Here is a 226,357-nt window from a genome sequence, read left to right as displayed (position 1 = left end):
ACGCCGAGCGCGCCCGGTTGCAGGAACTGGGCATCACCTGGCTGACGCTCGGCTGAGATGCGCCATCCGCAGCCGGTCGCGTGGGCGGTGTCGCGTTGGTGCCGGCCCCCGGTCCCGTGGCGCGCGGACGGGCTGCTCGTCGGCGACGTAAGGTTCCCCAACACTCCCTAACGCCGCTTTGGAACGGCGCGATAGGGAGTGATAGCCTGCAATTCGGCGACGAGCGGGGAAGGATGCGGGATGTTACGGGAAGCAACATCGCTGTCGGCCCGTGTCGGCGACATGATCGAAATCCCGGCCGGGCACATCGACCTGCGCGACGAGGGCACCGGACGGACCTGGCGCGTCGACGTCGCGCCGTTCCTGCTGGCAGCGCACCCGGTGACCCGCGAGCTGCACGAGGCGCTGCGCGGCGGGATCGCCGCGTCGCCGCGGGTGCCGGTGACCGACGTGTCGTGGCTGGACGCGGTCCGGTTCTGCAACGAGCTGTCGGCGGCGACCGGCCGCACGCCGTGCTACACCCTCGGCGACGACCCCGACGGCCTCGACGTGACCTGCGACCCGGACGCCGGCGGCTACCGGCTGCCGACCGAGGCCGAGTGGGAGTACGCCGGCCGCGCCGGGAGCACCGGCGAGCGCTACGGCGACCTTGACGCGACCGCCTGGCACCGGGCCAACTCCGGCGGCGCCGCCCATGACGTCGGCACCAGGGCCCCGAACGCGTGGGGCCTGCACGACATGATCGGCAACGTGTGGGAGTGGTGCTGGGACGTCTACGACCCGCGCGTCTACGGCCCGTACCGCGTCTTCCGCGGCGGCGGCTGGCAGGACCTGCCCCGCGGGCTGCGGGCGTCGTGCCGCCGGCGCAGCCATCCCGCGTTCCACATCGACGATCTCGGCTTCCGCCTCGCCCGCTCGGGCTGAGCGGTTCGACCCCGCCGTCGCCCGCCCGTGGCCGGGCGGGCCCGCACTCACCGTGGAGAAAGCCGATGTCGGAGCTGTACTCGGTCGAGCAGGTCGCCGAGCGTCTCGGCCTGCACGTCAAGACGGTGCGCAACTACGTGCGCGAGGGCCGCCTCAAGGCGGTGCGGATCGGCAAGCAGTACCGCATCAGCGCCGCGGACCTGGCCGCGCTGACCGGCGGCCCGGTGCCCGCGACCGTAGGCGAGCAGGCACGCCGCAGCCGCCACGTCGAGGTGTCCGCGGTGGTGTCCGTCGACGCGATCTCCCGCTCCGACGCCGACCGGCTGACGACCCTGCTCACCGCCGCGGTCAGCGGTCGCCGTGACGACGACGGCCCGCTGCGCGTGCAGAGCGTCTACGACGAACAGCGGGCCCGGCTGCGCCTCATGCTGCTCGGCGGGGCCGCCAACACCGCCGAACTCCTCCGGCTCACCGACGCGATCCTGGAGTCCTGACCGGATCAGCTGGACAGCGCGGACGCGGGGCGCTGGGCGAACCATTCGATCTGCTCACGCAGGTCGCGGGCTTCGGGCACGTCGACGAAGCGAGGGTGGCGCAGCGCGTCGCCGACCCGGGCCATCCCGGCCATCACCTCGGCGGTGCGGCGGGGCAGGTCCAGACGCAGCACCGGGCCGAGCGCATCGCGGGCCGCGGCGGCGTCCCCGGCGCGCACCCGGGTCAGCGCCAGCACGCACCGGGCGCCCGCCTCGTCGCCGAAGGAGCGCTGCTCGGGCGGCGCGGCGGCATACAGGGCGATCGACCGGGTGGCCTCGTGGACCGCCCGGTCGGCCTGCTCGGGCAGACAGGCGTACGTGTCGGCGGCGTAGTGGTGCTGGCGGGCCGGGGTGAACAGGAAGATCCCGCCGAGCGCGTCGAGGTCGTCGTGGACATGGTGCTCGCGCAGGTCCTCAGCGCGGGCCAGGGCCAGCCGGGCGGGTTCGGCCGCGCCGAGCCGCGCCAGCGCGCGAGCCAGGCCGCAGGCCAGCCACGAGGCGACCGACCCGGTCTGCTCGACGGCGATGCGCGCGCCGCAGTCGGCGAACGCGGCCGCCTCCTGGGGCCGGCCCCCGGAGTACGCCAGCAGGCTCTGCAGCCCGCGGCTCCACGCCCGCAGCCCGGCGTGGCCGGCGTTGTCGGCGCACACGTACGCCATCCGGGCCAGCGACATCGCCTGGTGCTCGCGGTCGAGGTCGTGGTGGGCCTTGGCCAGCATCCCGGACACGAGCCCTGCCAGCAGGTACAGCTCGTGCAGGTGCTCGGGGACCGGGTCGTTCTCGAGCCGGCTGAAGACGCGTTCCTGGGTCTCCAGCAGCGGCCCGAACAGCTCGGTCACCGGGTCGCACAGGCAGCGCCCGGCCAGCGCCCTCACCTCGTCGCGCAGCTGCTCGACGGTGATCGTCCCGGCAGTGGTGGTGGTCATCGGTGTCGCCTCTCAGTGCACGCCGGACATCAGTTCGCCGATCCGGCGGGCGCCGAACCAGAAGCAGACGCCGACGATGATGGCCAGCGCGCCCAGCAGGCCGTAGTACGCGGCGTCGGACAGTTTGGCGTTGAGCGGGGTGACCCAGGTGTTGAGCGCGTTGCCGGCCGCGGTGGCCAGGAACCACAGGCCCATCACCTGGCTGGCGTAGCGCAGCGGGGCGAGTTTGGTGGTGACGGACAGCCCGACCGGCGACAGCAGCAGCTCGGCGCAGGTCTGGATGAGATACACCAGCACGATCCACCACGGCGAGATCAGCCCGCGTGCGGCCAGCGCCCCGGCTGTCCCCATCACCAGGAACGACAGGCCGATGCCGAGCAGGGCCAGGGAGAACTTGACCGGGGTGCCGGGCTGGCGGCGGTCCAGTCTGGTCCACATCCACGCGAACACGGGCGCGAGCAGCAGGATCAGCACCGGGTTGACGGACTGGAACCAGGCCGTGGGAATCTCGAAGCTGCCGACCTGCCGGTCGACCTTCTCGTTGGTGAACAGGCTGACCAGGCTGCCGGCCTGGTCGTAGATCATCCAGAACAGCGCCGCCCCGATGAAGATCCACACATAGGCGCTGATGCGGGAGCGTTCCTGGTGGGTCAGAGTCCGGTCGCGGAACATCATGATGAAGTACAGCGCGGGCACGACCAGCGCCAGGATCGTGAGCGCGTTCTTGACGTGGTCGGCGTTGAAGGTGCCCGCCGCGATGTCGATCGCCAGGAGCACCACCACGACGGCCGTCACGATCGCGGCGATCTTCAGGATCTTGTTGCGTTCGTGGGTCTGCAGCGGCTTGTGCGCCTTGAGGCCGACGCCCTCCAGGCGGCGGTAGCCGGCCAGGTACTGGATCACGGCGATGGTCATGCCGACCGCGGCGATGCCGAACGCCACGTGCCAGTCGTTGCGGGCGGCGAAGATGCCGGTCAGCAGCGGGGCGAAGAACGCGCCCAGGTTGATGCCCAGGTAGAACAGCGTGAACCCGGCGTCGCGGCGGGACTCGTGCATCTCGGGGTGCTTGTCGTAGAGCTCGCCGACCATGGCGGAGATGTTGGGTTTGAGCAGGCCGGTGCCGAGCACGATGAGCACGAGGCCGAGGTAGAACATGGACCGGGCGGAGAACGCCAGGGAGTAGTGGCCCAGCGCGATGATGATGCCGCCCCACAGCACGCTGCGGCGGGTGCCGAGGATCCGGTCGGCGATCCAGCCGCCGGGCAGGGCCGTGAAGTAGACCATCGAGACGTAGATGGAGTAGAGCGACGCGGCGGCGACGTCTTCCATGCCGAAGCCGCCGTCGGTCAGTTCGGCGGCCAGGAACAGGGTGAGGATGGCCCGCATGCCGTAGTAGCTGAACCGCTCCCACATCTCGGTGAGGAACAGCACGACCAGGCCGCCGGGGTGTCCGAGCCAGGTCTTGACCGGTTTGCCCGATGCCGGCACCGCCGTGGTGGCCATCGTGTTACCCCCGGATGTGATGTACCCCGCAAAACTGGTCCAATCGGACGATATCGCGCTGCTAAGGCACACATGAGGCGCTCTCCGGAATCGGCGGCGGCTGCGGCGTGTGTCATGGTGGGGAATCGTCCGGGCGGTCAAGTCGTTGCAACACCCGGAAGCCATACGAGTGTGAGGAGCTGACATGGGCGATCGGATGTTGCGGGGAAGCCGCCTGGGGGCCGTCAGCTACGAGTCCGAGCGCAACACCGAACTCGCGCCGCGTCAGATGCGCGAGTTCCTGTGCGCCCAGGGCCACCGCTTCGAGGTGCCGTTCGCGGTCGAGGCCGAAGTGCCCGCGACCTGGGAATGCAAGTTCGACGGGAGCGTGGCACGCCTGGTCGACGGCACCGAGCCGGAGCAGAAGAAGGTCAAGCCTCCGCGTACGCACTGGGACATGCTGCTGGAACGCCGGTCGATGACCGAGCTCGACGAGATCCTCAACGAGCGCCTGGCCGACGTGCGCACCAGACGCGGCCGCTGAGCACACTTCGAAGGCGCCCGCCCCGAATCCGGGGCGGGCGCCTTCGTGCTGTCAGTCGACGATCTCGCCCTCGATGACCTCGGACGGCCCGGGGCGGCCCGCGGCGGGCGGCTGTGGCGGGTGGGGTTGGTGGTGCGGGTCGTGCGGGGTGCTGACCCGGACCTTCCTCGGCCCGAACACGCTGTTGGCGGCCGACGCCGGGATGCGCTTCTCGGTCGCGGCGCGCACCCGCCCGCGGGCCAGCCGGCGCACCGGCGGGATCAGCAGCAGCAGCCCGACGGCCGCGGTCAGCAGCCCTGGGATGATCAGCAGCAGGGCCGCGATCAGGCCGACCACGCCGTCGACGGCTTGATCGCCGCGGGTCTGCCCGGAAAGCCGCGCCTCACGCAGCCGCCGCCAGGCCGACAGCCCCTCCTTGCGCAGCAGGAACGCGCCGAGCAGCATCAGGCCGATCGCCAGCAGCAGCGTCGCGCCGATGCCGATCAGGCGGCTGACGCCCCAGAAGACGGCGAACTCCACCGCGCCCAGCAGCAGCACGGCCAGCGGCACCCACCGCAGTCTGCGCATCCGGTCACCTCCAGCCGGTCGGGCCGGCACGGGATCACGGCCAGCGGTCACTCGGCTTGAACATACGCCGCACCGACTCGCGGCGGGACTGCGCACCCCACACCGTGACCTTCCACAGCGCCTCCTTGATGATGGAGCCGCTCATCTTGGACACGCCGTGCTCGCGCTCGGCGAACGTGATCGGCACCTCCGCGATGCGGAAGCCGTGCCGGTGGGTGCGGTAGGTCAGCTCGACCTGGAAGCTGTAGCCGCGCGAGGTCACCGTCTCCACGTCGATCTTGCGAAGGACGGGCAGCCGGTAGGCGCGGTAGCCGCCGGTGGCGTCCTTGACGCCCATGCCCATCACCACGCGGGTGTAGAGGTTCGCGCCGCGCGACAGGATGAGCCTGCGCACCGGCCAGTTGATCACCTTGCCGCCGCGCACCCAGCGGGAGCCGATGACCGCGTCGGCGCCGCGCAGCGCGTCGAGCAGCCGCGGCAGCTCCTCCGGGGCGTGCGAGCCGTCGGCGTCCATCTCGACGACGGCGTCGTAGCCGTGCTCGTGGGCCCAGTCGAAGCCGGCGATGTACGCCGCGCCCAGGCCCTGCTTGCCGGGCCGGTGCAGCACCTTGACGTGGTCGTCGGCGGCGGCCATCTCGTCGGCGATCGCCCCGGTGCCGTCGGGGCTGTTGTCGTCGGCGATCAGGATGTCGACCTCGGGCGTGGCCCGGCGCACCCGGGGGACGATCAACCGGACGTTCTCCGACTCGTTGTACGTCGGAATGATCACCAGCACCCGGCCTACGCCGGGATACCCGATCTCCGCCTCGTTGCCGTTCACCGGGACCTCCACGTTTATGCCGATACTGCCTGTCCAGTGTCCTCCACCGGCGCGGGGCGACGCCTGCGCGCCACGCCCGCCGCGATCAGCAGCGCGAGCGCCGCGAGCGTCAGCAGGTACTCCGGCCACGGCCCCACGTTCGTCGCCGGCGTGGTGCCGGAGCCGAGGTGCAGGTCGCGCACCAGTACCGCATCGGTGTTGAAACCAGATGCATCATGCACATTTCCGTCGGCAGTTACAAATCCGGACACACCGACAGTTGAGGCCATGAGGCTGTCCCGGCCGTGTTCGACGGCCCGCAGCCGCACCATCGCCATCTGCTGCATCGCCTCGGACTCGTCGAAGGTCGCGTTGTTGGTCTGCACCGCGAGCAGCTGCGCGCCGGCCAGCACGGTGTCGCGTACCACGTCGTCGTAGGCGACCTCGAAGCAGATCACGTCGCCGACCTTCGCCGGGCCGAGGGTGAGCACGCCGGGGGCGGTGCCCGCGACGAAGTCGGTGCGCAGCAGCTTGGCCTGGTTCGTGACGGCCTGCGCGATCGGTTCGACGATCGGGCGCAGCGGCAGGTACTCGGCGAACGGCACCGGGTGCTGCTTGAGGTACATCTGCTCGGGCTGCGCGCCGGGCGCGAGGTCGGCGGGCCAGACCAGGCCGGCGTTGCGGGACTGGCCCTGCTCCGGGCCGGACAGCACCGCGCCGACCAGGATCGGGGCGTTGATCGCCCGGGCGGCGGTGTTGATCGCGTCGGCGGCGCTCGGGTTGCGCAGGGGGTCTATGTCGGAGGCGTTCTCCGGCCACACGACCAGGTCGGGCTGCTTGGCCTGCCCGGCGCGGACCCGTTCGGCCAGCACCATGGTGGCGGCGACGTGGTTGTTGAGCACGGCCTGGCGCTGGGCGTTGAAGTCCAGGCCCAGCCGCGGCACGTTGCCCTGCACCACGGCCACGGTGACGGCGGGGCCGTCCGGGGTGGTGGCGGGCAGGACCAGGCCGAGCAGCATGACCGCGAGGCCTCCGGCGGTCGCGGCGGCGGCACGGGTCCAGGCCCGTGCGCCGACCTGCCCGAGGGCGTACGCGAGCAGCCCGCCGGCCGCCGCGACGGCGAACGTGACCAGCGGCGCGCCGCCGTATCCGGCCAGGGCCAGGGTCGGGGCGTCGGCCTGGCTGAACGCTAGCCGCCCCCACGGGAACCCGCCGAACGGGGCCCGGTCGCGCAGCGCCTCCTGGGCGACCCACAGCAGCGCGATCCCGGCCGGCCACAGCCACGGCCTGCGCCGCGCGAGCGGGCTGATCCAGGCCAGCGCCATGCCCAGCAGCCCCAGGTAGGTGGCCTGGAACAGGGTGAGCAGGATCCACGGGGCGTAGCCGACGTGCAGGTTGGTCCAGGCCAGCAGCGGCCCGAAGAACACCGCCCCGGTGATCAAGCCCAGCCCGAACCCGGCCCGCAGCCTGCGCCCGCGCACCGCCAGGGCCAGCAGCGCCACGCCGATCGGCGCGGTCCACCACAGGCCGTACAGCGGGAACGCGACCAGCAGCGCCAGCCCGGCGGCGACCGACAGGGCCAGCGCCACGGGCAGCCGCAGCGGCGCGGGTCCGCCGGCGGTCATGCCGCTGGGCACGCCGTCCGGCCCGGTTTCGCCGTTCGCCGGAGCGAGGGTCTGCACAGTCACCACGTCACCAATCTTTCGCCACCCGGGCGCGCAAGTACGCCACCCGCGCCAAGATCGGCGGCCGGGTGCCGGTGCAAGGCTACACAGCCCACCCAGGCGCCCTCACCCCTTCCACCACCCTCCCCCGCCCTCGCCGGGCGCACGGGATCAGGGCACGCAGTTTTGGGGAAACTGCACGTTGCGACACGGAGAAAAGGCCACTTTCCCCGAAACCGCAGCACGCTCGGCGGCGTGGGGCACGGGGCAGGGCAAAGGCCGGGGCGCGGCCGCAATCGGCCGCGCCCCGCACTCCCAACTCCAACGGCGCCAGCGCTCGACCTTCGGGCCGATCGGCGTCCGGGGCCTGACCCGGTGCCGATCGTTTTCTACTGATCGGTGCTGGCGCCTGCCGTGCCCGGCCGCCGGATCGGCGACGCCCGCCGGGGAGGCGGCAGGCACGGTGGAGGACCTCACGACGGTACCGGCGCGGCCTCGCACGGTCAATTTCACGATGTGGTCACCCACCGTGACGAGCACCGCATTCTGGTACGTCAGCCCAGTTCAGCGGCGAGCAGCGCGGCCGCGGCGTCGGGATGTTCCACCGAGAGAAGTCCTGCCGCGGCCAGAATGTAGGACACGTCGACGACCGTGCGGGCGGCCCGCGGCAGCGCCCAGCCGCCGGCGGTGTCACCCAGTCCCGCGCCGAGCACGGCCTGGGCGACCTGCGGCGGGCTGTGCCGCAGCACGCCGCCGGACCCGATCGCGGTCCGCACCGCACGCAGGTCACGCCCGCCGCGCCGGGGACCCCCGGCGACGACGGCCTCGCCGCGGGCGTGGCGGCGCAACGCGACCGTGACGGCCAACTCGGCCAACCGCTGGTCGACGGCCCGTTCGACGCCGTCGTCGGCGACGTATCCGGGATGCTCGGCGCGCGCCGCCGCGGCGAGTTCCAGAACCTGCGCCTCATCCGGCCCGATGATCTTCTCCAGCGCGGCGGCGGCCACCACACCGGGCGCGGACCAGCGCATGCCGAGGTCGCCCTCGACGGTGCGGGCCGCCCACATCACCCCGGCGACCTCGTCACGCACCCCGGCCAGCTGCTCGGCGTCGGGCGTGAGCACCGAGTACACGTCGGTGGTGGCCCCGCCGACGTCGACGACCAGCAGGTCCTCCCCCGCGCGGGCGGCCAGCAGCTCGACGCCGGACAGCACCGCGTCCGGTGTCGCCGCCCGTACCAGCGACGCGAACCGCGGCCCCCGGGACAGCTTCTTGCCGCCGATGACGTGCTGCAGGAACACCTGCCGGATCGCGGCCCGCGCCGGGCCGGGGTCGAGCACGCCGATGGCGGGCAGCACGTTGCCGACCGCGACGACCGGCACCCCCGCGTCCGCCAGCAGCGCGGCGAGCTGCTCGCGGCAGTCGGCGTTGCCCGCCAGCACCGTCGGCACCCGCCATCGCGCGTTGGCCAGCCGGGTCGCGTTGTGGGTGATGGTCTCGGTGTCGCCGCCGTCGGTGCCGCCGACCAGCAGCACCACGTCGGGGCGGGCGGCGCGCAGCCCGGCGAGCCCGGCCCGGTCGAGGCGTCCCGCGGCGACGTGCACGACCCGCGACCCGGCCGACAGGCCGACGCGGTGCCCGGCCTGCGCCGTCACCAGGCGCTCGTAGCCGACGACGGCCAGCCGCAGCCCGCCGCCGGCCGACGAGCACACCAGCAGCCCGTCCGGGTTCCGGCCGGTCGCCGCGACGGCCGCGTCGAGGCCGTGCAGGACGTCGGTGCCGACGGTGGTGCGGTGCGAACCGGTCGCGACGAGTTCACCGCTGCCGGTGTCGACCAGGGCCGCCTTGGTGAACGTCGACCCGACGTCGACACAGCACAGCAGGCTCACTTGGGCGGGACCACCACGGTGCCGGTCGCGGTGACCGCGGTGACCGGCGGGTCGAGGACCTCGGCGGCCGACTCCGACCGGTCGGGCCGGCCCCGGCACACGACCCGGGCCTCGAAGTCGATGGTGCGGCTGCGGGTGCCCATCCGGGCCACCGTCGCGACGATCTCCAGCACGTCCCCGGCCCGCATCGGGGCCTTGAACTGCACGTCGGAGTACGACGCGAACAGGCCCTCGTCGCCGTCGAGCTGGATGCACACCTCGGTCGCGACGTCGCCGAACGCGGCCAGGGCGTACGCGCCGTCGACGAGGTTGCCCGCGTAGTGCGCGTGGCTGTACGGCACATACTTGCGGTGCGTGACGGTGAAACCGACGCTCATGCTGCGACTGCCTTCTTCCGTTCGGCCTTGTTGGTGATCAGCGCGTGGACCAGGTAGCTGGCGACCTCGCGCGGGGTCGTGCCGCGGCCGAAGATCCGGTCCACGCCCAGTTCGTCGGTCATCAGCTCGTCGAACCGCGGCCCGCCGACGATCAGCAGCGGCCGCTTGTCGGCCGGCAGGGCCTCCCGGAACGCCGCCGACATCTCGCGGGTGTTGTGCAGGTGCGCATCGCGCTGCGTGACGACCTGCGACACGAGGACCGCGTCGGCCTTCTCCGCCTTCGCGGCGGCGACCAGCTCGGGCACGGTGATCTGCGCGCCCAGGTTGACGACCTTCAGCTCGCGGTAGTACTCCAGGCCCTTCTCGCCGGCGATGCCCTTGAGGTTCAGGATCGCGTCGATGCCGACGGTGTGCGCGTCGGTGCCGATGCACGCCCCGACCACCGACAGCTTGCGGCGCAGCTTCTGCTTGACGACCGTGTTGACCTCTTTCGCGGTCAGCAGCGGGAAGTCGCGCTCGACGACCACGACCTTGTCGAGTTCGACCAGGTGCCGGACGCTGCCGTAGATCACGAAGAAGGTGAAGCCGTCGCCCATCTGCTTGGCGTGCACGAGCATCGCCGGTTCCAGGCCCATCTTCGCCGCGAGCTGCAGCGCCGCGCCTTCGGCCTTCTTGTCGTGCGGCAGCGGCAGGGTGAAGCTGACCTGGGTCATGCCGTCGCCGGTGGTGTCGCCGTACGGGCGGATGACCGTCTTCACTGCTGCTCCTTGCCGGGGGTCTCCAGGATCTCGGTGGCCGGGTTGTAGTAGCCGTCGTCGTGCTTGGCGACGCCGTCCAGGCCCTTGCCACGGTGCGCGGGCCGCTTCATGATCCCGAACGTGCCGTCGGCGATCGCGTTGAGCAGCGTGTCGTCCTCGATCTTCTCGAGCAGGTCGATGGCCTCGTCGAGGACCTGGTGGGCGCGGCGCTGGATGAACCCGTCGGGGGCGGGCACGAAGTCCTCGTGCAGGTTGCCGGCCGCGCCGAGCACGTACCGCACGTTCTGCAGCGCGATGTCGCGATCCGACAGCCACGGCGTGACGACGGCCTCGGTCATCATGCCGACGAGCAGGATGCCCTGCCCGGTCAGCGCCCCGACCAGGTTGAAGAACCCGTCGAGCAGGTTGCCCCGGAACACGTCGCCGGTCATGTGCTTGGTCGGCGGCATCCACTTCAGCGGCGCGTCCGGGAACAGCTCCCGCGCCAGCAGCGCGTGCGCCAGTTCGAGGCGGAACGACTCCGGCAGCTCCGGGTTGATCTCGAACGCGTGCCCGAGCCCGAGCTGCCAGTCCGCCAACCCCGCCTCGTGCGCGAAGTACTCGTTGAGCAGCTGCGACACGGTGACGGTGTGCGCGGCCTCGACCGCGTCGGCGGTGGTGAGGTAGTTGTCCTCACCGGTGTTGATGATGATCCCGGCGCGGGCGTGGATCTGGCGGGAGAACCGCTGGTCCACGAACGTGCGGATCGGGTTGATGTCGCGGAACAGGATGCCGTACATCGAGTCGTTGAGCATCATGTCCAGCCGCTGCAGCCCGGCCAGGGTCGCGATCTCGGGCATGCACAGGCCGGAGGCGTAGTTGGTCAGCCGCACGTAGCGGCCCAGCTCCCTGCTGGACTCGTCCAGCGCCGCCCGCATCAGCCGGAAGTTCTCCTGCGTGGCGTACGTGCCCGCGAAACCCTCCCGGGTCGCGCCCTCGGGCACGTAGTCCAGCAGCGACTGCCCCGTGGAGCGGATCACCGCGATGACGTCCGCGCCCGCGCGGGCCGCGGCCTGCGCCTGCGGGATGTCCTCGTAGATGTCGCCCGTCGCCACGATCAGGTAGATCCACGGCCGCTGCTTCGGATCGCCATACCGCTTGATCATCTTGTCGCGGTCGGCGCGGTTGCGGTCGATCAGCTTGATGCCCGCCGCGACCTGCCGCCGGGACGCCTTCTTCGCCGCGGTGACGGCCTTGCCGGTGGGCAGGTCGAACCGCACCGAACCGGCGGCGGCCTTCTGTGCCAGCAGCGTCAGCTCCGCCCCCGTCGGCTCCAGGCCGTGCTCGGCCAGGGCGTGGAACACCGGCAACGCCACACCGTGACCCAGACCGACGTCGTTGCGCACCGCGTCCACGAGACGGTTCACCCACGGGATGCCGTCGGGGTCGGCGCCGGTCACCCCGGACAGCCGCAGCACCGCCCGCTCCACCGAAACGGTGGTATGCGAACGCGCCATGTCCACCACAGGCCGCCCGGCCTTCGCCGCCAACGCCCGCGCCCGGTGCACCAGCGCCGGGTCGAGGCCCAATTTATTGCTGCTCATAGATCGTTTCTCCACGCAGGACGGTACGGACACAGACCGGCAGCTCATCGTGCTGCTCAAGACTGGGAAGGGTGCCGGACAACCCGGCCGGGGCACGCCACACCGCGAACGTCGCCGAAGCGCCCGGCACCAGCACGCCCTCGGCATCCTGGTGCACCGCACGCCAGCCGCCGCGGGTGTGCGCCGCGAACGCCGACTTCGCGCTCATCCGCTGATGGGTGTTGAAATGCTGCATCGCCGCCCGGACACTGCCCCACGGGTCCAGCGGCGTCACCGGGCTGTCCGACCCGAACGCCAGCGCCACCCCCGTGTTGTGCATCTGCCCCATCGGATTCGACGCCAGACTCCGCGCCACCCCGAGGCGCTGGGCATACATCTGATGCTCGCCGCCCCACAGCCGGTCGAACGCCGGCTGCATCGACGCGACGATGCCGTACTCCACGAACGCGGCGATCAGCCGCTTGTCCATGATCTCGGCGTGCTCCACCCGGTGCCGGGCATCGCGAAGCGCATCGGTGCCCAGCACCTCGTCGGCGGCCGCGAACCCGGCCACCACCGTCGAGATCGCCGCGTCGCCGATCGCGTGGAAACCGCCCTGCATCCGGTGCCGGTGGCAGTCCAGCAGGTGATCGCGCACCTGCTCGACGGTCACGTAACCGTGCCCGCAGCCGCGCTCGCCGTCCAGGTAGTCCTCGCCGACATGCGCGGTCCGCGAACCCAGCGCCCCGTCGGCGTACAGGTCCCCGCCCGCGCCGACCGCACCCAGCTCCCGGGCCTTGGCCGCGCCCATCAGCTCGCCCCAGAACCCGTACACCTCCGGCAGCCCCTGCCCCGACAGGCGCAGCAGCTCGGTGAAGTCGTCCTCGCTGGACGTGCCCGGCCCGCCGCACTCGTGCACCGCCGCGATGCCCAGGCTCGCCGCATGGCGCAGCATCCGCATCTGCGCATCCCGCCGCTGCACGATGGTGATCTGCCCGAACGCCGCCGCCCGCACCACGTGGTGCGCGTCGCGGCGCACCCAACCCGAGCCGTCGAAACCCGGCGCGTCGGCGGCCAGGGCCAGCAGATCCGAGGAGACCAGCGCCGAATGGATCGACGCCTGGGACAGGTACACGCTGCGCCCGCCCGCGGCCCGGTCCAGCTCGCCCGCGGTCGGCGGGGTCTGCGCCGCACCCCAGGTGCTCTCGTCGAACCCGTGCCCGAGCACGACGGCCTCCGGACCCAGCCCGGACGCGAACTCGGCCACGGCCTTGAGCAGCTCCGACGCGCTGCGCACCGCCGACAGGTCCAGCCCGGCCAGGGCCAGGCCGGTGTCGGTGGCGTGCACGTGCGCGTCGACGAAAGCCGGCGTGACCAGGGCCCCGCCCAGGTCGACCCGCAGGTCGGCGGTCGGCGCATCGGCGAGCGGCCCCAGCCACACGAGCTGCTGGCCGCGGGTGAGCAGTGCCGTGGCGCCCGGATCAGCGGGGCTGCGGACAACGGCGTTGTGCCAGAGCGTCGTGCGCTCGGCCGGCAAGGCGGAGATCTGCATGAGGTCAGTCTGCCGTGCCGGACGTGGCCCGCGAGGCCTCGTGGTGCAGACGGGACTCGAACATCGCCCGCACCGCCGGCACCTGCCGCAGCAGATCCAGCGCGTACGCCGCATGACCGGGCACGTAACCGTTGCCGACCAGCATCGTCACGTCCGCGGCCAGGCCCTCCGCGCCGAGCGCGGCGGCGGCGAAACTCGTCGCCATCGAGAAGAAGATCACGGTGCCGCCGTCGGCGGTCGACAGGATCGCCCCGTGCTCGCAGCCGGGCACGTCGACACAGACCACGGTCACGTCCGCGGCCCGCCCGCCCAGCGCGGCCTCCACCGCCTCGGCGAGGGCCACCGGGTTGCGGGCGTCAGCCAGCGCGACCACGTCGGCCAGGCCCGCGTCCGCCAGCATCGCGCGCTCGCGCTCGACGGGGACGACCCCGACGGTGCGGCTCGCGCCGGCGGCCCTTGCCGCGGCCAGGGACAGCGAGCCGCTCTTGCCCGCGCCGCCGATCACGGCGACGGTCGGGTTGTCGTACTTCGCGACCACCCGGGCGGTCAGCGCCGGTGCGCCGCACACGTCCATGACGGCCAGGGCCAGCTCCGGGTCCAGGTCGGCGGGCAGCACCGCGGCGATGGAGCGCGCGAACAGGATCGCGTGGCCCTCGCAGGGGACCTGCTCGCTGCCGCCGTCCCAGCGCTTGAGCCCGTCGGTGATCGACAGCGGGGTCAGCGTGAGGGAGACCAGGGTGGCGACCTTGTCGCCGGCCTTGAGGCCGAGTGGGGAGTCCGGGCCGACGGCCTCGACGGCGCCGATCAGCATGCCGCCGGAGCCGGTGACCGGGTTCTGCATCTTGCCGCGGGCGCCGATGATCTCCAGGACCTCGGCGCGGACCGCCGCGCCGTCGCCGGCGTGCTTGGTGGCCAGCTGCCGGAAGCTCGCCGCGTCGAGGTTGAGCCGCTCGACGGCGATACGCACCTCGTCTGCCCCGATTTCCGACGAAATGTCCAAGCGAAGTGCCGCCTGGGGCAATACCCCGCTCGGTTCCAGGACCCGGTGCAGGCCGATCGGTGACGTCATTGTCCGGTTCTCCTAAAAAGTGAAGTGCAACCGCGTGATCAAAACCAATATTGCGGTTAGATTTGATGTGTGCGGGAAATTCTACGGCAGACTAGTTGGTAGGCCGAAGAACTTCCAGTATGGTCAACGGGACCGCAAAGGAGAGGCCACCGATGAACGCTGGGCAACCCTACGAGTACCGCCGCGTAGAGCTGATCGAACCGGACTGGACCCGGTTCCCGGGCTGGCGCGACGTCACCCCTGCGCAGTGGGAGTCGGCGCAGTGGCAGCGCGTCAACTGCATCAAGAACATCAAGCAGCTGCGCGCCGTGCTCGGCGACACCGTCGACGAGGCCTTCTACGCCGACCTCGAGGATGACCAGAAAGCTCTGGCCACGATGTCGATGCTGGTCCCCCCGCAGATGGTCAACACGATGGCGCGAGAAGAGCTGACCACCGAGGCGTTCTACGCCGACCCGGTGCGCCGCTACATGATCCCGGTCGCCTCCGACCGGCTCACCGAGTGGGCCAGCCACCCGCACGCCAGCCGCGACAGCCTCCACGAGCACGACATGTGGGTCGCCGAGGGCCTCACCCACCGCTACCCCACCAAGGTGCTCGCCGAGCTGCTGTCCACCTGCCCGCAGTACTGCGGCCACTGCACCCGCATGGACCTGGTCGGCAACTCCACCCCCGCGGTCGAGAAGCTCAAACTGACCCTCAAGCCCGTCGACCGCTACGACGCGCACATCGCCTACCTCAAGGCCCACCCGGGCGTCCGCGACGTCGTCGTCTCCGGCGGCGACGTGGCCAACGTCCCGTGGAAGAACCTCGAGTCGTATCTGATGCGCCTGCTCGAGATCGACACCATCCGCGACATCCGGCTGGCCACCAAGGCGCTGATGGGCCTGCCCCAGCACTGGCTGCAGCCCGAGGTCGTCGAGGGGCTGGAGCGGGTCGCCCGCACCGCCCGCCGGCGCGGCGTCAACCTGGCGATCCACACGCACGTCAACCACGCCAACTCGATCACCCCGACCGTGGCCCGTGCCGCGAAGACGGCCCTCGAAGTGGGCGTGCGCGACGTACGCAACCAGGGCGTGCTCATGCGCGGCGTCAACGCCACCTCGCCCGACCTGCTCGACCTGTGCTTCGCGCTGCAGGGCGAGGCGAACATCCTGCCGTACTACTTCTACATGTGCGACATGATCCCCAACGCCGAGCACTGGCGCGTCTCCGTCGGCGCCGCCCAGCAGCTCCAGCACGACATCATGGGCTACCTGCCCGGCTACGCCACCCCGCGCATCGTCTGCGACGTGCCGTTCGTCGGCAAGCGCTGGGTCCACATGGTCACCGAGTACGACCGCGAGAACGGCATCTCGTACTGGACCAAGAACTACCGCACCTCCATCGAGGCCGACCAGAACGTCGACGTGCTCTCCCAGCGCTACGCGTACTACGACCCGATCGACACCCTGCCCGAGTCCGGCCAGAAGTGGTGGCGCAAGCAGATGGACGAGCAGCTCGCCGTCCAGGCCTGAGCCCGCCCCGATCCGACCGACGGCCCCGCCTCCGCTGTTCACGCAGCCGGAGGCGGGGCCGTTCTCAGGCGGGGACCGTGCCCGCGACCACCCAGACCGTCAACGCCACCAGGAAGTCCTCCTGCTCGTCGGCGTCGTGGACGGCGTCGAGCCAGCGGTCCACCATCGCCGTGGTGTCGCCGTCCTCCTCCCCCACGATGTGCAGCAGCATGTCCCGGTCGAAATACGGCACCACGTGCTGTGCCTCGGCCGGGTCGGTGAAGCACATCGTCAGCGGGTGGCACTCGAGCTCGTGCACCCCCGCCCGGCGCAGCCGGTTGCGCAGCGTGCGGCCCATCGTCGGGTTGCACATCACGCTGTGGTGCCGCAGCCGCCACATCATCGGCGTGAGCACCTCCACCGGCAGCCCGTCGAAGACCAGCGACTCCCAGTCGGTGTCCACCAGGCAGATCCGCCCCTGCGGCCGGGTCACCCGGATCAGCTCCGCGATCACCGCCTCCGCCTGCGGCAGGTGCTGCAGCGTACGCTCGCACCGCACCGCGTCGAACACGTCGGCCGGATAGTCCAACCTGGTCAGATCCCCGGTGACGAAGCGGACGTCGCCCGCGTCCGGGTGGGTCTGGTGCCACCGCTCGTAGCGGTGCGCGGCCAGCGACAGCATGCTGCGCGAGTTGTCGACGCCGTCGACCCGGCCGTCCGCGCCGACCAGCACCGCCAGCGCGCACGCCTCCTCCCCCAGCCCGCAGCCCCCGTCGAGCACGCGGTGGCCGGGCTTGACGTGCATCGTCTCGGACGCCCTCGCCCGGATGTCGGCGATCGCCCGATAGGCGGCGGCCCGGTCGAGGTACGCCACGAGCCGTGCCTGCATCTGCGGTGGGCTCTGATCGACCCTCGCGTAGTGCGGCATGAGCGGCGCGTCCGTCATACCTCAATTCTGTGAGTCCAGCGGCCTCCACAGGCGGAACCATCAAGATCAACCCTACCCGGCACCGGTGCTGAGCTTGGGTTGAGCTACGGCGCACTACCGCTAAGTCATCCTAGGACGCTAGGAGTAAGACTCAGGGGTCGAAACCACGCGATCCGGTGCTGATCACCGCTAACGTGTCCTCAGGAACACGAGCGGGGAGGATCGGCACCATGCGAGAGATCGTGCTGGTCCGGCACGGGCAGACCGAGTGGAGCGCCAGCGGCCGCCACACCTCCTTCACCGACCTGCCGCTGACGGCGGAGGGTGAACGCCAAGCCGCCCAGCTGGCCGCACGGCTGGCCGGGCGGGCGTTCGCCGCGGTCCTGTGCAGCCCTCTGCAGCGGGCGGTGCGCACCGCGGCGCTGGCCGGGCTGGAGATCACCGCCACCGACGACGACCTGCTGGAATGGAACTACGGCGCCTACGAGGGCCGCACCACGGTCGAGATCCGGCAGGAACGTCCCGAGTGGAGCCTGTGGCAGCACGGCTGCCCGGGCGGGGAGACCGCCGCCCAGGTCGGCACCCGCTGTGACCGCGTCCTGGAACGGGCCCGGACCATGCTGGCCAGCGGCGACGTCGCGCTCGTCGGGCACGGCCATCTGCTGCGGGTGCTCACCGCCCGCTGGCTGGGCCTGCCCCCGTCCGACGGCGGGCTGTTCCGCCTGGAGACGGCCACCCTCAGCGTGCTCGGCTTCGAGCGTGAGACACCCGTCCTGTTGCGCTGGAACAGCTGAGTCACCGCTCCCCCGGGCAGGCGACCGTCCGGGCGGGACCGGACGGCCTGCCTGATCCCGACCGGAGGTTGCGGCGCTCACCCCGCGGCGTAGTCGGTCGTCAGCGAGATCTCGCGCCAGGTGTCGAGCTCGAAGCGTGCCGACCTGAGTTTGGCCTCGATGTCGGCGACCGCGGCCGCACCCAGCGCCAGCCGGGCGGGCATCGCCTCGGTGTCCACCACGGCGAGGATCGCGGTAGCGGCCTTGACCGGGTCGCCGTCCTGGGCGTGGTTGGTGCCGTCGGCCCACGAGCGCATCGCGCCGGCGCTGTCGCCGTATCCCTCGATCTCCTTCGCCGTACGGTGCAGCGAGCTGGGGTCGAGGAAGTCGGTGCGGAACGGGCCGGGCTCGACGGCGATCGCCTGGACGCCGAACGGGCCGACCTCGAACCGCAGCGACTCGGTGATCGCCTCCACGGCGAACTTCGTCGCGCAGTAGACGCCCCAGCCGGGCCAGGACACGAACCCGCCGACCGAGCTCATGTTGACGATGCGGCCGGAGCCCTGGGCGCGCATCACGGGCAGCACCGCGCGGGTGACCGCGAGCAGCCCGAACACGTTGGTGTCGAAGACCGCGCGGACCTCGGCGTCGGCGGCCTCCTCGACGGCGCCGAGCAGGCCTCGCCCCGCGTTGTTGACCAGCACGTCGATGCCGCCGAACCGGGCCGTCGCCGCCTCGACAGCGTCGCGGGCCTGCTGCTCGTCGGTCACGTCGAGCGCGACGGCGAGCAGCTGCTCGGCGAAGCCGGGCAGGGCCTTCTCGACGGCCTGGGGGTCGCGGGCGGTCGCCACGACGTCGTCGCCGCGTTCGAGCGCCTGCCTGGCGATCTCCAGGCCGAAGCCGCGGGACGCTCCGGTGATGAACCATGTGGTCACGGAATTGCCTTTCGCCGTGGGCCGGGCGGCCCGGTGGTCGCCTTCGACTGTCCCCGGACGCATCGACGCGGGCCAGGCACCCGTTCGCCCTGGGCATGGCGTTCCTGGGTCCGGCAGTACCAGGCACGGTCGGCGGCCCGCGCCGATAATGGCGGGTATGCACGACCAGGAGCCCGCCGACCTCACGCTGGGCGACTTCCTGCGCGCCTGCCGGGCGCGGGTGCGTCCCGAGGACGTTGGCCTGCCCGGCGGCGGCAGGCCGCGGCGGGTGCCGGGGCTGCGTCGTGAGGAGCTGGCGCTGCTGGCCCATGTGAGCGTCGACTACCTGGTCCGGCTGGAACAGGGGCGGGCCACCCGGGTGTCCGCGGAGGTGCTGCAGGCCCTGTCCGAAGGGCTGCGGCTGCGCCCGGACGAGCACGAGTACCTGATGCGCGTGGCGCGCCCGCCGCGCCCGTCGGCCGCGGCTCGTCCCGCGGCGCAGCGGGTGCGGCCGCAGACCCGGCAGCTGCTCGACAGCCTGCACGAGTTCCCGGCGCTGCTGCTCGGACGGCGCATGGACGTGCTGGCCTGGAACCCGCTCGGGGCGGCGCTGCTCACTGACTTCGGCACGCTGCCCGCGGGCCGGCGCAACCTCGTCCGGTTGGCCTTCACCGATCCGGCCTGCCGAGCCCTGTACGCCGACTGGGCCACGGCCGCCCGGGAGTGTGTGGCCTACCTGCGGATGGACGCCGCGCGCTGGCCGGACGACCCGTCGCTGACCGAGCTGGTCGAGGAGCTGTCCGCCAAGGACGACGACTTCCGGCGCTGGTGGCGCGACCACCGGGTGCGGGCGCGCGCGTTCGGGCACAAGCGCTTCCAGCATCCCGTGGCCGGGCCGATGGAGCTGGACTTCCAGGCGCTGGGGGTCGGCGACGACCCGGATCAGACCCTGTTCGTGTACACCGCCGCGGCGGACTCGCCGTCGGCGGAGGCGCTGCGGTTCCTTGCCGCCTGGTCGGCGGGCCCACACCGGCCGGCACGGACCCGGCTGCGGGGCGAGGACCCGCCCACCTGACCGCACACGAAGGACGTCGCGCCCGTGTCACCGGAGGTGGCAGGAGGGCTCGACCACCGACCCGGCATCTCGACGCCGCGGCTGCTAGCCTGCCCCGGGTGAGGTCCGCCCGGTGACGAAGCATCCGTTGTGCGAGCCCGCCGTGGTGGCGGCGGTCGAGCGGGCCGCGAGCGCACACCGGGGACGCCCGTGGACCGCGACGGGGTTCACCGACCTCGACGATCGCGCCTCGCATCCGGCGGGCATCCTGCGCGGCGCGCCCTTCTCGGTCTTCGTGAAGCTCGACCGCGCCGCGAGCGGTCCGGAGCAGTTCACCGCCGAGCTGCGCGGCCACCGGCTGCTGCGGGAGCGGTCCGGAGTCGCCACGCCCGAGCCGGTCGGCGCAGGCCTGGTGACCGGGGCGTTCGGGTCGGTGCTGATGCTGGAGGCGCTGCCGGAGGTGCCCGCGCAGGCGCGCACGGCGGCGCAGTGGCGGTCGATCGGCCGGGCGCTGGCCATGGCGCACCAGGCGCACGGCGCGCGGCACGGGCTGGCGGAGTTCGACGGCTTCTTCGGCCCGCTCCCCCAGGACAACCGGCCCGTCGGCACGACCTGGGCGCAGTTCTACGCCGAGCGGCGGCTGCTGCCGCGGCTGCGCGATGCCGTCGACTCCGGTCACCTGCCCGCCGAGGTCGCGACCGCGGTGTCCCGGCTCGCGGCCAGGCTGCCGGAGCTGTGCGGTCCGGAGCCCGCGCCGTCGCTGCTGCACGGCGACGCGCAGCAGAACAACTTCCTCACCACGGCCGACGAGGCGGTGCTGCTCGACACGGCGCCGTGCTACGGGCACCCGGAGGCAGACCTCGCCCTGCTGGACTACTTCGCGCCCGTGCCGGGCGAGGTCTTCGACGGATACCGGGAGGTCGCACCGATCGACCCGGGCTTGGGGCAGCGGCGGGAGCTGTGGCGGCTGCACGGCTACCTGGCGGTCCTCGCGGTCGACGGCTCGTCGGCGTTCGGCCGACCGTTCGTGCGGCGGCTCGCCGAGGCGGTGGCCCGCTACCGCTGAGCGCTCAGACTGCGGCCCGCCGCCGGTGGTCGCTCACTGCCGCAGCGCGTCGTCGGGGTCGGCGCCGACGGCGGAGAGCACGCCGCTGAAGAAGCGGCGGATGCACACGGCCAGCACGATCTGGAGCACGTCGGTGTCGGACAGCCCGAACTCGCGCAGCTGAGCCGCGTCCTTGTCGGTGACGGTGGTCGGATCGGCGGCGACCTTGTCGGCGAAGTCCATGATCGCGACGTCGACCGGGTCGAGGCCGGCGCTGTGGTGGTCGGCGATGATGGCGCGCAGCCGCGGCTCGTCGTAGAAGCGCTCGCGCAGGACCTTGGCGTGGGCGAGGGTGCAGTAGTCCGAACCCAGCCGCCGGGCGGCGGCGACGGTGACCAGCTCGTACCGGCGCAGGTCCATGCCGTCGCGGACGCTGCCGGCCAGCTGCTGCCAGCCCGCGTACGCGTCGGGTCGGAGCGCGAACACCCGCAGATAGTTGGGGATGTAGTCGGTCTGGTCCGCGTACAGGGGCGACTCGGCGGGGGTGTCGAGGTAGGTCATGGCCGCGAGGTTAGACGAGGGTGCGCTCCGGTGTGGGCCGGTGTCCCCCATCCGTCAGGCCCGTCCGGCCGGGACGACGTCCGGGCCGGTCAGGCTCCCGCGGGCAGGGCCGCTGCCGGCGCCTGGAGCAGGCCGAGGCTGTTCTGCCAGAGCGTGCCGAGCTGGGCCGGGTCGTCGAGCAGCTTCGCCAGCAGCACCCGCCCCTCGATCTGGGCGACGATGGAACGTGCCGCGTCGCGGGTGTCGACGGCCGGGCCGGCCTGCCCGGCGTCCTTCGCCTCGACGATCACTTTCTCGATCATGTCGATCTGCGCCTCGAAGATCTCCTGCAGCCGGTCGCGGATCTCCGGGACCTGGTTGCTGAGCTCGGCGGCGAGGTTGCCGAACAGACAGCCGACGACCAGTCCCGCCTCCTGGCGGCCCGCGCGCTGGAACTCCTCGGTCGCCTCGAACAGGTCGCGCAGCCGCTCCAGGGGGGCGCGACCGCTGCCGAGCAGTTCGCTCCACTGCTGCTGCTGAGCGGCCCAGTGCTCGTCGATGACGGTGAGCGCGAGCGCCTGCTTCGAGGCGAAGAAGTGGTAGAAGCTGCCCTTCGGCACGCCGGCGGCCGCGCAGATCTCCGCGACGCCCAGCGCCGAGTAGCCCCGCTGTTCGATCAGCGTCCGGGCCGCTTCCAGGATCTTGTTCCGCGCGTCACTTGTCCTGCCCATGGCATTGACGATACACGACCAGTCATCTACCTTTTAGTAGACCGGTCGTCTAGTTCGCCTCCGGCCACCGCGAAGAGCAAAGGAAAAGAACCATGAGCTTCGAAAACGTGCAGAAGGTCGCCGTGATCACCGGCGCGTCCCAGGGCATCGGCGCGGGCCTGGTCGAGGGATACCGCAAGCTCGGCTACGGCGTCGTCGCCACCTCACGTTCGATCACCGCCTCCGGCGATCCGGACATCGTGACCGTGCAGGGCGACATCGCCCACGCGGACACCGCCGAGCGCGTGACCCGGGCCGCGCTGGACCGCTTCGGACGCATCGACACCCTGGTCAACAACGCCGGCATCTTCATCGCCAAGCCGTTCACCGACTACACCGACGACGACCTCGCGCTGGTCACCGGGATCAACCTCGCCGGGTTCTTCCACCTGACCCAGCGGGTGCTGCCGCACATGCTCACCGTCGGCGGCGGTCACATCGTCAGCATCACCACGAGCCTGGTCGACCAGGCCGACAAGAACGTGCCGTCCGTGCTCGCCTCGCTGACCAAGGGCGGCCTCAACTCGGCGACCAAGTCCCTGGCCATCGAATACGCGACGCGCGGCGTGCGGGTCAACGCCGTCGCCCCGGGCATCATCAAGACCCCGATGCACGCGGTCGAGTCCCACGCGACCTACGCCGGGCTGCACCCCGTCGGCCGGATGGGCGAGACCGACGACATCGTCGGCGCGGTCCTGTTCCTCGAGTCGGCGCCCTTCGTCACCGGCGAGATCCTGCACGTCGACGGCGGCCAGAACGCCGGCCACTGACCCGCCCGACCACCGGAGAGGACCGACCATGCCCATCGTCAACATCCAGATCACCCGCGAGGGCAGCACCCCGGGCACGACGGCCGCGACCGCCGAGCAGAAGGCGGCACTCATCGCCGGCGTCAGCCGGCTGCTGCTGGACGTGCTGGACAAGCCGCTGGACTCTACGTTCGTCGTCATCGACGAGGTCGAGCTCGAGAACTGGGGCCGGGGCGGCCTGCCCGTCCCGCAGTACCGCGAGCAGCAGCGCGCGAGCGGCTCCCGCTAGGGCGCCTGCCGGCCAGACGCAGGGGCGTGCGGTTTCCGGTGCCATACCGGGAACTGCACGCCCCTGTCGCGGCTCGCCGTGGTGTGACCCCTGACCGAATCCCCCTCCCCCGGCCCCGCGACGGAGCCGTCGGACGCGCCGTCACCGCCGCGCTGGCCTGCGTCACCGTGCTGGTGGTGGTGGTGGTGCTGTGGGTGTCCGCGGGCGGGATGGCCGCGCTGGGCGCCGACGGCACCGGCCTGGTGACCGCGGCCCGCCTGACCGGCCTGGTGGCCTCCGATCTGCTGCTGCTGCAGGTGCTCGCGATGGCGCGGGTGCCCTGGGTGGAGCGCGCCTGGGGCCAGGACCGGCTGGCCCGGATCCACCGGCTGCTCGGCTTCACCTCGTGCTGGCTGATGGCGGCGCACGTGGTGCTGGTCGTCGCCGGATACGCCGTGTCGACCGGCACCGGCGTGCTCGCCCAGCTGGCCGACCTGGTGGTGCGCTACCCGGGCATGCTGCTGGCCGTGGCCGGGACCGCGCTGCTGGTGCTCGTCGTGGCGCTGTCGGTGCGGGCGGCCCGGCGCCGGGTCCGCTACGAGAACTGGCACCTGCTGCACCTGTACGCGTACCTCGGGGTGGGCCTGGCCCTACCGCACCAGCTGTGGAACGGGGCGCACTTCGTCACCTCCCCCGCCGCCACGGTCTACTGGTGGACGCTGTGGGGCTGCGCCGCCGCCGCACTGCTCGCGTTCCGGGTCGGGCGGCCGCTGTGGCTGTCGCGCCGCCACCGGCTCACCGTCGGCGAGGTGCGCCACGAGGCGTCCGACGTGTACTCCGTGTACCTGCCGGGCCGGCGGCTGGACCGGCTGGCGGCCCGGCCCGGCCAGTTCCTGACCTGGCGGCTGCGCACCGGCCGCGGCTGGAGCCGGGCGCACCCGTTCTCGCTGTCCGAGGCCCCGCGCGCGGACCGGCTGCGGTTCACCTTCCGGTCCGCGGGCGACGACGGCGGGCGCCTGGCCGGGGCGACGCCGGGCACCGCGGTGCTGATCGAGGGCCCGTTCGGCACCCTCACCGAGGGCCGCCGCCGCGGCGAGCGGGTGCTGCTGATGGCCGCGGGCATCGGCATCACGCCGATGCGCGCGCTGCTGGAGGGCATGCGGTACGCCGACCGCGAGCTGACCCTGATCTACCGCGCCCGCAGCGCCGACGAGCTGGTGCTGCGCGACGAGATCGACGCCATCGCGGCCGAGCGCGGCGCGCAGGTGATCTACCTGCCCGGTCCCCCGCCGACCGGGCGCGCCTCGTGGCTGACCGCCGAGCTGGCCGAGCGCTACGCCGACCACGAGGCGCTGACCCACCTCGTCCCGGAGCTGGCCGGGCGGGACGTGTTCCTGTGCGGTCCCCCGCCCTGGATGGCGGCGGCCCGGGCCGCACTGCGCGCGGCCGGCGTGCCCGCGCGACAGGTGCACGACGAGCGGTTCGGGTGGTGACCGATGCGTAAGATCACGTTCTTCCTGCTGGCCACGATCGCGGGCCTGGTCGGGCTGTTCAGCTACCGCACCAGCCTCGGCGAGGCCGTGCCGCAGGCCGGGGCCGGCGCGGCGACGTCCTCGCCCGCGCCGCCGCCTGGCGCGATCGTCGACGGGCTGGTCGTCGACGGTGACGCGGTGCTCACGGAGTACGGCACTGTACAGGTCCGGGTGACGTTCGCGGGCGGGCGCATCGCCGACGTCGCGGTCCTGCGGAAGCACACGGTGCACGAGCATTCGCTGGTGCTGAACGAACTCGCCCTGCCGCGGCTGCGGGAGCAGGTGCTCGACGCGCAGTCGGCCGAGGTCGACACCGTCTCCGGCGCCACCGCGACCAGCCGGGCCTACCTGGGCTCGCTGCAGTCCGCGATCGACCGGGCGCACCTGCGGTGAGCACGCTCGCGCCGCCCCGGCGGGCCTGGGTCGAGCAGGTCATGGGCATGCCGGTGAGCCTGCACCTGCGCGGGCCCGGCCTGGACTCGGCACCCGTCCAGCGGTCCGTCGACGCCGTGTTCGTGCTGCTGCGCGAGGCCGACGCGGTGTTCAGCACCTACCGGGCGGACAGTGCGGTGAGCCGGATCAACCGGGGCGAGCTGACGGTCGCGGCCGCGCACCCCTGGGTGGCCGAGGTCGCGCAGCTGTGCGACGAGGCCCGCGAGCGCACCGGCGGATGGTTCGACGCGCGGCTGCCCGGCCCCGGCGGCGACCGGTCGTGGGACCCGTCCGGGCTGGTCAAGGGCTGGGCGGTGGAGCGGGCGGCGGGTCTGCTGTCCGGTGCGGACTGCTGCCTCAACGCCGGTGGCGACGTCGTGGTGTCGACCGCGGCCGGGCACCCGCCGTGGCGCGTCGGCTTGGAGGATCCGCTGCGGCCGTCGCGGCTGGCCGACGTGGTGACCCTGGCGTCGGGCGCGGTGGCCACCTCCGGCACCGCGCGGCGCGGCGCGCACATCGTCGACCCGTACCGCGGGTCGCCCACGGACGAGGTGGCGGGGGTGACCGTCATCGGGCCGTCGCTGCTGTGGGCCGACGTGTACGCGACCGCAGCCGCCGCCCGGGGCGTCACCGGCCTGGACCTGCTGCGCGGGACGGGCTACCGGGGGCTGTTGATCGGCCGGGACGGACACACCCGGGCGACCCGCAGTTGGTTCTGCTCATGAGCTCCGGCACCAGATGTTCACGAGCCGGAATCTGGGCTCGGCGGCCAGATACCGGGTAGGCGGGGCTGCTGCTGATGAACGCGCTACGAGTCCGCCGGGCTCGGTTGTCCGGATGCCAGCCGGTCGGTCGCTGCCTGGGCGTGCAGCCGGCCCGGGCGAGTCCCTCCTTCAGGATGGTCGCCGAGCGTGCCGCCGAGGTAGAAGGGCAGTTCCGTCAGAGCACGCCCCATGGACCGACGGATCGCGTTCACCAGGGCCAGCTGCGCCGCAGCCGCCGGACGCGACGCTTCGTTCAGAACGTCTTCGTCGACGGGATCCGTGACGGGATCCCGGCTGGACACCGCATCGAGGAAGACGCCGACGGCGTCCCCGAACGCATCGATCGCCCGCGCCACGCTCAGCGGTGCGACCAGGCTTGCCGTGGTGAGCGCGGCGCTCCAGGCTCCCCAGTCGAAATTGATCGGCACGCGGGCCGAGTGCCCCTGCCGCAGTGCCATCATGAACCGGGCATATTGCGAGAACAGTTCCTCGTATGCGCGCAATTGTTTGTCGCGTAGCCAATGACGCTCCTGGGCCCGGCGAGTGACCACCCCGCCGACCAGAACACCGAGCGTCGCCGACAGCGCGCCCCCGAGCGTCGTAATGATCACTGCCAACGTGTTCACGCCCCAAGTCTGGCAGTGTTACATCGAAGGAGCCAGATCCCCTGCCGCGGGCCCATGGACCACCTGGGATCGCGAAACGCTAACAGCGTGCTAACACCACTTAGGACAGAATCCCACTGGGTGACCGCGTCCCGCGGTCGGGAGCGAAACGGTGGTGACATGGCCGACCCGGCGACGGGCACGACGACGGACCTGCATCTCGGCATGCTCGCCTGGGCCTCCGCCTCGGCGGCGCGGCGACTGCTGTACCCGTTCTTCGCGGGGGTGGCCGGCATCGGCGGCGCCGTGGTCTTCGCGGCGATCGGCTGGACGGTCGTCGGGATGGTGAAGCCCTCCGATCAGGACGTCATCCTGCGGTACTGGCTGTGGCACATGGCCGCGGCGGCGTTGCTGCCGGTCGGCCTGGGCATGCTGTCGGTGCAGCTGTTCCATCAGGTCGGCGGTGGCACGGGCGCCGAGCGGGCCTGGCTGGTGGTGGCGCAGGTCTGCGCCGCCGTCGCGCCGCTGCCCGGCCTGCTGCTGATGGTCGCCCGGCCGCTGCTGTTCCAGGGCTACGACGTGCACGAGCGCTGGGGCCTGCCCGTGCTGCTGGCCGGCGCGCTGGCGTTCGCCGGCGCGGTGGCGGCCGCCGTCCGCCACGTACGCCGGGTGCCGGCACGGCAGCGGCCCACGGTCGCCCGGCTCGCCGTCGGCGTCACCGCCACCGTGACGGGGCTGGCCGCCATCGGGCTCACCGCGCTGTTCCTGCCCGCGCCGCTGCCGTGCTGCCCCTGGTAGGCGGCTCAGTCGGCCAGGTGGATGCGGGGTGCGCGCTGCTCGAACGGGGTGGACAGCACCACGGTCGTGCGTGTGGTGACGTTGGCCGAGGTGCGGATCTCCTGCAGCAGGCGCTCCAGGTCGACCGGTGACGCGACGCGTACCAGCAGGATGTAGAAGTCCTCCCCGGCCACCGAGAAGCACGACTCGATCTCGGACAGGTGCGCCAGGCGCTCCGGGGCGTCGTCGGGCTGCGCCGGGTCGAACGGGCGGATCGCCACGAACGCCGTCAGCGGCAGGCCGATCGCGTTGTAGTCGACCCGCGCGCCGTACCCGGTGATGACGCCGCGCTGCTCCAGCCGGCGAACCCGCTGGTGGACGGCGGACACGGACAGCCCGACCTTCTCGGCCAGGTCCGTGTACGACATGCGCCCGTCAGCGGTCAGGGCCGAAACGATGGCCTGGTCGGTCTCTTCCACGGCGCTCAAGCTACACCGACCCACCGTTCGGGCGCACCAGCACTTTCAGCGCCTTTCGATCGTTCATCGCGGCATATCCGCCGGGCACCCCGTCGAGATCGACGCAGGAGTCGAAGACCGGTGACGGGTCCAGCGTCCCGGCCAGCACGTCGGCCAGCAGCTCCGGAATGTACGCCCGGGCGGGCGCGACGCCGCCGCGCAGCGCCACGTTGCGGCCGAACATGTCGCCGATGTCGACGCCGGCCGAGCCGCCGTGCGGGACACCGACGAAGCCGACCGCCCCGCCGTCGCGAGCCACCCCGATCGCGGTACGCATCGACTGCTCGGTGCCGACGGCCTCGATGACCGCATGCGCGCCCTGGCCGCCGGTCAGTTCGCGCACCACGGCGACGGCCTCGTCACCGCGCTCGGGCACCACGTCGGTCGCGCCGAACCGCCTGGCCAGCGCGGTACGGGCGTCGTGGCGGCCCAGCGCGATGATGCGCTCGGCGCCCAGCCGGTGCGCGGCGAGCACGCCGCACAGGCCGACCGCGCCGTCGCCGACCACAGCGACCGTGCCGCCCTTGCGCACCCCGGCGGCGAGCGCCGCGTGATGCCCGGTCGACATCACATCGGACAGCGCGAGGATCTTGACGAGTTCCGCGTCGTCGAGCCCGGACGGCAGCTTGACCAGGGTGCCGTCGGCGTACGGGACCCGCACGGCCTGGCCCTGGCCGCCGTCGGAGCCAGGCTGGCCCCAGAAGCCGCCGACCGGGCAGGAGGTGTGCAGGCCCTCACGGCAGAACTCGCAGCTGCCGTCGGACCATACGAACGGGGCCACCACCGTGTCACCGGGCCTGACGCCGGTGACGTCCGCGCCCGCGGACTCGACGACGCCCAGGAACTCGTGGCCGATGCGCTGTCCCGGCTCCCGCTTCGCGACACCCTGGTAAGCCCACAGGTCGCTGCCGCAGATACAGGCGTGCGTCACCCGGACCACGGCGTCGGTCGGGTGCAGCAGGACCGGATCGGGCACGTCCTCGATCCGCACGTCGTGCGGGCCGTAGATCACCGTTGCGCGCATGTGATCATCGTAGTCGCGGCGATCCGCCCCGGTCGCCGGGATGCCCTGCGGCGCGCCTCACGGCCGGTCAGCTCAGCGCGTGCAGCCCAGTCCACGACCGCGCCGCCGGAGCAGCCGCGGCCCAGTCCTGCAGCACCTGGCGGGTCTGCTCCTCGGTCCCGCCGAACAGCATGGTCTGCTCTCCGCCGCGCACGTCGCGCTCGACGTCGACCCTGCCCTCACTGCAGCATTTGCACATCAGGTCACGACCGGTCAGCACCTCGACGCCGACGCCGTGCGCGAACCCGGCGTCGATCAGTTCCTCGGTGTCCGCCGCCGTCGCCGCGGTGACCTGGGCCGCCAGGGTCGGCGCGATTGACGGCGTGAACAGCATCAGCTCGTCGAAGACCGGGAAGCGCCGATCGCCGATGTAGCGCTCCCCGTTGGGCGCGCCGTCGTGCAGCACCACCTCGCCGAAGCGGCGGCTAGGGTCGAACGGCACGCTGGTCACCCGGGCGCGGGTCGGGCACAGCCGCTGCGCCCACACCACCTCGTCGCCCGAGTCGGTGCGGATGCGCAGGCAGGTCGTACCGAAGCCGTCGGTGATCTCTCCGGTACCGTCGGCCACCGGGATGCCGTAGCCGCGCCAGGCGTCGCGGGCGGTGTCCCACTCGCGCAGCACGGTCGCGGCGATGCCGAGGTTCCAGAACGCCGGGTCCTGCTGCCCGCGCGGGGCCCGCGCCGCCGCCTGCAGACCCAGCTCGTACGCCTTCGGCCAGTTCCGCAGGAACTTGTGCGCCAGCGCCGCGTCGAACCACCACACCGCCGCCCGGGGACCGTCCGGATCGGCCAGCACGGCCTGTTCCAGCAGCTGACCGGCCCGCGACCAGTCCTCGGCGTTCCAGGCCAGGTAGGCCTCGGTAACCAGCGGCGGATCGCCGTCGCGCATGCGGTCTCCTCCAGGGGCGTGGGCGGATCGGCGCAGGCTACCTCATGGTCAGTCCCACCAGAACAGCCAGTGGTCCTGGGGCGCCTGCGCCCTGGCGACATCGTCGACGCCGCCGAACTTCTGGCTCGACGGTTCCCCGGAACCAGCCGTCCTCGCCATCGAGCTGCCGTGGCCCGCACTGCCAGACATAGTCGAGATGGCCGGCGAGGATCTCCGCCATCCGCACCGCCGGGTCCACCGCGTCGGCCTCGGACAGCCGTGCCGCCGCCTGCTCCTGCGACGTCCAGGTGCGGGAGTCCTCGGCCGCCTCCGCCGCGGACCAGCCCGCCACCGGCCACAGCCCGGTGCGCGCGAACGCGGCACGGGCCGCCCGCCACCCCGCGTCGAGATCTACGGCAGTGCCGCTGAACAGCGTCAGCCCACCCGCGGTCTCCGCCTGCTGGATGTCGGACAGGCCGAGTTCCTCAAGATTCACCCGGGCATTGTGGCTGCTCTGCCACGTCGCGCCAACCTGTTTCGGTGCGCAGCCGGGTCGGTCAGACCGCGAGCAGTACCCGGCCGAAGGGGTGGCCCTCGGCGAGCAGGTGCTGCGCCGCGGCCGCCTGCGCGAGCCGGAACACCTGCGCCACCGCCGGGTGCAGGTCGCCGGCGGCGAGCCGGGCGAGCAGCGTGGTGTTCGCGGCGTTCACCTGCTCGGGCGTGAACAGCGCGAACCGGAACCCGTGGATGTGGGCGTTCTTCCAGATCAGGTCGGTGACGTCGATGTCGGCGTGGGTGCCGGCGGCGTACCCGATGCTGATCAACGTGCCGTCGACGGCCAGGCAGCCGAGCGCCTCCCCGGTGAGCTGCCCGCCGACCCCGTCGAGCACGACGTCGACGCCCTTGCCGCCGGTGAGCCGGGCGACACCGTCGCGTAGCGACTCCTGGGAGAGGTCGATCACCTCGTACCCGGCGGCGCGGCCCTGTTCGGCCTTGTCGGTGCCGGTGGCGGTGGTGATCGCGTGGGCCGCGCCGAGGACTCGGGCGACCTCGACGCCGCCCTGCCCGACCGCGCCGCCGACGCCGGGCGCGAGCACGGCCTGCCCGGGCCGGAACCTGGCCAGCTCGGTCAACGCGAGGTAGGCGGTGAGATAACCGGCCCCGGTGGTCAGCGCGGCGGCGGCCTCGTCGCCGACGGCGTCGGGCACGGCGACCAGGTTCACCGGGTCGACGGCGACGTACTCGGCCCAGCAACCGTCGGCGCTGACGCCGTAGCGGCCGCCGCTCACGACGACGCGTGCGCCCCGGGGGAGGCCGGACGCGCCGGGTTCCTCGACGACCCCGGTCCCGGTGCCGCCGGGGCGGATCGGCAGCGGCTTGTGCAGGGCCGGGGCCAGGTGGCCGGCGCGCACCGTCTCATCCAGCGGGCTGACCCCGGCCATCGTCATCCGGACCAGTGCCTGTCCGTCCGCGACGGGCGGCAGGGGCGCCTCGACGAGGTCGAGCACGTCGTAGCCGCCGAAGTGGTCGTACTCGATCGCGCGCACGGCATGGCTCCTCACCGGCGGTGTCCGCCCCGGTCTACTGCCCAGCCGCTCCATTGTCCCAGCGTGGGGCCGGTCCGAAGGCCGGATCGGGCGAGGCTCAGTGGCGCTCGCGGAGCAGGCAGAACTCGTTGCCCTCGGGGTCGGCGTACACAGTCAGGTCCTCCTGCTCGCGGACCAGCGTCGCACCGGCGGCGACGATCGCGGCCCGCTCGTCGTCATCGGCCACGATGTCGAGGTGGATGCGGCCGACCGGCAGCAGGTCGACCGCCTGCGCGAGCCACACGTCCGGCTCGGTGCCCGACGGGTCGTGCAGCAGCACCGACTCCCGCTCGGCCAGGCTGCGGTCGGCGAGCTTGGCGGCGTCCTCCTCATGCACGGGCAGGCCGGTGACCAGGCTCCAGAAGGGCGCCATCAGGTACGGGTCGCGGCAGTGGATCACGACGGAGGAGATGTACGGCATGGCGGCCACCCTAGCCGGGTAGGCGGTTCCCACCGACCGGATAACCGAGCGGTCTTGACATCGCAGCCTCGCGGCCGCTTACCGTGTGTAGCCGCCACCGGTCCGGTACCGGTACCGCGAGACGGCGTGGTTTCTCGGAGGTCTACATGCGCGTGACGATCGCCGACGTCGCCCGGCTGGCCGGGGTGAGCAAGGCGACGGTGTCGCGGGTGCTCAACGGCCGGCCCGACGTCGACCGGGCCACCCAGGCCCGCATCGAGGAGATCATGGCGGAGACCGGGTACGTGCCCAGTTCCCGCGCCGTCGACCTGGCCCGCGGGCGCACCCGCACGCTCGGCGTGCTCGCCCCGACGCTGCGCACGCCGTGGATGCCGGAACTGCTGCAGGGTGTCGCCGACGTGGTGGAGCCGTCCGGCTACGGCCTGCTGCTGCACTCGGCCGCGGGTGGAGCGCCGGCGCTGGAGCGCTTCGCGGCGAACGTACGCGGCCACGCCGTCGACGGCGTGCTCGCGATCGATCCCGTCGTGGCCCTGGACCACCTGCGTGACCTCCACCGGCAGGGCCTGCCCGTGGTCGTGGTGAACACCGGCGGCTCCCGCGCGCCGCTGCCGTCGGTCGGCGCGGACTACACCGACGGCGGGCGCCGAGCGGCGGAACTGCTGCTGGCCGCGGGCCGCCTGCGCCTCGCCATGATCACAGGACCCGTCGAGGAGCACTCCGGAGCCGCCTGCGCCGACGGCTTCACCGACCGACTGACCGGCACCGGCGCGGTGCTGCGGGCCAGTCACGTGACCGAGGCCGACGGGACCGAGCAGGGCGGCTACGACGCGGTGCAGCGGCTACTGCGGGCGCGGCTGTTCTTCGACGGCCTGTTCGCGCACGGTGACCCGATGGCGGCGGGGGCGTTGCGGGCCCTGCAGGAGGCCGGGCGGCAGGTGCCGAGCGAGGTCGCCGTGGTCGGCTTCGGCGACGTCCCGCCCGCCGCGTACACCCTGCCCCCGCTGACCACGGTCCGGGTGCCGTGGGCGGAGATGGGCGCGGCCGCCGCGCGGGCGCTCATCGATCGCCTGCGCGGCGAGCCCGTCGCCGACGACCCCGTGGAGTTCGAGACGTCCCTGGTCAGCAGGGGTAGCACGCCTGCGGTGGGGCGCATCCCCGGGCAGCGCAGCCGGCGGACGGCGCGCTCCGCGGAGCTGCCGGCCTTCTGATCTCCGGCACCGGTCACGGAACCGGTACCGGAGCTGTGAGCTGCGAGGACTCAGTCCAGGTGGCCGAGGACCGCCGAAGGATCGATCGTGGTCGGCAGATCGCTGACCTGACCGTCGCCGAGTTCGATCACGCGCCAGGTCCCGTCGTCACGCAACGCGACATCGGTGGTGACGAACGGATGCCCGAACGCGGCCACCAGCGGGGCGATCACCGTCAGGTCGGGCTCGCTCGCCAGGTCCGGCGTGTCCGGGTGCGGACCGGCCAGCACCGGCTCACCGCGTACCCACCAGACCCGGGCCTCCACGGTGCGGCCGTCGCGCTGCGCGAAGCGCTCGAACCGGCGCACCACGACGCCGCCCTGCAGCGAGTCCTCCTGCAGCTCGACCATGCGGGCCACCACCCGGTGCGCGTGCGCGACGTCGGCCAGGTCGGGGATGAAGCAGGCCTGCGCCCACTCGTGCTTGCGCGACTTGACGTAGTCCTTGACCACCGCAGGTCCACCGCCCAGCGGCGCGACCAGCTCGGCGACCTGGTCCACGGTGGGCGGCTCGCCCGGTTGCCACGGCGTCCACACGCTGTCCGGCGTGACCGGGGCCAGGGCGGCGTACCAGCCCGGCAGCTCGTGCGCGGAGCGGTAGGCGGGCGCGGAGACGCGCAGGTGCACGCCGCGCCCGGCGAGCGTGTCGGCCAGGTCGGCGTAGCGGCCGGTGGGGACCATCCACCCGCGATACCAGACGTCGCCCAGGTCGCGCGGGATGCGGCGGACCGCGGCGGTGACGTCCCCGGCCAACAGGGCGTCGTGGTCGAGCAGGGCCACGACGCCACCGGTGTCCCGCACCGCCCGCGCCTGGGCGGCGAAGTGGGGATCGGTGCGGGTCGGGGCGAGCGGATCGGCGCAGAACACCACGGTCACGAGCGGCGAGCCTAACCGAACCGGCACGGGCGCGCCGCGCCGTTTCGGAGCCGCCGCACGCCGCGCCCGTCGCCGACCTGAGAAGAAACGTCAAGAAGCCAGTCGGTGCATCCAGGACTCGACGTCGGCGGCGGTGCGCGGCAGGTCGTCGGACAGCATCCGGTAGCCGGTCTCGGTGATCAGCAGGTCCTCCTCGATCCGGAAGCCCATGCCGCGCAGCTCGGCCGGGATCAGGCCGTCGTCGGGCTGGAAGTAGATGCCCGGCTCCACGGTGAGCACGTGCCCCGGGGTCAGCGTGCCGTCGAGGTAGTGGTCGGCCCGCGCCGCGGCGCAGTCGTGCACGTCCAGGCCGAGCATGTGCCCGGAGCCGCACAGCGTCCAGCGCCGGTACAGCCCGCTGTCCTCGTCGAGGGCCTGCTCCGCGGAGACCGGCAGGATGCCGAGGTCGGCCAGGCCGTACGCGTAGACGCGCATCGCGGCGCGGTGGAAGTCGCGGTAGGCCGCACCCGGCACGAGCGCGGCGAGCGCCGCGTCGTTGGCCTTTCGGCACAGTTCGTACAGGTCGCGCTGCAGCGGGGTGAAGTGCCCGGAGATCGGCAGCACGCGGGTGATGTCGGCGGTGTACAGCGAGCGCGTCTCCACACCCGCGTCGAGCAGCAGCAGGTCACCATCGCGGACGGGGCCGTCGTTGTCGATCCAGTGCAGCGTGGCGGCGTGCGCACCGGCGGCGACGATCGAGTGGTAGCCGACCTCGTTGCCCTCGAGCCGAGCGCGCTGCCAGAACACGCCCTCCAGCAGCCGCTCCGAGGTCGCCTTGGCCTGCGGCAGGGCGCGCACGACGTCCTCGAAGCCGCGGGTGGTGATCGCGACGGCCTCCTCCAACTGGGTGATCTCCCAGGCGTCCTTGACCAGCCGCAGCTCGGCGAGCACCGCCTTCAGCTCGGCGTCGCCGTCGACCGGTGCGACGGCGGCGTCGACCTCGGCGTCCAGGCCGCGCAGCACCAGCGTCGGGGTGTCCGGCTTGAGTGCGGCGGCCAGCTCGTCGCGGTGGCGGGTGGTCACGCCCAGCGCGCGGGTGCTCTCCCCCAGCGTCGGGCGGCGGCCGGCCCACAGCTCGCCGTAGCGGCGGTCGCGGAAGAACTCGCCGTTGTCCCGGGCGGAGCGCGGACGCAGGTAGAGGGTGCTGTCGCCGTCCGGCTCGACGACCACGACGCCGTCGCTGGACTGGTCGCCGGTCAGCCACACGTAGGCCGAGTGCGCCCGGAAGCGGTAGTCCTGGTCGTTGGAGCGGGACTTGAAGGCGCCCGCCGGGACGACGATGCGGTGCCCGGGGAACGCCTGGTGCAGGCGCGCACGCCGGGCCGGCGTCCACGTGGCGACCTCCGCGCGCGGCAGGTCGTGGTGCTCGGAGTCGAGCCAGCCCGTGCGCATGAACTCGTCGAGTGCTGCCGACACGGGCAGGTCGTGGCTACCGGTGTGGAACTTCTGCTCGGCCATGCCGAGGACAGTACCGTATCGCCATTGACTCCTTACACCGTCGATCCGGGCGCCGCACGCGATAGACGTTGGCCTATCCAGATGAGTTTTTGGCGATCATTCTCATCCAGATAGGCCAACGTCTATGGTAAACCGGGGGCCGGGCGGGTCAGCTCTTGACCGAACCCGCCATCATGCCGCCGATGAACCAGCGTCCGAGCAGGACGTACACCAGCAGTGTCGGCAACGACGTGATCAGCGCGCCCGCCATGGCCGCCGCGTAGTCCGGCGACTGCGCCCCGGCCAGGGCGTTGAGCGCGATGGTGATCGGACCGTTGCGCGTGTTCGACAGGAAGATCGCGAACAGGTAGTCGTTCCAGGACGAGGTGAACTGCCAGATGACGGTCACCACGAAGCCCGAGACCGACACCGGCAGGATCAGCGAACGGAACGTGCGCAGCAGCCCGGCCCCGTCCATCTGCGCCGCCTCGATCAGCTCCTCCGGGATGATCGTCGCGTAGTAGTTGCGGAAGATCAGCGTGCAGATCGGGATGCCGTACACCGTGTGCACCAAGACCAGTGTCGGGATGCCGGGCGCGACGCCCAGCCAGGACACCACGTCGCGCAGCGGGATCATGACCGCCTGGTACGGGATGAACATGCCGAACAGGATCAGCGTGAACACCACGTCCGCGCCGGGGAAGCGCCAGCGCGACAGTACGAACCCGTTGGCCGCCCCGATCAGCGACGAGATCAGCGCGACCGGGATCGCCAGCTGGAATGTGCGGCCGAACGACGGGCCCAGCGCGGTCCACGCCTTCGCCCAGGACGCGAAGGTCCACGTCTCGGGCAGGTTCCACTGCCCGTTGACGCCGATCTCCCGGCCCGACTTGAAGCTCGTCACCACCAGCACGTACAGCGGCATGAGCACGATGAGCACGAACACCACCAGCAGCCCGTAGCGGATGGTGCGGGCCACCGGCTTGGGCAGGCCCTGGCGCGGCGCGGGGCCGCCCCGGCGCGGGGCGGTGGCGGCGGGCGCGGTCGCGGCGACGGTCTCGGTGCTCATGAGCGCTTCTCCGAGCGGTTGACGTGGATCAGGTACGGCACGACCACCACGGCGACGATCAGCAGCAGGAACACCGAGATCGCGGCGGCCTTGGCGTAGTCGCGGGTGAGCAGCGTCTGCCAGACATACACGGCCGGCACCTCGGTCAGCCACTGCGCCCCGGACACCGACATGATCAGGTCGAACATCTTCATCGACATGTGCCCGGTGATGATGAGCGCCGACAGGATGGTCGGCGTCAGCTGCGGGAACAGCACCTGCCGGTACAGCTGGAAGGTGGTGGCCCCGTCCACCACGGCGGCCTCGCGCAGCTCCTCGGGGATGCCCCGGAACCCGGCCAGGAACAGCGCCATCACGTATCCGGACAACTGCCAGATCGCGGGCACCGCCATCGCGGCCATGCCCCAGTCGGGGTCGGTCCACCACGGGCTCTCCAGGAAGCCCAGCCCGAGCCCGTGGAAGATCGCGTTGATGCCGCCCGCGTTGTCACCCTCGCCGGTGTTCATCAACCAGCGCCAGACCACGCCGGAGGCGACGAACGACACCGCCATCGGGAACAGGTAGACGGTGCGCCAGAAGCCCTCGGCCTTGGCGCGGCGCTCCAGCAGCAGGGCCCAGATCAGGCCGAGCACGATGGTGCCCACCATGAACACCAGCGTGAAGACGAGCAGGTTCTTCAGCGAGTGGGTGAAGCGGTCGTTGATGTCGCTGGTGAACAGCTTGGTGTAGTTGTCGAGCCCGACGTAGCCCTTGGCGGGCCGGGCGTTGTGGCGGTCCTGCAGGGACAGGTTGACCGTCCAGCCGATCAGGCCGTACACGAACACGGCCAGCAGGATCAGCGACGGTGAGATGAGCAGCAGCCCGGGTATCCAGGTCCGCCTCCGGTGGCGCAACGCGACCTCCTCGGTAAGGAAGGGCACCTTCCTGGTGGGAAGGTGCCCTTCGCAGCCATGCGGCGAACTACTTCTTGGGGCCGAACTCCGCCGCCGCCGACGCCAGCGCCGTCTGCAGCGCGGCGACGTCACCGTCGCTGGAGAACTTGCCCTGCGCCGAGCCGACCGCACCCTGCCAGGTCTGCGCGCACGCCGAACCGTGCGGGCAGCTGGGCACCTGGGTCGCGGTCTTCCAGTCGGCCATGGCGGCCTGCTGGTATGCCGGGAAGCCGTCCGTGCCCACGTCGGTGCGGGCCGGGATCGAGCCCTTCTTCTGGTTGAACGCGGCCTGGCCGGTGGCGCTGCCGACGGTCTTCAGCCAGCACTTGGTGCCGTCCGCGTTCTTCGCGCCCTTGGGCAGCACGAACGAGTCGGCCAGCCACTGGAACGTGTTGCCGTTGCCCGGGAACACCGACCAGCCGTAGTCCTTGAAGCCCTTGGCGTCGAGGTCGGCCGCCTCCCAGTCACCCATCAGCTGGTACGCCGCCTTGCCGTCCATCAGCAGCTTCTCGGCGTCGGTCCAGTCGAAGGTGTCGCGGTCCTTGTTGGTGTAGGTCAGCAGCCGCTTGTAGTCGTTGATCGCCGCGGTCATCTCCGCGCCGGTCCACGGGGTGGCGCCGTTCCACAGGCCGCTGAACTTCTCCGCGCCGAGCTTGGAGATCAGCAGCGCCTCGAACAGCATCTGCTGGGTCCAGTCCTTGCCCAGCGCCAGCGGCGCGGCCACGCCCGCGGCCTTGAGCTTGTCCAGGTCGGCGAAGAAGCCGTCGAGGGTGGTGGCGTCCTTGGCGATGCCGGCCTTGGCCAGCACCGTCTTGTTGCTCCACAGCACGTTGGCGCGGTGGATGTTGGCCGGCACCGAGTAGATCTTGCCGCCGACCGTCAGGTTCTCGATGAGGCCCTTCGGGAAGGCGTTGGTCAGACCCCATTCGGTGTACTGCGCCGAAAGGTCCTCGAGCTGGTCGTCGTTGATGTAATCGGACAGTTCCGCGCCCGCGTGGGCCTGGAACGTGTCCGGCGGGTCGTTCTGCTGCAGCCGCGAGGCCAGCACCTGCTTGGCGTTGCTGCCCGCGCCGCCCGCGACCGCGCCGTTGAGGAACTCGTAGTCCGCACAGTCGGTCTTGAAGACGCCGACGAGGCCGTCGAGACCGGCCTTCTCACCGCCGTCGGCCCACCAGGTGAAGACCTCCACCTTCTTGGTGCCTTCGCCGGGCTCCTCGCTGCTGCTGCAGGCCACGGTGGCGAACATCGTTCCGAAAGCGACGGCCAGGGCTGCCACTCGCCTGGAAAGACGCATGCTTCCTCCATCTGGGTTTTGACATCGTTGTCTCACGCGCCCACCCAGCCTTCTCCGGCCATGTCGGAGTGTCAACGCAGGTTACCGATTTGTTGCCAGACACAACAGAATCGAGATCAGGTTCTCGCCCTTGGTCACCGAGTGGACACTCGGCGGCGCACCACGGATCTCCAGCGGATTCCGGGCGGGTGTGCACAGTGGTCGCCGGCGCGACGTGACCTGCCGGCTCGGCGAACCGGTCCGGCACCGGCAGGGGGTCAGCCGGCCAACTCGAACACCGGCTCGCGCTCGCGGACCGCAGCGGCCACGGGTGCGGTGTCCGCGTCGTCGGTGACCGCGACCGCGAACGCGGCCAGGCTCACCGCGGTGAGGTCCTCGGCCAGCGCCCAGTACCGGTCGGGCAGGTTGGTCCGCTGATCGAGCGCCGCCCGCAGGTGGTAACCGCCGTACGCGCCCAGGCCCGCCCCGGCCGCGCCGAGCGCCGCCCCGGCCACCGCGCGGCCGAGACCGCGTTCGTCGGACCAGCCCAGCAGGCCGCCGGCCAGGCCGCCGAGGGCGAGCCGGGCCAGCAACGGGCCCCGGTTGAGCCGGCTCGGGGTGCTGGGCAGCTTGTCGGCGACGAGTTCGGTCGCGGCCGTGGCGACCAGGCTCTTGCGCACGAGCGGGCTGGACAGCACCTGGCCCTGCACCATCGAGGAGAAGCCCCGGCCCTTCCTGCCCTTCTTCTTGCCGCCACGGCTCATGGCCACCGCGAGCGCCGCCAGCCCGAGCTGCGAGCGCATCCCCGTGGCCATGCCCAACGCCAGCGGCCGCAGAACCGTGATCGCACCCATGGATACAGGCTATGCCCGTCGTGGCCGCGCTGAGGGCTGGTCGGCGAGCCCGCCCTCGCGACCGTTCGGCGGTTTCGACCGCCGACCTAGACGGCGGGCGCCGGGCGGGTGGCGAGGAAGCGGGCCGGGTCGTCGAGGATGGCCTGGGTGACCGCGCGGGCCGCGCCGACCAGGGCCGCGTCGGAGCCCAGTGCGGACGCGCGCACCTTCGCCGGGGCCCAGCGGGCGGTGATCACGCGCCGGGCCAGCTCGCGCTCGATGGCGGGCCGCAGCCAGTCGATCAGTTCGGCGTAGTGGCCGCCGAGCACCACCGTGCCGATGTCCAGCAGGTTCACCGCCCCGGACAGCGCCACGCCCAGCGCCGTGCCGGCATGCTCCAGCGCGTCCAGCACCGGGGCGCTGCCCTGGCGGCCGCCGTCGACCAGGTCGGCGAGCACGGCCCCGCCGGCGCGCAGCCCGGCGGCGGCACGGATGGCCTCCTCACCGGCGTACTGCTCCAGGCAACCGCGCGAGCCGCAGTGGCAGTCGGGGCCCTGCGGGTCGATGGTGACGTGGCCGATCTCCCCCGCCCAGCCGTGCGAGCCGCCGAACAGCTCGCCGTCGAGCACGATGCCGCCGCCGATGCCGATCTCGCCGGAGACGTAGAGGAAGCTGCGCAGCCCGGTGGCGTGCCGCTCCCCCAGCGCGGCCAGGGTGGCCTCGTTGGCGACGTCCAGCGGCAGGTCGCGCGGGCCGCCCAGGTCCTCCGGCCGGGGCAGGGCGACCTGCTGCCAACCGAGGTTGGGGGCGATCCGGATGGTGTCGCCCTCGACCAGGCCGGGCACGGCGATCACGCCGCCGGCCGGGACCAGGCCCTGGGCCGCGACGGCGGCGACGGCCTGGTCGGCCAGCTCGCCGAGCGCCTGCCAGGTCTGCGCGGGGCTGTGCTCGCGCTGGTCTAGCCGGCGCACCTGGCGATGGCGTACGGCCCCGGTCAGGTCGACCGCGCACACGGCCAGGTAGTCGACGTTGACCTCCATGCCGAGCCCGGCAGGGCCGGTGCCCGCGGGCACGATGCCGGTGCCGGGGCGGCCGACCCCGGAGCGCGACACGGGCTCCAGTTCGGCGACCAGCCCCCCGGCGATGAGCTCGTCGACGATGGTGGAGACGGTGGCCCTGGTCAGCCCGCTGGCCGCCGCGATCTCGGCCCGCGACGGCGGCCGGTTCGCGGCGGTGACATGGCGCAGCACCAGCGCGAGGTTGTGATCGCGCAGGCTGCGCTGGCGCACCGGATCGTCTCGGCGCGGCGGGCGGGGCGGCATGGTCTTGACAATGCCACAGCCTATAAGTTCAATGGCTGAACAAACAAGATTTCAGGGAGATGACATGACGCAGCCGACTCCGGCCGACAAGTTCACGTTCGGCCTGTGGACCGTGGGATGGGCCGGCCGGGACCCGTTCGGCGACGCCACCCGCGACCCGATCGACCCGGTCGAGTCCGTGCACCGCCTCGCCGAGCTCGGCGCGTACGGTGTCACGTTCCACGACGACGACCTGATCCCGTTCGGCTCCGACGACAGCGAGCGCGAGCGCATCATCAAGCGCTTCCAGGCCGCGCTGGCCGAGACCGGTCTGGTCGTGCCGATGGCCACCACCAACCTGTTCACCCACCCGGTCTTCAAGGACGGCGGCTTCACCAGCAACGACCGCGCCGTGCGGCGGTACGCGCTGCGCAAGGTCATGCGCAACATGGACCTGGCCGCCGAGCTGGGCGCGCAGACCTACGTGCTGTGGGGCGGCCGCGAGGGCACCGAGTACGACGGCTCCAAGGACGTGCGCACCGCGCTCGAGCGCTACCGCGAGGGCCTGGACATGCTCGCGCAGTACAGCATCGACCGGGGCTACGGGCTGAAGTTCGCGCTGGAGCCCAAGCCGAACGAGCCCCGCGGCGACATCCTGCTGCCGACCATCGGCCACGCCCTCGCGTTCATCGACAGTCTTGAGCACCGCGACATGGTCGGCCTCAACCCCGAGGTCGGGCACGAGCAGATGGCGGGCCTGAACTTCCTGCACGGCATCGCGCAGGCGCTGTGGCACGGCAAGCTCTTCCACATCGACCTCAACGGCCAGCGCGGCATCAAGTACGACCAGGACCTGGTCTTCGGCCACGGCGACATCGTCAACGCGTTCTTCCTGGTCGACCTGCTGGAGTTCGGCGCCCCCGACGGCGGCCGGGCGTACACCGGCCCGCGCCACTTCGACTACAAGCCCTCGCGCACCGAGGACCTCGACGGCGTCTGGGCGTCGGCGGCCGCGAACATGCGCACGTACCTGCTGCTCAAGGAGCGCGCCGCGGCGTTCCGGGCCGACCCGCGGGTCGCCGAGGCCCGTGCCGCCGCCCGCTACGACGAGCTGGCCGTGCCGACCCTGGGCGCGGGCGAGACCTTCGACGGCCTGCTGGCCGACCGCTCGGCGTTCGAGGACTTCGACGTCGACGCGCAGGCCGCCAAGGGCGGCGCCTTCGTCCAGCTCAACCAGCTCGCCCTGGAGCACCTGCTCGGCGTCCGCTGACCCTGCCCCGGGCCGCCGCCCCGCGTGGTGGCGGCCCGGCCATGATCGCCGTCTCGTGTCGGAACCTCGGGTGCCACCGCGGGTTCCGACACGAGACGGATCTTCGTCGGCGGACCCGGCAGACCGGCCTCGCGTGACGAGGAGCACGTAAAACCGGTGCGTGGTCGCCGGGCATCCGCGTTAGCCTGCCCAGCGTGCTCACCCGGATGATCAACCTGCTGCCCGCCCACCCGGCCACCCGCGCCCTGGTCTTCAGCACCCTCGCCGGATCGACCTCCCGCGGCCTGTTCATCACGGTCAGCGTGATCTTCTTCACCCGCTCCGTGGGCCTGTCCGCCGGCCAGGTCGGGCTCGGTCTGACCATCGCCGCCGTGGTCGGGCTCGTCGCCGGGGTGCCGGCCGGGCACCTGGCCGACCGGGTCGGGCCGCGCCGGGTCATGGTGGCCTTCGGGATGGCCCGAGCGGCACTCATGCTGGGCTACCTGGCCGTGCACGGCTTCATCGGATTCGTCCTGGTCGCCGCCGGGGTGCAGCTGCTCGAGGCGGGCTTCGGCGCCGCGAACGGGGCGCTGATCGCCGGCTCGATCCCGCCCGACGAGCGGGTGCGCACCCGCGCCATGCTGCGCGCCGTCACCAACGTGGGCTGGGGCGTCGGCGCACTGCTCGCCGGCGTGGCCCTCAAGTACGACACCAGGTCCGCCTACGTCGCCATCCTCGTGGTCTGCGTCGCGCTGGCGCTGCTGGCGTCATCGCTGGTCATGCGCGTGCCGCCGATCGCGCCGCAGCCCCGGCGCACGTCGGGGCCCGCCTTCGTGGTGCTGCGGGACCGCCCCTACCTCGCGCTCGCGGCGCTCAACGGCGTGCTGTGCATCCACTACGGGATGCTCAACGTGGCCGTGCCGCTCTGGGTGGTCGAACGCACCAACGCACCCGCCTGGGTCGTCGCCATGCTGGGGCTGCTGAACGCCACCATCGTGGTGCTGTTCCAGATCCGGGCCAGCCGGGGCACCGCCACCGCGGAAGGGGCCGCCATCGCGCAGCGGACGTCAGGACTGCTGCTGCTCGGCGCGTGCGTGCTCTACAGCCTGGCCGCCGGGCAGAGCGCCTGGCTCGCCACCGCCGCGCTGGTCGCCGCCGCGGTGGTGCACGTGCTCGGCGAGCTGCGCCAGGCCGCGGGATCGTGGGGCATCTCGTTCGACCTCGCGCCCGAGCACGCCCAGGGGCAGTACCAGGGCATGTACGGCACCGGGTTCGCGCTGGCCGGCGTCATCGCACCTGCCCTGCTGGCGACCGTGGTCATCGGCTGGGGCTGGCCGGGCTGGCTACTGTTCGGCCTGATCTTCGCGGCCAGCGGCGCGGCAGTCCCGGCCGCCGTACGCTGGGCGCGCCGGACCCGTCCGCAGGTCGCCACCACCGAGCCCGCTCTCGCCTACGGCGTGTTCCATAAGTGACCGGCTTGTGCTGGTCGCTTTGAGCGTGTGCAGGTGGCGGGCTGTTGTCGGTGGTGTGTGGCATGGTGTGCTGCCGTGGCCCGTTTCACCACGTTCCAGTTCTGTCTGGACCCGACTGCCGAGCAGCAGGCCGTGCTGCGTCGGCACGCGGGTGCGGCCCGGTTCGGCTACAACCAGTGCCTCCGTCTGGTCAAACAGGCTCTGGGCGGTAAGCAGCGCGGGACGGTCGACAAGGTTCCGTGGTCGGGCTTCGACCTGATCAACGCATTCAACGGATGGAAACACTCAGCGGACGCAGGTCGGGTCATGGTGGCCGCCGCCGACGGAACCACCACGGTCGAGGCCACCGGCCTGCCGTGGCGAGCTCAGGTGTGCCAGCAGGTGTTCGAGGAGGCCGCGGTCGACCTCGGCCGCGGGTTGGCCGCGTTCACGGCATCGCGGACCGGCGACCGCAAGGGCCGGCGGGTAGGTTTCCCGAGATTCAAGTCCAAGAAGCGGACGCCGCTGTCGTTTCGCCTGCGCTGCAGGACCTCTCGGGCGGGCCGGGCAAGTATCCGGGTCGGTGAACAGGCGCCGCGCACCGTGACCCTGCGCGGCATCGGCACCATGGCGGTATGCGAGGACACGCGCCGCCTGCGTCGCATGCTGGCCAAAGGGCGGGCGAAGGTCGTCTCTGCGACCGTCAGCCACCGGGCGGGCCGGTGGGCGGTGTCGCTGACCTGCGAAGCCGCCGACCTGCACGACAACCACCGCCACCAGCCGAACAACGGCACCGGAGGCTGGGTGGGCGTGGACCGGGGCCTGAAGGCGTTCGTCGTCGCCGCCCGCGCCGACGGCACCGAGGTCCTGCGAGTGGATGACCCGCCGCGGCCGGCAAGGGCCGGTATGGCGCGCCAGCGTCGGCTGGCCCGCGCCGTCACCCGCAAACAGCTCGGCTCCAACAATCGGCGCAAGGCCGTGGCCCGGTTGGGCCGACACCACGGCCGGGTACGCGCGATCCGGCAGCGTTTCCTGCACCAGGTCTCCAACGAGGTGGTCAAGACCCACGACCGGCTCGCCATCGAGACCCTCACGATCACCGGCATACTGCGCAACCGGCACTTGGCCGCGGCGATATCTGACGCGGCATGGGGCGAACTGGCCCGCCAACTGACCTACAAGCAGCAGTGGCACGGCGGACACCTCACCCCGGTCGACCGCTGGTACCCGTCGACCAAGACCTGCGCCCCATGCCGGACCGTGGCCCCGGCCATGCCCCTGCACCAGCGCACGTTCACCTGTCACGTGTGCGGGTATCAGGCCGATCGGGACCTTAATGCCGCGGTCAACCTCGCCATCTGGGCCGAGCAGCACCATGCCCAGGTCCGGGACCTCCACGCAGGGGGCCCGGTCACCAACGCCTGCCGAGGGGAAGGCTCTGGCCCGCGCACACGCGCAGGCGAAACCAGCCCCGATGACGCAGGAACCGCACCCACCCCACCCGGGGTGCGGCGCGGACGCCCGAGAAGGGCGCTGTCTCACAACTCCAACGAGTTATGAAACAGGCTGTAGCAGGAGTGATCCCCATGACAGCTACCGACGCTCCGCACAGCGCGCAGGGCTGGCTCGCGGACACCAGGACCTCGTATGACACCGTGGCCGACAGCTACTCCGACCTGACCCGCGACGCATTGGCCGCCGAGCCTCACCTGAGCGCGGGACTGGGCCTGTTCGCCGACCTGGTCCGCGCGGCCGGCTCGGGGCCGGTGGCCGACGTGGGTTGCGGGCCGGGGCACATCACGGCCCACCTGCACCGCCTGGGACTCGACGTCTTCGGCATCGACCTGTCGCCCGCGATGATCGAGGTCGCCCGGCGCGAGCATCCCGGACTGCGGTTCGAGGTCGGGTCGATGACGGATCTCGACCTCGCCGACGGCTCGGCCGCGGGCCTGCTCGCCTTCTGGTCGCTGATCCACGTCCCCGACGACGCCGTCCCGGGCGTGCTGGGCCAGTTCCGGCGGGTGCTGCGGCCCGGCGCGCCGCTGTTGGTCGGTTTCCACGTCGGCGACGAGTCTCGGCTCAAGACACAGGGGTACGGCGGGCGCCCGATGCGGGTGCACGTGCACTGGCGCCGCCCGGAGCGTCTCGCGGCGTGGCTGGGCGACGCTGGGTTCACCGTCACCAGCCAGCTGCTGCTCAAACTCGACCAGGCCGTGCCGGGCGCGATCCTCTACGCGCGCCGAGAGCCGTAGGAAGCGGGTTCAGTCCAGCAGGACTGCCGCGCACAGGCACAGCGCGCCGATGACCACGCCGACGACGATCCAGGTCATCGGGTTCAGTTCGCCGCTCTGGACCTCGGCGACCAGGTCGCTGAGCATCGGGACGACCGCCACCAGCACGCCCAGGCACATCACGCCCAAGCACAGGAAACCCAGGGACTTCAGGATCTCCACGGGCGCCACCTCCCCTGCCGGTACGCAGTCATCTTCCTCGATGTTAAGGCGGCCGTACGACAACGGTGCGCGGGCCGGACGGCCCGCGCACCGTCCGATCAGGAGGCGGTGACCAGCGAGCCGCGCTGGTCGGGGGCACGGCGGCGGAGCAGGCCGTCGAGAGAGAACGCGCCGGGGCCGAGCACCGCGACGATCAGGAACGACCAGCAGAACAGGGCGGCCGCCTCGCCGCCGTTGTTCAGCGGCAACAGACCCTGGGTCTGGTGCACCACGAAATAGGCGTACGCCATGGAGCCGGAGCAGAGCAGTGCGGCCGGCCGCGTCGCCAGCCCCGCGATCACCAGGATGCCGCCGGCGAGCTGGATGAGGGCAGCCCACCAGCCGGGCCAGGCGGCGAACTCGACGGCCTGGCCGGAGCCGCGGTTGCCGCCGAACACGCCGAACAGCGAGGCCGCGCCGTGGAACGCGAACAGCAGGCCGAGCACGACCCGGAACAGCGTCAGGGTCACGGCGGCGGATCGGGCAGAGGACATGAAGGTCTCCTCAGGGTGAGATCTGATGTCGTTGCCCGGACGCGTCCAAGATTAGATCGATTGATTCGCACCTGACAATGTCATCTCAAGGGGCGAACACATGGATCCGTGTCTGTGCGAGCGCATATCATCAGCGCGGCGTGGCAGCAGTCGACGCCGCCGCGCCCCAGGGCGGGCCCCGCGACCCGATGGGTGGACCCATGCTTCACGGCGACGGCGTGACGCTTCGACCGGTGCTGACGGCGGATCTGGATCGGCTCTACCGCGCCCACACCGACATCGCCAACCGCGGCGCGTACTTCCCGCTGGGCGTGCGGTCCGAGCCGGACTTCCGGCGCGAGCATGCCGAGACCGGGCTATGGCAGCGTGAGGCCGGCACGCTGCTGATGGTCAACGGCGCGGGTGAGCTGCTGGGACACATCGAGTTCTTCCGGCCGGTGATTTACTGGGACGCCTTCGAGCTGTCGTACCAGCTCTACGACGCCAGCTTCGCCGGGCGCGGGCACGTCACCGAGGCGGTCCGGCTGCTCGTCGACTATCTCTTCGCGACGAAGAAGCAGCACCGCATCCAGCTGGTGATCGTTCCGGAGAACGGCGCGTCCCGGCGGATCGCCGAGAAGTGCGGCTTCACCCTGGAAGGCACGGTCCGGGGCGCGTTCTTCAACGACGGCCGCAGCCAGGACGTCGTCCTGTACTCGTTGCTGCGTACCGATACCCGGCCGTGGTGGGCGGGCGCCTGATGGCGCCGCTTGGCTACGCTCCGCGTTTGGACGCGCTCGGCGAGCGGGAGCTCGATCCCCTGCCCTTCCTCGTGCTCGGTCTCATCCTGCTGGGCCTCGGCCTGGTGATGCTGTGGCGCGGCGTCGGGTTGCGCCGGATCCACCGCAGCCAGGTAGAGCAGGCGGGCCCGATCGGCCCGACGGCCGACGACGCGGCACCCGCGCAGGACCATCCGGACCCACGCCGCACCCCACGGCGCGACCCCCGCGACTGGCTGCGGATCTTCGTGGAGGGGCTGCTGCTGACCGGCGTCGGCCTGGCCTTTGTGGTGCGCGCGGTGAGCCGCCTGCTGGACTGAGTCACAGCCGCCGCATCCGCGGGATCGGTGAGGCGATCAGCCACAGCACGCCGGCCAGCGCGCCGATGGTGGCGATCCACAGCGTCTCGCGTACGCCCAGGGCCGTGCCCAGCGCACCGCCGATGACCGCGCCGATCGGGCGGATGCCGTAGTTGATGGTGCGGTGCGCGCCCGTCACCCGGGCGCGCAGCTCGTCGGGGATGACGCTGGCCTGCAGCGAGCCGCCCGCGGTGTCCAGCAGCATGACGCCGAAGCCGGAGAAGAACTCGGCGCAGAACACCATCGTCAGCACCAGCCAGTGCGGCCCCTGGGCCAGTGGGATGAGGATGAGCGGGGCCGGGAACAGCAGGTAGCCGAAGACGTACAGGGGGCCGACGCCGAAGCGCTCGGCCAGCCGCCGGGCCACGGCCGCGCCGATCAGCGCGCCGACGGCCGCGAGGCCCAGGCCCAGGCCCAGCACGTCGGGGGTGATGTGCAGTTCGGTCGTGACGTACAGGATGACCAGCGCGCCGTACATGTAGTTGAACAGGTTGATGGTGGTGCTGGCGCACACGGCCGCCCGCATGACCGGGTGGCGGGCGATGAACGACAGGCCTTCGCGCAGCCCTAAGCCGCGCCGGGCGGTCGGCGTCGGCTCGACGACCTTCACCCGGGCGATCATCACCGCGGAGAACAGGAACGACAGCGCGTCCAGCAGCAGCGCGAACGGTGCGCCGACCAGGCGCACCAGCAGGCCGCCGGCGCCGGCGCCGGCCACCGAGGAGAATGCTCGCGAGCCGTTGAGCAGCGCGTTCGCGGGCAGGAAGTCCTCGCGTGACACGAGCGAGACGAACAGGGTCGTGCGGCACACCTCGAACAGCACGCTGAACGTGCCGACGGTGAACGCGACCAGGTAGAGCTGGGTCATGGTGAGCGCGTCGAGCAGGTACAGCACCGGCACGGCCAGCAGCGCGACCGCACGGGCCACGTCCGCGGCGACCATGATGGTGCGCTTGTACGGCCGCCGGTCGGCCCAGCCGCCGAACAGCAGGGAGAACAGCAGGTTGGGGGCGAGCGCGGCGGCCGTCAGGTAGCCCATCTCGGCCGGGCCGGCCTGGGCGACGAGCACCGCGAACAGCGGCAGCGCCAGTTCGGTGATCTGGTCGCCGACCAGGGAGACGCTCTGCCCGGTCCAGTAGCGCCGGAACGGGGTCTGCCGCAGCAGCGGGGGCAGCCAGCGGCGGGTCGCGGGGGTGGCGGTGGCGGTCATGGGGGTGTGCGCCTCCGGACGTCAGGGCTGGTCGATGGTCGTCACGTAGTAGCCGATGTGGACTCCTCGCGCGCCGAGCGGCCGCAGGGACGGGTCGGTCTGTCGGGAGCGGTATGCGCCGAAGAGGTCGTCGATGCGGCGGGACAGCTCGCCCAGCTCCTCGGCGGTGAGGTAGGCCAGGTCGTCGCCGGGGCCGGTGACGGCGCGCCACTGCGGCGGCTCGGTGTCGCGGCGGGACAGCCACTGCCGGGCGCGCTCGTAGAGGCGGTGGATGACCACCCCGTCGAGCTGGTCGACGGCGGCGCGGGTCTCGGCGTCGTCGGACTCGCGGCCCCATCTGGTCGACAGCGCGGTGGCCCGCCACGGCTTCTCCCGGGCGTCGGCGCCCTCCGCGCGCTCGACCAGGCCGTACTTGGCGAGCTGGCGCAGGTGGAAGGAGCAGTTCGGCACGCTCTCCCCGAGCAGGTTCGCGGCCTGGGTGGCGGTGAGGGGGCCCTCCCGGCGCAGCAGGCCGACCAGCGACATGCGCAGCGGGTGGGCGTACGCGCGCAGGGCGAGGGGGTCGGTGAGGTCCACGGCGGGACGGTCGGTCATTTCCTAAAGATATCTTTAGAAAGCTTCCTCTACAATCCTGCGACGTCACTCCCCCGCAGTCGCCTACCGGACACCTCGTGTGCCGATCGACCCAAGTCGATCATTCAAGGCCGAGACAGAGCCCCTTACAGCACTCCCCAGCAGCACTCACAAAATTTCTTCATCGACGAATAGGGATGTGAAGCACTTCCAAAGTTCTCCCACCTTCTATATATATAGCTCTCAGTGGCTACCGCCACGTTCCACTGAGTCGGGGAGGACTCGTGAAAAGAACCCTCGCTACCGGCAGCGTCGCCCTACTCGTGGGCGCCATGCTGTCGGTGTCGGCAACCTCCGGCAACGCGGCGCCCAGCACCCCGTCGGCGCCCGTCGGCGTCGCGGCCGCCGAGCGCGCCCTCGCTGAGCACCCGTCGGACGTGCGCGCCGCCGGCGGCGACGCGTACCGCATCGACCGCACCGTCAGCGACAGCAGCGGCACCCACGTGCGCTATGCCCGCACGTTCCACGGCCTGCGGGTCTACGGCGGCGACTTCGTCGTGCACACCGCCGCCAACGGCGTCTACAAGGGATCGTCGGTCGGCCTCGAAGCCCCGCTGACCCTGTCCACCACCCCGCAGGTCACCGCCGCCACGGCCGCGCAGGCCGCCCGCGGCAGGTTCTCCGGCACCGTCGCCACGGTCGGCTCCCCCGAGCTGTTCGTCGACGCCAGCAGCGGCAAGGGCAAGCTCGCCTGGGAGACCGTCGTCACCGGCATGCGGGCCGACAAGCAGACGCCGTCCGAGCTGCACGTCATCACCGACGCGGTGACCGGCGCACACCTCGGCTCGTTCGACGAGATCATGATGGTGAACGGCACCGGCAACAGCGTCTACTCCGGCACGGTCACGGTCGACACCACACTGTCGGGCTCGACGTACCAGATGATCGACCCGTCGCACGGCAACGGCCGCACCTGCGACATGAACAACGGCTCCTCGACCTGCACCACGTTCACCGACGCGGACAACATCTGGGGTGACGGCACCAACGCCAACCGGCAGTCCGCCGGTGTCGACGCGCACTTCGGCGCCGCGGCGACGTTCGACTACTTCAAGAACGTGCACGGCCGTAACGGCATCTTCGGCAACGGCACCGGCGTGCCCAGCCGGGTCCACTACGGCAACGCGTACGTCAACGCGTTCTGGGACGGCGCGCAGATGACCTACGGCGACGGCTCGGGCAACAGCCGCCCGCTCGTGTCGCTGGACGTCGCGGGCCACGAGATGAGCCATGGCGTCACCGAGGCCCTGGCGGGCCTGGTCTACTCGGGTGAGTCCGGCGGCCTGAACGAGGCCACCTCGGACATCTTCGGCAACATGGTCGAGTTCTACGCCAACGCCCCCTCCGACCCGGGCGACTACCAGGTCGGCGAGAAGATCAACATCAACGGCAACGGGACCCCGCTGCGCTACATGTACAACCCGACCCTGGACGGCGCGTCGCACGGCTGCTGGTCGACCAGCACCAACAGCGTCGACGTGCACTACAGCTCGGGCCCGGGCAACCACTTCTTCTTCAACCTGGCCGAGGGCACCGGCGCCACCGCGTACGGCACCAGCCCGGTCTGCGGCTCGGCTCCGGCCGTCGTCGGCATCGGCCGCACCAAGGCCGAGAAGATCTGGTACCGCGCGCTGGACGTGTACTTCACCTCCAGCACCCGCTACGTGAACACGTCCACCCCGGCCAACACCTCCCGCGCCTACACCCTGTCCGCCGCCACCGACCTGTACGGCCTGTGCTCGGTCGAGTACAAGACCGTCCAGGCCGCCTGGACCGCGGTCAACGTGGCCGGCAGCGACGCAGCCTGCCCCGCCGGCAACGACTTCTCCCTCGCGGCGGCGCCCGCGTCGGGCTCGGTCAACCCCGGCAGCTCGGTGAGCAGCACCATCACCGCCACCCTGACCAACGGCAGCGCGCAGACGGTCAACCTGACCGCGAGCGGCCTGCCCAGCGGCGCAACGGCGACCTTCAGCCCGTCCTCGATCAACTCGGCGGGCGGCACGTCGTCGCTGACCATCGCCACGGCCGCGGCCAGCCCGCCCGGCACGTACGCGATCACCATCACCGGCACCGGCGCGAGCTCGACGCGGACCACGACGTTCAACCTGACCGTCAACGGCCCGCCCGGCTGCTCCGGCACCAACTCCACCGACGTGGCGGTCCCGGACAACACGACCGTCGAGTCCTCGATCACCATCTCCGGCTGCGCCGGCAACGGCGGCGCGGCCAGCACGGTCGCCGTGAACATCCTGCACACCTACATCGGTGACCTGGTGGTGAACCTGGTCGCGCCGGACGGCAGCACCTACCTGCTGCACAACCGGACCGGCGGCAGCGCCGACAACATCAGCCAGACGTACACGGTCAACCTGTCCGGCGAGGCCGCCAACGGCACCTGGAAGCTGCGGGTGCAGGACGCGGCGTCGGCCGACACGGGCACGATCGACACGTGGACGCTGAACCTGGTGGGCGGCACGCCGACGGTCTGCTCCGGCACCAACGGCACCGACGTGTCCATCCCGGACAACACCACCGTCAACAGCCCGATCACCCTGTCGGGCTGCTCCGGCAACGCATCGGCGACCTCGACGGTCGCGGTGAACATCGTGCACACCTACATCGGTGACCTGATCGTGACCCTGGTCGCGCCGGACGGCAGCACCTATGTGCTGCACAACCGGGCCGGCGGCAGCGCCGACAACATCAACCAGACCTTCACCGCCAACCTGTCGACCGAGGTGAAGAACGGCACCTGGAACCTGCGGGTCCAGGACGCCGCCTCCGCCGACACCGGCTACATCAACAGCTGGACCCTGACCCTCTAGGTCAGGGGTGACGGCGAGGGGCCCCGGCGTGTGCCGGGGCCCCTCGCTCGTGCTCGGCCGGAACTCAGCCGACCGTGTCCGGACGTGCGGGCACGTCCAGCTCCGTGGCCAGGGTGCGCAGCAGCGGGCCGTACTCCGGGTGCGCCAGGGCCGTGGCCATCTGGGCGACCAGGTAGTCGGCCGGGTTGCCGGTGTCGTACCAGCGGCCCGAGATGACCTGCCCGTACACGGCCCGCGTCGAGGCGTAGGCGTTGATCGCGTCGGTCAGGTAGACCTCGCCGGTGCGCCGCTCGTACCAGCGCTTGGTCTGCTCCCGCAGCTCGTCGATGATGCCCGGGGTGACGACGTAGCCCCCGATCGCCGCGAACGCCGACGGGGCGTCCTTCGGCTTGGGCTTCTCCATCAGGCCGGTGATGCGCATCAGGCCGCCGTCCAGGTCCTCCTTGACCACCGGCACCCCGTAGCGCTGCGAGTCCTCCGGGCTCATCGGCATCAGCGCCAGGACCGGGCAGTTCGTCGCCTCGTACGCGCGGATCAGCTGCTGGGCGCGGGGCACCTCGGCGACGAACACGTCGTCCGGCCACAGCACCAGCATCGGCTCGTCGTCGAAGTTGCGGGCGGCGTTGAGCACCGGCGTGCCGTTGCCGTACGGGCCGTGCTGGTCGAGGTAGGTAATGTGCCCCTGCTGCGCCAGCTCGGCGATCTCCTCGACCGCGTCGGCGTAGGCGGTCTTGCCGTCCGCGCGCAGCTGCTCGACCAGCGCCGGGTTCGGCCGGAAGTGGTCCTGGATCAGCGACTTGCCGCCCGAGATCACGATCGTGATGTCGGTGATGCCCGAGGCCACCAGCTCGCGCACGGTGTGCTCGATCACCGGCTTGTCGCCGACGGGCAGCATCTCCTTCGGGATGGCCTTGGTCAGGGGCAGCAGCCGGGAGCCGAGGCCCGCGGCCGGGATCACGGCCCTGCGGATGGTCGAAGGCATGAGATCTCTCCAGGTCAGAAGTCGCTCAGCGGTACACCCGACGCTAACAGGCGACCAGGTCGACCGGGCGCGACCCACGCCCGGAACGTCCCATACGTCACCCGCGGAACCGCACCCGGCCCCCGCGACTCGTCCACGACATGAGACGCCTGCTCGCCCTGCTCCCGGTGGTGGCTCTCGCCGCCTGCACCCCCGCGGCCCCCTCGCCGGGGCCGTCGTCCGCGCCGACCGCCGGGCGGACGAGCTCTCCGGCCGCGACCCCGTTCCCGGACGACGGCGTGGCCCGCGTGTCCTGCGATCACGTGATCGGAACCGAACCGAGCCCGGCCGCGCGGCTGCCGGTGCTGCTCGACGCCGTCGCGCTGCCGGTCGGGCAGCAGCTGCAGGTCACCGCCGTCGACGGCCGGTGGTGGGCCAAGCAGGGCCTGGTGGTGCGGCCCGGCACACCCGTCGACCTGGAGATCGTCGGCGAGGCGGCGCTGACCTCGACGATCGGCTGGGGCAACCCCGGCCCGGCGGTCACCCGCATCCGCGTGTTCTGCCCCGACCTCTACGACGTGCCCGGCTGGTACGTGTTCGCCGGCGGCTACACCGTCGACAAGCCCCGCTGCCTGCCGATACGGGTCCGCTCCGGCAACCGCGAGACCCTCGCCCGCATCCCCGTCGGCGCCCCCTGCTGAAAACGGGCCGTTGCCACCGGCCCGGGCCGGTGGGTGAAGATGGGGTCATGACGGCTGGGTTCTCCGGGGACGATCCGCTCGTGGAGCGGATGCGCCCGTTCGGCACGACCATCTTCGCGACGATGTCGGCGCTCGCCGTGAAGACCGGGGCGGTGAACCTCGGACAGGGCTTTCCCGACACGGACGGGCCCGCGGAGATGCTGGACGCGGCCGCCGTCGCGCTGCGCGGCGGGTTCAACCAGTACCCGCCGGGACCGGGCATGCCGGTGCTGCGCGAGGCCGTCGCCGCACATCAGCGCCGGTTCTGGGGTCTCGAGTACGACCCCGACGGTGAGGTCGTCGTCACCGCCGGGGCCACCGAGGCGATCGCGGCGGCCATCCTCGCCCTGTGCGAGCCGGGCGACGAGGTCGTCTGCTTCGAGCCCTACTACGACTCGTACGCCGCGAGCATCGCGCTGGCCCGCGCGACCCGCCGCCCGGTGACGCTGCGCCCGGGCCCGGACGGGCGCTACGCCTTCGACCCCGACCAGCTGCGCGCCGCGTTCGGCCCGCGCACCAGGCTGGTGCTGCTCAACTCGCCGCACAACCCGACCGGCAAGGTGTTCACCCGCGCGGAGCTGCAGCTCGTCGCCGACCTGTGCCAGGAGTTCGGCGCGTACGCCGTCGCCGACGAGGTCTACGAGCACCTCGTCTTCGACGACGCCGGGTCGCCGCACGTGCCACTGGCGACTCTGCCCGGCATGCGCGAGCGCACCCTGCGCATCTCGTCGGCCGGCAAGACGTTCTCCTGCACCGGCTGGAAGGTCGGCTGGGCCAGCGGCCCGGCAGCGCTGGTCTCGGCGGTGCTACGGGTCAAGCAGTTCCTCACCTTCGTCAACGCCGGCCCGCTGCAGCCCGCCGTCGCGATCGCGCTGAACCTGCCCGACACGTACTTCACCGGCTTCACCGCAGGCCTCCAGGCCCAGCGCGACCAGCTCCGCGCCGGCCTGGCCGACGCCGGTTTCGGCGTGCTGCAGGCGGAGGGCACCTACTTCATCACCACCGACATCCGCCCCCTCGGCGGCACCGACGGCGTCGAATTCTGCCTCGGCCTGCCCGAACGCAGCGGCGTCGTAGCGATCCCCTCCCAGGTCTTCTACGACGACAAGGACGCCGGCCGCCACCTGATCCGCTTCGCCTTCTGCAAACGCCCCGAAGTAATCACCGAAGCCGTGACCCGCCTCAAACCCTGACCCCGCCCCCGCGTGGCGACGATCTTGCGCGGACAGTGGGTGCGACACACTCGAATGCCGCGAAAGGGCAACAGTTCGCGCAAGATCGTCGTGATCAAGGGACGAAGGAGAGGAACAGGAAGACGCCGAAGATGGTCAGGTGCACCATGCCCTGCATCAGGGTGGCCCGGCCGGGTGCGACGGTCAGGGTGGTGACCACCACGGTGATCACGAGCAGCACGATGTCCTTGGGGTCGAGGCCGAGCACGAGCGTGTTCTGCAGCCAGATCGACGCGATGGCGATCGCCGGGATGGTCAGGCCGATGCTGGCCACGGCCGAGCCCAGGGCCAGGTTGAAGCTGGTCTGGATCTGGTTGCGGGAGGCCGCCCGGACCGCCGCGGCGGTCTCCGGCAGCAGCACCAGCAGGGCGATCACGACACCGACCACGGCCCGCGGCGCGCCCGCGACGGCCACCACGTGTTCGATGGCCGGGGACTCGACCTTCGCCAGGCCCACCACGGCGACCAGGCAGAGCAACAGCATGATCAGGCTGACCGCGGCCGCCTTCCGGCCGGGCCCGGCGCCGCGGTCGACGTCGCCGGTCTCCAGCGGCAGGAAGTAGTGGCGGTGCCGGATCGTCTGCACGAAGACGAACGCCGCGTACAGCACCAGTGAGGCGGTGCCGGCGAAGGCGAGCTGCGGCCCGGAGTAGGTCGGCCCGGGGCTGCTGGTGGTGAACGACGGCAGGACAAGCGCCAGGGCGGCGACGGTGCTCAGCGTGGCCAGGGTCGCGGTGACGCCCTCGACGTGGAACTCGACCTCGCGATGGCGCAGGCCGCCGACCAGCAGGCAGAGTCCGACCACGCCGTTGCACACGATCATGAACGCCGCGAAGACCGTGTCCCGGGCGAGGGTCGAGGGGCCTTCCGGGCCGGAGGTCATCAGCATGATGATCAGGCCGACCTCGATCGCGGTCACCGCCACGGCGAGGATGAGCGTGCCGAACGGCTCCCCGACGTGGTGCGCGACGACCTCCGCGTGGTGCACGGCGACCACGACGGCGGCGACCAGCGCGATCCCGACGATCACCAGGCCCACGCCGCCTACCTTGTGCCCCCAGGCCGCCACGAGCACGATCACGCACAGCGGCGGGATCAGCGCCCACCACGACAGCGCGCGTGCGGCTTTGAGCATGTACCGAGGTTACGCGGACAAACCTCACCTATCGTTCGAAATCCCTGCAACGGGGCCATGGGGGGGTGTGTCTGTACCGCCGGATGGCACTAGATTCTGCGCGTGCTCTCACGATCTCTGGCCGCAGTGCCGCGGCGACTGGCCGCGCTGACCGCCGCCCTCGGGCTCGCCGCCTGCGGCAGCACCGCACCCAACGCGGCAGGGCCGTCCGAGCCTGGCTTCGTGACACCGGGCGGCACGGCCGCGCCCTCGGTGTCCGCGGCCGCGAGCCCGAAGGCCGCGGCGTCGCCCTCGGCCACCGCCGGCCCGTGCGGGGTGTTCCCCGCGAACAGCGTGTGGCGCGCCGACGTGTCCAAACTGCCCGTGCACCGGTCGTCGGGCGCGCTCGTGAACAGCATCGGCGCGGCCGCGCACATGCATCCCGACTTCGGGGCGGGTCTGTGGGAGGGCGCGCCGATCGGCATTCCCGTCACGACGGTCAAGCCCGGCCAGAAGACCGTCAAGGTCACCTTCGAGTACGCGGGCGAGAGCGACAAGGGCCCGTACCCCGTGACCGCCGACGCCAAGGTCGAGGGCGGGCGCAGCAGCGACGGCGACCGCCACGTCATCCTGTACGACGCCGCCGGCTGCAAGGTGTACGAGCTGTATGCGGCGTACCCGGCCGGCTCGGGCTGGCGGGCCGGCTCCGGCGCGATCTACGACCTGCGCTCGAACAAACTGCGCCCGGCGGGCTGGACCTCGGCCGACGCGGCGGGGCTGTCCATCTTCGCCGGACTGGCCCGCTACGAGGAGGTGGCCGCCGGGCGCATCACGCACGCGCTGCGCATCACCGTGCCGCGCTCGCGCAACACCTACGTGTGGCCCGCCCGGCACGCCGCCTCGAACAGCTCCGACGCGGCACTGCCGCCGATGGGTCTGCGGCTGCGGCTCAAGGCGGGCGTCGACACCTCGAAGATGCCCACCCAGGCCCGGATCATCGCCGAGGCGATGAAGAAGTACGGCGTGATCGTCGCCGACAACGGCTCCCCCTGGTATCTGTCCGGCGCACCCGACGACCGCTGGTCCAACGACGCGCTGCGCGCGCTGAAGAACCTGCAGGGCTCGGACTTCGAGGCCGTCGACACGGGCGGGCTGATGGTCGACAAGAACTCCGGCGCCATCCGCGGCTGACGGCGGCGCACGGCTCAGAGCACGGTCGTGGTGACCCTGGCGGGCAGGCCGAGGAAGCGGCCGTGGTGGTCGGCGGCGGCCCGCACCGCCGCGGCCCGAGCGGGGTCGAGCGGGGCGTAGACCAGCACCTCGACCGCGACCTCGGTGCGGCCGACCGTGCGCTTCCAGTGGCCGGCGACCTGGCTGTCGATGATGAGCACGCCGTTGTAGACGGGCCGGTCCAGGCGCTGCCCGCCACCCACGCCGGCGACGTTGAGCAGGTGCTTGCTCTCGGTGTAGCCCACGATGTACTCGTCGTAGCCCTGCAGCAGGTGCGCGACCGGGCCGTCGGCACCGGTCGGCCGCACCGGCTCCCCGGCGAACCAGTAGGTCAGCCCGTCCGCGTCCAGGCTGTGCAGCTGCCCGCGGACCATGTCCAGGCCGCGCCGGATCTCGGCCTGGGTGAGGCTCGACCACCAGCGGAAGTCCTTCACGGTGGCCGGCCCGTGGCTGGTGAAGTAGCGCAGCGTCAGCTCGGCGAGCGCCTCGTCGGCGTCCAGCTTCCGTGCCTGCGGCGCGCGTTCGGCCAGCAGCGCGTACGTGTGCTGCTTGCCCTTCGTCGCGCCGCTGCAGATCAGGCCGTTGAGCTCGGCGTTCATCAGGATGTACGCCATCCGGAAGCCCTCGGTGCCGATGCCTGCCGCCTGGCACAGGGCGGTCAGCTCCTTGCGGGTGAGCTGCGTGCCGGCCAGCGCGTCGACCAGCAACGCGTCGCAGCGCGCCCGCAGCTGCTCGTCGAGGCCGAGCTGACGGTAGTAGTACGCGTTGAGCTGGTGCACCCGCGGGCCGGTCAGCGCCAGCACCCACCCGATGTCCTCCGGCGTGACGAAATGCCAGGTCGGCCGTAGCACATGGGTGCGCAGCACGGCGCCGTCGGCGAAGTCGCGGTGCACTCGGTCCTCGTGGGCGGCGGTGATGCGCTCGCCGAGCGACCAGGTCGCCGGGCCGTAGTCCTGGGACTGCACCGCGCCGAGCCGGCCGACCACGTCCTGGGGCGTGGCGTCGGCGGTGGCGTGCAGGCCGAGGTTGTGCATACGCCACGAGGCCAGCTGCAGTGCGTCCATCGCCGCGATGCTATCGGCGCAGTACGACAGGATCGCCGAACCGGACCGTGCCCGCCCGCTCGACATGGGCGAGCACGCCGAACGTCAGCTCGTCGGCGGTGGCGACGGCACGCAGGATCCGGCCGTCGTGCGGCAGGTCCTGCTGCGCGTTGTTGACCATCACGCAGCGGGTCATCCGGCGGGTCACCCGCAGCACCACCTCGTCGCCGACGTGCAGGGTCCGGCCCGGCCAGCCGTCCTCCAGCCGCGCGGGCGCGCCGGACACGTCGACCAGCAGGTTGGCGCGGAAGCGCCGCGGGTCGACCGGCCCGCCGAGCAGCCCGCCCAGGTGCCCCAGCGAGGCGGTGGTCAGCACGTGCAGCGGGCCCTCGTCGAAGTGCGACACGTCCTCCTCGGCGGTCAGCGTCACCGGCTCGCCGACATGCCTGCTCAGCGCCGCGTGCACCGCCGGGTCGTCGCCGCGCAGCCGCGCCCCGGACGGGAAGCGCAGCACCGGCACCGCACCCTCGTAGCGCGCCGCCAGCTGGAACAGCCCGTCCATCTGCCGGAACCGGCGGGTGCTCTTGCCGCTGCCGAAGCGGCCGTCCGCGCCGCGCACCGCCCACCGGCGGTCCCCGGCGAGCCCGCGCGGCTGCACCACCGCCTCGGTGAGCACCTCACCGAGCAGCGACTTGACCGGGAACCGGCGCAGTTCCCCGATCGTGCCGACCATCATGATCCGATCACGTCAGCAGTATGCCCGGCGCGGCGGCGTGCGGCAGGATGGCGGGGTGGAGCTGGAGCCCTTTCTGCGTACGGCCGAGGAGCTGCTCGCCGTGCCGTCGACCGCCGACCGTCCCGACCAGCTGCACCGCGCGCTGGACCTCGTCCTCGACGCGGTCGGGCCGGGCTTCGCCGTGGAGCGGTTCGAGTCCGCGGGCAAGCCGAGCGCGCTGCTCTACCGCGACACCGGCGCGGGCCGGCCGGCGTTCCGGGTGATCCTCAACGGCCACCTCGACGTGGTGCCCGCCGCGCCGGAGCAGTTCACGCCACGCCGCGAGGGCGAGCGCCTGTACGCCCGCGGCGCCCAGGACATGAAGATCTCCGCGCTGGTGATGGCGCACGTGTTCGCCGAACTCGCCCCGACGCTGCCGTACCCGCTGGCGTTGCAGCTGGTCACCGACGAGGAGATCGGCGGGCGCAACGGCACCCTGCACCAGCTGGAACAGGGCGTCACCGGGCAGTTCGTGGTCATCGGCGAGTTCAGCGGGCTGGAGATCGTCACCGACTCGAAGGGCATCCTGCAGGCCCGGCTGACCGCGACCGGCCGGGCCGCGCACAGCGCTTACCCGTGGCAGGGCGACAACGCGCTGCTGCGGCTGACGGAGGCGGTCCGAGCCCTGCACGCGGCGTATCCGCTGCCGGCCGCGGAGGCCTGGGCGACGACGGTGAACCTGGCCCGGCTGGACACCCCGAACACGGCGTTCAACCAGGTCCCGGCGCTGGCCGAGGCCTGGCTGGACATCCGCTTCCCGCCCGGCGAGCCCGGCTTCGACGGGCGCACCGCCGCGCAGATCGCCGCGCACCTGGGCGAGATATGCGGGCCGGGCATCACGGTGGCGGTCGAGCACGCCGACGCCCCGCACCACGCCGACCGGGACCGGCCCGAGGTGCGGGCCCTGCAGCAAGCGGCACAGGCGCAGGGCTACCCGGCCGGGTTCCTGCGCAAGCACGGCGCGGCCGACGGGCGCTTCTACTCCCAGCGCGGCATCGACGCGGTGATCTTCGGCATCGGCGGCGCGGGCCTGCACGGCCCCGACGAGTACGCGGACCTGACGTCGATCATGCCCTACCACCAGGCGCTGCGTACCTTCCTCAGCGCGAGCTGACGGCCGGTCGGTGACGCCGGACTGGCGGCACTGCGCGCGTTGACTGCGGTCTGACGGCGTGCCGTGGGACGGCAACGGGGTGCCCCGGGACTGATCGCGGTGCTGGTTAGGGTGGCCGGATGCACAAGGTGGCGTTGGTGACCGGCTCGGCGTCCGGGATCGGGGCGGCGACCGCCCGGCGGCTGGCGGCCGACGGGATGACCGTGGTGGTCCATTCGCGATCGAGCCGAGCGGCCGGGACCGCGCTGGCCGCCGAGCTCGACGGGACCTACCTGCAGGCCGACCTGGCCGACGACGAGGCCGCGGCCGGGCTGGTCCCGCGGGTGCTGGCCGAGCACGGCCGGCTCGACGTGCTGGTGAACAACGCGGGCATCAGCTGGCCGGTCCCGCACGCGGAGCTGGACGCGCTGACCGCCGCCGACTGGCGCCGGCTGCTCGACGTCAACCTGATCGCGCCCTGGCTGCTGTGCACGGCGGCACTGCCCGCGCTCCGCGAGTCGAACGGCTGCGTCGTGAACGTGACCAGCCACGCGGGCGTCCGCCCGAAGGGCAGCTCGATCGCGTACGCCGCCAGCAAGGCGGCCCTCAACCACGTGACCAAGCTGCTGGCCGCAGCCCTCGGCCCCGACGTGCGGGTCAACGCCGTCGCTCCCGGGCTGGTCGACACGCCGCTCACCGCCGACTGGACCGACGCGCACGCGCTGTGGAACACGGCCAGCCCCATGCGCCGCCCGGCCCAGCCGTCGGACGTCGCCGACCTCATCGCCGCGGTGATCGGCAACTCCTACCTGACCGGCGAGGTCATCCTCCTGGACGGCGGCCTGAACCTCCGCTGACGACCCACCACACCGGTGTCATCCGATGAACATCGACGGACCGGCCCTGAGGGAAGATGGCACCGTGACCGACGTACCGATCCGTGATGACATGATCCGCCTGGGCCAGTTCCTGAAGCTCGCCTCCGCGATCGAGACCGGTGGTGAGGCGAAGCTGCGCATCACCGCCGGTGAGGTGACCGTGAACGGCGAGGTCGAGGTGCGCCGCGGCCGCCAGCTGCACCGCGGCGACGTGGTCGTCATCGACGGCGAGAGCCTGCGCGTCGCCTGAGCCCGTCCGCGCGGCGGTCAGTCGATCGCCGGCGCCGGATCGACCGCGCTCGGCCGTGATGGCACGAGGGCGGTCGCCGCGGCCGCGGCGCCGAGACCGAGCGCGAGGCCGAGCAGCAGGCGCGCGCCTGTGGTGTGCGGCAGGAAAGCCCCGGGCAGCTGTGCCGCGACCACCGCGCAGGCCGCGGTGACCGTGCCGGCGACGGACCAGAACAGTCCCGGCCGCACCGGCCGGTCCGGTGGCGCGCCGTGCCACGCCCGCAGCAGGCGGTGGCGGCCCACGTGCACGGCCAGTGCCAGCGCTGCCAGCGCTCCACCCGCGGAGGACGCGTAGTCGAGCACGGGCAGGGGCCCGGTGAGCTGGTCCCAGACCAGGTGGCTCGCGGCGGCGAGCAGCGCCGACCCGACGGTGACCACGAGCGCGGGCCGCGTCGTGCCGAGCACGCCGTAATCGTGCAGCGCCAAAACCGCGGGCCGACGGGGCAGGTGCGCGGCGACCACGGCCGCGGCCCGGCGCACCAGCAGCGCGCCGACCAGCGTCACCGGCAGGCAGAACAGCACCACGCCGGGCCACTGGTGCGACAGCGGGAACACGGGCAGGCCCGAACCGTCCAGGGCGTACGCGAGATCGGGCGAGGCCGCCCCGACCGTCAGCGCCACGCCGTCGAACCAGCGGGGACGCCACAGTTTCAGCGGCAGCGGCAAGGCGGCATGCGAGGGGAACGTCAGCGGCACCGCCGCAGGCTAGCCCCTCGTGGCTCGCCGCATCGGCCGCAAACCATTTGATGATCATGGCGCGGCCAGGAAAGGATGGCCGGATGAGAATTCGCACCGCCCAACCCGACGACGCCGCGGCCGTGGTCGCCCTGCGTGCCGAGGTGTATCCGTACCTCGTGCGCGGGGTCGCGTCCACGCGGCAGATGATCGCCGAGCCGCCGGCCGGCGACTGGACCGCGTTCGTGGTCGAGGACGGCGGGCAGCTCGTCGGCTGGACCTCGGCGTTCCGCAACATCACCACCTCCGAGGCCGACTTCGGCGAGATCTCGCTGCTGCACGTGCACCCCGCGCACCGCCGCCAGGGCGCGGGCAGGCTGCTGTTCGACGCCGCCGCCCGGCACCTGTCCGAGCTGGGCGTGCAGCGGGTGCGCGCCTGGGCGCAGGAGGAGTCGCTGGACTTCGCCCGCGGCCGCGGCTTCACACCGAGCCGCGAGCTGCGCTACTCGATGCTGGAGACCCGGCTCGCCCCGCCCGCCCCGGCCGCGCCGCCCGGCGTCACCGTGGTGCCGCTGTCCGGGCTGGACGAACACGTGCTCTACACGGCGTACGTCGCGGCCAGCTCCGACGAGCCCGGCGACGTGCCCTCCGACGAGGTCTCCTTCGACACCTGGCGCTACGAGGTGTGGGACAACCTCGGCCTGGACAAGGACGCCAGCGTCGCCGCCGTCGACGGGGGGCAGATCGTGGCGTTCACGCTGGTCAAGCGCGATGGGGAGCGGATGTGGTCGGACATGACCGCGACGCTGCCCGAGCACCGGGGCCGCGGCCTGGCCCGGCTGGCGAAGACGGTGGCGCTGCACCGGGCCGCCGCCGGTGGCGTGACGGCCGCCTACACCTCCAACGACGAGTCCAACGCGCCGATGCTCGCCGTCAACGCCCGCCTGGGCTACCGGCCCGTCACCGTCCAATGGTCCTGCCTGGGCACGCTGCCCGGCCCGAACGCCGCGTAGGTCCGGCCCGACGACCAGCGCGGCCGGGCCGGTGTCGTCACCGGCCCGGCCGCGCTCCCCCGTCAGTCGGCAGCCCGCTCGACCATCACTGCTTGTCGTACTCGTCATGGCGGCGCCACCAGAAACCGTCCTCGTTGCGGCCGAGCGGCGCGCGGTCGAGCCACTGGTACATGCCCCAGAGCGCGTCCACGCCCCGCTCGTACGTCGAGTAGGTGTGGTAGACGGCCCCGTCGTCCAACACGAACGCGCTCATGCCCGGCCCCTGCTGCCGGTAGGTCGGCCAGTCCACGCCGACCGACGACGCGATCTTGTTCAGGAACGGCAGCTCCTCGCCCGTCGGCGACGGCCGCACGTCCATCGAGCGGAAGTTGTAGTCGACCGCCCCCGACTGCCACTCCTCCTTCGTGTGCGTCACGTGGAAGTCATGGTTGAACTCGCCGCCGAACGACGACGCCCACGGGAAGTTCCAGCCCATGCGCTTCTTGTAGTCCTGGAGCTTCGCCAACGGAGCCTGCGACACGGCGCACAGGGTCACGTCGTGGTTGGCGAGGTGGACGACCGAACCGTCGAAGCCGTCCGCGATCGCCGAGCAGGACGGGCAGCCCGCCTCGTATTCGGGGCCGAACATGAAGTGGTACACGAGCAGCTGCGAGCGTCCTGCGAACAGGTCGGCCAGCGAGGCGTCGCCGTCGTCGGTCGCGAAGCGGTACTCCTTGTCGACGCGTACCCATGGCAGGTCCTGCCGCTGCCGCGCCACCTCGTCGCTGCGCCGGGTCAGCTCCTTCTCCGCGGCCAGCAGGTCCAGCCGGGCCGAGAGCCATTCCTGCCTGGTCCCTGTCTTGTGATCGATCATCGTTGCTCACCTCATCTGTCGTCAGTGGTGCGAGTGGTGGTGGCCGCCGCCGTCCAGGGGAGACGCCGGCGGGTGAAACCCTGGAACGAACCCGGGCGCGGCCATGATCACAACGCCGAGCGCCACGACCGCCAGTGCCAGCGGCACGTCGACGCCGGCCCGCGCGGCCAGCAGCTTCTGCGCCAGGCACAGCGCGGTGATCACACACATCCAGCCGATGCTCATGAGCCCGACCGCGACCAGCACGAGCATCAGCCCGATGCTCGACCCGACGCAGTGCAGCCCGTACCCGAACCCGGAGTGCCCGCTCTCGCCGCACCGCCGCCGGAAGTGCCGCTTGACCGGCGTCAGCTCGTAGGCGCCGGCCGCGATCACGAGGACGCCCGCGGCGACCGGCCCGTGCGGCCGGTACAGCGCGAAGACGACTACCCCGACGAGCGTCCAGACTCCGAGGTACGCGGCGACGAACAGCGCCGCCGCGCCTACGCCGCCGCCGTCGCGCACCCGGCGCACGACCGCCGGAACCGCGCCCGGCAGCATCATCGCCGCGATCATCGACGCCCATCCGGCGACGAAGAACGCGAACGGGCCGAGCGGGGTCGCCGGGCCGAGGTCCATGCCGTCCATGAGCCGGATCATCAGGACCCAGCCGGCGACGGCGAGCCCGAGCGTCACCGCCGTCACCGCGTGCCGGAGTCGCATCGTGCTCCTCCCCCCGTTCAGGCTCCGCCGGGTTCGACCTCCCCCGCGGCCGCTTCCTGCTCCGCCGCTTCGGCGAGGCGTTTGATGGTCGCCAGGCGGCGATCCCAGTCGGAGGCGAGCGCGGCCATCCACCGCGCCGTCGTGTTCAGCGCCGCGGGCCGCACCGCGTACCGCACCTCGCGCCCGGCGCGGTGGCCGCCGACCAGCCCGGCGGCGTCCAGCACGGCGAGGTGTTTGACCACCGCCTGCCGCGATACGGGCAGGTGCTCGGCGAGTGTCGTCGCGGTCACCTCGCCCAGCTCGGCGAGCAGGTCGAGCAGCTGTCGCCGGGTCGGGTCGGCCAGCGCGGCCAGCACGCCGTCGACGGGCGAGGTGTCGCCGCGGTGCTCGTCTGTCACACGGAGGATTCTTCCGCCCGTGCCTTGAGCGCCTCCAGCTCCAGCGGCCAGCCGCCGGAGTTGTCCCGGAATGCGCCGCTGCGCTGCTCCTCGGGCGCGGCCAGCGCCGCGAAGCCGCTCTCCACCACGCGCAGGCGCGTCTTCGCGCCCTCCGCGGTCAGCGTGAACTCGACCAGGGTGCTGTTGTCGTCGCGTAGCTCCTCGCCCGGGAAGGCGCTGGCCCAGCGGTAGGCGAGGTAGTGCGGCGGGTCGACCTTCTCCACGCGGACCGGGAAGTCGCCGTGATGGGGGTTCTTCGCGATCATCGACTCCCCCGCCACGGCCACGGTGCCGGGCAGGCTCGCCTTGTCGGCCACCCAGAACCCGGGCTGGGCGACCAGCGACCAGACCCGCTCCAGGGACGCCTCGATCAGGGTCTCGCGTTCGATCCGGTCCTCACTCATGAGCAGACTCCTTCAACGCCGTCGACTTGATGTGCAACTCCAGAGTTGCACATCAGCTTTCAAGGCGCAACCCGCAAGTTGCACATTGTCCGCGACCAGCGGTATGCCTCCGGGACAGGTCGTGGCCTAAACGATCCGGGTGAGGGCCACCGGGCCGGGCTCGTCCGGCACGGCCGCGAAGTCGTAGCGGACCAGGTCGGGGCCGATCGCGAGCAGGGTGACCGAGCTGGAGCCGTAGCGCAGGTCGTCGCCGAAGGTGTGCCGCAGGATCAGCGCCCGCGGGTCCGCGCGGTCGATCCCCTCGCCCGCGGCCAGGCCCGGCCACGCGCCCCAGCCGGCGGCCGGATGCGGCCGCGGCACGGCCTGCAACGCCGCAAGCAGGTGCGCGGCGCGAGGCTCGGCGGGGTCGTCACCGCTGTTGACGATCACCGTGTACCCCTGCGGCAGGGCCGTCTCGGTGCGCGTTTCCCCGTCCCAGCCGACCATCACCGCCCCGCCGAGATCCGCGGTGATCAGATAGAACGGGTCGAAGGCTTGCAGGTCGCCGGGGATCGGCAGCCCTGCCGCGGCGAGCAGTGGCAGCTCGCCGCGGGAACGACGCCCGTGCTCGGGCGCCAGCCGTCCACGCCCGTTGAGCACGAACCCGGCCCGGCGGGCGGCCGGATCCACGGCCAGCCAGGTGCCTCCGGCGACCAGGTCGATCCCGCCGAGCACCCCGGGGTGGCGCGGCCAGTGCTCGGCCGGCGGCTCCCACGGCCGCACCAGCAGCTCGTCCCGTACGGCCAGCACCAGCAGCGGCACCGGCGACGACGGCTCGAAACTGACGGCGACCGTACACATGATCGGCACTATATGCCGGAACGGAACCCGGACGGCGCGGCGGCAGCGGGCTGAAACAGCACGACGCACCCCGGCCGACGGTTAGCGTGATCTCCGAGGCGTGTGCCGTTCACCGTGCACGGAGGCAGTCATGACCACCTGGTTCATCACCGGAGCATCCCGCGGATTCGGTGTGGAGATCGCCCGGCAGGCCCTGGACCGCGGCGACGACGTCGTCGCCACCGCCCGCGACCCGAAGACGGTCGAGAAGGCCCTGCCCGGGTACGCCGACCGGCTGCTCGCCGTGGCCCTCGACGTCAACGACGAGGCGGCGGCACGCCGGGCCGTCGACGCCGCGGTCGACCGGTTCGGCACCATCGACGTGCTGGTCAACAACGCCGGGCGCGGGCTCGTCGGGGCCATCGAGGAGACCAGTGACGCCGAGGCCCGCGCCGTGTTCGACACCAACCTGTTCGGCCTGCTGGCGGTCACCCGCGCGGTGCTGCCGGTGATGCGGCGCCAGCGCTCCGGCCGCATCGTGAACTTGAGCTCGATCGGCGGGATCCGGTCCTGGCCGGGCTGGGGCATGTACGCGGCGACGAAGTTCGCCGTCGAAGCGGTCACCGAGGCGATGAGCCAGGAACTCGCGCCCCTGGGCATCCAGGCGATCGCCATCGAGCCCGGCCCGTTCCGCACCGACTTCCTCGACTCGACCTCGCTGCACCGCACCGAGCAGGTGATCGACGACTACGCCGCCAGCTCCGGCAGGATGCGCAGCTGGTCCGACGAGACCAACCACGCGCAGGAAGGCGACCCGGTCAAGGCGGCCACGGCGATCCTCACCATCGTCGACACCCCGCAGATGCCGGTGCGCCTGGCCCTGGGCGGCAGCTGCGTCACCGACATCGAGGCCAAGCTCAGGGAGGTCGCCGCGGACCTCAACAAGTGGCGCGAGCTGTCCGTGTCCACGGACTTCGCCACCACCGGCTGACCACCGACCGCTCCGGTCGACAGGCCTCCGATCAGGACACGATGACGGTCTTGCCGGACAGCGTTCCGGCGTCGCTGCGGGCATGGACGGCGGGCAGTTCGTCGAGGGTGACGTGGTCGGCGATGTGGACGTGGAGCCTGCCCGCGTCGACGCGCTCGACGAGGGCGGCGAGCCGGCCGGCGTCGGATTGAACGAAGACGCTGATCGAGCGCACGCCACGCGGGTCGTCCTGCGGGCCGGGTGTGGTGGTCGTGACCAGCGCGCCACCGTCGCGAACCAGGCCGGCCAGCGCGGCCATGTCGGCCGCCGGGACCGGGGCGAAGTTCAGCACCGTGTCGAACCGGCCGGTGACGCCGTCAATGTCGCGGTCGGTCACCTGCGCACCGTAGCCACGGAGCCGCTCGGCGTTGCGTTCACCGGCAGTCGCGACGACGGTGGCACCGGCCTGGACGGCCAGTTGCACGGCGTAGCCGCCGACCGCGCCGCCGGCGCCGTTGACCAGGATGCGCTGTCCGGGCTGCACGTCGGCGTGGTCGAACAGCGCCTGCCAGGCGGTGAGTCCGGTCGCCGGCAGCGCGGCGGCATCGGCGAGTGGGATGGTCGTCGGCGCGGCGGCCAGGGCCTCCGCCGGGGCGAGCACGTACTCGGCGGCGGCGCCGTCGGCGGTCATGGGCAGGAACCCGATCACCCGCGCACCTACCTGCAGGCCGGTGACGCCTTCGCCCAAGGCCGTCACCGTGCCGGCGACGTCGATGCCCGGGGTGTGCGGCAGCGCGACCGGGAACACCTGGCGCAGGTAACCGGCGCGGATGCTCGCGTCGACCGGGTTGAACGAGGTGCCTGCGACCTTGATCAGCACCTGGCCGGAGCCGGGGGTCGGCTGCTCGACGTCGTCGAGCTGCATGGTGCCGGCGTCGCCGTGCTCGTGGAAACGGATGACCTTCATGACTCTCACTCCTTCATTTTTGCTTCGAACTTGAAGCACATCTCGACTATAACTCGTTTCAAATTCGAAGCAAGTACGATGACGGTGTGAGCCACGAGACAGCGCCCCTGGACGCCGAACAGCTCGGCGCGTACTTCGCCCTCATGGAGGTCAGCACCCTGCTGCAGCACGCCGTCGACGAGCACCTGCGCGCCGACGGCGACCTCAGCTACGTGCAGTTCCAGATCCTCGCCCGCCTCACCGACGCCCCCGACGGCAAGCTGCGCATGACCGACCTCGCCGACGGCGTCGTCTACAGCCGCAGCGGCCTGACCTACCAGGCCGGACTGCTGGAGAAGCGCGACCTGATCACCCGCACACCCGCACCCGACGACGAGCGCAGCGTCATCGTCTCCCTCACCGACACCGGTCGCGGCCTCGTGGCGCAAGTGCTGCCCGGCCACATCGACGTCGTCCGGCGGCTGCTGTTCGACTCACTGCACCAGCGCGACCTCGCCGCCCTCGGTAGCGTCCTGGGCCGCGTCCGCGAACACATGCGCGCCGCGCCGCCCCGCTCGGCCAAACCCCGCACCGGTCGCCATCGGACGATCTGACGTCGGCGTCAGCGCAGGTGGCTGACCAGCCAGTCGCGGGCCAGGACGGCGGCCTGCTGGAGGGTGCCGGGCTCCTGGAACAGGTGGGTCGCGCCGGGGACGATCTCGACGGCGTGCTCGCAGGTCAGCTGCGCCGCGGCCTGCTCGTTGAGCTCCAGCACGGTGCGGTCGAGGCCGCCGACGATGAGCAGCGTCGGGGCGCGCACCTCGGCGAGGTGACCGCCGGCCAGATCGGGGCGGCCGCCGCGGGAGACCACGGCGGCGACGTCGGCGTTGCCGTTCGAGGCGGCCCACAGCGCGGCGGCCGCGCCGGTGCTGGCTCCGAACAGGCCGACCTGTAGACCTTGCGCGGCGGGCCGGGTGCGCAGCCAGGCCAGCACCTCGGTGAGCCGACCGGCGAGCAGCGCGATGTCGAACACGTTGCCCCGGTCGTTCTCCTCGGCCTCGTTGAGCAGGTCGAACAGCAGCGTGCCGAGGCCCGCGTCGCGCAGGAACCGGGCGACGTACTGGTTGCGGGGGCTGTGCCGGCTGCTGCCGCTGCCGTGGACGAACACGACGATGCCGGCGGCCTGCGGGGGTATGGCCAGGTGGGCCGAGAGTGCGGCTCCGTTCACGGGGATGACGACCTCGGCCGCTGTTCCGTTGTCTCCGGACGTCATTTCGTCCACCTCTCCATCCTTGCTCGCCCGGCGGCCCGCCGCTCGCGTTGGGGGCAGTTGGCGCATCTTTACGCGCCTGAAACTTGCACGTAACCTAGGTCACACTTTGCAAGAATTTTCAGTCGCCGCTCCCCCCGGCCACCACCCCCGTTCCGGGAAGGAAGACCATGCGTCGCCTCTGGAGGTCCGTGCTCGCCGCCGCGCTGGTGGCAGCCGGGTTGTCCCTCGTCTCCCCCACCGCGCCCGCCCAGGCCGGGATCGACACCCTGACCCTGGGCGGCCGCTACTCCGGCAGCAACGTGAACTTCCGGGTGTACTCGTCCCGGGCCACCCGCATCGCGGTCTACGTCTACTCCGCCGCCAGCGGCGCCCAGGAGAAGGCGTCCTACCTGCTCACCAAGGGCACCGGGGACGTCTGGGCGACCACCGTGAGCGTGGCGACGCTGCAGGCCGCGGGCGTGACCGGCACCGTCTACTACGGCTACCGCGCCTGGGGTCCGAACTGGCCCTACAGCGCGAGCTGGACGAAGGGGTCGACGGCCGGGTTCGTGGCCGACGTGGACGCCGCAGGCAACCGGTTCAACCCGAACAAGCTGCTGCTGGATCCGTACGCCCGGGAGATGAGCCACGACACCGCGATGCCCGACGGTGTGGCGAGCGACTACTCGTCAGGCCCGGCCAAGCGGGCCGTGGACACCGGCACGATCGCCCCCAAGGGCATCGTGCTGGCCGCCGACAGCACCAGCATCGGCACGAAGCCGACCCGGGCCTTCAAGGACGACATCGTGTACGAGGTGCACCTGCGCGGCCTGACCAAGGCCGACACCTCGATCGCGGCCGCCGACCGGGGCACCTACAAGGCGGCCGGGCAGAAGGCGGCGTACCTGGCCTCGCTCGGGATCACGGCGGTGGAGTTCCTGCCGCTGCAGGAGACCCAGAACGACGCCAACGACGTCAACCCGAGCAGCACCACGGGCGACAACTACTGGGGCTACATGACCGAGAACTACTTCGCCCCCGACCGGCGCTACGCCGCCGACAAGACACCAGGCGGGCCGACGAAGGAGTTCAAGGCCATGGTGAAGGCGTTCCACGACGCCGGCATCAAGGTCCTCGTCGACGTCGTCTACAACCACACCGCCGAGGGCGGCGCGATCAGCGACAAGAACACGTACAACATCTTCTCCTGGCGCGGGCTGGACAACCCGACCTACTACTCGCTGACCTCCGACATGCAGGGGTCGATGGACAACACGGGGCTGGGGCACAACTACAACACCCGCAACACGACGGCGCAGAACCTGATCGTGGACTCGATCGCGTACTGGAAGAACACCCTCGGCGTCGACGGCTACCGGTTCGACCTGGCGTCGGTGCTGGGCAACACCTGCCAGCACGGCTGCTTCAGCTACAGCCGCGCCGACGCGAACACCGCGCTCAACCGGCTGACCGCCGAGATGCCGGCCCGCCCGGCGGGCGGCGGCGCGGGGGTGGACTGGATCGCCGAGCCGTGGGCCATCGGCACGGGCACCTACCAGGTGGGCAACTTCCCGGCGGCCTGGTCGGAGTGGAACGGCATCTACCGGGACACCCTGCGCCGCGACCAGAACAAGCTGGGCGTCGACGCGGTCACCCCGAGCGACCTGGCCACCCGGTTCGCCGGCTCGTCGGACCTGTACGGCGACGACGGCCGCAGACCGTGGCACTCGGTCAACTTCATGGTGGCCCACGACGGGTTCACGCAGAAGGACCTGTACTCGTGCAACGCCAAGAACAACGGGCAGGCCTGGCCGTTCGGGCCGTCCGACGGCGGCAGCGACGACAACATCTCGTGGGACCAGGGCGGGGTCGCGGCCGACCAGCGCAAGGCGGCCCGCAACGCGTTCGCGTTCCTGATGCTGTCGGGTGGCACGCCGATGATGACCGGTGGCGACGAGACGCTGCGGTCGATCAACTGCAACAACAACCCGTACAACGTCGACTCGTCGGCGAACTGGCTGGACTGGTCCTTGACCACGGACGAGACCAACTTCAAGACGTACACGCAGCGCATGCTGGCCTTCCGCAAGGCGCACCCGGCGCTGCGGCCGGTGAACTTCTACACCTCCACTGACGGCAACGCCAACGGCATGGGGCAACTGGAGTGGTTCACCCCGGCCGGCGTCGCGCCGGACGGGGCGTACTGGGCCAACGCGAACAACCACGCCCTCGCGTGGCGCATCGACGGCACGGAGTTCGGCGACAGCGCGAGCGCGCTGTACACCGCCTACAACGGCTGGTCCGGCGACGTGGTGTTCACGCTGCCCGCCGCGCCCGCCGGAAAGCAGTGGTACCGGGTCACCGACACGTCCCCGTGGGCCGAGGGGGCGAGCCAGGTCGCCGCGCCGGGTGCCGAGGCCGTCATCGGCGGGGCCGGGACCGCGTACACGCTGCGCGGCCACGCCGTGCTGCTGCTCATCGCGAAGTGACCCGGCGGGCGGGGCCCCCCCCCCCCGGGGGGCCCGCCCCCGGGGCCCCGGGGGGGGGGCGGCCCACGACGGCGCCCCCCCGCCCCGCCCCCGGGCGGCCGGCCCCGCCCGCCGGGGGGGCCCCGGCCCGGGTCAGCCGGTCGGGAAGGCGAACGACGACGTCACCGCGCGGTGATCGGTCCCGGGGGTGCGCAGCACACCCGCGTCGGTGGCGGTGAGGCCGCGGTAGAGGACCTGGTCGGGGCGCAGCACGGGCAGCGCGGACGGCCAGGTGAGGCCGAACCCCCAGCCGGCGTCGGCCTGGGCGTCGCGCAGCAGCGCGGACAGCGGGGCGAAGGCCCGGTCCTCGGCGGAGGTGTTCAGGTCACCGAGGACCAGCACCCGGCTCGCGTCGTCGCCGCGTACGGCGTCGGCCAGCGCCTGGATGTTGCGGTCGCGGCTCGCGGTCTCGTTGATGCGCGCCGAGCGCAGGTGCGCCACGTACACCGCGACGTCGCCCTGCGGCGTCTCGACCACCGCCCGCAGCCCGCGGATCCAGCTCGTGCGGCTGTCGAGGCTGCTCACCTGCGCGATCGGGTGCTTGCTCAGCAGGCCGACCGTGCCCTTGACCGCGCGGTACGGGTAGGACTCGCGCAGCCGCTCCGCGGCCGTCTCGGCGACGCCCTCGGTGGCCTCCTGTATCGCGATGAGGTCGGGCCCGTCGGCGGCGAGCGCCTCGACGGTGGCCGCCGGGTCGGGGTTGTCCGCGTAGAGGTTCTGCGAGACGACCCGCAGCTCGGCCGGCCCGCCCTGGGGCGGCAGCAGCGCGCCGCCGAACTGCGCGGCCCAGACGGCCGCCGGCAGCGCGACGGTGAGCAGCGCCGCCCGCGAGCGGGCCGCCAGCGCGGCGAGCACCAGCACGGGCACGGCGAGGCCGAACAGGGGCGCGACCGAGTCCAGCAGGCTGCCGGCGCTGTAGACGTTGGGCACCAGGCGGTGCCCGGCCAGCACCGCCGCCAGCAGGAGCGCGGCCATGACGACCAGCGCGGCGTACCACCGAGGGCGGTGCCGGCCGGGGCCGGGCGTACGGGTGCGGGAGGCCGCCTTCGCCAGCTGAGTCGTCACTGTCCGTACGCTACCGGCGGGACGGCCGGATCTCCGTGTCCTGCACGGGATCTGCCGTGTGACAAGAATCCGGCCGCGGTTAACGGTGCCTTAACACAGCTCTCGCTATACAGAGGTGCACATGCCGCCGCACCGGGGTGCACCGTCGATCGACTCTGCTCGACGGACACCGCACCAGGTGTGATCACCGAGCGTGAGCTCATGCCGGGTATCTGTGATGGTAAGTCCGATAAACCTCATACGGTGGATATGCCGATTACATAGCATCGGCTGCATGAGGCCCGTGCTCGTCGGCACCGTCACCGCCCTGGTGCTCTGCGCAGCGATCTACCTGGGCAGCAGGGGCCTGCACAACTTCGACTCCGCGCTGGCCCCGTACGCCATCGCCGGCGTGTTCCTCGCCTTCGGCATCGCCTACCGCTACACGGTGTGGATCTCCTCCCCCGGCGCCCGGCGGCTGTTCAAGAAGGGCTGGGGCGCGGCGCTCGCCGCCCTGGCATACACGTGGACCCAGCGCAACCGCAGGCCGCCCGTGGACGCCACGGTCCGACCGAAGCCGAATATGCGATAAATCCTCCTGAAAGGTGCGTCACGGATACGCTCAGAACACATACCGCCCGGTCTGCGCGGTCCACCACGACCTGACGAGACCTGGCGGCCTTCGCTTTCCGCCGCGCGCGGAACCGCCCCTCCCGAGGAGATGGTGCACATGCCCACGGCGACCGACCAGTTCTTCGCCGATCTCGCCCAGCGCGGCGAGGAACCGTTACTACGGCGCAGCTCAGGCAGCATCCGGTTCGACATCGGCGCGAAAGGCGAGGTCCAGCGCTGGTTCGTCACGATCGACCACGGCACGTTCGCCGTGTCGCGGCGCAGCCAGAAGGCCGACTGCTCGATCCAGACCGATACCGACGTGTTCGAGAACATCGTCACCGGCAAGGACAACGCGTTCGCGGCGCTGCTGCGCGGCGCGCTCGAAGCCGACGGCGACCCGGAGCTGCTGCTGCTGTTCCAGCGCGTCTTCAGCGGCCCGCTGCGCAGCACCCATCCTTCGGCGGTCGGCCGTGGCTGAGCAGGTGCGCATCCTCAACGGCAACACGTTCGTCGTCAGCGACGAGCGGGGCGACATCGAGGCGTCCCGCACCGACCCGTCCGGGCTGTTCGCCTGGGACACCCGGTTCCTGTCGACCTGGGTGCTGACCGTCGACGGCCAGCGCCTGGGCACCCTGTCCGTCGACGACCTGCAGTACTTCGAGACCAGGTTCTTCCTCGCCCCCGGCGGCGGCACCGTCTACATCGACGCGCAGCTGTCCGTGATGCGCCAGCGCACCGTCACCGAGGGCTTCCGGGAGCGGCTGGCGGTGCTCAACCACGGCGAGAAGGCCGTCGAGCTGACCGTCCACATGGAGGCGGGCAGCGACTTCTCCGACCTGTTCGACGTCAAGAACGACGAGGGCAAGAAGGGCGAGCTGTACCACAGCGTCGAGCGCGACCGGCTGGTCTACGGCTACCGGCGCGACACCTTCCACCGCGCCACGGAGATCACCTCGGAACCGCGCGCGAAGATGGACAAGAACGGCCTCACCTACAAGATCCGGGTCGAACCCCAGAAGCACTGGACATGCGAGCTGCGCGTTACGCCGATCCTGATCGGCCGCGACGGCAAGCGCACCCGCCTCGGCGGTCCCAAGGCCGCCGAGGACATGGGCGAAGACCTGGACCGCTGGCTGGAGAGCGCGCCGAAGCTGGAGTGCGAGTGGGGACCGCTGCGGCAGACCTACCGGCGCAGCCTGATCGACCTGGCGGCGCTGCGCTTCTCCCCGCTGACCTCGGGCGGGCGCAGCCTGCCCGCGGCGGGCCTGCCCTGGTTCATGACCATGTTCGGCCGCGACAGCATCTTCACCAGCCTGCAGGCCCTGCCGTTCGCGCCTGAGCTCGCCGCCACCACGCTGCGGGAGCTGGCGGCCCGCCAGGGCACCCGGTTCGACGACTTCCGCGACGAGGACCCGGGCCGGATCCTGCACGAGATGCGCTACGGCGAGTCGGCGGCGTTCCAGGAGCAGCCGCACAGCCCGTACTACGGCAACGCCGACGCCACCGCCCTGTTCGTGGTGCTGCTCGACGAGTACGAGCGGTGGACCGGGGACAAGGCCCTGGTGCGCGACCTGGAACTGGAGGCCCGCGCCGCGCTGCGCTGGGTCGACGAGTACGCCGACCTGCTCGGTAACGGCTACGTCTGGTACCAGCGCCGCAACGAGAAGTCGGGGCTGGAGAACCAGTGCTGGAAGGACTCCTGGGACTCCATCTCCTACCGTGACGGCAGCCTGCCCGGGTTCCCGCGCGCCACCTGCGAGCTGCAGGGCTACGCCTACGACGCGCGGATGCGTGGGGCACGCCTGGCCCGCCTGGTGTGGAAAGACCCCGACTACGCGAACAAGCTGGAGAAGCAGGCCGCCGACCTCAAGCGCCGGTTCAACCGCGACTACTGGGTCGCCGACGGCGAGTACTACGCGCTCGCCCTGGACGCCGAGGGCAAGCAGGTCGACGTGCTGACCTCCAACATCGGGCACCTGCTGTGGAGCGGCATCGTCCCGCAGTCGCGGGCCCGCGCCGTGGCCCGCCACCTGCTCGGACCACGACTGTTCTCCGGATGGGGCGTGCGCACCCTGGCACTGGGCGAGAAGCGGTACAACCCGATCGGCTACCACGTCGGCACGGTGTGGCCGTTCGACTGCTCGTTCATCGCCTGGGGCCTGCGCCGGTACGGCTTCAAGAAGGAGGCGGCGCAGATCGCGGCCGGCATCCTCGACGCGGCCGAGTACTTCGACGGCCGGCTGCCGGAGGCGTTCGGCGGCTACCCGCGCGAGGAGACCAAGTATCCGGTGCAGTACCCGACGGCGTGCAGCCCGCAGGCCTGGTCGACGGGGGCTCCCCTGCTGCTGCTGCGGACCATGCTGGGGCTGCAGCCGCTGGAGGACAGCCTGGTCGTCGACGCGGCGCTGCCCATGGGCATCGGCCAGATCGAACTGCTGGGCATCCCGGGCCGCTGGGGCCGGGTCGACGCGTTCGGCCGCGGCCTGCTGCACACCGACCGCCAGGGCCGGGGCCGTCCCGAACTCGGCACGGGCGCGAGGCGGCGGGTGAAACAGGCCGCGACGACGTGACTGGTGGCCCTGCCATGGCGGTCCGGCGCAGCCCGTCCCGCGCGCAGAAGCTGAGACGATTCCGCACCGCCTCGTTTCCCGTTCACGCTCCCTCGCACATCGGGCGCGCCTACGATATCGGCACGGGTGCGGACGCAAGAGGGCACATCGCTGGAGAGGCCTATAAATGACTAAAACACACGAAATCGACACGATGGGGCCGGTCGACTACCTGGTGATCGAGTTCCCGGGCAACCACATGACCGGCGAGGGCATCCCGCTGCTGCTGGACCTCGTGGACCGTGGCATCGTCCGGATCCTCGATCTGGCATTCATCCGCAAGGACGTCGACGGCAGCATCGTCGCCGTGGCGGTCGAGGACATGGACGCCGAGGGTGCGCGCGAATTCGCCGTCTTCCAGGGTGCCTCGTCGGGTCTGCTCGACCGCGACGATCTGCGGGAAGCCGCCAACGCGATCGAGCCCGGCAACTCCGCGGGCATCCTCGTCTACGAGAACGTCTGGGCCGCACCGCTGGCCATCGCCTGGCGCCGGGGCGGCGCGCAGATGGTCGCGAGCGGCCGGATCCCGGTACAGGAGCTGCTGGCCGCGGCGGAAGCGAACGCGTGACCGCGCAGCGCAGAAACGAGAGGTGTTGATCATGGGACTTCTTCGAGGAGTGGCGCGCACGGCGGTGGTGGCCGGCACGGCCACGGCGGTGTCGAACCGCGTGTCTCGGCGGCAGGCCGGCCGGTGGGCGAACCAGGAGGACGAGCAGGCGGCGCAGCAGCAGGCATACGCCGATCAGGCTGCGTACCAGCAGCAGATGGCGCAGCAGCAGGCGTACCAGCAACAGGCCACCGCGCAGCCGCAGGCGCCGGCCGGAGATCCGATGCAGGCGAAGCTCACGCAGCTGAAGACCCTCGCGGAACTCAAGGCCTCCGGCGTGCTGACCGACGCCGAATTCGAGCAGCAGAAGGCCGCGATCCTGGCCGGCTGACCGCCGGCCCGACCGGGCGCACGCGCCGGGTCGGGCGCGTGCGCCCGCACGAGAGAGCGAGTCACCGTGACCGGTGATCAGCAGACCACGCCCGCAGCAGACCGGTGGTACGCCAGGACGGTCCCGGAGGTGGCGGAGTCGTTCGGGGTCACCGTGGAGCGCGGGCTCACCGCGGCGGAGGCCGCCGAACGGATCGGCACGCGCGGCCCGAACCGGCTGACCGGCACGAAGAAGGAGTCCGCGGTTGCGGCGTTCCTGCGCCAGTACCGCGACTTCATGCAGCTCGTGCTACTCGCCGCGGCGGTGGTCAACCAGCTGGTCACTCGCGAGTGGGGCACGACGCTGGTGCTGGCCGGGTTGACCGTGTTCAACGCCGTGGTCGGGCTGTGCCAGGAGGCCAAGGCCGAGGAGAGCGTGCGGGCACTGGCCCAGATGCTCAAGACGGTGGCCCGGGTGCGCCGCGACGGCCAGGCAGTCGAGGTCGACGCCGAGCAGCTGGTGCCCGGCGACGTCGTGCTCATGGAAGCGGGCAACCGCGTGCCCGCCGACGGCCGCATCTGCGTCGCGGCGACGCTGGAGATCGAGGAGGCGGCGCTGACCGGCGAGAGCCTGCCGGTCGGCAAGACCCCGGACCCGGTTGCCGGGCAGGACGTGCCGCTGGGCGACCGGACCTGCATGGCGTACATGAACACCTCGGTCACCCGCGGCCGTGGCGAGATGATCGTGACCGCCACCGGGATGGGCACCGAGATCGGCCACATCGCCCACCTGCTCGCCGGCACCGAGCAGGACAAGACGCCGCTGCAGAAGCAGCTCGACAGCCTCTCGAAGATCATCGCGACCATCGCGGGCATCGCCCTGGCCCTGGTCGTGCTCATCGGCCTGGCCCGGGGCGAGTCGTTCGACACCCTGTTCATCACCGGCGTCGCGCTGGCCGTCGCCGCGATCCCGACCGGCCTGCCCGCCGTCGTCACCGCGCTGCTGTCCATCGGCACCCGCGAGATCGCCCGCCGCAACGCGATCGTCAAACGGCTGCCCGCCGTGGAGACGCTCGGCTCGACCTCGGTGATCTGCTCCGACAAGACCGGCACCCTCACCCTGAACAAGATGACCGCCCGCGAGCTGGTCATCCCCGGGCAGAACCGGTTCACCGTCACCGGTGAGGGCTACCGCACCGAGGGCGAGATCAGGCACGTCGGCGGCGAGCGCTTCGACCTGGATCCGTACCTGCTGCCCATGGCGCTGTGCGCGGACGCCGTGCTCGACGGCGACAACCTGATCGGCGACCCGACCGAGGGTGCGCTGATCGTGCTCGCCGCCAAGGGCGGGCTGGACCTCGCCGAGACCCGCCGCGCCTACCCCCGCATCGCCGAGGTGCCCTTCGACTCCGACTACAAGTTCATGGCCACCTTCCACCGGATGACCGGCGACGACGGCACGCCGGTGGTCCGCTGCTACGTCAAGGGCGCGCCGGACGTGTTGATCGACCGTGCCACGTCGTACCGGGGCCCGGACGGGACCCTGGTGGCGGTCACCGACGCCAACCGGCACCTGGCAGGCGAGGCCAACGACCGCATCGCGGCGGCCGGCGAGCGGGTCATGGTGGTCGCCCGGCGCGACCTCGACCCGGCGTCCTTCGACCCGTCCGGGAACCTGATCGAGCAGGTCCGCGAACTCACCCTGCTGGCCATGGTCGGCATCGTGGACCCGCCGCGGCCCGAGGCGAAGGCCGCCATCGCCGAGTGCCGCAGCGCCGGCATCCGGGTCCGGATGATCACCGGCGACCACGCGACCACCGCCGCGGCCATCGCCGGGGAGCTGGGCATCGAGGGCCGGGCCGTCACCGGCACCGCGTTCGCGGCGATGAGCGACGAGGAGCTGCTGGCACAGCTGCCGGAGCTCGGGGTGATCGCACGGGTCGCGCCGGAGGACAAGCTGCGCCTGGTACGGCTGCTCAAGGCCAGCGGGAACGTGGTGTCGATGACCGGGGACGGCGTCAACGACGCCCCGGCGCTCAAGGCCGCCGACATCGGCGTGGCCATGGGCATCACCGGCACGGAGGTCTCCAAGGAGGCCGCCGTCATGATCCTCACCGACGACAACTTCGCCACCATCGTCAAGGCCGTCGAGTACGGCCGCGGCCTCTACGACAACCTGCTCAAGTACCTGCGGTTCCAGATGTCGACCCTGGTCGCCTACATCGCGATCTTCATCGGCGCGGGCCTGCTGAACATCGCCGCGGGCACCCCGCTCAATCCGTTGCAGATCCTGTGGATCAACATGGTCATCGACATCCCGATCGCGATCGCGCTGGGGTTCGACGAGCCGACCGCCGGTCTGATGCGGCGACCGCCCCGCCCGGTGGGCACGCCGGTGCTGTCCAGGGCCAACTGGGTGCGGCTCTGCGTGCAGGGCTTCGTGATGACGGTCGGGTCGCTGTGGGCGTACCAGATCGGACACGCGCACGGCGGGCCGGTCGTCGGCGCCACCATGTTGCTGACCACCCTGTCGCTGTTCCACCTGGTCGCCGGACTGCTGTCACGCGACCAGTACGACACCATCTTCGACCGGTCGGCGATCCCCGGCCGCGCGCAGTTGCGCCGCTACGGGCTCGCCCTGCTCGGGATCATCGCGGTCACCCTGCTCGATCCGCTGGAGCGCATCTTCGGCACCACGAGCCTCGGCCTGCGGCTGTGGTGCACCGCGATCGCTATCGCGCTGAGCATGCTGGTCGTCGAGGAGCTCATCAAGGTCGTGATCCGCCATCGCTCCACCGCTCGGCGATCGGGATCGCCGTCAGACCGTGGGCCAGCACGCTGAGCAGGACCGTGGCCATGATGAGGCTGACCACCAGTTGCGCCGGCACGCCGGTCAGCTGCTGGACGCCGATCAGCGCGAAGATCACGCTGGGTAGCCCGCGCGGGCCGAGCCAGGACAGCAGCCACACCTCCCGCGGGTAGCGGCGCAGCCCGACCAGGCTCAGCGCGACCGGCAGCATGCGCACGGCGGTGAGGCTCAGCACGGCGTAGAGCAGGACGCGCCAGCTCGCGAGGTCGGCAAGCGTATGCGGGATCAGCGACCCGAACGCGAACCACACGCCCGCCGACAGCAACGCGACCACGTCGTGCGAGGTCTGCAGGTGCTTCTCGGGCAGGTCCCGGTCGACCGCCCGGACGGCCAGGCCCGCGACGAACGCTGCGACGATGCCGTTGCCGTGCACCACGTGGGTCACCTCGAAGACCAGCACACCGATCGCCAGGTAGGCCAGGCGGTCCGACCGCGCCGCGCTCCATCCCCGGCGGCGTGCCCACCGGAGCAGCCATCCCGCACCGGCGCCCGCGGCCACGCCCACGACCAGCGCGATCACCAGCTCGGTGATCGTGTGGACGAGCACCAGACCGGAGCTGCGCTCCGTGCCCACGGCCGCGGCCGCCGCGGCGAAGAACAGCACCAGCGGGGCGGCCAGGCCGTCGTTGAGGCCGCTCTCGACGGTCACCGCGGTCCGCAGGTCGTGCGGGATGCGTTCGTCGCGCACGAGCACCGACGCCAGGCTCGCGTCCGTGGCGGTCAGCGCCGCCGCGACCAGCGCGATCACCCATACGCTCGCGTGCGGGAACAGCGCCATGCCGGTCACCAGGCCGGCTGCCACGGTCAGCGGGAAGCCGACGAGCAGCAGTCGCAGCGGCAGCCGACCGGCCGACCACAGCCGTCGCAGGCTGATCTCGGTGGCGTCGGTGAACAGAATGAGGGCGAGCGTCAGCTGGAGCAGGTGCTGCACCTCCGACGAGGACACGTCCACGTTGACCGGCGGGTCGTCGCCGCCCGCCAGCAACAGGCCGGCCAGCAGCAACGCGATCGGGACGGTGACGCTGAACCGCGCCGCGCGCGCCGACACCGCCGCCCAGGCGATCAGCACCACGGCCAGGCCGATCAGCCCGTACACGCACACCACACGGCATGAACGGGTGATTCGCCCGGAATTGTCACCGAATCATTGTGCCATCGAAGGGGGACCCCCGTAGGCGAGGTCACGGCTGAGCGACCCGGCCGGACGGCCCGAGGCGTCGGAATCCGCCACTCGGGCCGTCGATTCGGCCTGCGTCGGTCAGCCGTAGGTCGGGTGCTGCGGCCACCCGGCCGGGGAGTCCTCCCAGTCCTGCATACGGCCGTAGGGAGCCAGGTCCATGATGCTGTTGGCGAAGACCAGCCGGTCCACGCCACGTGAGGTGGTGTTGTAGGTCCGGTAGACGTCGTCGCCGTCACGCAGGAACACACTGAGCATGAAACCGCCGCCCGCGTCGCAGTCGTCGGAGAACGGCGTGCCGTGCGACGACACGAACGGCAGCGTCCAGCCGCGCTCGGCCTTGTACGACTCGATCTGCGCCAGCGGCATGTTGGACACGGTCACCCAGGTGATGCCGCGGCCGGCCAGCAGGGGCAGCGCGTGCACCGGCACGTTGTCGGTGAACCACGTGCAGCCGGGGCAGTAGTGCTTCGGCCCGCGGTCCATGAACTGGTAGACGACCAGCTCACCGCGGCCGTCGAACAGGTCGAGCAGGCTCTTGGGCCCGTCGGGCGTGGCGAACTCGTACGGCTTGTCGAACTTCGTCATCGGCAGGCGGCGGCGCCGGGCGGCCAGCGCATCCTGCGCGCGGGTCAGTTCCTTCTCCGCCTTGAGCAGGTCGTCACGGGCCTGCTGCCACTGCTCGGCGCTCACGATCTCCGGTTTGTCCATACCCGGCATCCTGCCTGCCTCCCCCGACACATCCGCGCACCCGCAGTGCGAAGACCTCCTCGGTCAGCCGGTCGGGTCGGGGACAGCCAGTTCGGCGGCGTGGGGCAGTTCGTGGCCGACCGGCACGACCACGACCGGGCAGTTGGCCTTGCCGATGCACTCCTCGCTGACCGAGCCGAGCACGGTGTGCATCAGCCGGCTGGTCCCATGGCTGCCGAGCACCAGCAGGTCGGCGTCGGCGGCCGCGGCAGCGAGCACGTCGGCGGCCCGGCCCTCGACCACCTCGCCCGCGATCGCGACCCCCTCCCGCTGGAAGGACGGCAGCGCGCCCAGTTCCCGGTCGAGCATGGCGCTGGTGATCTCCTGGGCGGCCGAACCGATGACGTCGTCGTCGGTCTCGTCCCACCGCCAGGCTGCCACGGCCTGCACGGTCCCGCCACGGCCTGCTGCCTCGTGCACCGCCCAGCGCAGCGCGCGCCGCCCGCCCTCGGAACCGTCGACTCCGACCACGATCCGGAAGTTCGTCATGCCGCGCCCCCTACCCCTCGACCGGACGGCGCTAACGCGCCACGACGTGTCAGTGTGTGAGCCGTACCTTCTCCCTGGTCGCGCGCTGGATGTCGCCGGCGGCGACGACCAGCAGGCGGTGGCCGAGGTCGGAGAGCGCCCGCGCCACGGCGAGCTCGTCGCCGATCTCGGGGACGTCCTCGTCGTCCGGGTTGAGCTTGGCCCGGCCGACGCCGATCAGCCGGTCGCCGATCTCGTCGTCCTGCAGCCGGGCCTCGGCGTAGGTGCGGCCTTCGTCCTCGCCGACGAACACCTCGATGTTCCAGCGCTTGATCGCGGTCATTGCGGGTGCCTCCCCTCCAGGATGTGCGCGGAGCCCTCCAGCAGCGCCACGACCTCCTCGTCCGAGGTCTGCCGGAAGTCGGCGTAGCGCTCACCGACCGCCATGAACAGCTCCGGGGTCTCCAGGCAGACCACCTCGTCGGCGACCGAGCGCAGCTCGGCGGCCGTGTCCGGGGCGGCCACCGGCACCGCGAGCACCACCCGGGACGCGCCCCGCGCGCGGGCGATCTCGCACGCGGCACGGGCGGTGGCACCGGTGGCGACGCCGTCGTCGACGATCACGACCGTGCGCTCGGCGAGCGCCTCGGCGTCGCGGCCGTGCCGGAAGCGCTGCACCCGCCGCTCCAGCTCGACCCGTTCGGCCTGCTCCACGCGGTCCAGCGCAGCCGGGGTGATCCCGGCGGCGTCCAGCACGCCCGGGTTGAGCACCCGGACCCCCTCCTCGCCGATCGCGCCCATGGCCACCTCGGGCTGGAACGGCACGCCGAGCTTGCGCACCACGAGCACGTCGAGCGGGGCACTCAGGGCGCGGGCGACCTCCACCGCGACGACGACGCCGCCGCGGGGCAGCCCGAGCACGACGACGTCGGCGTCGTGGAGCCAGGTCAGGCGCTGCGCCAGGCGGTGCCCGGCGTCCGTTCGGTTCTGGAACATGGCGGCACCCTCCCCCACCATGGTCGTCCCATTGGACCCGCCGTGACCAGGACTTCCGCGACTCAGACGGAGGTTTGCGGATGTTCGGCGCGGTACGCGTCGACGACGGTGGGCAGGGTGTGGAAGATCCGGTCGCGGCCGACCGCATCGGCAAGGCCGAATGACACCATTTCGTCCATCAGCTCCTGTTTGACGCGAGCCAGGCCGAAGACGATGCCGCGCTGCGTCAGCTCGTTGCGCAGCTCCTCGACCGCTTCCATGGCGGTGATGTCGACCTCGACGATGGCCTCGGCGTTGAGCACGAACCACCGCACGTCCGCCGCCTCGTCGACCGCGGCAAGTGCCCGCCGCCGCAGGTCCTGGGCATTGGCGAAGAACAGCGGCGAGTCGTACCGGTAGATCATCAGGCCGGGCACGGTGCGCGCCTGCGGGTAGTCGTCGATGTCGTGCATGCCGGCCACGCCCGGCACGATGCCCAGCACCGCGTCGTGCGGCCGGGCGACCCGGGCCAGCATCTCCGCGACCGACAGCGCCACCGCGGCGAGCACGCCGTAGAGGATGTCGAACAGCAGCACACCGGCGAACGCGGCCAGGGCCAGCAGCAGCTCGCTGCGCCGGAACGCGGCCAGCTTGCGGAAGCCGGGCAGGTCGATCAGGCGCAGCGCGGCGTACACGATGATCGCGCCCAGCGCGGCGGTCGGGAACGCCGACAGCACCGGGCTGGCGAACAGCAGCGTGCAGACGACCAGCACCAGCGCGGTCAGCGAGTAGACCTGGCTGCGCGCGCCCGCCGCATCGGCCAGCGCGGTGCGGCTGCCGCTGCTGCTGACCGGGAAACCGCGCAGCACGCCCGAACCCAGGTTGGCCACGCCCAGCGCCAGCAGCTCCTGGTCGGCGTCGACCTCCTGGCGGTGCCGCGCGGCGAACGCGCGGGCGGTGAGCATGTTGTCGGTGTAGCCGACCAGCATCACGCCGACCGCCGGCAGCAGCAGGTCCGCGAAGTCGGTCAGGTCCGGCCACGCGAACGGCGGTAGCCCCGACGGGATCTTCCCGATCGTCTCGATGCCGTAGTCCTGCAGCCCGAACAGCGCGGTGGCCCCGGTCGCCAGCAGCACGGCCAGCAGCGGGCCGGGCAGCTTCGGGAACTGCCGCTGCACCAGGTAGAGGAAGGCCAGCACCAGCGCGCCGAGCACGACCGTGCCCAGGTGGATCTTTCCGATGCCCTTGACGAACGCCCAGACCTCGCCGAGCAGGGTGCCGCCGTCGACCGGCACGCCGGTCAGCCGCTCCAGCTGACCGATGATCATGATGATGGCGACGCCGGCCATGTAGCCGACGAGGATCGGCTTGGACAGCAGATCGGCCACGAAGCCGAGCCGGATCGCCCAGCAGATCAGGCACAGCAGGCCGACGATGACGGCCAGCCCGGCGGCCAGCGCGGCGTACCGGCCCGGGTCGCCCGCGGCCAGCGGCCCGATGACGGTCGCGGTCATCAGGGCGGTGGTCGACTCCGGGCCGACCGACAGCTGCCGCGACGAGCCGAGCAGGGCGTACACCGCCAGCGCGGGCAGCGCCGCCCAGAGTCCCGCCACCGGCGGCAGTCCGGCCAGGCCGGAGTACGCCATCACCTGCGGGATCAGGTAAGCCGCGACCGTCGCCCCGGCGAGCACGTCCCCGCGCAGCCAGGTGCGGTCGTAGGAGCGCAGCGTCACGACACCGGGCGCCTGGGGAATCCATCGTGGTCTGTCGGCCATGAACACTTGTACCGCATGGCGCATCGCCGCGAAACCCCGTGGCCCTCGCCCGGCCGTGATCGGCTACGGTCGGGCGGTTCCGATGACGACGGAGGTGCACGGTGGGCGGCCGGTCCTACATGCTCGCGACCCGGATGCCGATGTCGCGGGACGGGTTCGACGCGTGGCTGTCCACGCCATTACCAGGCCACGACGTGATCGCGAACCCGGATGAGATGTGGCTGGGCTGGGCCACCGGGGACCTGACGCCCGACTGGGAGCTGACCGCGATCGCCGACTCGCCCGCCGCCGTCGCGACGTACCGGGCGAGCCGGACCCGGACCCCGCTGGAACTGCTCGCCGCACGGGCAGCCGGCGGTTTCACGCTCGCCCGGCACCACGACGGCGCACTGGAGATCTACCTGTACGACTACCACGCCGACACCTACGCCACCCTGACGGACCTGCTGATGCTGGCCGGGGCGGGCCGGTTCGCCGACGGCGACGCCGAGGCCCCGGTCGTGTACTGGGGCGGCGACGTCTACCCCGGCCTTCCCTTCGACGACAGCTCGGTGCTGTCGGTGCTGCTGGTCGGCCGCACGGCGGCCCGGTTCACCGCCACCTACCCGTTCGCGGCGCTGGCGGCGCGGCTGCGGCCGGTCGAGGAGGCGTTTCTCGGCGCCGTCGTCGACCCGGAGGGCGACGATCCGGGCTGGGACTCCTCCGAGGTGCTCGACCTGGCGATCGCCGCCCACGCGTAGCGGCGTTCAGCCGGTCGCGCGGGGCACCACCAGCACCGGGCAGTACGAGTGGTGCAGCACCTGGTGGCTGACCGAGCCGAGCAGCAGCCCGGTGAGGCCGCCGCGCCCGTGCGCCCCGACGACCACGAGCTGAGCCTGCTTGCTCAGCTCGATCAGCACCTTCGCGGGCCGGCCGCGCACCAGGTGCTCGCGGGTGCGCACGTCGGGGTGGTCCTTGCGGACCTGGGCCAGCGCCTGGTCCAGCAGGTGGCCCTCCTCCTCGACGACGGTCGCGCTGTCGTGCTTGTGGTCGTGGTGCTCGCCGTGGGCGTGCCCGCCGGCGCGGGTCCAGCTGTGCACCGCGGTCAGCTCCGCCTTGCGCATCTCGGCCTCGGCGAACGCGGCTTCGATCGTGGGCACGGAGTCCGGCGAGCCGTCCGCGCCGACGACCACGGGTCCGGTCGAGCGCTCCTCGCCCCGTACGACCAGGACCGGGGTGCGCCCGTGCGCGGTGCACTGCACCGCCACGGAGCCGACCAGCAGGCCGGTGAACCCGCCGAGGCCGCGGTCGCCGATGACGAGCAGGTCGGCGTCGCGGGCCGCCCGCAGCAGCACCGGCGACGGGGCGCCGGTCATCAGGTCGGTGAGCACGGACACGGACGGATCGGTCTGTCTGGCCACCGCCACCGCCTCGGCGAGGGTCCGTTCGGCGTCGTGGCGCAGCCCGCCCTCCCCCGGACCCGCCTCGGACGGCCCCATCGTGACGTGCATCAGCGGCCAGATGAAGGCGTGCACGATGCGCAGCGGCAGGTGCCGCCAGGCCGCCTCCCGGGTGGCGATACGCACCGCGGCCAGCGACGACGCCGACCCGTCGGCCCCCACCACGATCGGGCGGGCGCCGCCGCTCTCGGTGTTCATCGCCGGTCCGGCGCCGGCGTCCAGACTGTTCATACCCCGCCCCGCCCCGGCCAGGTCCAGTCCGTGATGTCCGGGGCGTCCTGGCCGTAGGCGCGGGTGTAGTCGCGGGCCCGTTGGCGTGAGTCGGTCATGTACTGACGCAGCGCCGCCGCGGTCACGCCGAGGCCCGGCACCCGGTCGATGACGTCGATGACGAGCCGGAACCGGTCCAGGTCGTTGAGCATCACCATGTCGAACGGCGTGGTCGTGGTGCCTTCCTCCTTGTACCCGCGCACGTGCATGTTGCCGTGGTTGGCGCGCCTGTAGGTGAGCCGGTGGATCAGGCTCGGGTAGCCGTGGTAGGCGAAGATGACCGGCCGGTCGGTGGTGAAGATGGCGTTGAACTGCGGGTCGGGCAGGCCGTGCGGATGCTCGGTGTCGGGCTGCAGCCGCATCAGGTCGACCACGTTGACCACGCGTACCCGCAACGCGGGCAGGTAGCGCTGGAGCAGGTCGACCGCGGCCATGGTCTCCAGCGTCGGCACGTCGCCCGCGCACGCCATCACCACGTCCGGCACGCCGCCGGCGTCGTTGCCGGCCCAGGCCCAGATGCCCAGACCCCGGCGGCAGTGCAGGGCCGCATCGGTCATGTTAAGCCAGGACGGCTGCGGCTGCTTGCCGGCCACCACCACGTTGACGTAGTTGCGGCTGCGCAGGCAGTGGTCCATCGTGGACAGCAGGGTGTTCGCGTCCGGCGGCAGGTAGATCCGGGTGATCTCGGCCTTCTTGTTGACCATGTGGTCGATGAAGCCCGGATCCTGGTGCGAGAAGCCGTTGTGGTCCTGCCGCCACACGTGGCTGGACAGCAGGTAGGTCAGCGACGCGATGGGCCGCCGCCACTCGATGCCCCGGGTCACCTTCAGCCACTTGGCGTGCTGGTTGACCATCGAGTCGATCACGTGGATGAACGCCTCGTAGCTGGTCAGCAGGCCGTGCCGGCCGGTGAGCAGGTAGCCCTCCAGCAGGCCCTCGCACAGGTGCTCCGACAGCACCTCGATGACCCGGCCCGTGGGTGCGAGATGGTCGTCCCCGGCGAAGATCCGCGCGTCGAACTCGCGGTCGGTCACCTCGAACACCGCGCCGAGCCGGTTCGAGTTCACCTCGTCGGGCCCGAAGAGCCGGAACCGGTCGGGGTTGGAGCGGATCACGTCGCGCAGCCAGACGCCCAACACCCGGGTCGCCTCGGCCGGCGGGCTGCCGGGCTGGGGCACGTCGACGGCGTACCCGCGGATGTCGGGCAGGACCAGGTCGCGCAGCAGCAGGCCGCCGTTGGTGTGCGGGTTCGCGCTCATCCGCCGCGAGCCGCGCGGGGCCAGCGGAGCGAGGAACGCCATCGGCGCGCCGGTCGCGTCGAACAGCTCCTCCGGCCGGTACGAGCGCATCCACTGCTCCAGCATCGCCAGGTGCTCGGGGTTGTCCCGAACGCCGGACAGCGGCACCTGGTGCGCCCGGAACGTGCCCTCGATCGGTACGCCGTCGACGACCTTCGGGCCGGTCCAGCCCTTCGGCGTGCGCAGCACGATCATCGGCCAGCGCGGGCGCTCGCCGTCGGCGCCCTGGCGGGCGTGCGACTGGATCGAGGCGATCTCGTCCAGGGCCAGGTCGAGGGCGTACGCCAGCTCGTGGTGCACCCGCACCGGGTCGCTGCCCGACACCAGGATCGGGTGGTACCCGTACCCGTGCAGCATCGCCATCAGGTCGGCCTCGGGGATGCGGGCCAGCACCGTCGGGTTGGCGATCTTGTAGCCGTTGAGGTGCAGGATCGGCAGCACCGCGCCGTCGGTGACCGGGTTGATGAACGTGTTCGCCAGCCAGCTGCACGCCAGCGGCCCGGTCTCGGCCTCCCCGTCGCCGATCACGCAGGCCACCAGCAGCCCGGGGTTGTCCAGCGCCGCACCGTACGCGTGCATCAGCGAGTAGCCCAGCTCGCCGCCCTCGTGGATCGAGCCCGGCACCTCGGCCGCCACGTGGCTGGGGATGCCGCCCGGGAACGAGAACTGGTGGAACAGCCGCGCCATGCCGAACTCGCTGCGGTCCACGCTCGGATACAGCTCGCTGTAGGTGCCCTCGAGCCAGGTGTTCGCCACGATCGCCGGGCCGCCGTGGCCCGGGCCGCAGATGAAGATCGCGTTGAGGTCCCGGTTGGTGATGGTCCGGTTCAGATGCGCCCACAGCATGTTCAGACCCGGGCTGGTCCCCCAGTGGCCCAGCAGCCGCGGCTTGATGTGCTCGGGCCGCAGCGGCTCGCGCAGCAGCGGGTTGGCCATCAGGTAGATCTGACCCACGGTCAGGTAGTTGGCCGCCCGCCACCAGGCGTCGAGCCTGCTCAGATCGTCATCGCGCAGGTGTGTCACACCGGCGGTGTGCCCGGCGCCCGGTCGCTCTGTCACCGTCATGTGCCGATCTTCGCCCGCCGGAGCCTCTCATGCAGGCAGAATGTCCGCTTTCCTGAGGCGTCTTCGCAGGTCAGCCGACTATCGGCATTCGCCCCGAGGTGCCGGTTCAGCTGCTATAGCGTGACCTGAAGCGCGGGAACGGGAAGAGGAGGAGCGATGGTGGCTTCCCAGTTGCCGGACGCCGTGCAGGGACCCGGTCCGGTCGACGTGGTGCTCAACGTCAACGGGGCCACCCACGTGGTGCGCCTCGAACCCCGGGTCAGCCTGCTGGACTGCCTGCGCGACCACATGAACCTCACCGGCGCGAAGAAGGGCTGCAACCAGGGCGCCTGCGGCGCGTGCACGGTGTGGGTCGACAAGCGGCGCGTGGTGGCCTGCCTGACCCTGGCCATCGCCTGCGAGGGCCGCGAGATCACCACCATCGAGGGCATGGCCGAGAACGGCACCCTGCATCCGATGCAGAAGGCGTTCCTGTCCGAGGACGCGTTCCAGTGCGGCTACTGCACCCCGGGGCAGATCATGTCGGCGGTGGCGCTGCTGGCCGAGGGGCACGCCGGGTCCGACGCGGAGATCGGCGAGTGGATGAGCGGCAACATCTGCCGCTGTGCGGCCTATCCGAACATCCGCACCGCGATCCGCGACGTGCGCGACGGCGTGGGAGGTGTGGGCCGTGCGACCCGTTAGCTACTCGCGCGTCAGCGACGTGGCCACCGCCATCGCCACCGTCGCCGCCGACCCGACCAGCGCTTACCTGGCCGGCGGCACCACGAAGATCGACATGCTGCGCATCTACGCCGAGCCGTCGCAGCGCCTGGTCGACATCAACTCCCTGCCGATCGACCACATCGAGGTGCAGCCGGACGGCGCGGTGCGCATCGGCGGCCTGGCCCGGATGAACGACGTCGCGCTGGCCCCGGTCGTCGTCGACCGCTTCCCGATGCTGTCCGAGGCGCTGCTGCTGGGCGCGTCCGCGCAGCTGCGCAACATGGCCTCGATGGGCGGCAACATGCTGCAGCGGGTGCGCTGCTCGTACTTTCGCGACGCGGAGGCGAGCTGCAACAAGCGCGCGCCCGGCACCGGGTGCAGCGCGCTCGCCGGGGTCAACCGCGGGCACGCGGTGCTGGGCACCAGCCCGCACTGCATCGCCACGCACCCGTCGGACGCGGCGGTGGCGCTGGTCGCGCTCGACGCGATGATCCACGTGCAGAACTCCGGCGGCCACCACGCCATCGCGATCGACGACTTCTTCCTGCTGCCCGGGGACACCCCGGAGCGTGAGCATCCGCTAAACCACGGCGACCTGATCACCGCGATCGAGGTTCCGGCGCTGCCGGCGGCCCGCAACTCGCTCTACCTGAAGGTGCGCGACCGGGAGTCGTACGAGTTCGCGCTCGCCTCGGCGGCCTGCGCGCTGACGGTCACCGACGGCGTCGTCGCCGAGGTGCGGCTGGCGCTGGGCGGGGTGGCCACCAAGCCGTGGCGGGCCCGCCGGGCCGAGCAGGTGCTGCGCGGCGCGCCCGCGACACGGGAGACGTTCGCGCGGGCCGCGGCCGCGGAGATGGCCGACGCCGTGCCGCAGCCGATGAACGCGTTCAAGATCGAGCTGGCGCAGCGCACGATGATCCGGGCGCTGGAGACCCTCACCGCGCGAGGAGAAGCGCCATGACCACCGCGATCGGACGTCCGCTGGACCGGGTCGACGGGCACGCGAAGGTCACCGGCGCGGGCCGCTACTCGGCCGAGATCGCGCTGCCCGGGCTGGCGCACGCGGTGCTGGTCACCTCGCGCATCCCCAGCGGCCGGGTGGAGCTGATCGACACGTACGACGCCGAGCGGGCCGAGGGCGTGCTGGCCGTGCTGCACCACCTGAACCTGCCCAAGGGCGGTTCGGTGCCGCCCCTGCTGCCGTCGCTGTTCGGGGCGGCCGCGTCCGGGCAGACGTTCTTCCCGATGCAGGACGAGGTGATCCACTACGCCGGGCAGCACCTGGCCATGGTGGTCGCGGAGACGCTGGACCAGGCCGAGCACGCGGCCCGGCTGGTGCGCATCACCTACCAGGAGACGGCGTCGATCACCACCGTGGAGCAGGGGCGCGACCGGGCGTACGAGGCGGAGAAGATCTTCGCGGGGTTCATCCCGGGCCGGATCGCCCGCGGCGACGTGGCAGCGGCGCTGGACCGCGCACCGGTCACGGTGGAGAACTCCTATTACTGCGCGGCCAACCACCACAACCCGATCGAGTGCTCGGCGACCACCGCGGTCTGGGAGGGCGACCGGCTCACCCTCTACGACGCCACCCAGGGCCCCAACGCCACCCTGCACACCGTCGCCGAACTGCTCAACGTGATGCCGTCGCACATCCGGGTGGTCACCAACTACGTCGGCGGCAGCTTCGGCTGCAAGGCGATGATCTGGGACCATCCGGCGCTGGCCGCGCTCGCCGCGCGGGCCGTGCACCGGCCGGTGCGGCTGGCACTGTCCCGCGAGCAGATGTTCAGCTCCGTCGGGCACCGCGAGGAGCAGGAGCAGCGGCTGACGCTGGGCGCCGACCGCGACGGCAGGCTGACCGCGATCCGCCACCACAAGCTCTCCCCCACGTCGCACTTCGACGACTGGGCCGAGCCGTCGCTGGGCGTGGCCTCGCAGATCTACGCCTGCCCCAACTACGAGGGCGTCTACAACCTGATCAAGGCCAACACCATGACGCCGACGTTCACCCGCTGCCCCGGTGAGGCGTCGGGCATGTTCGTCATGGAGACGGCGATGGACGAGCTCGCCGAGAAACTCGACCTCGACCCCCTGGAACTGCGGCTGCGCAACTACGCCGAGACCGAGCCGATGACCGGGCACCCGTGGTCGAGCAAGGGCCTGCGCGACTGCTACCGGCGCGGCGCGGAGCTGGCCCGCTGGTCCGAACGCGACCCCCGGCCGGGCACGAGACGCGACGGGAACTGGCTGCTCGGCTGGGGCATGGCCAGCTCCGGCTACCCGGTGACGCCGCCCGGCAACCCGCAGCGCGCCCGCGCCCGCATCTTCGCCGACGGCAGCGCCGTGGTGCAGTCGAGCTTCTCCGACATCGGCACCGGCGCGGCGACCGCGATGACCCAGGTCGCCGCCGACGGCCTGGGCGTGCCGCTGGAGCGGATGCGCATCCAGTACGGCGACAGCGACCTGCCCAACACCGCCGCCGCGGTCGGCTCCGCCGGGGCCGGCATGGTCAGCGCCGCCGTGCACATCGCCGCGACCGCCCTACGCGACCAGCTCATCGCCCAGGCCGTCGCCGACGAGCACTCGCCGCTGCACGGCGCCGACCCGCGGCAGGTCGTGGTCAGCGACGGTCGGATGGCGCTGCGCGACCGCCCCGCCACCGGCGAGACATACGCCGAACTGCTGCAGCGCGCGTTCATGGCCGACGCGGAGGCGCTGGGCACCTGGAACCCGCCCGGCATGGACACCCCGTACGGCACGATGACGTTCGGCGCGCAGTTCGCGCAGGTGGCCGTCGATCCCGACCTCGGCCTGTGCCGGGTGCGGCAGCTGATCGGGGTGTTCGACCCCGGCCGGGTGCTCAACCGCAAGACCGCGCACAGCCAGCTGATGGGCGGCATGCTCTGGGGCATGAGCCACGCCCTGCTGGAGGGCACGATCATGGGCCCGGACGGCCGCTGGGCCAACGCCAGCCTCGGCGAGTACCTGGTGCCGGTCAACGCCGACGCGCCCGACGTGCTCATCGAGACGATCGAGACCACGGACACGGTGGTGAACCCGCTGGGCGTCAAGGGCGTCGGCGAGGTCGGCATGGTCGGCACCGCGGCGGCGATCGCCAACGCGGTCTGGCATGCCACCGGCCGCCGGCACCATAAGCTACCCATCACCATCGAATCCTTGCTTTAGCCGAAGGGCCGCCGGTGACCGAGCCCGCTCCCGTGCCCGACGACGAACCCGTGTCGGTGCTGTTCACCTGGGCGGTCGTGCCCGGCCGGGAGGCCGACTTCGAACGCTGGCTGGAGGAGGTCAACGCGGCGTCCGCGCGCTTCCCCGGCCATCAGGGCGTGACCTGGCTGCGCCCGAAGGACGCCCCGAAGGGCGCGGAGCCCTTCTACCACTGCGTGCTGCGGTTTCGTAACGGCCGCGACCTGAGCCGGTGGCTGACCTCTCCGGAGCGCGAGGTGGTCGTGCGCCATCTCGCGGGGATCGCCCACGAGGCCGAGCCGCGGGAGACCACCACCGGGATGGAGACCTGGTTCAGCCTGCCCGGCCGCCCGGTGCTGCCCCCGCCGCGGTGGAAGATGGCGATCGTGTCGTTCCTCGGGGTCTACCCGTGTGTGCTGGTGTTCCAGCTGCTGGGGGCGGAGCATCTGAGCGAGCTGCCGCTGCCGATGGTGGTGCGCGCCGCGATCCTGCCCCTGCTGCTGGCCCCGATCCTGACCTACCTGGTCATGCCCTGGCTGAGCCGGACGCTGCGCAGATTCCTCTACGACCGCCGCTGACCAGGCCTCCTGGGCGCAGGCGCGTGTTGGACGGTCTGCGCGGTGGCGCGGGTTGCGCTTATCCTGTCCCGCGACACGGGGCCGGTCCTGCCACACATGCGTGGCGAAGCCGCCGTCCCCATCGGGATCACGGGGGCGCGAGAGCGCCATCACCACGGAGGCGAGCACATGGGCGGACGACTGCGGCATACCCGGCGCAAGGCGATCATCGGCGGACTGCTCTCGGCGGCCGTGGTCGCGACAGTGCTGTCGGCCTGCACCTCGCAGCGGCCCCCCACGGCGACGCCGTCGGCCGCGCCGTCGCCGTCGCTGTCCACGCTCGGCGAGACGCCGCAGCAGCTCGCGGGGGGCTGGCAGGTCATCGCGGCGGGCAGCCGGGTCCTCGACCGGTCCCGCAACGCCTACGTGAAACTGAACCTGCCGCCCGGCGCCATCCTCGACCCGACCGGCCGACGCCACGCCACCGGCGGCGAGCAGTTGGACATCGTCGAGCTCGTCGGCGACAAGGTGATCACGGAGCGCAGGTCCGTGACGCTCGGCTTCAGCCTCGGACTCGATCCCTGGTCGCCGGACGGCGGCCGCGTCGTCGGCACGATCAACCGCAAGGAGCCCTTCGCGATGGGTTTCGCGGTGACCGATGTGGCGACGGGGAAGACCACCGAGCACTGGTTCAGCCACACCAACTACAACTGCAGCCTGTGCAACTTCGTGTTCACCCGGGACGGCAAGGAGGTCGCCCTGCCGATCGCGGACCGCTCACAGGGCGAAGCCGCCGAACTCGTGCAGAGCCTGCAGCTGTTCGACGCCCAGACGGGCGAGCCGACCAGGTCGCTGCCGGTCAAGGCCATGCCGCAGAGCCCGTTCGCCTGGTCGCCGGACGGGCGTCAGGTCGTCGCGCTGCCCGACCAGCACAAGCGGGAGGACGTCCAGCTGGTCGACACCACCACCGGCGAGGCGAAGCCGTTCCCGTACGTCGCGGTCTGGGCGACGGCGGACGCGCTGCTGGCCAAGTCCGACGACGGGGTGCTCACGCTGCGCCCCGACGGGACCGTCGTCGCCGACGCGAGCCTGTCCGACCCGCTGAGCGGACCGATCGTCCTCGGACCGCCCGCCGCCTGACCGGGCCGCACTCCCGCCAGGCCGGCATCGGCGTCACGCAGAGTTTCGCCTTCCGCACTGAAACAGGTCGTTTCGGACGGGCGGGACGGGGTAGGTCGATCCGATGGAGAGGAGCGCGAGATGAGCTGGGCCGACAAGCCGATCGGGAACGACATGGCACGGCGGGCCGGCGCGACCCCGACCCGCGGCGACTTCGACGGCGACTTCGCCGCGCTGCACCAGCGGGGCCGGCGCCTCATCGCGGAGATCGTCCGGTTGTCCTGCCAGCTGACGGACCTGCAGCAGGCGATCGGGTCCCGCCGGGGGGCACCCGGCAGACCGCGGGGCAGCGTCTCCGGCGGAGAGCCGCGCTGACCGGAGCCGGGGGCCGTGCCGTCATCGAACGCCGCCGTCCCGGCAGCCGTGCAGGCGGCTGCCAGGACGGCGGTTCTCAGTAGGACTTGAGCGTGATCGCGTCGGCCTTGCCGGCCTGGATCTGCAGCAGGCGGGAGAACGGGCGGCGGGTCATCACCCGGGTGCTGACGTCGCGCAGCCGGATCGCGGCCGACGACATCGGGAGCATGCCGTTGACCCCGCCGGGCGGCAGCTTCTGGCACTGCGTCACGTACCCGCGCAGCTGCTCCTCGTACGCGGCGTACGCGGTCGCGTGGTCGCCGCCGGCCGCGGCCAGCTCACCGGCGAGCACGTACGCGCCGACCAGGGACAGGCTCGTGCCCAGGCCGCTGATCGGCGAGGCGCAGTAGCCCGCGTCGCCGAGCAGCGCGACCCGGCCGCTGGTCCAGTGCGGCATGTGGACCTGGCCGACGACGTCGAAGTAGAAGTCGGGGGCGTCCCACATCGCGTCGAGCATGGCCGGCACGCGCCAGCCGTCGCCCGCGTACACCTGCGCCAGCAGGCGCTTCTGCGCCTCGACGTCGCGCGGGTCGACCACGCGGCCCTCCGCGCGGAAGGTCAGCATGGCCTTGGCGGTGCGGTCGTTCTCGGGCCGGATGCCGGCGCAGCGGCCGCCGGGCACGCCGTGCATGAGGAACCAGTGCGGGTCGAGGTCGGTCTGCGCGGGCATGGTGAAGTACGCCGTGTACGCGCCCAGCTGCTTGATGAACCGCTCCTCCGGGCCGAAGGCCAGCGCCCGCACCCCGGAGTGCACCCCGTCGGCGCCGACGACCAGGTCGTAGACCTCGGTGCGGCCGCTGCGGAACTCGACCTTCACCCCGTCGGCACCGTCGGCCAGCGCGGTTATCCGGTCGCCGAAGCGGTATTCGACGTCGCCGCGGGTGAGGTCGTGCAGGATGTCGGCGAGGTCGCCGCGCAGGATCTCGTACTCGGCGACGATGCCCTCGCCGCCCGCGAGCGTCGCGGGCATCTCCGAGGTGCGCCGGCCGCTCGCGTCGACCCAGGCGAAGCCCTCCTCGTGCACCCGGTCGCGGGTGATCTGCGGCATGATGCCCATCTGCGCGCAGACGTCCTTGGCGACACCGCGGATGTCGACGGCGTGCCCGCCGGGCCGGATGCCGGGCGCGCGTTCCACCACGGTCACCGCGAAGCCGCGCCGGTGCAGCCAGTACGCCAGCGCCGGTCCGGCGATGCTGGCACCCGAGATCAGTACGGTGTTCTTCTTCATCGTTCTCTCCCCAGTCTCTGTGTACGCTGTACCGCGTCACTGAGAACACCGTAAGGAGGCGACGCTTTGAGCTGCAACAAGGCTTTACGTGTACTAGTACGCCAGCTAGTACACCGACCGAGGTGGGCGCGGTGAGCGCACCGGCGGACGGATCTGGTGTACTAGTACGCGTGAGCACTGAGGCGCCGTTCCGGCAGATCGTCGGGCAGATCCGGGCACAGATCGACGGCGGGCAGCTGCGCCCCGGCGACCGGGTGCCCTCGGCCCGGCAGATCACCGCCGAATGGGGCGTGGCGATCGCCACCGCGACGAAAGTGCTGGCCGCACTGCGCGCCGAAGGGCTGGTCGAGGCGGTGCGCGGGGTCGGCACCGTGGTGACCGACCGCACCGAGCCCGCCGAACCCGCCCGGCGCGAACGGCGACCACGCCCGGCCGCCGCCGAGCCGACCCGCAAGCAGATGGTGCGCCACGCGATGGCGCTCGCCGACGCCGAGGGCCTGGAGGCGGTGTCCATGCGCCGGCTGGCCACCGAGTTCGGGCTGGCCACGATGAGCCTCTACCGCTTCGTACGCGGCAAGGACGACCTGGTCCGGCTGATGATCGACGCCGCGTTCGCGGAGGCGCCGCTGCCCGCCGTGCCGCCGAAGGGGGTCCACGCTCAGCTCACGCTGGTCAGCCGACAGCTGTGGGGCATCTTCCGCCGGCACCACTGGCTCGCCCCGGCGATGTCGATCACCCGGCCGGAGTTCGCGCCGCACGGCATCAAGTACACCGAGTTCGCGCTGGCCGCGCTGGACCCGCTCGGGCTGTCGATCACCGAGATGATGCACATTCACCTGGCCGTCTTCGCCTTCGTCCGCGGTCTCGCGATGGGCTTCGCGACCGAGGCGCAGGCCGCCCAGCACACCGGCATGTCCAGCGACGAGTGGATGGAGCGGCAGGGCCAGGCCTTCGACGACCTGCTGGGCTCCGGCCGCTTTCCGACGGTCGCCCGGATCGCTGCGATCCCCGACTTCGAGCTCGGCCTGGACGCCGTCTTCGACTACGGCCTCCCCCGCTTCCTGCACGGCATCCTGCCGAAGTGAAGGAAGGGCACCTTCTACAACGCATGGCGATGTGAAGGTGCCCTTCCTTTCGCTCAGCCCAGGTACGAGTTGGCGGTGTAGGTGCGGGAGAGGGTGCCGGGGATGGTGAAGTACTCCACCGCGACCTTCGCCGGGTCGGTGGCGAGCTGGCCGCGGCCGGGCAGGTCGTTGCCGTCGTCCCAGCCCCACGGCGCGTTCGCCGAGTTGGTGGTGCAGTCGTAGGTGCCCGCGCCGCAGTCACCGGAGTCGTCCCCGGCGAACGTGCCCGCGCCCGCGAACAGGCTGGTGTTGGCGCGTTGCGCCCACAGGCCACCCGCCGCGAAGATGTCGATCAGCTGGTAGCGCACGTCGCGGTCGTCGCCGCTGCTCGGCGTCTCGGCGACGGTCGACGGGTAGTACACCAGACCGTCACCGTTGATGTTGTACTGCGGATACGCCTTGAGCCCGTGGCCCTTGGCCTCCTGCGCGGTGACCGGGTGCAGGAAGCCGTCGTGCGGCGAGGACTGCAGCTGCAGGGTGCCGTCGACGCTCTCCCGGCCGCTGGACCAGGTGCTGCCGGACGGGGTGTAGGAGAAGAAGTCGGCGTGCGCCACCGTGACCGCGGCGCGCAGCACGCCGTAGTCGGAGCCGTCGCGCTCGACGACCAGCAGCACGCCCTCGCCGTCGTTCTCGTGCTCGGTCTCGAAGAACGGGTGGTCGGTCCAGTCACGAGGGTGGAAGAACAGGTAGGTCAGGTACCAGTGGGTGCCGGTCTCCACGACGGAGTAGTAGGCGTGCGCGGCCAGGGACACCCCGGCCTGGCCGGTGCGGTCCCAGTTGTTGCGGCCGTTGAGGTCGCCGTCGAAGTCGACCTTCGTGATGTAGTCCGACCTGCCGCTCAGCGCGTGGCTGCCGGTGGCGTCGACGTCCTGGTAGTGGATCGGCGCCCAGCGCAGCGCCAGCTGGGCCTGGGTCACCGCCGCGCCCGCCGGTGCCGGCGCGATCAGTCCGGTCGCGGTGAGTGCGGTCGCCAGCGCGGCCACCACCAGGGATCTCCCGGTGACCCTGAACCTGTCGAGCATGGTTGCTCCCTCATCCGATTGGCATCGATGAATGGAGATGTTATGCGGTCCAGGGCGGACGGAGCATGACCGAGCGGCGAATGATCAGTAGCTCTTGCAAGACGATTCGCGCCGGGAGCGGGACTCCCCGCTCCCGGCGCGGCTGCCTCAGCCGAGGGCGACGTGCAGGATGCGCTCGTTGCTGTTGTTCGGCGCGCTGTCCTTGTCGCCCGTGTTCGAGGTGGTCAGCCAGATGCCGCCGCTCGGCGACGGCTCGACGGTGCGCAGCCGGCCATACGTGCCGACGAAGTACGACTGCACGTTGGTCAGGCTCGTGCCGCTGATCACCGCCCGGTACAGGCGCGTGCCGCGCAGGCAGGCCACGTACAGCGCGTCACGGACGATGGCGATGCCGCTGCAGGAACCTTCCGAGGTCGGATAGGTGCGCTTGGGCGCGATGAGCCCCGCCGTGCCGCAGGTGCCCGTGGTGCCCTCGCAGTTGGGCCAGCCGTAGTTGCCGCCCCGCTCGATCAGGTTCGTCTCGTCCATGACCGTGTTGCCGAACTCCTGCTCCCACAGCCGGCCCTGGGAGTCGAACGCCAGGCCCTGCGGGTTGCGGTGCCCGTAGCTCCAGACCAGGTTGCCGAACGGGTTGTCGGCGGGCACGGTGCCGTCGGGGTTGAGCCGCAGGATCTTGCCTTCGAGCCGGTTGCGGTCCTGCGCCCAGGAGCCGTTCTGCGCGTCGCCGGACGAGGCGTAGAGCTTGCCGTCCGGTCCGAACCGCAGCCGTCCGCCGTCGTGGTACTTGTTGCGCGCCAGGCCGCTGACCAGCACGGTGAGCGTCGAGGTGTCGAGCCGGTCGTCGACCACCCGGATCCGCACGACACGGTTGTCGGTCGGCGAGGTGTGCATGACGTACAGCCACCTGTCAGTGGCGTACGTCGGCGCGACCGCGATGCCCAGCAGCCCGCCCTCGCCCTCGGTGCTCTGCACGCTGGGCACGGTGCCCAGGGTCGTCTTCGCGCCCGTGGCCGGGTTGAGCCGGATGACGTCGTGGGCGTCGCGGCGGGAGTACACGATCGAGCCGTCGGGCAGGGTCGCCAGACCCCACGGGATGTCGGTGTCGGTCGACACCTGGGTGACGGTGCAGACCGTGCAGCCGCCGGTCGTGGCGACCGTGGCGGTGTTGCTCGGCGGACCGGTGTTGCCCGCCGCGTCGCGGGCCCTGACCTGGTACTGGTAGCTGGTGTTCGCGGCGAGCCCGCTGTCGATGAACGTGGTCGCAGGCGGGTTGCCGCTGACCGTGCCGACGACCGCGCCGCCGCGGTAGACGTCGTAGGCGCGTACGCCGACGTTGTCGGTCGCCGCCGTCCACTGCAGCGTGACCGTGGTGCCCGAAGCGGACCCGGCGAGCTGGGTCGCGGCCGTGGGCGGCGTGGTGTCGGACTGGCACAGCGGCGGCGTGATGGTCACCGTCGAGCTGGCCTGGGACACGTTGCCGGCGGCGTCGCGCGCGTTGACGTACAGGCCCCAGGTCGCGCCCGGCACGACGGTCAGATTCGCTGACAGCGTGCCGCCGCTGACCGAGGTCATCTGCTGCCCGTCGTGATAGATGTCGTAGAACGCGACGCCGACGTTGTCCGTCGAGGCGTTCCAGGCGAAGTTGACCGAATTGCAGGTCAGGTTGCTGACGCGGGCATTGCCGGGCACCGTCGGCGGCTGGGTGTCCCCGGGTGCGGGCGACGACGGCGATGGCGTGGTCGTGCCCGTGCAGGCGACGCCGTTCATGGTGAAGGCGGTGGGGACCGGGTTGCTGCCGGTCCAGCTGCCGTTGAAGCCGAAGGCGGTGCTCGCGTTGGTGGCCAGCGCCCCGTTGTAGGGGGCGTTGCGCACCGTGACCTGGCTGCCGGACTGGGTGTGGGTGCCGTTCCACAGCTGGGTGATGGTCTGCCCGGCCGCGAAGGTCCAGCCGAGTTGCCAGCTGCTGACCGGGTCGCCGAGGTTCGTGACGCTCACGTTGGCGCCGAACCCGCCGGACCACTGACTGGAGATCGTGTAGGTCACCCGGCAGCCCGCGGCCGCCTGCGCGCTGATGGCGGTCACGGCGCCGGCCGCGACCAGGACGGTGGTGGCGGTCACCAGGACCGCCAGTCGACGTCTCGTTGTTCTCATAAAGGGTCTCCATTGATGAACAGGACATCGCGGGCGAAGGCCACGGCGACATCATGGACCGAGATCGGGGGTCGGCGACGAAGGCGCACGTCGCCGGTCGGTCAAGCGTCGGCGAGGAGTGCGCGGATCCGCCTGGTCAGCCGGTGGAGGAACGCGTATGCCCAGCACGCGACCGGCGGCCACGCCCAAGGATGCGTGGCGAAAGCTCCCGATCGGAGCTTAAAGGACAGCTCGGACGCGCACAAGCAACGCCCGTCAATGTCTGCGACTCGGCCGGCGGGTGACACGGCTGATGGCAGTGTCGCCGACCGCGCCCGCGTTCAGGCCGCCTCGGTGGCGACCCGGTGCGGCCGGCCGCCGGGCAGCCAACGCACCGCGGCCAGCCCGACCAGGACGATCGGCACCGCGAACAGGGCCGCGAGCGGCGCGATGCCCAGCCACAGCGAGCCGAGCCCGAAGCATCCGTAAACGGCCAGCGCCCCCAGCTGCGCGCCGAACCCCGACACGGACAGCACGGTCGCCCGGGTGTGCCCGCTCATCGTGTGCTGCAGCCGGGCCTCGGTCAGCACCCGGGTCAGCTGCAGCAGTCCGAAGCAGACCGCGATCGGCACCAGTCCGGCCACTCCCCCGGTCAGCGCACCGATCGCCAGTGCCAGCCCGGCCCCGGCGATCGTCAAACCGGTCGCCAGGGGCGTCGCGCGCCAGCGCTCGGCGAGCGCGCTGCCCAGCGCCATCGCCGCGATCAGCGCTGCGATGACCAGCGGCACCCCGGCGGTGGCCACGCCAAGGTCGCGGACCAGCAGCGGCCCGTACTCGTCGAGCGCGCTCAGGCTCGGCACCGCCGCCGCGATCAGCACCGCGTGCCATACCCGCCGGTCGCTGCGCACCTCGGCCAGGCCATCCCGGAGATTGCGCAGATAGGCCCGCCCGCCGGTCGACCGCTCGCGGCGCATCCGGGGCCGCTCGGGCATGGCCAGCGCCGCCGCGGCGCTGCCCAGGCACGCCAGCACACTGCCCGCGGCGATCAGACCATAACCACCCAGCGCGTACGCCGGCCAGGCCAGCGCGCTCGCGGCCAGCATCGACACCATGGCCACGGTCGCGGCCCGCCCTGCGAACGCGGTGTAGCGGTCTGTCGCACCCGCAGCCGCGAGCTCGTCGAAGAGCAGCGCCTCCTTGGTGCCGGAGCTGATCGCGCTGCGCACGCCCCACAGCACGAACCCGACCGCGAACCCGGCGTACGTCGGCCACAGGAACCAGGTGGCGAACCCCACCGCCCGCATGAGCGCGCCGCAGGCCAGCAACCTGCGCCGGGAGTAGGTGTCCGCCCATGCCCCCGAGGGCACCTCCAGCGCGAACGCGACCCCGCTCCAGATCACGAACAGCGAAGTCAACTGTGCGGTGGACAGGCCCGAGTCGGCCATCAGCAGGGCGTACATCGGGAAGAACAGCACGCCCTCGTCGCAGGCCCGCAGCGTCGCGTAGATCCGGCCCAGCCTGCGCACGGGCGGCGTCACCGCGGTCCCCTGTGGATCACCATGGGTCCACCCTGCCGGGACGCCCTGCTCGCACGCAATCCGATTGCCCGCACCGCCTCACCCGGTAGGTTGCCGGGAATGATCCCTCCTGCCGTGCTCGCCGAGGCGGCCGGTGGACCGGCAACCCTGCTGACCGTCGAAGCCCGGCCGCTCGGCGGTGACGGTGCGGCCACGGCTGCGGTCACGCTGTTGACCGGCACGCTGCGGCACGGCCGCAAGGAGCGCTCGTTCTCCCTGGTACGCAAGCAGTTCCAGCCGCTGACCGAGGGCCGCCACGCGGCGGGCTCGCACGACGAACGGCACTGGGCGTACTGGCGCCGCGAACCGCTCGCCTACGCGTCAGGGCTGCTGCCGACCGGCCCGGGCCTCGCGGCGCCGCGCTGCCTCGGCGTCACCGAGGACGCGGTCTACCTGGCGCATGTCATCGGGCGGCGCGAGGACCCCGGCACGGCCGCCCGTCGGCTGGCCGACTGGCAGGCGGGCGTCACACCACCGGACGTGCCCTGGCTGGCCCGTCACCAGCTGGCACAGCGGATCGCGGTGAGCGAGCTCGACTGGACGGCCGTCGACGCCCCGCCGCAGGCGGCCGCGATCTGGTCACGGCGGCGCGAGCTGCTCGCCGAGCTGGAGGCGGTCCCGCCTGTGCTCAGCCACGGTGACTTCCACCGCCACCAGGTCGTCGCCGCCGCAGACCTGACCGTCGTGCTGGACTGGGCCACGCTGGGCGTCGCCCCCGCGGGAGCCGACGTCGCCCACCTCGCGCTGAGCACCCTGGACGGCAACCTCGTCGAGGTCTACCTCGCGGCTGCCGGGTCCCGGCTCGATCCGGGCGCGGTCCGGCGGGGCTACCGGCTCACGCTGGTCCTGACCGCCGTGAGCAGGCTGCACTGGATGCTGTCCCGCGGCTTGCGGCCGCCGGAGAGATACCTCGCGTTCCTGGCCCGAGAGATCGACGCCGCCGGCCGGTGACGCCGAGACGCTGACGGCGGGGATCGCACCTCGGCCGGGGCTGCCGGTCGGCGGCCCGGTTACGCGGGCCGCCGACAAGACGGGTGGGTGGAGCGGTCAGTCGGACGTCGGCCGGGCCGGTGGCGTGGGACGGGTCAGGCAGGACGGCACGGTCACGACGACCACCGGACGCACCATCGTGGTGCGCCCCTCCGCGTCGTGCTCGATGGAGTAGCCGATCACGAGCGTGTCCGCAGCCGGGAGGTACTGCGGCCGGATGATGATGGAGACACCGTCCTCCCGCATCTGGTACTCGAGCGGTGCCGTCGCGAACTCGGGGGTGCCCGGGACCGGCAGCTTGTACACCAGGTCGAACTCGGGCTGGTCGGTGCACTGGCCGTCGGGCACCATGCCCATGACGACCGTGCGCGCACCGGCACGTGCCAGCGCGGCGTTCAGCTTCGCGGGGTCGGTCAGCTCGGCCGCGTCGAAGCTCACCTCGACCGACCCGTCGGCGTTCGTGCCGACCGAGTACGCCTCGGCCGGTGCGGCCCACGGTTCGGCTACCGCCAGCACGCCGGCGGCCGCGAACACGGCTGCCCCGGCCAGCGCTAGCGCCAGTCGGCGGCGAGCCGGGCGGGGCGGGGTCGGCGGGGTCTCGTCTGTGCTCAGCACGCGGTCGAGCATGGCGCGGGCGTGCGGGTCGTGCGGGTCGGCAACGGGCGGGGCCGGGTCGGCGGCTCTCAGCCGGGCGAGGGCGGTGCTGCTGCGGTCGTTCATGAGCTGGTGTTCCCTTCGGCGACGATCGACGGCATGGGCAGGCGGGATGTCGCATGGACGCCGGGTTCCTCGGTGGCCAGCAGCCGGGCGGCGAACCGGCGGCGTGCCCGGTGCAGGCGCACCTTGACCGCGGTGCGGCTGCAGCCCACGACGAGGGCCACCTCGGCCACGTCGAGCCCCTCCCACTCGGTCAGGCGCAGGACCTCCTGATCGACCGGGGAGAGCCCGGCCAGCACGGCCCGCACCCGCAGGTGCTCGCCGACCTGCCCGGCATGGTCCTCCACGGTGGCGTCGGCGCCGACGGCCGCCTTGGCGGACAGCCGGTCCCGGCGGGCACGGGCGCGCAGCTCGTTGGCGATCACGTGCCGGGCGGTGGCGTACAGCCAGGCCCGGGGGTGTTCGGCGGGCACCTGCGCGAAGCGGCGCCATGCGACGAGGAACGTGCCGGAGACGACGTCTCCGGCCGCGTCGGGGCCTACCCGACGGGTGGCGAAACGCGTCAGTTCCGCGTAATGGGCGTCGAACAACTCTTCGAAGCGCTCTCTGGCGGCCGCGTTCTCTGGTTCCATGCCTGGGAATGTCCACCTGTCGCGCTCGGGTTACCGGTCGCGGTCGATCATCCCCGGAATTATCCGGAGATGGCGTCTCCGCTTTGTGGTACGCTGAAACGGAGACGCCATCTCCGGATAAAGAAGAGGTCGACATGTCCGAGACAGTGCTGGTCACCGGAGGCACCGGTTACGTCGCCGGGTGGTGCATCGTCGCGCTGCTGAAGCAGGGGTACACCGTGCGGGCCACGGTGCGCTCCGCCGCCCGGGAGCAGGCGGTCCGCGACGCGGTAGGCACCGTGGTCGATCCCGGCGGCCGGCTGAGCTTCGTCGTCGCCGACCTAACCGGCGACGCCGGCTGGGCGGAGGCGATGGCCGGCGTCGACCGCGTCCTGCACGTCGCGTCGCCGCTGGGCGAGGAGAACCCCCACAACCCCGACGAACTGATCGTCCCGGCCCGTGACGGCACGCTGCGGGTGCTGCGCGCGGCGGCCGCGGCGGGCGTGCGGCGGGTCGTCATGACCTCGGCCGCGAACGCCGCCAGCCCCACCTCCTACACCTCGGAAGGGGTCACCGACGAGACCCTGTGGACGGTCGACGACCCGAAGCTGCCCGCCTACCGTCGGTCGAAGACCCTGGCCGAGAAGGCCGCCTGGGACTTCATGGCCCGGCACGACGGACCGATGACCCTGACGACGGTGCTGCCGGGCGCGGTGTTCGGCCCGATCCTGTCCACGGACAACCTCGGCTCGGTGCGCATCATCGCCCGGATGCTCCAGGGCGCGATGCCCGGCGCGCCGAGGATCGGACTCGAGGTCGTCGACGTCCGCGACCTCGCCGACCTGCACATCCGCGCCATGACCTGCCCCGACGCCGCCGGTGAGCGGTTCCTGGGCACGGGCGAGTTCGTGTGGATGAGCCAGATCGCACAGGCGCTGCGGGCCGCACTCGGGCCGGCCGCCCGCAAGGTGCCGACCCGGGAACTGCCGAACCTGGTCGTACGGATCGCCGCGCGGTTCGACCCGCCGCTCCGCGCGATCACGATCTCCCTCGGCCGCCGGAACCGGCACAGCACCGCCAAGGCGCAGCGGGTGCTGGGATGGACGCCACGGCCCGCCGCCGACACCGTGACCGGCTGCGCCCGCAGCCTGCTGGCACACGGGCTCGCCTGAACCGCGACCATCCGCGCCGGTGCCCTCATGACGCACCGATCCCGGCCGCGGTGGGAGGATCATCCGGTGAACGACGCCGCCGCGCACAAGGGCACCCGCAAGGACTCGGCGCGCAACCGGGAACGCCTGGTCGCGGCCGCGCGGGAAGTCTTCGCCGAGCGCGGGTTCGGCGCCACCCTCGACGACATCGCGCGGCACGCCAGCCTCGGCACGGGCACGGCATACCGGCACTTCGCCAACAAGCAGGCGCTCGCCGCCGAGATCCTCACCGAGGCCACCGAGCAGATCCTCCACGACGCCCGGGCCGCCCTCGACACCGACGATCCGTGGGCGGCGCTCGAACTGTTCTTCGAGCGGGCCGCCCGCCGCCAGGCAGCCGACCGGGGCCTCTACGAGAGCCTCGCCGGCCGGGGCGACTACGCCGAGCAGGCGCGCATCTGGCCGGAGATCATCGCAGCCGTCACCGTCCTGTTCGACCGCGCCCACCGGGCCGGGGTGGTCCGGGCCGACGCCACCGCGCAGGACATCGCCGCGATCTTCGCGCTGCTCGGACCGGCCTTCGAGATGAGCCGGGCGACCGGCGCCGAACTGTGGCGACGTTATCTCGCCCTCCTGCTGGACGGTCTCCGCGCGACCGAGCGACCCCCGCTGCCCGTGCCGCCGCCCCCGATCTCCGCGCTCGACACCGTCCTCAAAGCAGGCAAAAGGACCTGAGGTCCACGGCCCGGCGAACCCGGCCGGCGCGTATCGGGGCCCCACCGACGACCGCCGTCAGGCCATGATGGTCGGATGCGGGTGTCGGTGGGTGACGTGGCGCTGCATTTCGACGTCGACGGCAGCGCGCTCGCGCCCGACGGCGACCGCATGCGCGAGCGGCCCACGCTGCTGCTGCTCCACGGTGGACCGGGCGCCGACCACAGCCTGTTCAAGCCCGAGACGTCCGCGCTGACCGACGTCGCGCAGCTCGTCTACCTGGACCAGCGTGGCTCGGGCCGCTCCGACGCGGGTGAGCCGTCCGACTGGACCTGGACCCGCTGGGCAGACGACGTCGCAGCCTTGTGCCAGGCACTGGACATCACCCGCCCGGTGCTGGTCGGCTCGTCGAGTGGCGCGCTCGTCGCCGCGGTCTGCGCGGCGCGGCACCCCGAGCTGGTCGCCGGGCTGGTGCTGGACAGCGCCCTCGGGCTGCCCGGCTCGCTGGAAGAGACCCTGGACGTGTTCGAGCGGCGCGGCGGTCCGGTGGCGCGGGAGGCCGCGCGCCGCTACCTCGGCGGCGACCGGAGCGACGAGTCGACCGCGGCGTGGCGCGAGCACTGCCTTCCCCTCTACGGAGCTGCCGGAGCCGGCTCGGACCTGGCACCCCGGATCGCCCGTGCCCGCATGAACAACGAGGTGCAGCTCCACTTCCAGGGCGGTGGCTGCGGACCCGCCGAGATCGCACCGTACGGAGCCGACATCACGTGCCCCGTCCTGGTGCTCGCGGGCGAGCACGATCCGGTGTCGCCCGCGGCCGGAGCGCAGCGGCTGCCGGGCTCGCTCCCGAACGCCGATATCGCCGTCCACGTCCTGCCGGGGGTCGGGCACAGCGTGCTGCGCCAGGCCCCCAGGGAGGCGACCGCCCTGATCCGCGGATTCTTGAAAGGGCTGGACATGGCTGCGTGAAGCGCGTGCTTCGCCCGGATGCGCGACGGGTCAAGCCTGCACAGCGGCGAAGACGGCACTGGCCGCCAGTAGCACGAGCGCGAGCGCGAGGACGAGCCGTGTCACCAGGGCATGACGCATGGCAGCCTCCGCTCAGACCCAGTTGAAGCGCTCGGTGTGGATGCGCGCGGGAGCCACGCCCAGCCCGACCAGGGCGTCCTCCATCGCGTCCATCATCGGATCGGCTCCGCACACGAAGAACTGCCAGCGCTCGTAGCCAGGCGGCAGGTGGCGGCGCAGCATGTCCGCGGTGACTCGGCCGGTCTCGCCGGTCCAGCCGGGCGGCGGCTCGTCCAGGGTGTGCACCACCTGCACGTCGAGCCGGGAGGCGAGGCACTCCAGCTCCTCGCGGAAGGTGACCTCGTCCCAGCTGCGGTTGGCAATGAAGGCGACGACCGGTCGGCGGTCTCCGCGGTCGGCGAAGGCACGCAGGATGCTGATCACCGGGGTGACGCCGACGCCGCCGGCGACGAGGCCGAAGCCCGGTCCCTCGTACAGGTCGGGGCTGAAGACGCCGTGCGGTCCGTCGAGGTACGCCCTGGTGCCGACATCCAGGTCGGCCACGGTGGACGTGAAGTCGCCGAGCGCCTTGATGCTCACCTCGACGACATCCGCCGACTGGCCGCTCGACGACAGGGAGAACGGGTGCTTGGTGAGCGAGAACGGCGAGCGGCCTATCGCGAACCACGCGTACTGGCCGGGTGCGAACCGGAACCCCGGATGGCCGTCGGCGCGCAGCGTGAGCGTCGTCGTACGACCCCGCTCCGGCGTGACCCGCTCGACCGTCCACGGTTTGCGGCGCAGCGTCAGCGGTTTGCCGATCCGCACCCACACCAGCAGCGTGAGGAACGCGGCCGACATGACGATCCACAGCGCGCGTTTCCACGCGGCGTCCAGGTAGTGGTCGACGAGCAGCGCGTGCAACAGCGCGGCCACGATCACCACGACGGCGAGCACGGCGTGCAACGCGTGCCACGCCTCGTACGACAGCCGCAGGCGCTTGCGCCACAGCGACGACGCGACCAGCGCCAGCAGCGCGATCGTCGACAGCAGCGCCCAGCGGACCCGCGCCGGGGTGTCGTCGGCGAAGGGCCGCACGACCAGGTCCCACGGTGCCGAGATCGCCACGTGCACGAGCACGAACACCAGGCCGACCAGGCCCATCTCGCGGTGGAACTGCACGAGTGCGTCGGTGCCGAACGGGGCGGCGACGGCCCGGAACCGGGCGACGAGGGCGAACTCCAGGCCCATCAGGGCGAGCCCGACGAAGCCGAGCGCGGCCGAGAACTCGGTCGCGAAGCCGCGGCCCGGACCCGAGAAGCCGATCACCGCGAACACCAGTGGCGCGACCGCGACGCCGAGGAACAGCCCGATCCACAGCACGCCCCGCACGACAAGGCTCATCGCGTCACCTCCAGCCCATGCGGCCGTACTGGGCAGGACCTATGTGCACCTTTGGTCGCTTTGCCCCGCCACTGTGCACCGTACCGTGCCGGTCAGGCGGATCAGTCCGGTTCGGCCAGGCTGAGCCGCCAGGCGTCGACCAGCGGGGCGAAGCGTTCCGCGGCGTCGAACAGCGAGTCCGGGCCGAGCCGGTGGGCGTCGAGGTGGGACAGCATCTCCATGCCCAGGTAGAGCGCGACCGCGGCGGTGGCGACCTCGCGCACCGGGATCAGCTCGGCCAGCGGCGTGCCCGCGAGCAGGCGCTCGATGACCCCGGCCGCGAAGTCCTGCCACACCGCGGTCTGCACCTTCACCTGCTCGGCCAGCCGGGCGTTGGCGTTCGCCGCGGCGACCAGCTCCTGCACGGCGGCGATGTGCCCGGCCGCGCCGTCCTCGTCGTACAGGCGGCGCAGCCGGGCCAGGGTGTCCGAGGCGGTGCTGACGCCGTCGAGTTCGGCCCGGTAGCGGGCCAGCCGGGCCTCGCTGGTGAACTGCGACGTGGCCACGAACAGGTCGTCCATGTCGGTGAAGTGGTAGTAGATGACGCCGGGCGCGAACCCGCCGGTCTTGGCGACGGCGCGGGCGGTGCAGCGGCCGTAGCCCTCGTCGGCGAGGGTGCGGGCGGCCGCGTGCAGCACCCGCGCCCGGGTGTCGGCGCGTGGCGGCATCAGATGACCCGGACCGGGCGCACGCCCGCCGCGGACAGGTGCGGGTCGAGGCGGCGGGCCAGCTCGGGCAGGCGGTGGCTGGGGATCTGCGGGTACAGGTGATGCTCCAGGTGGTAGGTCAGCTCGAGGAAGATCGCGGGGATGACCCTCCCGCGCAGCGTACGCGTCTGCGTGAGCGGCTCGTCGCCGTAGTCGTGGTGCGGCAGGTACACGGTGAGCAAGGGATACACCCAGCTGCCCGCGATCGCCATCACCGCGTAGGCCAGCAGCGCCGGGGTGACCGGCCACAGCAGCACTCCCCCGGCCAGCGCGGCGACCGGCATCGCGCCCTCGACCAGCAGCCAGGTCCGCAGGCCGCGGTCGCCGCGGGCGCGCCGCCACGACCACCACCACAGGCGGGCCAGGAACACCGGTCCGTAGAGGACGGCCCCGAACAGCGACAGGTTCGCCGGGTAGCCCTCAGGGTCCTCGTCGCTGGGGAACAGCCGGTGGTGCTGCAGGTGGGTGGACCGGTACGCGTGCCCGCTCTCCAGCAGCACCAGCCCGGTGAAGAACAGCGCCCACTCGGTCTGCCGCGGCGTGAGTCCCAGCGCCCGGTGCACCACGTCATGGGTCACCGTCACCACGGACACGAACACCCCGAACACCACCAGCGGCGTCAGCCACCACCAGCCGGCCCACGCGACGAGCGCGAAGACCCCGATCATCGCGTACGGCCGGACCAGCGCGACCCGGGTGCGCCACGGCGACACGGCCAGCAGGTCCGTGCCGACCTCGCTCAGGCTCGGCAGCTTCGTGCTCACGACCGCACCCCCGCGGGTGCGTGGCGCAGCACGTCCTCGGCGACCAGTCGGCTGCCGAGCACGCAGGCCACGGTGCCCAGGCCGGGCCACGTCGTGTCGCCTACCTGCCAGAACCCCGGCAGCGCGGTGCGGTGCGGCACGGCGAACTGGTTGGAGTTGCGCACCGTCTGCCGTACCCCGCCGACCGCTCCGTGGGGTCGCCAGGTGAACCGCTCGTAGCTGCGCGGTGTGCCGACCTGCCGGACCACGGCCCGCTCCCCCAGCCGCGGATACACCCGCCGGGCGTGCTCGATCAGGCGCTGCCCGAGCTCCTGCTTGCGCGCGGCGTACTCCGCCTCGGACAGTCCCTGCCACCCGGCCAGCTCGGTGTGCGTGGAGATCATGACAGCGCGGTGGCCGGGCGGCGCGCTGACCTCGTCACCGGGCGAGGACACGGACACGAACATGTTGTTGCCCTCCCCGAGCGGCCTCGCGTAGTCCTGCATCAGCTGGTGGTGGGTGAACTCCTGCCCGGCGACCTCGTGCTCGGGCACGCCGAGGAAAACCACCACCGCCCCGCCCAGGTCGGGTTCGTCGCGCTCCAGGTATGGCCGCAGCCCCGCCGCCACCGGAGTGCCCGCGGCCACCTGGGCCGTGATCGGCGCGGGCAGCGCGCTCACCACGACGCCCGCCTCGACGTTGCCGCGCGCGGTGTGCACGGTGAACCCGGCGTCACCACCTCTAAGGTGTCCTAGGAGGCTGCCCCGCCGGCTCGCGGCGCCGTGGCCGGTGACGCGTTGGACGCGGCAGCCGGTGCGCAGGTCGCCGCCGAGCGCGCGGTAGTGCGCGACCAGGACCCGCCAGAACCCGTGCATGCCGCCGCGGTGCCGGGTCAAACCCGCGCCGCGGATGGTCACCCCGAGCGCCGCGTTGATCAGCGGGGCGCGGTCGACGGTGCTGTGCACGGTGTCCTCGACCAGCATGCCGAGCAGCGATACCAGCGAATCCTGATCTCGCAGGCCGTGCGCGCGCAGCGCGTCGCCCATGGTCCGGCCGAGATGGCGGACCAGCGGCAGGTGCCGCAGCCCGACCGCGCGCAGGTCGTGCAGCGCGTCGGCGGGCGTGCGCACCGGCAGGCGGATCCCGGACCGGCTGGCCGCCCAGAACACCTCGGCCAGCCGGTCCAGCTCGGCCCAGAAGCGCCGGTGCGCGCGGGTGTCGCCGAGGGTGCGCAGCCGCTCGGCGTGCCACCGGGACTGCTCGCGGTGCAGCGTGACCACGCGGTCGGGCAGCCAGGCGACGTATCCGGGCAGCTGCTCGGCGTCGAGCGCGGGCGCGCCGGTCGTGGCCAGCAGCTCGTCGCCGACGCCGCCGGGCGCGAAGTCGACCAGGGTGGTCGCACCGACGTCGAAGGAGAAGCCCCGGTGCCGGAAGTAGCCCGCGCAGCCGCCGGCGTGCCCGTGCGCCTCGAAGACGATCGTGGACAGCCCCGCGGCCTGCAGCCGCAGCGCGGTGGACAGCCCCGCGAGCCCACCGCCGAGCACTGCGACGTCGCAGCGTCCGGGCAGGTCACGGGACCGGGTGAAGGTCGGCGTCCGGGAGAAGCCCACGGGCGCAACATGATTCTGAACATCTGTTCTGAACACGTGTTCAAATTAGAGCGCCCGGTCCATCGAGTCAATGCCATGTTTCAAACCCGCCCCTGACCAGCGGATCGTCGCCGTAGTGCAGATCTTCAGAAGGCTTTCAGGCATTTTCGTGGATCAACGGTTAAGGTCACGCCGATCACAGCAGCGTGGCGAGCCCGTCGAGGTGCGCCGGCGCGGCTCTATGATCGGCTCCGTCACCGCCGACTTCCTGGAGAGTTCATGTCGAGCACCGCAGGCCGCTGGTTCCGCTACGCCGCCATCGCCGAGACCATCTCCTGGGCCGGCCTGCTCATCGGCATGTTCTTCAAGTACATCGTCGTCAAGAACGACATCGGCGTGTTCGTCTTCGGCCGGGTGCACGGCGCGATGTTCGTCTTCTACCTGGTGACCCTGCTGTGGACCGCCCGCGTGCACCGCTGGAGCTTCGGCCGCCTGGTCGTCGGCGGCGCGGCGTCCATCCCGCCGTTCCTGGGCCTGCTCTTCGAGCGCTGGGTCGCCAAGCGCACCCCGGCCGCCGCCCAGGCCGAGGCCGAGCCCGCGGTCGCCGCCGCCCGCTGAGCTACTCCAGCACGTCCGCGCCCGCGGGGGCGCGGCGGTGCATGTAGATGCCGAACGGCACCGTGATCAGCCACATCAGCACCGCGAGCGGCGTGCTGACGAAGGCCACCGGGATCGAGATCAGGAAAGCCACCACCGGTGACAGCGACATGATCGATCCCCAGCGCATCACCTCCGGGGTCACCTTCACACGCAGCAGGTTCGCCTTCCACGCGTAGCGCAGCAGCACCACCTCCAGGGCGCTGACGATCGCGCCGGTGACGGCGTACGCGATGACCGCCAGCGGGTTGTCGAAGTAGTCGCCCAGCAACGCGGTCGGGAACGGCATGAACGCGATGAACGCCAGATAGACGAGGTTGCGCGAGATCAGGCCGTAGTCGATGCCGCGCAGCACGCTGAACATCTGGTGGTGGGCCACCCAGTACCGGCCGATCAGCGCGAACGACAGGAAGAAGCCGGCGAACTCCGGCACCAACTCCTCGAGCCTGTCCAGCAGCTCGCGACTGCTGCCCGTGTGGATCATGCGTGGCACCGCGACCTCGACGATGAGCAGCGTCATCGCGATGGCGAACAGTCCGTCACTGAACCCGGTCACCCGGCCGAACTCCACCGTGTCGCGCCCCCAGACACGCGCGGAACCCCTGACCACATGATCACTTTAGGCCCGAGCAGGCCGTGAGCGGCCGAAATCCGGCATGCGCCCACGGTCAGCGGCGACCGACCTGTCGGCCTCTTCACCGGGAGCACCGGCGGCGGCACTTCGCCGGTGAGGCGCTGGCCTGAGTCACGCCTCCTGAGCGGTCCGCCGCCGGTTGCGCCACTTGGCGGCATACGGCAGCGCGAACAGGTACAGCCCGCTGAGCAGGAGCAACGCGAGCGGCAGCAGCGGCACGTAGGAGACCCAGACGACCGGTTCCTCCTGCGCCAGGGCGATGAAGGTAGCGATGACGCTCACCGTGAAGGCGACGGACACCCAGCGGTGCGCCTGCCTGATCCACTTGTTCCAGTTCAATGCGAGCTCCTGAGGAAGACGGGAATCCCTGATCCCCGACGACCTACGGGGCATGGCGGCCACGCTAGTTGCGGCCGCCATGCCCACGCTTCTCGATTCCTGACCGATCGGGTCTGCCGACGCGTGGGCTGGGCTGACTCAGGCCGCCCGGCCGAATGCCACGTCGCCGAGGTCGTAGCAGTGCGACCGCCAGTGCATTGTCGGGCCCTTGCGCATCAGGTCCAGGTTGAGCCGCCGGGCCGCTGCCATAACGCTTGGTTCGGCGAGCAGGTCCCGCGCCTCGGCTGTCGATCCGGTTTCCAGCGTGGCGACCGAGGACCGGACGGCATAGTCCGCCTCCCGCACGACGGCACCCGTCCGAGACTCGAACGAGTTCAGGCTTCCGTGGTGGTCAAGCAGCGTACCGAGGTCAGCGTTCAGGACGATCATGAGTTCGTCCGGGCGCGCTTTCGGCGTACACACGTACAGGGTCTCCAGCGTGTGCACCGACAGGGTGAGCAGCCGCGGATAGGTGGCGCTGTTGGTGGTCGGCACCGCGCTCAGCGACCAGTAGCTCAGCTCGGTCCGGCCAGGGCTGGGCACAGTCCAGGCAAGGTAGCGATGCAGCAGCTCAGCGAGGGCGGGGAACCGCTCGTCCGCGGCGAGCCGGGCGAACCGGTACTGCTGCCGCTGTCGCAGCTGCGGCGGCTCGGTGCGCTCCACGCCCGTGAGCGTCGCCGGGCGGGAGGTCAGCCAGTCCTGCTGCTCCTGCGGCGGCACCAACTCGTCGAAGTCGCTCGCCCCGAGACGGCCGGGGGTGTCGACGACATTGCGCAGCGGGACAGCTTGGTGCAGCCGCTGGATCTCGGCACGCTCCGCCAGATCCAGCGACCGGCGCGCCACGCGCCGGAAAGCGATCTCGACGATGTCGTCGCCGTATGCGCGCCGGTGGGCCGCGAAGCGGACTGCCACGTCGACGGCCTGGCCGACGTACCTGTCGGCGTTACGGAAACGCAGCACGTAGACACCGCACCGGCCGCTGGTCCGAGACACCAGGTGGGCGATGGAGCGCAACCCCGCCACGCTCATCACCTGGTAGCCGGGCAGGTCGACGTCGCCTACCTGGACCGTGCCATCGAGCATGGTCGTGCCCCTCCCGTCGTCGACCTATATCGCAGCAGGCCCGCGTCCAGGTGACAACGACTGTCGACCTTCCGAGGTCGACGGTGTCGCATACGGGGTGTACGGCGGTCCTTTGCGGCGAAGAATCCGGTCTCGGCACGTGCCGAGCGTTCGCCGGGAAACATCGTGGGAAGGTGCGTCAGGAGGTGTGGCGATGGGGGAACCGGGCGGCGTCCCGTACCGGACGTCGCGGTCGTTGCGCCTGATCGTGCTGCTCACGATGGCCGCTGGGTTCCTCGACGCCTACACGTTCCTCGGTCGTGGCGGGGTGTTCGCGACCGCGCAGACCGGCAACGTGGTGCTGCTGGGTGTGCAGGCCGCGCAGGCGCAGTGGGGTGAGGCGCTGCGGCACGTGCCGCCGATCATCGCGTTCGTGGTCGGGGTGTGGGCGGCCGAGACCATCCGGCTGCCCCGGGTGGCCAGCGCTCTGCGCAAACCGGTGCGGGCCGCGCTGGTGCTGGAGATCCTGGTGCTGGTCGTGGTCGGCCTGCTGCCGTCCGGCGGATCCGACGACCTGGTCGCCGTCTTGATCGCCTTCGTGGCGTCGGTGCAGATCACATCGTTCGGGCTGATCGGCCGGTGGACGTTCAACACGACAGTCACCACGACCAACCTGCGCAACGCCGCCCAGGCCGTGTACGGCGCGGTCGTCCGCCGCGAGCGCGACGCGGCCGCGCAGGCCCGCAGCCTGTGGCCGGCTGTCGGCTCATTCGCCGTGGGCGCGCTGCTCGGCGGTCTGGTCACGTTCCACCTCGGTGATCGCGCCGTGTGGGTGGCGACCGGCCTGCTGCTGATCGGACTGGCCCTGTTCCTCGCCGACGACCGCCGTCGCGGCGCCTCCTGAAGGTCAGCTCAGAGGGCGGCCCGCTCGGCCGAGGGAGGGTCGGCGACACCGTCGGCAGACATCGGCTCAGCCTCGACGTCGGTGTCCCGTCCGGACTGCCGGCGCCAGACCACGTGGTCGAGGTCGGTAGCCGTTACCCCGAGCTGTTCGGCCGCACGCAGGACCACTGCGGCGGCGAGCGAGGCGCTGACTGATCCCTCGGATCGGCTGACGGTGCCGGCGACGAAACGGATGATCATGCGGTCGGGTTTGACGCCCGGGACGCCTGCCAGCATCAACAGGTATCGCCAGGAGGTGCCGGAGCCCTGCCCAGGCACACCGCACCAGGCAGACCGCACCGCTTTGAGTCGATCGGACTCGCAACCTCTGAGATCCCGGCACGTCAGCACGTTGAGGGCCGAAAGCGCGTTGGCTGCCTGCTCGATGGCGAGGGCTTTGAGCGGCGCTCCGGCGTGCGTCGAGGTCCGATTCGCGGTGCCTATCCGCGCAGCCCAGGCTTCGACCCCACCGAGGTCCTCGAACGTGCGCAGCAGTTGCGGCATACCGTCGGTCGCGGGATCGCCACCCTGATCACGCCGGAACTTCCGGTATCGCGTGACGACGTTGCCGACGCTCTCGTACCGCACTCCGATCGACTGGATCGAGTCGATGGCGCACAGGGCGAGCGCGTCCGGGTAGCCCCCGGGACGCGGCCAACCCGCTGGGTCGCCGAACTCGGCACGCACGCGTGCGGCGAGCATCGTGGCCATGTCCTCGTTGCGGTGGGGTGTCGCGCTCGGGGCGTCGTCCATCCGTACATCATGTGGGTCGATCCGAACCGCTGTCACGGCGGCCGGGGTCCAGAGTGGTGACGGGCGGCGTGCCTGCTTGCCGCGGGCTCGGACGGCGACGAGACTCGATTCATGATCACGGTGGTGGGCGTGCCGATCGACTGCGTCGGTGTGCCCGAGGCGGGCGACCCGCCCTTCGGAACCGAGCTGTCCCCCGGTGCCCTGCGCGCGGCGGGCTTGGTCGCGGCCGTCGGCGGCCGCGACGGCGGGGACCTGCCGGTCCGCCTGGTCGGCCGGGTCCGCGACGAGCACACCGGCGTGCTCGCCTAACCATCGGTGCGCACCATGACCGACGTCGTACGCCGCCACGTCCACCAGCTGCTCACGGCCGGTCACCTGCCGCTGGTGATCGGCGGCTGCTGCACCCTGGTGCCCGCCGTGCTCGCGGGAGCACGTGATGCCCTGGGCGGCACCGGGCTCGCGTACCTCGACGGGCACCTGGACCTCTATGACGGACGCACCTCCCCCACCGGCGAGCCGGCCGACATGCCGATCTCCGTGGTCACCGGGCACGGGCCGGTGGACTGGGTGGATCTCGTCGGCGGTCCGCTGGTCACGCCGGACCGGCTGCAGCTGCTGGGGCCGCGCGACCGCGCCGAGGCGATCGAGTACGGCTCGGTGCTGCCCGAACAGCTCGGCTACCGGCCCGAGTCCACCCCCGACGACCTGCAGAAACAGGGCATCACGGAGGCGGGCGCGGCAGCCCGCGAGGCGCTGGCCCGAGGCGGCCCCTACTGGGTGCATCTGGACGTCGACGTGCTCGACCAGCGGGCCTTCCCCGCCACGGACTACCTGATGCCGGACGGGCTGCGGCTGGCCGAACTGCGGGAGCTGATGCGGCCGCTGACCGCGTCCGACGCCCTGGCCGGGGTCTCGGTCGGCTGCTACAACGCCACGAAGGACCCCGACGGCTCGTGCGCCACCGCCCTGGTCGACCTGTTCGCCGACGTGCTGCGGCCGCGCTGACGCGGCACCCGGGGCGGGTCGGTCAGGCGCGCTCGGCGGCGCGGGCGATGTTGCGGGCCATGTCACCGAAGATCATCGAGTGCAGGGGTGCGGTGGCCCGCCAGTACAGGTGCCCGGCCAGGCCGCGGGGGGCGAACACGCTGCGCTGGGTGTACCGGCTGCCCCGTGGGTCGTCGCCGACCCGCATCTCCAGCCAGGCGCGGCCCGGCAGCTGCATCTCGGCGCGCAGTCGCAGCAGCCGGCCGGGCTCGATCTCCTCGACCCGCCAAAAGTCCACCGTCTCCCCCGCGCGCAGCAGGGCGGGGTCGCGGCGGCCGCGGCGCAGGCCGATCCCGCCGAAGGCCTTGTCGAGCAGGCCGCGCGCGGTCCAGGCCAGGTCGGAGGAGTACCAGCCGTTGTCCCCGCCGACGCCGGAGACGACCTCCCACAGCGCCGACGGCGGGGCCTTGACCCGCTCGGTGTGCTCGTCGACGTAGAGGCTGCCGCCGGACCAGTCCGGGTCGGTGGGCAGCGGCTCGGCCGGGGCGCGCGTCCACGCCGCGGTCGTCCAGTGGGTCTCCACCTCCGCGTCGCGGATCCTGAGCAGCGCCAGCCGGACCGCCTCGTCGAACGGCTTCAGCCCGCCCGTCGGGTCGGTGACGTAACGGCTGATGTCGTGCTCGTGGCAGACCGCCTCGTGGATCAGGCTCTCCACCAGCGGGGTCGCGATGGCGCCGGGGACCGGCGTCACCAGGCCCACCCACAGCGAGGACAGCCACGGCGACAGCGGGGGCACCGGGACGACGACCCGCCGGTTGAGCCCCGCCACCCGCGCGTAGCGGCTCATCATCTCCCGGTACGTGAGCACGTCCGGGCCGCCGATGTCGAAGGACCGGTTCACGTCGCCGGGCACGCTCGCCCAGCCGACCAGGTAGTGCAGCACGTCGCGGACCGCGATGGGCTGGATGCGGTTGCCGACCCAGCGCGGCGTCACCATGACCGGCAGCCGCTCGGTCAGGTGCCGCAGCATCTCGAACGAAGCCGAGCCGGAGCCGATGATGACCGCGGCCCGCAGCGTCACCGTGGGCACGCCGGAGTTGGTGAGGATCCGGGCGACCTCGTCGCGGGATCGCAGGTGCGCCGACGCCCCGGCGATCCGATCCGGTGCCGGGCCGCCCAGGTAGACGATGCGACGGACGCTCTCCTGCCGGGCCGCGTCGGCGAAGGTCTGCGCGGCGCGCCGGTCGAGGTCCTCGAACCCGGGCGAGCCGAGTGAGTGGACCAGGTAGTACGCCACCTCGATGCCGCGCAGGGCCCGCCGGGTCGAGGCGTGGTCCGAGACGTCGGCCTCGACGATCTCGGCCTGGGCCGCCCAGGGCACGTCGCGCAGCCGGGTCGCCGACCGGGTCAGGCAGCGCACCCGGTGCCCCGCCTCGATCAGCCGCGGGGCGAGCCGTCCGCCGATGTACCCGGTCGCCCCGGTGACCAGCACCTGCCGGCCGTTCCCGGCCCGCCCGACCATATGCCCAGACTAGGGCCGTCGCGGCGATGCGCAGGGCGGATTCGGCCGTACCGGGCATGGTCCGACACTAACCGGAGCAATCGGCTATATCGGACCGGCGATCTCGATACTCTCGCGTGGAACGACGCCTGATCCCTCCCCCGCGACAGGAGCGCACATGGTCACGATCGGCCTCATGGCGACGCTGCACGCCGCCCCGGGCATGGAGGACGAGGTGGCGTCGTTCCTCACCGGCGGGCTGCCCCTGATCGAGGCGGAGAAGGGCACCGTGGCGTGGTTCTGCTTCCGCCTCGACGAGTCGACGTTCGGCCTGTTCGACGCGTTCGCCGACGAGGCAGCGCTGCAGGCCCACCTCGACGGCGACCTCGCCGGCGCGCTGATGGGCCACGCAGGCCAGCTGCTCCGCAAACCACCGGAGATCCGCAGGGTGCAGCTGCTGGCAGCCAAGCTGCCCGGCTGAACCCGCCACAGATCAGTGCTGCTCGACGGTCACGTAGACCTCGGGTGACCGGAACAGGACCAGCACCTTCGAGACCGGACCGCGGCTCAGGACCGCAGGTATGCCAGCACCGCGAGCACGCGGCGGTGCTGATCGGCGTCGGGGGCCAGGTCGAGCTTGGCGAAGATGTTGCCGATGTGCTTCTCCACGGCCCCGTCGCCGATGACCAGCGCCCGGCCGATCGCGGTGTTCGAGTAGCCCTGCGCCATCAGTTCCAGCACCTCGCGCTCACGCGGGGTCAGGGTCTGCACCGGATCCCTCCTGCCACGCATCATCAGCTGCGCGATGACCTGCGGGTCGAGCACGGTCGCGCCGGACCCGACCCGGTCCAGCGCATCCAGGAAGCCGTCGACGTCGACCACCGCGTCCTTGAGCAGGTAGCCGACCCCGCCTCGGCCGTCGGCGAGCAGCTCGTCGGCGTACGCCAGCTCCACGTACTGCGACAGCACCAGCACCCGGGTGCCCGGGGCCGCCCGCCGGGCCTGCACCGCGGCGCGCAGACCCTCGTCGGTGTGGCTGGGCGGCATGCGCACGTCAACGACCGCGATGTCGGGCTTCTGCACGGCGATGGCGTCGACCAGGGCCGGCCCGTCGCCGACCGCGGCGACGACCTCGTGGCCGGCCTCGATCAGCAGGCGGACGATGCCCTCGCGCAGCAGCACGCTGTCCTCGGCGACGACGACACGCATCGGCTCACGCCACCGGCACGGTCGACGGCGCCTGCGCGACCAGGATCGTGGGTCCGCCCGCCGGGGAGTCCACGGCGAAGTCCCCGTCGACCGCGCGCAGCCGGTCCGCCAGCCCGGCGAGGCCGTGGCCCTTGGCCAGGTGCGCGCCGCCCACCCCGTCGTCGGTCACCATCAGGTACACGCGACCATCCTGCTCGGTCACCTCCAGGCGGGCGGAGGCGGCCCCGCTGTGCTTGGCGATGTTGGACAGCGCCTCCGCCGCGGCGAAGTACAGGGCGTTCTCGGTCGCCGCGGGCAGCCTGCCCTCGACGGCCAGGTCCAGCGTCACCGGCACGGTCGAGCGTTCGGCGAGCGAGGTCAGCGCGGCGGCCAGGCCCCGGTCGGCCAGGATCGGCGGTGCGATGCCCCGCGACAGCGCCCGCAGCTCGTCGAGCGTCTCCTTGGCCTGGCCGAGCGCGCCGTCGATGGTCTGCCCGGCGGCGTCCGGGTCGTCGGTGAGCTGGCGGCGGGCCCGGGACAGCTCCATCGCGAGCCGGATCAGCCGCTGCTGCGGGCCGTCGTGGATGTCGCGCTCCAGCTTGCGCAGCGCCACCGCCTCCGCCGACACCGCCGCGGCCCGGCCCCGGGTCAGGTCGTCGATGCGCCCCTGCAGCTGGGCGAGCCCGGTCAGCAGCATCGAGGCGAATCCCGCGTGCAGCGCCGCGACGCCGCGCTGCACGCCGTACAAGGTGAGCAGCGCGAACACGCCGACAAGGGTGTTGAACAGGGTGCGGGTCGCTTCGGTGTCCGAGCCGAGCAGCTTCTCGATGACGATGTTCTGGCCGTCCTCCTCCGGGACGAAGCGGCCCCAGATCCAGTAGGTGAGGCCGCCGAGCACCATCGCCCACCAGGTCACGGTGAACACGAACGCGATGATCGCCACCGGCAGGTTGAGGATGCCGTGGAGCAGGTCGAGCCAGCTCTGGCCCTGGCGCAGTGGGTTGGTCATCCGGCGGATCCAGCCGGCCCCCTCGGGTGCGGCCTGGTAGCGCGGGCGCTGCACAGGGCGGCCGTACAGCTTCTGCAGGCGCAGCCGCTCGATGTCGGCGAACCCCCGGGCGACGAGCAGCGCGGCGGCGAGCACGGCGACCCCGATGAAGAAGGTCACCAGGGTGCCGACGCCGGCGGCGAACAGCGCGATGCACAGCGCGAAGGAGGCCACCGCGAGCGGCAGACCCAGCAGGTTGTACGCGGCGTCGAGGCCGAGGCGGCGAAGGATCGTCATGCCGCAGACGCTATGCGCCCGGCCGGGCCGTTCCCATCCCGCTGCCCGCCGAGGTGATGGTGGGGACAGCCCTACCATCACTGACCGCCGTCCCGGACCGGTTCGATGTCCGCGGCGGAACGTAGGCTGCCGCCGTGGCACAGTTCGATGAGGTCAAGGCGACGTTCTGGGACACCGGGGACAGCCCGATGACGCTGCCGCCCCTGACCGACGAGCTGCTCGGCGAGGCCGAACGAGAGCTCGGGGTCACGCTGCCGTCGTCGCTGGTGGAGCTGCTGCGGCTGCGCAACGGCGGCATCGTGGCGGACGCCCGGAACGCGTTCCCGGCCGACGAGCCGACCTCCTGGGCACCCGACCACGTGCCGTTCGAGCATCTGGCAGGCATCGGCCGCGACGACAGGATCACCCTGTTCAACAACGCCTACCTGCTGCAGGAGTGGGGCCTGCCGTCGCCGGTCGTGCTGCTCTTCGGACACGGGCACTACTGGGTGGCGCTGGACTATCGCGCCCGCGGCGTCCATGCCGATCCATCGGTGACCTGGCTCGACCCCGAGTTCGGCACCGAACTGCACCTCGCCGCCGACTTCCGTGCTTTCGTCTGCGGACTCACCCGCAGCGACGACTTCGACGACGAAGACGACCGCTGAGCACCGCCGAAACTCGCGCGACGCGTGGGCGTGCACATGGCCATGATGGTCCGATGGGTGCGGATCAGGTCGAGGTGCTGTTCATCGGGGGTCGTTCGGGCGTCGGCAAGTCGACCGTCGCGGCCGAGGTGTGCGCAAAGCTGGAAGCGGCCGGGATCGCGCACGTGCTGCTGGAGGGCGACTTCCTCGGCCAGGTCTTCCCGACGCCCGCCGGGGACCCGGACCGGTCCCGGATCGTGCTCGACAACCTGGCCGCGTTGTGGCGCAACTTCGCCGCGCTCGGCTACCGGCGGCTCGTCTACACCAACACCGTGAGCGTGCTGTACGCCGACGAACTGGCGCGGGCGCTGGACGCGCCGGTGAAGATCGTCCGGGTGCTGCTCACCGCCTCGGATAAGGTCGCCAACGCGCGGCTGGCCGCGCGCGAACTGGGCAGCGGCCTCGACGTGCACATCGCGAGGAGCGCCCGCGCTGCCACGCGGCTCGACCGGGACACGCCAGCCAGCGTGTTGCGGATCGAGACCGACGGTCGGATGGTGGGCAACATCGCCGCGGACGTAATCGCCGCGACTGATTGGGTGGCTTCCTGAGCGCCCAGCGGCAGGTCTGGATCTCGCATTCCTCAACTCCACACCTGAAGATCTCTATTCCCCAGGCAATACAAGAACGATCTCGCCTACGGGCTCAACCGAACGATCGTGAGGCACCCGTCGTCGCAACCGGAGCCATCTACCGCAGATTTGAGGGACAACCTACTACCCAACCGATTCGCGCGGCTGACACAATGTGCCAGCCGCGACATATCTGAAAGATCCTCTGGTAGGACGGCCGGTTGCTGAACACACGCCACCCAAACGGCGGACTGCGACCACCTTCTCATAGTGGAAGGCTAGAGCGGTTCGCTAGCTCCACCCTGAGCTGGTCTGGCGTATTCTCGGAAGAGCTCGGCCTAGGGAAACTCCAGGGACTACACCCACGAGTCCGTTGCGCCCGGCTTCACGCTACTCCGATCGATTCGAGCCCGAAGGGTACAGAGATGGATCCCGTTTCGATAGGTATAGCTGTCGCAGCGTTGCTGGGCACAAAGGCCGCCGAGGGCTTCGCAACTCAGGCCGGGACACGAACCTGGGATGCCATGCAGCGGTTGGCGACGTCAGTCCGCGCACGTCTCTCACCACGCGGCGTAGAAGCCCTCGATCGCTTAGCGACGGCCAAGGACAGCTCTGAAGCACAAAGCGTTGTCGCGAGCGAGGTCCAAGCATCTGTCTCAGCAGACGAGACCTTCCGTAATACGCTGGAAGGCCTACTGAAGGAAGTCTCACAAAACGGCAAACTAGCCGGCGTGGTGGCCGTGGCACGGGATAACGCCCGTCAAGTCAACTTTGGCGGCAACAACAGCGGCCCGATTAATCTCGGCTGAGAAACGCGGACCCTATGCGATACGGAAATGGTCCGCGTGTCCAGGCTCAAGCCACCGGCAACGCACGCCAGCTCAATTTCGGGGGCGACAACTACGGTCCAATAAATGTCACCAGCAATATCTTCGCCACGCGCCTCGTGCGACAGCTTCCGTTGGCGGCACCGGACTTCAGCGGCCGTGAACACGAGAGCGGCCTAGTAACAGGGTGGCTTGCCACAGGTCCGATACCTCGGATGGTGAACCTTTACGGTATTCCCGGTGCCGGTAAGTCAACGCTAGCGATTCATCTGGGACACCAGCTCGGCAAGCTATATCCCGACTGTCAAATTTATTTTAATCTGCGCGGCTCCAACAATGTGGCTGTATCCGCGGAGGACCTCCTTGGTGGCGTTCTCGTTGCACTCGGTGTACCTCCGGCAGAGGTTCCCACTGGTTTGGTCTTGCGCTCCGCATCGTACCGTTCAGCTCTCGCCGCCATGCGCTCAATCATCGTGGTGGACAATGCCTCCACGGCGGAGCAAGTTGAGCCGTTGCTCCCTGGATCCGCAGAGGCCGCGGTACTTATCACAAGTTGGGCCCCGATCGCTGAACTACCGGGTGTGCATACGATGCCTGTCCGCAAGCTAGATGACGATGCCGCATTGGAAATGCTGCGCGCGGTCACGCGGCGAGAGATCACCGAAGCGGACCTGCTGCCCGTAAAGCAAGTTGTCCGACTCACCGACAGCTTGCCGCTCGCGCTCCGTATTGCAGGCGGCCTACTAAAAGCTCATCCGCATTGGTCGTGGAATGATTTGCTCCGACGCATGGGCGGCCATGACGATTCAGTGCGCCTCGATAACTTGGTTTCGGGCAGCCTGGGGGTACGCGCTACCTTCGATCTAGCCTATTCCGATCTCGATTTAGCCACCGCGCGCGGATATCGATTGCTTGGCCTCGCCCCGTCGGCCGAAATGAAATCGGAACTGGCACATGTACTGATTTCGGCTGACGTTTATGTGGCTGAACGGATTTTCGATGAATTGGTCAGCCGAGAGCTACTCCAGCGGGTTACCAGCTCAAAGTTCCGAATGCATGACCTTATTTGGTTACGCGCCAACAGTTTGGCCCACGACGTCGAAGAGACCGAAGTCCGCGAAGCGGCAGTCGCTCGCATGGTCGCGTGGTCGCTTGATCGATTGGATAGCGAGTACCTCCCGCAGCTTCGCCTATCTCTTAGCCATCTTGAGGGTCTCCCTGGAAACGAAGGTACACCTCTCGCGCTGACGCAAGTCTACGTGGATAGTCCGGTGGTCAGCGACGATTCAATCGATACGACGACGAGTCTAGATGAGATCTTCCCGCGCGATCGTCGAGTTGTACTGGTGGCGCCGGGTGGCATGGGTAAGACAACCATGGCAGGAAATCTATGCTACAACTCCACTGCTCGACGAGGAGCCGACGGCGGTGGTCCGCTACCCCTTATAATTCTGGCGCGCGATCTCAGGTCAGGCGATGGAGACAGCGGACTTGAAACGCTCATCATTAGGACATTGCGTCACCGCTACGGGTTTGAGCTACCAATTGAAGCACTCCAGACGATACTGAATGATGGAGATGCCACCGTAGTGGTGGACGGGTTTGATGAGGTAATCGAACCATCATTAAGAACAAATGTATTAGCGTCCATCATCGGGTTCTCAAAGACGTACCCTACGGTGGCGATGCTCGTCACCACGCGACATTATTCTTCCTCACGCCGCGATTTTCCTGGGTTCTCATTCATTACCATTGCTCCGTGGACACGGGAAACCACTACTCGGTATATGTCGAAACTAGCGACCGCGAGCAACAGCCCAATTCCACGAGAGGTATTTCAGCGGCTACGCGAGCGAGCCCTCCGCCTACCCGAGGATTTCATAACAACACCACTGTATGCACAGATGGCACTGTCAACTCTTTACTACCACAATCAAGTGCCACGTAGTTTCACGCGCATGATGGACTTGATCATCGACCAAGCAGTGTTCCGCCGCGAGCAAAGACGCGGAACGCTGTTCGTCCCACCTGAAGCCCTTAAGCAGGTGCTGGAGGCAACCGCCTACGATATGCAAAAGAGCTCAACCAACCGCGTTTTCGTCAGCCAACGACATTTGGTGGATATCGTCACCCAAACAATGGAAAACTTGTCCGAGAACGTACCAGCGGTCAGAGTCATCGATGTTATGGCCGCACGATCTGGACTGTTTAGCGAGGCAGTGCAAACGCCCGAGGGCGAGTCCTTCTTCGCCTTTTCCCATACCGCAATCCGCGAGCATCTGGCGGCGTCCCACCTTGCAAGGATGGCACCCGCGGATGTTGCAGACGTAATGGCAGGTCACTATCTGGACGCCTCCTGGGAGGCGGTCTTTGTGATCGCACTCGAGCTTGGTGGCAGAACTTTGTACGATAATGTCCTAAGGGGCGCGGAACGAATAGGGGATCGAGGACTGGTTCGCGCAATCTTGTTATGGCACGAGACGATTCGGTATCAGTAAATCCGAGTAGATCGCCTCAGGCCGGGGCTAATCCGCGTTGGTACCCCAAGTGGCCCCGGAACTTCGATCTGTCGTTGCTCGCCTGGGGTTACGCCGCTCCCAACAGGACAAGCCCTAATGCACGCCCCACTGTCCGCGGTGGATGACCTCGGCCGTGCCGCGGCGGCGCTGGGCGACGTGGGAGCCCTGGGTTGGGGCGTCCTCGGCGCGGTAGCCGATGCAGATGCCGCCGATCGGCACGTACTCGGCGGGGATGCCGAACTCGGCCCGCAGCGCGTCGGTGTGCGCCGGGACCTCGGTCACGGCGTCGAAGTCGGGGCCCTGCTGCGGCATGATGCCGAAGAAGCAGGCGCTCAGGCCTTCGTCCACCGCGGACAGCAGCATCATCAGCGAGGCCATCCCGGTGTCGATGTGCCAGTAGGGCACCGGCCAGCGGGCTTCGGCCTGGTCCTCCCAGCCCTTGTCCGGCTGGGCATACCGGGCGAGGTAGGCGGCCTTGTGCGCCAGCGGGATGACGACCAGCGGCGCGAGCTGCATGGTGGGCGTCTGCGCCATCCGGGTCGGCACGAAGGGCCAGAACCGTGCCCGGTCGGCCGGCTCGGTCAGTGCCAGGAAGGCCCAGCCCTGCGAGAACCCGGCCGAGGGTGCACGCAGCGCGCTGGCCAGGATGCGTTCCACGACCTCGGGGCTCAGCGGCCGGTCGGCGTAGTGGCGGACCATCCGGCGGCGGCGGATCACCTCTTTGAACTCCATGCATCGGATCTTGCCACGCGACCTTCGGCGGCGTCCGCCCTCATGATCGCTGGAGCGGGTTCCGGCGGGTCGGTACGCTGCTGCCTGAGGGCACCCATCGAACGGAGTGGTCGTGGTCGACGAGACGGATCTGGCGCACCTGCGGCGCTGTGTCGAACTGGCGGAACTCGCGCTGTCGGTCGGCGACGAGCCGTTCGGGTCGATGCTGGTCGACGCGGACGGCGAGGTGCTGTTCGAGGACCACAACCACGTCGCGTCCGGAGACGAGACCCGGCATCCCGAGTTCGAGATCGCCCGCTGGGCCGCCGAGCATCTGACGCCCGCGCAGCGCGCCGCCGCGACCGTCTACACCTCGGGCGAGCACTGCCCGATGTGCGCGGCCGCCCACGCCTGGGTCGGGCTGGGCCGCATCGTGTACGCGGCATCGTCGGCGCAGCTCACCGTCTGGCGCGACGAGATGGGCCTGCCGCCCGGCCCGGTCCGGCCGCTGCCGATCCAGGAGATCGCACCGGGTGTGCCGGTCGACGGCCCGGCCCCGGAACTCGCCGCCGAGATGCGCGACCTGCACCGCAGACAGCATGACGCATAGAAGGCATCGCCAGCCGTATCCCTGCAGGCCGAAGGCGGGGTCGTATTCACATGACGACGCCGAGCGCAGGACCGAACAACTAGGCGCTTTCCCGCCCGGCGACGCGAGAGTGTGACCGATGGCCTTGTTCCTGCCGGGCCGCACGAGGTGCGCGGCGTGCGGCGAGGTCATCGGCCGGGCGGATGACGTGGTGCTGTTCCCGCCGGGCCTGTTCGACCCCCGGTCGGTGCTGTTCCGGTTCGACGACGCCTGCGCGCACCGCGCCTGCCTGACCGGTGACGAGCTGTCGCGCGAGGCGCTGGCGGCGTTGGAGTTCTTCCGCAGGGATCCGGTGGCGTTCGTCCGCAGCCTGGACGACGACTGACGGCCGTCAGGTCCGGTGGGAGCCGATGGTGTGCGGGGTGAAGCAGGCCCCGTTGCGGGTGATCAGGCCGTCGGTGCCGACACCCTCGCGGATGCCCATGCCGGCCGGTTCGCCGTCGATCATCCAAACCCCCAGGACCGGATGGTACGGCCCGCCCGGCCCGTCGAAGGTCGGCAGCTCGGCCAGGCCCTGGACGATCATGCCGGTGTCCCCGTACTCGCCGCCCGTGCTGGCCAGCACGGTCCCGTCGCGGACCAGTTCCACGTTGGCGCCCTCGCGGGACCAGATCGGCTTGCGGGCGTAGCTGGTCATGTCGGCGGGCCGCTCGTCGGCGAAGTACGCCGGCAGCAGCAGCTCGCGGTGCACCGGGTCGTCGCGGTACAGCTCCCACAGCACCGGCAGCAGCGCCTTGTTGGACCACAGCGCGGCCGTCCACGGCGGCTCGATCCAGACGGTGCCGCGCTTGGTCGGGTCGGCCATGTTGGCGAAGATGGGCCGGCCGCCCTCCTCGTGCCACAGCCACTCCCACGGGTACAGCAGGAAGATGACGTCGATCGGGGTGGCGGGCGCGCCCTTGCTGGGCTCGTACACGATGCGCCCGTCGGCCATGTCGACGCCGATCTGCGCCACCTCGATCAGCTCGACCGGGTAGCCGGCCTGCCGGGCCGTCTCGGCGAGGTAGCCCGCGTTCATCAGGTCCTCGCCGGAGGCCTCGCTGCCGTCGTAGGCGAAGTACACGGTGGGGCGCTGCGGGAGCCAGGGGCGGGCGGCGACGAGTTCGCCCAGGTTGCGCCGCCAGGCCTCGATCAGGCGCTCGTGCACGCTGGTCCACTGGCGGTCGTAGTGGTGGGTGTGGCCGGTCTCCTCCAGCCAGCGCCACTGCACGACCGCCGCCTCCAGCAGCGACGTCGGCGTCTGCGCGTTGTACTCCAGCAGCTTCGGGGTGGTGCCGCGGCCGCCGTACCAGATGTCGAAGCGCCCATAGACGTGCGGCGAGCAGTCGGGGCTCTGCCGGGTGTGCGCGTGCGTGCCGAACAGGTCCTTGTCGCCGTGCGTCCAGGTCTGCGGGCTGTTGTCGTACCAGGTGCGGATGACCTGCTCGTGCACGTACTCCGGCACGCCGGCTCGGCTGAGCAGGCATGTCTGCGGGGTGCACACCGACGTCAGGTAGGCCTCGCGGCGCACCGCGGGGTCGGTGCGCGGGCAGCCCTCGACGATGCGGTCGCCGGCCGCCACGCACATGCGGTGCAGGGTCGCGGCGGCCTGCTCCAGGGTCAGGATCTCGTCGAGGTCGAAGTCGTAGAACGGCCCCTCGCGCCAGTACGAAGCGACGGAGCCGTCCTCGGACACGGTGTCGTTGAAAACCAGGCCCAGCGAGCGGTTGGTCTCCGCCCAGCCGGGCCGCGGTGTGCCGTGGTGGATCCGGCGCACCGCTCAGCTGCCCGCGGTGGTGCCGGAGCCGGTGCCGCCGACGATGCCGGAGCGCACGGTGCTGCCGTTGGTGACCTTCGACGGCAGGCCCCAGTCGGACCGGGCCGTGCTGTCGCCCGCGCTGAACAGGGTGCCGCCGGTGGGCACCCGCTGGCCGACGCGCAGGGTGCGCGGGAACACGGTGGCGGCGCCGTAGACCAGGTAATAGGGCCAGTCGGCGCCGTAGGCGCGGTCGCCGTCGCACTCGATCGGGTCGACGATGACCTCGCTGGCGTCGACGCAGTAGAAGACATAGGTGTCGTCGTCGTACACGGGCTCCGCGACGACCGGCGGCGGGGCGGCGGTCGTGCGGATCGGCGACGGCTTGGCCGCCGGCGTCGGGCTCAGCGACGTCACCGGGGTGGGCGACGGCACGACCACCGGCTCCGGCTGGTACGACGGCTGCTGGTAGTCGACCGCGCTGGGCTGGTACACCGGGTCGTCCGGGGCGTCCGACCCGAGCCCGCAGGCGGCCGAGCTGCCCGCCAGTCCCAGGAACGCCGCGCTCAGCATCACGTTGCGCGATCTGAGCCGTACGCCGTCTGCCATGTGTCTCTCCCCGTAGCCGGATGTGGGCCATCACTGTGACAGGGGGCCGCAAGCCGATCAAGGTTGATCTAGGGTGGTCCGAATGGACGACATGCCGGTACAGCTGGCCGTGGTGCTGCTCGTGAACCGCGCGGGCGAGCTGCTGCTGCAGCTGCGCGACGAGCACGCGCCGAACTTCCCGAACATGTGGGCCCTGCCCGGCGGGCACATCGAGCCGGGCGAGACGCCGGAGGAGGCCGCTCCGCGTGAGCTGATGGAGGAGGCGTCGCTGCGCCCGGACCAGCCGCTGCGGCTGTTCCTGGTCCAGCCGGTGCCCGAACACCACCGGGTGAAGCACTACTTCTACGGGGTGACCTCGGCGGTCCAGGACGACGTGGTGCTCGGCGAGGGTGCGGCGATGGTGTTCACGCCGGCCGACCAGGTGTTCGAGGGGCGCGAGTTCACGCCGGGCACGGCGCGGGCGATCACCGACTTCCTGGCCTCCCCCGTGTACGCCGAGCTGCGGGCGCAGCGATGATCGCGAACCGGTTGCTGTACCTGGTGCGCCACGGCGAGGCGACCGCGGACGGCGAGCTGACCGACGCCGGGCGGGAGCAGGCCCGGCTGACCGGCGCGCGACTGGCCTCGGTGCCGTTCGCGTCGGTGCAGCACAGCCCGGTGGCCCGGGCGGCGCAGACGGCCGCGCTGATCACGGCGCACCTGCCGGGGGTGCCGGTCGAGCAGACGCCGCTGGCCGGCGACTACGTGCCGTACGTGCCGCCCGAGGACGAGCTGCCCGCCTTCGCCAGGGGCTTCCTCGACGGCTACTCCCCCGCGGAGATCGCCGAGGGCGCGGCCCTGATCGAGGCCGCGCAGGCCCGCTACACGGCCCCCGCCGAGCACGACACGCACGAACTGGTGGTGACGCACAACTTCCTGATCGGCTGGCTGGTGCGGCACGCACTGGACGCCCCGCCCGCCCGGTGGATCGGCATCAACCAGGCGAACTGCGGGATCACCGTGCTGCTCTACCGGGCCGGGCGGCCGCCGTCACTGGTGTCGTTCAACGACCTGGCGCACCTGCCGGAACGCCTGCGCTGGACCGGTTTCCCGCCGCAGTTGCACGTCTGATCCCGGACGTGGGGCTGGTGTTCGATCCACGACAACCACTACCCTGCCCCGGAGCGTAAAAGCTGTAGTCGGAGAGGGGCGGAGTCATGGACCGGGCCCTGCGCGGATCGCACCGGAGCTGAGGGGTCGCGGATCGTCGTGTTCTGCATCCATTTCACACCGCGCGACCTCATGCAGACGCGGATCGTCACCGCCCCGGATCCGCTGTGGGAGATCACTCTCAGCTCCCACCTGCTCGCCCGGCGAAACGAGGATCCGCTGCTGCTGGGCTGGCACCGCGCAGCGCAGCAGTCGCTGCGGGCCGGCACGGCGCTGCGCGGGCGCGCCGAGCTGTTCCTCGGCGTCAACTGGTCCCACGGCGACTTTCCCGACTTCCTCACCCCGGGTCCGCGCGGCGGCGGCATCGACGACGGGCTCGAGGCGATCGGCGACACCTGCCCGCGCCAGCTGCGCCGCGACGTGGCGCACATCGCCGCCGGTCGCGCGACGGCACTGCCCGCCTCGGCGCGGGACCTCGGCGCGGGACGCACGGCGGCGCTGCAGGAGCTGACCACCGGCATCCGCCACTACTACGAGACCGTGGTCCGGCCGCAGTGGCACTGGGTGACCGCCTCCTTCGCCGCCGACCACGCCGCACGGTGCCGCGCGGTCGCCGCCGGCGGTCTCGCCGCGCTGCTCAACTCGCTGCATCCCTCGTTGAGCTTCGAGGACGGCGTGCTGCGCATCGCGGACTATCCCCGCGACCGGCACCTGCACCTGGGCGGCCGGGGCCTGGTGCTGGTGCCGTCGTTCTTCAAACGCAACACCCGGCCGATCACGATGATCGACGACGCGCTGCCGCCGGTGCTGGTCTACCAGGTCGACCGCGGGGCCGGGCTGCTCGCCGTCCGGCATCAGGAGGCGCTGTCCGCGCTGGTCGGCCGGACCCGGGCGGCGATCCTCGAACTGTGCGCCGAAGGCGGCTCGACCAGCTCCATCGCCGCGCGGCTGAACCAGTCGCCGAGCACCGCCAGCGAGCACCTGGCCGTGCTGCGCCAGGCCGGGCTGGTGTACAGCGAGCGGCGGCGCAACAGCGTCGAGCACCGGCTCGCCCCGCTCGGCATGGCGCTGCTGGAGGGCAGGCCCGGCCAGGCCGAGCAGTGACGGCGCGGGCTCAGCCGGCCCGCGGGGTGGCGAACAGCAGCGCGAGCAGGACCGGGAACTCCAGGTACGCGTGGTAGCTGGCCAGCGCCTGGTACATGGTGCGGCCCTGGCCGTAGTCGATCAAGAACAGCACGCCGAGCACCAGCGCCGCGGCGACGCCGAGCGCCCACGGCCGCCAGCCGGCCAGCCACGGCACCCGCTGCTCGAACGCGGCTGCCGCCTCGGGCGCGTGGCGCGGCAGGAAGCCCAGCCACACCACATAGTGCATGGCCTGCAGGAACGCGAACACGGCCAGGAAACGCAGCCCGGCGGTGACGCCCGGCGGGCTGACCGGTGCGGCGATGGCCTGCGGCGTGCCCGCGAACTCCACGACCGCTGCCGAACCGTCGGCCAGCAGCGGGTCGAACACCCCGGCCAGCAGCAGCACGGGCACCACCAGCACCCAGCCCAGCTGCGCGGCGCGAAACATCGTCCGGTCACGCCCGGCCAGCCGCCGCGACCACTCCCAGAGGAAGAACAGCGGCACCACGTTGTGCAGGTGGGCCAGCACCACGAAGTGGTACGCGGGCCAGCTCAGCGACACCGCCGCCGCGCCGGCCAGACCCAGTCCCGCGGGCAGCAGCCAGCGGCGCGGCACGGCGTGCCACACCCCGGCGGCCAGCACGCCGTAGCAGAGCACGATCTCCGGCCCGCGCAGCGCCAGCAGGCGGCAGAACACGATCGCGGTGACCAGCGCCAGCGCGGTCCACAGCAGCCGTCCGGTGAGGATGTGCGCGAAGCGGCCGACGACGTAGCGCAGCTCCAGCACGTTGTGCAGCACCCCGAAGGCGATCAGCCCGAGGACCGTGGTCGCCAGCGGGGCGCGCAGCGCGGCGGCCAGCGCCACGGCCGCGCAGGCGGCGAACCCGAGCGCGAGGGCGGACGCCCGCGGCGCAGTGGGGGTGCGCGGGGCGGGCAGGGTCGCTACCGTCATCCGAATGCTCCGTTACCCGGCTGCGCTCGCGCTGACGCTGGCCGTCGAGATCCCCGTGTACGCGGCCGCGCTGCGCTGGGGCTGGACGGCGTCGTGGCGCCGGGCGGTGCTGGGCGCGCTGGGCGTGAACCTGGCGACGCATCCGCTGCTGTGGTGGCTGCTGGCACCGTGGACCGGACGGGAGGCGTACCCGCTGGTCCTGGTCTTCGCGGAGCTGGTGGTGTGCGGCGCGGAGGCGGCGCTGCTGGCCTGGTGGCTGCGTCGGCGCGACCTGCTGCTGGCCGTGCTCGCGGTCGCCGCGAACGCCGCCTCGGTGCTGGCCGGCTTCATTTTCGCGAGCGTTTGACCAGCACGACGACTAGGACGATCGTGGCCACGACCGCGAGCAGGCAGACGCAGACCGCGGCCAGCCCGAGGCCCATGTACTCCGGCGGCGGGGCGGCGTCGGCGAGAATTCTCGGCATCGGTCCAGTATCGCGACCGCGGCGCGGGCGTCCACCGGCCGAACGTGGCGTCCACGATGGCCGGTCGCCGCGACATCCGCCCCGCGGGCCGCACGGCGCACGGGTGGATCTTGTGGTCAGATGAGCCATGGGCGACGGGTGGCGCGAGGTGGCTCTCGACGAAGCGGACTGGCTGGCCGAGCTGCGGCCGGACGGCGCGCTGACAGGATACGACCCCGGTGGCAGGCCGGACGCGGTGTGGATCCTGCACGCGATGTACGAGTGGGAGACGGGCGCGACCCTCACCACTCATCACGACCTGCGGCGCAGCCTGCTCGACGCGAACCTGGTCGAGCCGGAGCTGGTCGGCGGGATCAACCTCGACGAGTGGGGTGTCGTCGACACCGGCGGGGCCGTGGGCCGCTCGCAGCATCCGGGGACGGGGTGGCGGCGGCTGCGCTGGGCCGAGCTCGCGGCGCGCACCGACGAGCCGGTCGTGCCGCCCGGCAGCCCCCCGGACTTCCGCAGCCTGCCGGGCGCGCATCCGGACGGGAGCTGGCCCGCCAGCATCGAACCGCCCGGTGAGGGCTCGCTGGACCGGGAGGGCTGGCTGCGGCTGCTCGATCTGCTGATCGCCTGGTCCGGGCCGGACACGTCCTGTTTCGCGTACATCGCCCGCGGCGCGGCTCCCGACCAGGAGCCGCACGTGCTGGCCGGGCCGCTCGGCGAGGCGGCGGCGCTCTACGACGACGAGCGCGGCAGCGGCTCGCCGGCCAACCTCTGGCCCGCCGACCGGTCCTGGGTGACCTGGTCGGACTGGGACCTGTGGGGCACCAAGGTCGCCGGCCCGCCCGCCCTGATCGAGGCGATCCTCACCGACCCCGAACTCGAAGCCCTCCGCCTGCCCTGGGCCTGACCGCCCGGGTTCTCGATCGCTCGATTTGCCTGGCACCTGTGCGTATCTTGAGTCCGCTTCCGCACACCTGCCGGGCAAGTCGGACGATCATCGCGGCGGTCAGGGTTCGGTGAGGTCGATGGCGGCGGCGGGGCAGTTGTAGGCGGCCTCGCGCACCACGGCGTACTCGGACTCGGGCGGTTCGGGTTGGCGCAGGACGACCAGGCCGAGGTCCTCGTCCTGGTCGAAGACCTCGGGGGCGGTGCGTACGCAGTTGCCCGAGCCGCAGCACGCGTCCCGGTCGACGGCGACCCGCAGCCGTCCGCTCACCACGTCACCGGCAGCCGCTGCACCCCGAACACGACCGCGTCGCGGTAGCGCACGTCGTCGGCGTCCACCGCCAGGGCCAGGCCGGGCAGCCGGGTGATCATTTCGGACAGGGCGATGCGCAGCTCGGCACGGGCCAGCGGCTGGCCGATGCACTGGTGGATGCCGAACCCGAACGCCATGTGCTGGTGCGAGCCGCGATTCAGGTCGAACTCCGCGCCGTCGGGGAACACGTCGGCGTCGCGGTTGGCGGCCGACAGCAGCGCGATGACGCCCTCCCCGGCCGCGATGCGGTGCCCGCCGACGTCGGTGTCGGCCACCGCGACCCGGGTCAGCCCGGTGCGCACGATGGTCAGGTAGCGCAGCAGCTCCTCGACGGTGTCGTCGATCAGTTCGGGCCGCTCCCGCAGCTGGCGCAGCTGCTCGGGGTGCTCCAGCAGCACGAGCGTGCTCAGGCCGATCATGTTCGAGGTGGTCTCGTGCCCGGCGATGAGCAGCAGCACGGACAGCCCGACCAGCTCCTCCTCGGTCATCTCGCCGGTGGCGACCCGCTCGGCGGCGAGCCGGCTGATCAGGTCCTCGCCGGGTGAGTCGCGGCGGGCGGCGATCAGCCGGGTCAGGTAGTCGCGCAGCTCCTCGATCGCGTCCCGGACCTGCTCGGGCGGGCTCGACCAGGCCAGCAGGATGCGGCTGCGCTCCTGGAAGTAGTCATGGTCGGTGTACGGGATCCCGAGCAGGTGGCAGATCACCATCGACGGGACCGGCAGCGCGAAGTGCTCGACGAGGTCGGCGGGCTGCTCTGCGGCGCGCATCTCCTCCAACGCGTCGACGACGGTCTGCCTGATCAGCGGTTCCAGCATCCGGATGTGCTTGATCATGAACTCGGGGGTGAGCATGCGGCGGAACTTCGTGTGCTCGGGCGGATCCATCCGGATCAGCGAGCCGTCCGGGCGGCGCGGCATGTCCTCGGGGATCGGCCTGATCAGCGGGAACCCCGGCCTGGTGAAGTCGCTGGAGAAGTCCGCGCTGCGCAGCAGCTCGCGCAGGTGCTCGTGCCGGGTGAACAGCCAGGCCTGCTGGCCGGTCGGCAACTGCACCCGCCCTACCCCGTCGGGGCCGAGGTCGGGCAGCAGCGGGTCGAGCCCCGCGTTGCCGAACGGGTAGGTCGGGACGTTCGTGGCCAGCGTGTCGGACATGTGAGACTCCCCCGTCGAACCCCCAGGACCACTCCAAGTTACTAGGGTTTGACCCTTTTGGCAGAGTTCTGGCCGACCGGCCGGCTGGTCAGGGAACCACGACCACCGGCCAGCGGCCCTGCTTGACCAGCCGGGTCGCCACCGAGCCGACGAACCGGTGCCCCGCCTGCGCGGACGCCCCGACGACCACCATGTCCGCCTTCACCTCGTCCGCCGCGGCGCGCAGCTCGGTGTACGGGTCGCCCCGGCGCACCATGAACGTCACCGGCAGCCCCATCTCCTCGGCCGCGAGGCGCACCTGCTCGCGCAGCTCGGCGGCCAGCTCCTCGGCGGTCTCCAGCGCCGCCACGGCGGCCTGCCCGTAAACCGCGGCGACCAGCCCGGCCGACTCCCCCACGAACACCACCACCAGGCGGCTGCGCTGGCGGCGGGCCAGCCCCGCGGCATAGGAGGCAGCCCGCGCCGAGGGCGGGCTGCCGTCCACGCCGACCATGATCACGCGCGGTCCGTCGGTGCCGCGCTCGAAGGCGCACGGGGCGGCGGCCGGGCCGTAGTGCTCGGTGCGCTGCTGCGGAAGGTCCACGGCCGGTCCCGCTCAGGCCCGACGGAGCGTCGGGGCGGACTCGGTGAATCCGCCCGCGGCGGCGGTCGACGCGTGCGGGTGCGCCGCCGTGGTGGGCAGGTCGCCGGGGAGAGGCCCGAAACCGTTGGGCACCCGGACCGCGGTCGGCGCGTAGCCGTACGACGGCGCGCCCTGCGGCGACCGCTCGCCGGCCTGCGCCGGGACGTACGACGGGTGGCCGTGGGCCGGCACAGGCATCCGGGTGTCGCCGTGCGGCGGCCAAGGGGTGGACGGCGCGTAGGCGAAAGCGGGCGCCGGGGCGTGCGGGCGCATGTCGGCCGGGGCGTCTGGCACGTGGGAGTACGCCGGGGCCGGGGCGGGCGGGCGCGCGCCCGCCGGGACCGGGGCGGCAGGAGCGTGCCCGTACGCCGGGGCCGGAGCGTGCTGGCGGGCGTCGGCGTGCGACGGGACCTGGGCGGCGGGCGCGGGGGCGGTCGGCGCGGGTGCCGGGGCCTCGGCGCCGGAGCGCAGCACGATGTCGGGCAGCAGCAGCGCGGCGATCACGCCGACCGCGCCGATGGCCGCCGAGATGAGGAAGATGTGGCCGGTCGCGTCGCCGTACGCCTCCCGGACGATGGTCTGGGCCACCGGCGGCAGGGCGTTGAGGTTCAGCGAGCCGCCGCCCGAGCCCGCGGGCAGGCCCGCCGCGGCCAGGTGCTCGGCAATGATCGACTGAACCCGGTTGGCCAGCACGGCGCCCAGCACCGAGACGCCGATGGTGCCGCCCAGTGAGCGGAAGAAGGTCACCGAGCCGGTGGCCGCGCCCAGGTCCTTCATGGCGGCGGTGTTCTGCACCGCGAGCACCAGGTTCTGCATGGTCATGCCGACGCCGAGACCGACCAGCAGCATGCCCACGCTGATCATGGTCAGCGGCGTGTCGTGGTCGATGAAGGACAGCCCGAGGAACCCGGCGACCAGCACGATCGCGCCGGTGACGATGTACGGCTTGACCTTGCCGGACTTGGTGACCAGACGGCCGGTGATTGTCGAGGAGATCAGGACGCCGAGCATCAGCGGCATGGTGAGCAGGCCGGCCTCGGTCGGGGTGTAGCCGCGGCCGATCTGGAAGTACTGGCCGAGGAAGACCGAGCCGCCGAACATGGCCATGCCGACCGCCAGGCTGGCGAGGATGGACAGGGCCGGAACCCGCTTGCTGATCACGGTGATCGGAACGACCGGGCTCTCCGCCCGCAGTTCCACCCACACCGCCGCGGCCAGCAGGAGCAGCGCCGCGCCGACCATGGCGAAGGTCTGCCAGGACAGCCAGTCGAACGAGTTGCCGACGAAGGACACCCAGACCAGCAGCGTGCTCACGCCGACGGCGATCAGGGCCGCGCCCACATAGTCGATCTTCGCCTTGACCCGGTGCCCTCGGGGCAGGTCCAGGGTCAGCCACAGCAGCGCGAAGGCGATCGCCGCGATGGGCACGCCGATGAAGAAGCACCAGCGCCAGCCCAGCCACGAGGTGTCCACGATCAGGCCGCCGAGCAGCGGCCCGGCCAGCGTCGCCACGGCCATCACACCGCCGAGGTAGCCGTTGTAGCGGCCGCGCTCGCGCGGCGGGATCATCGCCGCGATCACGATCTGCACCAGGGCCTGCAGGCCGCCGACGCCGATGCCCTGCACGGCGCGCGCTGCGATCACCTGGCTGGTGTCCTGGGCGAAACCGCTGAGCAGCGAGCCCACGACGAAGATCGCGATGGCGATCTGGACCAGCAGTTTCTTGCTGAACATGTCCGCCAGGCGCCCCCAGACCGGGGTCGTCGCGGTGGCGGCGAGCAGGGTCGCGGTGACGATCCAGGTGTACTGCGTCTGAGTGCCGTTCAGCTCGCCGACGATACGGGGCAGTGCGGTCGACACGATGGTCGAGCTGATCATGGCGACGAACAGCACGAGCAGCAGCCCACTCAGGGACTCCAGGATCTCGCGATGGCCCATGCGCAGGTGGCGGGGGGTGTGGCCGGGGTTGCTCATGGCATCGAATATGGCATCCAACTTGCGCAGTGTGCAAAGTTTCCCGATGTGCATTTCGCCACGGCGGCCGGTATCGTCTCCTGCTCGTGGAGCCGACGACGACCCTGCGCGAACGCAAGAAGGAAGCGACCCGGCAGGCGCTGCACGAAGCCGTGCTGCGCCTGGCCGTCGAGCGCGGCCTGGACGCGGTGACCGTCGACGCCATCGCCGACGAGGCCAACGTGTCGCGGCGCACCTTCTCCAACTACTTCGCCAACAAGGAGGACGCCCTCCTGTACGGCGACCGGGTGCGCGTCAACGCGCTGCTCGAACTGCTGCGCGCCCGCCCCGCCGCGGAGCCTCCTTGGCAGGCGCTCACCAACACGGCCGTGAGCCACTTCGAGCAGATCGGCGAGGTCGACCCGAACTGGGTCGCGCAGACCCGGCTGCTGCGCCGCCACCCGTCCCTGCTCGCCCAACAGGCCGCCGCCCAGACCTCCCTGGAGCAGGAACTCGCCGTGGAGGTCGCCGCGCGCGACCCCGGCCATCCCGACGAGCCGATGCGCTCCCGGGTGCTCGCCGCCGTCTTCCTGACCGCGCTGCGGACCGTGTTCGGCCTGTGGGTCGAGCAGGGAGGCGGAACCGCCCTGCCCGTCGCCGTACGGGCCGGGCTGGACCGCGCCGCCGAACCGTTCGCGTAGCCGCATGCGTCCCCCGACAACGGCCGCCCGTGATCGGCATTCAGCAAACTTTGCGCTGTGTGCAGCGTTACGAGTCGCTCGGCAAGCGACTCGCGAGCGGTATGGTCCGTGATCGTGAAGGCACTTCGCCGACGTAGCGCGCCGAAGGTATGCCGACGCCTGGCCCGGCCCTACCGGTCCCCGCGCCGGCAGGCCGCGGCACCCCGGGACCAGGCCCTGGTGCGTCGAAAGCCGCGCCCGCCCGCCGTGCCGCAGGAACCGTCGCCGGAGGGATCCCGACCGTCCGCGCCCGGCTGGCGGCGCTGGCTGCGCAGACTGCTGCCGGTGGCCGTGGTCGTGCTCGCCCTGCAGACGGTCAGTGGCCAGATCCCCGGCGTCGACCAGATCAAACCGGTCGTCGCAGACGGCGAGCTGGCCTGGATCGGGGTCGCGCTGCTGGCCGAGATCCTGTCGATGTCGCTGTTCGCCCGCCAGCAGACGAACCTGCTCAAGGGCGTCGGGGTCCAGGCGAGCCTGGGCGGGGCGCTGGCGCTGGCGTACACCCGCTCCGCGCTCTCGATCAGCATGCCCGCCGGCACAGCGGTCTCCGCCGCGTACGCCTTCCGGCGCTTCCGCCGCTGGGGCGCGAGCCGCGAGGCGGCGACCGCCGTGATGATCATGTCTGGCGTCAGCTCGTTCATCGCGCTCGCACTGCTCTACGTCGCGGGCTACCTGCTCATCTTCCTCGCCTCACCCGTGTCGACCTGGCAGGACCAGCCGGTCCTGACCCTCGCGGTCCTCACGGTCAGCACCGGGACCGCCGCCCTGCTGGTGCGCCACCGGCTGCGGGCGCGCGCCTCGCTGACCATCGACGGGCCGGTGGACGAGGAGGACCTCGACTTCCTCGCCACCGCCCCGAACCCGGCCGCCGACGACTCCGGACGGCTTACCCGCGCCGGCCTCGTCCACGCGCAGCTGCGACGGCTCGGGCAGCTGCTGCGCGACGTGGCCGCGGTCGCCGAGAGCATGCCGCGACGCCACCGCACCGCGGCGCTGGGCCTGTCGGCGCTCAACTGGCTCGCCGACCTGGCCTGCCTCGTCGCCGTCGCGCAGGCCTTCCACCTGCCGCTGGACCTGCTCCAGCTCGGCACGATCTACGTGGCCGCGCAGCTGGTCCGGCAGATCCCGATCACCCCCGGCGGCATCGGCGTCATCGAGGCGACCCTGCTCGCCGCACTGACCGCCGCGGGCGCGGAACCGGCCGCCGCCGCGGCGACCGTGCTCGGCTACCGGCTGCTGTCCTGCTGGCTGGTCATCCCCGCCGGCCTGACCACCTGGGCGTTCTCGCGCCGGGCCGACCGCCGCACGACCGCCGACCCGGCACCGGCTGCCGGGTCAGCGGCGACAGGACCGGTCCCGGCGACGGCAGCGGTCCCGGCGACGCCGCCGAACTCGGCAGCAGGGACGAAGGCGACCGCGACAACGGGCTGACGCAGCCGGTCACCGGCGGGGCGCGGGCTGCGCCACTTCGGGTCCGCCGGTGCTGTTCGGGGTGGCGCTGCTGGCGGTTCTCGCGATCACCGGCCTGGTGCTGTGGCGTCGGGGTCTCCGTCGGCGGGCGTGGACGACGCGCGCCACGCCCAGCGGCCCAACGCCAGCACCGTGAGCACCTCAAAGGTGGCCATGCCGCGCTCCACGAAGCCGAGCGGGATCACGTCCCACCACGGCAGCCCGGTATACGGCGTGAGCAGGTACGCGCCGATGATGACACTGAAGAAGGCGAGGGCGGCCAGGGCGGGAATCGCGGTCAGCCAGACGCTGCCCCGCCAACGCCGCTCCCGCCGCCACATCACGGTGACCAGCAGCGCGCCCAGGGGCAGGCTGAGGAACGCGACCAGGCTCGCCATCCGGTGGATGGTCCCGTGCGTCGACGGGCCGACCGACCAGTCGTGCTTCGGGAAGTACACCACGGCGGCCAGACCCGCCGACCACAGCAGCAGCCCCAGCGAGGCGAGCGAGGTGGGCCGGATCAGCTTGGCGTACGCCAGCGCCACGAACACGGCCAGTGAACCCGCCGCGAGGATCAGCACCCCGAGGTTGAACACCCAGCCGGTCTCGTAGTACGCGTACTCGCTGATCGTCCGGCGGACCGGGCTGATCGACGCCGTCGGCGGCAGCACGTGCAGCGCGGACACGGCCAGCACCCCGGTCACGACGGCGGCGAACCCGGCGGCGGCGAACGTTCGGGCGAGGGAGGCGGACGGCATACCGTCGATCATCTCGCATCGGCACCGCGCGCGTGGCACCGCCGAGCGATGACCGATCGGCTGGGTTCGGCAGCGGATCAGCCGGGCACATTCGGCCGCCGGGCTCAGCGCGCCACAGGACCACGGCGCAAGCTCCCGCGCTAGCGTGTGACGGCTGCGTGACGGGCTGTACCGGCGGCCACGCCGACCGGTAGCCCCACCCGCCGTCCGGTTACCACCACCGCTCCAATGCAGTTGGGGGATGTGTCCATGAGCGACAGCCGGGTGATCGTTCCATCACGGTCGGACGAACTGGTCCGCCAGGTCGGACGAGAACTCATCGACCGGGGTATGGGAAAGCGGCGCTCTCTCTTCAGCCCCGAAAAGTTTGTATGGACCCCCGAGACGACAGCGGAGCTGCACGCCCGGTACAACGAGCGGCCCGACCTCAGCAGCGACGCCTTCCTCGTCAAGCTGAGCCGCCAGCTCGACGGCGCGTCGGACGAGGCTGTGCAGCTCATGGCCGAGCTGCTGACGTTGCAGGGCTTGCCTCTGGGCAACCTGACCGGCGCGACACTGCACGCCAACGTCACCACGGTGCTGAGCTGGATGCGTCGGCCCGTGGCCATCCCGGAGCACGTCGCGGCAGCCTTCCATCAGGGCACCTGGAACGGCGGCACCGGTGCGCACACCATGCGCTGGAAGTGGCTGGCCGACGCGGTGGAACTCCTCGGCAACTGGTGGTCGCTGAGCGCGGAGGACCAGAACCGAGCGCTGACCGACCCGTGGGTGTGGCAGAACACGATCCACCGCTTCCCCGGAATCCCCTCGCTCCGAGAAGAACTGCTTTACCTGGGATTTCCGACCCACTTCCTGCCCATCGTCAACATCGGCCACAAGAAGGCGATCCGCGAAGCGTTCGCCGAGACCGCAGACGAGCGCTCTGGCGACCTGGACCGGGCGCTGTTCTCCATCACCGTGCGGGCCCAGGGCGAGGAGCAGGGGTCGGTCGACTTCTACCGCCGGCCGTTCGTCGGGCAGTGGCGCAAGCAGTCGAGTCGCCCGCCCGGCGAGCGGCGTGCCTGGCTGGTGCGGCCCCGCCCGGGTGGAGCGCAGCTGGCGCGCACCTGGGTGGCCGAATCCGTCGTATCGCTCGACGCGACCCACCTGGGCGACGTCACCGCGGGTGCGTCGCCGGCCGAGGTGCGCGCCGCGGTGGATGCCGGCTACCGCCACCTGAGCTACACCCAGCGCGTCACGCTGGCCGACGAGTTCCACATGTTCATGTCACGCATGGACAGTGACGACGTCGTCGTCACGGTCGTCGACGACACGCTCCTGCTCGGCGTCCTGGAGGGCGAGCCCACGTTGAATGACGGCTCGCCACCCGAGGGCCCGGATGGCCGGTTGCGGCTGTCCAGGTCCGCGGGGTGGCTGCGGTCGTCGCTCAAGGTCACCGACCTGCCGCCCGCCATGCAGACGGAACTCGATCAGCAGGGCACGGTCGTCGATCTCACCCGGGCGCTGGACGGTCTCGCCGGATTCCTCCAGGTGACCGACCAGGACACCACGCCGGTGACGGCCGCCGCCGTCGCGCCGCAGGTCCGGCCGGTACCCAGGCTCACCGCCGTGACAAGTGAGCTGGCAGGCAAGCTCCACATGACCGAGCCGTGGCTGCAGGACCTCGTGGATCTCCTCCAGGCACGATCGCAGATCGTGCTGTTCGGGCCGCCGGGCACGGGCAAGACCTACCTCGCCCGGGCGCTCGCGGCACACCTGGCCGAGCGTGACGCGGTCCGGTTGGTGCAGTTCCACCCGTCATACGCCTACGAGGACTTCTTCGAGGGATTCCGCCCGGTCGAGGGGGCTGACGGGGCGCCGGTGGGCTTCGCGAAGGTGCCCGGGCCCCTGCGGGAGATCGCCGAGGCGGCCCGGCTGGCCCCCGACAAGCCCTTCATTATGATCATCGACGAGATGAACCGGGCCAACCTGGCGAAGGTGTTCGGCGAGCTGTACTTCCTGCTGGAGTACCGCGACAGCACGGTACGGCTGCAGTACTCCCCCGCCGAGGCGTTCAGCCTGCCGCCCAACATCTTCATCATCGCCACCATGAACACCGCCGACCGTTCGATCGCGCTGGTCGACGCCGCGATCCGACGCCGGTTCGCCTTCGTCGAGCTGCACCCCGAGCAGGAGCCGGTCCGTGACGTGCTCGGCCGGTGGCTGTCGGCCAATGCCGAGGCGGGAGACCAACGTGCTGCGCTGCTGGCTGCGCTGAACGAGGCCATCGGCGAGGCGTACCACGACATCAAGATCGGTCCGTCGTATCTGATGCGCGACGGCCTCGACGGCGACCCGGCGCTGGAGCGGGTGTGGCGGTACGACCTGATGCCGCTGCTCGAAGAACACTTCTTCGGCCAACTGTCCCGTGCTGAGGTGGCCCGGCGGTTCGGCTTCGCGGCGATCCAGACCCGCTCCCGAGCCGCGACCCCGAGCACCGGGACCGAGCCTCGGTGACCGTCACGGAGCGCGTCGACCTCACGGAGCTGGACGGCAGCGGAAAGACCCTGGTCCTCGACGACGCGCTGGCGGACGCGCTGAACGCGACCGGCCTCGTCGGCGCCGCGCGTCGAGAGGATGGGCAGTGGCATCTCACTCCCCGCCGCAACAAGGTCGGCGCGGTGCGCGTCGGCGGACTGGACGTTCAGGTCAGACCGAAGGTGACCGTCGACCGGATGCTGTTCATGCTCGGTTACGCCAGGAACCCCGGGTTCCGTCCGGAGGACGTCAGCGCCGGACCTGACGCCGACCTGTGGCCCGCCCTGGCGGAGTCGCTGATCCGTCACGTCGAACGCGCCCTGGCACCGGGCGTGCTGGAGGGCTACGTCCTGACGCAGGACGCCCTGCCCGTGGTACGCGGGCGCATCCGGCTCGGTGACCAGTTTGCCCGGCGCCCGGGCGCGCTGCTGCCGCTGGAGGTCAGCTTCGACGACCATGCCGTCGACATCCCGGAGAACCAGATCATCCGAACCGCGCTCGGGCGCATGATGGCCGTCCCCCGGCTGACCGACGACGTACGTGCCAGGCTCGGTCGCCTCCACGGGCGGCTGCGGGGCGCGCGGACGCTGCCGATCGGGGCGGCACCGCCTCCGTGGTACCCGAACAGGCGCAACGCGCGATACGTGCCCGCGCTGCGGCTGGCCGACCTCATCGTGCAACAACAATCGGCAGAGTTCGGGCCGGGCGGTGTCGACATGGCCGCGTTCGTGGTCGACATGTGGAAGGTGTTCGAGGATTTCGTCAGCGTGGCGCTGCGCGAGGCCCTTGCCGGATATGGAGGGCATACCGAACATCAGTATGAATCGCACCTGGACGAGGAGAAGCGCCTTCGGCTCAGACCCGATGTGGTGCACCTCGTCGACGGGAAGCCGATCGTGGTGTTCGACGCCAAGTACAAGCTGGAGAGCAGCTCATCCCGTTATCCCGAGGCGGACAGCTACCAGATGCTCGCCTACTGCACGGCGCTGCAGGTGAGCACCGCCTGGCTGGTGTACGCGGAAGGCACTACGCAGCGGGAGCACCGGGTGCGCAACAGCACCTTCAGCATCGTCCACTACCCGCTGGACCTCTCCGCTTCGCCCCACGACCTACTGGCGCAGGTGGCCGACCTCGCCGCGGCAGCGATGGCGGTCCGCCCGGCCCTTGCGGGCCTGCAGAACTAGTCCGAGGCCCCGGCCACCGGACCCACGGTCGTGTCCGCCCTACGGCTGGTGCTCGCTCAACCGGGTGCCGCCCCTGATCAAGACGCTGTCGCTGGAGCCGGTTGGGGGGCAGCGGCGTCGGCCTGCACCGTGATCCGGCCCGAGCGCCAGGCGAGCACGCCTGCGCCGACGGCGAGCACCGCGCACACCGGCCACAGCGCGCCCGGGGCGACGCCGTACAGCAGCGCGCCGAGCGGGGCGGCCAGCATGGTTCCGCTGGTCGCCGCACCGCTGTAGAGGCCCTGGTACCGGCCGGTCAGCGCGATCGGGGCGCGGTCGAGCACGTGCGCGGTGGCGGTGGTCTTGTAGAGGATCTCGCCGGCGGTCAGCACCACCATCGCGGCGATCACCACGGCCGCGGTGGAGCCGAGGCCGAACAGCGCCATGCCGACGCCGACCAGGGCGTATCCCACGGCGACGATGCCTGCCGCGGGCAGCCGCCGCAGCAGCATGGTCACCGGGATCTCCAGCAGCAGGATGAGCCCGGAGCCGACGGCGAGCACGGTGGCGTACACGGTCAGCTGCTGACCGTTGTCGCGCAGGTAGACCGGCAGCGTCGAGTACAGCTGGCGGTAGACGACGTCGACCATGACGATCGCGGGCAGCAGCATCAGCAGGCCGCGGTCGGCGAGCACGCTGCGCCACAGCCCGGCGGGACGGTCTGCGGTGGGCGTGGTCTGCCGCTCGGGTTCGGCCCGCAGCAGCGCCGCGGTGACCGCCCGAACGGCCAGAATGACCAGGCCGTCGATGACGAACAGGGCAGTGAAGTGTTCCACGGCGAGCAGCGCGCCGACCGGCGGTCCGATGACGCAGCCCGCGTTGAACGCGGCCCGGCTGATCGCGACGGCCCGTCGCCGGTCGCCGGCGGGCACGGCCAGCGCGGTCAGCGCGCCCTGCGAGGTGCCCGCGGTCGCGCCGCTGTAGCCGAGCAGTGCCGTGGACACCGCGAGCAGCGCCACCGGCGTCCACGGGATGAGCAGGGTGACCAGACCGGCGACGGTGGAGGCGAGCAGCATGACCCGGCGGTGGCCGTACCGGTCGCCGAACCAGCCGCCGGTGAAGTTGCCCGCGAGCAGGCCGACGCCGAGCGCTCCGCTGATCAGACCGGCCTGTTCCAGCGGCAGCTGCCGCGGTCCGGTGAGGTAGAGGAACAGGAAGGTGAAGACGAAGGACCCGGCGGCGTTGACGAACCGGCCGACGGCAAGGATCCACACGACCCGGGGGATGTCACGCACGAACGCACCCTAGAACCCGTGATCATGTTCGCGCAAAGGCGTTACCGCCGTCCGAGCAGATCACGTCCGGCTCGGCGACGGACACGTCCACCACCGGTCAGCTGCTCGACAGTACGATCACCCGGTCGATGGGCGGCATGACCTGCTCCTTGTCGGGGTTCAGGACCACCCCGTGCTCGTCGCCGCTGTCGGTCACCCGGTAGCCGATGGCGACCTCGCCGCGCCGGGCCGCCGCCGCGACCACCGTCGCGAAGGTGATCGTCGCACCGGCCCGCAGGTAGTAGCTCGCCGGACGGATGTAGATCTCCGCGCCGTCGGCGTCGAACAGGTCCGCGAAGACCGACTCCAGGTGGCGGTTCTCCGAGATCTGCGTCATCAGCAGGCTCACCAGCTGCTCGCTGACCACGAAGTCGTCGGCCTTGGTCAGCTGGGCCAGCGCCCGGTCGCGGTCGTCGCGCATCTCGCTGACGATCGAGCCCGGCCCGCGCCCGGCCAGGATGTCGCGCAGGTGCAGCAGGGTGACCAGCACCCGCGAGTCGGCGGTCAGCGCGTCCAGGTCGTCGTCGGACAGCACGATCACGTTGTGGTACGACGCCACGTCCAGCGTCTCCAGCACCCCGCGGTCGCGGGTGTCACCCGCCTTGGAGCGGATCAGCAGGCGGCTCAGCCGCGGCGCGAGCCGCCCCACGGCCGGGGTCGCGTCGGGCCGGTCGGTGACCACGTCCACCGTGGACCCGGCCGCCACATACACGTCGAGCTGCTCGACGATCCGGGCGGCCCGCCGGTTCCAGCCCAGGATCAGCGTGCTCTCCGGAGCCGCGGGGCCGCGCACCCCGTGCACGATCGCGGTGTCGTCGACGGCGAACGGCGCGGTCGCGAGAGTGATCATCGAATCGTCGCGAGCCAGCAGCACGATCCGGTCGCCGGGGCTGATCACCGTGCCGGGCGGCGGGTTGAGCACGGTCTTGCCGTCGGCCAGCAGCAGACCCAGCGGGCAGCACTGCTTGTACGCCAGCAGCGCCTGCGCGAACGGCCGCCCGACCAGGGTCGGCTCGACGGCCATGTAGATCTCGTCGCCGCCGAAGTCGAACAGGTCGTGGTAGACCACCGACAGCTTGGACTGCCGCGCGGTCTGCACGATGAGCCGCGCGCCGATGTCGTCGCCGTCGAGCACGACCGCGTCGCCGCCGGCGAGCTTGGCCACGGCCCGGTTGCGGCTGTCGCGCACCGCCGCCACGACGTGGTGCGGGCGGCCCCGGAACGCCGGGCCCTTGTTGATCGCGAGCAGGGTCTTCAGCACGTATGCGTCGGCGTCCTCGGCGGACGCGCCGTCCGGGGCCAGCACGATGATCGACCTGGCCTCGTTGAGGTTGACCATCTCGAGGTCCTTGAGGTCGAGCGGGCTGCCCGTGCGGAAGATCAGCCGGGTCCGGCCGGTGTCGCCGATCCGGTGCTCGACCCGGTCCTCCATGGTGACCTTGTCCTGCTCGGCGAGCACGACCACGGCGGCGCGGCGGCGGCTCGCGTTCGCCTCCACCATCTCGGTGATCACCGTGTAGATCTGGTCGGACCAGCCGAGCACCACGGTGTGGTCGCGTTCGAGCACCGCCGAGCGGCCCTTGCGCAGCTGCTCCAGGCGGCGGTTGATGCCGCTGGTGAGCAGACCGATCAGGGCGCTGGCGACGAAGATGCCGCCGAGGGCGAGCACGAACCACATCGGCAGCACGACCCAGCCGGCCTCGGCCGGCGCGGACAGGCTGAACGCGGTGACGAAGGTCTTCCACAGCAGGCGCAGCGGGTCTTCGCCCTCGCCGGTCGGGTCGGCGATCTCGATGGCCACGGTGACCACGAGCACCAGGGCGAAGGAGGCTACGGCGAGCCAGCCGATGAGCCCGGTGGTGCCGCGCGACATGGTGTTGTCGAACCAGTAGCGCAGCCGGGCGCGGAGGCTCACCTTACGGGCCATGAGCTGGAAGTCCTTTGAACGCAGGAAGGGGGCATGCGCTGCGGTCGATCCAGGTGCGGGCTCACTCTAATGGCGGCCGTACCCGAGACGCGGCGGGGTGCCGGACCGGCCGGTAACGACGGAGCGGGCCGGTGCGCTTGGCACCGGCCCGCTCGCCCTCCCCGCCGGTTACGGCTGCTGTACCAGCCGGAACGACTGCGCGCCGGTGCCGTTGCAGGCGTATTGCACCAGCTGGACGCTGTCGGCCATGGACGCGGCCGGCACGTCCAGGCACTTGCCGCTGTTGCGGTTGACGAGGTGGTAGTAGCCGCCGCCCTCCGCGACGGGCAGCCACTGCTGGTTGTTGCCGCCGCTGTAGGTCCACAGCTGGATCGGCGCGTTGTCGGCCGTGGACACGTTGGTCACATCCAGCGAGCGGGCGCTGTTGAGCCTGATGTCGACGTGGGTGTAGCCGCCGGTGGTGGGCGTGAAGCGGAACTGCTGCGCGGTGGTGTTGTTGCAGGTGTACTGCTGGATCGCGGTGCCGTTGGCCGACGCCGCGGCGCGAGCGTCGAGGCACTTGCCGCTGTTGCGGTTGACCGCGCTGTACCAGGCGGTCGGCGAGATCGGCCCGGACGACGCCGACGGCGCCGGGGAGGCCGACGGGCTGGGGCCGGTGGTCGCCCCGCCCAGCCACAGCAGGCCGTCGATCAGCCAGCGGTTCTGCACCTCGCTGGCGAACGTCGAGGACAGCCGGGTGTTGGTGCTGTAGTTCATCGCGTTGTGCCCGAAGTTCGCGTACAGCATCTTGTAGGTGCGGTTGGTCCAGATGAGCGGGTGGTAGCCGCTGTACCAGGTCTGGTTCGGGTCGGTGCCGACCGGGTAGCTACCGGGGTCGATCGAGGCCAGGATGTCGATGTTCGGGTTGGTGCGCAGGTCGTTGCGCCACGAATACCACTCGCTGACCGCCGAGGTCCAGGTCGCGGGCAGCCGCGTGGTGGACGGGTGGGCGCGTTCGGTGCGCATGGTGACGCTGGTCGGCCCCCAGGTGTTGGAGACGAACGCCCCGGTGCCCAGGAAGGTGTTGTAGTACCAGCTCCAGGTGTTCGGGTCGGTGTTGAACGCGGTGACGTGGAAGCCCATCCACGCACCCCCGTTCTGCATGTACTGCTGGAACGCGGCCCGCTGCCCGGACGGCGGCGCGTCGTCCAGGAACATGATCACCTTGTACTGGGCGAGGTTGCCGGTGTTGAGCCGGCTCCAGTCGGTGGTCGCCTCCCAGGTGAAGTTGTTCTGCGCGGCGGCCTGCGGGAACCAGACCAGCGCCTCCTTGTCGAAGTCGATGTGCGCGGCGTCCCAGGTGCCGTTGTAGAAGGCGAGCACCTTGAACGCGGGCGCGGCCTGTGCGGTGCCCGCGCCCGTGACCACTGTCGCGGTGATCGCGGTGAGCAGGGCGGCGAGTGCGGCGAGCCACCACCTGGCGGTGGTGCGCAGTGTTCTGGACACGACGGGTCCTCCGGTTTCGTGCATAGCGGGGCGAGGAACGGGTTCTGCCCCTCCAGGACCACCTGGTGAAACCGTTCGTAAACATTCTTAACTGAGAATCCGTCGATAGGCAAGATTGGTTTCCTATTCGGATCGCCGGTCCATCCCGTGAGGAGACGTCACCTCCGGCTCACCCCGGTGGACCGGCGGCGCTATCCTTGCGGCTCGTTGATGGATCATCGGGATTCAGGAGGGCAGATGGCCGACATGGCGCACGACCCCGTTCCCGACGCCGCCCCGCTGACCAGCCACGATCCGCGCTCGCTGGGCCCGTACCGGCTGCTCGGACGGCTCGGCAAGGGCGGCCAGGGCGTCGTCTACCTCGGCGTCGACGGCAGCGACCGCCGCGTCGCGGTCAAGACGATCAACGTCGACCTGCAGCACAACCCGAAGGCCAAGGCGCAGTTCGCCAAGGAGATCGCCGCCGCCCGGCGGGTCACCCCGTTCTGCACCGCGCAGATCCTCTTCGCCGAGATCGACACCGAGCTGCCGTACGTCGTCAGCGAGTACATCGCCGGACCGACGCTGCACAAGCAGGTCCGCGACCTCGGGCCGCTCGCCGACAACGCGCTCTACCGACTCGCCGTCGGCACCGCCACCGCACTCGCCGCGATCCACCAGGCCGGGATCGTGCACTGCGACTTCAAACCCGACAACGTCATCCTCGGCGGCGACGGCCCGCGCGTCATCGACTTCGGCATCGCCCGCGCGCTCGGCGCGGAGACCATGTCCGGGCACGTCATGGGCACCGTGCCGTACATGGCCCCGGAGCGCTTCCACAACATCGACGTCGGCCCGGCCTGCGACATCTTCGGGTGGGCCGCGACCATCGGGTTCGCCTCGTCCGGGCGCGGCCCGTTCGGGCACGACTCGATGGCCACCGTGATGGCCCGCGTGCTGTCGGAGCCGCCCGACCTGGACAACCTGTCCGGGACGCTGCGCGAGCTGGTCGTCGCGTGCCTGGCCAAGGACCAGCACGCCCGGCCGACCGCGCAGCAGCTCCTCATGCGCCTGCTCGGCCACGAGGCCGCCCCAGCCGCGCCGGTGCCGCTGGTCGAGGCGCTCCAGGAGGGCAGCGACGCGGCAACGGCCTTGCTCCAGCCGGGTCACGACTCCCCCACCGCCGCAGCGCCGACGCCGACGGTCGCCGCGCCGCAGCCGACCACGACGTCGACTCCGCCCACCGTCATCGCGGCACAGCCGTCCCCGCCGAGCGTCACCGCGCCGCGGCTGCCAACAGATCCGAGCGCGACGCCACCGCAGCCGCCGACGGTGCCGCAACCCCCGGCCACCAGGACCACGCCGCATCCCCCGGCCATCACACGGCCGGCTGGCGGGCACGGCCAGCCGCTCGTACGGCCCACGGGAGCACCCGGCCGGACGTCCCGGTCGCGGCGGCTGCTGCGGCAGGTCGGCGACCCGCTCGGCATCGCCACCGCGCTCGTCCTGGGCGCGGGCGGCTTCGCGGCCGGTTACGTGCCCTCCGCGCAGACCGGCACCGGCGCGGTCGTCGGCGGCGGCGTGTTCGTCGTCGTCTACCTGGTGCGCCTGTTCACCGCCGTCGCGCTCGACGACGGCACCACCGGCTCGTCCGAGCGCTGAACCGACCGCGACACAGGAGGAACGCCATGGCTTCGCGCCGGACCCAGAGGTGGCTGCCGGTCGCCTTCGCCGCGACCGTCGGCTTCGCCCTGATCGCGGGCTCCTACGTGTACGTGTCGGCCGTCGCCGGCGACCGCAGCGACTGCGTGGCGCTCGACGTCGTCTCCTCCACCGAGAAGAGCGACCTCGTCGAGGACCTGGCCGAGCGGTACAACGGCAGCAGGCGGCGCTTCGACGGCCGGTGCGCCGACGTCACCGTCACCGGCCTCACCTCCGGGCAGGCGATGGAGGCGCTGGCCGGTGACTGGGCCGCGCTGTCCGGCACCACCAGCCCCCGGCCGCAGGTGTGGCTGCCGACCTCGACGCTGTGGACCGGGCAGCTCCAGCTGCTCGACAAGGCCGCCGGACACCAGGTGCAGACCCCGGGCGAGTACGCGTCGATCGCCAACAGCCCGCTGGTCATCGCCATGCCCGCCACCAAGGCCCGGTTCCTGCAGCAACAGGGCGCGCTCGGCTGGGGCGACATCCTCGGCATGTCCGGCGAGAAGGGCTGGGCCGAGTTCGGCAAGCCCGAATGGAAGCGGTTCACCTTCGGCAAGGACAACCCGAACCTGTCCACCTCCGGCCTGGCGGCCACCATCGCGACCTACTATGCCGCGACGAACACCTCCAGCGACCTCACGGCCGCCGACGTGCGCGATCCGAAGGTGACCAGGTTCGTCCGCCAGATCGAGGCGAACGTCTCGCACTACAGCGACGACGTCGTCGATCTGCTGCGCGCGCTGGCCGCCGCCGACCTCGCCAAGGTGGACGGGGAGGCCGCCGGTTCCGATCTCAGCGCCGTCGTCACCCAGGAGGAGCTGGTCTACCTCTACAACACGGGCGCGCTGAGCAACGGCCGCAAGCCCCGCGAGCAGCTGGTCGCGCTGTATCCCAAAGAGGGCACCTTCAACCTCGACCACCCGTACGTGGTGCTGCCGCAGGCGAGCGACGCGCAGCGGGCCGGGGCCGCGGACTTCCTGGCGTTCCTGCAGGAGGCCCCGCAGCAGCGGGAGTTCGCCGCCATCGGGTTCCGCGACCACGAGCAGACCGCGTCCGATCAGCTGGTCCAGGTGGTCGGCGGCGCCAAGGCCCCGGGCACCTATTTCGAGCCGCCTTCGCCGGAGGTCGTGCAGGGCATCAAGGCCGGCTGGGAGACGCTGCGCAAGAAGGCCAACATCCTGATGGCGGTGGACGTGTCGGGGTCGATGACGGCGAACAAGGTCGGCACGCACACCCGGCTCGAGTACGCGATGGACGCCGCGAAGAACGGCATCAAGCTGCTCAACAGCGAGGACCGGGTCGGGCTGTGGGCGTTCTCCGCCAAGCAGGCTGGCTCGTCCCTGCCGTACCGCGCGCAGCTGCCGCTCGCGCGGCTGGACGACCGGCAGTTCGGCGCGAAGCTGGACGCGATGCGCTCCGGCGGCGGCACCGCCCTGTACACGACCATCCGGGCGGCGCACCGGCACATGCTGGAGAACTACGACCGCACCCGGATCAACGCGGTGGTGGTGCTGACCGACGGGGAGAACGAGTACCCGGAGGACAACGATCTGGCCAAGCTGCTGCGCGACATCGCGCTCGACCCGGACCGGCCGGTGAAGGTGTTCTGCATCGCCTTCGACAAGGGCTCCGACCTGCCGACTCTGGAGAAGATCGCGGCCGCCGCCGCGGGCAAGGCATTCGACGCCCAGGACCCGGCGAAGATCGACGAAGCTTTCGTGAAGCTGCTCAGCAGCTTCTGATCGCGCCGCGGGCCCGGACACTCGGTTCACTTCGTGCGCGAAAGGGGCTGGACCACGGCAACACCGTGGTCCAGCCCCTTTGCCTGTCGACCGGAGTCCGTGCGCTCGCCGTCAGGTGAGCGTCACCAGCGGGCGCCGGCCTGTTCCGGGTAGTGCGCCGGCGCAGCCGTCACCGGCAGCTCGTGCTGCTCGGCGAGGTCGGCCATGACGGCAGACGACTCGGCTGCGGCCTCGGCGACCAGGTCCGGGATGCGCTCGGCCGGCACCGCCGGCGAGAGCAGGTAGCCCTGCATCAGCGAGCAGCCCGCCGACCGCAGCTGCCGCCGGGTCTGCGCGTCCTCGATGCCCTCGGCGACGGTACGCAGACCCAGCGTGCCGGCCAGCGCGATGACCGACGACACGATCGCGCTGTCGTGCTGGTCGGAGGTCATGCCCGAGACGAACGACCGGTCGATCTTGATCTCGTCGAGCGGGATCATGCGCAGGTGCTGCAGGGAGGAGAAGCCGGTGCCGAAGTCGTCCAGCGCCAGGCCGACGCCGAGGTCGCGCAGGTGCGCGATGGTTCGCATGGCCCGGGCCGGGTCGGCCATCAGGGCGCTCTCGGTGATCTCGAGCTGCACCATGCGAGCCGGCACCCGGTGCTCGGCCAGCCGGTTGCGCAGCCGCTCGACGAGGTCGTCGCGGAACAGGTCCCGGATGCTGACGTTGATCGACGTACGCAGGTCGAGGCCGGCCGCCCGCCAGCGTCCGGCCTGGGCGACGGCATCGTCGATGATGCGGTCGGTGAGCTGGTGCATCACCGGCGTGTGCTCGACCACCGAGATCACCGTGGCGGGCGAGACGGGCCGGCCGGTCGGGTCGGTCCAGCGCAGCAGCGCCTCCACACCGACGATCCGGCCGCTGGCCAGGTCCGCCTGCGGCTGGTAGTGCACGGCGATGCGGTCGCGGTCCTCGGTCACGACGGCATGGCGGACCTGGTCCAGCAGGGCCAGGCGCTGCGGGTGCCGGTCGGTGCCGGGACGGTAGACGGCCACGCACACGTTGTCGCGCTTGGCCTCGTACATGGCGATGTCGGCGTGGCGCATCAGGGTGGCGAAGTCCTCGCCGTGCTGCGGGCTGACCGCGACGCCGACCGCGGCCGTGACCTCGACCTCCAGGCCGCTGAGCCGGACCGGGCCGTTGACGGCGGCGCTGATGCGCTGTGCCGCGAGCAGCGCCCGGTCGGTGTCGGCCTCGTCGAGCAGCACGCCGAACTCGTCCCCGCCGAGCCGGGCGACCAGCGCGCCGGCCGGCAGGCCGCCGCGCAGCCGCTCCGCGACGGCGGTGAGCAGCTGGTCACCGGTCTCGTGGCCCAGCGAGTCGTTGACGTACTTGAAGCCGTCGAGGTCGAGCAGGAGCAGGGTCGGGCCCTGTCCGCGACGCAGCGGCTCGGCCAGCGCCTCGGTGTACGCGGACTGCAGGCTGGCCCGGTTGCCCAGACCGGTGAGCGGGTCGGTGAGCGCGGCACGCTGGCGTTCGGTCGACAGGCGCGCCATGCGCTCGACCGCGTACAGCGGCATGATCACCAGGGGCACGAAGCCGAGGCTGACGTGGCCGGCGACCGCGAGCACGGGGCTCAGCATGGTCAGCGCGCCGAGGTGCACGACCGGGTCGCGCATGTTCATCAGGCGTTCGCGCAGGCCTTCCTGCGGCTGGGCGCGGCCGGCGGGCTGCGCGGCGCGCCGCTGGGTGACGACGATCGTCCAGCCGTAGACGAGTACGAAGACGAGGGCCGCGCCGGCCACGGCGAGGGTGTCGTTGACCAGGTCGGCCGCCGCCACCGAGTGGAACGGGTCGGGCTCGCCGACCAGCAGCACCAGGTATGCGGCGCCGAAGGCGACGGCGTAGCGGGCGGCGCTGAGCACCGCGTCACGCCAGGGTTGCCGGGCCCGGACCGCTATCACGGCCACGGCCAGCGCCTGGATCGCGATCGCCGGACCGAGTTCCCAGCACAGCAGGATCGCGAAGGTGAACACCAGGGACGGGCTGATCACCGCGCCGGTGGCCTTGCCGGCGGACGGCAGGTAGGTGACGGTCGCGGCGGCCAGCGCCAGGGTCGCCATCACCCAGAACGGGACCTTCTCCATGGCGAGCGGAATCTGCGCCAGGGTCAGGACGGCCAGCACGGCACCGGTCAACGTCAGCACGGCCGGCACCATCGCCGGTCGTCGAATCAGGGGCAGGCCACTTACAGCCAGTGGCGTCACATCGCCCTCCCAAGGCACCTCGCGGGCTGAGATCACACGAGCCGCCAGCCTAACCGACCAAAACGGGAAATCTGAGCAATCCCCGCTTTACTCAGATTTCCCCCACATCGCCGGCCCGTCGGGAATGCGGGCCCGACACCACTCCAGCAACAGGGGCGATCAGGCGCACCAGGAGTCAGCTGTCTTCGATCATCCGGTCGAGTCGGCGGACCAGCGCGGCGTGCTCGTCGGCGAGCCTCCGCACGCGCTCGGTGTCCCGCGAATCCAGGGTCCGGCGCAGCTCGGCGACGGCATCGAGCTCGCGCTCCCACCGCGACACCTGATCGGCGTCGGGCGCGGGTCTGCCCTCCTCCTGCTCGATGAGCACGGAGTAGCACACGATCGCGATACCCATGATGTCCAGGGCCGTCTGGTGGCTCACCGCCAGCCCTGCCGGCAGGGCACTCTCCGGCGCGTTGTGCGCCACCGACTCGGTCACCGACACCTCCATGTCGACCGGTGCGCCGCAAGATGATCGACCACCGTGCTGGACGATACGCCCTGCCCGCAGGGCCGCGACAGCAGCGCCGCGCCTAGGTGAACGAGATCATCCATCGCGCCGGCGCAGGCCGGAGCGGGTCGTCGAAACGCTCGCGGAAAGGTCGCGCCGCCCGAGTACGAGAACCCAGCGCGGACGGGTTCCCGGCAGGATCGCCGGACATCGATTGACATCACGATGATGGCCGCGTAGGTTGCCTCGGAAAGCGCTTTCCATTTCGTGCGACGTCCTTGCCGGACGCCGACGCCCCACAGAGTGGAGCCGACACATGCCCATCACCGACCTGTTCCGCCGCGCCCGCTGGCGGCCGGTGGCGACCGCCGCCGCCGGCCTGGCCCTGGCCACCGCGATGGCCACGCTGACCTTCACCGCCACTGCCGCGGCGGCCAACCTCTACGCCGACGACTTCGAGGACGGCAACTCGACCGGCTGGACCTCCTCCGGCGGGAGCTGGACCGTCGCCACGGACGGCAACAGGGTGCTGCGCCAGTCCGGCACCAGCGCGGACGCCCGCGCGCGAGCCGGGTCGTCGTCCTGGCGGGACTACACGGTCACCGCCCGGGTCAAGCCCACCGCCTTCAACGGGTCCAACCGGTTCACCGCCGTCATCGCCCGGGCCCAGTCGAACACCAGCTACTACTACCTGGCCCTGCGGTCCAATCACACCGTGGAGCTGAAGAAGCTGGTCGGCGGCTCGTCCACCACCCTGGCCACCGGTTCGGTCACCGTCACCGCCGGCGCCTGGTACACGCTGTCGCTGTCGGTGTCGGGGACCGCCCTGCGCGGCACGGTCAACGGCGCGACCGCGCTGACCGCCACCGACGCCCAATTCGCCACGGGCGGCATCGGCGTCGCGACCTTCTACGCCGCCGCGTCGTTCGACGACGTGACCGTGTCCGACAGTGCCGCGCCGTCGCCCAGCGCCTCCCCCACGTCCTCCCCCGTGCCGTCGAACAGCCCATCGGCCCCGCCGTCGGCCAGCCCGCCGCCGGTCGGCGCGATCGTGGTGGCCAAGGACGGCAGCGGCCACCACACCACGGTGCAGGCCGCCGTCGACGCCGTGCCCGCGAACAACACCAGCCGCGTCACCATCAGCATCAAGCCCGGCACCTACCGGGAGCTGGTGACCGTGCCCGCGAACAAGCCGTTCGTCTCGTTCGTCGGCACCACCGGCAACGCCGCCGACGTCGTCATCACGTACGACAACGCCAGCGGCACCCCCAAACCCGACGGCAGCGGCACATACGGCACCACGGGCAGCACCTCGGTGCTGCTGGAGGGCAACGACTTCACCGCCCGCGACCTCACCTTCTCGAACACGTTCGACGAGGCCGCCCACGACTACAGCGCCGAGCAGGCCGTCGCCGTGACGACCCGCGGCGACCGGCTGGTCTTCGACAACGTGCGGATCCTCGGCAACCAGGACACGCTCCAGCCCAGCTCCCCCAACGCGGCGACCGTCAGCCGGGCGTACTACCGGAACTGCTACGTCGAAGGCGACGTCGACTTCATCTTCGGCCGGGGCACGGCGGTCTTCGACCGCTGCGAAATCCGCTCGCTGAACCGCGGCTCGACCAGCAACAACGGGTACGTCACCGCGGCCTCGACCACGATCACCAACCCGTACGGCTACCTGTTCACCCGGTGCACGCTGACCGCGCCGTCCGACGTCGCCGCGCAGAGCGTCCACCTCGGACGGCCCTGGCACCCCAGCGGCGACGTCAACGCGATCGCGCAGGTGATCTTCCGCGACTCCGTGCTGGGCGCGCACGTCAAGGACGCCCCGTGGACGGACATGTCCGGCTTCTCCTGGCGGGACGCCCGGTTCTTCGAGTACCACAACACCGGGCCGGGCTCCACCGTCACCGCCGACCGGCCGCAGCTGCCCGACGCGGACGCGCCGCAGTTCACCGCACAGGCATACCTGGCCGGCGCCGACGGCTGGAACCCCGTCGGCTGAGATCCCAGACCCCCGATCACGCCTGCGGCGACGCGCGGTCGGCCCGGGGTGTGTGCCCGCCGGAGTTCCCGGCGGGCACACACCGTCAGACGAGCGGCCGGAGGAAGCCGTCGACGGCGGCACGGAACGCAGCCGGTTGCTCCAGCCAGGGGTGGTGCCCGCAGCGCTCGATCACGGCGAGTTCGCCCGCCGGGAAGAGCCCGGACAGCGCGCGGACCGGGGCCAGCCCGGCGCTGCAGTCCTGCGCCCCCGCGACGACCAGCACGGGCGCGGTGACCCCGGCCAGGCGCTGCGCGAGGTCCGCGGGCGGCTCGACGCTGAAATAGGCCCGGTTCGCCGCGAAGCTGTACAGCGCGGTCGCCGCGTGGGCCTGCTCCCGCTCGCCCCAGGCGGCGTAGCCGAGCGGGGCCACCAGCCGGTACCAGGCGTTGAACCCGGCGTCGTCGTGGCTGCCGGGTCCGGTGGCCCAGGCGGCGACGGCAGCGTCGAAGACCGGGTCGCCGCGCCGCGCGTCGATCAGCGCCGGGGTGTCGGACGGCTCGTCGACCAGATAGCCGGCGGGCGGAGTGACCAGCACCAGGCCGGCGAGCCGGTCGGGGAACCGCGCCGCGTAGCTGATCGCCAACCGGGTGCCTGCCGAATGGCCCAGCAGCAGCACACGGTCGAGGCCGAGATGGACGCGCAACTGCTCGACGTCCTCGGCCTGCCGCCAGAACGAGGCCGTCTCCACCGCCGCCGGCAACGGGGAATGCCCCACACCGCGCAGGTGGGGCACGATCAGCCGCTGGGCGTCGCCGAGTCCGGCCAGGTCGCCCAGGTATCGCGGGTGCATGGCCGCGCCACCGGCGAGCGCCACGACCGGTGGCCGGTCGGCGCCTGCGTGGTTCAGCTCGTCGTAGTGCAGCGTGGCTCCGTCGGAGCCGAAGTAGGTCGTCATAGGTGGTCTGCCTTTCGGGGATGCCTCACGGGCGCCCCGACGGCCACCTACGTCAGATGGACCGCACTGCCTTGAGGAGGGGGAGCACCCAGCCTGATGTCGCGTTGATGGGTCTCACCTCCTCGGTCGGTCGCGTGAGCGGTGACGTTACCAGACGATCATGCGGGGCCGTCGGCCGCTGCCAGCTCGGCCACGATGTCCAGGTGCCCGGCATGGCGGGCGTACTCCTGCAGCAGGTGGAACAGGACGCGCTCCAGGGTGGGCGGCTCGGCCCCCTCCCAGCGCTCGCCGGGGTGGCCGACCGCCGACAGGTCCGCGGCGAGGACGACTTCGCGGGTGTGCTCGCCTTGCGCCAGCAGCACCGCGACCAGTTCGGTCAGCGACTCGGACGGGTCCACATGCCAGCGGCCGTCGCGCGCGTCGCCCCACGGGTAGCCGACGTCGCGGCCCTCGAAGCCCCACACGATCCACCGCAGCTCGACGAACCGCAGATGTTTGAGCAGCTCCACCGGCGTCCAACCGGAGGCGAGCCGACTGCGGCGCTGATCGGTCTCGGACATCCGCTCGACGGTGGTGATGACGGTGGCCCGGTAGTAGTCGAGGTAGGCGGTGAAGACCTCGTTGCGGGAGCCGATCGGCGCGGTCGGGCTGGGCGGGGAGTCGGTCACCCGTCGAGTATGCCGTCCCCCGCCGCCGCTTTCCCGGGCTGCGGATCTCGACGCGCCGTCCGCGGGCGCGGAGCACCGGCGGCGCGAAGCGGGCCGTGGGCGGTGTGCCGGCGGTGAGACCGGCACACCGCCCGCGGACCAGCCGTCGTGCGGGACGCGGCCCGGCTCAGAAGACCGGGACGCCCTCGCGGACCAGGCGCCAGTTCTGCTGGAAGAAGTCGGCCGGGTCGATGGAGCCCTTGGCCTGCGCCCAGTCGATGAGCAGCTGGCGGATCTCCTGCTGCTCGTTGTAGACCTGGGTCTTGACGATGCCGGGGAAGCCGCCGCCGCCGCTGCGCCGGTAGTTGTTCACCGCCACCACGAACTGGTCGGTGTCGGCGACCGGGGTCGTCGTGCCGGCGTGATTGAGGACCGTGATGCGCTGGCCCACCGGCTTGCTGATGTCGATCTCGTAGTCGACGCCGGAGAACGTGTCGTAGTTGTAGTCCGGCACGGCCGGGTCGCTGATCGCGGCCGGGTCGACCGGCGCACCCGGGGCGAGCGTGCGGAAGTACTTGGCCGAGTACTCCAGGTAGGCCCGGACCTCGGCGCCGGTGAGCACCACGGCCTCGAGGGTGTTGTCGTAGATGTACAACCCGGCCAGGTCCTTGATCTTCACGTCGCCGGCCGGGAACAGCGCGGTGCGGCTGAACGGCGCGGCGATCGACAGCACGGGCAGGCCGGCCTGCGGGGTGCCGACCATGGCCGTGGCGACCGTGTCGGTCTGCACCTTGTTGATGAAGTCGAGGATGGGGGTGTCGACATAGCGGGACTGCTCCGCGGACAGCTCCACCACCGAGGTGGCGACCACCTGGTTGATGTAGGCCACGGTCTTGTCGTGCTGCGCCTTCACCGCGGCGACGACCTTCGGGTCCTCGACGACGGTGTTCGTGTTCAGCATGGTGGCGTGCTTGGCGGTGACCTTCCAGCGGCCGCGCTCGCGGCTGAGCGTGAAGTCCATCCGGGTCACCCGCTGGCCCCACTTGGACGGCTCGGTCAGCAGCACCAGCTCGCCGGTGGTGGAGTTGGCGACGAACTTCTCCACGACCTCGTTGTGCGCGTGGCCGAACAGGATCGCGTCGATGCCGGGCACCTGCTGCGCGATCAGCGCGGTCGGGTTCTCGTTGGGCAGCAGGTCGCCGTAGCTCGACACGCCGTTGTCGCCGCCGTGCGCCGAGATCAGCACGATGTCGGCGCCGTGGTCGCGCATGATCGGCACGTACTTCGCCGCGGTCGCGATCATGTCCTCGAAGCGGAGCTTGCCCTCGACGTTCGCCTTGTCCCAGATCGCGACACCGGGGTTGGTCAGGCCCAGGATGCCCACCCGCAGCGACGGCGCGCCGTGACCCAGCGAGACCTTCTTGATCACGTATGGGGTGAACGCCGGCTTGCCCGAGCGCGCCTTGACCGCGTTCGCGGCCAGCGCCGGGAAGCCGAGCTGGCGGATCCACAGGTCCAGCAGCGGCAGGCCGTAGTTGAACTCGTGGTTGCCCAGCGTGATGGCGTCGTAGTCGATGACGTTCATCGCGCGGGCCATCGGGTGCCGCTCGCCCGTCGACGTGATCGGCTCCTGCTTGGCGTAGAACGTCGCCAGCGGCGTGCCCTGGATCGTGTCGCCGGCGTCGAGGACCAGCGTGGCCTTGCCCTTGCGCTCGGCGCGGATCTGGTTGACCAGGGTGGCCACCTTCGCGACGCCGACGTCGTTGTGCGCGCTGTCGTCGTACTCCTTGTCCCGGTAGTAGTCCCAGTTGAAGACGTTGCCGTGGGTGTCCGAGGTGCCGAGGACCGTCAGGTCGTAGGTCTTCGGCTGCCCGTGCCCGGCCGCCTGGGCCGGAACGGCGGCGACCAGCGGTCCCGCGACGACGGCCGCGGCTGCGCCGGTGAGCAGCTGCCGCCGCGACGGCATACCGGAGGGGGAGGTCATGTCTCGCGCCTTTCCATGGGGGTCGCGCCCGGTGGGGCGCCGCCCCGCACCCTAACCAAACAGGTGAACCCATGCCACCCGATCGACCAAGACCGCTGGCCCGGTGCCTGCCGAGCCCCATGATCGCCGGAATTGCCTGGCAGGTGTGCGTATCTTGAACCCGCTTTCGCACATGTGCCCGGCAAGTCGAGTGACCTTGGCGCGCGGCAGGGCGCCCGCGGCGTTACCGTGCTGCGGTGGAACAGCGCATCAGCATCGTCACACTCGGGGTCGCCGATCTGGCTCGGGCCAAGGCCTTCTACGAGGGGCTGGGCTGGCAGGGCCAGGAGATCGAGCAGACCGTCTTCTTCCAGACCGGCGGCATCGCGGTGGTGCTCTGGGGGCGGGACAAGGTCGCCGCCGACGCCGGTGTCCCAGACCCGGGCGGGGACGGGTTCGGCGGCGTGTGCCTGGCCCACAACGTACGCAGCCGCGCCGAGGTGGACGAGATCATGGCCGTCGCGGCCAGGGCCGGGGCCACGGTGACCAAGGACGCCAGGGAGACCTTCTACGGCGGCTACGCCGGCTTCCTTGCCGACCCCGACGGCCACGTTTGGGAGATCGCGCACAATCCGGGCTTCACGCTGGCTCCCGACGGCTCGCTGATCCTGCCCGACTTCGGCAGCATGGCGGGCTGAGCCTGCGGCTTCGACCGTTGGGAAGGGCACCTTCTACAACGCATAGCGATGTGAAGGTGCCCTTCCTTGCACTCACTCGGCGTCAGAAGGCGATGAAGCCGTACAGGGCGAGGTGGTTGGACTTGGTGCCGCCAACGGTGTGGCCGATCGGCGAGGACTGCACCGTGCCTCGGATGAACAGGTAGTCGATCTTGCTGGAGCCGTTGGTCGCCTTCGTGCCGTAGCCGGTCATCCCGTGGCCGCTGAGCGTGCTCGCCGGGATGCCGGTGCGGTTGGCGTCGATGCCGACGATCCGGATCGTGGAGGCGTTCAGCAGGGTGGTGGCGTCGGCCCCGAGGTGGATGCCGGTGCCGCCGATGCCCTTGTCCCCGGCGCCCGCGCAGGCGTTCTGCCGGTTCTCCTGCGGCAGGTGCATGGTCGCCACGAACACGCTGGTGCCGGTCGCCTTGATGGTGAAGCGGGCAGCGATGGCGCTGGTGCGCTTCCACTTCCACTCGTTGGTGCTGCCGTCGTCGTTGTTCGGCGGCTTGTAGAGGGTGCATCCCGCACCGTTGTCGTAAGCCGTGCCCGGCTTGAGCCAGCCCGCGCTCCAGTACGCCGACACGTCGCCTGCGGCCAGGCTCAGCCGCTGCGTGTTGTAGACGATCCCGTTGGTCTGCTTCTTCTTCAGGTCGCCCAGGGACTGGTCGTCGCACCGGTGGGTGCTGCCCCACGGCTCCGGGTCGTCCCAGACCACGATCGCCCGGTACGTGCCCGCCGGGTAGCCGAACTTCGCCGACAGCTGGTCGGCGTAGGCGGAGGCCTGCCCGGTGCCGCGCACCTGCTGCACGATCAGGACGTCGGGCGCGACCACGCCGCTGGTGCCGGTCCGCCCGGCATCGTCGACCAGCATCGAGGTCAGGTGATCCGGGCCGGAGATCCGGGTGCACGAGCCGTCGGCGTTGTTGGTCACCAGGTTCTCTATGTTGTTGTTGTAAACCCGCAGCACCCGGTCCGCGACGGGTGCCGCCGCGGCGGGCGAAGCGGGAATCGGTGCGGCCGACGACGCGGCAGGGGTCGCCAGCCCGGCGGCGAGCAGCACCGCCGCCATCCCTGTGACCTGTGCGAACCTGCGATGACGAACCAGCATGGGGCTTCCTTCCCGCCTGTGGACAGCCGACCGGCTCACGATGGCGGTATTGCCTACATTCGCCCTACATCGGTGCTACAGGCGCGTGACCGGGACGAAAGTCACCGGTGACCCGGCTGCATCATGGCGACGATGTCCGGGGTGCCGGATAACCTGGTGGCCCGATGGGCATTCAGGGCACGGCGACGACCACGCGGGAGGCTGCATGACCGCGGGGTTGATCGGGCGTGCCCACCCGTCGGCGGTGCTGCGCGACGAGGTCACCCGCGCGATGGCCGGGCACGGCGGGCTGGTGCTGGTCGCCGGGGAGGCAGGCATCGGCAAGACGACGCTGCTCACCGCGGCGATGGCGCAGGCCCGCGCGGCCGGAGCGCTGGTGGTCGCCGGGACTTGCTGGGAGGGCGACAGCGCGCCCGGGTTCTGGCCGTGGACGCAGGTGCTGCGGGCGACCCGCCGCGGCGTCGGCGAGGACGGCTGGGCGGCGGCACGGCAGGCCGCCGGGCCGGGCCTGTCGGTGCTACTCGGCGAAGGCGGCCCCGACGAGGGCATCCTGCCGTCGCTGGACGGGGAGTTCCCGCTGTTCGACGCGGTCACCACCGCGTTCGTCACGCTGTCGCAGCGCCGCCCGCTCGTGGTCAGCCTGGACGACCTGCACTGGGCCGACGCCGCATCGCTGCGGCTGCTCCGGTTCGCGGCGCAGCACACCTGGTCGGAGCGAGTGCTGCTGCTCGGTGCGTACCGCGACGTCGAGGTGGAGTCGCCCGGGCACCCGTTGCGGGAGTCGATGCTGCCACTGTCGGTCAAGGCGACCACGGTCACGCTCACCGGCCTGGGCCGCGACGAGGTCGCCGAGCTGATCGCCCGCACCGCGGGGGCCGCGCCGGATCCTGCGCTGGCCGCCGAAGTGCATCGGCGCACCGGCGGCAACCCCTTCTTCGTGGAGCAGACGGCGCGGCTGTGGCACGCCGGCGGCGGCGTGATGGCGGTCGCGCCGGGGGTGCGTGACGCGCTGGACCGGCGGCTGGCCCTGCTCCCTGGCGACGTCACCGCGCTGCTGGCCGCCGCGGCCGTGCTCGGCCGGGAGTTCCCGCAGCAGGTGCTCGCGGCGACCGCCGCGACACCTTCCGCCGAGATGGACCGGCTGCTGGCGCAGGCCGAGGAGGCCCGGCTGGTCGCCGCGCTCGGCGCGGGGCGGTACGGCTTCACCCACGACCTGGTCCGTGAGGCACTGCACGACGGGCTCACCGAACCGGCCCGCCAGGAGCTGCACGCGGCCGTGGTGCGGGCGGCCGAGGCGTCGCCCGAGGTGGCGGGGCAGGTGCTGCCCGCGGATCTGGCCCGTCACGCATACCTGGCCGGTCCGCTGCTGGAGCCGGAGGTCGCGGTGGCGCGGCTGCTGGTGGCGGCCACGGACGCCGGCGACCGGCTGGCCACCGACGAGGCGATCGCCCACTACCGGCGCGCGCTGGAGCTGGTGCGCGAGCCCGTCCGGCGGGTGCGGGTGCTGATCGACCTGGGCCGGGGCGTGTACCACCTCGGCGACACGGCGGAGGGTTGGCGGCTCTTCGAGGAGGCCGCCAGGCTGGCCCGCACGACCGGCGACGGCGAACTGCTGGCCTGGGTGGCGCTGATCGTCCACCGGCACGGCCGCGACGGCGACCCGCACACCGAACTGCGGCAAGGACTGCTGCGCGACGCCTACCGGATCCTGGTCGGCGACGGCGCCGAGGCCGCGACACCGGCCCAGCTGGCGCAGAGCCTGGTCATGCGCACCGAGGTGCTGGCCCGCACCGGGCGCGACGACGAGGCGCTGATGTTCAGCCTCTGGGCGCGGCACGACATCAGCTGGGGGCCGGGCGGCGCGCGCGAGCGAGAAGCACTGACCGCCGAGATGGAGGAGGTGAGCCGCCGCTCGGCCGACACCGGCACCGAGGCGCTGGCCGCGTCGTTCCGCTGGGTGGCGCTGCTGGAGCTGGGCGACCCGGGCTACCTGGAGCAGGTGCGGGCGTTCGTGGCGGCGGCCGAGCGCGACGGCAGTCTGCGCCTGCGGATCTCCCTGCTGGTCGACCAGGCGATCATCGCCACCACGACGGGCCGGTTCGACGAGGCCGAGGCACTGCTGACGCAGCTGCGGGGCATCGAGGGCCACGGCCACGCCGACTTCGCGTTCATGCAGTACCACCTGGACTGGGCGCTGGCGATGCAGCGCGGTCGCTTCGACGAGGCGGGGCGGCTGCTGGCGCAGCTGGCGGCGCGGGATCACCCGTACCTGGCGCTGGTCCAGGCGATCACGGCAGTGGAGCAGGGGGACACGGCTGAGGCGCTACGGCTGGTCGCGGCGGCCGAGGCGCGCAGCGAGCACGACCCGTACCCGACCTCGGTCACCCGGTTGTGGCTGCGCCTGCGGGCGCAGCTGGCGGCCGCCACCGCTGATCCGGACCGGTGCGCCAAGGCGCGGGAGGCGCTGACGCCGTATCGCGGCGAGTGGGCGCTGTCGCTGTGGGGCTGCGACGTCAGCGGCCCGCTGGACTTCTGGCTGGCCGAGGTCGACGCGGCGACGCGGCGCTGGGACGACGCCGTCGCCGGATACACGGCCGCCGCCGAGTCGGCCGACCGGATGCGGGCCCGGCCCTGGGCGGTGCGGGCCCGTGCGCAGCTGGCCCGGGCCCTGACCGGCCGGGACGCGCCAGGCGACGCGCAGATCGCTGCCGTGCTCCGGGACCAGGTGTCCCGCGAAGCGGCCGAGCTGGGCATGGCACACCTGACCGCGACCGTCGCGGGACCATCCGAGGGCGCAGCTAGCGCGGCGACCGACGGCCGGGGCGGCACGGACCTCCGGCCTGCCGACACCGGCTGCGAATTCCGGCGAGAGGACGCCACCTGGCGGCTGCGGTACGCGGGCCGCACCGTGCACCTTCCCGACGCCAAGGGCCTACGCGACCTGCACGAGCTGCTCAGCCACCCCGGCACCGACATCTCAGCGGTGGAGCTGGCGGACCCGCCCGGTGGTGTGACGGCCGTCGCGGCCCGCCGGATGGGCGCCGACCCGGTGCTGGACGAGACCGCGAAAGCCCACTACCGGCAACGGCTTGCCCAGCTCGACGACGAACTCGACGACGCCGCGCGGCGCGATGACGCGGCCCGGCGGGCGGTGCTGGAGTCCGAACGCGAGGCGCTGCTCGCGCAGCTGCGGGCGGCCGCAGGGCTGGGTGGCCGCATGCGCAGGCTCGGCGACGACGGCGAGCGCGCCCGCAAGGCGGTCACCGCCCGCATCCGCGACACGCTGCGGCGGCTCGACGACCTGCATCCGGAACTGGCCGCGCACCTGCGGGCGAGCGTGTCGACCGGCAACGCCTGCGGCTACCACCCGGACACGGCGCCGCCCTGGCGGCTGTGAGAGCCGCCAGGGCGGATGACCGTCACCTGTGGTGCTGAACGCCGCCGGCGCGGCGGGCCGTCACTTGCGGTTGTACCGGTGCATGGTCAGCGCGCCGAACACGGCGGTGCACACCGCGCTCGCCACCAGCACCCAGGTGATCGCCCCGGCATCGGGCGCGCCGGCCATCACCGAGCGCACCGCGGCCACCAGGTGGGTGATCGGGTTGACGTCGACGAACGCCTGCAGCCAGCCGGGCATCGTGGTGGGCTGCACGAACACGTTGCTGAGGAAGGTCAGCGGGAAGAGCACCAGCATGCTGACGCCCATCACCGACTTCTCGCTGCGCAGGATGAGGCCCAGCCAGGTCCAGATCCAGGAGAACGCGAACGAGAACACCACCAGCAGGCCGATGCCGGCCAGTACGCCCAGCACCCCGCCGCCGGGCCGGAAGCCCAGCACCATGCCCACGCCCATGATCACGGTCGCGGCCAGCACGTAGCGCAGCACGTCGCCGAGGATCATGCCGACCAGCGCCGCCGGCCGCCACACCGCCAGGGTGCGGAAGCGGTCGAAGACGCCCTTCTCGATGTCGGTGTTGAGGCCGACCCCGGTGTACATCGTGATCATGACGACGCTGGTGACCATGATGCCGGGCAGCAGGTACTGCAGGTATTCGCGCGGCGAACCGGCCAGTGCGCCGCCGAACAGGTACGTGAACATCAGCGTCATGATGATCGGGAACATCGTGACGTCGAACAGCTGCTCGGGCACGTGCTTGATCTTCAGCATCGCGCGCCAGCCGAAGGTCAGCGACGCCGACAGCGGGCCGGGCCGTCTCGGCTTCTCACCGGGCGCGAGCACCGCGGCGATCGTCTCGGCCGACGGCGTGTAGGCGGTGCCTTCAGGAGCAATGGTGGTGGTGCTCATGCGTTCTCCTCGTTGCGCGCGGCCTTGTCGGTCAGGGCCAGGAACACCTCGTCGAGGCTGGGCTGGCCGAGGGAGAACTCGTCGACGACGATGCCCGCGCCGGCCAGTTCGGCCAGGGCCCGCGAGCCCGCCGCAGCGGCGTCCACGGCCGCGCCCGAGCCGCCCACCCGCGCGGTCAGCGCCACCGGGTCGGCCTCCTGATGCACCGTCGTGTCGAGCACCTTCGCCAGGATCCGCTCCGCCTCGGGCCGCTGGGCGGCGTCGCGCAGCCGCAGGTGCACCGTGCCGGCCCCGATCGAGGACTTGAGCTGCCCCGGGGTGCCCTCGGCGATGACCTTGCCCTCGTCGATGACCGCGATCCGGCCCGCGAGCTGGTCGGCTTCGTCCAGGTACTGCGTGGTCAGCAGCACGGTGGTGCCCTGCGCCACCACCGCCCGGATGATCTCCCACACCTGGTTGCGGCTGCGCGGGTCCAGACCCGTCGTCGGCTCGTCCAGGAACAGCAGGTCCGGGGTGTTCAGGATGCTGGCGGCGATGTCGATGCGCCGCCGCATGCCGCCGGAGTACTTCTTCACCTGCCGGTCGGCCGCGTCGGTCAACCCGAACGCGGCCAGCAGCTGCGCGGCGCGCTCGCGGGCGGCCGGTTTGCGGTAGCCGAGCAGCCTGCTCAGCAGGATCAGGTTCTCGGTGCCGGTCAGGTCCTCGTCGACGGACGCGTACTGGCCGGTCAGGCTGACCCGGGTGCGCACCGCGTCGGCCTCGGTGCGCAGGTCGTGCCCGAACACCCGGGCCTCTCCCCCGTCGGGTCGCAGCAGCGTGGCGAGCATGCGCACCGCCGTGGTCTTGCCCGCCCCGTTGGGCCCGAGCAGGCCGTACACCGTGCCGGCCGGGACCGCCAGGTCGAGCCCGTCCACCGCCCGGGTCTTGCCGAATGTCTTGACCAGCCCGGATGTCTCCACCGCCAGGCCGGTTCGGTTCACCGCCATCAGATTCCTCTCGTCCACCACGTCAGCGGCCGGATCGCACGGTGCACCGACCCCGCCACCCTGATGGCGCCAGACGCCCCGCCAGATCAGATCTGGCGGGGCGTGCGCGCCGCCACCCGGTCAACCGAGGACGTGCGGCGGGTGGAAACGGGTCAGCCGAACACGCGCAGTTCGTAGATGCGGGTGGCGATGTCGGCGTTCTGCGCGGGGGTGCCGATGTTGAGGCGGACGTAGCGGCCGGTGACGCCGACCGGGTGGGTGCTGGTGGCCGCGGTGTTGGCGGTGACGTTGACGGCCTGGGTCCAGGTGACGCCGTCGGCGGACACCGAGATGGTGAAGGCCCTGGTGTTCAGGGTCGCCGACTCGCCGCCCGCCTGGGCGTGGGCCACCTCGAACCGGTTGATCGCCCGGGTCGCGCCGAGGTCGACGCGGAGCCAGGCCCCGGACACGGCGGAGCAGAACTTGTCGGTGTTGCCGCCGTTCACGGTGCCGTTCACGGCCTTCTCCGGACCCTCGGCAGCCTGGCACGCGGTGGTGCCGGTGGCGGGGCGGCCCAGCGCCAGGTTGGTCCCCACACCGACGGGCGGGCTGACGGCGACGTTGTCGAACGCCGCCGCGGCGTTGAACACCCGCAGCCCGGTCGCGCCCGTCGGGTAGGTCGCGTCCGTGACGTTGATCTTCGGGGTGGCCAGGTCGTCGACGTACACCTTGAGCGAGGAGCCGAGCGCGGTCACCCGCAGCCGGTAGGTCGTGCCGACGGCGACGGTCATGGGTGTGGCCTGCAACTGGGTCCAGTTGTTGTTGACCCGGCCGAGCACGACGCGGCCCGCGGGACTGATGCCCGCGTAGTAGCCGGTGTAGCTGTCGGCGCCCGTGCCCGCGTTGGTGACCCGGAAGACGAGCCCGGCGTCACCACCGCCCGAGGTCACGGCCACGTCGGCGTCGTAGGTGAAGTCGCCGAAGTTGGTGTCCAGCAGCGCCTTGCCCCCCAGCGAGTTCGCCGCCGTGTAGCGGCCGCCCGTGGCGGACCAGGTGCCGCCGTAGGTGCGCCAGCCCAGCGCGTTGTTGTCGGCGAAGTTGTCGCGCACCCGCATCGTCACCGGGGCGATCGTGCCGTCGGCGTTGAAGACCATCCGGTCGTACGCGAGCTGCCGGTGGTTGCCGTCCGTCTCGCTGAGCGGGCGGCGGTGGTAGACGATGTACCAGGTGTCGGTGCCGGGAATGTTGACCACGGAGTTGTGCCCAGAGCCCCGCGCCACGGCCGCGTCCTGGGCGAGCACCTTGCCGAGCCGGGTGAACGGGCCGAGCGGCGAGTTCGCGATGGCGTACGCGACGGAGTAGTCGGGGCCGGTCCAGCCGCCTTCCGACCACATCAGGTAGTACCTGCCGTTGCGCTTGAACATCTGCGGGCCTTCGACGTAGCCCGCGGGCGTGATCTCCTTGTAGACCGTGCCGTCGGTGTGCGTGCCGAGGCTGATCATGTCGGCGTTGAGCTTGACCACGTTGGCGTGGCCCCAGCCGCCGTAGTACAGGTAGGCCTGGCCGTCGTCGTCGATGAAGACGTCCTGGTCGATGGGCTGCGCCCCGTTCTGGAACTGGGCGATCAGCGGGCGTCCCAGCGCGTCGATGTACGGGCCCTGGGGCTGGGTCGCCACTGCCACGCCGATGCCGCCGAGACTGGCGTTGTTCTGGATGTCGTTGGCCGCGAAGTAGAGGTAGTACTTCCCGTTGCGCTGGATCGGCGCGGGCGCCCACATCGCGTACGACGCCCAGGAGACGTTCGCCTTGGTCAGCACGTTGGCGTGCTTGGTCCAGTTGACGAGGTCGGTGGACGAGAAGGCGTCGAGGTAGGTCTGCTCGGCGTAGCTCTTCGAGGTGGTCGGGAACACCCAGTAGCGGTCGCCGTAGACGACGGTGTCGGGATCGGCGTACCAGCCGTCGGCGAACGGGTTGCCCGCCTCGCTGGTGGTGTAGTCGGGCGGCGCGGCCGGGGCTGCGGGCGCGCCGAGGACCATGCCTGCGAGGACGGCGAGCAGGGTGGTGGCGGCGATGCGGCGGGGACGGTTGCCCATCGGCTCTCCAATTCAGCGGATCGGGCCGGTTTCGTTCACGTTCAATCTCAAATCAACGAAACCGAACACACGGGAACGAGGAGTGGCCGCCGTACCACCGGCATCAATATACGTCGACACATCGCGATGCGGCGATGCGGCGTCCGTACCTGTTGCGCCGCAGGCGAACCGGCGATTACCCGATGCAGACGGCGGGGCGGCGCTCCGATCCTCGTTGGCACCACGCGTTTCGTCCCGACGAAGGGCTCCCCCATGCGTATCCGCCAACGCCTCATCGCCGTCGGCGCGGCCCTGGTCGCCGCCGCGGCGCTCGTGGTCGCCCCGTCCTCGCCTGCGCACGCGGCGACCAGCACGCCGGTGATCTTCGTGCACGGTTTCATCCGCAACTCGTCGAACTGGACGACCGCTCTTTCGGTCTTCCGGGCCGGCGGCTTCACCCGCCTCTACACCTACGACTACAACTGGGCCGGCTCCCCGGCGCCTGCCTGATCAACGTCTCGTGCATCGAGATGTACCCGGGCTCGCTGTTCCTGCTCGACCTCGCCGACCGCGACGAGACGCCCGGCACCGGCAAGTACCGCACCTGGTACTCGGCCTGCGACGGCATCATCATCCCGTACACCAGCACCCGGCTGGACGGCGCGACCAACACCAACGTGGCGTGCGAGACCCACCTCGGGTTCCTCACCAACACCAGCGTGCTGACCCAGATCCGCGGCTTCATCGCGGCCTGACCGGATGATCCGTCGCTCCCCACCGCCCGGGCGGGGAGCGCCGCCGTGCTCAGACCGACTCAAGTTCCCGGGACGCGTCCTCGCCGGAGGGGTCCTCGGACGCAGCCGGGCGCTTCTTCGGAAGGCCCGCCCTGATGGCGACGTAGTACAGCCAGCTGCCGATCATGACCATCGCGGCCGCGACAGGCAACTGGAACGGGCCGGGCAGGTACATCGCCAGGAACCAGGACTTCACGTCCACGCCGACCAGCAGGAAGACCAGCGGCACGAGACCCTGCGGGAACAGCGCGATCGAGCCCAGCGTCCAGCCGATCAGCGAGGTCCGGACGGCCTGCTTGGGCACCTCGATCCGGACCACCGGCTTGCTGCTGCGGCCGGTGCGCATCAGGAGGAGCAGCTCCGGCCCGCGCGCCCGCAGCCGTCCGATCGCAACGCGGCCGAGCCCCCACGCCAGCAGTGCACCGGTGGCCACGCCGACGGGAACACCTGCCCACAGCAGGAGAGCGTTGTCGTACACCGAGCCGAGGGCGAGCACGCTCGCCGCCGGGACGGCCGCCGGCAGCACGCCCCAGAACATGGCGTTGGCCTGGCCGGTCGTGTCCCCGTGTTCGAGGGGGTTGTCGGGGCGCTTGTGGGCGTCGGGACCCGGCGCGAGCGCGACCACGGACAGCAGCGCGGCCAGCCCTGCCCCGCCACCGAGCAGCGCCGGGACCAGGGCGAGCACCCAGGGCCACGCCCAGGCCAGCCCGCTCCACGCCGTGCACACCACCGCGACCGCGACCGTGACCGGCCCGAAGACCAGCAGGTACGCCAGCTGGCGGCCGCGCACGTCGGCCCGCTCGCTGCCGGTGAGCAGGGTCAGCCACAGCGCGGTGCCGTCCTGCCCGTACAGGTTGACCGCGGACGCGCCCGCCATCACCGCCAGTGCCGGTGCGGCCCACGGCAGCAGCAGCTTCTCCCCGAAGGTCAGCGGCAGCAGGGTCGTGCCGAGCGCCCAGGCGAGCGGCACGAACACCGTCTGCGTCCGCAGCGGGTCACGCCACCAGGTGCGAAGTTCCTTGCGCAGCACGGTCCCGGTGCGCCCGGCGAACAGGCCACGCCCGGCCGCGGCGAGCGCGCGCGAGCCGCGGATGGTCACCCGGGCCCGGCGCGGCGTGCCGAGGCTGCGGCTCCAGGCGAGCAGCAGCAGCACGATCAGCAGGGCCAGCCCGGCCAACGCGCCCAGCGCCCACCACCACCGCCCCTGAGCGGCCGACTCGACGGCGACCAGGCCCCAGCCGGACGGCACGGCTCGCACCGTGCCGGCGAAGCCCGGCCCGAAGCCGGTGGTGAGCACGCCGGAGACCTGGATCGCGACGACGACCATCCAGCCGGACTGGGCGAGCACCATCATCCCGGCCACGAGCACGCCGGTGAACGCCGCACCCGTCCGCGACTTGGCCACCACCCCGAACGCGACCGCCGCGACTCGGGACAGCAACACCACGAACACGAGCTGCAGCACGACCGCCGGGACCGAGACGAGCGCCGACGCCGGGCCGAGCCGGGCGGCGTACACGAGCAGGCTCAGGAACGCCAGCAGGGTCACCGCGGCGGTGACGCCGACGAAGGCCGCGCCGAGCAGCCCGACGGCGAGCCGCCGGCGCGGCACGGACAGCAGGCCGAAGTGATCGGCGCGCAGCGGCGTCGAGCCGCCCCAGGCCGGTCCGACCACCCAGCCCAGCGTCCACATCAGGTAGACGGCGGCGAGCAGGTCGGCGGCCACGGTTGGGTGGGCGGTCCGCACCAGGCTGAGCCAGATCGTGCCGGCCGCGAGCCCGAGCCCGAGCACGCCGCCGACGACCATCAGCGCGGCCTTGCCGCCGGTCATGGAGTGGCGCAGGATCGCCACCTTCATCCGGATCAGGATGCGGGCCTCGGTCGGCAGCGCGCTCAGGACGCCAGCCACGACAGGCCCTCCCGATCGCCGACGTCGACGCCGACCAGCCGGACGAACGCCTCCTCCAGCGTGCCGTCGCCGCGTACGGCGTCGAGCGGGCCGGCGGCCACGACCCTGCCCTTGGCCATCACCGCGACGGTGTCGCACAGCTGCTCGACCAGTGCCATGACGTGGCTGGACAGGATCACCGACCCGCCCGCGGCGACGAACCGGACCAGGATCGACTTGAGCGCGGCCGCCGAGACCGGGTCGACCGCCTCGAACGGCTCGTCCAGCACCAGCAGCCGGGGACCGTGCAGCAGCGCGGTGGCCAGGCCGATCTTCTTGCGCATGCCGGTGGAGTAGTCGACCACGAGGGTGCGTTCGGCGTCGTTGAGCTCCATGACGTCGAGCAGCTCCTGGACCCGCTCAGTCAGCACGTCGTCGGGGATGCCGCGCAGCTGGCCGAGGAACGTCAGCAGCTCCCGGCCGGTGAGGCGTTCGGGCATGGCGAGCCCGTCGGGCAGGACTCCCATGAGCGCCTTCGCCCGGTCCGGGTCCGCCCAGACGTCGACGCCGAGGACCTGCGACCTGCCGCCGTCGGGTCGCAGCAGGCCGACCGCCATCGACAGCGCCGTCGTCTTGCCCGCGCCGTTGGGCCCGACCAGGCCGAAGAACGACCCCTGGGGCACGGCCAGGTCGACGTGGTCGACGGCGACGGTGTCGCCGAACGCCTTGTGCAGGGCGGTCAGCCGCAGCGCCGCCACCGGTTCCGCGTCACGCGGCCGCATCGCCTCCACCGTCACTCCCCCGGCTGGCGCTGACCCGGGACCGGGCCGCGTTCCGGGCCGGACCACTCCATGGTGAGGGTGAGGTGGCCTTCGCTGGCGGCCTTGGCGATGACCACACCGGACTCGGCTGTGATCTTGATGCCGATCTCGACGGTGAACTTGTCCGGCCGCCGTGGCAGCGAGCTGACCTGGTCGGTCACCGTCTGGATGACCGGGCGCAGCCGGCTCATCATGGTCTGGAAGCTGTCCCGCGCGGTGGTGATGTGGTCGCCCACCCCGGCCTCGACCAGCTCGTCGCGCTCGCCGTCGCTCGGCTCGACCAGCAGCCGGGTGCCGTCCTCCAGGGTCACTTCGATCAGCGGTTGCATGCTCAGCCTCTCCAGCCGGGACAGATGTCTTCGTCGTCGGGGCGGATCGTGGACGCCGCCCGTTCGGTATCGGTCAACCCACGGCCGAGCACGTCGCACAACTGCCGCCGCCACTCCGACGGGTCGAGGGAGAACTGCCGCACACCGAAATCGAGGCCACTGACGGTCAAGATCGTCCCAGCCTCGTCGATGCTGCTGGTGCTCGGCCGGGTCTCTCGGAACTCGTTGGACTTGGGCAGCACCAGTGTGTGCCGGACAGCCGGCTCCCTCACCTCCCACACCGCTAGCTGCTCGCCACTTTGCAGGTAGACCGTGCCGTCGCGGAAGTTCTGTACCCGGCAGCAGCCGTCGATCACGGGATTGACCGGCGGCGTCAGCGTCGCGACCAGCTCCATCCGGCCCAGATCAGCGATGCGGACCTGACCCTGCTCGCCGACCACGGCCAGCCGGTCGCTGCGCTCGTCGAAGGCCAATTGCATGACGCTCTGTACCCCATCGATCTGGAAAATCTTCGCCCGCTTGCCGGTGTCGGCGCTCCACAGCGTCACGATGCGCCCGCCCGTGTTCAACGCCAGCAGTTGCCGTTGCGAGTCGTAACCACAGGTGCCCGTACTGGCCTGGATGTCGACGCCCTCCTCCCCACTCAGGTCGACCGGGTCCAGGGGCCGCAGGCTCGGATACTCCCAGCGGCGGATTACGCTGCCGTTGAAGTGGACCAGCCTGGTGTCGGTACGGATAACGCAGGCCCAGCCCAGTCGGGGACCACCGTCGGCTTTCGGGCTGGGCGACGTGTCCAGCTCGTGGCGTACTAGCGCCGGTTCATGCAGGTCGCGCAGCGACAACTTGGTGTAATCGGCGTCCGCGGTGAACAGGTATCGGTCGTCGGCGATCAGCACGTGTTCCGTGGCCGGCAATTCGCTGTCGATCCGGCGGCCCGACGGCAGCTCCCACAGCCGCTGCGGGGTGGCGTCCCTGGCCACCGCGAGCGGGCCGATCGGGAACACCCGCTGCGTATCGGTGCCGGAGAGGTGAGCGCCGAGCTCGGTGAGACTGCCGCGCGCAACGTCGGCGAGCACGACGCCGCCGTCCGCGGCATGGGCCACCAGCCAGCCGCCCTCGTGCGGCACGGCGACCGGTACCACCCGCTGGTGGAAGCCCTCCGCGCCAAGCCGCGGCACAGCCAGCACCGCCGCATTACCGTTCTCCGTGGAGACGAGCTGCAATGGCTGCTCGGCGGCTTGGGTGCCCATCGGCATGCCCAGCAGCAGCTCGCCTGCGGGATCGAAACCGAGCTGGTTGGCGAAGGCGCCTTCGCAGGGGGTGATGAACTCGCGCACCTGCCGCACGGCAGGTAACTCGAACAGCCGCATCTTTCCGCTGGTGGAGTACTTGGGGCAGCTCACCAGTCTTTTGCCGTCTGGGCTGACCCCCACCACGTTGTCCGTGATCTGCGTGGCGACTTTGGCACTCTTGACGTCCCACACCGCCGTGTTGCCCGACATCGAGGACCGGACCAGCACGGTGTCCGCATCGGGCCCGAACCAGGCGGCGTCGACGTCGACCAACGGGAGTTCGGTCCGGGTGCCGTCGCGCAGGTTCCAGACCAGCGCCCCGACCGGGTCGGTCTCATGCCTGGTGGCCAGCAGCAGCAGCGACTGACCGGTCGGATCGAATCGCGCCAGCCTGAGAAAGTGGTAGCCGACCTCCGGGAACTGCTGCCGATTGCCGTTGGCTGCGATGACCGTCACGCCCAGCTTGTCCCGGAAGGCGATCGAGCTGCCCGACCTGTCGGTGATCACGTCCCGGACGTCCTCTCCGAGCCGCTCGGCGACGGGGCGGCCGGTACCGTCGAGCCGCCACCTGCGTAGATCGGGGCCGGCGGTCAGCAGCGCGGGCGGATCGGTGGTGACGGCCATACCGGTCACGCTTTCGGTGTCCGGCAGGATCCGTGAGATCTGATTCATCTGCGCGTACACCTGGAAGAGAGCGCCAGTGGACTCCGGCAGCGGCCTGCTGTGGTACGCGGACAGCGCGGTTAGGGCAGCCTTGTTCAGGTCCGTCGGCAGGAACCGCGGTGCCCGCACCGATAGGTCACGGGCGGTCGCGTCACGCAGCTGCTCTCTGAGGTCCTGGCTGCTCCGGTGCAACTGGATCGCGAACCCGCCGGTCGCCAGCAGCAGCACCACCAGCGCCCCGGCGGCAGACCGCCAAGCCCAGGTGAACCGGCGGCTGCGCTGCTGGCTGGCCTGGATGAAGTCCCGGTCGGCCTCGGTGAGGTCCTCGCCGTTGGTACGCAGCCAGTTCCGGGCCGCCTCCAGCCGCGCGCCGCGCAGCGGCTCCTGCTGCTCGCGGCTGATGCGCAGGCTCTCGTACCACTGCCAGAACTCGGCCGACTCCTTGAGCCAGTCCTCCAGCCGCTGCCAGCGGCGGGTCAGCGCGTCGTGGGTCAGCTCGTAGGTGACCGTGCCGGTGTCGCGGTCCTGGGACGTGACGATGAGCCGGGCGGCGGCGAGCTCCCCTGCGACGGCCAGCATCGGCGGGGTCAGGTCCTGGGCGCGCACCGGGCGGCGCAGCGCGGTCCCGGCGGCGGTCGGCTGCACCAGCCGCAGCATCAGCGAGCGCACCGCGGGCAGCTCGGCCTGCGGGATGCGTTCGCGCAGCACCTCCTCGGCGTAGCCGGCGATGACGCCGCCGACGCCGCCGAGCGCGTCGTACGTCTCGTGGGTGAGCACGTCGCCGGGCTCGGACCGCCACAGCCGCTCCAGCAGGAACTCCACCATCGGCAGCGCGCCCGCGGTCGCGCCCGCGTCGGTGAGGATGCGGTCCACGAGCCGGGGTTCGGCCGCGCGGCCCGATGCCGCGAGCGGCCCCTCGACCGCCTCGCGCAGCCCGTCGCCGGTCAGCGGGGCCAGGTAGGTGATCGCGTGCGTCCACGCCGGACCGAGTTCGGACAGGGCCGCGGCCTGGTCCAGGAAGTCCGAGCGCAGCGTGACGATGACCCGCACGGTCCGGGTCGACTCCCACAGCGCCCGCAGCAGCGTGAACAGCTCGGTCGCCTGGGCGGGCTCGTGGCCGACGAGCTCCTCCAGCTGGTCGACGATGACGATGAGGCGCTGCGCGTGGGCCTGGTCGAGTGCTCGGACGACGAGGTCGCCGACGCGCCCGGCGCGCAGCTCGGCGGCGATCTCGGCCGGCGTGGCGTCGGGCAGGTCGAAGGCTTGTGACAGCGCGCGGGTCAGCACGCCTTCGGCGGTGACCCCGGCGGCGACGCGCAGGCCGACGATCAGCGCGGGCCGGGCCCGGAGGCGGGGCAGCACGCCTGCCGACAGCAGCGACGACTTGCCGGTGCCGGACGCGCCGTTGAGCACCGTGAACGGCTCCCGCCACACGGTGTCAGCCAGCTCGGCGGCCTCGGTGGCGCGTCCGAAGTAGAGCGGGGCGTCCTGCTCGCGGAACGGCTCCAGGCCGCGGAACGGGCTGTCGTCCCAGCGGCCCGGTGGTTCCGCCCAGCCGGCCAGTTCCGGCAGCGCGCCGAGCAGCGCGGCCGCGGGCTGGGCGTACGCGGTCCGCCGCCCGGCCAGGGCCTCCGTCGCGACGATCATGCCGGTCACGGCTTGGCGGTCGTCGTCCCAGACGGGTCCGCCGCTGAAGCCCTGCGTGGCCCAGAAGCCGGCGTTACGATCGTCGTCGATCTGCAGCCAGCCCGAACCCTGTCGGCCGTGCATCGTGCCCACGGCCCACACACCGTCCGGGTGGTGCTCCGGGAAGCCGAACATCCGGCACCGGTGCCCCCAGGCGTCGGGCTCGTCCACGAGGCGGACCGGCCGCACCCCCTCGGGCACTGGCGCCTGCAGCCGCAGCACAGCGATGTCGGTCTCCCGCGCGGGCTGCCACACCTCGACGACGGCAGTGCCGGTGGTGCCGGTGGCCCGGAATCGGACCTCGATCTGTGTGCCCACGCCGGGCTCCGCGGACCTGCGGGCCAGCAGCTTCGTGATCACGTGTGCGGCGGTGCAGACCAGGTCGGGCGCGGCCACGAAGCCCGCCCCGACCGGATGGCCGTTCGGGACGTCGATCGAGACCATGCTCGCGTGCAGCCGTTCCTCGGCGGACATTCCCGCTCACGTCCCCTCCGTGCCGGTCGGCGCGGAGCGGCCCCGGCCCGACGAAGGCTCCATATTAGATGTTCGTCGGGCGGGGCGCGGTCCCGGACGGCGTACGGTCAGGCCGGGTCGAGGACGAACACCGGGATCTCGCGGGTCACCTTCCGCTGGTAGTCGGCGTACGTCGGGAAGGCCTCGACGGCCCGGTCCCACCACACGCGACGCTCGTCGCCGGTGGCCAGGTGCGCGGTGTACGCCCCGCGGACCGGCCCGTCCTGCAGCATGACCTCGGGATCGGCGACGATGTTGTGGTACCAGTCGGGATTGCTCGGCCGGCCGCCGACCGAGGCCACGATGGCGTAGCTGCCGCCGTGCTCAACCCGCATCAGCGGCGTCTTGCGGATCTTCCCGGACCTGGCCCCGCGCATCGTCACGACGACGACGGGCTTGCCCATGATCGTGGTGCCCTTCGTGCCGCCGCTGGCCTCGTAGGTCTCGACCTGCTTGACCGACATGTCCCAGGTCCCGGGTGCGTATTCCCCTGTCAGCTCCATTCGTCACACTTTATGGGCGGAACGCAGCCGATCGCGCGACCGGTGCCCGGTCGCGCGATCGGTGTCCTGCCCTGGCGCTACAGGGCCTGGCGGACCTTGGCCGCGTACTCCGCGACCGTGTCCGCCCCGCCCCACGCCTGGCCCAGCTCGCCCGGCTCGGCGCCCAGGCCGAACATCACGGTGTCCGCCGTGCCCTGCAGCCAGAGCCCGTCGGTGTACGCGGCGAACAGCGGAGCCGCGGCCGGCACCGTGGCGGGCCGGACGACGGTGGCTCCGCCGCCCGGGGTCCAGCCCGCGAGGTTGTCGAGCACCGCGACCACCTTCGGGTTCGCGTTGGCCCCGGCCAGCGCCTCCGGGCTGACCGCCTTGTTCTTGAGCACCTGCACGAACACCTTGCCGTTGTGCACCTGCGCCGCGTTGCCGGCCACCACGCGGTCGACGGTGACGACCAGCGTGACGTAGGCGCCGTCCCAGCGCTGCGTGTACGCCGTGTTCGCGAACTGCAGGTCGATCCCCGTGGTCACCCCGGTCAGGGTGCCCTCGACGATCAGCTCACCCGCGGCGACCGCGGCCGCCGGGGTGGCCAGCGGCGTGTAGTCCACGTCGACGCCCCTGGTCACCAGGGCCGCGAACGGCTCCGCGGAGGCCGGCGCGCGGTCACCGGCGCAACCTCCGGCGAACAGGCTCAGTGCCGCGACCAGCGCCAGGGCCGGGCGGGAATGGATCTTGCGCATGACGATTCCTCTCCAGCTCAGTAGGCGCCGTTGATGTCGGCGATCTCGGCGGCGCAGTACGTGCGCCACTGCAGGGTGGCGTCGGGCACCTGGCCCGACATCATCGCGCAGCCGGGATCGTGGTCCAGGCCGACGCTGTGGCCGACCTCGTGCACCGCGGTCTTGCGCCGGTCCTCCCAGTCGAACGCGCCGACGTCGAGCTCTGCGTAGTCGAGGGTGAGGTCCGAGGAGGTGCAGATGCCGACCGGGCTTTCCAGCCAGCAGCTGCGCGTGCCCCGGATGCCCGCGGCGAGGTTCAGCTCCCACCACCACACGTCGGTCTCCATGAAGGAGCAGGTCGGCGGGTCGATCGGGAACAGGTCGTCCATGTCGGTGGTGTTGCCGAGCACCGCCATGGCATACCCGCCGACCGAGGCGTCGGTGGTGAAGCCACTGGTGTAGCAGTAGGTGTGCGTCGCGTTGTCGGCGAGCGTGCTGTCGCCGTTGTCGGGGAACGCGTACGCCGATCCGGGCGTGGCGAGCAGCAGGGCTGCCGCACACGCCATGGCGAGTCCGGTGAGCGACCACTTGCTCCCCGGTCGCCGGCTGACGTTCTCTGCCATCTGTCTTCCCTTCGTGGGGTCGGTTGACGACCACGATCGCGAGGGAGTGTCAGCGCGGCGTCACGGTGCGGTCATGGCGGGTTTGCCGGAAGCCGCACCCGGCCGGCCCGGCGGGCATAAAATGATCTCCATCTGCGCCGGTCGCTGCCTCGATCAGGAAAACGCGACAGCGGTCCGGCGGTCCGACTCAGGGCACAGTCCTCCGGCGCCGAACGGCCGGGAGGCGCGCGCGAGGAAGGCGGAACCGATGGCACCGTCACCCGACCCGGCACCCGACGCCGAACAGCTGATGCTGGGCGCCGTGCCCGGCGCGGCCGCGCTGGGCCGCGGCCCGGTACCGGACGGCTACTCGCGGCACGAATACCACCACCCGGCGGCGGGCTGGGGCGCGGCGCGCAGCGTCGGCAAGGTCCTGCTGGGCAGCCCGGAACCGGTGGAGGGCATCCGGGCGCTGTGGGTGATGAACCACGAGGACGGCGGTTTCGACTGCCCCGGCTGCGCCTGGCCGGACGACCCGACCGGGCTGCGCCTGGACATCTGCGAGAACGGCGTCAAGCACGTCACCTGGGAGATGGCTCCGCCGCGGGCCGACCGGGACTTCTTCGCCGCGCACCCGGTCGCCGAACTGGTGAACTGGACCGACTACGACCTGGAGGCCGTCGGCCGGCTCGCCGAGCCGATGACCTACGACCCGGACACCGACCGCTACGTCCCGATCTCCTGGGAGGACGCGTTCGCCCTGGTCGGCAGCACCCTGCGGGGCCTGGGCAGCCCGAACGAGGGAGCGTTCTACACGTCCGGGCGGCTGAGCAACGAGGCCACGTTCCTCTACCAGCTGTGGGTGCGCGAGTTCGGCACGAACAACCTGCCGGACTGCTCGAACATGTGCCACGAGGCCAGCGGCCGGGCGCTGACCGCCGCCCTCGGCTCGGGCAAGGGCACGACCGACCTGGAGGACTGGGAGCAGGCCGACGCGATCTGGCTGATGGCCGACAACGCGGGCAGCAACGCGCCCCGCATGCTCACCTGGCTGGCCGAGGCCGACCGGCGCGGCGCGGCGCTGGTTCACATCAACCCGCTGATCGAGGCGGCCTCGCGCCGGACCATCGTGCCGCACGAGTTCGTCGACATGGCCACCTTCCGCACCACCCGCACGGGCACCAGGAACGTCCAGGTCCGCATCGGCGGCGACCTGGCCCTGATGCGCGGGGTCGCCAAGGCCGTGTTCGAGGTCGCCGACAGCTATCCGGCCGTGCTCGACCGGGACTTCATCGACACCTACACGTCCGGCTTCGAGGACTACCGCGCGGCCGTCGCGGCGACGTCGTGGGCCGACATCGTGCGGGATTCCGGCATCACCGAGGTGGACATCCGCTCGCTGGCCGCGTCGTACCTGAATTCGCAGCGCGTCATCTTCGCGTGGTGCCTCGGGCTGACCCAGCACGAGCACGGCGTGGACACGGTCCGTGAGCTCACCAACGTGCTGCTGCTGCGCGGCAACATCGGCCGGCCGGGGGCCGGGCCGGCGCCGGTGCGCGGGCACAGCAACGTGCAGGGCAACCGGACCTGCGGCGTGGACCACCGGCCGACCAAGGCCTTCCTGGACCGGCTCGCCGAGGTGTGCGGCATCGACCCGCCGCGTGAGCACGGCCTGGGCACGGTGGCGGCGATCGAGGCGATGCGGCGCGGCGACGTGAAGGTGTTCGTCGCCCTCGGCGGCAACTTCGTGATGGCCGCCCCCGATCAGCCCCGAACCTTCGAAGCGCTGCGCAACTGCGACCTGACCGTGCAGGTGAGCACCAAGCTCAACCGCAGCCACCTGGTGCACGGGCGGCGCGCCCTGATCCTGCCCTGCCTCGGCCGGTCCGAGCGCGACGTGCAGGCCGCCGGGGAGCAGGGCATCACCGTCGAGGACGCGATGGCGATGGTGCACATCTCGTTCGGCATGAAGGATCCCGTCTCACCGCACCTGCGCTCCGAGTGCTCGATCCTCGGCGGGATGGCCCAGGCCACCCTGCCGGACAGCCACACGCCCTGGCAGGACTACGTCGACGACTACGACCGCATCCGCGACACCATGTCCCGGGTGCTGCCCGGCTTCGAGAACTTCAACGCCCGAGCACGCCAGCCGCACGGGTTCCGGATAGCCCAGCCGTCCCGGGAGCGGGTGTTCGTGACGCCGTCGGGCAAGGCCGAGTTCTGGTCCGGGCCGCTGCCCGACGACGTCGACCCCGGCGAGGGCCGGCTGACGCTGACCACGGTGCGCTCGCACGACCAGTTCAACACGAGCATCTACTCCAATGACGACCGCTACCGCGGCGTACGCGGCCTGCGCACCATCATCTTCATGAACGCCGACGACATGCGCGCCCGCGGGCTGGCCGAGTTCGACCTCATCGACGTGACCAGCTTCTCCCGCGACGGCACGCAGCGAACCTTGTACGGGTACCGGGCGGTCGCGCACCCGATCCCGCCCGGCAACGCGGCCGGCTACATGCCCGAGTTGAACGTGCTGTGCGGCCTTGCCGACATCAGCAGCCAGAGCGAGCAGCCGGTCACCAAGCACCTCGTCGTCGAGGTGACCAAGCAGGCACGGGCCTGACCCGGCGGGATGACCGCGGTTCAGGTCACGGCTGGTGCGTGAACGCCCCCGGGTTGCGGGCGGTCCAGTCGAACAGCGGCTGCAGCGCGTCCATCAGCTCGACGCCGCGGGCGGTGGGCGCGTACAGGATCTGTACCGGGGTGCTGGGGATGACCTGGCGCTCGATCAGGCCGTGGTGTTCCAGTTCGCGCAGGCGCTGGGTCAGCACCCGGTCGGAGATGCCGGCGGCGAAGGCCCGGTAGTGCCCGAACCGACGGGCGCCACGCCGGCCGGCGAGCATGATCATGCCCACCCAGCGGCGGCCCAGCAGCTCCAGGACCGGCTGGAAGCCGCGGCAGGCGGCGTCGCTGGCGTCGTGGTGGTCGGGCACGTAGGCCGAGAGTTTCGTGGTCACTTACTAATGGTAAGCAGCTAACCGGAGTTTTGCCCAGTCGCGCCGAACCACGCCAAGCTGGGGATACGCGGCGATCAAGAGCGTGCCGCGGGTCGGCGGCCACGCCGGCCGACCGGTTACGGGAAGAGAGACCACGACATGCACATCCAGGTCATCAACGGCACGACCCGCGAGGGACGGTTCAGCGAGCGGATCGCCCACTGGGTGCTCGGCTTCGCCCGGCAGTACGACGGGGTCGAGTTCGAGCTGGTCGACCTGCGCGACCATCCGCTGCCGTTCTTCGACGGGGCCGCCCCCATGTGGACCCCGCGGCAGTACGCCAACGACGAGGTCGCGCGGTTCGGCCGCACCGTCGACCGCGCCGACGGCTACATCGTGCTGGCCGCCGAATACAACCACGGCTACTCGGCGGTGCTGAAGAACGCCATGGACTGGACGTACGCCGAGTGGCACCGCAAGCCGGTCAGCTTCGTGGGCTGGGGCAGCGTCGGCGGCGCGCGGGCGATCGAGCAGCTGCGCCAGGTCGCCGTCGAGTTCGAGATGGCACCCCTGCGCCGCGCCGTGCACATCGCCCCCGACCTCTACCTGCCTGCCCTCGAACAGCCCGACCCGACCGACACGGCCGTGTTCGCACCCGCCGAGCCGTTCCTGAAGCTGCTCACCGACGACCTGCTGTGGTGGGCCGGGGCGCTGCGTACCGCGCGGACGCGCGACGCGGCCTGACCCGGCCCGACGGCCGGCGCCCGCCGACGGGGAGGCGGGCGCCGGCCGCCGTCGGACGGCAGCACTTGACCTGAACCGAACTTGAGCTTCTAGGTTGCCTCCAGGGCCGCGGCGCATGACGGCGCCGGCCGCTCAAGGAGGTTCACATGACCGAGCAGACCACCCACACCGAGATCCCCGACCGCTACCGCTATGCCGTGATCCCGCACATCATGGTCGACGACGCGGCCGCGGCGATCGACTTCTACCGGCGCGCGTTCGGCGCCCGCGAGGACATCAGGATCGACGCTCCGGGCGGCGGCATCCTGCACGCCGAGATCACCATCGGGCGCTCGGTGCTGATGCTGGGCGACGCGAGCGTGGACGAGGCCGAAGCCGGCTCCTTCGCCGCGCCGACCTCGCTCGGCGGCGGCACGACCGTCACGCTGCATGTGTACGTGCCGGACGTGGACAGCCTGGCCGAACGGGCCGAGGCCGCGGGCGCCGAGATCCTCCAGCCGCCGAAGGACATGTTCCACGGTGACCGCACGGTCATCCTCAAGGACCCCGCGGGCCACCTGTGGGTGTTCCTCACCCACCTCGAAGACGTCCCCGAGGAGGAGCTGCACCGCCGCATCAGTCGAGGGTGATCTTCCCCTCGGCGACCGTGATCGTCTTCGGTGCGAGCGGCAGGGTCGCCGGACCCTTCAGCACCGACCCGTCGACCGCCGAGTACCTGCTGCCGTGGCACGGGCAGATGATCTGGTCGTTCTCGACCGCGCCGACCTGGCACTGCTTGTGCGTGCAGATCGACGTGAACGCCTTGAACGAGCCCTCCACGGGCTGGGTGACGACGACCTGTTCGGTCGTGTACACCTTCCCGCTGTGCACCGCGACGTCGGCCGACGGTCCCAGCACCACCGGGCCGGTCGGCGGCGCGGCCGGCGGTTGCGGCGCGGAACCACCCGGCTCCCCCGCCGATCCGCACGCTCCGACCAAGCTGATCGCGCTCGCTGCGGTGCCGGTGAGCACCACTCGTCGCGTCGTTCCCATCGCACACCCCCGCCGACAGCAGACTCCCCCCAGCCTAGTGCCGCGAACCGTCGCAAATGCCCAGTTCACGGGCGATGAGCTGGGCCGCAGCCCGAACCCGCAGCCGAGCCCCGGGGCCGCCACCCCCGCGCCGACCGGGCAGCCGTCCGCGAGCGCGGCGATCCGCTCCCTGAGCACCCCCGGCGGCGTGGTCCATGCCTCCTGCGCGGGCGGCGCGGTGACGCTCACCTCCTGGAGCCCCGCGCAGGGTTTTCGTGCCGACGACCCGGAGCCCGGCCCGGCCAAGGAAGCGCGCATAAGGTTCAAGAAGGACAAGAATGAAATGCGCGTCGTCGTCACTTGCACAGGGGCGGAACCCGTCGCCCGGGTCATCCCCGACAACGACTGACCAGTCCCGCGATCGGGCTGCCACGTCACCTACATTGCGTAGGATCGTTTCGGCCGGGAACTCGTTGTCCGATACGTGGTGGGCAGACAACGACGTACGGCGCCCCGCTGGGCGCGCTGGAGCGTGCTGGCAGGCACGGCCCTGATGCTGTTCGCCGGGACGGCGCTGGTCGCCGTGGACCGGGTGGTCGCCCGCTACGAGAACGCGGTGCACCATGCGGACCTGTTCGGCGATCAGGGCGAGAGCCCCGACGCCGAGGTCCCTGCCCGGCGCGACGATGTCAAGGGCCCGCTCAACATCCTGCTGGCCGGCATCGACCCGCGCAACGACGACCCGTTCTGGATCCCCCGCGCCGACTCGATCCTGGTCATGCACATCCCGGCCGGGTTGGACCGCGGATATCTGTTCTCCCTGCCGAGGGACCTGCTCGTCGCGATCCCGCCGTTTCCGAAGTCCGGTTACCCCGGCAACCAGGCGGACAAGCTCGCCCATGCCATGTTCTTCGGCGCGCAGACGCCGGGCAGCCGCCGCGCCGACAATGCGCAGGGTTTCGAGCTGCTCGCCGCGACCGTCAGCCGATACACCGGGATCGCCCGGTTCGACGCCGGCGCCATCATCGACTTCAGCGGGTTCAAGGACGTCATCGACGCCCTGGGCGGCGTCGACATGGTCGTCGACCAGCGGGTCGCCTCGATCCACCGCGAGCCCGACGGCGACCCTCGCGACCACGGCAAGAGCAGCACCGGCTACGTCGGCCCGCAGATGGTGTACGAACCCGGGCGGCGGCACTTCAACGGCTGGCAGGCCCTCGACTACGCCCGCCAGCGCTACATCCCCGGTGGCGACTACGCCCGCCAGCGGCACCAGCAGCAGATGGTCCGCGCGATGGTCACCAAGGGGTTCAGCGCCGACCTGCTCGCCGACCCGCTGCGCCTGGACAAGGTGCTCCGCGCGGCAGGCAGCTCGCTGACCTTCAGCGGACGCGGCCGCAGCCTCGTCGACTGGGCGTTCACGCTGAGCGACCTCCGCCCGGACCAGATCGCCATGGTCAGGCTGTCCGGCGGCGGGGTCGGCCGCTGGGTCGAGGACAAGAGCAAGAAGGCCGACGACAAGCCCGACCCCAAACCGTCCAGCCCGGTCGACCCCGACCCGAGCAAGGACCCTGAGAAGCCTGAGAAGCCGGAGAAGCCCAAGCTGAAGTACGAGTACCTCGGCGAGCAGTTGGACGCCTCGGCACGGCAGTTCCTCGCCTCGGTCGCCGCCGGTTCGGTCGAGAATTTTCTCGCGCTGCACCCCGGCCTGATCAAGGGCTGATGCGCCGGCGCGGTCGGCGGATCGGGCTATCGTCGGTCGGATGCGACTCAGGGTGCTCGGCGCGTGCGGCGCATGGCCGGACGCGGGCCAGGCCTGCAGCGGCTACCTCCTGGAGCACGAGGGCTTCCGGCTGGTCGTCGACCTCGGCTACGCGACCGTGCCCCAGCTGCTGCGACACGTGACCGCCGAGCAGGTCGACGCGGTGTTCATCAGTCACGGACACCCCGATCACTGCGCCGACCTGAATCCGCTGCTGCGGGCCCGCGCGCTGCGGGACGATCCGCCGGCGCCGCTGCCGGTGTACGCGCTGCCGGGGGCGTTGGACGCGGTGCTGGCACTGGACCGGCCCGGGATGCTGGCCGGGGCCTACGAGCTGCGCGAGGTCACCGACGGGGGTGCCTTCGATGTCGGGCCGTTTCACGCACGGACTCGGCTGCTGCCGCACTCGGTGCCGAACGCCGGTGTGCGGCTGGCCGCGGGTGGCCGGGTGCTCGCGTACACCGGTGACAGCGGTCCGAGCCCTGACGTGGTGGAGCTGGCGCGCGGCGCGGACGTGCTGCTGGCCGAGGCCACCCACGTGGACGAGGTGCCGGAGGGCTCACGGCGTCACCTGTCGAGCGCCCGCCAGGCGGGTCGGCAGGCCGCGGCCGCCGGTGTCGGCCGACTGCTGCTGACCCACCTGTGGCCGGGCACGGATCCGGCTGCGGCACGGGCGGCGGCCGCCGAGGAATATGACGGCGAGGTGGCCGTCGCCGCCACCGATCTGGTGCTGGACCTGCGGTAGCCGTCACCTGTCCGGCGAGGTGCCGAGACTTTTCGCCATGATCTGCTCCCGGCGTACGCCGTCCGGCATCAGGTCGCCGAGTTCCGCGGTGAGCCGGAAACCGTTGCGCCGGTACACGGCGGCGGCGGCATCGTTGCCCTCCGCCACAGCCAGTTTCAACACGTCCGCGCCCACCTGCTCGGCCCACCGCTCCACCGCCGCCAGCAGGTGGTCGGCCACGCCTCGGCCCCGGGCAGCGGGATCCACCCACATCGAGATCAGCTCCACCACACCGCGGTCGTCGGTCGGCACACCGCTGGCCATGCCGACCGGGCGGCCGTCGAGCACCGCCACGAGGTTGTAGGAGCCGGGAATCTCCAGCCGCGCCCGCCACCGCTCGCTGCGATCGCCCTCGCCCTGCCAGTCCGCCAGCCGGGATCCGAAGGCGTAGGGCGCATCCGCCAGCGCGGCGAGCCGCAACTCCCGCCAGATCGGCCAGTCATCCGAGGTCAGCACGCGCATTTCGATCACGACGAGCAGCATGCCGCCGTCGGCACGCGGACGCCACTGCTTTTGGCGCACCGCGCGACACAGGTGGCCCGACGCGGGATGCCTGACCGCGCCTGTCGACACGACCCGGAAGTACGCCGAAACTTTCGGATTTCCCCGTCTAATGAGGATCATTACGTTCCGGTTTCCCGTTGCCAGCATGGCATCCAGCCGTTCTCAACCTGGCACGATACATCCACCAGACTCGGTTCTTGCCTGCTGGTTATCCGAAAGTTTCCGGAAGTCGTTGACAGCTCGACGACACGGGACAAATACTTTCGCCATCGACGAAGTTCGACATCGTCGATCCGGGTCACCCGATCTGCTCCACCGGGCGTCGCGCGCCCGACGACCGGCCTGCCCGTCGGCCTCTCCCGAGGAGGAAGCACACCCATGATCGACGCACCCGCTCCCCCGACCAGCCGCGGCCGCGCCAGGCTTCTGCTCGGCGCAGTCTGCATCGCGGCGATGGTCGCGGCCACCACGATGCTGCCCGGCGCCGCCAGCGCGGCCGTGACCTCGAACCAGACCGGCACCAACAACGGCTACTTCTACTCGTTCTGGACCGACAGCCCCGGCACGGTCTCCATGGAGCTGGGGTCCGGCGGCAACTACAGCACTTCGTGGAGCAACACCGGCAACTTCGTCGCCGGCAGGGGCTGGAGCACCGGCGGACGCCGGTCCGTCACCTACTCCGGCAGCTTCAACCCGTCCGGCAACGCCTACCTGACCCTCTACGGCTGGACGACGAACCCGCTCGTCGAGTACTACATCGTCGACAACTGGGGCACCTACCGGCCCACCGGCACCTACAAGGGCACGGTCACCAGCGACGGCGGCACGTACGACATCTACCAGACGACGCGGTACAACGCCCCCTCCATCGAAGGCACCAGGACCTTCAACCAGTACTGGAGTGTGCGGCAGTCGAAGAAGACCGGCGGGACGATCACCTCCGGCATTCACTTCGACGCGTGGGCGAGCAAGGGCATGAGCCTCGGCAGCCACAACTACATGATCATGGCTACCGAGGGCTACCAGAGCAGCGGCAACTCCAACATCACGCTGGGCTCCACCGGTGGCGGAGGCGGCGGAGGCGGCGGCGGCGGCGGCGGTTGCACCGCGACGCTGTCCGCGGGCCAGCAGTGGAGCGACCGGTACAACCTCAGCGTCTCGGTCAGCGGCGCGACCAACTGGACCGTGTCCATGAACGTGCCCTCCCCCGCCAAGGTCCTCTCCACCTGGAACATCAGCGCGAGCTACCCGACGGCCCAGCAGCTTGTCGCCAGACCCAACGGCAGCGGCAACAACTGGGGCGTGACCATCCAGCACAACGGGAACTACACCTGGCCGACCGTCTCCTGCAGCGCAGGCTGACCCCGATCCCCGACACCGCACCAGCGGCGCGGCGGCCCACGGCCGCCGCGCCGGCTCACGCCGCGTCGCGGCGCAGGACGTCGTCGAGGGTCTCGCGGCGTACGAGCACGCGCGCCTGCCCGTCACGGACCGCGATGAGCGGTGGACGGCCCACGAGGTCGTAGTTGGACGCCAGCGGGAAGTGGTAGGCGCCGCAGCCGGGCACGGCGAGCAGGTCGCCGGGCCGCAGGTCGTCGGGCAGCGGCTCATCGCGCACGAGCACGTCGCCGGTCTCGTCGTGGCGGCCGACCACGGTCGTGGACACGGTGCCGGCCTGGCTGGCCCGGCCGACCAGGACCGCCGTGTAGCGGGCGCCGTACAGGGCGGGGCGGGGGTTGTCGCTCAGGCCGCCGTCGACGGCGACGAGCTGGTGGCCCTGTTCGTGGCGGACGGCCAGGACGCGGTAGAGGGCCACGCCCGCGCGGGCGACGACGGCGCGGCCGGGGGTGACCGACAGCCGTGGCCGCGGTGCCGAGGCGCGGTCGCAGGCCAGGGCGAGCACGCGGCGCATCCGGGCGGCGAACGGGTCGACGGGCAGGGTGGTCTCGCGTCCGGTGTGCGCGACCGCGAACCCGCCGCCGAGGTTGATCTCCTCGATCTGCACGCCGTGGGCGCGGCGCAGCTCGGCGCTGGTGGCGATGAGCTGGGTGATGGCGTGTTCGTAGCCCCCGAACTGGGCGAGCTGCGAGCCGAGGTAGACGTCGAGGCCGACGAGTTCCAGCAGGGGGCTGGACGTGATCTCGTCGACGAGTTCGGCCAGTTCGGCACCGGTGGTGGGCACGCCGAATCGGTCCTCGCTCGGGCAGGCAGGCAGTCCTGGCTCGGTGAAGCCGAGTTGCGCGGGCAGCAGCCGGAGCATGACCTGCTGGCGTCGGGGGCGGCGGGTGCAGGTCAGCCGGGCGATGTCGGCGGCGGACTCGATGACGACCCGGCCCGCGCCGCGGGCGTCGACGTCGCCGTGCACGACGACGCGTTCGGGCGGGAAGCCCGCGGCCATGGCCAGCTGCCACTGGCCGGTCGAGTACACGGCCAGGCCGAGGCCCGCTTCGTCGATCCACCGCAGCAGGCCGCGGCTGAGCAGCGCCTTCGCGGCATAGACGACCTGCGCAGGGCCGAACGCGGCACCGTACGCGGCGCAGCGTTCGCGGACGTCGGCTTCGTCCAGGACGTAGGCGGGGGTGCCGAACTCCTCTTCGATCGCCATCAGCGGCACGCCGCCGATGCTGACGCCGCCCCGGCCGTGTTCGGTGGTCAGCGGCCACAGCGCTCGGTCCAGTCCGCGCGGCGGCAGGGAGGAGCGCAGTGAGGGGATGACGTCGGCGAGGGTCATCGCAACCCCTCCCGCGGCAGGGCGGTGGGCGTGCGGAGGGCCGGTCGGGCCGCGGTGTCGGCGGGCTCCGCCGGAGAGGCTGTCGGTGTCACCGCCCCATGACACCCGGCCCGGACACCCGGCGGCCAGCGCCTTGACGCGGTCGCTACGGCAGCGGCCCGGTTCTTGACGCCGTGACGGCGGCGGGCGCGGTCCGCGGCGGCGCAAGCGCCGACGCGTCAGCCCGACAATGGCGGGCCGTCCCGTGGTGTGGTCAGCTCGCCCGCAGCCGGGCGACCAGTTCCCCGGCACGCCGCCACCAGTACTCGTAGCGGCCCGGGAACAGGTCGTTCAACGTGTTCAGGCGCTCGAACGCCTCCGCCGCGTAAACCGGGTCGTCCTCGGCCTCGCCGATGAGCAGGCAGACGTTGGCCAGGGAGCCCGCCACCAGCATCGGCGCGTGCTCGGCGTACTCGCGCAGGATGGGCTCGGCCCGCCGCGCGGACCTCGCCGCGTCGGCCCGGCGTCCCTGCGCGAGCAGCACCTCGGCCTCGGTGGACAGCGGCATCGCCCAGCGGCGGCGCTGCGCGGCCGTCACCGGCTCACCGTCGAGCGCCCGCAGCACGCTCATCGCCTCACCGACGGCGGCGAGCGCCTCGTCGAGGCGCCGGGTGCGGGTCAGCGTGGTGGCGTGGTTGGTCAGCGCGGTGGCGAGCAGGTGTCGAGCGGGCCGGTCGGTCTCCGTGCGGGCAAGGGCGATCGCCTCCGCCTCGGCGGCCTCGGCGTCGGCGAAGCGGCCGAGCAGGGTCAGCGACGTGCCCTGCAGCACGAGCAGCTCGATCTCGATCTCCCGGTGGCTGCCGGGGGCGGTGGCCCGCAGCACGTCGAGGGCCTGGGCCAGCGGTGCGAGGGACTCGGCGGTCCGGCCCAGGTCGGCCAACGCCGCGCCCCGGTTGAGCAGCAGCGGCACCCGTCCCACCGCGGACAGCACCTCCGGCGCGGTCTGCTCCAGCTCGGTGAACAGCTCCAGGGCCTGCTCGACCGCCGCGAGGCTCGCCGCGGCGTGGCCGAGCTGGCGCAGCACGAAGCTGCGCAGGGACATGAGTTCGGCGCCCAGCACGTGCACCAGCTCCGACCCCTGGACGGCCGGGGAGCGCCAGGCGGTCTCGGCCGCGTCGAGCACGGTCAGCGCGGCCGGCCGATCGGGCTCCTGCTGCACGGCCAGCCAGCGCGCCATGAAGAGACGGACCCAGACCAGCATGGTCGCGCCGTCGTCGCCCTCCAGCGCGTACTGCGCCTCCAGCTCGCGGGCGAGCCGGAGCGCACCGGCGTGATCGCCGAGGCTCGCGAGCCGCTGGGCCGAGGTGAGTGGATCCTGCTGCACCCGCCCAGGGTCCCACACCATGATCGCGGAGGATGTTGCGCGGCCTCATACCTAGAACTAGTATGCATAGCAGTTCTAGGTATAGGCGGTGTCCTCGTGCACATCACGAAAGATCTCGTCGCAGCCTCGGCTACCCCCCTCGTGCTGGGCATCCTGGCCGATGGTGAGAGCTATGGCTACGCGATCCTCAAACAGGTCAACGAAATGTCCGGCGGCCATCTCGAATGGACCGACGGCTTGCTCTACCCGCTGCTGCACCGGCTGGAACGGCTGGGTCACGTCGAGTCGACGTGGCAGACCCCGGCGGAGGGGCGGCGCCGCAAGTACTACCGCATCACCGACCAAGGCCTGAAGGAGCTGGCTGAGCAGCGCCGCCAGTGGGCCGCGGTCGTCGACACCCTGCGCGGGGTGTGGAACGCCGGGGCGTCGCTGCGCCCGATCCCCGCATCCGCGTGGGGCGTGACCGGATGACCGTCGACAGCAACAACGACCTCGAGAAGCAGATCGCCGAGTGGCGCGCCTACATGCGCCGCCGCCGGGAGCTGCACCAGCCTGACGCCGAGGAGCTGGAGGACCACCTGCGCGACCGGATCGCCGAGCTCACGGCGGCGGGCCTGCACAGCGACGAGGCGTTCCTCATCGCCGTCAAGCGCATGGGCAGCCTCGACGAACTGTCCCGCGAATTCGCCCGGGAGCACTCCGAGCGCCTCTGGAAGCAGCTGGTGCTGACCGGCGACGACGCCGGCACGCCGACCTCCCGCAAGCGGCGCGAGCTGCCGACCATGATCGCCTTCGCGGTCGGCGCGGCGGTGGCGTTCAAGGTGCCGACCCTGTTCGGCGTGGACTTCACCGACGACAACAACGGCGGCTTCTACCTGCGCAACTTCGGCCTGTTCGCGCTGGCTCCGCTGGCGGCCTACTTCGCGTGGCGGCGACGGGTCAGCCCCGGCGTCATCGGTGTGCTGGTCGCGCTGTTCGCCCTCGGCGCGGTGGCGGCCAACGCGTACCCGATGGCCATGGACTCGCAGACCATCGTGCTGACCATGATCCACCTGCCGATCGCGCTGTGGCTGGTGGTGGGTGTCGCCTATACCGGCGGCGAGTGGCGGTCCGACCGGCGGCGGATGGACTTCATCCGGTTCACCGGCGAATGGTTCATCTACTTCGTGCTCATCGCCCTCGGCGGCGGTGTGCTGACCGCCTTCACCGTCGGCACCTTCTCGGCCATCGGCCTGAACGCGGAGACGTTCGTCGGGCAGTGGCTGGTGCCCTGTGGCGCCATGGCCGGGGTCGTGGTCGCGGCCTGGCTCGTGGAGGCCAAGCAGAGCGTCGTCGAGAACATGGCACCGGTGCTGACCCGGGTGTTCACCCCGCTGTTCACGGTCACGCTGCTGGTCCTGCTCGGCGCGATCGTCTGGACCAGCAACGGCATCGACGTCGAGCGCGACGTGCTCATCATCTTCGACCTGCTGCTGGTCGTGGTGCTCGGCCTGCTGCTGTACGCCATCTCGGCCCGCGACCCCGCGGCCAAGCCCGGCGTCTTCGACAAGCTGCAGCTCGCCCTCGTGGTCACCGCGCTCGTCATCGACGTGCTGGTGCTGGCCGCGATCACCGGCCGGATCACCGAATTCGGATTCACCGCCAACAAGACGGCCGCACTCGGCGAGAACCTCGTCCTGCTGGCCAACCTGTCCTGGTCGGCCTGGCTGTTCCTCGGCTTCGTCCGCGGCCGGCTGCCCTTCGGCAGGATGGAGCACTGGCAGACCCGCTACCTCGTGGTGTACGCGGCCTGGGCCTGGATCGTCGTGCTGGCGTTCCCGCCCCTGTTCGACTTCGCCTGACCACAGGTCACGCAAGAACGTTCGATGGCGCGGCAGATTCCAGCCGCGCCATCGAACGTTCGGGGACTCGCTCGACAGGTCTACCCGATCGAGTCGTAGCCGTACCAGGCTGACGCATCGAGGACCTGCGCCGGGGTCAGCGGGTCGCCGAGCAGCGTGACCATCGTGTCGTTCAGACCCTGCCCGCTCGGCACCTGCTCGTCGCCGTCGCCCGGGGAGTAGCTGCGCCCACGGCGGGTCAGCCACGCCTCCCACAACCGGTCCACGTTGCAGTGGTTGAGGTAGAACAGCGGATCGTTGGGCGAGGTGCCCGGGCCCATGTCACCGCCGACCCACACGTGCACCCGGTTGTGCATCTGCGGGCTGCCCGCCTGGCCCACCCGGCGTGGATCGAGCCAGCCCTCCACCCGGTTGCGGAACCCGTCGGAGCTCACGTCCCACGGCGCGCTGTCGTAGCCCAGCCCGTCCTCGAGAACCCACTTGGCGTCGTCGGCGACGGGCAGGCCGGGCACGTCGGCGTCGGTGCCGGCGTTGCGCTGCAGCGGGCGCGGCGCGACCGACCACAGCTGCGTGCCGTAACCCATCAGCCGCACCCGCATCGCGGCCAGCGGGCCGCTGACCACGTCGCCACGCGCGTCGCCCAGCGCCGCAGCGCCCCACAGCGAACTGGTGTGCTGCTGGTCGGCGGGCAGCCCGCCGTCGACGGTCCAGTCCCAGTACGGCAGACCGGCCTCCGGATCGCCGGTGACTCGCTGGATCTGCTGCTCCAGGCGCAGCAGGAACATCCGGTGCCAGGGCAGGAAGATCGGGCCGCCGTGGGCCAGGTTGCGCATCGGGCGGGTCGGACTACTGGGCATCTGCATCGCCACGAAGTGCCACAGCACGAACAGGTCCCAGGTGGTCAGCTGCTGGTCCACGCCGTACAGGCGAAAACCCGGGACCGACGGCGACAGCAGCTGGTTGAGCTGTGCGGTGGTGTAGCCCGACGGCTCGGCGTTGAGCGCGACGGCCCCGGCGAGGAAGCGCTCGCGGGCGGCGTCGGAGGTCTGGATGTCAGCGCGGACGGCGGTCACCGGTGCCCCTCCCCGTGGTGCTGGTGCCGGTCGTGGTCGTGCGACGGCTGCGCCGGGACCGGCGCCGCCGGCTGCGGCTGCGCACCGTGCTCCTGCTCCGCACCGTGCTCGTGCTCCGCACCGTGCTCGTGCTCCGTGCCGTGCTGGTGGTCCTTGTCGTCCACGCAGCAGGTGGTGCCGTTGCCGCAGTGCTCGCCGTGCTCGCCGAGCAGGCAGCCGAGCTCGTCGACGGCCGGCGGCTCGGTGCCGAAGTAGTCCAGCACCCGCTTGCACATGTCGATCGCCGACGGCAGCGCGTACTGCGGCAGCCCGTGGTAGTGCACCGCGCCGTTGTCGAGCACCTCCAGGCCGCCCTCCAGCGGCTTGCCGTCGATCGTGATCTTGTAGGTGGTCTCGATCCGGATCTCCCGCCCGCGGTGCACCGCGGTGCGCACCGACGTCGACACGCCGTCCGTGCCGTGCGCGTGCCCATGACCGGCCACCGACGGATCGGGCAGCCCGTAACCGCCGGCCTGCAGCGCGGCCGTGAACCCGGCGAGCGCCGGGCCGTCGTCCTTCGTGAAACTCACTGGTTCCCTCCACCGTGCTACCGCAACGCCCGGGGCGAACACCGCCGCAGGCCAACGCACTGTGGCACCCGGACAGAGCCCTCACAACGCCACGACGGCATTCCGACAACGGAAGCGCTGACGCGTGTGACAGGAGCGTCAGAGCCCTGTCAGCCAGCGGCCGATGACGGCGAAGTCGGCATCGGTGAGACCGGTGCGGGCGTCGACGCGGTGCAGCAGTGCGTGCCCGTGATGATGCGCGGACACCCAGGCACGGTCCGCGTCGGTGATCTCGTCGTCGACCCAGACGAACGAACGACCTGCCGCCCACTCGACCAGGCCACGGGTCTTCCAGTGCAGCCGGGTGTCCTCATCGTCCTCGCCGGGCCAGGTCACGACGGGCAGTTCCGGCAGCCCGAGCCTCGGCGCGATCACCTCGTTGGCATCGTCCATCCAGGTCGTGGCCCATACCAGATCGCACGGCAACCGCGACAGTGCGCGCCCGTGCTCGGGGACTAGCCGGGCCAGCAAGGGATGTACGCCTGGTTGCGGGGGTGCTGCGGGACGTTCGGGCTGCTCGGTCATGCCGAACGGAAGCAGCGGCCCGTCGACGTCGAGGAACAGCAACGGACGGTTCGTGGCACCCGACATGTTCGCAGGATATCCGCGCGAGCGGCCGAGGTCAGGCGCGCGTGGTCAGCACAGCGGTGTCGAGGATCCGGTGCCAGTCGGACTCCTCCAGGGGCCGCGTCGCCAGCGAACCCATGCCCGCCATGGCATGGAGCAGGCGTTCCCGCAGCGTCGTCTCGGGCGTCCCGGTCGCTTTCGCCATGCGTGCGGCCTCGGTCGCGAACCGCGCGGACCGGGAGAACTGCAGCAGCGCGTCGGGCAGCGCAGTGGGCGCCTCGATCGCCCGCTGATCGCCGTCGGCCAGCTCGACGATGAGACGCGCGCCGAGCGCACCGGCGAGGTTGCTCACGGCGGACAGCGTCGGGTTTCCCCGTCCGTTCTCCAGATTGGCGATGTAGGGCACGGACAATCCCGCATCCACCGCGACGGAGGCGATCGTGCGGCCCGCCGCCGTACGGCGCATACGGAGCCGTACACCGAGATCTTCTATCCTCACAGGACAGATCTTGCCATAAAGTGTTCCGTAGGAATAGGGTCGGCAGCCATGTGGCCGAACGTGCTGCGCAACCCGAGCTTCCGGCGCCTCTGGGCAGCCTCCACGATCGACTCTTTCGGCTCCTGGCTGCTGGTGATGGCGGTGCCGCTGCAGGCCTTCCTGCTGACCGGGTCGGCGATGTCGACCGGGATCGCCCTGGCCGTCCAGGCACTGCCCGCGGTGGCGATCGGGCCGTGGGCGGGTGTGGTGACCGACCGGTGGCATCGCAGGAGGATCATCGTCATCGCCAACCTGGCGAGCGCGGTGGGCGTGGCTCTGATGACACTGGCCACCGACGCCGACCGCCTGGCCTTCATCTACGTGGGCCTGCTCGTGGAGAGTGTCGCGGTCTGCTTCCTGCGGCCCGCGCTCGCGGCCGTGACACCGGCAGTCGTGGGCAACGAACCCGACCTCGCCTCGGCCAACGCCCTGTCGGCCTTCGTCAACAGCGCCTTCCGGATGCTCGGCCCACTGCTGGGCACCTATCTCGTGGCCCGCGGCTGGTTCCAGGCCGTCGTCCTCGTCGACGTCGCGAGTTACCTCGCCGCCGCCGCGATCGTCATGACCATCACCGCCATCCCGGTCGCGCCGCCGCGCAGGACCACCCGGCGGATCACCGCCGAGTTGCGCGCAGGGATGCGTCACATAGTCCGCACTCCCCTGCTGCGGGGCCTGCTGACGACCAGCGGGATCTACTGGACCGCCAACGCCTCGCTCACTGCGCTGCTGATCCCCTTCGTCGCCGACCGGCTCCACGCCTCCGGTCAGACCCTGGGCCACCTCATCGCCGGCCTGGGCGTCGGCTATCTGTGTGGATCCGCGATCAGCAAGACCCTGATCTCGCGGTATGCGACCCGCACGGTCCTCACGATCGCGTACGCGGCGGTCGGGCTCTGCTTCCTGGCGATGTTCACGGCGACGACGCCGCAGGCCGCTGTCATCGCCGTGACGGTCTGCGGGGTGCCCGGGGCGGTGGCGCAGATCGTCACCGGGCACCGGGTGCAGGCGTCGACGCCGGATGAGGTGCTCGGACGGGTCTCCGCCGCCTTCTACGCCGGCGACTCCACGGCGGCGGTCGTCGGCGCGCTGATCGCCCCGGCAGTCGTGGCGCTCGCCGGACTGGGCACGGCCCTGATCGCGTTCAGCGCCGCGGTGCTGGGCACAGCGGCCGTGGCCGCCGTCGTGCTGCCGCCGTCGACGCCGGGGCGACCCGGTCGGGCCTCACCCGCCCAGCGCCACCGCCGCGCCGAGGCACACGAGCGTGCCGCCGGTGAGCAGTTGCAGCCTGCGGTGGACCGCCGGCTTCGACACGAGAGTGCGACCGCGGTTGACCGCCCAGGTGAACAGCACGTACCAGCCGGCGGTGACCAGTGCCCACAGCGCACCGAGGGCGACGCTCGAGGCGAACACCGGCCCGTTGTGGGTGACGAACTGCGGCAGCAGGGAGACGGCGAAGACGCCGGCCTTGGGGTTGCCGAGATTGGTGGCCAGTCCGGCGGTGTACGCGCCCCAGCGGCCGCGGGTGTCGATCACGGGTGAGGGTGCCGGGCCGGTCGCCGGCTGCCGGCGCATGGCGCGCAGCGTGCTGACGCCGAGCAGGGCGAGCACGACACCGCCGGCCAGCCGCAGCAGGGTGTAGGCGTGCGGGTTGGCCAGCAGCACCGCCGACAGCCCCGCAGCGGCGGCGACGGTCCAGGTGAGCAGGCCGGTGCAGGTGCCGGCGATGCTCGCCCACGCCGCGCGGGGTCCACCGTGCAGGGTCTGGCGCAGCATCAGCGCCTGTCCGGCGCCGGGCAGCATGGCCAGCAGCCAGGTGGTGCCGATGAACAGCGGAAGGTGCGTAGGCATGCCTCCACGATGGCAAGGAACCGGTGTTCAGAGAAGTTAAAGATCATGACGCCTGACTTAAGCTTTGTGAATGGCACTAGGCCCCGAGGCGCTGCGGCTGCTCGCGCTCATCGACCGGCACGGGTCGCTGGCGGCGGCCGCGCAGGCGCTCGGGCTGACACCGGCGGCGGTGACCCAGCAGGTGGCGAAGGCGGAGCGCGACTGCCGGGCGCGCCTGGTGCGGCGCGGACCGCGGGGAGCCACGCTGACCGAGGCCGGGATGCTGCTGGCCGGCCACGGCCGGGTGATCGACGAGGAGACCGCCAGGGCTGCAACCGACCTGGACGGCCTGCTCGGGCGGCTGTCGCTGCGGCTGCGGATCGGGGCGTTCCAGGCCGCGGCCCTGCACGTGCTGCCGGCCGCGCTCACCGCGCTGCGGCACAGGTATCCGGCCACCGATCTATCGATCATGGACATCACGTCCGATCGTGGTGTTCCCGCGGTCGCGGCGGGCGAGATGGACGTCGCGGTCGTCGCGGCGTGGGATCGGCCGCCCGTGCCGCCGGACCACGTCCGGCTGCATCCGCTGCTCATCGACCCCATGGTGGTCGTGCTGCCGGACGACCACGAGTTGGCGCGGGACGCGTCGGCGTCCGCGATCGACCTCGGGCGGCTGCGCGACGAGGCGTGGGTGACGATCCGGGCGGGTCATGCGGCCCGCGCCCAGTTCGACCGGGCCGCCGCCGCGGCGGGCTTCGTGCCGCGGGTGCGATTCGAGACCGAGTCCTATGACGTCGCGCAGGCGTTCGTGGCCACGGGCGTCGGGGTGGCGCTGGTGTCGCGCCTGGCGCTGACGCACCTGCCCGGCACCGTCCACCGCGGACTGGCTGGGTCGGAGCTGAGCCGCAGCCTCTACGCCGTCACCGCGGCCGACCACGGCGTCACGCCCATGGTGGCGACGTTCCTGCGGTTGCTGCACGAGGTCGCCGACGACATCACCGGCTCCTGGCCGCCGACCTGACGGTCTGCTGTTTGACGGAGCGCGATCGGGGTAGCCGTCTTTTGACCTGATTTGTCAAGGAGGACCCTGATGAGCACCGTGACCGAGTCCGTCGACGTGCATGTGCCTGTCCGCACGGCCTACAACCAGTGGACCCAGTTCGAGTCGTTCCCGCACTTCATGAAGGGTGTGGAGTCGGTCCGGCAGATCGATGAGACGCACAGCCGCTGGGTGGTCGACATCGCCGGGGCGGTGCGGGAGTTCGACACCGAGATCACCGAACAGCATCCGGACGAGCGGATCGCCTGGAAGAGCATCGGCGGCGAGATGCACCACGCCGGAGTCGTCACGTTCCAGCGCCTGAGCGACGACGACACCCGGGTGACCGTCCAGCTGGACTGGGAGCCGGAGGGATTCGTGGAGAACCTCGGCAGCGCCATCGGCGTGGACAGCCGCCAGGTCAAGGCCGACGTCGCGGGCTTCAAGGAGTTCATCGAGGACCTCGGCCACGAGACGGGCGCCTGGCGCGGCGAGATCGACGCGCCCGGAGCCCACCGGGCCTGATCATCAGCAGGCGGCGGCCGCTTGGCCGCCGCCTGCCGTGCCACCAGCCGAACGCGCGCCACCGAAGCCACCCGGCCCGGTGAAAGCTGGACGTCCCCAGACATTGGGCAAAGTCGCATTTGCGCAGGTAGCGGTTGGGTACCGTGCATTCAGACTGGTCCAGGCACTTCTCCGCAGCCCGGTTCACCGGGGACACCGGCTCGCTGTCGGCGACGGACCCAGACCGTCGGCCGAACGGAGCGCATCATGACCACAGCCCGGCAAGATGTCATCGACACCCTGCTCGGCCAGCATCAGCAGATCAAACTGCTGTTCGCTCAGGTCGAGTCCGCCACCCGGGAGCACAAGCAGGAACTGTTCACCGAGCTCGTCGCCACGCTGGCGGTGCACGAGACCGTGGAGCAGCACCTGGTGCACCCGCTCGCGGAGCGGGATCTGCCGGACGGGCCGAAGCTCGTGCCGGCGCGGCTGGCCGAGGAGGACGAGGCGAGGCAGGCGCTGTCCGACCTGTACGCCCGGGGCGTGGCGGACGCCGGTTTCGACGCTCAGCTCGCCGTGCTGCGCGACGCCGTGGCCGCCCACGCGGAAGCCGAGGAGGAGCTGGAGTTCCTGCGGCTGCGCGAGGTCACCGACCCCGCCGAGCTGGCCCGTATGGAAGCGGTCGTGCAGGCCGCGCAGCTGCTGGCCCCGTCCGCCGCCCATCCGGACGTGGCCACCGGCGAGTCCCGGCCGTTGGCGGGACCTCCGGACGAGGTGTTCGATCGGGTCCGTGAGCTGCTCGCGCAGTCAGCAGGGGGAAGCGGGGTACGGTCATGACAGCCAGGCAGCGCAGGTCTACAGGCCCGGACGAGCCGACCGCGAAGAAGGCCGGTGCCGTGAAAGCGGCCGCGAAGAGCAGCCCGGCGAAGAAGACGGCCGCCAAGCGCGCGGCCGCACCGCCGCCCGCCCCGTCCGGTGCCCGCGCAGCCAAGACCGCAGGCTCGACGACGGCCCCTGCCGCGAAGGCGGCCCCCTCGCGCAGGCCCACGGCCAAGAAGGGCGCCGCTCAAGTCGCCGCAGCCAAGGCCGGGCCGGGGGCGAAGGCCGTCCCGGCCAAGAAAGCCGCTACCAAGACCGGGCCCAGGGCTAAGACCATCCCGGCCAAGAAGACCGCTGCCAAGGCCGGACCCAAGGCTAAGACCGTCCCGGCCAAGAAGGCCGGATCCCGCCTGGCCCCGGCTGCTGTCGCCGAGGCGCTCGCCCGCGCCGAGCGGCTCGCAGCCGCGCAACCCGCGCCTGGCGGCGACACCAAGGTGGCACAGCTCGACCCCCACCGGATGGCCAAGCTCGACACCGAGCTGACGACCGACCAGGGCATCGGCGTCGAGGACACCGACAACTGGCTGCGGGCGGGCCCGCGCGGGCCCGCCCTGTTGGAGGACTTCCACGGCCGCGAGAAGATCATGCGCTTCGACCACGAGCGCATCCCGGAGCGGGTGGTGCACGCCCGAGGCTCGGGCGCGCACGGCTACTTCCAGCCGTACGACAGCACGCTGGCGCGGCTGTGCGCGGCACGGTTCCTCACCGACCCGGGGGTGCGCACGCCGGTGTTCGTGCGGTTCTCCACGGTGCAGGGGTCGCGCGGCTCGACCGACACCCCGCGCGACGTGCGCGGGTTCGCCGTGAAGTTCTACACCGACCAGGGCAACTTCGACCTCGTCGGCAACAACATGCCGGTGTTCTTCATCCAGGACGGCATCAAGTTCCCCGACGTCATCCACGCGGTGAAGCCCGAGCCGCACAACGAGATCCCCCAGGCGGCCTCGGCCCACGACACGTTCTGGGACTTCGTCACGCTCCAGCCGGAGACGATGCACCACGTCATATGGCTGATGTCGGACCGGGCGCTGCCGCGCAGCTTCCGGACCATGCAGGGCTTCGGCGTGCACACCTTCCGGCTGGTGGCCGCCGACGGCACCCGCACGTTCGTCAAGTTCCACTGGACACCGGTGGCGGGCGTGCACTCCCTGGTCTGGGACGAGGCGCAGAAGATCTCCGGCAAGGACCCGGACTTCAACCGCCGCGACCTGTGGGAGTCGATCGAGGCCGGCGTCTACCCGGAGTACGAGCTCGGCGTGCAGCTGATCGCCGAGCACGACGAGTTCGCCTTCGACGACATAGACCTGCTGGACTCGACGAAGATCATCCCGGAGGAGGTCGTGCCGGTCGTCCCCGTGGGACGGATGGTGCTGGACCGTAATCCGGACAACTTCTTCGCCGAGACCGAGCAGGTCGCCTTCTGCGTGCAGAACATCGTGCCGGGCCTCGACTTCACCGACGACCCGCTGCTGCAGTCGCGCCTGTTCTCCTACCTCGACACCCAGCTGACCCGGCTCGGCGGGCCCAACTTCGCACAGATCCCGATCAACCGGCCGCTCGCGCCGGTGCGCAACCACCAGCAGGACGGCTTCCACCAGGACGACATTCCGCTCGGCCAGGCCAACTACCACCCGAACTCGCTGGGCGGCGGCTGCCCGATCGTCCCGGGCGCGGGCGGCGGAGCGTTCGTGCACACGCCGGAACATGTGGACGGGATCAAGGAGCGCAAGCGCTCGGAGACCTTCTCCGACCACTACAGCCAGGCCACCCTGTTCTGGAACAGCATGGCCGCCTGGGAGAAGGAGCACATCGTCGCGGCGTACCGCTTCGAACTCGGCAAGGTCGCGCACCCGCACATCCGCGAGCGGATGGTCGAGCATCTCAACCACATCGATCACCAGCTCGCCGTGGCGGTGGCGGCGGGGATCGGGGTGGCGTCACCGACCGCGGGGCCGCCCAACCACGGCCGGATGTCACCGGCGCTGAGCCAGGCCGGCCTGCCCGGAAGCACCGGCGTCGTCGGCCGCAAGGTCGCGGTGCTCGTCGCGGACGGCGTCGACGGCGGTGTGGAGACCGTCCGCGATGCCCTCACCCTGGACGGCGCGGTGGTGGAAGTGCTCGGCCTGGTCGACGGGCCGGTGACCGTGTCGACGGGCGGGGCGCTGCCGGTGGACCGGGCGATGAACACCGTCGCCTCGGTGCTCTACGACGCCGTCGTCGTCGCCGACGGCGATGCGGCAGTGGACCTGCTGGTCAACGACGGCTGTGCGGTGCACTTCGTCGCGGAGGCGTACAAGCACGGCAAGGCGCTCGGCGTGCTCGGGGTCGGCGACCGGCTCGTGCGGGCGGCACGGCTGCCGGTGTACGAGGCGTCGGACCGGCTCGCCGGGCCGCCCAGCAAGCCTGCCGCCGGTGCGCTCGACGGGGTCGTCTTCCTCGCTCCCGGCAAGGTCGCCGACGGCATGTTCCTGTCCGACCTGTCGGCCGCGATCGCCGCGCACCGCCACTTCGACCGCCCGGTCGAGGGCATCGCCGCCTGACGACGGGCTGTGCGCGCCGTCCGGGATCCGCGGACGACGGGCGCTGCTGCTGGCCGGTAGAGCAGGCAGGGGCTGGCCGGTCAGATCTCGACGGTGTGCCTCCGACCGCGGACGGGCACGTTCTCCAAGCGCATCGGGCCGTCGAACCCCGCGGGGCGCGCCGCCCAGCGCAGCGTCCCGCCTTCGACGTCGAGGCCGAACAGCGTGCGCAGCACCAGCAGCACCGATCCCGCCGACCAGGCCTGCGGTGAGGAAGGCGTGGGGTACTCGACCGGCTTGTTGCCCTGGCGCTTGAAGCCCGCGAAGACCTCGGGCAGCCGGTATCCGAACGCCGCCGCTGCTTCCAGCAGTTTGACCGCGAGCTCGGCGGCCTGTTCGCGGTGCCCGTAGCGGCGCAGTCCCTCGGCGATGATCGCGGTGTCGTGCGGCCAGACCGTGCCGTTGTGGTATTCGATCGGGTTGTAGCCGTGGTCGGCGCTGGACATGGTCCGCACCCCCCAACCGGAGTGCATCTTCGGGTCGAGCAGCAGCGCGACGGTGGCCTCGGCATGCTCGTCGTCGACGATGCCGCTCCACAGCAGGTGTCCGATGTTCGAGGTGGCCGCGTCGACCTGGCGTTTGCCGCCGTCGAGGGCGAGCGCGAAGTGGCCGCGCTCGGCGATCCAGAAGTCGGTGTTGAACCGCTGCCGCAGCGCGGCCGCCTCCTGTTCGAGCCGGTCGGCGAAGTCCGTGTCGTGCCAGAACTCCCTGGCCAGCCGCGCGGTGCGCAGGCGCGCGTCGTAGGCGTACCCCTGGATCTCGCAGGTGGCGATCGGCGGGTCGGCGACCCGGCCGTCGGCGAACATGATCGAGTTCCAGGAGTCCTTCCAGCACTGGTTGGCCAGGCCCTGCGGGGATCGGGTGCGGTATTCCAGGTAGCCGTCGCCGTCGGGGTCGGCCGGGCCCTGCATCCAGGCCACGGCGGCGCGCGCCGCCGGTTCCAGGCGGTGGACCACTTCGGTGTCGGCGGTCCACCGCTCGTACTCGTCGAGCAGGATGAGGAACAGCAGGGTCGCGTCGTGCGAGCCGTAATACGGGCTGTGCGGGGTGCGGCCGGTGGCGGTCAGCTCACCGTGCCGGAGTTCGTGTGGGATCTTGCCAGGATCGGCGTCGCGAAAGTCGTCGACCTGGGTCGCCTGGACCATGGCCAACGCGTCCAGGGTCGTCCGGGCGAGTTGGGGGTGGAACGGCAGCGCCTGGTAGGCGGTGATGAGGCTGTCCCGGCCGAACAGTGCCATGAACCACGGTGCGCCGGCGGCCGGCACCGAGTGCACGCAGCCCTGGATCGGATGGAACCGCAGCGCGGCCAGGTCCTGCAGGGCATGGTGGTAGGCGTGCCGGGCCGGGTCGAAGGTCGTGTGCAGCACCGGGGCCTCGTCCAGCCACTGCTGCATCGTCTGCGGCATGTCCGGCTGCAGCCGCCCGAACCCGCCGTGCCCCACCCGGAGCTTGTGCTCGCCGTCGTGGTCGGAGCAGATCACGTCGATGCAGGTGGTCCAGGTGCCGCGGGCGGGCAGCCGGATCGCCCACCGCATGCCCGTCGGCTGGAGGGTGCCCGGTTCGGAGAAGACGACCTTCGTCGCGCGGGTGAAGTCGCCGTTGCGGTACCCGAAGGTGATCGTGTCCGTGTCGACGGCGACGGCCACCTGCCTGGAGCCGATCTTGTCGTCCTTGACTTCGAAGATGTCCGCGAAGTCGGCGTCCAGCGCCAGCTCCACGACCAGGTCCCGCTCCTCGTCGCTGTAGTTCTCCAGGACCAGGTCCTCGTGCACGCCGGTCGCGACGATCCGGTCGCGCCGGACCGACACCGTCGGGTTGACGCCGACGCTCACCGACGGCAGCGTCGCGTGGATACGGGCCGAGTAGTACTGCGGCGTGTCATAGCTGAGCAGGTGCAGTTCCGCGCCGTCGAGAGTCAGCCGCCACGACGACAGGTGCCGTGTGTCGGCGAAGTACAGGCCGTCGTCAGCCGTGTCGGTGTCGCCGAGCCCGTTCGTGGTGAAGAAGGTGCTGCCGTCGAGCAGTGCCAGCCGTGCCTGCGACATCACCATCACCAGCCCTCGCTCGGCCTGTAGTTCACAGGCTAGACCGCACCGGGGCGACAGCCGGGCCGGTCGCCGCAATCGCCGGACCGTCGCGGGGATGAGGCCTGCGACTCACTCAATCGAGTCGGCTTGCATAGTCATACGGTTGTGCGCATATACTTTGCAGCGTGTCCAAGGTACTTACGTCCCTTCCTGTCGGTGATCACGTCGGAATCGCCTTTTCCGGCGGTCTCGACACCTCAGTAGCTGTCGCGTGGATGCGCGAAAAGGGTGCGATTCCGTGCACCTATACCGCAGATATCGGCCAATATGACGAACCGGACATCGCTTCGGTGCCCAGCCGCGCCACCGCCTACGGCGCGCAGATCGCCCGGCTGGTCGACTGCCGCGCCGCGCTGGTCGAAGAAGGGCTCGCGGCCCTGGCCTGCGGCGCGTTCCACATCCGGTCCGGCGGGCGCGCCTACTTCAACACCACCCCGCTCGGCCGTGCCGTGACCGGCACCCTGCTGGTGCGGGCCATGCTCGACGACGGCGTCCAGGTGTGGGGCGACGGCTCCACCTTCAAGGGCAACGACATCGAGCGGTTCTACCGCTACGGCCTGCTGGCCAACCCCTCCCTGCGGATCTACAAGCCCTGGCTGGACGCCCAGTTCGTCAGCGAGCTCGGCGGCCGCAAGGAGATGTCCGAGTGGCTGCTCGCCCGGGACCTGCCCTACCGCGACAGCACCGAGAAGGCGTACTCCACCGACGCCAACATCTGGGGTGCGACCCACGAGGCCAAGTCGCTCGAACGCCTCGACACCGGCATCGAGATCGTCGAGCCGATCATGGGCGTGCGGTTCTGGGACAGCACCGTGCAGATCGACTCCGAGGACGTCACGATCGGCTTCCAGCAGGGCCGGCCGGTGACCATCAACGGCAAGGAGTTCGGCTCCCCCGTGGACCTGGTCCTGGAGGCCAACGCCATCGGCGGCCGGCACGGCCTGGGCATGTCCGACCAGATCGAGAACCGGATCATCGAGGCCAAGAGCCGCGGCATCTACGAGGCGCCGGGCATGGCCCTGCTGCACGCCGCCTACGAGCGCCTGGTCAACGCGATACACAACGAGGACACCGTCGCCGCGTACCACAACGACGGTCGCCGCCTGGGCCGGCTGCTGTACGAGGGCCGCTGGCTCGACCCGCAGTCGCTGATGCTGCGCGAGTCGCTGCAGCGCTGGATCGGCTCGGCGATCACCGGCCAGGTGACCCTGCGGCTGCGGCGCGGCGAGGACTACTCGGTCCTCGACACGACCGGCCCCGCACTGAGCTACCACCCGGACAAGCTGTCCATGGAGCGCACCGAGGACTCCGCGTTCGGCCCGGTCGACCGCATCGGCCAGCTGACCATGCGCAACCTGGACATCGCCGACTCGCGCGCCAAGCTGGAGCAGTACGCCCAGCTCGGCATCGTCGGCGGCGGCTCGCACCTGCAGGTGACCGCCGCCGTCCAGCCCGGCCCGCACCAGCTCATCGGCATCCTGCCCGAGGGCGGCGCCGACACGATCGCCTCCCGCGGCCACGCCCCCGGCGACGACGAACTCCTCGACAACGCCGCCATGGAATCCGGCAACGACTGACCCCGCCGACACAAGATGGGGCACCCTCCGCTATCCGTGGCGGAGGGTGCCCCCATCAACCGGCTGCGGTCTTGGGCGGCTCCGAACAGCCCAGCTGAGCGCCGTCCCGAGCCCCCGTTGTCGTCGGCTACTGGGCCAGGTAGCCGCCGTCGATGACCAGTTCGGTGCCCGTCACGAAGCTCGACTCGTCGGAGGCCAGGTAGAGGCAGCCGTAGGCTATCTCCATCGGCTGGCCCGGCCGTTTCATCGGGGTCTGATCGATGACGAGCTTGTTCAGGTCCGGCGCCTGGGCCTGGGTCAGCGGCGTGTCGATGAAACCGGGATGGACAGAGTTGACCCGGATCCCCTCACCGACGTATGTCATCGCCGCGTTCTTCGTCATGTTGCGTACCGCGCCCTTCGCGGCGTGGTAAGAGAACGCTCCGCTGACCGCCGAGTTGCCCCAGATCGACGAGACGTTGACGATCGAGCCGGACCTGTTCTTCCGCATGACGCGGACCGCCTCGCGCATGCCGAGGAAGACACCCGTCTGGTCCACCGCGATCATCTTCTCCCAGTTCGTCATGTCCAGCTCGTCGAGCGGCTCGTACGCGATGATCCCGGCGTTGTTGATCAGCACGTCCAGGCGGCCGTGCTTCTTGACGACGTCGCCGACCACGCTCGCCCACTCGTCCTCACTGGTGACGTCGAGCCGCACGGACTCGACACCATCGGCGAACGGCTCCTTCGGCGAGGTGATGTCGCCCGAGATGACGGTCGCGCCCTCCTTGGCGAACAACTCCACCACCGCGTGGCCGATACCGTTGGCGCCGCCCGAGACCAGCGCGACCTTCCCCTGCAGCCTCATTGCCCTCTGTCCTTCCGTCCCAGCGGTTGGAGCGCCTGTCGAACCCAGGGTGCGGCGGGGTTCTCGCAGCCAGCCGGACAGGTCCTCGGCTGTGCCGGGTTCGGTGAGCGGTCCGCAAGGCTCGCGGCCCCGAGTCGCATCCCGGCACAGATCACGTTAGTGCTGGTCAGTACCACCGAAGGCGCGAACGCGGCAGGTCCGACCACGATCGGCACGCAACGAGCGGGCCGAGCCGTCAGCCGCACGGGTCCGGCCGATGAACGACGCCGTCACCCGTGGCGGCTACCCGGCGGGTGTCGCCTCCGCCGCCAGGACTGCGGGCAGCGGCTCGCGGTGCAGGACCTCCAGGCGGGCGACCGCGCGGGTCAGCACGACGTACAGCCGCTGCTGCCCGCGCGGTTCGGCGGCCACGATCTCGCCGGGCTCCACGACGATCACGTGGTCGTATTCGAGGCCTTTGACGAGGCCCGCGGGCACCAGCGTGACGTGGGGCGCGTCCACGACCGGCCCGAGCGCCTCGATCAGGTGATCGGCCGCGACGACCGCGGCGCTGCCGTCGCTCGGCGCACGGCGCACGGCCTCGCGCACGGCCGCGGCGAGGTCGTCGACCTGCCGCACCGACAGCTCTCCCCCGGGCCGGTAGGACCGGGTCGGCGCGATGCCCGGGGCGAGCGCCCGCGCCGCGAAGTCCGCGAGGACCTGCGGCACCCGGTAGCCGGTGCGCAGGTCCAGCATTCGCGCGTCGCGCCGGTCGAGCCGCGACAGCAGCTCCTCCCACGACGCGGCGGCCAGCGGGTGGGTCGCCTGACCGAGGTCGCCGACGATCGTCATCGACGCGTACGCCGCCCGGCGCGCGATCATCCGGCACTCCATCGGCGACAGGTCCTGGGACTCGTCGAGGATCACGTGCGCGTAGTCGTCCCAGGTGGCCGGCTCGTCGTCCGGCTCGGCGACCGGCAGCGGCTCGGCCAGCACAGGCACGTAGCCGTCCTCGCCGTACGGGTCGGACCCGTCGATCCAGCTGACCACCTGGTGGCCCTCGCGCAGGATGACCGCGGCGGCCCAGCGCTGCGCCTGTGCCGTCGCGTCGTTGTCGATCGTCTGCCCGGCGACGGCCATCGGGGTGGGCAGGCCGGGCGCGTACAGGCTCCAGCCGTCGTGCAGCCCGAGGCTGAGCACGAACATGTCCACCAGTTGCGGGCCCATGGTCAGCTCCCGCAGCCGGGCGTGCTCGACGGGTGCCTTCGGGGCGGCGGGCGGCTCGCCCAGCAGCTCGGTGAGCTCGTCGAGCAGCGGCACGTCGTCGATCGACCAGTCGCCGCCACCGCGGTACGACGCCGCGAGGACGTGGGCCGCGTCGTCGCCGAGCACGCCGCGGACCCGGTCGGCGTCGCCGAGCCACGCCAGCACGTCCGGCGGGCTCAGCCGGGACCACCAGGCGGCGAGGAAGCGCCGGAACTCGGGGCGGTCGCCGACGTCCTCGGTGAACAGCTCCCGATCCAGGTGTTCGCCGTCGACCTCAGCCCACAGCGCCTCCAGCAGCGCCTTGGCGGCGACGGGCCGGGCGGCGTTGGGCAGCGTGCCGGATGCCGTGGCCGTGGTGCGGACCCGCTCGCGAACGGCGGACAGGTCGGCGGGTGCGAGTTTGAGGACCTGGCCCGCGTACACCAGTTTCAGCTGGTCCGGTGCGGCCGGCGGGGCCTGCCAGATCAGCTCGGCCAGCACCGCGTCCATGCGGGTGCTGCCCTTGATCTCGGCCACCGGCGCGGGATCGCGCCGGACGGCGGTCACCCCCTCGACGAGTTCGCCGATGGCGCGCAGGTGGATGCTGTCCTCGCCGAGCGCGGGCAGCACCCGGCTGATGTAGTTGGTGAAGACCGTGGACGGCCCGACGACCAGGACCCGGCCGTCGGCGAACCGGCCCCGGTCGGAGTAGAGCAGGTACGCGGCGCGGTGCAGCGCGACCTGCGTCTTGCCGGTGCCCGGCCCGCCGGTGATGAGCGTGACGCCGCGGGCGGGCGCCCGGATCGCCTCGTCCTGCTCGCGCTGGATGGTGGTGACGATGTCGCGCATCTGCGGGCCGCGGGCGCGCTGCAGCGCTGCGAGCAGCGAGCCCTCGCCGAGTACGCGCAACTCGCCGGCGTCGTCCGGGGACAGCAGGTCGTCGTCGAGGTCGACGACCTCGCGGCCGCGGCTGATGATGACGCGGCGGCGGACGACGCCGAGCGGTTCGCCGGGCGTCGCCCGGTAGAAGGCCGCCGCGGCGGGCGCCCGCCAGTCGATCAGGAGTGGCTCGCGGTCCTCGTCGCGGATGCCGAGCCGCCCGATGTGGTAGGTCTCGCCGTCGTCGAAGTCGAGCCGGCCGAACACGAGCCCTTCGGCTTCGGCGTCCAGCGCCCGCAGCTTGCCCGCCGCGTGGTGGACCATCGCGTCGCGTTCCACGAGTCCACCGGCGGGCCCGGCGGCGGCCCGGCCGTGACCCTCGCGGGCCAACTGCTCGGCCTGGGCGCGCATGGCGTCGGACCGGTCGTAGACCCGGCCGACGACCTGCTGTTCACTGGCGATCTCCTGCGTTCGTGCGTCAGGCACAGTGCTCCCCGGTGAGTGGCGAATGGGGTTGAGTGACGAGCATATGTGCGTCTCAGCGCACAAAGATCGTCATTCGGGCCGATTCGACACGGGGGGTCCGTCCGTTAGACTGAAACCGCGGGAGGGACAAGCCGAGGGCTTGCACACCTCCCGTTCGCTGTACCCGGTGCCGCGACCCGGACCTTCACCACGCCTTTCACCGAGAATCATGGCGGTGAATATTTCCATCACGGGGCTCTGCCGCTAAGGTCAGGGCACCGATTGCGGATCTTTCGGTCGGCGGTATGGAAATCACGCGCAATCACGGAGAACCGGAGGGGTGGGCAGATGCGGGGAATTCCGGTCGCCTCGCTGGTCATCGGCATCGCGTCCTCGCCTGCGGAACGCCGCCACCTGGCTCGCACGCTCGGCGGCAGCCCGGCCCTGCTGATCGTGTCCAGCGTCGAGCAGGCCCGCGAATTCCTCGGCGTGGCCGGCCCGCCCGCCGCCGCCACGCCCCCTCCCCCGGTGCAACCCGCGCCGGTGCGCACCGCGGAGCCCGCCACGACGCCCTCGGCCGATCTGGCCGTCGACTCCGACCGGCGGATGCTGCGCTGGCGCGGACGGGAGGTCGATCTGACCCGCCTGGAACACGACTTCCTGATCTGCCTGACCGAGACGCCCGGCCAGGTCTGGACCTACGAGCGGCTGCACCTCGAGGTATGGGGCAACAAGCACCTCGGCCGCGGCTCCGACATGCACTCGGTGGTACGGCGGGTGCGGCGCAAACTCGCCCGGCTGAACGCCCCGGTGACGGTCCACGCGGTCCGCGGCGTGGGTTTCCGGCTCGCCGCAGCCTGATCGCCGTCCGCGGTTCGCACAGGCTTGACCCTATGTAGTTAATGGACAGAGAATGCATTCATGCGTCTCACCGTTCCCGTGGCGAAAGTCGTCGCCGCTCTGCTGGCCGACCCTGACGCCGAGCGCTACGGCCTCGACCTGATGAAGGCCACCGAACTGCCGAGCGGCACGCTCTACCCGGTGCTGCAACGGCTGCAGCAGGCGGGCTGGGTCGCCGCGCACTGGGAGCAGATCGACCCCGCCGCCGAAGGTCGCCCGGCGCGCCGCTACTACCGGCTCACCCCGCAGGGCGTCACCGACGGGCGCCATGCTCTCGCCGAGTTGCACGCCGCCACCCAGCCGAACACCGAACCTGGCCGCGGCCAGGCGAGGCCCGCATGGTGACCAGGCTGTGCGCGGTGCTGTTGCGGGTCGCCGCCCGGCGCTGGCCCGCCGCGATCCGCGCCGACCTGCACCGCGAGTGGCAGGCCGAGCTGCATGTCCTGGCCGAGCGGGGCCGAACCGCCCCGATGCTGGCGTACGCGGCCAGCCTCGCCCTGTCCCGCCCCGCCGCCGACCCTGTCCTCGATCGGAGCACGATGACCGGCCCCGTCCTGCGCACCGCGGCCTTCCTCCTCCTCGCGCCACTGGCCGCGACCGTTGCCGCCGGTCTCGGGCTTTGGCTGATGAGCCTCACCGTGAACGGCTCGCTGCTGCACTCGCGCCCCGACCTGGCGTTCTATCTACAGGAGATCACGGCCACCGTGTTCGTCGCCTTCTTCGCGGTGCTGTTGGCCCTGCTCGCCGCGCGGCTGGCCAGGTGGGGCGTGCCGGCCGGGCCGCTGCCACTGGCGGTCGGGCTCGTCGTGCCGTGCGGCATCACCGTCGCGCTGTTCATCGCCACCTTCATGCAGAGCGACAAGTTGTGGCGGGTCCTGCCCGAACTGGTGCTGTGGTCCGCGGGCATGGTGGGTGTGCTCTGGCTCGCCGCTCGGGCCGCCGCCCTCGGACACCTACGGCTGGCCTGGTGCGTGGGCCTGATGGGCGCGTTCGTGGTGGCGGACCTGGGAGTGGTGTTCACCGTCCTGAATCACACTCCCGCCCACTACGTCGTCATCGAGGGCGGCTTCGAGCCCGGAGTCTCCCGGGCCTGGGCGGTGCTCTGGCTGCCGCTGCTCTATCTGGGTCCGCTCGTAGGCATAGGACCGTCGCAGGAAGACATGTGGTATGTCGGGGACCTGGTCGACCTGAGCCCATACCTGTACTTGGCGTTCACCCCGTACCTGCTGGCGTACGCGTTCGCCACGGCGCGCCGCCGGTCGCCGGCGGCGGCCGCGTCGGAGCCCGTGTCCGGTCCGGCTGCGGCGGGGCGATGAGAGGCTGCAGGCCTCCCGGACATGGTCCGGCCCGCCTGGTCGGCGACCAGGCGGGCCGGATCAGTTAGCGGTCAGCCGTCAACACCGGATGGGAGACAACGCGAAGTCCTCCACCGTGGGTGTGCTGGTGTTGATCCTCGTCTGACGGGTCTGGGGCTTCCAGCCGTCCTTGGCGACGATCAGCGTCAGCGGGTTGTTGCGGCGGTCCATCCAGTAGGCGTACTTGCCCTGGGCGTCGGTGGCGAAGGTCCACGAGTTCGCCCACGAGTCGACCTGGACCACCGCGCCGACGATCGGCGAGCCCACGCCCTGGCAGCTGGTCCCGGTGACGGTGCCCAGCAGCTTGCCCCAGGTCTTCGGCGGTGTCACGGTCATCGTGACGGCCACCGGCGACACCGAGTACGGCGTGTTCTCCTTGATGCCGACCGAGGCGGTGTAGGTGCCCGGCTGGTCCACGTTCGCCGTCATGGTGACGGTGACGACGACCTTCGCGCCCGGCGCCAGCGTGACGGCGGTCTTGTCGAGCGTCAGCCAGCTGACGTCGGCGGCCGCCTCGGCGCAACCTTCCAGACCCGGCAGCACCTCGCTGTCGGGCATCGCGCTGAAGTTGCCCGACGAACCGCCGATCTTGTAGAAGCCGCACGCCGCGCCGCCGCGGTAGCGCGCGGTGTTGGCGTTGGGCAGGTTGGACCACGAGTTGAGGGCCGGGTCGTAGGCGAAGCCCGCGTTCGTGATGGCCCCACCCTGCGACCCGCCGACGACCAGCAGCTTTCCGCTGGCGACGGCGAAGGAGCTGGCCCAGTTGTCGGTCGGCGCGTCGGCGATGGGCGTCCACGCGTCGGCGCCCGGGTCGTAGGCGTAGCCGGCCTTCTGCGCGGCGGTTCCGTCGTTGCCGCCGGTGCAGTAGACCGTGCCGTCGATCCCGCCGCAGGAGACGAACGCCACCGACTTCGGGTAGTCGGCCACGGCCGTCCAGGTGTCGGTGGCGGGGTCGTAGCGGACCACGTCGTTCGACATCGGGGTGCAGGCGGCGGTGGTGCAGCCGCCGATGGCGTACAGCTTGCCGTCGGCGACCGCCTGCCCGGCCGCGGACCGCGGCGCGGGGTTGGCGGCCTTCGCCGTCCAGGTGTTCGCCGCCGGGTCGTAGGACCAGGTGCCGGCATCGGGGCCGGAGGCACCCCAGCCGCCGGTCGCGATGATCTTCCCGCCGACGACGCCGACGGTCATGGCGTTGCGGGCCCCGGGCAGATCGGCGATCGCCGTCCAGGTCTGGGCGACCGGGTCGTAGACGAAGTTCTTCGTCGAAGAAGCCGACCCGTTGCCGCCCGCGATCGAGTAGACCTTGCCGTCGAGGGTCACCACCCGGTTGTCCATCACGTTGGCCGGGTAGTCGGCGATGTCCGTCCACGGTTCGGCCTGGGGGCCGACCGCAGGGGACGCCGCGTTCGCCGACTTGCCGGACGCCGCGTTCGCGGCGAACGACGTCGGCGCGTCGAGCCGCTGCTCAGGCGCCCCGGCACTGCCGAGGACCTCCTGCTTGGTGGTACGCGACCCGTCGGCCCGCAGCAGTTCGAACCCGCCCTCGCGCTCGCTGAACTCGACCTCGACCGGCGCCCCGCCGGTGTTGGTCACCGTGAACGTCTTGGCCGCCTTGCCGGTGGGCATCTGGACCGTCGCGCTGACCGCGGCCGGGGACACCTTCAGCTGGCCTGCCGCGAGCGCGTAGTTCGCCGCGGTCGCCCAGTCGGGCTGCACGTCGACCTGCTTGGTCAGGCTGACGTAGTTGCCGGCCCGCGCGGTGAACGGGTGGGTGCCGGTCAGCGACGAGAACAGCCAGTAGAAGCCGTCCTCCAGCGCCGGGTCGTCCGGGGTGGCCGCGGTGACGGCCTTCTCGGCCGGCTTGGCGTCGCTGGCGACGGTCGCGCCGTTGACGTAGCTGCTGTCGTTCTTGTCGCGGACGTTGCCGACCACCAGGCCGCCGTCGACCGGAGCGCAGAGGACCTGGCTGCCGATCAGCACGTTGTCGACCTCCCACCACCACTCGTACGACGCGTCGTAGTAGTGGAAGCGGACCTGGACCTGTGCCTTGCCCGCGGCCTGCGGGATCGCGATCTCGGTCGTGCGCGGCCCGCGGAAGTCCGCCGCCTGCCGGAGCACGTTGCTCCAGGTGGCTCCACCGTCGAGGCTCAAGTCGACGTCGGCCCGGTCGGAGCCGAGCTGGTTGAAGTCCTGGTTGAACCGGATGACCGGAGCCGCGACGGCCGTCAGGTTGACCACGGGGCTGACCAGGGAGCTGTCCTGCGCCCCGCCGATCCCGTAGTCGTCGCTGTCGATCATCGCGAAGTTGCCGCTGCCGCCGGTGAGGTTGCCGCGGTTGCCGTCGTCGGTGAACTTCCAGACCTGGCCGGTGCCCGCGTTGTCCACCACGGACCAGCCCGCCGGCACGGTCGTGCCGTCGAAGGTCTCGTACTCGCCGTCCGAGCCGTAGGTGTAGCCGGGCGCCGTGGTGCACTTGGTGGCGTCGACCGGCACGGAGACGTTCGCCGTGACGTTGCCCGAACCGACCACGACCTGCCTGGTCACGGTCTGGTAGCCCGGGTACAGCGTCTCGACCTTCAGGTTGTACGTCGCCCCGGCCGGCAGCTTCACGCTGTAGCGGCCGTTGACCGGGGTGGTGTGGTCGTAGACGCCCGACGGGCCTTCCACGGTGACCTTGGCGTACAGCGGCCAGCCGTGCCCGGAACCGTCGGTGACCGAACCGCTGACGTTGACGCTGGGCACCGGGCTCAGTGCCACGTCGACGGTGGTCGTCGCGCCGTCGGTGAGGGTCGCCGACCGCGTCACGCCGGTGTACCCGAACGCCGCCACGGCGACCTGGTAGGCACCGACCGGGAGCAGGGTGGAGAACTTGCCGTCCGCGCCGGTGGTCACCTCGCGGCCGACCGATCCGGTGATGGTCACCGTCGCACCGGCGAGAGGGGTGCCGGTGGACGCGTCGGTGACGGTGCCGGCCAGGGTGCCGGTGTCGCCGATCGGGGCGGAGTTGAGCAGTACCAGCGCGTCCAGCCGGCCTTCGCCGTAGACGTTGTTGTCGGCCGAGGTGCCGCCGCACTGGCTGTCGGCCTTGTCGATCGCCGCGCCGTTGAGCAGCGCGCGCGTCGCGTCGATGTCACCGGCCAGGGCCGGAGCCGCCGACCACAGCAGCGCGATCGCGCCCGCGAGGTGCGGTGCGGCCATGGACGTGCCGCTGAAGCTGGCATAACCGTCACCTGGCACGCTCGATCGCACGTTCACGCCGGGCGCGGAGATGTTCGGCTTGATCTCCCCGTTCTGCCCGGTGCCCCGGGACGAGAAGCCGGCGATGTTGTTGTTGACGTCGTACGCGCCGGTCGAGTAGTTGCTGATCCGGCTGCCCGGCGAGCCGCTGGTCTGGCACGCGGACCCGTTGTTGCCGTTGGACCAGGTGCCGAAGATGCCCGACGCGGCCCAGGCCAGCGTCACGTCCTCCATGAACGGGTCGTTGGAGGGCAACTCGCTTCCCCACGAGTTGTTGATGATGTTCGGGCGCTTGGCGGCGTTGGGGTTCTGGCCGTTGAGGTCGGTCGGCTCCAGCATCCACTCACCGGAGGTGACCAGCGCGGCGTCGCTGGGGCAGCAGCCGTTCGCCGCGATCCACTTGACGCCCGGGGCGACGCCGATCTGGTTCGCGCCGTCCGCGCCCGCCATGGTGCCCATGGTGTGCGTGCCGTGGCCGTCGTCGTCGCAGGGCGTGTCACAGGTGTCCGCCGCGTTGAACCAGTTGTAGTTGTGGTCGAACGTGCCGTCGCCGTTGTTGCCGCGGTAGGAGGCGACCAGCGCCGGGTGGTCGAACTGGACCCCGGTGTCGATGTTGGCGATGGTGATGCCCTCGCCCTTGACGCCGTACTGGGACCAGACGTCGTCGGCGTTGATGTTCGCGATGCCCCACTCGAGGGCGTTGACGGTCTGCTCGTCGGTGCCCTTGGTGGTCTCGGGAATCTTGTAGGCGATCGGGGCGTACAGGCCCTCGACCTCGGCGTGCGCGGCGTACTTCTGCACCATGGCCAGCGAGCCGGTGCTCACCTTGATGGCGTTGGTCGCCCAGAAGGTCTGGTACTTCACGCCCGCGGCGTCGAGGTCCGCCCGGATCTTGGCCTGGCTCCGCTCGGCCGTCTTGCGTAGGGCTTCCACAACGGCGGTGCCGCGCTGGGCCCAGTCCTTGATGTCCTTGGCCTTGCTGAGGTCGGCCCGGTCGGTGAACCGGATCCAGAAGTCTCCCTCGCTCTTGGCCTGGAGCTGCTTGGCGAGCTCCGGTCGTATCTTGTCGCCGACAGCGGTTCCGGTCCCCGACGCGGCCTGCGCGCCGGAGCCCGCCGCGGCCACGCCTGTCACGGCGAGGATCATCGCCGTTCCGGCGCTGACCAGTGATCTGGCTGCGCGCCGCCGCCATGGTGGACGTCTGAACATCGGTGCTACCTCCCTCAGAACGACCCAGAGTGAAACGAGCCACGGTGAGGGTGCAGGGGGAACCGTCGCGCCACAGCGAACCGACGAACCCCCTCCATGCCCACCAAACAAAACCGCGCGGGTCACGCCGGTTGCCCGTTTGGACACTATGATCGGGCAGAAAGGACGATCAATAACTTGACGTGAGCAACTTGTCGCTAACGGTTGCCGGGTAAGCGGCGCACTTGCCCATCACTGTCAGGACCAAGACGAAAGTGGGCACCATGCCCCATCGATCCCGGGCGGTAACGGTGACCGAGGACGACACGAGAACGGCGACGGGGTCCGATCCGGACGGCGGGCCGTTCCCGCTGCTGATAGCCGTGGCACCGTCGGCGGATGAACGGATCCGGCTCGCGGAGCAACTCGACGGCATCGCACCACTGCTACTGGTGGCCGACCTCGACGAGCTGCGCCGGCTGATCGCGCCCTCGCCGCAGCGGGCCGAGACGCCGACCGCGGCGGTCGACACCTCCCTGGTCATCGACTCGACCCGGGCCATGGCGCGCTGCCGCAACCGCGAGGTCGACCTCACCCGGCTCGAACTCGACCTGCTGACCTGCCTGACCACCGAGCCGGTCCGGGTCTGGAGCTACGCCGAACTACACCGCACGGTATGGCGCGACGAAGGCCTCGACGGCAAGTCCGACGTGCAGTCCGTGGTCAAGCGGCTGCGGCACAAGCTGCGCCAGCTCGGCACCGGCGCCACCATCGACGCGGTGCGCGGGGTCGGGCTGCGGCTGACCGATCGTCGGCAACCGCGGATCGGGCGTGCCTGATTCCTGCCTGAATTGGGCAGCGTCGATGGGCCGTCGGAAGCCCGACATCGCCCGCCCGCGGCCGCTGGAGGGGCCGCGGTCAGTCGCCGCGCAGCAGATCGTCGACGAGTGCCTGGACCCGGCCGCGGATCTCGTCGCGGATCGGGCGCACCGCGTCGATGCCCTGTCCGGCGGGATCGTCGAGCTTCCAGTCCTCGTGGCGCTGGCCGGGGAAGTAGGGGCAGACGTCGCCGCAGCCCATGGTGACGACCACGGTGGAGGCCGCAGAGTCCTCCGGGGTGAGGATCTTCGGGGTCTGGCCGGTGATGTCGATGCCGACCTCACGCATGGCCTCGACGGCGACGGGATTGATCCGGTCCGCGGGCGCGGAGCCCGCCGAGCGGACCTCGACGGCGTCACCGGCGAGATGGCGCAGCCACCCGGCGGCCATCTGGGAGCGGCCGGCGTTGTGCACGCACACGAACAGCACGCTGGGCTTGGTCTCGGTCATCCTGGTTCTCCTTGACTCGGTTCGGGTTCGACGCGTCACCCACCCCGATGCTGTCGAGGTCGGCGGGGCCACGGTCACGGCGCTGCGGCGGCCTCGGCGCGGGCGAGCTGCTGCGGTGCGGGTTCGACGGCCGCCACGGTGCCGGCCGAGGCCGGGTACAGGGCCAGCACCAGGCCGACGCCGATCAGCGCCCCGACCACCTGCGCGGCGACGAACGCCGGGACCGAGGTCGGTGCGATGCCGGCGAAGGTGTCGGTGAACACGCGGCCGATGGTGACGGCGGGGTTGGCGAAGCTGGTGGAGCTGGTGAACCAGTACGCCGCGCCGATGTAGGCGGCGACGGCCGGGGCCGCCAGCGCCGCTCGGCCGGTGCGGGCCAGCGCGAAGACGACCAGCAGCAGACCGGCGGTCGCGACGACCTCGCCCAGCCACAGTCGGGGCTCGTCACGTCCGGTGGCCGACAGGCCCTGCGCGACCCCGAACATGGCGTTGGCCAGTATCGACCCGGCGACCGCGCCGCAGGTCTGGGCCACGATGTAGGGGCCGACGTCGCTGCCCGGAAAGCCTGCGCGGCCAGGACGGTCCGACCACCATGCCGCGATGGTCACCACCGGGTTGAAGTGGGCTCCGGACAGCGGTCCGAGGATCAGGATCAGCACGGCGAGGGCGAACACCGTCGCCGTCGAGTTCTCGAGCAGTTGCAGGCCGACGTCGTTCGGCGACAGCCGGGTGGCCATGATGCCGGAGCCGACGACGGCGGTCACCAGCAGCATGGTCCCCAGGAACTCGGCGAGCAGGCGGCGGGACAGGGTGGCGGGCATCAGCACTCCCGGCGGCTGCCGGCGGCAGCGCGAGCGCGGGCGGCCAGGGCGGAAAGGTGCGCGGCCGCGGCGTCGAGGGCGTCGGCGTTGAGGTGGTAGTAGGTGTAGCGGCCGTGGGGTTCGGCGCTGACCAATCCGGCGTGGCGCAGCGCGCGCAGGTGGTTGGAGACGTTTGGTTGGGTCAGGCCGAGGTCCTCGACGAGGTGGCAGGTGCAGGCGGGACCCGCGGCCAGTACGTCGACGATGGCGGCGCGAGCGGGGTCTGCCAGCAGGCGCACGACCTCCGCCGGAGCATCACCGGAAACTGATATCACCACGCGGTTATCAAACAGTCCGGTCGGTCAGCCCCGCAACTTCGTGATCATGAACATTGGGTGACGCCGACCGACGGCGTCCGGCTCAAGCGGCGGGCGCGATGTCCAGGACAGCGGACAGGGCGGCCATGCGCGGGCGGTTCGCCCGGTACCAGACCCAGGTGCCGCGCCGATCGGACTCGACCAGACCGGCCTCGCGCAGCACCTTCAGGTGGTGCGAGATCGTGGGACCGGTCAGGTCGAACGCGGGGGTCAGATCGCAGACGCAGACTTCTCCCCCGTCGGCGGAGGCGATCATCGACAGCAGCTGCAGGCGCACCGGGTCGCCCATGGCCTTGAACGCGGCCGCGAGGTCCACGGCGGCCTCGGCCGGCACGGTGGCGGCGGCCAGGGGTGTGCAGCACACCTCGGGTTCGAGCACGGTCAACTGCTTCGCCATGCCCCTAGGTTGACAGATTTCGAAGCAGGCGGCAACGCCTGGTTTGCTCACCTCGACCAGGCACTGCACCTGCTTGAGTTGACAGATATCTAAGTAGGCGGCACTCTAAACAGAGTCGCTTAGAGAAACTTCGAAACAAGGAGCCATGATGCATCAGCAGGACACCCTCCCGATCGTGGTGGTCGGCGCCGGACCGGTCGGCCTCGCCGCCGCCGCCCACCTGGCCGAGCGGGGTCTCGACTTCCTGGTCCTGGAGGCAGGCGGTGGCCCGGCCGCGGCGATGGCGAGCTGGGGCCACGTGCGGGTGTTCAGCCCGTGGCGGTTCAACCTCGACCACGCCGCCCGCCGCCTGCTGGAGGCCGACGGCTGGATCGCGCCGAACCAGGCCGAGCTGCCGCTGGGCGCGCAACTCGTCACCGACTACCTCGAGCCGCTGACCAAACTGCCCGCCCTGGCCGGACGAGTCCGCTACGACGCGAAGGTGGTCGCGATCAGCCGTGACGGCCTCGACCGCATTCGGACCACGGGCCGCGACAGTGCTCCGTTCCTGATCCGCCTCGCCACCGGCGAAGAAATCACCGCACGAGCGGTCGTCGACGCCTCCGGCACCTGGCCCACCCCCAACGTGCTCGGCGGCTCCGGCCTGCCCGCGCACGGTGAGCCCGAGGCCGCGGCATTCGTCGAGACCGCGCTGCCCGACGTGCTCGGCGCCGACCGCGACCGCTTCGCCGGACGGCACACCCTCGTCGTCGGCGCGGGCCACTCCGCCGCCAACACGCTGCTCGCCCTCGCGCAGCTCGCGTCCGAAACACCCGGCACCACGGTGAGCTGGGCGATCCGCACCGGCGCGGCGACCCGCACGTACGGCGGCGGCGACGCCGACGCCCTGTCCGCCCGCGGCGCGCTCGGCTCCCGGGTGCGGGCGCTGGTCGAGTCCGGTGCGATCACCCTGCACGCCGGGTTCTCGGCACACGCCCTCACCGTCCACGGCGACCAGGTGACGGTGACCGCCCGCAGCGGTGCGCGCGTGACCGCGCACCGGATCGTGTCGGCCACCGGCTTCCGGCCCGACCACACCATCGCGTCCGAGCTGCGCCTGGACCTCGACCCGATCCTCGGCTCGACCCGCGCCCTGGCCCCGCTCATCGACCCGAACCAGCACTCCTGCGGCACGGTGCCACCACACGGCGTCGACGAGCTCACCCAGCCCGAGCCCGGCTACTACGCCGTCGGTGCGAAGTCGTACGGCCGCGCGCCGACGTTCCTCATGGCCACCGGATACGAGCAGGTCCGGTCCGTGGTCGCCGCGCTCGCCGGGGACTGGGACGCCGCTCGCGACGTACGGCTCGAACTGCCCGAGACCGGGGTGTGCTCCAGCAGCGCCGCGCTGGGCGCCGACGACGAGGCGGCCTGCTGCGGCACACCCGAACCGGCCGCCGCCGACGCGCCCCGAGGGCTGGCCACCGGGATCGCAGGCGGCCTGCTGACCCTGCCGGTCGTGCAGGCCGTCACGGCCGAGGCCGAGACCGGCGGATGCTGCGGCTGATGCCGGCCGTCACCACGCCGGCCGCCGCCTCCATCGAGGCCGGCGGCCGGCACCGCCTGCGGTCCGTCGTGGCCGCGCTGACCGTCACCCAGACCGTCGGGTACGGCGTGCTGTACTACGTGTTCAGCGTCTTCCTCGCGCCCATGACCGCCGACCTGCACACCTCCCCCGCCACGGTCACCGGCGCGCTGACCGTCGCCGTGCTCACCACCGCTGCGGCCGCCGTCCCGGTCGGACGGTGGCTCGACCGGCGCGGCGGCCGCAGCCTCATGACCTTCGGCTCGCTCCTGGGCACCGGCGCGGTCCTGGCCTGGTCGCAGGTCACCGACGTCCGTCAGCTGTATGCCGTGTTCACGATGCTGGGCATCGCCTCCGCGATGGTCCTCTACGAGGCGGCGTTCGCGGTCGTCGTCGCCACGAGCACCGCGTCGCAACGGGCCGGCGCCCTGCTGGCGATCACGGTCGTGGCCGGCTTCGCCAGCACGATCTTCCTGCCCCTGGCCGCGGGCCTGCAGGAACACCACGGCTGGCGGACCACGCTGGTCATCCTCGCGCTGGGCTACTGCTTCATCGCCGTCCCCCTGCATGCGCTGGCCGTCCCGGCACGGCCGCGCCGCGATGCGGCAGCAGGGGCCGTCGACCACGAGGCGCGACGGTCCGCCGTCCGCGCTGCGCTGCGCCATCGCGGGTTCTGGCTGCTCACCGCGGCGTTCGTGGTACACGGCAGCGCCGTCGCCGTCGTGTCCGTACACCTGATCACCTTCCTCACCGGCCTCGGGCACCCCGCCGCATTCGCCGCCGCCGTCGCGGGGCTGCTCGGCGTCATGTCCGTCACCGGCCGGATCGTCACCACCGGCCTGACCCGCCGCCACTCCACCGCGGCCGTCACCGCCGCCGTGTTCGGCATCCAGGCAGCGGCCGCGGCAGCCCTGCCCGCGTTCGGCGCCACCCGGACCGGCGCGATCTGCTGTGTCGTGCTGTTCGGCACGGGCTTCGGCGTCGGCACCATCGCCCGGCCGGCGCTGCTCGCCCAGCGGTACGGCACCACCGGCTACGCCACCATCGCCGCCGCCCTGACCCTGCCGACCACCGTCGCCAAAGCCTTCGCACCCCTGGCGGCCGCCACCCTCTACCTCACCGCGGGCACCTACACCCCGGTCCTGGCCCTGGTCGGCACCGCATGCGCCATCGCGGCGGCCTGCCTCGTCCTGGCCGCGGCACCCGTACTCACCTCGGCCCGCACCGCGGACAGGGCCGACACCGCGACGTAGGCTGCGGCCGCGCACCGACCGGTTCCGGCCCGCCCGAAAGCTGCTCGGCGAGCGCCTGGCCCACCCACGACGGTCCGTCGGGTGCGGCCACCTGTTCGTAGAATGGCGTTCGGCTGCCACCGCAGCCCATGTCGTCAGGAATGCAGATGGCCGTTCGGAGCGTCGGCAGACGACCAGCCGTCCCCACCGACGAGCAGATCCGGGAACTGCACGAACGGTTCGCGCCGACCCCGGAGGCGTTCGACCTCGTCTACACCCACTGCCTGATCGTCTGTGCGGTGGCCGAGCAGCTGCTCGACGGCCGGCACTCGGCATACGACGTCGACCTGGTCCGGGCGGGCAGCCTGCTGCACGACATCGGCGTCTACCGGCTGTACGACACCCGCGGCCGGCTCGACCACCGCAACTACGTCCGCCACGGGCTGCTCGGGCATGACCTGCTGCGCGGACTCGGCTTCCCCGAGGCGCTGTGCCGGTTCTGCTCCTGCCACACCGGCGTCGGGCTCACCCGCGAGGACGTGCTGCGCCAGCAGCTGCCTCTGCCCGCCGCCGACTACGTCGCCGAGACCGGCGAGGAGCAGCTTGTCATGTACGCCGACAAGTTCCACAGCAAGACGACGCCGCCGACGTTCGTGACCGCGGCCGCCTACACGGCCGACGTACGCCGGTTCGGCGAGGACAAGGCCGCCCGGTTCACCGCAATGGTGGCGCATCACGGCGAGCCGGACCTCACCCGGCTGGCGGAGCAGCACCGGCACCCGCGGGCCGCTGACGGAGATTCGCCACCCGGCGCAGGATCGCCTCTGCCGCCCGGGCCGGGCTCAGATCCTCGCCGTCGCCGAGTCGAGCTCGGCGAACAGTTCGCGGGGAGTCTCGCAGCCGACGCGGTCGGCCAGCCTGACCCAGTAGTCGCGGCCGCAGGTCCAGGCGGCGGCGACCGCCCCGACGACCGCGTCGACCTCGGCCACGGTGACGGTGTGGCGGAGGTTGTCGACCACCTCGGCGCCGAGGTCGGTCTCCGCCCGGCGTGACGGCGTCAGCCAGTGCTCGGTCCGGCCGTCGGCGAGGCGGGCCATCCAGAGCAGATACCGCTGGGCCTGCGACAGCGCGTCGACGGCGCGCAGGAGTTCGCCGCGCTGCGCGACGTGGTGGGCCAGGACCAGCCAGTTGGCGAAACGACCGCAGAGTTCATCGACGTCCTTGGCGCTGGTCGGCAGCTCAGGCCGAGCGGGCAGGGCATCCAGGGCGCGGCGGAGGGCGCCGGTGCGGTCCAGCACGATCATGCGGTCGGTCGGCGCGCTGCGCGCGGGCCAGGTCGCGACGGAGCCGATGTCGTCGGCCGTCGCGAAGTGGAACTCCCCGCGGATCAGGTTCGGGAAGAACACCACGTGGGAACCGAACTCGTTGACGACCACGTGCCGGATGGGCCCGATCCGGTCGAGCCAGGCCCGACGGTCGAGCACCGCGGCCTGCTCCGCCCCGAAGAACAGCCAGAACTCGACATCGCTGTGGGCGTCGCCCTCGCCCTGCGCGAACGAGCCGTAGGTGAGTGCGGCGACGAGGTCCTCGTCGTCGAGACACAGTTCCCGGATACGGGTGATCAGATGTTCCTGGGGCAGCACCGGGCGACCATAGCCGCCGCGACGCGATCCCGTCTGCCCGATTTCACGAGACCAGACCAGCGCTCTCGGGCGGGCTCGACGGCGTCAGGGGTTCGCGCGGAGCCGGCACCGAGTCCGTGGCCCGCAGCTGCCCACGCGCCTGGGCGACGGCGTGTCCGCGCTCCGTTTCCGGGAAGCGGTCGAGGCGGGCCCGGACCTCGGCCGCGTCGACGTCGGCGCCGAAGAGCTCGGTGCCCGGTTCGAAACGTACGCCCTCGGCCAGCGGCCCGGCGATGACCGGGTCGAAGCCCAGCGCGTCGACCAGCGCGGCGACGGCGGCCACGTCGGCGGGGACGTCCCCCGCGATCGCGACGGCCGTGCGTCCGGCGGCGCCTGCGGGTCGGGCCTGGTCCTCGATGTCGTGGTAGCCCACGTGGTTGAACGCCTTCACGACCCGGGCACCGGACAGGTAGGCCTGCACGGTCTCGCTGGAGGACGTCCGCGGGTCGGTGAGGTCGTCGCGGATGCCGTCGACCTCCCACCAGTAGTTCATGGCGTCGACGACGAGCTTGCCGCGCAGCGCGTCCGCGGCGACGCTGCGGTGTTTGCCGAGCGGCAGGGCGAGCACGACGATGTCGGCGCGGGCCGCCACGTCGGCGGCGGTGGTCGCGACCGCGCCGGGGGTGAGCACCTCGACGGTCAGCGCGATCTTCGCGGGGTCGCCGGAGCCGGCGACGAGCACCCGGTAACCGGCGGCCAGGGCGAGCCGGCCGAGGACCGTGCCGAGCTTGCCCGCGCCGAGGATGCCGAGGGTCCGGGGACCGCCCTGGGCGGTGTCGTTCATGTCGAGTCCTTCGGGGTCGAGTCCGGCCGGCGAGTCAGCCGGCGAGCATGTCGCGGACCATGGGGATCACCTTCGCGCCGTACAGCTCGACGGCGCGCAGGCGGGCGCCGGCCGGCTGCGCGCCCGCGGTGTAGATCAGGTCGAACCGGCCGACGCCGAGCGCCTTGACGGTACGGGCGATCTTCCTGGCGACGGTCTCCGGGGAGCCGATGTAAAGGGACCCGTGCTCGACCTCGGCGTCGAACTCGGCGCGGCGGATGGGCGGCCAGCCGCGCAGGGCACCGATCCGGTCGCGGATGACCCGGTAGTGCGGCCAGAAGATCTCCTTGGCCTGCTCGTCGGTGTCGGCGACGAAGCCGGGCGAGTGCATGCCGACCGGGTGCGCGGTGGTGCCGAGCTGGTCGGCGGCGCGCCGGTACAGGTCGATGTAGGGCGCGAAGCGGCCAGGCTGCCCACCGATGATCGCGAGCATGAGCGGCAGGCCGTAGCGCGCGGTGCGCACCACCGACTGCGGCGAGCCG

217 protein-coding genes and 3 pseudogenes (2 of these 220 running past the window's edge) are annotated in these 226,357 nt (G+C 71.4%); 99 read left to right on the top strand and 121 right to left on the bottom strand.

Features of this window, described 5'->3' with window-relative positions:
* The 3 genes from F9C41_RS41060 to F9C41_RS02970 all read left to right on the top strand — a co-directional run.
* Positions 1-56 carry the 3' end of a maleylpyruvate isomerase N-terminal domain-containing protein gene (locus F9C41_RS41060; RefSeq protein WP_230689315.1) on the top strand. Its footprint begins 640 nt before the window's first position, so only the last 56 of its 696 coding nucleotides appear in the window; its start codon lies off the left edge, out of view; it ends in the stop codon at positions 54-56.
* 184 nt (positions 57-240) lie between these two features.
* Positions 241-924, top strand: coding sequence for a formylglycine-generating enzyme family protein (locus F9C41_RS02975; protein WP_230689251.1), 684 nt, complete (start codon positions 241-243; stop codon positions 922-924).
* Positions 925-989: 65 nt separating this feature from the next.
* Positions 990-1,418, top strand: a complete 429-nt coding sequence (locus F9C41_RS02970; RefSeq protein WP_155384991.1) for a helix-turn-helix domain-containing protein — start codon at positions 990-992, stop codon at positions 1,416-1,418.
* A gap of 5 nt (positions 1,419-1,423) precedes the next feature.
* On the opposite strand, the gene F9C41_RS02965 is transcribed toward F9C41_RS02970, so the two are convergent.
* Both F9C41_RS02965 and F9C41_RS02960 read right to left on the bottom strand, forming a co-directional pair.
* Positions 1,424-2,383, bottom strand: a complete 960-nt coding sequence (locus F9C41_RS02965) for a hypothetical protein (RefSeq protein ID WP_155384990.1) — start codon at positions 2,381-2,383, stop codon at positions 1,424-1,426.
* Positions 2,384-2,395: 12 nt separating this feature from the next.
* A complete protein-coding gene (locus F9C41_RS02960) occupies positions 2,396-3,886 on the bottom strand; it encodes a peptide MFS transporter (RefSeq protein ID WP_155384989.1) in 1,491 nt (496 codons plus the stop codon).
* 184 nt (positions 3,887-4,070) lie between these two features.
* Here F9C41_RS02960 and F9C41_RS02955 point away from each other — a divergent pair, with 184 nt between their 5' ends.
* Positions 4,071-4,409: an RNA polymerase-binding protein RbpA gene (locus F9C41_RS02955; RefSeq protein ID WP_144120007.1), complete on the top strand. Its 339-nt coding sequence runs from the start codon at positions 4,071-4,073 to the stop codon at positions 4,407-4,409.
* A 51-nt stretch (positions 4,410-4,460) separates the two neighbouring features.
* On the opposite strand, the gene F9C41_RS02950 is transcribed toward F9C41_RS02955, so the two are convergent.
* The 9 genes from F9C41_RS02950 to kdd form a co-directional block, all read right to left on the bottom strand.
* Positions 4,461-4,976 carry an FxsA family protein gene (locus F9C41_RS02950; protein WP_155384988.1) on the bottom strand — a complete coding sequence of 172 codons (516 nt, stop codon included), beginning with the start codon at positions 4,974-4,976 and terminating at the stop codon, positions 4,461-4,463.
* Between the two features lie 34 nt (positions 4,977-5,010).
* A complete protein-coding gene (locus tag F9C41_RS02945) occupies positions 5,011-5,796 on the bottom strand; it encodes a polyprenol monophosphomannose synthase (RefSeq protein ID WP_230689250.1) in 786 nt (261 codons plus the stop codon).
* A 14-nt stretch (positions 5,797-5,810) separates the two neighbouring features.
* Positions 5,811-7,400 carry an apolipoprotein N-acyltransferase gene (gene lnt, locus F9C41_RS02940; protein ID WP_155385420.1) on the bottom strand — a complete coding sequence of 530 codons (1,590 nt, stop codon included), beginning with the start codon at positions 7,398-7,400 and terminating at the stop codon, positions 5,811-5,813.
* A gap of 593 nt (positions 7,401-7,993) precedes the next feature.
* The gene (locus tag F9C41_RS02935; protein ID WP_155384987.1) at positions 7,994-9,328 is read right to left on the bottom strand and encodes a glutamate mutase L; all 1,335 of its coding nucleotides are present in this window, start codon (positions 9,326-9,328) and stop codon (positions 7,994-7,996) included.
* The gene (gene kal, locus F9C41_RS02930) at positions 9,325-9,705 is read right to left on the bottom strand and encodes a 3-aminobutyryl-CoA ammonia lyase (protein WP_155368655.1); all 381 of its coding nucleotides are present in this window, start codon (positions 9,703-9,705) and stop codon (positions 9,325-9,327) included. Before kal ends, F9C41_RS02935 begins: the two co-directional genes overlap by 4 nt.
* Positions 9,702-10,463 (bottom strand): lysine 5,6-aminomutase subunit beta, encoded by a 762-nt coding sequence (gene kamE, locus F9C41_RS02925; protein WP_155384986.1) that lies wholly within the window; start codon positions 10,461-10,463, stop codon positions 9,702-9,704. The genes kal and kamE overlap by 4 nt, the downstream gene beginning before the upstream one ends.
* Complete coding sequence (gene kamD / locus F9C41_RS02920; RefSeq protein ID WP_155384985.1) at positions 10,460-12,046, bottom strand: lysine 5,6-aminomutase subunit alpha; 1,587 nt, start codon at positions 12,044-12,046, stop codon at positions 10,460-10,462. Before kamD ends, kamE begins: the two co-directional genes overlap by 4 nt.
* Positions 12,033-13,577 (bottom strand): amidohydrolase, encoded by a 1,545-nt coding sequence (locus F9C41_RS02915; RefSeq protein WP_155384984.1) that lies wholly within the window; start codon positions 13,575-13,577, stop codon positions 12,033-12,035. Before F9C41_RS02915 ends, kamD begins: the two co-directional genes overlap by 14 nt.
* Before the next feature lie 4 nt (positions 13,578-13,581).
* A complete protein-coding gene (kdd, locus tag F9C41_RS02910) occupies positions 13,582-14,646 on the bottom strand; it encodes an L-erythro-3,5-diaminohexanoate dehydrogenase (protein WP_155384983.1) in 1,065 nt (354 codons plus the stop codon).
* Between the two features lie 152 nt (positions 14,647-14,798).
* Here kdd and F9C41_RS02905 point away from each other — a divergent pair, with 152 nt between their 5' ends.
* Positions 14,799-16,163, top strand: coding sequence for a KamA family radical SAM protein (locus F9C41_RS02905; protein WP_155384982.1), 1,365 nt, complete (start codon positions 14,799-14,801; stop codon positions 16,161-16,163).
* A 64-nt stretch (positions 16,164-16,227) separates the two neighbouring features.
* Here F9C41_RS02905 and F9C41_RS02900 read toward each other — a convergent pair whose 3' ends face one another.
* A complete protein-coding gene (locus F9C41_RS02900) occupies positions 16,228-17,088 on the bottom strand; it encodes a methyltransferase domain-containing protein (RefSeq protein ID WP_155384981.1) in 861 nt (286 codons plus the stop codon).
* A gap of 212 nt (positions 17,089-17,300) precedes the next feature.
* Here F9C41_RS02900 and F9C41_RS02895 point away from each other — a divergent pair, with 212 nt between their 5' ends.
* Positions 17,301-17,864: a histidine phosphatase family protein gene (locus tag F9C41_RS02895; RefSeq protein ID WP_155384980.1), complete on the top strand. Its 564-nt coding sequence runs from the start codon at positions 17,301-17,303 to the stop codon at positions 17,862-17,864.
* Positions 17,865-17,941: 77 nt separating this feature from the next.
* On the opposite strand, the gene F9C41_RS02890 is transcribed toward F9C41_RS02895, so the two are convergent.
* Complete coding sequence (locus tag F9C41_RS02890; protein ID WP_155384979.1) at positions 17,942-18,778, bottom strand: oxidoreductase; 837 nt, start codon at positions 18,776-18,778, stop codon at positions 17,942-17,944.
* Between the two features lie 157 nt (positions 18,779-18,935).
* Here F9C41_RS02890 and F9C41_RS02885 point away from each other — a divergent pair, with 157 nt between their 5' ends.
* Together F9C41_RS02885 and F9C41_RS02880 are read left to right on the top strand one after the other, a co-directional pair.
* A complete protein-coding gene (locus F9C41_RS02885; protein ID WP_155384978.1) occupies positions 18,936-19,832 on the top strand; it encodes a helix-turn-helix domain-containing protein in 897 nt (298 codons plus the stop codon).
* Positions 19,833-19,944: 112 nt separating this feature from the next.
* Positions 19,945-20,877, top strand: coding sequence for a fructosamine kinase family protein (locus F9C41_RS02880; protein WP_155384977.1), 933 nt, complete (start codon positions 19,945-19,947; stop codon positions 20,875-20,877).
* A gap of 33 nt (positions 20,878-20,910) precedes the next feature.
* On the opposite strand, the gene F9C41_RS02875 is transcribed toward F9C41_RS02880, so the two are convergent.
* Both F9C41_RS02875 and F9C41_RS02870 read right to left on the bottom strand, forming a co-directional pair.
* A complete protein-coding gene (locus tag F9C41_RS02875) occupies positions 20,911-21,417 on the bottom strand; it encodes a carboxymuconolactone decarboxylase family protein (RefSeq protein WP_155384976.1) in 507 nt (168 codons plus the stop codon).
* An 89-nt stretch (positions 21,418-21,506) separates the two neighbouring features.
* Complete coding sequence (locus F9C41_RS02870; protein WP_155384975.1) at positions 21,507-22,127, bottom strand: TetR/AcrR family transcriptional regulator; 621 nt, start codon at positions 22,125-22,127, stop codon at positions 21,507-21,509.
* A gap of 92 nt (positions 22,128-22,219) precedes the next feature.
* On the opposite strand from F9C41_RS02870, the gene F9C41_RS02865 reads away from it, so the two are divergent.
* The 5 genes from F9C41_RS02865 to F9C41_RS02845 all read left to right on the top strand — a co-directional run bounded on the left by F9C41_RS02865 (position 22,220) and on the right by F9C41_RS02845 (position 25,872).
* Positions 22,220-22,936, top strand: a complete 717-nt coding sequence (locus tag F9C41_RS02865; protein WP_155384974.1) for an SDR family NAD(P)-dependent oxidoreductase — start codon at positions 22,220-22,222, stop codon at positions 22,934-22,936.
* Positions 22,937-22,964: 28 nt separating this feature from the next.
* Positions 22,965-23,204 (top strand): tautomerase family protein, encoded by a 240-nt coding sequence (locus F9C41_RS02860; RefSeq protein ID WP_155384973.1) that lies wholly within the window; start codon positions 22,965-22,967, stop codon positions 23,202-23,204.
* An 83-nt stretch (positions 23,205-23,287) separates the two neighbouring features.
* Positions 23,288-24,676 carry a ferredoxin reductase family protein gene (locus F9C41_RS02855; RefSeq protein ID WP_155384972.1) on the top strand — a complete coding sequence of 463 codons (1,389 nt, stop codon included), beginning with the start codon at positions 23,288-23,290 and terminating at the stop codon, positions 24,674-24,676.
* 3 nt (positions 24,677-24,679) lie between these two features.
* Entirely contained in the window at positions 24,680-25,108 is a 429-nt protein-coding gene (locus tag F9C41_RS02850) for an FMN-binding protein (RefSeq protein ID WP_155384971.1), read from the top strand.
* Positions 25,105-25,872, top strand: a complete 768-nt coding sequence (locus F9C41_RS02845) for an FAD:protein FMN transferase (RefSeq protein ID WP_230689249.1) — start codon at positions 25,105-25,107, stop codon at positions 25,870-25,872. The genes F9C41_RS02850 and F9C41_RS02845 overlap by 4 nt, the downstream gene beginning before the upstream one ends.
* Positions 25,873-25,955: 83 nt before the next feature.
* Here the strand turns inward: F9C41_RS02845 and F9C41_RS02840 are convergent, their stop codons facing one another.
* On the bottom strand, positions 25,956-26,537 hold the full coding sequence (locus F9C41_RS02840; RefSeq protein ID WP_196279598.1) for a hypothetical protein: 582 nt from the start codon (positions 26,535-26,537) through the stop codon (positions 25,956-25,958).
* 159 nt (positions 26,538-26,696) lie between these two features.
* Between F9C41_RS02840 and F9C41_RS02835 the strand changes: the two genes are divergently transcribed.
* Positions 26,697-27,314: a hypothetical protein gene (locus tag F9C41_RS02835; RefSeq protein ID WP_155384970.1), complete on the top strand. Its 618-nt coding sequence runs from the start codon at positions 26,697-26,699 to the stop codon at positions 27,312-27,314.
* A 5-nt stretch (positions 27,315-27,319) separates the two neighbouring features.
* Here the strand turns inward: F9C41_RS02835 and F9C41_RS02830 are convergent, their stop codons facing one another.
* From F9C41_RS02830 to F9C41_RS02805, 6 genes are all read right to left on the bottom strand, one after another.
* On the bottom strand, positions 27,320-27,772 hold the full coding sequence (locus F9C41_RS02830) for an Lrp/AsnC family transcriptional regulator (RefSeq protein ID WP_155368639.1): 453 nt from the start codon (positions 27,770-27,772) through the stop codon (positions 27,320-27,322).
* A 10-nt stretch (positions 27,773-27,782) separates the two neighbouring features.
* Complete coding sequence (locus tag F9C41_RS02825) at positions 27,783-28,835, bottom strand: zinc-dependent alcohol dehydrogenase family protein (protein WP_155384969.1); 1,053 nt, start codon at positions 28,833-28,835, stop codon at positions 27,783-27,785.
* A gap of 67 nt (positions 28,836-28,902) precedes the next feature.
* Positions 28,903-29,763 carry a tetratricopeptide repeat protein gene (locus F9C41_RS02820; protein WP_155384968.1) on the bottom strand — a complete coding sequence of 287 codons (861 nt, stop codon included), beginning with the start codon at positions 29,761-29,763 and terminating at the stop codon, positions 28,903-28,905.
* A 37-nt stretch (positions 29,764-29,800) separates the two neighbouring features.
* On the bottom strand, positions 29,801-30,238 hold the full coding sequence (locus F9C41_RS02815) for a hypothetical protein (RefSeq protein WP_155384967.1): 438 nt from the start codon (positions 30,236-30,238) through the stop codon (positions 29,801-29,803).
* Between the two features lie 61 nt (positions 30,239-30,299).
* Entirely contained in the window at positions 30,300-31,289 is a 990-nt protein-coding gene (locus F9C41_RS02810; protein ID WP_155384966.1) for a quinone oxidoreductase family protein, read from the bottom strand.
* 97 nt (positions 31,290-31,386) lie between these two features.
* Entirely contained in the window at positions 31,387-31,749 is a 363-nt protein-coding gene (locus tag F9C41_RS02805; protein WP_155384965.1) for a VOC family protein, read from the bottom strand.
* 146 nt (positions 31,750-31,895) lie between these two features.
* Between F9C41_RS02805 and F9C41_RS02800 the strand changes: the two genes are divergently transcribed.
* The gene (locus F9C41_RS02800; protein WP_155384964.1) at positions 31,896-32,957 is read left to right on the top strand and encodes a LacI family DNA-binding transcriptional regulator; all 1,062 of its coding nucleotides are present in this window, start codon (positions 31,896-31,898) and stop codon (positions 32,955-32,957) included.
* Between the two features lie 50 nt (positions 32,958-33,007).
* Here F9C41_RS02800 and F9C41_RS02795 read toward each other — a convergent pair whose 3' ends face one another.
* The 7 genes from F9C41_RS02795 to F9C41_RS02765 form a co-directional block, all read right to left on the bottom strand.
* Complete coding sequence (locus tag F9C41_RS02795) at positions 33,008-33,871, bottom strand: ATP-grasp domain-containing protein (RefSeq protein WP_230689248.1); 864 nt, start codon at positions 33,869-33,871, stop codon at positions 33,008-33,010.
* Between the two features lie 90 nt (positions 33,872-33,961).
* Positions 33,962-35,368, bottom strand: coding sequence for an aminopeptidase P family protein (locus F9C41_RS02790; protein ID WP_155384963.1), 1,407 nt, complete (start codon positions 35,366-35,368; stop codon positions 33,962-33,964).
* Positions 35,369-35,516: 148 nt separating this feature from the next.
* Positions 35,517-36,416: a carbohydrate ABC transporter permease gene (locus tag F9C41_RS02785; RefSeq protein WP_155384962.1), complete on the bottom strand. Its 900-nt coding sequence runs from the start codon at positions 36,414-36,416 to the stop codon at positions 35,517-35,519.
* Complete coding sequence (locus tag F9C41_RS02780) at positions 36,413-37,309, bottom strand: carbohydrate ABC transporter permease (protein ID WP_155384961.1); 897 nt, start codon at positions 37,307-37,309, stop codon at positions 36,413-36,415. Before F9C41_RS02780 ends, F9C41_RS02785 begins: the two co-directional genes overlap by 4 nt.
* A gap of 67 nt (positions 37,310-37,376) precedes the next feature.
* A complete protein-coding gene (locus tag F9C41_RS02775) occupies positions 37,377-38,642 on the bottom strand; it encodes an ABC transporter substrate-binding protein (protein WP_155384960.1) in 1,266 nt (421 codons plus the stop codon).
* A gap of 257 nt (positions 38,643-38,899) precedes the next feature.
* The gene (locus F9C41_RS02770; protein ID WP_155384959.1) at positions 38,900-39,475 is read right to left on the bottom strand and encodes a hypothetical protein; all 576 of its coding nucleotides are present in this window, start codon (positions 39,473-39,475) and stop codon (positions 38,900-38,902) included.
* A gap of 86 nt (positions 39,476-39,561) precedes the next feature.
* Positions 39,562-40,776 (bottom strand): ROK family transcriptional regulator, encoded by a 1,215-nt coding sequence (locus F9C41_RS02765; RefSeq protein ID WP_155384958.1) that lies wholly within the window; start codon positions 40,774-40,776, stop codon positions 39,562-39,564.
* Positions 40,777-40,840: 64 nt separating this feature from the next.
* Here F9C41_RS02765 and xylA point away from each other — a divergent pair, with 64 nt between their 5' ends.
* From xylA to F9C41_RS02745, 4 genes are all read left to right on the top strand, one after another.
* The gene (gene xylA / locus F9C41_RS02760; protein ID WP_155384957.1) at positions 40,841-42,025 is read left to right on the top strand and encodes a xylose isomerase; all 1,185 of its coding nucleotides are present in this window, start codon (positions 40,841-40,843) and stop codon (positions 42,023-42,025) included.
* 194 nt (positions 42,026-42,219) lie between these two features.
* Positions 42,220-43,476 carry an MFS transporter gene (locus F9C41_RS02755; protein ID WP_230689247.1) on the top strand — a complete coding sequence of 419 codons (1,257 nt, stop codon included), beginning with the start codon at positions 42,220-42,222 and terminating at the stop codon, positions 43,474-43,476.
* 75 nt (positions 43,477-43,551) lie between these two features.
* Entirely contained in the window at positions 43,552-45,015 is a 1,464-nt protein-coding gene (locus F9C41_RS02750) for an RNA-guided endonuclease InsQ/TnpB family protein (RefSeq protein ID WP_196279597.1), read from the top strand.
* A 26-nt stretch (positions 45,016-45,041) separates the two neighbouring features.
* Complete coding sequence (locus F9C41_RS02745) at positions 45,042-45,707, top strand: class I SAM-dependent methyltransferase (protein ID WP_155384955.1); 666 nt, start codon at positions 45,042-45,044, stop codon at positions 45,705-45,707.
* Between the two features lie 9 nt (positions 45,708-45,716).
* Here F9C41_RS02745 and F9C41_RS02740 read toward each other — a convergent pair whose 3' ends face one another.
* Positions 45,717-45,908, bottom strand: coding sequence for a hypothetical protein (locus tag F9C41_RS02740; protein WP_155384954.1), 192 nt, complete (start codon positions 45,906-45,908; stop codon positions 45,717-45,719).
* A 98-nt stretch (positions 45,909-46,006) separates the two neighbouring features.
* Entirely contained in the window at positions 46,007-46,441 is a 435-nt protein-coding gene (locus F9C41_RS02735) for a DoxX family protein (RefSeq protein WP_155384953.1), read from the bottom strand.
* A gap of 140 nt (positions 46,442-46,581) precedes the next feature.
* Between F9C41_RS02735 and F9C41_RS02730 the strand changes: the two genes are divergently transcribed.
* Together F9C41_RS02730 and F9C41_RS02725 are read left to right on the top strand one after the other, a co-directional pair.
* Positions 46,582-47,181: a GNAT family N-acetyltransferase gene (locus tag F9C41_RS02730; RefSeq protein WP_196279596.1), complete on the top strand. Its 600-nt coding sequence runs from the start codon at positions 46,582-46,584 to the stop codon at positions 47,179-47,181.
* 26 nt (positions 47,182-47,207) lie between these two features.
* Complete coding sequence (locus tag F9C41_RS02725; protein ID WP_155384951.1) at positions 47,208-47,519, top strand: hypothetical protein; 312 nt, start codon at positions 47,208-47,210, stop codon at positions 47,517-47,519.
* A gap of 1 nt (position 47,520) precedes the next feature.
* On the opposite strand, the gene F9C41_RS02720 is transcribed toward F9C41_RS02725, so the two are convergent.
* Together F9C41_RS02720 and F9C41_RS02715 are read right to left on the bottom strand one after the other, a co-directional pair.
* Positions 47,521-48,768 carry an MFS transporter gene (locus F9C41_RS02720; RefSeq protein WP_155384950.1) on the bottom strand — a complete coding sequence of 416 codons (1,248 nt, stop codon included), beginning with the start codon at positions 48,766-48,768 and terminating at the stop codon, positions 47,521-47,523.
* Between the two features lie 21 nt (positions 48,769-48,789).
* On the bottom strand, positions 48,790-49,362 hold the full coding sequence (locus tag F9C41_RS02715; RefSeq protein ID WP_155384949.1) for a helix-turn-helix domain-containing protein: 573 nt from the start codon (positions 49,360-49,362) through the stop codon (positions 48,790-48,792).
* Positions 49,363-49,625: 263 nt separating this feature from the next.
* Between F9C41_RS02715 and F9C41_RS02710 the strand changes: the two genes are divergently transcribed.
* Complete coding sequence (locus F9C41_RS02710; RefSeq protein WP_230689246.1) at positions 49,626-52,226, top strand: M4 family metallopeptidase; 2,601 nt, start codon at positions 49,626-49,628, stop codon at positions 52,224-52,226.
* A 64-nt stretch (positions 52,227-52,290) separates the two neighbouring features.
* On the opposite strand, the gene F9C41_RS02705 is transcribed toward F9C41_RS02710, so the two are convergent.
* The gene (locus F9C41_RS02705) at positions 52,291-53,208 is read right to left on the bottom strand and encodes a UTP--glucose-1-phosphate uridylyltransferase (RefSeq protein ID WP_155384948.1); all 918 of its coding nucleotides are present in this window, start codon (positions 53,206-53,208) and stop codon (positions 52,291-52,293) included.
* A 140-nt stretch (positions 53,209-53,348) separates the two neighbouring features.
* Between F9C41_RS02705 and F9C41_RS02700 the strand changes: the two genes are divergently transcribed.
* Both F9C41_RS02700 and F9C41_RS02695 read left to right on the top strand, forming a co-directional pair.
* Positions 53,349-53,888: a hypothetical protein gene (locus tag F9C41_RS02700; RefSeq protein WP_155384947.1), complete on the top strand. Its 540-nt coding sequence runs from the start codon at positions 53,349-53,351 to the stop codon at positions 53,886-53,888.
* A 47-nt stretch (positions 53,889-53,935) separates the two neighbouring features.
* Positions 53,936-55,120 (top strand): pyridoxal phosphate-dependent aminotransferase, encoded by a 1,185-nt coding sequence (locus F9C41_RS02695; RefSeq protein ID WP_155384946.1) that lies wholly within the window; start codon positions 53,936-53,938, stop codon positions 55,118-55,120.
* Between the two features lie 94 nt (positions 55,121-55,214).
* Here the strand turns inward: F9C41_RS02695 and F9C41_RS02690 are convergent, their stop codons facing one another.
* Positions 55,215-56,294: a calcium:cation antiporter gene (locus tag F9C41_RS02690; RefSeq protein WP_155384945.1), complete on the bottom strand. Its 1,080-nt coding sequence runs from the start codon at positions 56,292-56,294 to the stop codon at positions 55,215-55,217.
* A gap of 102 nt (positions 56,295-56,396) precedes the next feature.
* On the opposite strand from F9C41_RS02690, the gene F9C41_RS02685 reads away from it, so the two are divergent.
* On the top strand, positions 56,397-57,464 hold the full coding sequence (locus tag F9C41_RS02685; protein WP_230689245.1) for a hypothetical protein: 1,068 nt from the start codon (positions 56,397-56,399) through the stop codon (positions 57,462-57,464).
* A gap of 14 nt (positions 57,465-57,478) precedes the next feature.
* On the opposite strand, the gene F9C41_RS02680 is transcribed toward F9C41_RS02685, so the two are convergent.
* Together F9C41_RS02680 and F9C41_RS02675 are read right to left on the bottom strand one after the other, a co-directional pair.
* The gene (locus F9C41_RS02680) at positions 57,479-58,567 is read right to left on the bottom strand and encodes a winged helix DNA-binding domain-containing protein (protein ID WP_196279595.1); all 1,089 of its coding nucleotides are present in this window, start codon (positions 58,565-58,567) and stop codon (positions 57,479-57,481) included.
* A 10-nt stretch (positions 58,568-58,577) separates the two neighbouring features.
* The gene (locus F9C41_RS02675; RefSeq protein ID WP_230689244.1) at positions 58,578-59,282 is read right to left on the bottom strand and encodes an MOSC domain-containing protein; all 705 of its coding nucleotides are present in this window, start codon (positions 59,280-59,282) and stop codon (positions 58,578-58,580) included.
* Between F9C41_RS02675 and F9C41_RS02670 the strand changes: the two genes are divergently transcribed.
* The 3 genes from F9C41_RS02670 to F9C41_RS02660 all read left to right on the top strand — a co-directional run bounded on the left by F9C41_RS02670 (position 59,281) and on the right by F9C41_RS02660 (position 61,542).
* Positions 59,281-60,435: a M20 family metallopeptidase gene (locus tag F9C41_RS02670; protein WP_155384943.1), complete on the top strand. Its 1,155-nt coding sequence runs from the start codon at positions 59,281-59,283 to the stop codon at positions 60,433-60,435. The two genes, F9C41_RS02675 and F9C41_RS02670, sit on opposite strands and share 2 nt — an antisense overlap.
* Before the next feature lie 119 nt (positions 60,436-60,554).
* On the top strand, positions 60,555-61,271 hold the full coding sequence (locus F9C41_RS02665) for an SDR family NAD(P)-dependent oxidoreductase (RefSeq protein WP_155384942.1): 717 nt from the start codon (positions 60,555-60,557) through the stop codon (positions 61,269-61,271).
* 64 nt (positions 61,272-61,335) lie between these two features.
* The gene (locus F9C41_RS02660; RefSeq protein WP_407924659.1) at positions 61,336-61,542 is read left to right on the top strand and encodes an RNA-binding S4 domain-containing protein; all 207 of its coding nucleotides are present in this window, start codon (positions 61,336-61,338) and stop codon (positions 61,540-61,542) included.
* 17 nt (positions 61,543-61,559) lie between these two features.
* Here F9C41_RS02660 and F9C41_RS02655 read toward each other — a convergent pair whose 3' ends face one another.
* Complete coding sequence (locus F9C41_RS02655; RefSeq protein WP_155384940.1) at positions 61,560-62,276, bottom strand: DUF4184 family protein; 717 nt, start codon at positions 62,274-62,276, stop codon at positions 61,560-61,562.
* An 83-nt stretch (positions 62,277-62,359) separates the two neighbouring features.
* On the opposite strand from F9C41_RS02655, the gene F9C41_RS02650 reads away from it, so the two are divergent.
* Positions 62,360-63,268: a GNAT family N-acetyltransferase gene (locus F9C41_RS02650; protein WP_155384939.1), complete on the top strand. Its 909-nt coding sequence runs from the start codon at positions 62,360-62,362 to the stop codon at positions 63,266-63,268.
* Between the two features lie 85 nt (positions 63,269-63,353).
* On the opposite strand, the gene F9C41_RS02645 is transcribed toward F9C41_RS02650, so the two are convergent.
* The 5 genes from F9C41_RS02645 to F9C41_RS02625 all read right to left on the bottom strand — a co-directional run bounded on the left by F9C41_RS02645 (position 63,354) and on the right by F9C41_RS02625 (position 66,504).
* The gene (locus F9C41_RS02645; RefSeq protein ID WP_155384938.1) at positions 63,354-64,121 is read right to left on the bottom strand and encodes a DUF899 domain-containing protein; all 768 of its coding nucleotides are present in this window, start codon (positions 64,119-64,121) and stop codon (positions 63,354-63,356) included.
* Between the two features lie 21 nt (positions 64,122-64,142).
* Positions 64,143-64,823, bottom strand: a complete 681-nt coding sequence (locus tag F9C41_RS02640) for a DUF2182 domain-containing protein (protein WP_155384937.1) — start codon at positions 64,821-64,823, stop codon at positions 64,143-64,145.
* Between the two features lie 17 nt (positions 64,824-64,840).
* Positions 64,841-65,221, bottom strand: a complete 381-nt coding sequence (locus tag F9C41_RS02635; RefSeq protein ID WP_155384936.1) for an ArsR/SmtB family transcription factor — start codon at positions 65,219-65,221, stop codon at positions 64,841-64,843.
* Complete coding sequence (locus F9C41_RS02630; protein WP_120322198.1) at positions 65,218-65,664, bottom strand: SRPBCC family protein; 447 nt, start codon at positions 65,662-65,664, stop codon at positions 65,218-65,220. The genes F9C41_RS02635 and F9C41_RS02630 overlap by 4 nt, the downstream gene beginning before the upstream one ends.
* Positions 65,665-65,790: 126 nt before the next feature.
* The gene (locus F9C41_RS02625; RefSeq protein ID WP_155384935.1) at positions 65,791-66,504 is read right to left on the bottom strand and encodes an NRDE family protein; all 714 of its coding nucleotides are present in this window, start codon (positions 66,502-66,504) and stop codon (positions 65,791-65,793) included.
* Positions 66,505-66,634: 130 nt separating this feature from the next.
* Here F9C41_RS02625 and F9C41_RS02620 point away from each other — a divergent pair, with 130 nt between their 5' ends.
* Positions 66,635-67,474, top strand: coding sequence for an oxidoreductase (locus F9C41_RS02620; RefSeq protein ID WP_155384934.1), 840 nt, complete (start codon positions 66,635-66,637; stop codon positions 67,472-67,474).
* A gap of 31 nt (positions 67,475-67,505) precedes the next feature.
* Here the strand turns inward: F9C41_RS02620 and F9C41_RS02615 are convergent, their stop codons facing one another.
* The gene (locus F9C41_RS02615) at positions 67,506-68,420 is read right to left on the bottom strand and encodes an NADP-dependent oxidoreductase (protein ID WP_155384933.1); all 915 of its coding nucleotides are present in this window, start codon (positions 68,418-68,420) and stop codon (positions 67,506-67,508) included.
* An 86-nt stretch (positions 68,421-68,506) separates the two neighbouring features.
* Between F9C41_RS02615 and F9C41_RS02610 the strand changes: the two genes are divergently transcribed.
* On the top strand, positions 68,507-69,013 hold the full coding sequence (locus tag F9C41_RS02610) for a MarR family winged helix-turn-helix transcriptional regulator (RefSeq protein WP_230689243.1): 507 nt from the start codon (positions 68,507-68,509) through the stop codon (positions 69,011-69,013).
* 8 nt (positions 69,014-69,021) lie between these two features.
* On the opposite strand, the gene F9C41_RS02605 is transcribed toward F9C41_RS02610, so the two are convergent.
* Positions 69,022-69,672, bottom strand: a complete 651-nt coding sequence (locus tag F9C41_RS02605; RefSeq protein ID WP_230689242.1) for a dienelactone hydrolase family protein — start codon at positions 69,670-69,672, stop codon at positions 69,022-69,024.
* A gap of 167 nt (positions 69,673-69,839) precedes the next feature.
* Between F9C41_RS02605 and F9C41_RS02600 the strand changes: the two genes are divergently transcribed.
* Positions 69,840-72,140 carry an isoamylase gene (locus tag F9C41_RS02600; protein ID WP_155384931.1) on the top strand — a complete coding sequence of 767 codons (2,301 nt, stop codon included), beginning with the start codon at positions 69,840-69,842 and terminating at the stop codon, positions 72,138-72,140.
* 132 nt (positions 72,141-72,272) lie between these two features.
* On the opposite strand, the gene F9C41_RS02595 is transcribed toward F9C41_RS02600, so the two are convergent.
* Positions 72,273-73,244: an endonuclease/exonuclease/phosphatase family protein gene (locus F9C41_RS02595; RefSeq protein ID WP_230689241.1), complete on the bottom strand. Its 972-nt coding sequence runs from the start codon at positions 73,242-73,244 to the stop codon at positions 72,273-72,275.
* 274 nt (positions 73,245-73,518) lie between these two features.
* On the opposite strand from F9C41_RS02595, the gene F9C41_RS02590 reads away from it, so the two are divergent.
* The 6 genes from F9C41_RS02590 to F9C41_RS02565 all read left to right on the top strand — a co-directional run bounded on the left by F9C41_RS02590 (position 73,519) and on the right by F9C41_RS02565 (position 80,205).
* Positions 73,519-73,815: a TMEM165/GDT1 family protein gene (locus tag F9C41_RS02590; protein WP_230689240.1), complete on the top strand. Its 297-nt coding sequence runs from the start codon at positions 73,519-73,521 to the stop codon at positions 73,813-73,815.
* Between the two features lie 138 nt (positions 73,816-73,953).
* Entirely contained in the window at positions 73,954-74,316 is a 363-nt protein-coding gene (locus F9C41_RS02585; RefSeq protein WP_196279594.1) for an SCP2 sterol-binding domain-containing protein, read from the top strand.
* Positions 74,309-76,408, top strand: coding sequence for an amylo-alpha-1,6-glucosidase (locus F9C41_RS02580; protein ID WP_155384929.1), 2,100 nt, complete (start codon positions 74,309-74,311; stop codon positions 76,406-76,408). The genes F9C41_RS02585 and F9C41_RS02580 overlap by 8 nt, the downstream gene beginning before the upstream one ends.
* 166 nt (positions 76,409-76,574) lie before the next feature.
* Entirely contained in the window at positions 76,575-77,015 is a 441-nt protein-coding gene (locus F9C41_RS02575) for a DUF6325 family protein (RefSeq protein ID WP_230689239.1), read from the top strand.
* Positions 77,016-77,046: 31 nt separating this feature from the next.
* Positions 77,047-77,385 carry an SHOCT domain-containing protein gene (locus F9C41_RS02570; protein WP_155384928.1) on the top strand — a complete coding sequence of 113 codons (339 nt, stop codon included), beginning with the start codon at positions 77,047-77,049 and terminating at the stop codon, positions 77,383-77,385.
* Between the two features lie 66 nt (positions 77,386-77,451).
* A complete protein-coding gene (locus F9C41_RS02565; protein WP_155384927.1) occupies positions 77,452-80,205 on the top strand; it encodes a cation-translocating P-type ATPase in 2,754 nt (917 codons plus the stop codon).
* Here the strand turns inward: F9C41_RS02565 and F9C41_RS02560 are convergent.
* From F9C41_RS02560 to F9C41_RS02535, 6 genes are all read right to left on the bottom strand, one after another.
* A complete protein-coding gene (locus tag F9C41_RS02560) occupies positions 80,132-81,328 on the bottom strand; it encodes a cation:proton antiporter domain-containing protein (RefSeq protein WP_196279593.1) in 1,197 nt (398 codons plus the stop codon). The two genes, F9C41_RS02565 and F9C41_RS02560, sit on opposite strands and share 74 nt — an antisense overlap.
* A gap of 162 nt (positions 81,329-81,490) precedes the next feature.
* On the bottom strand, positions 81,491-82,120 hold the full coding sequence (locus F9C41_RS02555; protein ID WP_155384925.1) for a DUF899 domain-containing protein: 630 nt from the start codon (positions 82,118-82,120) through the stop codon (positions 81,491-81,493).
* A 63-nt stretch (positions 82,121-82,183) separates the two neighbouring features.
* A complete protein-coding gene (locus F9C41_RS02550; RefSeq protein WP_155384924.1) occupies positions 82,184-82,648 on the bottom strand; it encodes a universal stress protein in 465 nt (154 codons plus the stop codon).
* 49 nt (positions 82,649-82,697) lie between these two features.
* Positions 82,698-82,970 carry a DUF1876 domain-containing protein gene (locus F9C41_RS02545; RefSeq protein ID WP_144120081.1) on the bottom strand — a complete coding sequence of 91 codons (273 nt, stop codon included), beginning with the start codon at positions 82,968-82,970 and terminating at the stop codon, positions 82,698-82,700.
* Positions 82,967-83,623, bottom strand: a complete 657-nt coding sequence (locus F9C41_RS02540; protein WP_155384923.1) for a phosphoribosyltransferase — start codon at positions 83,621-83,623, stop codon at positions 82,967-82,969. Before F9C41_RS02540 ends, F9C41_RS02545 begins: the two co-directional genes overlap by 4 nt.
* 62 nt (positions 83,624-83,685) lie before the next feature.
* A complete protein-coding gene (locus F9C41_RS02535; protein WP_230689238.1) occupies positions 83,686-85,335 on the bottom strand; it encodes a SulP family inorganic anion transporter in 1,650 nt (549 codons plus the stop codon).
* Between the two features lie 143 nt (positions 85,336-85,478).
* Here F9C41_RS02535 and F9C41_RS02530 point away from each other — a divergent pair, with 143 nt between their 5' ends.
* The gene (locus F9C41_RS02530) at positions 85,479-86,117 is read left to right on the top strand and encodes a hypothetical protein (RefSeq protein ID WP_155384921.1); all 639 of its coding nucleotides are present in this window, start codon (positions 85,479-85,481) and stop codon (positions 86,115-86,117) included.
* 6 nt (positions 86,118-86,123) lie between these two features.
* Here the strand turns inward: F9C41_RS02530 and F9C41_RS02525 are convergent, their stop codons facing one another.
* Both F9C41_RS02525 and F9C41_RS02520 read right to left on the bottom strand, forming a co-directional pair.
* The gene (locus F9C41_RS02525) at positions 86,124-87,047 is read right to left on the bottom strand and encodes a universal stress protein (RefSeq protein ID WP_230689237.1); all 924 of its coding nucleotides are present in this window, start codon (positions 87,045-87,047) and stop codon (positions 86,124-86,126) included.
* On the bottom strand, positions 87,044-89,449 hold the full coding sequence (locus F9C41_RS02520; protein ID WP_155384920.1) for a phosphoketolase family protein: 2,406 nt from the start codon (positions 89,447-89,449) through the stop codon (positions 87,044-87,046). The genes F9C41_RS02525 and F9C41_RS02520 overlap by 4 nt, the downstream gene beginning before the upstream one ends.
* 159 nt (positions 89,450-89,608) lie before the next feature.
* Here F9C41_RS02520 and F9C41_RS02515 point away from each other — a divergent pair, with 159 nt between their 5' ends.
* The 6 genes from F9C41_RS02515 to F9C41_RS02490 all read left to right on the top strand — a co-directional run bounded on the left by F9C41_RS02515 (position 89,609) and on the right by F9C41_RS02490 (position 95,412).
* On the top strand, positions 89,609-90,133 hold the full coding sequence (locus F9C41_RS02515; protein WP_407924658.1) for a (2Fe-2S)-binding protein: 525 nt from the start codon (positions 89,609-89,611) through the stop codon (positions 90,131-90,133).
* The gene (locus tag F9C41_RS02510) at positions 90,120-91,115 is read left to right on the top strand and encodes an FAD binding domain-containing protein (RefSeq protein ID WP_155384918.1); all 996 of its coding nucleotides are present in this window, start codon (positions 90,120-90,122) and stop codon (positions 91,113-91,115) included. Before F9C41_RS02515 ends, F9C41_RS02510 begins: the two co-directional genes overlap by 14 nt.
* Complete coding sequence (locus F9C41_RS02505) at positions 91,112-93,343, top strand: xanthine dehydrogenase family protein molybdopterin-binding subunit (protein WP_155384917.1); 2,232 nt, start codon at positions 91,112-91,114, stop codon at positions 93,341-93,343. The genes F9C41_RS02510 and F9C41_RS02505 overlap by 4 nt, the downstream gene beginning before the upstream one ends.
* 14 nt (positions 93,344-93,357) lie before the next feature.
* Positions 93,358-93,939 (top strand): antibiotic biosynthesis monooxygenase, encoded by a 582-nt coding sequence (locus tag F9C41_RS02500; RefSeq protein WP_230689236.1) that lies wholly within the window; start codon positions 93,358-93,360, stop codon positions 93,937-93,939.
* A gap of 168 nt (positions 93,940-94,107) precedes the next feature.
* A complete protein-coding gene (locus tag F9C41_RS02495; RefSeq protein WP_155384916.1) occupies positions 94,108-95,058 on the top strand; it encodes a TolB family protein in 951 nt (316 codons plus the stop codon).
* A 120-nt stretch (positions 95,059-95,178) separates the two neighbouring features.
* The gene (locus F9C41_RS02490; protein WP_155384915.1) at positions 95,179-95,412 is read left to right on the top strand and encodes a hypothetical protein; all 234 of its coding nucleotides are present in this window, start codon (positions 95,179-95,181) and stop codon (positions 95,410-95,412) included.
* 76 nt (positions 95,413-95,488) lie between these two features.
* On the opposite strand, the gene F9C41_RS02485 is transcribed toward F9C41_RS02490, so the two are convergent.
* A complete protein-coding gene (locus F9C41_RS02485) occupies positions 95,489-96,679 on the bottom strand; it encodes an FAD-dependent monooxygenase (protein WP_155384914.1) in 1,191 nt (396 codons plus the stop codon).
* Between the two features lie 170 nt (positions 96,680-96,849).
* Between F9C41_RS02485 and F9C41_RS02480 the strand changes: the two genes are divergently transcribed.
* Entirely contained in the window at positions 96,850-97,764 is a 915-nt protein-coding gene (locus F9C41_RS02480; RefSeq protein WP_155384913.1) for a GntR family transcriptional regulator, read from the top strand.
* Between the two features lie 53 nt (positions 97,765-97,817).
* On the opposite strand, the gene F9C41_RS02475 is transcribed toward F9C41_RS02480, so the two are convergent.
* From F9C41_RS02475 to F9C41_RS02465, 3 genes are all read right to left on the bottom strand, one after another.
* Positions 97,818-98,825, bottom strand: coding sequence for a hypothetical protein (locus F9C41_RS02475; RefSeq protein WP_155384912.1), 1,008 nt, complete (start codon positions 98,823-98,825; stop codon positions 97,818-97,820).
* A 147-nt stretch (positions 98,826-98,972) separates the two neighbouring features.
* Positions 98,973-100,976 carry a PQQ-dependent sugar dehydrogenase gene (locus F9C41_RS02470; protein WP_155384911.1) on the bottom strand — a complete coding sequence of 668 codons (2,004 nt, stop codon included), beginning with the start codon at positions 100,974-100,976 and terminating at the stop codon, positions 98,973-98,975.
* Positions 100,977-101,296: 320 nt separating this feature from the next.
* Positions 101,297-102,493: an MFS transporter gene (locus F9C41_RS02465; RefSeq protein ID WP_230689235.1), complete on the bottom strand. Its 1,197-nt coding sequence runs from the start codon at positions 102,491-102,493 to the stop codon at positions 101,297-101,299.
* Between the two features lie 99 nt (positions 102,494-102,592).
* On the opposite strand from F9C41_RS02465, the gene F9C41_RS02460 reads away from it, so the two are divergent.
* The gene (locus F9C41_RS02460; RefSeq protein WP_230689234.1) at positions 102,593-103,483 is read left to right on the top strand and encodes a phosphotransferase; all 891 of its coding nucleotides are present in this window, start codon (positions 102,593-102,595) and stop codon (positions 103,481-103,483) included.
* A gap of 96 nt (positions 103,484-103,579) precedes the next feature.
* Here the strand turns inward: F9C41_RS02460 and F9C41_RS02455 are convergent, their stop codons facing one another.
* Complete coding sequence (locus F9C41_RS02455) at positions 103,580-104,242, bottom strand: hypothetical protein (RefSeq protein ID WP_155384910.1); 663 nt, start codon at positions 104,240-104,242, stop codon at positions 103,580-103,582.
* Positions 104,239-104,811 (bottom strand): RNA polymerase sigma factor, encoded by a 573-nt coding sequence (locus tag F9C41_RS02450; RefSeq protein ID WP_155384909.1) that lies wholly within the window; start codon positions 104,809-104,811, stop codon positions 104,239-104,241. The genes F9C41_RS02455 and F9C41_RS02450 overlap by 4 nt, the downstream gene beginning before the upstream one ends.
* 134 nt (positions 104,812-104,945) lie before the next feature.
* Between F9C41_RS02450 and F9C41_RS02445 the strand changes: the two genes are divergently transcribed.
* The 3 genes from F9C41_RS02445 to F9C41_RS02435 all read left to right on the top strand — a co-directional run bounded on the left by F9C41_RS02445 (position 104,946) and on the right by F9C41_RS02435 (position 107,624).
* Positions 104,946-105,962, top strand: a complete 1,017-nt coding sequence (locus F9C41_RS02445; RefSeq protein WP_155384908.1) for an NAD-dependent epimerase/dehydratase family protein — start codon at positions 104,946-104,948, stop codon at positions 105,960-105,962.
* Between the two features lie 66 nt (positions 105,963-106,028).
* Positions 106,029-106,676 (top strand): TetR/AcrR family transcriptional regulator, encoded by a 648-nt coding sequence (locus F9C41_RS02440; protein ID WP_230689233.1) that lies wholly within the window; start codon positions 106,029-106,031, stop codon positions 106,674-106,676.
* Between the two features lie 75 nt (positions 106,677-106,751).
* Positions 106,752-107,624: an alpha/beta fold hydrolase gene (locus F9C41_RS02435; RefSeq protein WP_155384906.1), complete on the top strand. Its 873-nt coding sequence runs from the start codon at positions 106,752-106,754 to the stop codon at positions 107,622-107,624.
* A 132-nt stretch (positions 107,625-107,756) separates the two neighbouring features.
* Here the strand turns inward: F9C41_RS02435 and F9C41_RS02430 are convergent, their stop codons facing one another.
* The 4 genes from F9C41_RS02430 to F9C41_RS02415 form a co-directional block, all read right to left on the bottom strand.
* Positions 107,757-109,067: a ferredoxin reductase family protein gene (locus F9C41_RS02430; protein WP_155384905.1), complete on the bottom strand. Its 1,311-nt coding sequence runs from the start codon at positions 109,065-109,067 to the stop codon at positions 107,757-107,759.
* A 101-nt stretch (positions 109,068-109,168) separates the two neighbouring features.
* Positions 109,169-109,774, bottom strand: a complete 606-nt coding sequence (locus F9C41_RS02425) for a TetR/AcrR family transcriptional regulator (RefSeq protein WP_155384904.1) — start codon at positions 109,772-109,774, stop codon at positions 109,169-109,171.
* On the bottom strand, positions 109,774-110,577 hold the full coding sequence (locus F9C41_RS02420; protein ID WP_230689232.1) for a fatty acid desaturase family protein: 804 nt from the start codon (positions 110,575-110,577) through the stop codon (positions 109,774-109,776). The genes F9C41_RS02425 and F9C41_RS02420 overlap by 1 nt, the downstream gene beginning before the upstream one ends.
* Positions 110,574-112,166 carry a phytoene desaturase family protein gene (locus F9C41_RS02415; protein WP_230689231.1) on the bottom strand — a complete coding sequence of 531 codons (1,593 nt, stop codon included), beginning with the start codon at positions 112,164-112,166 and terminating at the stop codon, positions 110,574-110,576. Before F9C41_RS02415 ends, F9C41_RS02420 begins: the two co-directional genes overlap by 4 nt.
* A gap of 258 nt (positions 112,167-112,424) precedes the next feature.
* On the opposite strand from F9C41_RS02415, the gene F9C41_RS02410 reads away from it, so the two are divergent.
* Entirely contained in the window at positions 112,425-112,763 is a 339-nt protein-coding gene (locus F9C41_RS02410; RefSeq protein WP_155384903.1) for a DUF3817 domain-containing protein, read from the top strand.
* 1 nt (position 112,764) lies between these two features.
* Here F9C41_RS02410 and F9C41_RS02405 read toward each other — a convergent pair whose 3' ends face one another.
* From F9C41_RS02405 to F9C41_RS02395, 3 genes are all read right to left on the bottom strand, one after another.
* On the bottom strand, positions 112,765-113,412 hold the full coding sequence (locus tag F9C41_RS02405) for a TMEM175 family protein (RefSeq protein WP_155384902.1): 648 nt from the start codon (positions 113,410-113,412) through the stop codon (positions 112,765-112,767).
* Between the two features lie 135 nt (positions 113,413-113,547).
* Positions 113,548-113,775: a hypothetical protein gene (locus F9C41_RS02400; RefSeq protein WP_155384901.1), complete on the bottom strand. Its 228-nt coding sequence runs from the start codon at positions 113,773-113,775 to the stop codon at positions 113,548-113,550.
* A gap of 138 nt (positions 113,776-113,913) precedes the next feature.
* Positions 113,914-114,897, bottom strand: coding sequence for a GIY-YIG nuclease family protein (locus F9C41_RS02395; RefSeq protein WP_155384900.1), 984 nt, complete (start codon positions 114,895-114,897; stop codon positions 113,914-113,916).
* Between the two features lie 193 nt (positions 114,898-115,090).
* Between F9C41_RS02395 and F9C41_RS02390 the strand changes: the two genes are divergently transcribed.
* A complete protein-coding gene (locus F9C41_RS02390) occupies positions 115,091-115,780 on the top strand; it encodes a YoaK family protein (RefSeq protein ID WP_155384899.1) in 690 nt (229 codons plus the stop codon).
* Positions 115,781-115,788: 8 nt separating this feature from the next.
* Here F9C41_RS02390 and F9C41_RS02385 read toward each other — a convergent pair whose 3' ends face one another.
* Positions 115,789-116,571 (bottom strand): hypothetical protein, encoded by a 783-nt coding sequence (locus F9C41_RS02385; protein WP_155384898.1) that lies wholly within the window; start codon positions 116,569-116,571, stop codon positions 115,789-115,791.
* A gap of 111 nt (positions 116,572-116,682) precedes the next feature.
* Between F9C41_RS02385 and F9C41_RS02380 the strand changes: the two genes are divergently transcribed.
* Together F9C41_RS02380 and F9C41_RS02375 are read left to right on the top strand one after the other, a co-directional pair.
* Positions 116,683-116,880 (top strand): hypothetical protein, encoded by a 198-nt coding sequence (locus tag F9C41_RS02380; RefSeq protein ID WP_155384897.1) that lies wholly within the window; start codon positions 116,683-116,685, stop codon positions 116,878-116,880.
* Positions 116,881-116,895: 15 nt separating this feature from the next.
* The gene (locus F9C41_RS02375) at positions 116,896-117,576 is read left to right on the top strand and encodes an arginase family protein (protein WP_155384896.1); all 681 of its coding nucleotides are present in this window, start codon (positions 116,896-116,898) and stop codon (positions 117,574-117,576) included.
* A 22-nt stretch (positions 117,577-117,598) separates the two neighbouring features.
* On the opposite strand, the gene F9C41_RS02370 is transcribed toward F9C41_RS02375, so the two are convergent.
* The gene (locus F9C41_RS02370; protein WP_155384895.1) at positions 117,599-119,077 is read right to left on the bottom strand and encodes an SDR family oxidoreductase; all 1,479 of its coding nucleotides are present in this window, start codon (positions 119,075-119,077) and stop codon (positions 117,599-117,601) included.
* A gap of 157 nt (positions 119,078-119,234) precedes the next feature.
* Here F9C41_RS02370 and F9C41_RS02365 point away from each other — a divergent pair, with 157 nt between their 5' ends.
* Positions 119,235-119,537: a putative quinol monooxygenase gene (locus F9C41_RS02365; protein WP_155384894.1), complete on the top strand. Its 303-nt coding sequence runs from the start codon at positions 119,235-119,237 to the stop codon at positions 119,535-119,537.
* Positions 119,538-119,623: 86 nt separating this feature from the next.
* Here F9C41_RS02365 and F9C41_RS02360 read toward each other — a convergent pair whose 3' ends face one another.
* Both F9C41_RS02360 and F9C41_RS02355 read right to left on the bottom strand, forming a co-directional pair.
* Positions 119,624-120,265, bottom strand: coding sequence for a response regulator transcription factor (locus F9C41_RS02360; RefSeq protein ID WP_155384893.1), 642 nt, complete (start codon positions 120,263-120,265; stop codon positions 119,624-119,626).
* Between the two features lie 4 nt (positions 120,266-120,269).
* Positions 120,270-121,529, bottom strand: coding sequence for a sensor histidine kinase (locus F9C41_RS02355; protein ID WP_155384892.1), 1,260 nt, complete (start codon positions 121,527-121,529; stop codon positions 120,270-120,272).
* Between the two features lie 134 nt (positions 121,530-121,663).
* On the opposite strand from F9C41_RS02355, the gene F9C41_RS02350 reads away from it, so the two are divergent.
* From F9C41_RS02350 to F9C41_RS02335, 4 genes are all read left to right on the top strand, one after another.
* Positions 121,664-122,176 carry an SMI1/KNR4 family protein gene (locus F9C41_RS02350; protein ID WP_155384891.1) on the top strand — a complete coding sequence of 171 codons (513 nt, stop codon included), beginning with the start codon at positions 121,664-121,666 and terminating at the stop codon, positions 122,174-122,176.
* A gap of 53 nt (positions 122,177-122,229) precedes the next feature.
* Positions 122,230-122,766, top strand: a complete 537-nt coding sequence (locus tag F9C41_RS02345; protein WP_155384890.1) for an AAA family ATPase — start codon at positions 122,230-122,232, stop codon at positions 122,764-122,766.
* Between the two features lie 446 nt (positions 122,767-123,212).
* Positions 123,213-123,596, top strand: coding sequence for a hypothetical protein (locus F9C41_RS02340; protein WP_155384889.1), 384 nt, complete (start codon positions 123,213-123,215; stop codon positions 123,594-123,596).
* Between the two features lie 233 nt (positions 123,597-123,829).
* Positions 123,830-126,112, top strand: coding sequence for a hypothetical protein (locus F9C41_RS02335; RefSeq protein WP_155384888.1), 2,283 nt, complete (start codon positions 123,830-123,832; stop codon positions 126,110-126,112).
* A 114-nt stretch (positions 126,113-126,226) separates the two neighbouring features.
* Here the strand turns inward: F9C41_RS02335 and F9C41_RS02330 are convergent, their stop codons facing one another.
* Positions 126,227-126,865 carry a nitroreductase family protein gene (locus F9C41_RS02330; protein WP_155384887.1) on the bottom strand — a complete coding sequence of 213 codons (639 nt, stop codon included), beginning with the start codon at positions 126,863-126,865 and terminating at the stop codon, positions 126,227-126,229.
* 112 nt (positions 126,866-126,977) lie between these two features.
* On the opposite strand from F9C41_RS02330, the gene F9C41_RS02325 reads away from it, so the two are divergent.
* Together F9C41_RS02325 and F9C41_RS02320 are read left to right on the top strand one after the other, a co-directional pair.
* The gene (locus F9C41_RS02325) at positions 126,978-127,454 is read left to right on the top strand and encodes a nucleoside deaminase (protein WP_155384886.1); all 477 of its coding nucleotides are present in this window, start codon (positions 126,978-126,980) and stop codon (positions 127,452-127,454) included.
* 118 nt (positions 127,455-127,572) lie between these two features.
* On the top strand, positions 127,573-127,818 hold the full coding sequence (locus F9C41_RS02320; RefSeq protein WP_155384885.1) for a hypothetical protein: 246 nt from the start codon (positions 127,573-127,575) through the stop codon (positions 127,816-127,818).
* Between the two features lie 6 nt (positions 127,819-127,824).
* Here the strand turns inward: F9C41_RS02320 and F9C41_RS02315 are convergent, their stop codons facing one another.
* Together F9C41_RS02315 and F9C41_RS02310 are read right to left on the bottom strand one after the other, a co-directional pair.
* Entirely contained in the window at positions 127,825-129,249 is a 1,425-nt protein-coding gene (locus tag F9C41_RS02315) for a glutathionylspermidine synthase family protein (RefSeq protein WP_155384884.1), read from the bottom strand.
* 3 nt (positions 129,250-129,252) lie between these two features.
* Complete coding sequence (locus F9C41_RS02310) at positions 129,253-129,837, bottom strand: hypothetical protein (protein ID WP_155384883.1); 585 nt, start codon at positions 129,835-129,837, stop codon at positions 129,253-129,255.
* Between the two features lie 82 nt (positions 129,838-129,919).
* On the opposite strand from F9C41_RS02310, the gene F9C41_RS02305 reads away from it, so the two are divergent.
* From F9C41_RS02305 to F9C41_RS02295, 3 genes are all read left to right on the top strand, one after another.
* Positions 129,920-130,354, top strand: coding sequence for an NUDIX hydrolase (locus tag F9C41_RS02305; protein ID WP_230689230.1), 435 nt, complete (start codon positions 129,920-129,922; stop codon positions 130,352-130,354).
* The gene (locus tag F9C41_RS02300) at positions 130,351-130,947 is read left to right on the top strand and encodes a histidine phosphatase family protein (RefSeq protein WP_196279592.1); all 597 of its coding nucleotides are present in this window, start codon (positions 130,351-130,353) and stop codon (positions 130,945-130,947) included. Before F9C41_RS02305 ends, F9C41_RS02300 begins: the two co-directional genes overlap by 4 nt.
* 171 nt (positions 130,948-131,118) lie before the next feature.
* Positions 131,119-132,090, top strand: a complete 972-nt coding sequence (locus F9C41_RS02295; RefSeq protein ID WP_155384882.1) for an ArsR/SmtB family transcription factor — start codon at positions 131,119-131,121, stop codon at positions 132,088-132,090.
* A gap of 10 nt (positions 132,091-132,100) precedes the next feature.
* On the opposite strand, the gene F9C41_RS02290 is transcribed toward F9C41_RS02295, so the two are convergent.
* Positions 132,101-133,063, bottom strand: coding sequence for a hypothetical protein (locus tag F9C41_RS02290; protein WP_230689229.1), 963 nt, complete (start codon positions 133,061-133,063; stop codon positions 132,101-132,103).
* Positions 133,064-133,067: 4 nt separating this feature from the next.
* Here F9C41_RS02290 and F9C41_RS02285 point away from each other — a divergent pair, with 4 nt between their 5' ends.
* Positions 133,068-133,409, top strand: coding sequence for a hypothetical protein (locus tag F9C41_RS02285; RefSeq protein WP_155384881.1), 342 nt, complete (start codon positions 133,068-133,070; stop codon positions 133,407-133,409).
* Here F9C41_RS02285 and F9C41_RS02280 read toward each other — a convergent pair.
* Complete coding sequence (locus F9C41_RS02280; protein ID WP_155384880.1) at positions 133,390-133,527, bottom strand: hypothetical protein; 138 nt, start codon at positions 133,525-133,527, stop codon at positions 133,390-133,392. The two genes, F9C41_RS02285 and F9C41_RS02280, sit on opposite strands and share 20 nt — an antisense overlap.
* 148 nt (positions 133,528-133,675) lie before the next feature.
* Between F9C41_RS02280 and F9C41_RS02275 the strand changes: the two genes are divergently transcribed.
* Positions 133,676-134,422: a hypothetical protein gene (locus F9C41_RS02275; protein WP_230689228.1), complete on the top strand. Its 747-nt coding sequence runs from the start codon at positions 133,676-133,678 to the stop codon at positions 134,420-134,422.
* 99 nt (positions 134,423-134,521) lie between these two features.
* Here the strand turns inward: F9C41_RS02275 and F9C41_RS02270 are convergent, their stop codons facing one another.
* The 4 genes and pseudogenes from F9C41_RS02270 to F9C41_RS02255 all read right to left on the bottom strand — a co-directional run.
* Positions 134,522-134,731: a ferredoxin gene (locus F9C41_RS02270; protein WP_230689227.1), complete on the bottom strand. Its 210-nt coding sequence runs from the start codon at positions 134,729-134,731 to the stop codon at positions 134,522-134,524.
* A complete protein-coding gene (locus F9C41_RS02265; RefSeq protein ID WP_155384878.1) occupies positions 134,728-135,924 on the bottom strand; it encodes a cytochrome P450 in 1,197 nt (398 codons plus the stop codon). Before F9C41_RS02265 ends, F9C41_RS02270 begins: the two co-directional genes overlap by 4 nt.
* Before the next feature lie 88 nt (positions 135,925-136,012).
* Complete coding sequence (locus tag F9C41_RS02260) at positions 136,013-136,507, bottom strand: universal stress protein (RefSeq protein ID WP_230689226.1); 495 nt, start codon at positions 136,505-136,507, stop codon at positions 136,013-136,015.
* A 447-nt stretch (positions 136,508-136,954) separates the two neighbouring features.
* Positions 136,955-138,520: pseudogene (locus tag F9C41_RS02255) on the bottom strand (MDR family MFS transporter); the annotation flags it as partial.
* An 86-nt stretch (positions 138,521-138,606) separates the two neighbouring features.
* On the opposite strand from F9C41_RS02255, the gene F9C41_RS02250 reads away from it, so the two are divergent.
* Positions 138,607-139,200, top strand: a complete 594-nt coding sequence (locus F9C41_RS02250; protein WP_230689225.1) for a TetR/AcrR family transcriptional regulator — start codon at positions 138,607-138,609, stop codon at positions 139,198-139,200.
* A gap of 114 nt (positions 139,201-139,314) precedes the next feature.
* Entirely contained in the window at positions 139,315-140,670 is a 1,356-nt protein-coding gene (locus F9C41_RS02245) for a lysylphosphatidylglycerol synthase transmembrane domain-containing protein (RefSeq protein ID WP_230689224.1), read from the top strand.
* Positions 140,671-140,756: 86 nt separating this feature from the next.
* On the opposite strand, the gene F9C41_RS02240 is transcribed toward F9C41_RS02245, so the two are convergent.
* The gene (locus tag F9C41_RS02240; protein WP_196279591.1) at positions 140,757-141,446 is read right to left on the bottom strand and encodes a DUF998 domain-containing protein; all 690 of its coding nucleotides are present in this window, start codon (positions 141,444-141,446) and stop codon (positions 140,757-140,759) included.
* A gap of 249 nt (positions 141,447-141,695) precedes the next feature.
* On the opposite strand from F9C41_RS02240, the gene F9C41_RS02235 reads away from it, so the two are divergent.
* Both F9C41_RS02235 and F9C41_RS02230 read left to right on the top strand, forming a co-directional pair.
* Positions 141,696-143,942 (top strand): AAA family ATPase, encoded by a 2,247-nt coding sequence (locus F9C41_RS02235; protein ID WP_155384876.1) that lies wholly within the window; start codon positions 141,696-141,698, stop codon positions 143,940-143,942.
* Positions 143,939-145,147, top strand: a complete 1,209-nt coding sequence (locus F9C41_RS02230; RefSeq protein ID WP_155384875.1) for an McrC family protein — start codon at positions 143,939-143,941, stop codon at positions 145,145-145,147. Before F9C41_RS02235 ends, F9C41_RS02230 begins: the two co-directional genes overlap by 4 nt.
* A gap of 77 nt (positions 145,148-145,224) precedes the next feature.
* On the opposite strand, the gene F9C41_RS02225 is transcribed toward F9C41_RS02230, so the two are convergent.
* From F9C41_RS02225 to F9C41_RS02215, 3 genes are all read right to left on the bottom strand, one after another.
* On the bottom strand, positions 145,225-146,421 hold the full coding sequence (locus F9C41_RS02225) for an MFS transporter (RefSeq protein WP_155384874.1): 1,197 nt from the start codon (positions 146,419-146,421) through the stop codon (positions 145,225-145,227).
* Positions 146,422-146,518: 97 nt separating this feature from the next.
* Positions 146,519-148,387 (bottom strand): CASTOR/POLLUX-related putative ion channel, encoded by a 1,869-nt coding sequence (locus F9C41_RS02220; protein ID WP_155384873.1) that lies wholly within the window; start codon positions 148,385-148,387, stop codon positions 146,519-146,521.
* A 168-nt stretch (positions 148,388-148,555) separates the two neighbouring features.
* Positions 148,556-149,872, bottom strand: coding sequence for a ThuA domain-containing protein (locus F9C41_RS02215; RefSeq protein WP_230689223.1), 1,317 nt, complete (start codon positions 149,870-149,872; stop codon positions 148,556-148,558).
* Between the two features lie 237 nt (positions 149,873-150,109).
* Between F9C41_RS02215 and F9C41_RS02210 the strand changes: the two genes are divergently transcribed.
* Positions 150,110-151,513, top strand: a complete 1,404-nt coding sequence (locus tag F9C41_RS02210) for a serine/threonine-protein kinase (RefSeq protein WP_196279590.1) — start codon at positions 150,110-150,112, stop codon at positions 151,511-151,513.
* Positions 151,514-151,539: 26 nt separating this feature from the next.
* A complete protein-coding gene (locus tag F9C41_RS02205; protein WP_155384870.1) occupies positions 151,540-153,297 on the top strand; it encodes an extracellular solute-binding protein in 1,758 nt (585 codons plus the stop codon).
* 122 nt (positions 153,298-153,419) lie between these two features.
* On the opposite strand, the gene F9C41_RS02200 is transcribed toward F9C41_RS02205, so the two are convergent.
* Both F9C41_RS02200 and F9C41_RS02195 read right to left on the bottom strand, forming a co-directional pair.
* Complete coding sequence (locus F9C41_RS02200; protein ID WP_155384869.1) at positions 153,420-155,483, bottom strand: putative bifunctional diguanylate cyclase/phosphodiesterase; 2,064 nt, start codon at positions 155,481-155,483, stop codon at positions 153,420-153,422.
* 235 nt (positions 155,484-155,718) lie between these two features.
* Entirely contained in the window at positions 155,719-156,021 is a 303-nt protein-coding gene (locus tag F9C41_RS02195) for a hypothetical protein (protein ID WP_155384868.1), read from the bottom strand.
* Between the two features lie 328 nt (positions 156,022-156,349).
* Here F9C41_RS02195 and F9C41_RS02190 point away from each other — a divergent pair, with 328 nt between their 5' ends.
* Entirely contained in the window at positions 156,350-158,041 is a 1,692-nt protein-coding gene (locus tag F9C41_RS02190) for a pectinesterase family protein (protein ID WP_155384867.1), read from the top strand.
* Between the two features lie 85 nt (positions 158,042-158,126).
* Here F9C41_RS02190 and F9C41_RS02185 read toward each other — a convergent pair whose 3' ends face one another.
* The 3 genes from F9C41_RS02185 to F9C41_RS02175 all read right to left on the bottom strand — a co-directional run bounded on the left by F9C41_RS02185 (position 158,127) and on the right by F9C41_RS02175 (position 161,609).
* Positions 158,127-158,978: an alpha/beta fold hydrolase gene (locus F9C41_RS02185; RefSeq protein WP_155384866.1), complete on the bottom strand. Its 852-nt coding sequence runs from the start codon at positions 158,976-158,978 to the stop codon at positions 158,127-158,129.
* A 158-nt stretch (positions 158,979-159,136) separates the two neighbouring features.
* On the bottom strand, positions 159,137-159,646 hold the full coding sequence (locus F9C41_RS02180) for a mycothiol transferase (protein ID WP_155384865.1): 510 nt from the start codon (positions 159,644-159,646) through the stop codon (positions 159,137-159,139).
* Positions 159,647-159,812: 166 nt separating this feature from the next.
* Complete coding sequence (locus F9C41_RS02175) at positions 159,813-161,609, bottom strand: bifunctional metallophosphatase/5'-nucleotidase (protein WP_155384864.1); 1,797 nt, start codon at positions 161,607-161,609, stop codon at positions 159,813-159,815.
* Positions 161,610-161,845: 236 nt separating this feature from the next.
* Here F9C41_RS02175 and F9C41_RS02170 point away from each other — a divergent pair, with 236 nt between their 5' ends.
* A complete protein-coding gene (locus tag F9C41_RS02170) occupies positions 161,846-162,286 on the top strand; it encodes a VOC family protein (protein WP_155384863.1) in 441 nt (146 codons plus the stop codon).
* An 82-nt stretch (positions 162,287-162,368) separates the two neighbouring features.
* On the opposite strand, the gene F9C41_RS02165 is transcribed toward F9C41_RS02170, so the two are convergent.
* On the bottom strand, positions 162,369-163,415 hold the full coding sequence (locus tag F9C41_RS02165) for a hypothetical protein (RefSeq protein ID WP_155384862.1): 1,047 nt from the start codon (positions 163,413-163,415) through the stop codon (positions 162,369-162,371).
* A 205-nt stretch (positions 163,416-163,620) separates the two neighbouring features.
* On the opposite strand from F9C41_RS02165, the gene F9C41_RS02160 reads away from it, so the two are divergent.
* Positions 163,621-166,812 (top strand): ATP-binding protein, encoded by a 3,192-nt coding sequence (locus F9C41_RS02160; protein ID WP_155384861.1) that lies wholly within the window; start codon positions 163,621-163,623, stop codon positions 166,810-166,812.
* A 60-nt stretch (positions 166,813-166,872) separates the two neighbouring features.
* Here the strand turns inward: F9C41_RS02160 and F9C41_RS02155 are convergent, their stop codons facing one another.
* The 3 genes from F9C41_RS02155 to F9C41_RS02145 all read right to left on the bottom strand — a co-directional run bounded on the left by F9C41_RS02155 (position 166,873) and on the right by F9C41_RS02145 (position 170,779).
* Entirely contained in the window at positions 166,873-167,721 is an 849-nt protein-coding gene (locus F9C41_RS02155; RefSeq protein ID WP_155384860.1) for an ABC transporter permease, read from the bottom strand.
* Positions 167,718-168,707, bottom strand: coding sequence for an ATP-binding cassette domain-containing protein (locus F9C41_RS02150; protein WP_155384859.1), 990 nt, complete (start codon positions 168,705-168,707; stop codon positions 167,718-167,720). Before F9C41_RS02150 ends, F9C41_RS02155 begins: the two co-directional genes overlap by 4 nt.
* Before the next feature lie 152 nt (positions 168,708-168,859).
* Entirely contained in the window at positions 168,860-170,779 is a 1,920-nt protein-coding gene (locus F9C41_RS02145) for a family 43 glycosylhydrolase (RefSeq protein ID WP_196279589.1), read from the bottom strand.
* Between the two features lie 252 nt (positions 170,780-171,031).
* Between F9C41_RS02145 and F9C41_RS41050 the strand changes: the two genes are divergently transcribed.
* Positions 171,032-171,268 (top strand): lipase family protein, encoded by a 237-nt coding sequence (locus F9C41_RS41050; protein WP_230689222.1) that lies wholly within the window; start codon positions 171,032-171,034, stop codon positions 171,266-171,268.
* Between the two features lie 20 nt (positions 171,269-171,288).
* Positions 171,289-171,513, top strand: a complete 225-nt coding sequence (locus F9C41_RS41045; protein ID WP_230689221.1) for a hypothetical protein — start codon at positions 171,289-171,291, stop codon at positions 171,511-171,513.
* A gap of 49 nt (positions 171,514-171,562) precedes the next feature.
* On the opposite strand, the gene F9C41_RS02135 is transcribed toward F9C41_RS41045, so the two are convergent.
* From F9C41_RS02135 to F9C41_RS02105, 7 genes are all read right to left on the bottom strand, one after another.
* Positions 171,563-173,461, bottom strand: coding sequence for a hypothetical protein (locus F9C41_RS02135; protein ID WP_155384858.1), 1,899 nt, complete (start codon positions 173,459-173,461; stop codon positions 171,563-171,565).
* Complete coding sequence (locus F9C41_RS02130) at positions 173,446-174,222, bottom strand: ABC transporter ATP-binding protein (RefSeq protein WP_155384857.1); 777 nt, start codon at positions 174,220-174,222, stop codon at positions 173,446-173,448. Before F9C41_RS02130 ends, F9C41_RS02135 begins: the two co-directional genes overlap by 16 nt.
* 11 nt (positions 174,223-174,233) lie before the next feature.
* Positions 174,234-174,590, bottom strand: a complete 357-nt coding sequence (locus F9C41_RS02125) for a CU044_2847 family protein (RefSeq protein WP_155384856.1) — start codon at positions 174,588-174,590, stop codon at positions 174,234-174,236.
* 2 nt (positions 174,591-174,592) lie between these two features.
* Positions 174,593-178,705 carry an nSTAND1 domain-containing NTPase gene (locus F9C41_RS02120; RefSeq protein WP_155384855.1) on the bottom strand — a complete coding sequence of 1,371 codons (4,113 nt, stop codon included), beginning with the start codon at positions 178,703-178,705 and terminating at the stop codon, positions 174,593-174,595.
* A gap of 107 nt (positions 178,706-178,812) precedes the next feature.
* A complete protein-coding gene (locus F9C41_RS02115; protein WP_155384854.1) occupies positions 178,813-179,247 on the bottom strand; it encodes a nitroreductase family deazaflavin-dependent oxidoreductase in 435 nt (144 codons plus the stop codon).
* 77 nt (positions 179,248-179,324) lie between these two features.
* A complete protein-coding gene (locus F9C41_RS02110) occupies positions 179,325-179,981 on the bottom strand; it encodes a hypothetical protein (RefSeq protein ID WP_155384853.1) in 657 nt (218 codons plus the stop codon).
* 17 nt (positions 179,982-179,998) lie between these two features.
* On the bottom strand, positions 179,999-180,583 hold the full coding sequence (locus tag F9C41_RS02105; RefSeq protein ID WP_155384852.1) for a hypothetical protein: 585 nt from the start codon (positions 180,581-180,583) through the stop codon (positions 179,999-180,001).
* A 247-nt stretch (positions 180,584-180,830) separates the two neighbouring features.
* Here F9C41_RS02105 and F9C41_RS02100 point away from each other — a divergent pair, with 247 nt between their 5' ends.
* A complete protein-coding gene (locus F9C41_RS02100; RefSeq protein ID WP_230689220.1) occupies positions 180,831-183,185 on the top strand; it encodes an FdhF/YdeP family oxidoreductase in 2,355 nt (784 codons plus the stop codon).
* 25 nt (positions 183,186-183,210) lie between these two features.
* On the opposite strand, the gene F9C41_RS02095 is transcribed toward F9C41_RS02100, so the two are convergent.
* Positions 183,211-183,579: a winged helix-turn-helix transcriptional regulator gene (locus F9C41_RS02095; protein WP_230689219.1), complete on the bottom strand. Its 369-nt coding sequence runs from the start codon at positions 183,577-183,579 to the stop codon at positions 183,211-183,213.
* A gap of 138 nt (positions 183,580-183,717) precedes the next feature.
* On the opposite strand from F9C41_RS02095, the gene F9C41_RS02090 reads away from it, so the two are divergent.
* Together F9C41_RS02090 and F9C41_RS02085 are read left to right on the top strand one after the other, a co-directional pair.
* Entirely contained in the window at positions 183,718-184,302 is a 585-nt protein-coding gene (locus F9C41_RS02090; RefSeq protein WP_155384851.1) for an NADPH-dependent FMN reductase, read from the top strand.
* Positions 184,303-184,448: 146 nt separating this feature from the next.
* Entirely contained in the window at positions 184,449-184,931 is a 483-nt protein-coding gene (locus F9C41_RS02085; protein ID WP_155384850.1) for a VOC family protein, read from the top strand.
* Here the strand turns inward: F9C41_RS02085 and F9C41_RS02080 are convergent.
* Positions 184,918-185,334: a Rieske (2Fe-2S) protein gene (locus tag F9C41_RS02080; RefSeq protein ID WP_155384849.1), complete on the bottom strand. Its 417-nt coding sequence runs from the start codon at positions 185,332-185,334 to the stop codon at positions 184,918-184,920. The two genes, F9C41_RS02085 and F9C41_RS02080, sit on opposite strands and share 14 nt — an antisense overlap.
* 37 nt (positions 185,335-185,371) lie before the next feature.
* Between F9C41_RS02080 and F9C41_RS02075 the strand changes: the two genes are divergently transcribed.
* The 3 genes from F9C41_RS02075 to F9C41_RS02065 all read left to right on the top strand — a co-directional run bounded on the left by F9C41_RS02075 (position 185,372) and on the right by F9C41_RS02065 (position 187,820).
* Complete coding sequence (locus F9C41_RS02075) at positions 185,372-185,722, top strand: hypothetical protein (RefSeq protein ID WP_155384848.1); 351 nt, start codon at positions 185,372-185,374, stop codon at positions 185,720-185,722.
* 78 nt (positions 185,723-185,800) lie between these two features.
* Positions 185,801-187,036 carry an LCP family protein gene (locus F9C41_RS02070; protein ID WP_155384847.1) on the top strand — a complete coding sequence of 412 codons (1,236 nt, stop codon included), beginning with the start codon at positions 185,801-185,803 and terminating at the stop codon, positions 187,034-187,036.
* Between the two features lie 40 nt (positions 187,037-187,076).
* Complete coding sequence (locus tag F9C41_RS02065; RefSeq protein WP_155384846.1) at positions 187,077-187,820, top strand: MBL fold metallo-hydrolase; 744 nt, start codon at positions 187,077-187,079, stop codon at positions 187,818-187,820.
* A gap of 3 nt (positions 187,821-187,823) precedes the next feature.
* On the opposite strand, the gene F9C41_RS02060 is transcribed toward F9C41_RS02065, so the two are convergent.
* A complete protein-coding gene (locus F9C41_RS02060; protein WP_230689218.1) occupies positions 187,824-188,510 on the bottom strand; it encodes a GNAT family N-acetyltransferase in 687 nt (228 codons plus the stop codon).
* A gap of 231 nt (positions 188,511-188,741) precedes the next feature.
* Here F9C41_RS02060 and F9C41_RS02055 point away from each other — a divergent pair, with 231 nt between their 5' ends.
* The gene (locus tag F9C41_RS02055) at positions 188,742-189,725 is read left to right on the top strand and encodes a glycoside hydrolase family 11 protein (protein ID WP_155384845.1); all 984 of its coding nucleotides are present in this window, start codon (positions 188,742-188,744) and stop codon (positions 189,723-189,725) included.
* A 55-nt stretch (positions 189,726-189,780) separates the two neighbouring features.
* Here F9C41_RS02055 and F9C41_RS02050 read toward each other — a convergent pair whose 3' ends face one another.
* Both F9C41_RS02050 and F9C41_RS02045 read right to left on the bottom strand, forming a co-directional pair.
* Positions 189,781-191,094 (bottom strand): diaminopimelate decarboxylase family protein, encoded by a 1,314-nt coding sequence (locus tag F9C41_RS02050; RefSeq protein WP_155384844.1) that lies wholly within the window; start codon positions 191,092-191,094, stop codon positions 189,781-189,783.
* 253 nt (positions 191,095-191,347) lie between these two features.
* Entirely contained in the window at positions 191,348-192,478 is a 1,131-nt protein-coding gene (locus F9C41_RS02045; protein ID WP_196279588.1) for a hypothetical protein, read from the bottom strand.
* A 75-nt stretch (positions 192,479-192,553) separates the two neighbouring features.
* On the opposite strand from F9C41_RS02045, the gene F9C41_RS02040 reads away from it, so the two are divergent.
* Positions 192,554-192,928, top strand: a complete 375-nt coding sequence (locus F9C41_RS02040; RefSeq protein ID WP_155384842.1) for a PadR family transcriptional regulator — start codon at positions 192,554-192,556, stop codon at positions 192,926-192,928.
* A complete protein-coding gene (locus F9C41_RS02035; RefSeq protein ID WP_155384841.1) occupies positions 192,925-194,298 on the top strand; it encodes a permease prefix domain 1-containing protein in 1,374 nt (457 codons plus the stop codon). Before F9C41_RS02040 ends, F9C41_RS02035 begins: the two co-directional genes overlap by 4 nt.
* Before the next feature lie 80 nt (positions 194,299-194,378).
* Here the strand turns inward: F9C41_RS02035 and F9C41_RS02030 are convergent, their stop codons facing one another.
* The 4 genes from F9C41_RS02030 to F9C41_RS02015 form a co-directional block, all read right to left on the bottom strand.
* The gene (locus tag F9C41_RS02030) at positions 194,379-195,371 is read right to left on the bottom strand and encodes a tyrosinase family protein (RefSeq protein ID WP_155384840.1); all 993 of its coding nucleotides are present in this window, start codon (positions 195,369-195,371) and stop codon (positions 194,379-194,381) included.
* The gene (locus tag F9C41_RS02025; RefSeq protein WP_155384839.1) at positions 195,368-195,940 is read right to left on the bottom strand and encodes a hypothetical protein; all 573 of its coding nucleotides are present in this window, start codon (positions 195,938-195,940) and stop codon (positions 195,368-195,370) included. The genes F9C41_RS02030 and F9C41_RS02025 overlap by 4 nt, the downstream gene beginning before the upstream one ends.
* 138 nt (positions 195,941-196,078) lie before the next feature.
* Complete coding sequence (locus F9C41_RS02020) at positions 196,079-196,570, bottom strand: HAD domain-containing protein (protein ID WP_155384838.1); 492 nt, start codon at positions 196,568-196,570, stop codon at positions 196,079-196,081.
* A gap of 31 nt (positions 196,571-196,601) precedes the next feature.
* A complete protein-coding gene (locus F9C41_RS02015) occupies positions 196,602-197,045 on the bottom strand; it encodes a helix-turn-helix domain-containing protein (protein ID WP_269058890.1) in 444 nt (147 codons plus the stop codon).
* 48 nt (positions 197,046-197,093) lie between these two features.
* Here F9C41_RS02015 and F9C41_RS02010 point away from each other — a divergent pair.
* A pseudogene (locus tag F9C41_RS02010) lies at positions 197,094-198,293 on the top strand (MFS transporter); the annotation flags it as partial.
* 12 nt (positions 198,294-198,305) lie between these two features.
* Here F9C41_RS02010 and F9C41_RS41040 read toward each other — a convergent pair.
* A complete protein-coding gene (locus F9C41_RS41040; protein WP_230689217.1) occupies positions 198,306-198,932 on the bottom strand; it encodes a LysE family translocator in 627 nt (208 codons plus the stop codon).
* A 70-nt stretch (positions 198,933-199,002) separates the two neighbouring features.
* Here F9C41_RS41040 and F9C41_RS02005 point away from each other — a divergent pair, with 70 nt between their 5' ends.
* The 4 genes from F9C41_RS02005 (at position 199,003) to F9C41_RS01990 (ending at position 203,873) form a co-directional block, all read left to right on the top strand.
* Entirely contained in the window at positions 199,003-199,932 is a 930-nt protein-coding gene (locus F9C41_RS02005; RefSeq protein WP_155384835.1) for a LysR family transcriptional regulator, read from the top strand.
* Between the two features lie 69 nt (positions 199,933-200,001).
* Complete coding sequence (locus F9C41_RS02000; protein ID WP_196279587.1) at positions 200,002-200,475, top strand: SRPBCC family protein; 474 nt, start codon at positions 200,002-200,004, stop codon at positions 200,473-200,475.
* A gap of 246 nt (positions 200,476-200,721) precedes the next feature.
* Positions 200,722-201,291: a hemerythrin domain-containing protein gene (locus tag F9C41_RS01995; RefSeq protein WP_155384834.1), complete on the top strand. Its 570-nt coding sequence runs from the start codon at positions 200,722-200,724 to the stop codon at positions 201,289-201,291.
* Positions 201,288-203,873, top strand: a complete 2,586-nt coding sequence (locus F9C41_RS01990; protein ID WP_230689216.1) for a catalase — start codon at positions 201,288-201,290, stop codon at positions 203,871-203,873. The genes F9C41_RS01995 and F9C41_RS01990 overlap by 4 nt, the downstream gene beginning before the upstream one ends.
* 80 nt (positions 203,874-203,953) lie before the next feature.
* Here F9C41_RS01990 and F9C41_RS01985 read toward each other — a convergent pair whose 3' ends face one another.
* Positions 203,954-205,957, bottom strand: a complete 2,004-nt coding sequence (locus tag F9C41_RS01985; RefSeq protein WP_155384833.1) for an amylo-alpha-1,6-glucosidase — start codon at positions 205,955-205,957, stop codon at positions 203,954-203,956.
* Positions 205,958-206,124: 167 nt separating this feature from the next.
* On the opposite strand from F9C41_RS01985, the gene argG reads away from it, so the two are divergent.
* Complete coding sequence (gene argG / locus F9C41_RS01980) at positions 206,125-207,576, top strand: argininosuccinate synthase (protein WP_155384832.1); 1,452 nt, start codon at positions 206,125-206,127, stop codon at positions 207,574-207,576.
* A gap of 127 nt (positions 207,577-207,703) precedes the next feature.
* On the opposite strand, the gene F9C41_RS01975 is transcribed toward argG, so the two are convergent.
* Complete coding sequence (locus F9C41_RS01975; RefSeq protein WP_155384831.1) at positions 207,704-208,423, bottom strand: SDR family NAD(P)-dependent oxidoreductase; 720 nt, start codon at positions 208,421-208,423, stop codon at positions 207,704-207,706.
* A 282-nt stretch (positions 208,424-208,705) separates the two neighbouring features.
* Complete coding sequence (locus F9C41_RS01970) at positions 208,706-211,012, bottom strand: HelD family protein (RefSeq protein WP_155384830.1); 2,307 nt, start codon at positions 211,010-211,012, stop codon at positions 208,706-208,708.
* Positions 211,013-211,339: 327 nt separating this feature from the next.
* Here F9C41_RS01970 and F9C41_RS01965 point away from each other — a divergent pair, with 327 nt between their 5' ends.
* Genes F9C41_RS01965 through F9C41_RS01955 form a run of 3 tightly spaced genes read left to right on the top strand, consistent with a single transcriptional unit; the run spans position 211,340 to position 213,207 of the window.
* Entirely contained in the window at positions 211,340-211,852 is a 513-nt protein-coding gene (locus tag F9C41_RS01965; RefSeq protein ID WP_155384829.1) for a winged helix-turn-helix domain-containing protein, read from the top strand.
* Positions 211,853-211,912: 60 nt separating this feature from the next.
* The gene (locus F9C41_RS01960) at positions 211,913-212,236 is read left to right on the top strand and encodes a PadR family transcriptional regulator (RefSeq protein ID WP_155384828.1); all 324 of its coding nucleotides are present in this window, start codon (positions 211,913-211,915) and stop codon (positions 212,234-212,236) included.
* On the top strand, positions 212,230-213,207 hold the full coding sequence (locus F9C41_RS01955) for a hypothetical protein (protein ID WP_155384827.1): 978 nt from the start codon (positions 212,230-212,232) through the stop codon (positions 213,205-213,207). The genes F9C41_RS01960 and F9C41_RS01955 overlap by 7 nt, the downstream gene beginning before the upstream one ends.
* 78 nt (positions 213,208-213,285) lie before the next feature.
* On the opposite strand, the gene F9C41_RS01950 is transcribed toward F9C41_RS01955, so the two are convergent.
* On the bottom strand, positions 213,286-217,617 hold the full coding sequence (locus F9C41_RS01950; RefSeq protein ID WP_230689215.1) for a S8 family serine peptidase: 4,332 nt from the start codon (positions 217,615-217,617) through the stop codon (positions 213,286-213,288).
* A gap of 338 nt (positions 217,618-217,955) precedes the next feature.
* Here F9C41_RS01950 and F9C41_RS01945 point away from each other — a divergent pair, with 338 nt between their 5' ends.
* A complete protein-coding gene (locus tag F9C41_RS01945) occupies positions 217,956-218,510 on the top strand; it encodes a winged helix-turn-helix domain-containing protein (protein WP_196279586.1) in 555 nt (184 codons plus the stop codon).
* Positions 218,511-218,589: 79 nt separating this feature from the next.
* Here F9C41_RS01945 and F9C41_RS01940 read toward each other — a convergent pair whose 3' ends face one another.
* From F9C41_RS01940 to F9C41_RS01925, 4 genes are all read right to left on the bottom strand, one after another.
* Complete coding sequence (locus tag F9C41_RS01940; protein WP_155384825.1) at positions 218,590-219,000, bottom strand: arsenate reductase ArsC; 411 nt, start codon at positions 218,998-219,000, stop codon at positions 218,590-218,592.
* Positions 219,001-219,074: 74 nt separating this feature from the next.
* Positions 219,075-219,821 (bottom strand): aquaporin, encoded by a 747-nt coding sequence (locus tag F9C41_RS01935; protein WP_155384824.1) that lies wholly within the window; start codon positions 219,819-219,821, stop codon positions 219,075-219,077.
* A complete protein-coding gene (locus F9C41_RS01930) occupies positions 219,821-220,138 on the bottom strand; it encodes an ArsR/SmtB family transcription factor (protein ID WP_155384823.1) in 318 nt (105 codons plus the stop codon). The genes F9C41_RS01935 and F9C41_RS01930 overlap by 1 nt, the downstream gene beginning before the upstream one ends.
* 82 nt (positions 220,139-220,220) lie before the next feature.
* Complete coding sequence (locus F9C41_RS01925) at positions 220,221-220,574, bottom strand: ArsR/SmtB family transcription factor (RefSeq protein WP_155384822.1); 354 nt, start codon at positions 220,572-220,574, stop codon at positions 220,221-220,223.
* Positions 220,575-220,722: 148 nt separating this feature from the next.
* Here F9C41_RS01925 and F9C41_RS01920 point away from each other — a divergent pair, with 148 nt between their 5' ends.
* The 3 genes and pseudogenes from F9C41_RS01920 to F9C41_RS41975 form a co-directional block, all read left to right on the top strand.
* Complete coding sequence (locus F9C41_RS01920) at positions 220,723-222,120, top strand: FAD-dependent oxidoreductase (protein WP_155384821.1); 1,398 nt, start codon at positions 220,723-220,725, stop codon at positions 222,118-222,120.
* Positions 222,120-223,391 (top strand): MFS transporter, encoded by a 1,272-nt coding sequence (locus F9C41_RS01915; RefSeq protein WP_155384820.1) that lies wholly within the window; start codon positions 222,120-222,122, stop codon positions 223,389-223,391. Before F9C41_RS01920 ends, F9C41_RS01915 begins: the two co-directional genes overlap by 1 nt.
* Before the next feature lie 128 nt (positions 223,392-223,519).
* Positions 223,520-223,987 (top strand): annotated as a pseudogene (locus F9C41_RS41975) (HDIG domain-containing metalloprotein); the annotation flags it as partial.
* A gap of 225 nt (positions 223,988-224,212) precedes the next feature.
* Here F9C41_RS41975 and F9C41_RS41970 read toward each other — a convergent pair.
* The 3 genes in view from F9C41_RS41970 to F9C41_RS01900 are tightly spaced (at most 43 nt apart) and all read right to left on the bottom strand, a layout consistent with a single transcriptional unit that may run on beyond the window.
* Positions 224,213-225,013 carry a hypothetical protein gene (locus tag F9C41_RS41970; RefSeq protein WP_330164732.1) on the bottom strand — a complete coding sequence of 267 codons (801 nt, stop codon included), beginning with the start codon at positions 225,011-225,013 and terminating at the stop codon, positions 224,213-224,215.
* 43 nt (positions 225,014-225,056) lie between these two features.
* Positions 225,057-225,836, bottom strand: a complete 780-nt coding sequence (locus F9C41_RS01905) for an NADPH-dependent F420 reductase (protein WP_155384818.1) — start codon at positions 225,834-225,836, stop codon at positions 225,057-225,059.
* Positions 225,837-225,870: 34 nt separating this feature from the next.
* Positions 225,871-226,357, bottom strand: the 3' portion of a protein-coding gene (locus tag F9C41_RS01900) for an LLM class flavin-dependent oxidoreductase (RefSeq protein WP_155384817.1). 545 nt of this gene lie beyond the right edge of the window; 487 of the gene's 1,032 nt are visible here — the last part of the coding sequence; the start codon falls outside the window, past its right edge; the stop codon is at positions 225,871-225,873.

This window comes from Catellatospora paridis (assembly GCF_009720365.1).
Lineage (GTDB): Bacteria > Actinomycetota > Actinomycetes > Mycobacteriales > Micromonosporaceae > Catellatospora > Catellatospora paridis.
The sequence above is the reverse complement of the archived record's forward strand: the minus strand, read 5'-3'. Positions and strand labels throughout refer to the sequence as shown.

Coding starts and splice junctions, on each gene's coding strand:
- F9C41_RS02895 (WP_155384980.1), top strand. CDS start 17,301: ATGCGAGAGATCGTGCTGGTCCGGCACGGGCAGACCGAGTGGAGCGCC.
- F9C41_RS02340 (WP_155384889.1), top strand. CDS start 123,213: ATGGATCCCGTTTCGATAGGTATAGCTGTCGCAGCGTTGCTGGGCACA.
- F9C41_RS02185 (WP_155384866.1), bottom strand. CDS start 158,978: ATGACGACCTACTTCGGCTCCGACGGAGCCACGCTGCACTACGACGAG.
- F9C41_RS02120 (WP_155384855.1), bottom strand. CDS start 178,705: ATGTCCGCCGAGGAACGGCTGCACGCGAGCATGGTCTCGATCGACGTC.
- F9C41_RS02540 (WP_155384923.1), bottom strand. CDS start 83,623: ATGTTCCAGAACCGAACGGACGCCGGGCACCGCCTGGCGCAGCGCCTG.
- F9C41_RS02665 (WP_155384942.1), top strand. CDS start 60,555: ATGCACAAGGTGGCGTTGGTGACCGGCTCGGCGTCCGGGATCGGGGCG.
- F9C41_RS02860 (WP_155384973.1), top strand. CDS start 22,965: ATGCCCATCGTCAACATCCAGATCACCCGCGAGGGCAGCACCCCGGGC.
- F9C41_RS02290 (WP_230689229.1), bottom strand. CDS start 133,063: ATGACGGTAGCGACCCTGCCCGCCCCGCGCACCCCCACTGCGCCGCGG.
- F9C41_RS02455 (WP_155384910.1), bottom strand. CDS start 104,242: ATGAACGACCGCAGCAGCACCGCCCTCGCCCGGCTGAGAGCCGCCGAC.
- F9C41_RS02300 (WP_196279592.1), top strand. CDS start 130,351: ATGATCGCGAACCGGTTGCTGTACCTGGTGCGCCACGGCGAGGCGACC.
- F9C41_RS02590 (WP_230689240.1), top strand. CDS start 73,519: ATGAGGCCCGTGCTCGTCGGCACCGTCACCGCCCTGGTGCTCTGCGCA.
- F9C41_RS01925 (WP_155384822.1), bottom strand. CDS start 220,574: ATGGCGAAGCAGTTGACCGTGCTCGAACCCGAGGTGTGCTGCACACCC.
- F9C41_RS02870 (WP_155384975.1), bottom strand. CDS start 22,127: ATGGGCAGGACAAGTGACGCGCGGAACAAGATCCTGGAAGCGGCCCGG.
- F9C41_RS02805 (WP_155384965.1), bottom strand. CDS start 31,749: ATGCCGTACATCTCCTCCGTCGTGATCCACTGCCGCGACCCGTACCTG.
- F9C41_RS02145 (WP_196279589.1), bottom strand. CDS start 170,779: ATGGGCAACCGTCCCCGCCGCATCGCCGCCACCACCCTGCTCGCCGTC.
- F9C41_RS01915 (WP_155384820.1), top strand. CDS start 222,120: ATGCCGGCCGTCACCACGCCGGCCGCCGCCTCCATCGAGGCCGGCGGC.
- F9C41_RS02640 (WP_155384937.1), bottom strand. CDS start 64,823: ATGCGACTCCGGCACGCGGTGACGGCGGTGACGCTCGGGCTCGCCGTC.
- F9C41_RS02775 (WP_155384960.1), bottom strand. CDS start 38,642: ATGCGTCTTTCCAGGCGAGTGGCAGCCCTGGCCGTCGCTTTCGGAACG.
- F9C41_RS02060 (WP_230689218.1), bottom strand. CDS start 188,510: ATGCTGGCAACGGGAAACCGGAACGTAATGATCCTCATTAGACGGGGA.
- F9C41_RS02865 (WP_155384974.1), top strand. CDS start 22,220: ATGAGCTTCGAAAACGTGCAGAAGGTCGCCGTGATCACCGGCGCGTCC.
- F9C41_RS41040 (WP_230689217.1), bottom strand. CDS start 198,932: ATGCCTACGCACCTTCCGCTGTTCATCGGCACCACCTGGCTGCTGGCC.
- F9C41_RS02165 (WP_155384862.1), bottom strand. CDS start 163,415: ATGCTGGTTCGTCATCGCAGGTTCGCACAGGTCACAGGGATGGCGGCG.
- F9C41_RS02875 (WP_155384976.1), bottom strand. CDS start 21,417: ATGACCTACCTCGACACCCCCGCCGAGTCGCCCCTGTACGCGGACCAG.
- F9C41_RS02905 (WP_155384982.1), top strand. CDS start 14,799: ATGAACGCTGGGCAACCCTACGAGTACCGCCGCGTAGAGCTGATCGAA.
- F9C41_RS02285 (WP_155384881.1), top strand. CDS start 133,068: ATGCTCCGTTACCCGGCTGCGCTCGCGCTGACGCTGGCCGTCGAGATC.
- F9C41_RS02100 (WP_230689220.1), top strand. CDS start 180,831: ATGGCACCGTCACCCGACCCGGCACCCGACGCCGAACAGCTGATGCTG.
- F9C41_RS02735 (WP_155384953.1), bottom strand. CDS start 46,441: ATGTCCTCTGCCCGATCCGCCGCCGTGACCCTGACGCTGTTCCGGGTC.
- F9C41_RS02150 (WP_155384859.1), bottom strand. CDS start 168,707: ATGGCGGTGAACCGAACCGGCCTGGCGGTGGAGACATCCGGGCTGGTC.
- F9C41_RS02650 (WP_155384939.1), top strand. CDS start 62,360: ATGAGAATTCGCACCGCCCAACCCGACGACGCCGCGGCCGTGGTCGCC.
- F9C41_RS02355 (WP_155384892.1), bottom strand. CDS start 121,529: ATGACGATCCTTCGCCGCCTCGGCCTCGACGCCGCGTACAACCTGCTG.
- F9C41_RS02575 (WP_230689239.1), top strand. CDS start 76,575: ATGACTAAAACACACGAAATCGACACGATGGGGCCGGTCGACTACCTG.
- F9C41_RS02460 (WP_230689234.1), top strand. CDS start 102,593: ATGATCCCTCCTGCCGTGCTCGCCGAGGCGGCCGGTGGACCGGCAACC.
- F9C41_RS02125 (WP_155384856.1), bottom strand. CDS start 174,590: ATGCAACCGCTGATCGAAGTGACCCTGGAGGACGGCACCCGGCTGCTG.
- F9C41_RS02615 (WP_155384933.1), bottom strand. CDS start 68,420: ATGAAGGTCATCCGTTTCCACGAGCACGGCGACGCCGGCACCATGCAG.
- F9C41_RS02570 (WP_155384928.1), top strand. CDS start 77,047: ATGGGACTTCTTCGAGGAGTGGCGCGCACGGCGGTGGTGGCCGGCACG.
- F9C41_RS02065 (WP_155384846.1), top strand. CDS start 187,077: ATGCGACTCAGGGTGCTCGGCGCGTGCGGCGCATGGCCGGACGCGGGC.
- F9C41_RS02105 (WP_155384852.1), bottom strand. CDS start 180,583: ATGGCAGAGAACGTCAGCCGGCGACCGGGGAGCAAGTGGTCGCTCACC.
- F9C41_RS02295 (WP_155384882.1), top strand. CDS start 131,119: ATGCAGACGCGGATCGTCACCGCCCCGGATCCGCTGTGGGAGATCACT.
- F9C41_RS02885 (WP_155384978.1), top strand. CDS start 18,936: ATGCACGACCAGGAGCCCGCCGACCTCACGCTGGGCGACTTCCTGCGC.
- F9C41_RS02000 (WP_196279587.1), top strand. CDS start 200,002: ATGAGCACCGTGACCGAGTCCGTCGACGTGCATGTGCCTGTCCGCACG.
- F9C41_RS02800 (WP_155384964.1), top strand. CDS start 31,896: ATGCGCGTGACGATCGCCGACGTCGCCCGGCTGGCCGGGGTGAGCAAG.
- F9C41_RS02955 (WP_144120007.1), top strand. CDS start 4,071: ATGGGCGATCGGATGTTGCGGGGAAGCCGCCTGGGGGCCGTCAGCTAC.
- F9C41_RS02450 (WP_155384909.1), bottom strand. CDS start 104,811: ATGGAACCAGAGAACGCGGCCGCCAGAGAGCGCTTCGAAGAGTTGTTC.
- F9C41_RS02425 (WP_155384904.1), bottom strand. CDS start 109,774: ATGCCGCCACGCGCCGACACCCGGGCGCGGGTGCTGCACGCGGCCGCC.
- F9C41_RS02525 (WP_230689237.1), bottom strand. CDS start 87,047: ATGAACAGTCTGGACGCCGGCGCCGGACCGGCGATGAACACCGAGAGC.
- lnt (WP_155385420.1), bottom strand. CDS start 7,400: ATGACCGCCGGCGGACCCGCGCCGCTGCGGCTGCCCGTGGCGCTGGCC.
- F9C41_RS01995 (WP_155384834.1), top strand. CDS start 200,722: ATGACCACAGCCCGGCAAGATGTCATCGACACCCTGCTCGGCCAGCAT.
- F9C41_RS02785 (WP_155384962.1), bottom strand. CDS start 36,416: ATGAGCACCGAGACCGTCGCCGCGACCGCGCCCGCCGCCACCGCCCCG.
- F9C41_RS02280 (WP_155384880.1), bottom strand. CDS start 133,527: ATGCCGAGAATTCTCGCCGACGCCGCCCCGCCGCCGGAGTACATGGGC.
- F9C41_RS02625 (WP_155384935.1), bottom strand. CDS start 66,504: ATGTGTACGGTCGCCGTCAGTTTCGAGCCGTCGTCGCCGGTGCCGCTG.
- F9C41_RS01955 (WP_155384827.1), top strand. CDS start 212,230: ATGGTGACCAGGCTGTGCGCGGTGCTGTTGCGGGTCGCCGCCCGGCGC.
- F9C41_RS02020 (WP_155384838.1), bottom strand. CDS start 196,570: ATGTCGGGTGCCACGAACCGTCCGTTGCTGTTCCTCGACGTCGACGGG.
- F9C41_RS02825 (WP_155384969.1), bottom strand. CDS start 28,835: ATGCGCGCAACGGTGATCTACGGCCCGCACGACGTGCGGATCGAGGAC.
- F9C41_RS02115 (WP_155384854.1), bottom strand. CDS start 179,247: ATGGAGCTGACAGGGGAATACGCACCCGGGACCTGGGACATGTCGGTC.
- F9C41_RS02700 (WP_155384947.1), top strand. CDS start 53,349: ATGAGACGCCTGCTCGCCCTGCTCCCGGTGGTGGCTCTCGCCGCCTGC.
- F9C41_RS02430 (WP_155384905.1), bottom strand. CDS start 109,067: ATGAGCCTTGTCGTGCGGGGCGTGCTGTGGATCGGGCTGTTCCTCGGC.
- F9C41_RS02310 (WP_155384883.1), bottom strand. CDS start 129,837: ATGGCAGACGGCGTACGGCTCAGATCGCGCAACGTGATGCTGAGCGCG.
- F9C41_RS02435 (WP_155384906.1), top strand. CDS start 106,752: ATGCGGGTGTCGGTGGGTGACGTGGCGCTGCATTTCGACGTCGACGGC.
- F9C41_RS02475 (WP_155384912.1), bottom strand. CDS start 98,825: ATGCTCGACAGGTTCAGGGTCACCGGGAGATCCCTGGTGGTGGCCGCG.
- F9C41_RS02330 (WP_155384887.1), bottom strand. CDS start 126,865: ATGGAGTTCAAAGAGGTGATCCGCCGCCGCCGGATGGTCCGCCACTAC.
- F9C41_RS02390 (WP_155384899.1), top strand. CDS start 115,091: ATGGGGGAACCGGGCGGCGTCCCGTACCGGACGTCGCGGTCGTTGCGC.
- F9C41_RS01940 (WP_155384825.1), bottom strand. CDS start 219,000: ATGACCGAGACCAAGCCCAGCGTGCTGTTCGTGTGCGTGCACAACGCC.
- F9C41_RS02210 (WP_196279590.1), top strand. CDS start 150,110: ATGGCCGACATGGCGCACGACCCCGTTCCCGACGCCGCCCCGCTGACC.
- F9C41_RS01975 (WP_155384831.1), bottom strand. CDS start 208,423: ATGAGGCTGCAGGGGAAGGTCGCGCTGGTCTCGGGCGGCGCCAACGGT.
- F9C41_RS02975 (WP_230689251.1), top strand. CDS start 241: ATGTTACGGGAAGCAACATCGCTGTCGGCCCGTGTCGGCGACATGATC.
- F9C41_RS02220 (WP_155384873.1), bottom strand. CDS start 148,387: ATGGCCCGTAAGGTGAGCCTCCGCGCCCGGCTGCGCTACTGGTTCGAC.
- F9C41_RS02335 (WP_155384888.1), top strand. CDS start 123,830: ATGGTGAACCTTTACGGTATTCCCGGTGCCGGTAAGTCAACGCTAGCG.
- F9C41_RS02385 (WP_155384898.1), bottom strand. CDS start 116,571: ATGGACGACGCCCCGAGCGCGACACCCCACCGCAACGAGGACATGGCC.
- F9C41_RS02555 (WP_155384925.1), bottom strand. CDS start 82,120: ATGGACAAACCGGAGATCGTGAGCGCCGAGCAGTGGCAGCAGGCCCGT.
- F9C41_RS02695 (WP_155384946.1), top strand. CDS start 53,936: ATGACGGCTGGGTTCTCCGGGGACGATCCGCTCGTGGAGCGGATGCGC.
- F9C41_RS02850 (WP_155384971.1), top strand. CDS start 24,680: ATGCGTAAGATCACGTTCTTCCTGCTGGCCACGATCGCGGGCCTGGTC.
- F9C41_RS02600 (WP_155384931.1), top strand. CDS start 69,840: ATGCGTCGCCTCTGGAGGTCCGTGCTCGCCGCCGCGCTGGTGGCAGCC.
- F9C41_RS01960 (WP_155384828.1), top strand. CDS start 211,913: ATGCGTCTCACCGTTCCCGTGGCGAAAGTCGTCGCCGCTCTGCTGGCC.
- F9C41_RS02345 (WP_155384890.1), top strand. CDS start 122,230: ATGGGTGCGGATCAGGTCGAGGTGCTGTTCATCGGGGGTCGTTCGGGC.
- F9C41_RS02620 (WP_155384934.1), top strand. CDS start 66,635: ATGACCACCTGGTTCATCACCGGAGCATCCCGCGGATTCGGTGTGGAG.
- F9C41_RS02375 (WP_155384896.1), top strand. CDS start 116,896: ATGACCGACGTCGTACGCCGCCACGTCCACCAGCTGCTCACGGCCGGT.
- F9C41_RS02365 (WP_155384894.1), top strand. CDS start 119,235: ATGGTCACGATCGGCCTCATGGCGACGCTGCACGCCGCCCCGGGCATG.
- F9C41_RS02520 (WP_155384920.1), bottom strand. CDS start 89,449: ATGACGGTGACAGAGCGACCGGGCGCCGGGCACACCGCCGGTGTGACA.
- F9C41_RS02035 (WP_155384841.1), top strand. CDS start 192,925: ATGACCGTCGACAGCAACAACGACCTCGAGAAGCAGATCGCCGAGTGG.
- xylA (WP_155384957.1), top strand. CDS start 40,841: ATGACGCAGCCGACTCCGGCCGACAAGTTCACGTTCGGCCTGTGGACC.
- F9C41_RS02915 (WP_155384984.1), bottom strand. CDS start 13,577: ATGCAGATCTCCGCCTTGCCGGCCGAGCGCACGACGCTCTGGCACAAC.
- kdd (WP_155384983.1), bottom strand. CDS start 14,646: ATGACGTCACCGATCGGCCTGCACCGGGTCCTGGAACCGAGCGGGGTA.
- F9C41_RS02705 (WP_155384948.1), bottom strand. CDS start 53,208: ATGCCTTCGACCATCCGCAGGGCCGTGATCCCGGCCGCGGGCCTCGGC.
- F9C41_RS02080 (WP_155384849.1), bottom strand. CDS start 185,334: ATGGGAACGACGCGACGAGTGGTGCTCACCGGCACCGCAGCGAGCGCG.
- F9C41_RS02175 (WP_155384864.1), bottom strand. CDS start 161,609: ATGACCTCCCCCTCCGGTATGCCGTCGCGGCGGCAGCTGCTCACCGGC.
- F9C41_RS02470 (WP_155384911.1), bottom strand. CDS start 100,976: ATGAGAACAACGAGACGTCGACTGGCGGTCCTGGTGACCGCCACCACC.
- F9C41_RS01965 (WP_155384829.1), top strand. CDS start 211,340: ATGCGGGGAATTCCGGTCGCCTCGCTGGTCATCGGCATCGCGTCCTCG.
- F9C41_RS41045 (WP_230689221.1), top strand. CDS start 171,289: ATGTACCCGGGCTCGCTGTTCCTGCTCGACCTCGCCGACCGCGACGAG.
- F9C41_RS02410 (WP_155384903.1), top strand. CDS start 112,425: ATGTCGAGCACCGCAGGCCGCTGGTTCCGCTACGCCGCCATCGCCGAG.
- F9C41_RS02965 (WP_155384990.1), bottom strand. CDS start 2,383: ATGACCACCACCACTGCCGGGACGATCACCGTCGAGCAGCTGCGCGAC.
- F9C41_RS02155 (WP_155384860.1), bottom strand. CDS start 167,721: ATGAGCACCACCACCATTGCTCCTGAAGGCACCGCCTACACGCCGTCG.
- F9C41_RS02770 (WP_155384959.1), bottom strand. CDS start 39,475: ATGGGTGCGATCACGGTTCTGCGGCCGCTGGCGTTGGGCATGGCCACG.
- F9C41_RS02630 (WP_120322198.1), bottom strand. CDS start 65,664: ATGAGTGAGGACCGGATCGAACGCGAGACCCTGATCGAGGCGTCCCTG.
- F9C41_RS02085 (WP_155384850.1), top strand. CDS start 184,449: ATGACCGAGCAGACCACCCACACCGAGATCCCCGACCGCTACCGCTAT.
- F9C41_RS02790 (WP_155384963.1), bottom strand. CDS start 35,368: ATGGCCGAGCAGAAGTTCCACACCGGTAGCCACGACCTGCCCGTGTCG.
- F9C41_RS02605 (WP_230689242.1), bottom strand. CDS start 69,672: ATGACGTCCGGAGACAACGGAACAGCGGCCGAGGTCGTCATCCCCGTG.
- F9C41_RS01935 (WP_155384824.1), bottom strand. CDS start 219,821: ATGCCCGCCACCCTGTCCCGCCGCCTGCTCGCCGAGTTCCTGGGGACC.
- F9C41_RS02550 (WP_155384924.1), bottom strand. CDS start 82,648: ATGACGAACTTCCGGATCGTGGTCGGAGTCGACGGTTCCGAGGGCGGG.
- F9C41_RS02395 (WP_155384900.1), bottom strand. CDS start 114,897: ATGCTCGATGGCACGGTCCAGGTAGGCGACGTCGACCTGCCCGGCTAC.
- F9C41_RS02675 (WP_230689244.1), bottom strand. CDS start 59,282: ATGATGGTCGGCACGATCGGGGAACTGCGCCGGTTCCCGGTCAAGTCG.
- F9C41_RS02690 (WP_155384945.1), bottom strand. CDS start 56,294: ATGCTCAAAGCCGCACGCGCGCTGTCGTGGTGGGCGCTGATCCCGCCG.
- F9C41_RS02645 (WP_155384938.1), bottom strand. CDS start 64,121: ATGATCGATCACAAGACAGGGACCAGGCAGGAATGGCTCTCGGCCCGG.
- F9C41_RS02110 (WP_155384853.1), bottom strand. CDS start 179,981: ATGCGCAAGATCCATTCCCGCCCGGCCCTGGCGCTGGTCGCGGCACTG.
- F9C41_RS02045 (WP_196279588.1), bottom strand. CDS start 192,478: ATGGTGTGGGACCCTGGGCGGGTGCAGCAGGATCCACTCACCTCGGCC.
- F9C41_RS02360 (WP_155384893.1), bottom strand. CDS start 120,265: ATGCGTGTCGTCGTCGCCGAGGACAGCGTGCTGCTGCGCGAGGGCATC.
- F9C41_RS02900 (WP_155384981.1), bottom strand. CDS start 17,088: ATGACGGACGCGCCGCTCATGCCGCACTACGCGAGGGTCGATCAGAGC.
- F9C41_RS02265 (WP_155384878.1), bottom strand. CDS start 135,924: ATGTCCGACACGCTGGCCACGAACGTCCCGACCTACCCGTTCGGCAAC.
- F9C41_RS02720 (WP_155384950.1), bottom strand. CDS start 48,768: ATGACCGCCACCGCCACCCCCGCGACCCGCCGCTGGCTGCCCCCGCTG.
- F9C41_RS02970 (WP_155384991.1), top strand. CDS start 990: ATGTCGGAGCTGTACTCGGTCGAGCAGGTCGCCGAGCGTCTCGGCCTG.
- F9C41_RS02745 (WP_155384955.1), top strand. CDS start 45,042: ATGACAGCTACCGACGCTCCGCACAGCGCGCAGGGCTGGCTCGCGGAC.
- F9C41_RS02235 (WP_155384876.1), top strand. CDS start 141,696: ATGAGCGACAGCCGGGTGATCGTTCCATCACGGTCGGACGAACTGGTC.
- F9C41_RS02090 (WP_155384851.1), top strand. CDS start 183,718: ATGCACATCCAGGTCATCAACGGCACGACCCGCGAGGGACGGTTCAGC.
- F9C41_RS02190 (WP_155384867.1), top strand. CDS start 156,350: ATGCCCATCACCGACCTGTTCCGCCGCGCCCGCTGGCGGCCGGTGGCG.
- F9C41_RS02490 (WP_155384915.1), top strand. CDS start 95,179: ATGAGCTGGGCCGACAAGCCGATCGGGAACGACATGGCACGGCGGGCC.
- F9C41_RS02670 (WP_155384943.1), top strand. CDS start 59,281: ATGATCCGATCACGTCAGCAGTATGCCCGGCGCGGCGGCGTGCGGCAG.
- F9C41_RS01945 (WP_196279586.1), top strand. CDS start 217,956: ATGCCCCATCGATCCCGGGCGGTAACGGTGACCGAGGACGACACGAGA.
- F9C41_RS41050 (WP_230689222.1), top strand. CDS start 171,032: ATGCGTATCCGCCAACGCCTCATCGCCGTCGGCGCGGCCCTGGTCGCC.
- F9C41_RS02950 (WP_155384988.1), bottom strand. CDS start 4,976: ATGCGCAGACTGCGGTGGGTGCCGCTGGCCGTGCTGCTGCTGGGCGCG.
- F9C41_RS02820 (WP_155384968.1), bottom strand. CDS start 29,763: ATGCGCGACGGCGATCCGCCGCTGGTTACCGAGGCCTACCTGGCCTGG.
- F9C41_RS02765 (WP_155384958.1), bottom strand. CDS start 40,776: ATGCCGCCCCGCCCGCCGCGCCGAGACGATCCGGTGCGCCAGCGCAGC.
- F9C41_RS01905 (WP_155384818.1), bottom strand. CDS start 225,836: ATGAACGACACCGCCCAGGGCGGTCCCCGGACCCTCGGCATCCTCGGC.
- F9C41_RS01990 (WP_230689216.1), top strand. CDS start 201,288: ATGACAGCCAGGCAGCGCAGGTCTACAGGCCCGGACGAGCCGACCGCG.
- kal (WP_155368655.1), bottom strand. CDS start 9,705: ATGAGCGTCGGTTTCACCGTCACGCACCGCAAGTATGTGCCGTACAGC.
- F9C41_RS01985 (WP_155384833.1), bottom strand. CDS start 205,957: ATGTCGCAGGCACGGCTGGCACTGCTCGACGGCAGCACCTTCTTCACC.
- F9C41_RS02370 (WP_155384895.1), bottom strand. CDS start 119,077: ATGGTCGGGCGGGCCGGGAACGGCCGGCAGGTGCTGGTCACCGGGGCG.
- F9C41_RS02495 (WP_155384916.1), top strand. CDS start 94,108: ATGGGCGGACGACTGCGGCATACCCGGCGCAAGGCGATCATCGGCGGA.
- F9C41_RS02320 (WP_155384885.1), top strand. CDS start 127,573: ATGGCCTTGTTCCTGCCGGGCCGCACGAGGTGCGCGGCGTGCGGCGAG.
- F9C41_RS02160 (WP_155384861.1), top strand. CDS start 163,621: ATGACCGCGGGGTTGATCGGGCGTGCCCACCCGTCGGCGGTGCTGCGC.
- F9C41_RS02055 (WP_155384845.1), top strand. CDS start 188,742: ATGATCGACGCACCCGCTCCCCCGACCAGCCGCGGCCGCGCCAGGCTT.
- F9C41_RS02505 (WP_155384917.1), top strand. CDS start 91,112: ATGACCACCGCGATCGGACGTCCGCTGGACCGGGTCGACGGGCACGCG.
- F9C41_RS02005 (WP_155384835.1), top strand. CDS start 199,003: ATGGCACTAGGCCCCGAGGCGCTGCGGCTGCTCGCGCTCATCGACCGG.
- F9C41_RS01920 (WP_155384821.1), top strand. CDS start 220,723: ATGCATCAGCAGGACACCCTCCCGATCGTGGTGGTCGGCGCCGGACCG.
- F9C41_RS02545 (WP_144120081.1), bottom strand. CDS start 82,970: ATGACCGCGATCAAGCGCTGGAACATCGAGGTGTTCGTCGGCGAGGAC.
- F9C41_RS02680 (WP_196279595.1), bottom strand. CDS start 58,567: ATGGACGCACTGCAGCTGGCCTCGTGGCGTATGCACAACCTCGGCCTG.
- F9C41_RS02240 (WP_196279591.1), bottom strand. CDS start 141,446: ATGCCGTCCGCCTCCCTCGCCCGAACGTTCGCCGCCGCCGGGTTCGCC.
- F9C41_RS02585 (WP_196279594.1), top strand. CDS start 73,954: ATGCCCACGGCGACCGACCAGTTCTTCGCCGATCTCGCCCAGCGCGGC.
- F9C41_RS02445 (WP_155384908.1), top strand. CDS start 104,946: ATGTCCGAGACAGTGCTGGTCACCGGAGGCACCGGTTACGTCGCCGGG.
- F9C41_RS02205 (WP_155384870.1), top strand. CDS start 151,540: ATGGCTTCGCGCCGGACCCAGAGGTGGCTGCCGGTCGCCTTCGCCGCG.
- F9C41_RS02835 (WP_155384970.1), top strand. CDS start 26,697: ATGGCCGACCCGGCGACGGGCACGACGACGGACCTGCATCTCGGCATG.
- kamD (WP_155384985.1), bottom strand. CDS start 12,046: ATGAGCAGCAATAAATTGGGCCTCGACCCGGCGCTGGTGCACCGGGCG.
- F9C41_RS02305 (WP_230689230.1), top strand. CDS start 129,920: ATGGACGACATGCCGGTACAGCTGGCCGTGGTGCTGCTCGTGAACCGC.
- F9C41_RS02485 (WP_155384914.1), bottom strand. CDS start 96,679: ATGAAGAAGAACACCGTACTGATCTCGGGTGCCAGCATCGCCGGACCG.
- F9C41_RS02380 (WP_155384897.1), top strand. CDS start 116,683: ATGATCACGGTGGTGGGCGTGCCGATCGACTGCGTCGGTGTGCCCGAG.
- F9C41_RS02050 (WP_155384844.1), bottom strand. CDS start 191,094: ATGACCCTCGCCGACGTCATCCCCTCACTGCGCTCCTCCCTGCCGCCG.
- F9C41_RS02130 (WP_155384857.1), bottom strand. CDS start 174,222: ATGCGGCCGCGTGACGCGGAACCGGTGGCGGCGCTGCGGCTGACCGCC.
- F9C41_RS02715 (WP_155384949.1), bottom strand. CDS start 49,362: ATGACCGACCGTCCCGCCGTGGACCTCACCGACCCCCTCGCCCTGCGC.
- F9C41_RS02960 (WP_155384989.1), bottom strand. CDS start 3,886: ATGGCCACCACGGCGGTGCCGGCATCGGGCAAACCGGTCAAGACCTGG.